Origin of the sequence: Confluentibacter lentus, from assembly GCF_002806995.1 — a bacterium.
In the GTDB taxonomy this organism is placed as follows: domain Bacteria; phylum Bacteroidota; class Bacteroidia; order Flavobacteriales; family Flavobacteriaceae; genus Confluentibacter; species Confluentibacter lentus.
On sequence record NZ_NIHE01000001.1, the window covers coordinates 1 to 230686 of the forward strand.

The 230686-nt window shown below is 34.5% G+C and carries 197 protein-coding genes, 2 tRNA genes, 1 pseudogene and 2 riboswitches (1 of these 202 cut by a window edge); of the genes and pseudogenes, 92 read left to right on the top strand and 108 right to left on the bottom strand.

The features are described from left to right. Window positions 1–524 precede the first annotated feature (524 nt). From thrS to CDH50_RS00025, 5 genes are all read left to right on the top strand, one after another. Complete coding sequence (gene thrS / locus CDH50_RS00005) at window positions 525–2459, top strand: threonine--tRNA ligase (protein WP_100609848.1); 1935 nt, start codon at window positions 525–527, stop codon at window positions 2457–2459. Window positions 2460–2486: 27 nt separating this feature from the next. Further along, window positions 2487–3035: a translation initiation factor IF-3 gene (gene infC / locus CDH50_RS00010; RefSeq protein ID WP_394337006.1), complete on the top strand. Its 549-nt coding sequence runs from the start codon at window positions 2487–2489 to the stop codon at window positions 3033–3035. Between the two features lie 69 nt (window positions 3036–3104). Then, on the top strand, window positions 3105–3302 hold the full coding sequence (gene rpmI / locus CDH50_RS00015) for a 50S ribosomal protein L35 (RefSeq protein WP_100609850.1): 198 nt from the start codon (window positions 3105–3107) through the stop codon (window positions 3300–3302). A gap of 150 nt (window positions 3303–3452) precedes the next feature. Next, window positions 3453–3797: a 50S ribosomal protein L20 gene (gene rplT / locus CDH50_RS00020; RefSeq protein ID WP_100609851.1), complete on the top strand. Its 345-nt coding sequence runs from the start codon at window positions 3453–3455 to the stop codon at window positions 3795–3797. Between the two features lie 148 nt (window positions 3798–3945). Further along, the gene (locus CDH50_RS00025; protein ID WP_100609852.1) at window positions 3946–4758 is read left to right on the top strand and encodes an HAD family hydrolase; all 813 of its coding nucleotides are present in this window, start codon (window positions 3946–3948) and stop codon (window positions 4756–4758) included. Here the strand turns inward: CDH50_RS00025 and CDH50_RS00030 are convergent. Further along, window positions 4755–5177, bottom strand: coding sequence for a secondary thiamine-phosphate synthase enzyme YjbQ (locus tag CDH50_RS00030; protein WP_100609853.1), 423 nt, complete (start codon window positions 5175–5177; stop codon window positions 4755–4757). The genes CDH50_RS00025 and CDH50_RS00030 overlap by 4 nt on opposite strands. Before the next feature lie 128 nt (window positions 5178–5305). On the opposite strand from CDH50_RS00030, the gene CDH50_RS00035 reads away from it, so the two are divergent. After that, window positions 5306–5755, top strand: a complete 450-nt coding sequence (locus tag CDH50_RS00035; protein ID WP_100609854.1) for a hypothetical protein — start codon at window positions 5306–5308, stop codon at window positions 5753–5755. Window position 5756: 1 nt separating this feature from the next. Here CDH50_RS00035 and CDH50_RS00040 read toward each other — a convergent pair whose 3' ends face one another. The 6 genes from CDH50_RS00040 to tgt all read right to left on the bottom strand — a co-directional run bounded on the left by CDH50_RS00040 (window position 5757) and on the right by tgt (window position 13078). Continuing rightward, a complete protein-coding gene (locus CDH50_RS00040; protein ID WP_100609855.1) occupies window positions 5757–6941 on the bottom strand; it encodes an asparagine synthetase B in 1185 nt (394 codons plus the stop codon). 141 nt (window positions 6942–7082) lie between these two features. Next, window positions 7083–8624, bottom strand: coding sequence for a replicative DNA helicase (gene dnaB, locus CDH50_RS00045; protein ID WP_100609856.1), 1542 nt, complete (start codon window positions 8622–8624; stop codon window positions 7083–7085). Between the two features lie 166 nt (window positions 8625–8790). Beyond that, a complete protein-coding gene (locus CDH50_RS00050; protein ID WP_100609857.1) occupies window positions 8791–9744 on the bottom strand; it encodes an acetyl-CoA carboxylase carboxyltransferase subunit alpha in 954 nt (317 codons plus the stop codon). Window positions 9745–9881: 137 nt separating this feature from the next. Then, window positions 9882–10796, bottom strand: coding sequence for a DMT family transporter (locus CDH50_RS00055; RefSeq protein WP_100609858.1), 915 nt, complete (start codon window positions 10794–10796; stop codon window positions 9882–9884). Continuing rightward, on the bottom strand, window positions 10783–11859 hold the full coding sequence (locus CDH50_RS00060; RefSeq protein ID WP_100609859.1) for an LptF/LptG family permease: 1077 nt from the start codon (window positions 11857–11859) through the stop codon (window positions 10783–10785). Before CDH50_RS00060 ends, CDH50_RS00055 begins: the two co-directional genes overlap by 14 nt. A gap of 88 nt (window positions 11860–11947) precedes the next feature. Continuing rightward, window positions 11948–13078: a tRNA guanosine(34) transglycosylase Tgt gene (tgt, locus tag CDH50_RS00065; protein WP_100609860.1), complete on the bottom strand. Its 1131-nt coding sequence runs from the start codon at window positions 13076–13078 to the stop codon at window positions 11948–11950. 263 nt (window positions 13079–13341) lie between these two features. On the opposite strand from tgt, the gene CDH50_RS00070 reads away from it, so the two are divergent. From CDH50_RS00070 to CDH50_RS00080, 3 genes are all read left to right on the top strand, one after another. Beyond that, window positions 13342–14187 carry a transketolase gene (locus CDH50_RS00070; RefSeq protein WP_100609861.1) on the top strand — a complete coding sequence of 282 codons (846 nt, stop codon included), beginning with the start codon at window positions 13342–13344 and terminating at the stop codon, window positions 14185–14187. A gap of 20 nt (window positions 14188–14207) precedes the next feature. Next, entirely contained in the window at window positions 14208–15161 is a 954-nt protein-coding gene (locus tag CDH50_RS00075) for a transketolase family protein (RefSeq protein ID WP_100609862.1), read from the top strand. Between the two features lie 195 nt (window positions 15162–15356). Continuing rightward, window positions 15357–15971, top strand: coding sequence for an outer membrane beta-barrel protein (locus CDH50_RS00080; protein WP_100609863.1), 615 nt, complete (start codon window positions 15357–15359; stop codon window positions 15969–15971). A gap of 77 nt (window positions 15972–16048) precedes the next feature. Here the strand turns inward: CDH50_RS00080 and CDH50_RS00085 are convergent, their stop codons facing one another. Then, on the bottom strand, window positions 16049–17116 hold the full coding sequence (locus CDH50_RS00085; protein WP_100609864.1) for an FKBP-type peptidyl-prolyl cis-trans isomerase: 1068 nt from the start codon (window positions 17114–17116) through the stop codon (window positions 16049–16051). 137 nt (window positions 17117–17253) lie between these two features. On the opposite strand from CDH50_RS00085, the gene CDH50_RS00090 reads away from it, so the two are divergent. Continuing rightward, complete coding sequence (locus tag CDH50_RS00090) at window positions 17254–17631, top strand: RNA-binding S4 domain-containing protein (protein WP_100609865.1); 378 nt, start codon at window positions 17254–17256, stop codon at window positions 17629–17631. A 93-nt stretch (window positions 17632–17724) separates the two neighbouring features. Next, window positions 17725–18228, top strand: coding sequence for a phosphoribosyltransferase domain-containing protein (locus CDH50_RS00095; RefSeq protein WP_100609866.1), 504 nt, complete (start codon window positions 17725–17727; stop codon window positions 18226–18228). Here the strand turns inward: CDH50_RS00095 and CDH50_RS00100 are convergent. Beyond that, complete coding sequence (locus CDH50_RS00100; protein WP_100609867.1) at window positions 18220–18741, bottom strand: shikimate kinase; 522 nt, start codon at window positions 18739–18741, stop codon at window positions 18220–18222. The two genes, CDH50_RS00095 and CDH50_RS00100, sit on opposite strands and share 9 nt — an antisense overlap. Window positions 18742–18868: 127 nt before the next feature. Here CDH50_RS00100 and CDH50_RS00105 point away from each other — a divergent pair. The 3 genes from CDH50_RS00105 to CDH50_RS00115 all read left to right on the top strand — a co-directional run bounded on the left by CDH50_RS00105 (window position 18869) and on the right by CDH50_RS00115 (window position 20613). Next, a tRNA-Lys gene (locus tag CDH50_RS00105) sits at window positions 18869–18941 on the top strand. 204 nt (window positions 18942–19145) lie between these two features. Further along, on the top strand, window positions 19146–19595 hold the full coding sequence (locus tag CDH50_RS00110) for a pyridoxamine 5'-phosphate oxidase family protein (RefSeq protein WP_100609868.1): 450 nt from the start codon (window positions 19146–19148) through the stop codon (window positions 19593–19595). Window positions 19596–19689: 94 nt separating this feature from the next. Beyond that, window positions 19690–20613: a 1-phosphofructokinase family hexose kinase gene (locus tag CDH50_RS00115; protein WP_100609869.1), complete on the top strand. Its 924-nt coding sequence runs from the start codon at window positions 19690–19692 to the stop codon at window positions 20611–20613. A gap of 17 nt (window positions 20614–20630) precedes the next feature. Here CDH50_RS00115 and CDH50_RS00120 read toward each other — a convergent pair whose 3' ends face one another. The 14 genes from CDH50_RS00120 to CDH50_RS00190 all read right to left on the bottom strand — a co-directional run bounded on the left by CDH50_RS00120 (window position 20631) and on the right by CDH50_RS00190 (window position 36005). After that, window positions 20631–23156, bottom strand: a complete 2526-nt coding sequence (locus tag CDH50_RS00120; protein WP_198513412.1) for a cation-translocating P-type ATPase — start codon at window positions 23154–23156, stop codon at window positions 20631–20633. A gap of 222 nt (window positions 23157–23378) precedes the next feature. After that, window positions 23379–24038 carry a hypothetical protein gene (locus CDH50_RS00125; protein WP_100609870.1) on the bottom strand — a complete coding sequence of 220 codons (660 nt, stop codon included), beginning with the start codon at window positions 24036–24038 and terminating at the stop codon, window positions 23379–23381. A 107-nt stretch (window positions 24039–24145) separates the two neighbouring features. After that, window positions 24146–24592: a hypothetical protein gene (locus CDH50_RS00130; protein ID WP_157804916.1), complete on the bottom strand. Its 447-nt coding sequence runs from the start codon at window positions 24590–24592 to the stop codon at window positions 24146–24148. Window positions 24593–24655: 63 nt separating this feature from the next. Continuing rightward, window positions 24656–25105, bottom strand: coding sequence for an Hsp20/alpha crystallin family protein (locus tag CDH50_RS00135; RefSeq protein WP_100609872.1), 450 nt, complete (start codon window positions 25103–25105; stop codon window positions 24656–24658). 180 nt (window positions 25106–25285) lie between these two features. Next, complete coding sequence (locus tag CDH50_RS00140) at window positions 25286–26659, bottom strand: MBL fold metallo-hydrolase RNA specificity domain-containing protein (RefSeq protein WP_100609873.1); 1374 nt, start codon at window positions 26657–26659, stop codon at window positions 25286–25288. Window positions 26660–26663: 4 nt separating this feature from the next. Then, entirely contained in the window at window positions 26664–27500 is an 837-nt protein-coding gene (locus tag CDH50_RS00145; protein WP_100609874.1) for an ATP cone domain-containing protein, read from the bottom strand. A gap of 26 nt (window positions 27501–27526) precedes the next feature. Continuing rightward, entirely contained in the window at window positions 27527–27925 is a 399-nt protein-coding gene (locus tag CDH50_RS00150) for a hypothetical protein (protein WP_100609875.1), read from the bottom strand. Between the two features lie 11 nt (window positions 27926–27936). Then, on the bottom strand, window positions 27937–28791 hold the full coding sequence (locus tag CDH50_RS00155) for a universal stress protein (protein ID WP_100609876.1): 855 nt from the start codon (window positions 28789–28791) through the stop codon (window positions 27937–27939). Window positions 28792–28863: 72 nt separating this feature from the next. After that, a complete protein-coding gene (locus CDH50_RS00160; RefSeq protein WP_100609877.1) occupies window positions 28864–29706 on the bottom strand; it encodes a universal stress protein in 843 nt (280 codons plus the stop codon). After that, a complete protein-coding gene (locus CDH50_RS00165; protein ID WP_100610546.1) occupies window positions 29703–30560 on the bottom strand; it encodes a universal stress protein in 858 nt (285 codons plus the stop codon). The genes CDH50_RS00160 and CDH50_RS00165 overlap by 4 nt, the downstream gene beginning before the upstream one ends. A 53-nt stretch (window positions 30561–30613) precedes the next feature. Next, window positions 30614–31465: a universal stress protein gene (locus CDH50_RS00170; RefSeq protein WP_100609878.1), complete on the bottom strand. Its 852-nt coding sequence runs from the start codon at window positions 31463–31465 to the stop codon at window positions 30614–30616. A gap of 1034 nt (window positions 31466–32499) precedes the next feature. Continuing rightward, window positions 32500–33342 carry a universal stress protein gene (locus CDH50_RS00180; RefSeq protein WP_100609880.1) on the bottom strand — a complete coding sequence of 281 codons (843 nt, stop codon included), beginning with the start codon at window positions 33340–33342 and terminating at the stop codon, window positions 32500–32502. 111 nt (window positions 33343–33453) lie between these two features. Beyond that, a complete protein-coding gene (locus CDH50_RS00185; RefSeq protein ID WP_100609881.1) occupies window positions 33454–34506 on the bottom strand; it encodes a response regulator in 1053 nt (350 codons plus the stop codon). After that, window positions 34503–36005, bottom strand: coding sequence for a sensor histidine kinase (locus tag CDH50_RS00190; RefSeq protein WP_100609882.1), 1503 nt, complete (start codon window positions 36003–36005; stop codon window positions 34503–34505). The genes CDH50_RS00185 and CDH50_RS00190 overlap by 4 nt, the downstream gene beginning before the upstream one ends. A 166-nt stretch (window positions 36006–36171) precedes the next feature. On the opposite strand from CDH50_RS00190, the gene CDH50_RS00195 reads away from it, so the two are divergent. The 11 genes from CDH50_RS00195 to CDH50_RS15155 all read left to right on the top strand — a co-directional run bounded on the left by CDH50_RS00195 (window position 36172) and on the right by CDH50_RS15155 (window position 43650). Continuing rightward, complete coding sequence (locus CDH50_RS00195; protein ID WP_100609883.1) at window positions 36172–36588, top strand: hypothetical protein; 417 nt, start codon at window positions 36172–36174, stop codon at window positions 36586–36588. Window positions 36589–36590: 2 nt separating this feature from the next. Then, entirely contained in the window at window positions 36591–36986 is a 396-nt protein-coding gene (locus tag CDH50_RS00200) for a DUF302 domain-containing protein (protein WP_100609884.1), read from the top strand. Between the two features lie 7 nt (window positions 36987–36993). Next, entirely contained in the window at window positions 36994–37698 is a 705-nt protein-coding gene (deoD, locus tag CDH50_RS00205; protein WP_100609885.1) for a purine-nucleoside phosphorylase, read from the top strand. Between the two features lie 86 nt (window positions 37699–37784). Continuing rightward, entirely contained in the window at window positions 37785–38396 is a 612-nt protein-coding gene (locus CDH50_RS00210; protein WP_100609886.1) for a WG repeat-containing protein, read from the top strand. Window positions 38397–38427: 31 nt separating this feature from the next. Beyond that, on the top strand, window positions 38428–39513 hold the full coding sequence (locus CDH50_RS00215; RefSeq protein WP_100609887.1) for a site-2 protease family protein: 1086 nt from the start codon (window positions 38428–38430) through the stop codon (window positions 39511–39513). 123 nt (window positions 39514–39636) lie between these two features. Then, window positions 39637–40524, top strand: a complete 888-nt coding sequence (locus CDH50_RS00225) for a DnaJ C-terminal domain-containing protein (protein ID WP_100609889.1) — start codon at window positions 39637–39639, stop codon at window positions 40522–40524. Then, window positions 40524–40820 (top strand): chaperone modulator CbpM, encoded by a 297-nt coding sequence (locus tag CDH50_RS00230; RefSeq protein WP_100609890.1) that lies wholly within the window; start codon window positions 40524–40526, stop codon window positions 40818–40820. The genes CDH50_RS00225 and CDH50_RS00230 overlap by 1 nt, the downstream gene beginning before the upstream one ends. A 36-nt stretch (window positions 40821–40856) precedes the next feature. Then, entirely contained in the window at window positions 40857–41453 is a 597-nt protein-coding gene (locus tag CDH50_RS00235; protein ID WP_100609891.1) for a CDP-alcohol phosphatidyltransferase family protein, read from the top strand. A 5-nt stretch (window positions 41454–41458) separates the two neighbouring features. Continuing rightward, window positions 41459–42676 carry a metallophosphoesterase gene (locus tag CDH50_RS00240; RefSeq protein WP_100609892.1) on the top strand — a complete coding sequence of 406 codons (1218 nt, stop codon included), beginning with the start codon at window positions 41459–41461 and terminating at the stop codon, window positions 42674–42676. 213 nt (window positions 42677–42889) lie between these two features. Next, complete coding sequence (locus CDH50_RS00245; protein WP_100609893.1) at window positions 42890–43354, top strand: pyridoxamine 5'-phosphate oxidase family protein; 465 nt, start codon at window positions 42890–42892, stop codon at window positions 43352–43354. Between the two features lie 128 nt (window positions 43355–43482). Then, entirely contained in the window at window positions 43483–43650 is a 168-nt protein-coding gene (locus CDH50_RS15155; protein WP_198513413.1) for a hypothetical protein, read from the top strand. Window positions 43651–43985: 335 nt separating this feature from the next. On the opposite strand, the gene CDH50_RS00255 is transcribed toward CDH50_RS15155, so the two are convergent. The 3 genes from CDH50_RS00255 to CDH50_RS00265 are packed head-to-tail and all read right to left on the bottom strand — an operon-like array spanning window position 43986 to window position 46538. Next, the gene (locus CDH50_RS00255; protein WP_100609895.1) at window positions 43986–44966 is read right to left on the bottom strand and encodes an MlaD family protein; all 981 of its coding nucleotides are present in this window, start codon (window positions 44964–44966) and stop codon (window positions 43986–43988) included. A 10-nt stretch (window positions 44967–44976) separates the two neighbouring features. Beyond that, complete coding sequence (locus tag CDH50_RS00260; protein WP_100609896.1) at window positions 44977–45759, bottom strand: ABC transporter ATP-binding protein; 783 nt, start codon at window positions 45757–45759, stop codon at window positions 44977–44979. Beyond that, on the bottom strand, window positions 45756–46538 hold the full coding sequence (locus tag CDH50_RS00265) for an MlaE family ABC transporter permease (RefSeq protein ID WP_100609897.1): 783 nt from the start codon (window positions 46536–46538) through the stop codon (window positions 45756–45758). The genes CDH50_RS00260 and CDH50_RS00265 overlap by 4 nt, the downstream gene beginning before the upstream one ends. Before the next feature lie 144 nt (window positions 46539–46682). Between CDH50_RS00265 and CDH50_RS00270 the strand changes: the two genes are divergently transcribed. The 3 genes from CDH50_RS00270 (at window position 46683) to CDH50_RS00280 (ending at window position 48861) form a co-directional block, all read left to right on the top strand. Continuing rightward, the gene (locus tag CDH50_RS00270) at window positions 46683–47456 is read left to right on the top strand and encodes a patatin-like phospholipase family protein (RefSeq protein WP_100609898.1); all 774 of its coding nucleotides are present in this window, start codon (window positions 46683–46685) and stop codon (window positions 47454–47456) included. Window positions 47457–47523: 67 nt separating this feature from the next. Beyond that, entirely contained in the window at window positions 47524–48468 is a 945-nt protein-coding gene (locus CDH50_RS00275; RefSeq protein WP_100609899.1) for a L,D-transpeptidase, read from the top strand. Window positions 48469–48534: 66 nt separating this feature from the next. Beyond that, window positions 48535–48861, top strand: coding sequence for a YtxH domain-containing protein (locus CDH50_RS00280; protein WP_100609900.1), 327 nt, complete (start codon window positions 48535–48537; stop codon window positions 48859–48861). 163 nt (window positions 48862–49024) lie between these two features. On the opposite strand, the gene CDH50_RS00285 is transcribed toward CDH50_RS00280, so the two are convergent. After that, window positions 49025–49651: a hypothetical protein gene (locus CDH50_RS00285; protein ID WP_157804917.1), complete on the bottom strand. Its 627-nt coding sequence runs from the start codon at window positions 49649–49651 to the stop codon at window positions 49025–49027. Window positions 49652–49933: 282 nt separating this feature from the next. Here CDH50_RS00285 and CDH50_RS00290 point away from each other — a divergent pair, with 282 nt between their 5' ends. The 22 genes from CDH50_RS00290 to CDH50_RS00395 all read left to right on the top strand — a co-directional run bounded on the left by CDH50_RS00290 (window position 49934) and on the right by CDH50_RS00395 (window position 86384). Beyond that, window positions 49934–52399 (top strand): glycoside hydrolase family 95 protein, encoded by a 2466-nt coding sequence (locus CDH50_RS00290; protein WP_232731924.1) that lies wholly within the window; start codon window positions 49934–49936, stop codon window positions 52397–52399. 124 nt (window positions 52400–52523) lie between these two features. After that, window positions 52524–54743 carry a glycoside hydrolase family 127 protein gene (locus CDH50_RS00295; RefSeq protein ID WP_100609903.1) on the top strand — a complete coding sequence of 740 codons (2220 nt, stop codon included), beginning with the start codon at window positions 52524–52526 and terminating at the stop codon, window positions 54741–54743. A gap of 31 nt (window positions 54744–54774) precedes the next feature. Beyond that, window positions 54775–56346: a glycoside hydrolase family 43 protein gene (locus CDH50_RS00300; RefSeq protein WP_100609904.1), complete on the top strand. Its 1572-nt coding sequence runs from the start codon at window positions 54775–54777 to the stop codon at window positions 56344–56346. Window positions 56347–56389: 43 nt separating this feature from the next. Continuing rightward, window positions 56390–59023 carry a xylan 1,4-beta-xylosidase gene (xyl3A, locus tag CDH50_RS00305; protein WP_232731925.1) on the top strand — a complete coding sequence of 878 codons (2634 nt, stop codon included), beginning with the start codon at window positions 56390–56392 and terminating at the stop codon, window positions 59021–59023. 81 nt (window positions 59024–59104) lie between these two features. Next, a complete protein-coding gene (locus CDH50_RS00310) occupies window positions 59105–60277 on the top strand; it encodes an esterase (RefSeq protein WP_100609905.1) in 1173 nt (390 codons plus the stop codon). Between the two features lie 48 nt (window positions 60278–60325). Then, window positions 60326–62248, top strand: coding sequence for a glycoside hydrolase family 97 protein (locus tag CDH50_RS00315; protein ID WP_100609906.1), 1923 nt, complete (start codon window positions 60326–60328; stop codon window positions 62246–62248). A 52-nt stretch (window positions 62249–62300) separates the two neighbouring features. Further along, window positions 62301–64232 (top strand): glycoside hydrolase family 97 protein, encoded by a 1932-nt coding sequence (locus CDH50_RS00320; protein ID WP_100609907.1) that lies wholly within the window; start codon window positions 62301–62303, stop codon window positions 64230–64232. A 5-nt stretch (window positions 64233–64237) separates the two neighbouring features. Beyond that, the gene (locus tag CDH50_RS00325; RefSeq protein ID WP_100609908.1) at window positions 64238–65593 is read left to right on the top strand and encodes a glycoside hydrolase family 43 protein; all 1356 of its coding nucleotides are present in this window, start codon (window positions 64238–64240) and stop codon (window positions 65591–65593) included. 92 nt (window positions 65594–65685) lie between these two features. Beyond that, window positions 65686–67035 (top strand): family 43 glycosylhydrolase, encoded by a 1350-nt coding sequence (locus CDH50_RS00330; RefSeq protein WP_100609909.1) that lies wholly within the window; start codon window positions 65686–65688, stop codon window positions 67033–67035. A 9-nt stretch (window positions 67036–67044) separates the two neighbouring features. Then, window positions 67045–70191, top strand: a complete 3147-nt coding sequence (locus CDH50_RS00335; protein ID WP_100609910.1) for a glycoside hydrolase family 2 TIM barrel-domain containing protein — start codon at window positions 67045–67047, stop codon at window positions 70189–70191. A 29-nt stretch (window positions 70192–70220) separates the two neighbouring features. Next, window positions 70221–71963, top strand: a complete 1743-nt coding sequence (locus CDH50_RS00340) for a glycoside hydrolase family 43 protein (RefSeq protein ID WP_100609911.1) — start codon at window positions 70221–70223, stop codon at window positions 71961–71963. A gap of 345 nt (window positions 71964–72308) precedes the next feature. Further along, the gene (locus tag CDH50_RS00345) at window positions 72309–74348 is read left to right on the top strand and encodes an alpha-glucuronidase (RefSeq protein WP_232731926.1); all 2040 of its coding nucleotides are present in this window, start codon (window positions 72309–72311) and stop codon (window positions 74346–74348) included. Window positions 74349–74368: 20 nt separating this feature from the next. Further along, complete coding sequence (locus CDH50_RS00350) at window positions 74369–75223, top strand: sialate O-acetylesterase (protein WP_100609913.1); 855 nt, start codon at window positions 74369–74371, stop codon at window positions 75221–75223. A 49-nt stretch (window positions 75224–75272) separates the two neighbouring features. Beyond that, on the top strand, window positions 75273–76202 hold the full coding sequence (locus tag CDH50_RS00355; RefSeq protein WP_100609914.1) for an alpha/beta hydrolase: 930 nt from the start codon (window positions 75273–75275) through the stop codon (window positions 76200–76202). A 24-nt stretch (window positions 76203–76226) separates the two neighbouring features. After that, the gene (locus CDH50_RS00360) at window positions 76227–77375 is read left to right on the top strand and encodes an esterase (protein ID WP_100609915.1); all 1149 of its coding nucleotides are present in this window, start codon (window positions 76227–76229) and stop codon (window positions 77373–77375) included. Between the two features lie 5 nt (window positions 77376–77380). Further along, window positions 77381–78457 (top strand): esterase, encoded by a 1077-nt coding sequence (locus tag CDH50_RS00365; RefSeq protein ID WP_100609916.1) that lies wholly within the window; start codon window positions 77381–77383, stop codon window positions 78455–78457. 8 nt (window positions 78458–78465) lie between these two features. Then, complete coding sequence (locus CDH50_RS00370; RefSeq protein ID WP_100609917.1) at window positions 78466–79743, top strand: glycosyl hydrolase family 8; 1278 nt, start codon at window positions 78466–78468, stop codon at window positions 79741–79743. Between the two features lie 7 nt (window positions 79744–79750). Continuing rightward, a complete protein-coding gene (locus CDH50_RS00375) occupies window positions 79751–80899 on the top strand; it encodes an alpha/beta hydrolase-fold protein (protein ID WP_100609918.1) in 1149 nt (382 codons plus the stop codon). A gap of 19 nt (window positions 80900–80918) precedes the next feature. Beyond that, window positions 80919–82052, top strand: a complete 1134-nt coding sequence (locus tag CDH50_RS00380; RefSeq protein WP_100609919.1) for an alpha/beta hydrolase-fold protein — start codon at window positions 80919–80921, stop codon at window positions 82050–82052. Between the two features lie 35 nt (window positions 82053–82087). Further along, the gene (locus tag CDH50_RS00385; RefSeq protein ID WP_100609920.1) at window positions 82088–83245 is read left to right on the top strand and encodes an alpha/beta hydrolase; all 1158 of its coding nucleotides are present in this window, start codon (window positions 82088–82090) and stop codon (window positions 83243–83245) included. Between the two features lie 26 nt (window positions 83246–83271). After that, window positions 83272–84375, top strand: a complete 1104-nt coding sequence (locus tag CDH50_RS00390; RefSeq protein WP_100609921.1) for an alpha/beta hydrolase-fold protein — start codon at window positions 83272–83274, stop codon at window positions 84373–84375. Window positions 84376–84461: 86 nt separating this feature from the next. Next, entirely contained in the window at window positions 84462–86384 is a 1923-nt protein-coding gene (locus tag CDH50_RS00395) for an alpha/beta hydrolase-fold protein (RefSeq protein ID WP_100609922.1), read from the top strand. A 392-nt stretch (window positions 86385–86776) separates the two neighbouring features. Here CDH50_RS00395 and CDH50_RS00400 read toward each other — a convergent pair whose 3' ends face one another. The 3 genes from CDH50_RS00400 to CDH50_RS00410 all read right to left on the bottom strand — a co-directional run bounded on the left by CDH50_RS00400 (window position 86777) and on the right by CDH50_RS00410 (window position 96397). After that, a complete protein-coding gene (locus tag CDH50_RS00400; protein WP_100609923.1) occupies window positions 86777–88696 on the bottom strand; it encodes a RagB/SusD family nutrient uptake outer membrane protein in 1920 nt (639 codons plus the stop codon). Between the two features lie 10 nt (window positions 88697–88706). Then, a complete protein-coding gene (locus CDH50_RS00405) occupies window positions 88707–91739 on the bottom strand; it encodes a SusC/RagA family TonB-linked outer membrane protein (protein WP_232731927.1) in 3033 nt (1010 codons plus the stop codon). A 524-nt stretch (window positions 91740–92263) separates the two neighbouring features. Then, on the bottom strand, window positions 92264–96397 hold the full coding sequence (locus tag CDH50_RS00410) for a hybrid sensor histidine kinase/response regulator transcription factor (RefSeq protein WP_100609925.1): 4134 nt from the start codon (window positions 96395–96397) through the stop codon (window positions 92264–92266). A gap of 244 nt (window positions 96398–96641) precedes the next feature. Between CDH50_RS00410 and CDH50_RS00415 the strand changes: the two genes are divergently transcribed. The 6 genes from CDH50_RS00415 (at window position 96642) to CDH50_RS00440 (ending at window position 101711) form a co-directional block, all read left to right on the top strand. Beyond that, window positions 96642–96726, top strand: a tRNA-Leu gene (locus tag CDH50_RS00415). Window positions 96727–96802: 76 nt separating this feature from the next. Further along, window positions 96803–97702, top strand: a complete 900-nt coding sequence (locus CDH50_RS00420) for a MerR family transcriptional regulator (RefSeq protein WP_100609926.1) — start codon at window positions 96803–96805, stop codon at window positions 97700–97702. Window positions 97703–97746: 44 nt separating this feature from the next. Next, window positions 97747–99210, top strand: a complete 1464-nt coding sequence (locus tag CDH50_RS00425; RefSeq protein ID WP_100609927.1) for a phytoene desaturase family protein — start codon at window positions 97747–97749, stop codon at window positions 99208–99210. Between the two features lie 35 nt (window positions 99211–99245). Beyond that, entirely contained in the window at window positions 99246–100085 is an 840-nt protein-coding gene (locus CDH50_RS00430) for a phytoene/squalene synthase family protein (RefSeq protein ID WP_100609928.1), read from the top strand. Between the two features lie 14 nt (window positions 100086–100099). After that, window positions 100100–100549 (top strand): sterol desaturase family protein, encoded by a 450-nt coding sequence (locus tag CDH50_RS00435; protein ID WP_100609929.1) that lies wholly within the window; start codon window positions 100100–100102, stop codon window positions 100547–100549. A gap of 16 nt (window positions 100550–100565) precedes the next feature. Then, complete coding sequence (locus CDH50_RS00440; protein ID WP_100609930.1) at window positions 100566–101711, top strand: lycopene cyclase family protein; 1146 nt, start codon at window positions 100566–100568, stop codon at window positions 101709–101711. On the opposite strand, the gene CDH50_RS00445 is transcribed toward CDH50_RS00440, so the two are convergent. Genes CDH50_RS00445 through mazG form a run of 3 tightly spaced genes read right to left on the bottom strand, consistent with a single transcriptional unit; the run spans window position 101708 to window position 104055 of the window. Next, the gene (locus tag CDH50_RS00445) at window positions 101708–102670 is read right to left on the bottom strand and encodes a D-2-hydroxyacid dehydrogenase (protein WP_100609931.1); all 963 of its coding nucleotides are present in this window, start codon (window positions 102668–102670) and stop codon (window positions 101708–101710) included. The genes CDH50_RS00440 and CDH50_RS00445 overlap by 4 nt on opposite strands. 45 nt (window positions 102671–102715) lie before the next feature. After that, window positions 102716–103273, bottom strand: a complete 558-nt coding sequence (locus CDH50_RS00450) for a TlpA family protein disulfide reductase (RefSeq protein WP_100609932.1) — start codon at window positions 103271–103273, stop codon at window positions 102716–102718. Window positions 103274–103275: 2 nt separating this feature from the next. Next, entirely contained in the window at window positions 103276–104055 is a 780-nt protein-coding gene (mazG, locus tag CDH50_RS00455) for a nucleoside triphosphate pyrophosphohydrolase (protein ID WP_100609933.1), read from the bottom strand. A 150-nt stretch (window positions 104056–104205) separates the two neighbouring features. Between mazG and CDH50_RS00460 the strand changes: the two genes are divergently transcribed. Further along, window positions 104206–104649 carry a DUF6326 family protein gene (locus CDH50_RS00460; protein ID WP_100609934.1) on the top strand — a complete coding sequence of 148 codons (444 nt, stop codon included), beginning with the start codon at window positions 104206–104208 and terminating at the stop codon, window positions 104647–104649. Between the two features lie 124 nt (window positions 104650–104773). Here CDH50_RS00460 and CDH50_RS00465 read toward each other — a convergent pair whose 3' ends face one another. The 5 genes from CDH50_RS00465 to CDH50_RS00485 all read right to left on the bottom strand — a co-directional run bounded on the left by CDH50_RS00465 (window position 104774) and on the right by CDH50_RS00485 (window position 112399). Then, on the bottom strand, window positions 104774–107044 hold the full coding sequence (locus tag CDH50_RS00465; protein ID WP_100609935.1) for an aconitate hydratase: 2271 nt from the start codon (window positions 107042–107044) through the stop codon (window positions 104774–104776). A 172-nt stretch (window positions 107045–107216) separates the two neighbouring features. Then, window positions 107217–108170, bottom strand: coding sequence for an AAA family ATPase (locus CDH50_RS00470; RefSeq protein WP_100609936.1), 954 nt, complete (start codon window positions 108168–108170; stop codon window positions 107217–107219). A 4-nt stretch (window positions 108171–108174) separates the two neighbouring features. Then, window positions 108175–109635: a peptidylprolyl isomerase gene (locus CDH50_RS00475; RefSeq protein WP_100609937.1), complete on the bottom strand. Its 1461-nt coding sequence runs from the start codon at window positions 109633–109635 to the stop codon at window positions 108175–108177. Next, window positions 109598–110443 (bottom strand): peptidylprolyl isomerase, encoded by an 846-nt coding sequence (locus CDH50_RS00480; RefSeq protein WP_100609938.1) that lies wholly within the window; start codon window positions 110441–110443, stop codon window positions 109598–109600. The genes CDH50_RS00475 and CDH50_RS00480 overlap by 38 nt, the downstream gene beginning before the upstream one ends. Further along, window positions 110444–112399 carry a peptidylprolyl isomerase gene (locus CDH50_RS00485; protein ID WP_100609939.1) on the bottom strand — a complete coding sequence of 652 codons (1956 nt, stop codon included), beginning with the start codon at window positions 112397–112399 and terminating at the stop codon, window positions 110444–110446. 148 nt (window positions 112400–112547) lie between these two features. On the opposite strand from CDH50_RS00485, the gene CDH50_RS00490 reads away from it, so the two are divergent. Both CDH50_RS00490 and CDH50_RS00495 read left to right on the top strand, forming a co-directional pair. Further along, complete coding sequence (locus CDH50_RS00490; RefSeq protein WP_100609940.1) at window positions 112548–112787, top strand: hypothetical protein; 240 nt, start codon at window positions 112548–112550, stop codon at window positions 112785–112787. Between the two features lie 94 nt (window positions 112788–112881). Beyond that, window positions 112882–113256 (top strand): hypothetical protein, encoded by a 375-nt coding sequence (locus CDH50_RS00495; protein ID WP_100609941.1) that lies wholly within the window; start codon window positions 112882–112884, stop codon window positions 113254–113256. Window positions 113257–113341: 85 nt separating this feature from the next. Here CDH50_RS00495 and CDH50_RS00500 read toward each other — a convergent pair whose 3' ends face one another. From CDH50_RS00500 to CDH50_RS00510, 3 genes are read right to left on the bottom strand one after another with little or no spacing between them, the layout of a single operon-like run. Further along, window positions 113342–114409 (bottom strand): hypothetical protein, encoded by a 1068-nt coding sequence (locus tag CDH50_RS00500; protein WP_100609942.1) that lies wholly within the window; start codon window positions 114407–114409, stop codon window positions 113342–113344. 37 nt (window positions 114410–114446) lie between these two features. Continuing rightward, window positions 114447–115157 (bottom strand): hypothetical protein, encoded by a 711-nt coding sequence (locus CDH50_RS00505; protein ID WP_100609943.1) that lies wholly within the window; start codon window positions 115155–115157, stop codon window positions 114447–114449. Next, window positions 115144–115719, bottom strand: a complete 576-nt coding sequence (locus tag CDH50_RS00510; protein WP_232731928.1) for an RNA polymerase sigma factor — start codon at window positions 115717–115719, stop codon at window positions 115144–115146. The genes CDH50_RS00505 and CDH50_RS00510 overlap by 14 nt, the downstream gene beginning before the upstream one ends. Before the next feature lie 293 nt (window positions 115720–116012). Here CDH50_RS00510 and CDH50_RS00515 point away from each other — a divergent pair, with 293 nt between their 5' ends. The 5 genes from CDH50_RS00515 to CDH50_RS00535 all read left to right on the top strand — a co-directional run bounded on the left by CDH50_RS00515 (window position 116013) and on the right by CDH50_RS00535 (window position 120194). Next, window positions 116013–117455 (top strand): circularly permuted type 2 ATP-grasp protein, encoded by a 1443-nt coding sequence (locus tag CDH50_RS00515; protein WP_100609944.1) that lies wholly within the window; start codon window positions 116013–116015, stop codon window positions 117453–117455. Window positions 117456–117474: 19 nt separating this feature from the next. Continuing rightward, complete coding sequence (locus tag CDH50_RS00520) at window positions 117475–118401, top strand: alpha-E domain-containing protein (RefSeq protein ID WP_100609945.1); 927 nt, start codon at window positions 117475–117477, stop codon at window positions 118399–118401. An 11-nt stretch (window positions 118402–118412) separates the two neighbouring features. Then, window positions 118413–119375 (top strand): transglutaminase family protein, encoded by a 963-nt coding sequence (locus CDH50_RS00525; RefSeq protein ID WP_100609946.1) that lies wholly within the window; start codon window positions 118413–118415, stop codon window positions 119373–119375. Between the two features lie 68 nt (window positions 119376–119443). After that, complete coding sequence (locus CDH50_RS00530; protein ID WP_100609947.1) at window positions 119444–119800, top strand: iron chaperone; 357 nt, start codon at window positions 119444–119446, stop codon at window positions 119798–119800. A 1-nt stretch (window position 119801) separates the two neighbouring features. Then, window positions 119802–120194 carry a DUF1801 domain-containing protein gene (locus CDH50_RS00535; protein WP_100610549.1) on the top strand — a complete coding sequence of 131 codons (393 nt, stop codon included), beginning with the start codon at window positions 119802–119804 and terminating at the stop codon, window positions 120192–120194. Window positions 120195–120200: 6 nt separating this feature from the next. Here CDH50_RS00535 and CDH50_RS00540 read toward each other — a convergent pair whose 3' ends face one another. The 13 genes from CDH50_RS00540 to CDH50_RS00600 all read right to left on the bottom strand — a co-directional run bounded on the left by CDH50_RS00540 (window position 120201) and on the right by CDH50_RS00600 (window position 135138). Next, the gene (locus CDH50_RS00540; protein ID WP_100609948.1) at window positions 120201–121178 is read right to left on the bottom strand and encodes a polyprenyl synthetase family protein; all 978 of its coding nucleotides are present in this window, start codon (window positions 121176–121178) and stop codon (window positions 120201–120203) included. Between the two features lie 200 nt (window positions 121179–121378). Continuing rightward, window positions 121379–122419: a 23S rRNA (adenine(2503)-C(2))-methyltransferase RlmN gene (gene rlmN / locus CDH50_RS00545; protein ID WP_100609949.1), complete on the bottom strand. Its 1041-nt coding sequence runs from the start codon at window positions 122417–122419 to the stop codon at window positions 121379–121381. 126 nt (window positions 122420–122545) lie between these two features. Continuing rightward, the gene (gene queA, locus CDH50_RS00550; protein WP_100609950.1) at window positions 122546–123595 is read right to left on the bottom strand and encodes a tRNA preQ1(34) S-adenosylmethionine ribosyltransferase-isomerase QueA; all 1050 of its coding nucleotides are present in this window, start codon (window positions 123593–123595) and stop codon (window positions 122546–122548) included. A gap of 118 nt (window positions 123596–123713) precedes the next feature. Then, a complete protein-coding gene (locus CDH50_RS00555) occupies window positions 123714–124940 on the bottom strand; it encodes a 3-phosphoshikimate 1-carboxyvinyltransferase (RefSeq protein ID WP_100609951.1) in 1227 nt (408 codons plus the stop codon). A 54-nt stretch (window positions 124941–124994) separates the two neighbouring features. After that, window positions 124995–125321, bottom strand: coding sequence for a nucleotide pyrophosphohydrolase (locus CDH50_RS00560; protein WP_100609952.1), 327 nt, complete (start codon window positions 125319–125321; stop codon window positions 124995–124997). Continuing rightward, window positions 125321–127327 (bottom strand): DUF3857 domain-containing protein, encoded by a 2007-nt coding sequence (locus CDH50_RS00565; RefSeq protein ID WP_100609953.1) that lies wholly within the window; start codon window positions 127325–127327, stop codon window positions 125321–125323. Before CDH50_RS00565 ends, CDH50_RS00560 begins: the two co-directional genes overlap by 1 nt. Window positions 127328–127417: 90 nt before the next feature. After that, window positions 127418–129331, bottom strand: coding sequence for a DUF3857 domain-containing protein (locus tag CDH50_RS00570; RefSeq protein WP_100609954.1), 1914 nt, complete (start codon window positions 129329–129331; stop codon window positions 127418–127420). Window positions 129332–129504: 173 nt separating this feature from the next. Beyond that, a complete protein-coding gene (gene dtd / locus CDH50_RS00575) occupies window positions 129505–129957 on the bottom strand; it encodes a D-aminoacyl-tRNA deacylase (protein WP_100609955.1) in 453 nt (150 codons plus the stop codon). Between the two features lie 74 nt (window positions 129958–130031). Next, complete coding sequence (gene rsgA / locus CDH50_RS00580; RefSeq protein WP_100609956.1) at window positions 130032–130982, bottom strand: ribosome small subunit-dependent GTPase A; 951 nt, start codon at window positions 130980–130982, stop codon at window positions 130032–130034. A gap of 113 nt (window positions 130983–131095) precedes the next feature. After that, a complete protein-coding gene (locus tag CDH50_RS00585; protein ID WP_100610550.1) occupies window positions 131096–132178 on the bottom strand; it encodes a bifunctional 3-deoxy-7-phosphoheptulonate synthase/chorismate mutase type II in 1083 nt (360 codons plus the stop codon). Window positions 132179–132271: 93 nt separating this feature from the next. Next, window positions 132272–133123, bottom strand: coding sequence for a prephenate dehydrogenase (locus tag CDH50_RS00590; RefSeq protein WP_100609957.1), 852 nt, complete (start codon window positions 133121–133123; stop codon window positions 132272–132274). 45 nt (window positions 133124–133168) lie between these two features. Further along, window positions 133169–134314, bottom strand: a complete 1146-nt coding sequence (locus CDH50_RS00595) for a pyridoxal phosphate-dependent aminotransferase (protein ID WP_100609958.1) — start codon at window positions 134312–134314, stop codon at window positions 133169–133171. After that, complete coding sequence (locus CDH50_RS00600) at window positions 134311–135138, bottom strand: prephenate dehydratase (RefSeq protein WP_100609959.1); 828 nt, start codon at window positions 135136–135138, stop codon at window positions 134311–134313. Before CDH50_RS00600 ends, CDH50_RS00595 begins: the two co-directional genes overlap by 4 nt. A gap of 278 nt (window positions 135139–135416) precedes the next feature. On the opposite strand from CDH50_RS00600, the gene gldA reads away from it, so the two are divergent. The 3 genes from gldA to CDH50_RS00615 all read left to right on the top strand — a co-directional run bounded on the left by gldA (window position 135417) and on the right by CDH50_RS00615 (window position 139702). After that, the gene (gene gldA / locus CDH50_RS00605; RefSeq protein ID WP_100609960.1) at window positions 135417–136313 is read left to right on the top strand and encodes a gliding motility-associated ABC transporter ATP-binding subunit GldA; all 897 of its coding nucleotides are present in this window, start codon (window positions 135417–135419) and stop codon (window positions 136311–136313) included. Between the two features lie 103 nt (window positions 136314–136416). Beyond that, window positions 136417–138507 carry a phosphate acetyltransferase gene (gene pta, locus CDH50_RS00610; protein WP_100609961.1) on the top strand — a complete coding sequence of 697 codons (2091 nt, stop codon included), beginning with the start codon at window positions 136417–136419 and terminating at the stop codon, window positions 138505–138507. A 7-nt stretch (window positions 138508–138514) separates the two neighbouring features. Next, entirely contained in the window at window positions 138515–139702 is a 1188-nt protein-coding gene (locus CDH50_RS00615; RefSeq protein WP_100609962.1) for an acetate/propionate family kinase, read from the top strand. Here CDH50_RS00615 and CDH50_RS00620 read toward each other — a convergent pair. The 18 genes from CDH50_RS00620 to CDH50_RS00705 form a co-directional block, all read right to left on the bottom strand. Next, window positions 139688–140434 carry a head GIN domain-containing protein gene (locus tag CDH50_RS00620; RefSeq protein ID WP_100609963.1) on the bottom strand — a complete coding sequence of 249 codons (747 nt, stop codon included), beginning with the start codon at window positions 140432–140434 and terminating at the stop codon, window positions 139688–139690. The genes CDH50_RS00615 and CDH50_RS00620 overlap by 15 nt on opposite strands. Window positions 140435–140507: 73 nt before the next feature. Further along, window positions 140508–141608: an acyloxyacyl hydrolase gene (locus tag CDH50_RS00625; RefSeq protein ID WP_100609964.1), complete on the bottom strand. Its 1101-nt coding sequence runs from the start codon at window positions 141606–141608 to the stop codon at window positions 140508–140510. Window positions 141609–141642: 34 nt separating this feature from the next. Further along, complete coding sequence (metF, locus tag CDH50_RS00630) at window positions 141643–142599, bottom strand: methylenetetrahydrofolate reductase [NAD(P)H] (RefSeq protein WP_100610551.1); 957 nt, start codon at window positions 142597–142599, stop codon at window positions 141643–141645. Window positions 142600–142798: 199 nt separating this feature from the next. Next, window positions 142799–143743, bottom strand: coding sequence for a methylenetetrahydrofolate reductase (locus CDH50_RS00635; RefSeq protein WP_100609965.1), 945 nt, complete (start codon window positions 143741–143743; stop codon window positions 142799–142801). Continuing rightward, window positions 143737–143988 carry a hypothetical protein gene (locus CDH50_RS00640; protein ID WP_100609966.1) on the bottom strand — a complete coding sequence of 84 codons (252 nt, stop codon included), beginning with the start codon at window positions 143986–143988 and terminating at the stop codon, window positions 143737–143739. Before CDH50_RS00640 ends, CDH50_RS00635 begins: the two co-directional genes overlap by 7 nt. A gap of 95 nt (window positions 143989–144083) precedes the next feature. Continuing rightward, window positions 144084–146759: a methionine synthase gene (gene metH, locus CDH50_RS00645; RefSeq protein ID WP_100609967.1), complete on the bottom strand. Its 2676-nt coding sequence runs from the start codon at window positions 146757–146759 to the stop codon at window positions 144084–144086. Window positions 146760–146763: 4 nt separating this feature from the next. Further along, complete coding sequence (locus tag CDH50_RS00650; RefSeq protein WP_100610552.1) at window positions 146764–147780, bottom strand: homocysteine S-methyltransferase family protein; 1017 nt, start codon at window positions 147778–147780, stop codon at window positions 146764–146766. Between the two features lie 60 nt (window positions 147781–147840). Next, a riboswitch (SAM riboswitch) is annotated at window positions 147841–147979 on the bottom strand. A 79-nt stretch (window positions 147980–148058) separates the two neighbouring features. Next, a complete protein-coding gene (gene cysM / locus CDH50_RS00655; RefSeq protein ID WP_100609968.1) occupies window positions 148059–148946 on the bottom strand; it encodes a cysteine synthase CysM in 888 nt (295 codons plus the stop codon). Further along, window positions 148933–149706 (bottom strand): serine O-acetyltransferase EpsC, encoded by a 774-nt coding sequence (gene epsC, locus CDH50_RS00660; RefSeq protein ID WP_394337003.1) that lies wholly within the window; start codon window positions 149704–149706, stop codon window positions 148933–148935. Before epsC ends, cysM begins: the two co-directional genes overlap by 14 nt. Before the next feature lie 82 nt (window positions 149707–149788). Next, window positions 149789–150841, bottom strand: a complete 1053-nt coding sequence (locus CDH50_RS00665) for an NAD(P)/FAD-dependent oxidoreductase (protein ID WP_100609970.1) — start codon at window positions 150839–150841, stop codon at window positions 149789–149791. Beyond that, the gene (locus CDH50_RS00670) at window positions 150834–151427 is read right to left on the bottom strand and encodes a precorrin-2 dehydrogenase/sirohydrochlorin ferrochelatase family protein (RefSeq protein WP_100609971.1); all 594 of its coding nucleotides are present in this window, start codon (window positions 151425–151427) and stop codon (window positions 150834–150836) included. The genes CDH50_RS00665 and CDH50_RS00670 overlap by 8 nt, the downstream gene beginning before the upstream one ends. Before the next feature lies 1 nt (window position 151428). Further along, the gene (gene cobA / locus CDH50_RS00675; protein ID WP_100609972.1) at window positions 151429–152196 is read right to left on the bottom strand and encodes a uroporphyrinogen-III C-methyltransferase; all 768 of its coding nucleotides are present in this window, start codon (window positions 152194–152196) and stop codon (window positions 151429–151431) included. A 9-nt stretch (window positions 152197–152205) separates the two neighbouring features. Next, window positions 152206–154308: a HEPN domain-containing protein gene (locus CDH50_RS00680; protein WP_100610553.1), complete on the bottom strand. Its 2103-nt coding sequence runs from the start codon at window positions 154306–154308 to the stop codon at window positions 152206–152208. A 10-nt stretch (window positions 154309–154318) separates the two neighbouring features. Next, window positions 154319–155566 carry a sulfate adenylyltransferase subunit 1 gene (locus tag CDH50_RS00685; RefSeq protein WP_100609973.1) on the bottom strand — a complete coding sequence of 416 codons (1248 nt, stop codon included), beginning with the start codon at window positions 155564–155566 and terminating at the stop codon, window positions 154319–154321. Between the two features lie 94 nt (window positions 155567–155660). Then, entirely contained in the window at window positions 155661–156575 is a 915-nt protein-coding gene (gene cysD / locus CDH50_RS00690; RefSeq protein WP_100609974.1) for a sulfate adenylyltransferase subunit CysD, read from the bottom strand. Between the two features lie 97 nt (window positions 156576–156672). Continuing rightward, window positions 156673–157293 carry a phosphoadenosine phosphosulfate reductase domain-containing protein gene (locus tag CDH50_RS00695; RefSeq protein ID WP_100609975.1) on the bottom strand — a complete coding sequence of 207 codons (621 nt, stop codon included), beginning with the start codon at window positions 157291–157293 and terminating at the stop codon, window positions 156673–156675. Between the two features lie 9 nt (window positions 157294–157302). Next, window positions 157303–157566 carry a DUF2061 domain-containing protein gene (locus CDH50_RS00700; protein ID WP_100609976.1) on the bottom strand — a complete coding sequence of 88 codons (264 nt, stop codon included), beginning with the start codon at window positions 157564–157566 and terminating at the stop codon, window positions 157303–157305. Window positions 157567–157658: 92 nt separating this feature from the next. Further along, window positions 157659–158069 carry an RrF2 family transcriptional regulator gene (locus CDH50_RS00705; RefSeq protein ID WP_100609977.1) on the bottom strand — a complete coding sequence of 137 codons (411 nt, stop codon included), beginning with the start codon at window positions 158067–158069 and terminating at the stop codon, window positions 157659–157661. A 94-nt stretch (window positions 158070–158163) separates the two neighbouring features. On the opposite strand from CDH50_RS00705, the gene CDH50_RS00710 reads away from it, so the two are divergent. The 3 genes from CDH50_RS00710 to CDH50_RS15065 are packed head-to-tail and all read left to right on the top strand — an operon-like array spanning window position 158164 to window position 160193. Beyond that, window positions 158164–159450 carry a hypothetical protein gene (locus CDH50_RS00710; RefSeq protein ID WP_100609978.1) on the top strand — a complete coding sequence of 429 codons (1287 nt, stop codon included), beginning with the start codon at window positions 158164–158166 and terminating at the stop codon, window positions 159448–159450. Window positions 159451–159471: 21 nt separating this feature from the next. Continuing rightward, complete coding sequence (locus CDH50_RS00715) at window positions 159472–160026, top strand: hypothetical protein (protein ID WP_100609979.1); 555 nt, start codon at window positions 159472–159474, stop codon at window positions 160024–160026. Window positions 160027–160034: 8 nt separating this feature from the next. Continuing rightward, window positions 160035–160193, top strand: a complete 159-nt coding sequence (locus tag CDH50_RS15065; RefSeq protein WP_157804918.1) for a hypothetical protein — start codon at window positions 160035–160037, stop codon at window positions 160191–160193. An 18-nt stretch (window positions 160194–160211) separates the two neighbouring features. Here the strand turns inward: CDH50_RS15065 and CDH50_RS00720 are convergent, their stop codons facing one another. From CDH50_RS00720 to CDH50_RS00740, 5 genes are all read right to left on the bottom strand, one after another. Next, the gene (locus CDH50_RS00720; protein ID WP_100609980.1) at window positions 160212–161009 is read right to left on the bottom strand and encodes a PhzF family phenazine biosynthesis protein; all 798 of its coding nucleotides are present in this window, start codon (window positions 161007–161009) and stop codon (window positions 160212–160214) included. Window position 161010: 1 nt separating this feature from the next. Beyond that, window positions 161011–162186 (bottom strand): trans-sulfuration enzyme family protein, encoded by a 1176-nt coding sequence (locus CDH50_RS00725; protein WP_100609981.1) that lies wholly within the window; start codon window positions 162184–162186, stop codon window positions 161011–161013. A gap of 148 nt (window positions 162187–162334) precedes the next feature. Beyond that, window positions 162335–165736 (bottom strand): bifunctional aspartate kinase/homoserine dehydrogenase I, encoded by a 3402-nt coding sequence (gene thrA, locus CDH50_RS00730; RefSeq protein ID WP_100609982.1) that lies wholly within the window; start codon window positions 165734–165736, stop codon window positions 162335–162337. Between the two features lie 8 nt (window positions 165737–165744). Continuing rightward, complete coding sequence (locus CDH50_RS00735; RefSeq protein ID WP_100609983.1) at window positions 165745–167022, bottom strand: O-acetylhomoserine aminocarboxypropyltransferase/cysteine synthase family protein; 1278 nt, start codon at window positions 167020–167022, stop codon at window positions 165745–165747. A gap of 115 nt (window positions 167023–167137) precedes the next feature. Next, window positions 167138–167260: riboswitch (SAM riboswitch) on the bottom strand. Between the two features lie 78 nt (window positions 167261–167338). Beyond that, the gene (locus tag CDH50_RS00740; RefSeq protein WP_100609984.1) at window positions 167339–168898 is read right to left on the bottom strand and encodes a hypothetical protein; all 1560 of its coding nucleotides are present in this window, start codon (window positions 168896–168898) and stop codon (window positions 167339–167341) included. A 148-nt stretch (window positions 168899–169046) separates the two neighbouring features. Between CDH50_RS00740 and CDH50_RS00745 the strand changes: the two genes are divergently transcribed. Next, window positions 169047–170219 (top strand): 2-isopropylmalate synthase, encoded by a 1173-nt coding sequence (locus tag CDH50_RS00745; RefSeq protein WP_100609985.1) that lies wholly within the window; start codon window positions 169047–169049, stop codon window positions 170217–170219. Between the two features lie 48 nt (window positions 170220–170267). Continuing rightward, window positions 170268–171386, top strand: coding sequence for a 3-isopropylmalate dehydrogenase (gene leuB, locus CDH50_RS00750; RefSeq protein ID WP_100609986.1), 1119 nt, complete (start codon window positions 170268–170270; stop codon window positions 171384–171386). Window positions 171387–171471: 85 nt separating this feature from the next. On the opposite strand, the gene CDH50_RS00755 is transcribed toward leuB, so the two are convergent. The 27 genes from CDH50_RS00755 to ilvD form a co-directional block, all read right to left on the bottom strand. Then, a complete protein-coding gene (locus CDH50_RS00755; protein WP_100609987.1) occupies window positions 171472–172221 on the bottom strand; it encodes a hypothetical protein in 750 nt (249 codons plus the stop codon). Between the two features lie 21 nt (window positions 172222–172242). After that, a complete protein-coding gene (locus CDH50_RS00760) occupies window positions 172243–173502 on the bottom strand; it encodes an alpha/beta hydrolase (protein ID WP_100609988.1) in 1260 nt (419 codons plus the stop codon). Between the two features lie 124 nt (window positions 173503–173626). Next, window positions 173627–176362, bottom strand: coding sequence for a beta-galactosidase GalB (gene galB, locus CDH50_RS00765; RefSeq protein WP_100609989.1), 2736 nt, complete (start codon window positions 176360–176362; stop codon window positions 173627–173629). A 99-nt stretch (window positions 176363–176461) separates the two neighbouring features. Then, window positions 176462–177430 carry a bile acid:sodium symporter family protein gene (locus CDH50_RS00770; protein WP_100609990.1) on the bottom strand — a complete coding sequence of 323 codons (969 nt, stop codon included), beginning with the start codon at window positions 177428–177430 and terminating at the stop codon, window positions 176462–176464. Window positions 177431–177447: 17 nt separating this feature from the next. Beyond that, entirely contained in the window at window positions 177448–178722 is a 1275-nt protein-coding gene (gene argH, locus CDH50_RS00775; protein ID WP_100609991.1) for an argininosuccinate lyase, read from the bottom strand. Window positions 178723–178758: 36 nt separating this feature from the next. Then, on the bottom strand, window positions 178759–179826 hold the full coding sequence (locus CDH50_RS00780; RefSeq protein WP_100609992.1) for a M20 family metallo-hydrolase: 1068 nt from the start codon (window positions 179824–179826) through the stop codon (window positions 178759–178761). A 1-nt stretch (window position 179827) separates the two neighbouring features. Continuing rightward, complete coding sequence (gene argB, locus CDH50_RS00785) at window positions 179828–180610, bottom strand: acetylglutamate kinase (protein WP_100609993.1); 783 nt, start codon at window positions 180608–180610, stop codon at window positions 179828–179830. Beyond that, window positions 180603–181541, bottom strand: a complete 939-nt coding sequence (locus CDH50_RS00790; protein ID WP_100609994.1) for an N-acetylornithine carbamoyltransferase — start codon at window positions 181539–181541, stop codon at window positions 180603–180605. Before CDH50_RS00790 ends, argB begins: the two co-directional genes overlap by 8 nt. 6 nt (window positions 181542–181547) lie before the next feature. Further along, window positions 181548–182312 carry a glutamate 5-kinase gene (gene proB / locus CDH50_RS00795; RefSeq protein WP_100610554.1) on the bottom strand — a complete coding sequence of 255 codons (765 nt, stop codon included), beginning with the start codon at window positions 182310–182312 and terminating at the stop codon, window positions 181548–181550. Further along, window positions 182312–183508: a glutamate-5-semialdehyde dehydrogenase gene (locus CDH50_RS00800; RefSeq protein WP_100609995.1), complete on the bottom strand. Its 1197-nt coding sequence runs from the start codon at window positions 183506–183508 to the stop codon at window positions 182312–182314. Before CDH50_RS00800 ends, proB begins: the two co-directional genes overlap by 1 nt. Before the next feature lie 56 nt (window positions 183509–183564). Further along, window positions 183565–184725, bottom strand: coding sequence for an aspartate aminotransferase family protein (locus CDH50_RS00805; RefSeq protein WP_100610555.1), 1161 nt, complete (start codon window positions 184723–184725; stop codon window positions 183565–183567). A gap of 1 nt (window position 184726) precedes the next feature. Further along, window positions 184727–185521 carry a pyrroline-5-carboxylate reductase gene (gene proC, locus CDH50_RS00810; protein WP_100609996.1) on the bottom strand — a complete coding sequence of 265 codons (795 nt, stop codon included), beginning with the start codon at window positions 185519–185521 and terminating at the stop codon, window positions 184727–184729. Between the two features lie 36 nt (window positions 185522–185557). Next, entirely contained in the window at window positions 185558–186535 is a 978-nt protein-coding gene (argC, locus tag CDH50_RS00815) for an N-acetyl-gamma-glutamyl-phosphate reductase (protein ID WP_100609997.1), read from the bottom strand. Continuing rightward, a complete protein-coding gene (locus CDH50_RS00820; RefSeq protein ID WP_100609998.1) occupies window positions 186532–187713 on the bottom strand; it encodes an argininosuccinate synthase in 1182 nt (393 codons plus the stop codon). Before CDH50_RS00820 ends, argC begins: the two co-directional genes overlap by 4 nt. Before the next feature lie 29 nt (window positions 187714–187742). Beyond that, window positions 187743–188309 carry a GNAT family N-acetyltransferase gene (locus tag CDH50_RS00825; RefSeq protein WP_100609999.1) on the bottom strand — a complete coding sequence of 189 codons (567 nt, stop codon included), beginning with the start codon at window positions 188307–188309 and terminating at the stop codon, window positions 187743–187745. A gap of 94 nt (window positions 188310–188403) precedes the next feature. Beyond that, a complete protein-coding gene (locus CDH50_RS00830) occupies window positions 188404–189018 on the bottom strand; it encodes a GNAT family N-acetyltransferase (protein ID WP_100610000.1) in 615 nt (204 codons plus the stop codon). A gap of 494 nt (window positions 189019–189512) precedes the next feature. Then, a complete protein-coding gene (locus CDH50_RS00835; RefSeq protein WP_232731952.1) occupies window positions 189513–190244 on the bottom strand; it encodes a 3-keto-disaccharide hydrolase in 732 nt (243 codons plus the stop codon). Between the two features lie 38 nt (window positions 190245–190282). Further along, window positions 190283–191335: a sugar phosphate isomerase/epimerase family protein gene (locus CDH50_RS00840; protein WP_100610002.1), complete on the bottom strand. Its 1053-nt coding sequence runs from the start codon at window positions 191333–191335 to the stop codon at window positions 190283–190285. Window positions 191336–191344: 9 nt separating this feature from the next. Then, the gene (locus CDH50_RS00845; RefSeq protein WP_232731929.1) at window positions 191345–192493 is read right to left on the bottom strand and encodes a Gfo/Idh/MocA family protein; all 1149 of its coding nucleotides are present in this window, start codon (window positions 192491–192493) and stop codon (window positions 191345–191347) included. Between the two features lie 18 nt (window positions 192494–192511). Further along, entirely contained in the window at window positions 192512–193735 is a 1224-nt protein-coding gene (locus CDH50_RS00850) for an MFS transporter (RefSeq protein WP_100610003.1), read from the bottom strand. Window positions 193736–193939: 204 nt separating this feature from the next. Continuing rightward, window positions 193940–194470: an azurin gene (gene azu / locus CDH50_RS00855; protein WP_100610004.1), complete on the bottom strand. Its 531-nt coding sequence runs from the start codon at window positions 194468–194470 to the stop codon at window positions 193940–193942. A 20-nt stretch (window positions 194471–194490) separates the two neighbouring features. After that, window positions 194491–196083, bottom strand: coding sequence for an NADP-dependent glyceraldehyde-3-phosphate dehydrogenase (locus tag CDH50_RS00860; protein WP_100610005.1), 1593 nt, complete (start codon window positions 196081–196083; stop codon window positions 194491–194493). Window positions 196084–196251: 168 nt separating this feature from the next. Next, a complete protein-coding gene (gene ilvA, locus CDH50_RS00865; RefSeq protein WP_100610006.1) occupies window positions 196252–197517 on the bottom strand; it encodes a threonine ammonia-lyase IlvA in 1266 nt (421 codons plus the stop codon). A gap of 11 nt (window positions 197518–197528) precedes the next feature. Further along, window positions 197529–199004: a ketol-acid reductoisomerase gene (ilvC, locus tag CDH50_RS00870; protein ID WP_100610007.1), complete on the bottom strand. Its 1476-nt coding sequence runs from the start codon at window positions 199002–199004 to the stop codon at window positions 197529–197531. Between the two features lie 20 nt (window positions 199005–199024). Next, window positions 199025–199561 carry an acetolactate synthase small subunit gene (gene ilvN, locus CDH50_RS00875; protein WP_100610008.1) on the bottom strand — a complete coding sequence of 179 codons (537 nt, stop codon included), beginning with the start codon at window positions 199559–199561 and terminating at the stop codon, window positions 199025–199027. A 115-nt stretch (window positions 199562–199676) separates the two neighbouring features. After that, entirely contained in the window at window positions 199677–201410 is a 1734-nt protein-coding gene (gene ilvB / locus CDH50_RS00880; RefSeq protein ID WP_100610557.1) for a biosynthetic-type acetolactate synthase large subunit, read from the bottom strand. A 49-nt stretch (window positions 201411–201459) separates the two neighbouring features. After that, window positions 201460–203145, bottom strand: a complete 1686-nt coding sequence (gene ilvD / locus CDH50_RS00885) for a dihydroxy-acid dehydratase (RefSeq protein WP_100610009.1) — start codon at window positions 203143–203145, stop codon at window positions 201460–201462. A gap of 624 nt (window positions 203146–203769) precedes the next feature. Between ilvD and metK the strand changes: the two genes are divergently transcribed. The 7 genes from metK (at window position 203770) to CDH50_RS00920 (ending at window position 211804) form a co-directional block, all read left to right on the top strand. After that, window positions 203770–205023 carry a methionine adenosyltransferase gene (gene metK / locus CDH50_RS00890; protein WP_100610010.1) on the top strand — a complete coding sequence of 418 codons (1254 nt, stop codon included), beginning with the start codon at window positions 203770–203772 and terminating at the stop codon, window positions 205021–205023. Window positions 205024–205174: 151 nt separating this feature from the next. Then, the gene (locus tag CDH50_RS00895) at window positions 205175–207826 is read left to right on the top strand and encodes a beta-mannosidase (protein ID WP_100610011.1); all 2652 of its coding nucleotides are present in this window, start codon (window positions 205175–205177) and stop codon (window positions 207824–207826) included. A gap of 21 nt (window positions 207827–207847) precedes the next feature. Continuing rightward, window positions 207848–208330 (top strand): CIA30 family protein, encoded by a 483-nt coding sequence (locus tag CDH50_RS00900; protein WP_100610012.1) that lies wholly within the window; start codon window positions 207848–207850, stop codon window positions 208328–208330. A 207-nt stretch (window positions 208331–208537) separates the two neighbouring features. After that, complete coding sequence (ttcA, locus tag CDH50_RS00905) at window positions 208538–209326, top strand: tRNA 2-thiocytidine(32) synthetase TtcA (RefSeq protein ID WP_100610013.1); 789 nt, start codon at window positions 208538–208540, stop codon at window positions 209324–209326. Window positions 209327–209420: 94 nt separating this feature from the next. Beyond that, window positions 209421–210398, top strand: coding sequence for a DNA cytosine methyltransferase (locus CDH50_RS00910; RefSeq protein ID WP_100610014.1), 978 nt, complete (start codon window positions 209421–209423; stop codon window positions 210396–210398). Further along, window positions 210388–211149 (top strand): hypothetical protein, encoded by a 762-nt coding sequence (locus tag CDH50_RS00915; RefSeq protein WP_100610015.1) that lies wholly within the window; start codon window positions 210388–210390, stop codon window positions 211147–211149. Before CDH50_RS00910 ends, CDH50_RS00915 begins: the two co-directional genes overlap by 11 nt. Before the next feature lie 259 nt (window positions 211150–211408). Continuing rightward, window positions 211409–211804 carry a hypothetical protein gene (locus CDH50_RS00920; RefSeq protein WP_100610016.1) on the top strand — a complete coding sequence of 132 codons (396 nt, stop codon included), beginning with the start codon at window positions 211409–211411 and terminating at the stop codon, window positions 211802–211804. 110 nt (window positions 211805–211914) lie between these two features. On the opposite strand, the gene CDH50_RS00925 is transcribed toward CDH50_RS00920, so the two are convergent. After that, window positions 211915–214551, bottom strand: coding sequence for a valine--tRNA ligase (locus tag CDH50_RS00925; protein ID WP_100610017.1), 2637 nt, complete (start codon window positions 214549–214551; stop codon window positions 211915–211917). Window positions 214552–214825: 274 nt separating this feature from the next. Between CDH50_RS00925 and CDH50_RS00930 the strand changes: the two genes are divergently transcribed. Further along, complete coding sequence (locus CDH50_RS00930) at window positions 214826–215251, top strand: DUF1573 domain-containing protein (RefSeq protein ID WP_100610018.1); 426 nt, start codon at window positions 214826–214828, stop codon at window positions 215249–215251. Between the two features lie 49 nt (window positions 215252–215300). Here the strand turns inward: CDH50_RS00930 and CDH50_RS00935 are convergent, their stop codons facing one another. Further along, window positions 215301–216641, bottom strand: coding sequence for a retropepsin-like aspartic protease (locus CDH50_RS00935; RefSeq protein ID WP_100610019.1), 1341 nt, complete (start codon window positions 216639–216641; stop codon window positions 215301–215303). Window positions 216642–216765: 124 nt separating this feature from the next. Here CDH50_RS00935 and CDH50_RS00940 point away from each other — a divergent pair, with 124 nt between their 5' ends. The 4 genes from CDH50_RS00940 to CDH50_RS00955 all read left to right on the top strand — a co-directional run bounded on the left by CDH50_RS00940 (window position 216766) and on the right by CDH50_RS00955 (window position 220366). Continuing rightward, entirely contained in the window at window positions 216766–217956 is a 1191-nt protein-coding gene (locus CDH50_RS00940) for a pyridoxal phosphate-dependent aminotransferase (RefSeq protein WP_100610020.1), read from the top strand. Continuing rightward, the gene (gene murB, locus CDH50_RS00945; RefSeq protein ID WP_100610021.1) at window positions 217956–218969 is read left to right on the top strand and encodes a UDP-N-acetylmuramate dehydrogenase; all 1014 of its coding nucleotides are present in this window, start codon (window positions 217956–217958) and stop codon (window positions 218967–218969) included. Before CDH50_RS00940 ends, murB begins: the two co-directional genes overlap by 1 nt. Before the next feature lie 65 nt (window positions 218970–219034). Beyond that, the gene (locus CDH50_RS00950) at window positions 219035–219565 is read left to right on the top strand and encodes an RNA polymerase sigma factor (RefSeq protein ID WP_100610022.1); all 531 of its coding nucleotides are present in this window, start codon (window positions 219035–219037) and stop codon (window positions 219563–219565) included. 12 nt (window positions 219566–219577) lie between these two features. Continuing rightward, a complete protein-coding gene (locus CDH50_RS00955) occupies window positions 219578–220366 on the top strand; it encodes an anti-sigma factor (protein WP_100610023.1) in 789 nt (262 codons plus the stop codon). Between the two features lie 79 nt (window positions 220367–220445). On the opposite strand, the pseudogene aqpZ reads toward CDH50_RS00955, so the two are convergent. Further along, a pseudogene (gene aqpZ, locus CDH50_RS00960) lies at window positions 220446–221132 on the bottom strand (aquaporin Z). A 230-nt stretch (window positions 221133–221362) separates the two neighbouring features. Here aqpZ and CDH50_RS00965 point away from each other — a divergent pair. From CDH50_RS00965 to CDH50_RS00995, 7 genes are all read left to right on the top strand, one after another. Next, complete coding sequence (locus CDH50_RS00965) at window positions 221363–221569, top strand: membrane or secreted protein (RefSeq protein WP_100610024.1); 207 nt, start codon at window positions 221363–221365, stop codon at window positions 221567–221569. A gap of 3 nt (window positions 221570–221572) precedes the next feature. Next, entirely contained in the window at window positions 221573–222685 is a 1113-nt protein-coding gene (locus CDH50_RS00970) for a glycosyltransferase (protein ID WP_100610025.1), read from the top strand. Beyond that, a complete protein-coding gene (locus CDH50_RS00975; protein WP_100610026.1) occupies window positions 222676–223224 on the top strand; it encodes an RNA polymerase sigma factor in 549 nt (182 codons plus the stop codon). The genes CDH50_RS00970 and CDH50_RS00975 overlap by 10 nt, the downstream gene beginning before the upstream one ends. Beyond that, window positions 223221–224435, top strand: a complete 1215-nt coding sequence (locus CDH50_RS00980; RefSeq protein WP_100610027.1) for an NRAMP family divalent metal transporter — start codon at window positions 223221–223223, stop codon at window positions 224433–224435. The genes CDH50_RS00975 and CDH50_RS00980 overlap by 4 nt, the downstream gene beginning before the upstream one ends. A 48-nt stretch (window positions 224436–224483) precedes the next feature. Then, window positions 224484–225365 (top strand): lipoyl synthase, encoded by an 882-nt coding sequence (gene lipA, locus CDH50_RS00985; protein WP_100610028.1) that lies wholly within the window; start codon window positions 224484–224486, stop codon window positions 225363–225365. Between the two features lie 2 nt (window positions 225366–225367). Further along, a complete protein-coding gene (gap, locus tag CDH50_RS00990) occupies window positions 225368–226384 on the top strand; it encodes a type I glyceraldehyde-3-phosphate dehydrogenase (RefSeq protein ID WP_100610029.1) in 1017 nt (338 codons plus the stop codon). A 64-nt stretch (window positions 226385–226448) separates the two neighbouring features. Continuing rightward, window positions 226449–228653 (top strand): ATP-binding protein, encoded by a 2205-nt coding sequence (locus CDH50_RS00995; RefSeq protein ID WP_232731930.1) that lies wholly within the window; start codon window positions 226449–226451, stop codon window positions 228651–228653. Here CDH50_RS00995 and lpxK read toward each other — a convergent pair. Further along, complete coding sequence (gene lpxK / locus CDH50_RS01000; RefSeq protein ID WP_100610031.1) at window positions 228650–229657, bottom strand: tetraacyldisaccharide 4'-kinase; 1008 nt, start codon at window positions 229655–229657, stop codon at window positions 228650–228652. The two genes, CDH50_RS00995 and lpxK, sit on opposite strands and share 4 nt — an antisense overlap. 52 nt (window positions 229658–229709) lie before the next feature. On the opposite strand from lpxK, the gene CDH50_RS01005 reads away from it, so the two are divergent. Continuing rightward, window positions 229710–230686: the 5' portion of a Nif3-like dinuclear metal center hexameric protein gene (locus CDH50_RS01005; protein ID WP_100610032.1), read on the top strand. The gene runs 118 nt beyond the window's last position; the window shows 977 of its 1095 coding nt (coding positions 1–977); its start codon is at window positions 229710–229712; its stop codon lies off the right edge, out of view.

The following is a 230686-nucleotide window of genomic DNA, read 5'->3' on the forward strand; positions in this document are numbered from 1 at the left end:
CCCAAAACCTCATGCCGAACGACGCCCCTAAGCTTTCACTTTTTTAGCGGCTGCAAACATACGACCCTTTCCCTTTTATTTGCAAACTTTTTGAAACCTTTTTTTGAGGTTTTTTTAACATCCTTTTAAGATCATTGTTATCAATTGGTTAGGTGGGTAATTTTACTTAAAAATTATAAAAATGTTTCTATTAAGACATTAAATCTTGATTTGAAATTCTGAATTTATGACTAAAAAATGCCAAAAACAATGAAGCTATCTTTTAAATTAAACAAAAAGCACTTCCACATAACACTTAAAAACACACCTTATATTGTTACTTTAAACTAAAAACTTTATTTGAAACGAGCGTTAGGGATGTTAATGGCATCCTTTTGCTTTTGGGGCAAAACATATAATGGACAGCCCGACAGCACCCAAAGTGCTGTGACGCCAAGAAAAAAATTAGAAATAATAATACCTATATATATATTGTGTGTATTTGTTATACTATTATCTTTGCACCCTGAATTTAATTTATTTTAATGATACATATAACATTGCCCGATGGAAGTGTAAAGGAGTTTCAACAAAACGTTACTCCCATGGATGTTGCTAAAAGCATCAGTGAAGGATTTGCTAGAAATGTGATTTCGGCTAATTTTAATGGTACAACCATTGAAACGGCGACACCTTTAACGACGGACGGCTCTTTAGTTTTATATACATGGAACAATGATGAAGGCAAAAAGGCATTTTGGCACTCTTCTGCGCACGTGTTAGCACAAGCTATTGAAGAATTGTATCCTGGTGTTAAACTTACTATTGGCCCTGCTATTGAAAATGGGTTTTATTATGATGTAGATTTTGGTGACCATTCCATATCTGATAAAGATTTCAAGGCTATCGAGGAAAAAATGATTGATATTGCCCGTGGCAAGCATGATTTTAAGATGCGCGCCATTTCTAAAGCAGAAGCTTTATCTATATATAAAGGTAATGAGTTTAAAACTGAGCTTATTGAAAACCTTGAAGATGGTACGATTACATTCTGCGATCATTCAACATTTACGGATTTATGTCGTGGAGGACATATTCCTAACACAGAAATTATAAAAGCGGTTAAAATTCTATCTATTGCAGGTGCTTACTGGAGGGGTGATGAAAAGAACAAGCAACTTACAAGAGTTTATGCTATTTCCTTCCCTAAACAAAAAGACCTTACTGAATATTTGACCTTTTTAGAAGAAGCCAAAAAACGTGACCATAGAAAGCTAGGTAAAGAACTGGAACTTTTTACTTTTTCTAAAAGAGTTGGCCAAGGTTTGCCTTTATGGTTACCAAAGGGAGCGGCTTTACGCGAACGTTTAGAGAACTTTTTAAAGAAAGCTCAAAAGAAAGCAGGTTATGAAATGGTTGTGACGCCGCACATAGGCCAAAAGGAACTTTATGTTACTTCAGGCCATTACGCAAAATATGGTGCCGATAGTTTTCAGCCGATACGTACACCTAAAGAAGACGAGGAATTTTTATTGAAACCAATGAACTGCCCTCATCACTGTGAAATTTATAACACTAGTCAATGGTCCTATAAAGATTTACCCAAACGCTATGCAGAATTTGGTACTGTATATAGGTATGAACAAAGTGGCGAATTGCATGGATTAACCCGTGTTAGAGGGTTTACTCAAGATGACGCCCATTTGTTTTGCACACCAGATCAATTGGACAAAGAGTTTAAAGATGTTATTGATTTAGTGCTTTACGTTTTTGGATCCTTAGGTTTTGAAAATTTTACGGCTCAAGTTTCAGTGAGAGATCCTGAAAATCCAGATAAATATATAGGAGACGTAAAAAACTGGGAAAAAGCTGAACAAGCTATTATTAATGCCGCTACAGATAAAGGCTTAGACTTTGTTATTGTAGAAGGTGAAGCTGCTTTTTATGGCCCTAAATTAGACTTTATGGTTAAGGATGCTTTGGGAAGACGTTGGCAACTAGGCACTATTCAAGTGGACTATAATCTACCCGAACGATTTGATTTAACATATAAAGGCAGTGATAATGAGTTGCACAGACCCGTAATGATTCACAGAGCACCCTTTGGAAGTATGGAGCGTTTTGTGGCGTTATTATTGGAACATACGGGAGGAAATTTCCCTATTTGGCTGATGCCAAAACAGGTCGCCATATTATCTCTTAGTGAGAAATATGAAAAATACGCTGAAAAAGTTTTAAATTTGCTGGAAAATGACGAAATTCGCGCCCTTGTTGATAACAGGAATGAGACTATAGGTAAGAAAATTCGGGAAGCCGAGATGCAAAAGTACCCTTTTATGCTTATTATTGGAGAACAAGAACAAGAGCAAGAAAAAATAACAGTGCGCAAGCATGGTGGAGAAGATTTAGGAATGATTACCATCGAAGAATTTTCTAAAATCATTGAAACCGAAATAAGCAAAACATTAAAACAGTTTTAAAAAAGTTTAACTTAAAAAGATAAAGCCATAGCAATTAGAAGAAAAAGTCAGCCTGGTGCAAGGGCTTCACAAGAGGACAAGCACAGAATTAACTCTAGAATTACGTCTCCAAACATTCGTTTGGTTGGTGAAAATGTTGAAATAGGGGTTTATTCTACCCGAGATGCTTTAAAAATAGCAGATGAGCAAGGATTGGATCTTGTTGAGATTTCGCCTAATGCCGACCCTCCTGTATGTAAGGTTATGGATTATAAAAAGTTTCTTTACGAACAAAAGAAACGAGATAAAGTTATAAAGGCTAAGGCAACAAAAGTTATTATTAAAGAAATTCGTTTTGGTCCTCAAACAGATGACCATGATTACGAATTTAAAAAGAAACATGCTGAGAAGTTCTTAAAAGAAGGTGCTAAATTAAAAGCATTTGTATTCTTTAAAGGACGATCTATCATATTTAAAGAGCAAGGGCAAATATTATTATTAAAACTTGCCCAAGATTTAGAAGAGTTTGGAAAGGTGGAACAGATGCCTAAATTAGAAGGTAAACGTATGACCATGTTTTTAGCTCCAAAAAAATAAATATCCCTGAATATTATTTATCAGGATTCAAAAATAATTAAGCGAAATAATTAAAACTAGGAGAACAAGATGCCTAAAATGAAAACAAAATCTAGTGCCAAAAAACGTTTTAAACTAACTGGCACTGGTAAGATTAAAAGAAAGCACGCTTTTAAAAGTCACATCTTAACAAAGAAGTCTAAAAAGCGTAAACTTGCTCTAACTCATGATACTTTGGTACATAAGGCAGACGAGAGCAATGTTAAATTGATGTTACGTTTAAAGTAACATTCCTTTAACTGGTTAAATAAATTATAAACCCTGGAGTTAGGCCAATAAAAGAGTTAAAAGTTAAAAGTTAAAAGTTAAAAGTTTCAAAACTAATAACCAAAACCTATAGCCAAACTAACCGCCTACTACAAAAAACAATTAAAAATTATGCCAAGATCAGTAAATTCTGTAGCAAAAAGAGCCAGAAGAAAAAAGGTTCTTAAACAAGCAAAAGGCTTTTTCGGACGTCGTAAAAACGTTTGGACAGTAGCAAAAAATGCGGTTGATAAAGCGATGTTATATTCGTATAGAGACCGTAGAAACAAAAAGAGATCATTCCGTGCTTTATGGATTACACGTATTAACGCTGGAGCCAGAGCTTACGGATTATCGTATTCTCAATTTATGGGAAAATTAAAAGCTAATGATATTGAATTAAACCGTAAGGTTTTAGCAGATTTAGCTATGAATAACCCAGAGGCCTTTAAAGCCGTAGTAGAGAAAATAAAATAAGGCGTTTCGCCTATTGTAAAACATATTATTCGCTTAATATAAAATCCGGTTCTTAATTGAACCGGATTTTTCATTTTTTACAAATTAATATTTTAGAAACATCTGTTAAACAGAGTAATCTTAATATTGTAAATTATTAATACAGCATATGGATTTATCCCAAATAAAACTAGTTGTGTCGGATATGGACGGCACATTACTAAATTCCAATCACGAAGTTAGCAGCTTATTCTTTGAGCTATTCAAGGAATTGAAAAAACACAACATTATTTTTGTCGCTGCTAGCGGAAGACCCTATTATAGCATCACAGAAAAATTAAATTCAATTAAAGATGACATCATCATAGTTGCCGAAAACGGCGGAATTGTCATTAAACAAGAAGAACTCCTGTTGTCTACACCTATAAAAAACGAGTATTTATCTCAAGTTGAATTATTAATAAACGCAAATAATCACATTCATCCTGTTTTTTGCACCAAGTTTAAAGCATATTTTAAAAGTGCATCCAATGGATATATCAAACTTTTGTCTGAATATTATCCAACCTTTACAGTTATTGATAGTATTGACGAAGTTGAAGAAGATATCATAAAAATTGCATTATATCATGATATAGATTCTGAGAAGTATATTTATCCACATTTTAAGCATTTAGAACCCGACTATAAAGTTAAAATTTCAGGGAAACATTGGGTGGACCTTTCAGATGATTTGGCCAATAAAGGACATGCCATCGAGTTGCTTCAAAAAACCTATGATATATCATCTGAAGAAACCTTGATTTTTGGGGATTATAATAATGATATCGAAATGTTGAAACTTGCCACCTATAGTTTTGCAATGGAGAATGCACATGAAAATGTTAAAAAAATTGCTCTTTATGAAACTAAAAGCAACAACCATTTTGGTGTTGAACGCATATTAGAAAAACTTATTGAAGCCAAAAAGTCATATAGTTAATTTCCAAAAGCTGTTATTACTAATTGTCTGCCACCACCATTATTTCTATGTTCACATAGATAAATACCTTGCCAAATACCTAAGTTTAATTTACCATGAGTTATTGGTATTTGAACAGAAGACCCAAGCAAAGATGCTTTAATATGCGCAGGCATATCGTCACTTCCTTCATAAGTATGAACATAGTAAGAAGCATCTTCTGGAACCATCACATTAAAATGTCTTTCAAAATCACCTCTCACAGTGTAATCAGCATTTTCATTAATTGATAAACTAGCCGATGTATGCTTAATAAACACCTGCAATTGCCCAATACTTATATCCTTGATTTCAGGTATTGATTCTATAATGTCGTTAGTAATTAAATGAAACCCTCTTGGATATCTTTTTAGCTTTAATTGTTTTTGATGGAACTTCATAAATACTATTTTAATATGATTTTTTAAATTTGCCTATCTATTATATTTTTTGGTTATATAGACGCAACCTTTTTGTTTTATAACATCTACATTAAAAACAAGTATAATAAAAATCTAAACAAAACGACATGAAACATTATTTAATAATTGCTTGCATTAGCTTTTTTACTTTAACAAATTGTTCCCTGAATGATATTAATAATGACATTCCCCAAGTAACAAGAGTGCTCTGGCACTTAAAAAATGTTAGTGGAGGCGTTGCCGGTGTTGATAATGATTTCGCTTCCGGTGTCATCATTTGGGAATTTAAGAATGGAAATTCTACATTAACTGTTACCAATACAAATAGCAACACGGCCATAGAGGATGGTTTGGATTCTGGGAACTATTCTTACAATATCACTCCAATAGGCACCAGTAGTAAAACTTATCTTGTTATAAACTCTAATGAATTTGGAAGCATCTCTTTTGCTTCAAATGATACCCAATTAATTATCAACCAAAATGAGACTTCAACTGGACCTGTTGCCGATGGATACATTTACACATTCACCAAAAGCGTCATTGTTGAAAATTAATTTAGGTTTTCTGTTTCTTTTTTCTAGCTGCTGGAAATAATACATTATTCAATATAAGTCTGTACCCAGGAGATGTAGGATGCAAATCCAGTTCTGTTTTAGAATCTCCTACCCTATGTTGATAATCTTCTGGGTCATGACCACCATAAAATGTGAAGAAGCCTTTCCCTTTTATACCATGAATATATTTAGCTTCACCATTTATTTTACTCTCACCCATTACCAAAACATTTGATTTTATCTCATCTCTAGTAAAAGAAGTGGTTTGACCCATAAATCCCTTCACCAAAGCCGTGTGATTTTGACATAACATGGTTGGAATGGGATCCCATTTTGCGGAAAATTCCATTAAAGAAAAGTAATCGCTTGTGGCGGTAATCATTCTTTTTTGAGTCATATCAATTGATGAAAACTCATAAACCATTGGGTTTTGCTCCAAAGTAAAGTCGGTAAATGCAAACGTTTTATTATAATCTATTCTGTTTTGGTAGCCTGGGTCACTAGCATCGCCATCAAACATAGGTTCACAAATATCCAATCCTTCGGCAGCCAAAGCGATATCAAAACTATCGGCCGCACTACACATGGCAAACATAAATCCGCCGCCTATAACGTAATCCCTGATTTTTAACGCTACCGCTAATTTTTCTTCAGATACTTTACTGTATCCCAACTTTTCAGCTAAGGCTTCAGCTGCCTTCTTTTCTTCAATATACCAAGAATTTGCTCTATATGCTCCATAAAATTTGCCGTACTGTCCTGTAAAATCTTCATGGTGCAAATGCAACCAATCAAACGCTAAAAGCCCATCATTCAACACTTCTTCATCGTACACCGTTTCATAAGGAATTTCAGCATATTGTAAAACCATCGTTACGGCATCATCCCAAGGCTGCTTTCCATTGGGCGTATAGACAGCAATTTTAGGCGCTTTTTCTAAAACAACGGCTTCCATATTTTGACTTGGACTACTAATATCTTCTAATATACTTTCTGTTTTAGAATCTGAAAGCACTTCAAACGATACGCCTCTAATTTGACATTCTTTTTGAATTTCGGGGGTATCTGGCAATAAAAAAGAGCCGCCTCTATAGTTCAACAGCCACTTCACCTTGAGTTCTTTATTAAGTACCCAATAGGTCATACCATAAGCTTTTAAATGATTCTTTTGGCTCTCTGTATCCATGGAAATCAATACATACGAAGCGAACGTTTGTATGGAAAAAAATAAAAATAATATGATAGATAGGGTTTTCTTCATAGACCGAAAGGTAATGAAAAATTATATTGACTTAAAATGCTTTAGGGAAATATTAAGTTTTATGTTTTAAAACGGCACATCGCTATCATCGTCATCATTAAACGAACTACCGAAAGCTTGGTCTGGACTTGCTTTAAAATTATCAGATTTAAAAGTATCATCATTGGCAGCAGCGTTCATTTTAGAATGAAACTCGAATGGCGAATCAAAATTATCCAGATTATCAAACTTCCCTAAATGACCAATAAATTTCAAACGAATGTTTTCCAAACCACCGTTACGGTGCTTTGCCACAATAAACTCCGCCTGACCTTCAGTTGGTGAACGTTCTTCATCATCCCATTCATCAATTTTATAATATTCTGGTCGGTAAATAAAGCTTACGATATCCGCATCTTGCTCAATGGCACCAGATTCACGTAAGTCTGAAAGTAAGGGTCTTTTGCTACCACCACGTGTTTCTACAGCACGTGATAATTGCGATAATGCAATAACAGGCACATTCAATTCTTTAGCTAAAGCCTTTAAGTTTCTAGAAATCATGGAAATTTCCTGTTCGCGGTTTCCGCCATGACTACTACCGCCCGTCATTAATTGCAAATAATCAATCATGATTAATTTAATACCATGTTGCGATGATAAACGGCGTGCTTTTGCTCTTAAATCGAAAATAGACAGTGATGGTGTATCGTCAATATACAAAGGTGCTTTTTCAAGCCCTTTAACTTTGACGTTAAGTTGTTCCCACTCGTGCTTTTCAAGTTTTCCTGTTCTTAATTTTTCTGAAGACAGACCAGTTTCACTCGAAATTAAACGTGTAATCAACTGTACAGAAGCCATCTCTAATGAGAAAAATGCCACGGGAATATTTAAATCGACCGCAATATTTCTTGCCATAGACAGGGTTAAGGCCGTTTTACCCATACCAGGTCTAGCAGCCACAATAATTAAATCAGATGGTTGCCAACCAGAGGTTAACTTATCAAGTTTTGTAAATCCTGTTGGGATTCCGCTTAACCCTTCTTTATTGGATATTTCTTCAATTTTTTTCTTAGCCTGAATTACTAAATCTTGAGCAGTTTCACTAGATTTTTTAATGTTTCCTTGAGTTACTTCGTAAAGTTTGGACTCCGCATTGTCCAATAAATCAAACACATCTTTGGTTTCATCATAAGCATCCTCAATAATTTCACTGGATATTTTTATTAAACTGCGTTGAATAAATTTCTGTAAAATGATACGCGCGTGAAACTCGATATGCGCCGAAGATGATACTTTTTGAGTAAGTGAAATGAGGTAAAAATCTCCTCCAGCCAACTCTAATTTTGAATTTTTTTTGAGTTGTGTTGAAACAGTTAATAAGTCGACTGGTTCGCTATTTTCAAATAACTGGTAAATAGCTTGAAATATATGCTGATGGGCTTCTTTGTAGAATGCATCTGGACTTAAAATATCAATAACCTCATCAACCCCTTTTTTATCAATCATCATAGCACCTAATACAACTTCCTCTAAATCAAGTGCTTGAGGAGGTATTTTTCCTTTCTCAAGACTAATTAGCGTGCTTTTATCTACTTTATAGGATTTAATTTGTTCAGGTTGTTTCATAAAACGAAAATAACTAATTATAGTAGTTTTTAAATATTATTTAAATTATGATTGTTAACCAGCCATCAACAATCGAACTGTTAACAACTTTAAAATATTGTGAATAAGCATAAAAAAATCTGAAGCCAAGGACCTCAGATTTTTTTATACTATGATTTTAAAAGGATTATCCTTTGAAGACTCCCATATTAGCATATTTTTCCATACGCTGATTTACTAAATCTTTTGCTGATAAGTTTTTAAGAACATCATAATGCCTAACAATCGCATTGCTTACAGATTTAAATGTTTTTTCTCGGTCTCTATGAGCGCCCCCTAAAGGTTCTTTTATTATTTCATCAATCAACTTCTGCTTTTTCATGTCAGCTGACGTTAATTTCAGTGCTTCGGCAGCTTGTTCTTTATACTCCCAACTATGCCAAAGAATGGAAGAACATGACTCTGGTGAAATAACGGAATACCATGTGTTTTCCAACATCAAAACCACGTCTCCAACACCTATTCCAAGAGCTCCTCCAGAAGCACCTTCTCCAACAATGACTGTGATAATTGGCACTTTCAAGCGTGTCATTTCAAAAATATTTCTAGCAATGGCTTCTCCTTGTCCACGTTCTTCAGCTTCCAAACCAGGATATGCACCCGGAGTATCTATAAGCGTTACTACAGGAATACCAAATTTTTCGGCCGATTTCATTAAGCGTAATGCTTTACGATAGCCTTCTGGATTTGCCATTCCGAAGTTTCTATATTGGCGAGTTTTGGTGTTATACCCTTTTTGCTGTCCAATGAACATAAAACTTTGGTCTCCAATTTTTCCCAAACCACCAATCATGGCTTTATCATCTTTAAAACTTCTATCACCGTGAAGTTCTAAAAAAGATTCCCCACAAATGGCACGAATATGATCCAACGTATAAGGTCTGTCTGGGTGTCTGGATAATTGAACACGCTGCCAAGCCGTCAAATCTTTATAAATCTTGGTTTTTGCGTCAATAAGTTTCTTTTCAATTTGCGAACAAGTTCCAGAAACATCTACTTCGCTTTCTTTACCAATTACTTGACATTTTTGAAGCTGTTCTTCAAGCTCTTTAATGGGAAGTTCAAAATCTAAATATTCCATAAGAATTTATGATTCTATTTTTTATTAGCTTACAAACCTACATATTTTTTTCAATTTAACTTAAGTAAAATCATTAAATATAGGTTCTCTTAGCCCGAATTACAAAAGTAATAATTATCTAAGAAAATATAAAAAATTTAATTCTGCCTGAAGCCTAAGAGGCTTTTATTTTTTTGTCTTCTCATATTTTTCAACACAGCGTTCAAAAGGACTGTAACGATAATAATCAATGCGCCGTAATAAAAATTTGGACTCATTTTTTCTTTTTCAGGAAACAGAATAATAGCTATAATAATACCGTAAATAGGCTCTAAATTATAAGTAAGAACCACAGTATAAGGACTAATATGCCTCATAACATAAATGGCCGCAATGAATGCGTAAGCAGTACAAACTGAACCTAAAATAAATAAATACCAAAAGTCAATGCCACTTAAATTGAAAAATTGCAATGAAAAACCACCTTCAAAAATGAGTATAAAAAACGTGATGAATACAACACCACTAATAAATTCATAAAATGAAATGACAGTTGCCGTATGTTGCTTTAAAAAACTACCATTAAGCACTGCAAACAATGAAGAAAAAAAGGCAGCCAAAATACCAAGTACAATTCCTTTAATATAGCCGATTTCACTTTGGGTTATTACAAAGACACCAAGAATTACAAATATTCCGAAGAAAATCTCATACCAAATGATACGCCGTTTGTGAATAATAGGTTCTAGTATAGAAGCGAAAAAAGTACCTGATGAAAATACTGCTAATGTGATTGAAACATTAGATGCATCAATGGCTCCAAAAAAAGTGATCCAATGCAATGCAATGACAATGCCTGCAATAGACAGTTTTAAAACGGATTTAAAAGGTATTTTGATGTGTATTTTGGCTACTTTAATATAAATGAATATCAAAATAGACGCGATTGACATTCTAAACCAAACCAAAGGCACGGCATTTATGGTGATAAGTTGCCCTAAAATGGCTGTAAAACCAGCTATAAAAACTAAAAAATGCAAATGCAGGTAATTCTTAAGCCTATCGTTTAGCATTCCGAAGAAGAAATAAAGATACGATGCCAAAAATAACATTAGGGAACCATGCTGCAACTATCGCCGGAAAATCAGATTGTTCTGCCATAACCCCAAAAATCTTATCAAAGAAAATAAAAACCATGGCAATACAAATACCTACGGCCAGGTTTATTCCCATACCACCACGTCGCTTTATAGAGGACACAGCTACGGCTATAATGGTTAAGATAAAAACAGACACTGGCAAGCTCCATTTTCTATAAAGCACTAACTCATAACGCCCTACATTGGATGACCCTCTCAATTCCTCTTTTTCAATAAAGTTTAATAAATCCTTATAAGACAAAATTTCAGCAATATATATAACAGGTGTTAAATCTTCGGCATCAAAGGCGAACAACGTATCTTTCTTTCTTTCGCTTTCTAACTTATCCGGCATATCACCAATAATACGTTTTGTGTAATTAGTTAAGGTATATAAAGTGTCTTCATCGTTATATTTAATAATATCAGCCGTAATTTTATGGGTCATGACATTATCTTCAAAATGTTCTAAAATGAAATTAGTCCCTTGCTTGTTTTTAGGGTCAAAACTACTGACATAAATAAGTTCCTTTTCATTTATTTGCCTAAAAACATTTGAGTTTTCCACATCACTTCTTCCTGTTTTAAAATATTTATAGTCAAATTCATTAAAACCCTTACTTGCAATGGGTGCTAAATACAAACCCAATACCAAAGCTAGAATAGACGCAATAATGGCTCCATAAATATAAGGTCTTAAAAATCTGGAAAAAGATACCCCAGAACTTAAAAAAGCTACGATTTCTGTATTATTGGCAAGCTTAGAAGTAAACCAAATAACCGATAAAAATAAAAACAAAGGAAACAATAAGTTTGCAAAATAAATTGTGAAGTTTAAAAAATAAACAAGCACTTCATTTATTGGCACGTTATTATCTAAAATCTTTCCTATTTTTTCAGCCAAATGCACTGTAATACCAATAGGAATGAACAGTAATAACATGGCGGTAAATGTAAAAAGATAACGTTTTAATATGTACCAGTCTAGTATTTTCAATTTTTTGTTGGGTTGTTTGTCTTTTAGTTGTTTGTTGTTTAGCTGAATTAACTTTTAACTTTTAACTTTTAACTTTTAACTTTTAACTTTATAAACGATTATCCATTTGTTTAACCATTTTGTTTTTCCAATCATTAAAATCTCCCGCTAATATATGTTTTCTTGCTTCACGAACCAACCATAAATAAAATCCTAAATTATGAATGGTGGCTATTTGTTTTCCCAATAACTCATTCACAATAAATAAATGTCTTAAATACGCTTTTGTATAATCTGTATCTACAAACGTTATTCCCATATCATCAATAGGAGAGAAATCCTCTTCCCACTTCTTATTCTTTATATTGATAGTCCCATAAGCTGTAAATAACATCCCGTTTCTGGCATTTCTAGTGGGCATGACGCAATCAAACATATCTATACCTAACGCAATATTTTCCAAAATATTTATTGGTGTACCAACACCCATTAAATATCTTGGTTTATCTTCAGGCAAAATGTTACAAACCACCTCGGTCATAGCGTACATTTCTTCGGCCGGTTCCCCAACAGACAACCCTCCAATGGCATTTCCTACGGCTCCTGCATTGGCAATATATTCAGCAGATTGCATTCTTAAATCCTTATAAGTGCTTCCTTGAACTATAGGAAAAAAAGCCTGACTATAATCATATTTAAAAGGCACTTTTTCTAAGTGATTGATACATCTATCTAACCAACGATGTGTCATGTGCATGGAGCGTTTTGCATAATTGTACTCGCATGGATACGGTGTGCATTCATCAAAAGCCATGATGATATCTGCCCCAATGCTTCGTTGGATTTCCATCACATTTTCTGGCGTAAAAACATGGTAACTCCCATCTATATGAGATTTGAACTTCACACCTTCTTCCTTGATTTTCCTATTTGCAGAAAGTGAATACACTTGATAACCTCCTGAATCGGTTAAAATATTTCTATCCCAATTCATAAATTTATGCAAGCCGCCAGCTTTTTCAATTACTTGGGTTTGTGGACGCAAATATAAGTGATAGGTATTTCCTAGAATAATATCAGGATTAATATCGTTTTTAAGCTCACGTTGATGTACCCCTTTTACAGTAGCAACAGTTCCAACAGGCATAAAAATAGGCGTTTCAATAATACCATGGTCTGTTGTCATTACTCCTGCTCTCGCTTTACTTTGGCTGTCTTTGGCTTTTAATTCAAATATCATATCAAGAAATCAATAAGTCGGCAAACCTACATATTTTTTTAATTTTAAAATGGTTTTACAGCATTTAACTAGGTTCATTAATCAAAATAAATAACACTGATGCACTAGTAATTACCTTGAAATATCCCCATCTTTATTTTAAAAATAACCTATACCCTTTTAAATTTTTTTTAAACTCGCTTTTTACTTAAAAATAGAAGATTAATCTTTTGTAAAACTATCTTAATAACCTATTTTTGTCAAGCAAAATTAACAAATTAGACATGCCAAACACGAAACATTTAGAAGATTTAACCATTCAAGTTAGAAGAGACATCTTACGTATGGTTCATAAAGTAAACTCTGGTCATCCAGGAGGTTCATTAGGTTGTACAGAATTCTTGGTATCATTATATAATGAAATCATGGAAAGAAAAGAAGGTTTTGATATGGATGGTATTGGGGAAGATCTTTTCTTTTTATCTAACGGCCATATCTCACCTGTTTTTTATAGTGTTATATCTAGAGCAGGCTATTTTCCTGTTGAAGAATTAAATACATTCCGATTATTAAATTCCCGCCTACAAGGACACCCAACAACTCATGAAGGTTTACCAGGTGTTAGAATCGCTTCTGGTTCTTTAGGCCAAGGTATGTCTGTTGCCTTAGGTGCTGCCCAAGCAAAAAAACTAAATCGCGACAACCATTTGGTTTACACCTTACATGGTGATGGCGAACTTCAAGAAGGACAAAATTGGGAAGCCATTATGTATGCTGCCGCAAAAAAAGTGGACAACATCATTTGTACAGTCGATTTAAACGGACAACAAATTGATGGTTCTACAGATGAAGTTTTACCAATGGGAAGCATTAAAGCTAAATTTGAAGCTTTTGGCTGGGTTGTGATTGAGATTGAACAAGGCAACAATATTGAAGCCATTTTAAAAGGCATGGCTGAAGCTAAATCCCATACTGGGAAAGGCAAGCCTGTTTGCGTATTGTTAAAAACCATTATGGGCCATGGCGTAGACTTTATGATGTACACACACGCTTGGCATGGTAAAGCACCTAATGATGAGCAATTAGCAAAAGGTTTAGCACAAAATCCTGAAACTTTAGGCGATTACTAATAATAAGACCAATTTAGAACATGAAAACATATACATATACAGAAAAAAAAGATACAAGGAGCGGTTTTGGAGCTGGTTTAGCTGAATTAGGAAGAACAAACCCTAATGTAGTGGCGCTTTGTGCCGATTTAATTGGTTCTTTAAAAATGGAAAAATTTATTGAAGAAAACCCTGAGCGTTTTTTTCAAATAGGAATTGCTGAGGCCAATATGATGGGCATCGCTGCTGGTTTAACCATTGGCGGCAAAATACCTTTTACTGGTACGTTTGCCAATTTCTCAACTGGTCGTGTTTACGATCAAATTCGTCAATCGATAGCGTATTCAGATAAAAATGTGAAAATATGTGCATCGCACGCTGGTTTAACATTGGGCGAAGATGGCGCAACACATCAAATCCTTGAAGACATTGGTCTTATGAAAATGCTACCTGGAATGACCGTTATCAATACATGTGATTACAACCAAACCAAAGCAGCGACTATCGCTATTGCAGCACATCATGGTCCTGTTTATTTACGTTTTGGAAGACCAGTTGTGCCTATATTCACACCTGAAGACCAAAAATTTGAAATCGGTAAAGCCGTTATGCTTACTGAAGGCACCGATGTTACTATTGTAGCTACCGGACATTTGGTTTGGGAGGCTTTAGAGGCTTCAAAAGTTTTGTTTGAAAAAGGCATTTCTGCTGAAGTTATCAATATTCACACTATTAAACCTTTAGATGAAGAAGCTATTCTTAAATCGGTTGCAAAAACAGGATGTGTTGTAACTGCCGAAGAGCATAACTATCTTGGCGGATTAGGAGAAAGTGTTGCAAGGGTTTTGGCTTTAAACAATCCAACGCCACAAGAATTTGTAGCAACTAACGACACCTTTGGTGAATCTGGAACCCCTGCACAACTTATGAATAAATACGGTTTAAATAGTGCCGCTATTGTTGAAAAATCGTTATCAGTTATAAAAAGAAAGTAATAATATTCGTTTGGCAACGTTTTTGATTGAGTACATTATCTCGTTTCAATCAGTATATAATTTACATCCTTTATTGTGTGTAAATACATTTATCAAATTATATAAAAATCAAAAATAATTATATAAAAGATAAAGAATAAGAACTATATACTTTTGGAGAAGAAAAAAACTCAAGTCTAATTAAAAACGAATCTTATGAAAAATTTAAAAAGCAAATTAAATGCTAGTAAAAAAACAATTTTACTAGCATTATTTTTAGTATCAATATCTTCATTTACCTATGCCCAATCGGCTACTGGGTTTGGTATTAAAGGCGGTTTAAACTACAATGCCAATGGCGACTATTTTGAGTCTATAGGAAGCAATGCTAAAAATCCCGACAGAAATGTTGGTTACCACATTGGTTTATTTGGCAAAATAGGAACTCAAATATACTTTAAACCAGAACTTGTATATACAAGCACTAAGAGTGATTATGACAATGAAAGCTTTGAAATGCAAAAAATAGATGCCCCTTTGTTGGTTGGTATTAAAGTATTAGGACCTGTTAGTGTTTTTGCAGGACCGTCGTTTCAATATATCTTAGACTCAGACTTTAACGGTATTACGATAGATGATATTGAAAATGATTTTAGTGTTGGGCTGAATTTTGGAATTGGCCTTAACATTAATAAGTTAGGCATCGATTTAAGATACGAACGAGGTTTTAGTGATAACGAAGCTACTTTTATAGGTAATAATGGTGTTGGAACAAGTAGATTAGACACCAGACCCGAACAACTTATTTTAAGTTTGTCATTGCTATTGTAAACTTATATTGACTAAAAACCAAAAGGCTCACTAGAATTAATTCTAGTGAGCCTTTTTTCATCCCTTTTTAAGAACGTTTACTTGGGATCTAAATAATCTGGAATACCATCTGAATCCGTATCTGGGAATGTTATTATAGTACCAGTATAAGTTCCATTTTGTTGTTTAGTAATTTTATTTAGAAGTACTTGATTGGTTAGCAAAGCCGTATCCAAAACCTCTTGCCTTGTTGGTTTGTTAACCGTAGTAACTTCAATTTCATCCTTAGTTAAAACACCATCGCCATCATCATCTGTATCTGCATAATCAGGATTAAGATCACCATCGGTATCATCATCATTAGGATCATTTCTATTTTCAAAATTAACAGTAAATTCACCATCACCATTCAAATCTTCTAAATAAGAAGGTATGCCATCACCATCAAAATCGTTTTGAAACATTCTTAACAATTCAAACTTAAATATTATTGGAGAATAAGCAGGGATATCTGATTGTGTATTAGAAAAATATCCTAAACCAGAAGGTAAAAACATAACACCTATCCCTTTATTTATATAATTTACAGTACCATCTTCGGCATCAACAAAAGATTCCGCAGTATTAAAATCTGGCAATACTTTTCTCCAGCCAGGGATTAATTCAGTTAAACTGAATGTTATTGGAGTCACCGCACTATCAAATATTTCATTATCTAAAGTAAAACCCTCATAAGTAACAAAAACGTTATCAGCAAAAGTTGGCATATCCTCTCCACCTCCTTGATTTAATTTAAGCACATAAAATTCGTATTCTGTGGAAGCATATGTTACTGTTTTTATAGAAAGCTTGGGAGAATCCTTGAGTATAGTATGTCCATCAGGAACTTCTTCACCATTAGCCAATTCAGTGATAATAAGATCTGAAATACTTGGGTTTGGATTTGCTTCAAAATCAGCAGAATTATAATAATGGGTTTCCAAATAGCCAATCAAAGAATCTTTGTCTATAATCTGTTGTTCACCTCTGTCTCTCGGAGGTGTTACAGCTGTATCATCATCATCATCTTTTTTACAAGACGTTAAACCCAGTGTCAAAAACAAAATAAGCAATCCTATTTTTCCTAAATTCATTTGCAATTTTCTATTGTTTTTTTCTAATTTCATACAATACAATATATATTCAATCAACATTTACAAATTTAGGCAGTAAATGCATCATTATTGTTTATTTTTGAGGTCGCAAGATACAATTTTAATATAATCTTGCACAAGAACATTAACGTAGTTTTTATAATTATTATATGCGAATTGATAAGTATTTATGGTGTGTTAGGTACTATAAAACCAGAACGTTGGCAACTACAGCATGCAAAAAAGGACATATTAGGGTAAACAATGATATTGTAAAACCTAGTAGAGAGGTTTATGCGCAGGACAATATTGAGATTAGATTAAATCAAATCAAATATCAAATTACCGTGAATGACCTCCCTGAAAGCCGAGTTGGCGCCAAATTGGTTGATATATATAGAATTGACAAAACCCCAAAAGAACAGTTTGATGCACAAGAACTTTTAAAATTAGCTAAAGATTATTACAGAGAAAAAGGTGTTGGAAGACCCACTAAAAAAGACAGAAGGGATATAGACGAATACAACGATGAAGCATCTAATGAATGACTTTTCATTTTATTTTTATATGTGATTTGAAAAAAATAACCTAAACAGATAAAAATGAGTAATTTTATGCTTTTAATTTTTTAACCAAAACTTATGGAAGTTAAAAACAACATTATACTAAACCACGACGAAATCAATCATAAAATTAGGCGCATTGCATTTCAAATTTATGAAGCAAATGTGAATGAAAAAGAAGTTGTTTTGGCTGGCATAGATAGTAATGGCTATATTTTTGCTAAAAAATTGAAATCGGTTCTTCAAAAAATATCGGATATCGACGTCATACTTTGCAAAGTAACGATTGATAAAAAAAATCCATGGCTGGATATTAAAACCTCTCTCTCTCCTGATGATTACAAAAACAAATCGTTGGTATTGGTTGACGATGTATTGAATTCTGGAACGACACTCATTTATGGCGTAAAACATTTTTTGAATGTGCCATTAAAACAATTTAAAACGGCCGTATTGGTAAATAGAAACCATAAAAAATATCCCGTTAAGGCCGATTTTAAAGGCATTTCGTTATCTACTTCATTACACGAACATGTGCATATCAATTTAGATGGAAAATCTTTTGAGGCCTTTTTAGAATAAATTTAAAAGCAATTCTTCTACAATATCTGCTTCCGTTTTGTTATCGGTTGTAATTTTTGTTTCCGCTAAATTATAAAATTGGGAGCGTTCAAATAAATGTTTACCAATAAACTCAGTAAGCAAATCGTCAGTTTTTATATGAGCTATTAAAGGGCGTTTGGATTTTTCATTTTTTAATCTACTAACCAATTCAGGAATCCCAGTTTTTAAGTAAATACTTTTAGAATTAGCATCGTTTAAAATAACATCCATATTGTTTCCATAGCAAGGCGTACCACCTCCAAGTGATAAAACCATGTTGCTTTTATTCTTTAAAATTGTTTTTAAATGCGCTGTTTCCAACTTCCTAAAATAAATTTCTCCTTTAGATTTAAAAATATTTACAATGGAAGTTTGCTCCTCTTTTTCGATATAATCATCTAAATCAATAAAATCGTAATTCAATTTATTTGCTAAAATCTTTCCTATAGTTGACTTTCCAGAAGCCATATACCCAATTAATATTACATTCATTATTTGGCTTTTAAATTGATTCTTAAAAACATAGATATTCGTCAGGCAAAAAAACAAAAAATTATACAAAAAAAGCATTGTTTTATTAATTAAACATTTTATATTTGCACCCTCATTAAAGAGACTAGACCTGGTAGCTCAGTCGGTAGAGCATTTCACTTTTAATGAAAGGGTCCTGGGTTCGAATCCCAGCCCGGTCACTTTAATTAACTTTCAACAAGTAGTTACGAAGCCTTGAAAATTATCATATTTTCAAGGCTTTATTTTTTTAGGATTTTCCCCTTTGCATAACCATACCAAGACCGGTCAAAATAATGTTATTAAGAAAAGACGAAATGACATATATCATTTTGATTTCGTTACGTTTAACATACATTTATGAATGAAATTTAAAATTAAGTGTGATGTTAGGAGACTTAAAAAAAAGCCAAATAGAACATTTATTGTATAGCCAAGTAATTGGAAGAGTTGGCTGCCATGCTGATAATATGACCTACATTGTGCCTATAACATATGCTTATGATGGCAACTATGTTTATGGTCATACAAAAGAAGGTATGAAAATAAACATGATGCGTAAAAACCCTAATGTTTGTTTCGAAGTTGATGTTATAGAAAACATGAGCAATTGGAGAAGCGTCATAGCTTGGGGTAAATTTGAAGAATTAAAAACTCTCGAAGAACGAAAAATGGGCATGCAAAAACTTATGGATCACATATCACCAATAATAACGGGCGAAACAACAATTCAACATGCTATGACCGATTCCCATGGAAAATACATTGAGACCCTACAAGGTGTAGTATACAGAATAAAACTCATCGAAAAAACGGGTCGGTATGAAAAAAGATGAGTAATTCTTAAAGAACTTTTTCGAATACAAATCAAAAGTTTCTAACTATATTAGAAGTGTTTTAAAACATTTCTAATCTTAAAAATTATAACTTTTGAATATCATAACACTTACCATAAATCCTGCTTTAGACAAAAGTGCCAAAGTAGATGGTCTTGTACCAGATCAGAAACTGCAATGCCATTCTATAGTTTATCAACCTGGAGGAGGAGGCATCAATGTCTCAAGAGTGCTTAATAGGCTTGATGAACAAACCCATTGTATATTTACTTCTGGTGGTGATACTGGGAAAAATCTTAATGAATTACTTTTAAAAGAAGGCATTAATCCCAAAACCATTTCTATAAAAGCATGGACAAGGGAAAACCTGTCCATAGTGGATACAAAAACCAATTTTCAATATCGTTTTGGAATGCCGAGTAACGGTTTACAGGATGCGGAACTCGATGAAATAAAATCGACGCTAGATAAATATCTTAATAATGGCGATATCCTTGTTTTAAGCGGAAGCCTTCCTCAAAACGTGCCGGCAGATTATTATGCGAGATTAATCAAACATGTATCCCACAAAAACATAAAGATTGTCATTGATACTTCTGGCCCCGCACTTACCGAAGCTCTTAAAGAAAAGGTGTTTTTGGTAAAACCCAATCAAAGAGAATTGGCGCAATGGGCAGGCAAGGAATTTTTATCAAGTACAGAACAAGAAGCCTTTGCTTTAGAAATGGTAGCATCAGGCAAAGCACTATATATTGTGGTTTCTTTAGGCGCAAGAGGTGCCTTTATGGCATCCAAAGAAGGCATTGTTTATCAATCCACGCCATCCATAACAGTAAAAAGCACCATTGGTGCGGGCGATAGTATGGTTGCAGGATTAATTTATGGAATCAAGAATGATTTTTCGGTAAATGACATTTTAAAATGGGGTGTTGCGTGTGGGGTGGCCACAACCATGAGTGAAGGAACCAATCTTGCCAGTAAATCAAATATTGACAATGTTATGAAAATGCTGAAGTAAATTAAACGTTATCTTACTTAATGGCTTGCTACTATTGAAGCTGGTTGTTTTCTTTTATACCATTTTAGGATTTCATACCAAATAACGAATAAAAATCCAGTGACAAAGCTCAAAAATACTTGGGTCATGGATAGTCTTTCAAATTTCAAAAACCCTATAAAAGGCTCTACAAAAATGAATAATGTCGTTATAAAAATCGTAATGCCAATTATAAGTGGTACCAATTTATTTTTATACCCCAAAGTGGTTATGACCGAATAAAAGAATGAACGATTGACCAAAGTTAGCGTCATGTTTGAAACAATCAGTGTTAAAAAAACCATGGTACGGGTCAATGATTCTCCGTAGTCACTATAAACTGCATATTGATATATAAGTAGGATACCACCCGTAATCATCAAGCCTTGAAAAATACTTGTTGTGAGTTCCTTAAAATTTAAAAAAGTATGTGTAAAAGGACGTGGTTTTTGCTGCATGATGTTCTTTTCCATCGGTTCATTTTCATAAATGATGGAACATGTTGGCCCCATAATCAATTCCAACAAAATAACATGTACCGGCGAAAAAATATTAGGATACACCCATCCCAACGCCAAAGGAATGAAAACAGTTAGAATAATGGGAATGTGAATGGATATGATGTACTGAATCGCCTTTTTGAGATTTGCATAAATTTTACGCCCCATAGCAATGGCATCAATCATTTTTGATAAATCATCTTCCACCAGGATAATGGAAGCGGCCTGTTTTGCAATCTCGGTACCCCTCTTGCCCATGGCAATACCAATATGAGCGGATTTTAAAGCAGGCGCATCGTTGATGCCATCGCCTGTCATGGCTATAATTTCATTTTGCGCTTTTAAAGCATTGACAATTTTCAATTTCGCATCCGGGAACATTCTAGTAAACAAATAATTATCTGTGGAGGCGGATTGCAATTCTATTTCCGATAAATTCATTAATTCACTTCCGGAAATATGTTTGTCATCATGTTTGAAATGTATTTGTTTTGCTATGGCAAGCGCCGTATTTTCATTATCACCTGTAATTATTTTTACTTTAATTCCAGCGTCATAAAAAGCTTTGAAAACGGATTGAATATTAGATTTTGGCGGATCATAGAAGGCGACAATTCCTTTGAAATTAAATTTGAAATCTTGCTGATTTGATGGAAAATCATTTCCGGAAAAATCAGATATTCCTACAGCCAATAAACGATACCCATTGGATGCCAAACTTTTGATATTATCATTGATTTGTTTTTTTTCATTTTCTGAAAGTTCGGACACATTCATGATGGCTTCTGGCGCACCTTTCGCCGCGATGATACGTTTGCCATTATCGTTCTCAAAAATATGGGTCATCATAGGAGGCGTTCCGCCTAAAGGATATTCGTGAACCATTTTATATTTTGGACGCTCATCTTCATAAACCGTTTTGGAATAGGCATCGTGCAAGGCCATTTCCATAGCATCAAATGGTATAGGTTCACTGGCCCACATGGCGAGCGCTATTAATTCTTTTTCATCTGCTGTAAATGCAGATGAATCAGCATCTGAAATGCTATTCGATTTTAAGGAATATATTTTAACAAGGCTCATGTCGTTTTTGGTAATAGTCCCTGTTTTATCAACGCAAATGGTTGTGGCACTTCCTAGGGTTTCAACAGTTTTCATTTGTTTTACAACGATGCCCATTTTTAATAATCTATAGGTGCCCAAAGCCATAAACGTAGTAAAGGCTATGGGAATTTCTTCTGGTAAGATGCTCATTGCCAAAGTCAACGATTTCAATAAACTATCTAAAATATCATAAGTTCGAAAATAATTCAGAACCCAAACACCAATAAAAATGACCACTCCAGCAACAACCATCTTTTTGATGAAATTCTGGATTTGAATTTCAATAGGTGTTTTTTCTTCTTCTATGCTTTCTAGACTCTTTCCAATTTTACCTAATTCGGTCTTTTCACCGATAGCGCTAACAGTGGCAATAGCCAAGCCACTAGCAACAGTGGTACCTTGATACACAAAATGCTCTGCTTTGTCTTTGTCCTTGTAAACTGCGAGTGATTCTCCAGTAAGAAGGGACTCGTTGACCGAAAAGTCATTGGAATGAATGATGGTTCCATCTGCCGCTATTGAATAGCCCTCTTCAACAATCAAGGCATCGCCAATAACAATATCTTCGCTTTTGATATCCACGACTTCCCCATTCCTAATAACCTTGCTGTGCGGCTTCGTAAGGTCTTTTAATTTTTCTAATGCATTACGACTTTTGGAATCCTGATACAGGGAGATTGTAGACACTAAAACGATGGCAACAGAGAGAAAAACACCATCCCCTACATTACCCGTTATAAAATAAATACTTGCTGTAACCAACAGTAGAATAACCATTGGTTCTTTTAATAAACTTTTAAGAGCCCTTACAAGCTCATTTTCCCTTTTGAAATTGGTGCTATTACCACCAAATTGCTTCCTTGATTTAAGTACTTCATTACTTGAAAGACCTTTAATATTGAAATTCTCTACTGAAATCATTGGCATAATTGATTAAGCACGGTATCTAATTTAAGGAATAAAGGCTTTAGAAAATCAACTGATATTCTTTTCTTTCAATCAATCTTTACTTCTCTAATGATTTAATCTCTTTTAATGGTTTATTTATAATTGTAGTTCCGCAAGCAAAATTTATTAATCTCGACATAACTATCTAAACAGTATTAAGAACAACATCTTGTATACTATTATTTATTCAATAAATCATATAGCAATATCCCCTGTTTCTTCTTGATTTAAGGGCGTGATTAACTGTTCTTCCTCCAAAGCAATAATAATTAGGTTAACATATTCAGTGATAATACCCTGCACATTCTTTGGGTCAGTTATATCGATATATGCCTTCCATATTAAGGCTCTTTCTTTACCGGGGCAAATACAATACATGCTCGTTTCCGTATGGTATAATTTGAAATTCTCGTAATAGTCTGGGTTATAATAAATGTCTTGATACATAAGGTATTCTTCCTTGAACTTTTTATAAGTTGAATCAAAACCATCATAATCTTGTTTATACCTAATCTTATCATCCACTCCAATTACTTTAGTGAATAAAATGGTATCAAAGCCCTCATCCAATAACTTAGCCTCCAAATCGTCCATCTGAGCCTCATCTATTTTCTCAGTAATCATCGATGGGTCAAAAAAGACCATACTAGTAATCGCTTCAGACCCTCTTAATTCAAATGTCCCTTTTAATTGATTTTCAAACTCTTGCCTTGCAGTTATGTTTGAAGTCATACCTATTATTAATACTTTAGATGGATAGTAGGTTGATATTTCTGGATTTTTCCATGAATCAACAAGCTCCACGGAACAACTAGATAGCAGTAAAAATGATATGACCAAGATTAATGATTTCATTTGTTTATTTTTATTTTTTGATTGTCATCCCGACACTTATTGTTAGAAACACCCTTAACAATCATATTCGTAAATGAATGCCATAGGTGTTTCATAATTTATACTTTTTATCGCTTTTCAAGCAAACGCTGCTGCTTATCTTTTTTAAGTATATCCTTAACCGCCTCAAATAACTTGGACTTTAATGATTGGTAGTCTTTCAAAAATTCACTGACCAAGACAATAAGATTTCTATGTTCTTTTTTATAAACACCCTCCTCTTTGGGCTGATTAACACCATCAATCATTATTTGAAGTTCATTGCTATGGACTTTGATAGCATCAATAAGAGCGTTGTTTCTTTTTTCAGAATGTTTTATAGAGTCAATAATTTTTTGGTATTCAGAGAATTTTTTGGCGTCAATTATTTGAAGGGTATATGTTTTTACTAAATCTTCAAAGAAATGGTGTTCATCTTTTACAAATTCTAATTCAGATAGCCAATCGTGTACTTGTCGATACATATCTTCTGCACTGAACCATTCTACATGTTTTGTTTTAAATTGTGTATTCATGACAGTTTTTTTTAACAAGGCAGAAAGCAATCCCTCAATTAACTTTCTGCCTTAATAACATACTCAAAGAATTTCGATTTTCTTTTTAGGCGTGGTTTTGGATTCTTCTTTTTTAAGAAGATTTAATTTTAGAATACCATCATTGTAACTAGCCTTTACTTTTTTATCTGCATTTACATTTTCAGGTAATTTTAGGGATCTTTTAAAAGAGTTGTAACTAAATTCTTTACGAGTATAGTCATCGTCTTTTTCCTCTTTTTCCATACTTTTTTCTCCACAAACATGAAGTATATCACCATCAATGCTTATGTCAAAATCTTTTTTTGAAAATCCAGGGGCTGCAAACTCAATTTCAAAATCCTTGTCATGTTCTTTAACGTTCATTGCTGGCATGAAACTATCTTCATCCAATAAATCATCGTTAATAAAAGGGTCATAGTCTAAAAGGCTTCTCAATCCACCATTATTCCATGGGAACAATCTGTTTCTGTTGTTAAATTTCACCAGTGTCATAATTTTATGTTTTTTTAATTAAACCATGTTATGACATAAATTTACGACACTAAAACGCTGATGGAAATGATAAATATCAGTCTGATAATCAAATTTAAGCACTCTTAAATCTGATTATTTTCCATTATTGCGAAGACATTAATTTGTGATGCTAATTTGTAAGTTTCGGCAATCACCTTTTTATATGATTATTTTTTCCACATCAAATAATTTAGGTATGCTAACATTCCAATGATACACATCTTTAATTTTCACCCTTAAAGCTTCTAAAGCTGATGGTTCTCCATGGATGAGATAAACTTTTTCAGGAATACTTTTGATGCCGCCCATCCAATGAATCAGCTCTTCCTGATCGGCATGGGCAGACAGACTCTCAAGATGTTTTACGGTAGCTTTCACTGGATAGTATTTACCAAACAATTTGATTTCGTGAGCACCATCCAACAATTGCCTTCCACGAGTGCCTTCTGCTTGATAACCGACCATTAAAACCGTGGTAGATGGGTCGTCAATGAGCTGTTGCAAATAGGTCAATACCCGTCCACCTGTAACCATCCCACTTCCCGCAATAACAATTTTAGAGCGTTTGTCGTCTATGGTTTCCCAGGTTTCTTTATACGATTGTACAATGTTTACATGATGGCTCATGGCTGTTATATCGGAACTTGAAAGCTTGTGCCATTTTGCAAAGTGATTAAAAAGCTGTAAAACATTGCTTCCCATGGGGCTATCCATAAAAATAGGAATATTTGGTATTTTGTTCTTTTGATACAGTTTCCAGAGGATGTACATCAACGTCTGAAGGCGCTCGACTGCAAAACTTGGGATGATTACATTGCCTTTTTTGTGAATGGTGTCAATAATTATTTCCGAAAGCACGGCCTCGACATCTTCAGACGGATGAAGCTTATTACCATAAGTACTTTCCAAAAAAAGGAAATCTGCCCATTCGGGTCGTTTAGGGTCATTTAGCAAATAATCGTTGGTTCTTCCAATATCACCAGAAAACACAAAACGTTTGGCATGGATTTCCATTTCTATGAATGTCGCCCCAAGAATATGTCCGTTATATTGAAAACGATACGATATGTGTTCCGATAGATGAATCCATTTATCTTCCATTTCCACTTGAAACATTTGGGTTGTTTTTTCAACATCCTCTAGGGTATAAAATGGCAAGGCAGGATGATGTTTGGTGTAGCTTTCTTTATTTGCTTTTTCGGCCTCTTCCTCCTGTATTTTTGCGCTGTCCTTTAAAATGATTTCTGCAATAGCCAGAGTTGGTGCCGTACCTATTATTTTGCCTTTAAAACCTTGCTTTACCAATCGCGGTAAATACCCAACATGATCTAAATGCCCATGAGTTAACAACACCAAATCGATAGCGCTTACATCAATAGGAAGATTACCCCAATTGAGTTCCCGAAGCTCTTTAAGGCCTTGAAACATGCCACAATCAATCAAAATATTTTTATCAGAAGTTTCGATTAGAAATTTTGAGCCCGTAACTACACCAGAAGCTCCTAAAAAAGACACATTTACATAATTATCCATGGCATCAATGTTTACATAGCATGTTTACCTCATTCAGTATTTTTTCTTTCCGGATATCGGATACACCTAAATGATCCAGAAAAAAAACATCATCTATTAAATCTCTACAGAGTACAACATCCCTGCTTAATAAAAACTGTTTTTCGCGACTGCTCAATAAGGTTGAAACGGTTATAGGATATAATCCCAATCGATCTATACGATCTCTTAAACCATCATTTTTTGGATAATCCCAACTCAACAAATACAAGCCAGCACATTTACCATATTGCAACGCATCTTCTGTAAAACGTGTGTTTGTAACCACCCAACCTTCATTTAACTTAGTATTGTGGGGTTTAGAATCCCAATGCGCTTTAACATCTTTATAACGTGAAGCAATATACAAAGGCACTTTTACATTGCAATTTCGTCCTTCCTCACTATGGAATTTACATTCAATTACAGTAGTGGTTCCGTTTTTATGGGCAACTACATCTATTTCATGAGTAACACATTGTCCATGTAAAATTTCACCAACTAGGGTTTGATAGCCTGAATATTTTAAAATAGCGCTTATAAAGCGTTCAAAAGGATAGCCTGTGGGTCCCAACTCATAAATTGCTTTTTTAAGTTTGTACTTTGATGCTAGATAACCTCCCTTTTTTTTGAGCAAGGCAAATGCTCGGTTATAAATTTCCTTTGTAGAGATACCATTATACAGTTCATCCCTTACTTTATCTATAATTTGGTTTATTGTTTGATTGTCTGCACCAGATTTACTTAAGGATGAACGCAACTTATCCAATGAAAATTTTACTTTTTCACCTGAAGATTTAATGACTTCAAAATCAGCACCCATATGTTTAAAAATTTATACTAATACGTTTATTTAGATTCAAAAAAATCCCTTACCCAAGCCACCACCTGATTATCAGTCATACTATCAGCCTTTCTAATACCTTTAATTTTTTCACTGATCGTTTTATAGTTTTCTTCCAGCTCTTTTGTAAATTTTTCATAGGTTTCCGCAGGCCCAAAAATGACTAAGGCATCTGCATTTTTTATCTCTTGCGTTATATCCTTGAAGTAGGTTTTAAACTGATGTTTTTCCCTTTCTAAATATTTCATATCCTTGACGATTTCTTTTGCCCCTCCAACATGTCTATTTGACTTAATATTATAATTATCCAAGTCAGAATGGATTGTTTTTACGGTTTCCATATCGTTTTCTATGGTAACGATAAGCGCTTTCTTTTTATCTAACCAAACACCTATATTTTTCATTTTTTAAAGTTTTAATTTCTTAAATCATGCATCACTAAAATGGGAACTTTAGAATCAAAACTGATTTCTTTTACCAATGGCTGGGTAAAAATACTTCCAAAAAAAGCATGTTTTTTATTTATAAACGCAACCATTTCGCTTTCCCTACTTTCAACAAAACAATTAATGGCCTCCGGAACAGAATTGTGGCTCAAAAAATGAAATGAATGGTTTACACCTTCAAAATATTCCGCTAAAAGTTTTTTGCCATTAAATTGTTCTTCATTTAATATCTCTTCGTTGGCTACGTGCAATACTTTTATTGAGGCCTTACATTTCTGGGCGATGTCGATTAAATAATTTAACTCCCGTTTTTTAAAATGTGTTTTGTAACTGGTTGGAAATACAATTTCCTTTGGCAACTGTAGTTTTGCCAATTCGGGAACCACAATTACTGGACAGTTTCTCACTTTCTCCATAACATTAACTGCTACACTTCCAAAAACACTGGTTCTTGATTTTGTTTCACCTTTTGTGCCCATCACAATAAGTTCGATATCGTTTTTCTCTACAGCATGCTTAATGGCTTCCAATGGACTGTTAAATGTTGAAATAGTCTGAAAACTGTGCTTCGGGTTTCCGTTTTCCCCAAACGCAACAGAGTTCAAAACGTTTGAAAGTCCAATTTCGGAATTTGATTTTGCCGTTTCGTACAATTCACTTCCCGGCTCCATGTTAATGAGACTATCCATAACATTTGAAGACACAGTAAAAACGTTTAAAAGATAAAAAAGACAGGGTTCATCTTTATAAAGTTCCAAAGCATAATTAATGGCCCGTAACGCATTGCTTGAAAAATCTGTTGGTAATAAAATCTTGCGTGTCATCCTATTTCAATTTAATTGATTGTGTAATAAATTTAATTGAGAATATACTTTACGGCAATGATAAATATCAGCTCACTCTGGCATGATTAATATAGGAACTTTAGGGTGAAGGGCCAGTTTATTTATTACTGGCTCATTGGTTATCATTTCTAAGATACTGTGCTTATATTTTATCATGGCAAGTATATCGATTTCGAAATCTTCAATAAATGTTGTAATAGCTTCTACTTTTTTTGCATTATTAGCTAACCAATGAAAACTGCATTCATAATCGGCTAAATAGTTCTTAAGCATCGTCATATTATACTCCTGGATACTCGATAATTTTTTCTCAACGCTTACATGCACCACACGTATTTTAGAGTTGAATAAATCTGCCATACTTTTAAGTGGCCTTAATTCATTATCATCATAAAAGCGATTGTAATCTGTTGGAAACGCTATTTGTTTTGGCGCAACAAAATCATGCTCATCTGGTATAATTAAAACAGGACAGTCCTTAATTCTTTTAACTACTTTTACGGTATTGCTTCCAAAAAAATATTCCATGGAATCTGTTGACCCCTTGGTTCCCATAACAACAATATCAATGGCATTTTGCTTGACTGCTTTAAAAACGGCATCCATAAGTTCATCTTCAAATAAAAGCGTTTTGAAGTCATGGTTAGCATTGGCATCAACAATTTCTGTTTGGGCTTTTAATTCCGTTAATTCCCTTAATGCCTGCTCTTTTTGTTTTTCAACATAATGCGCTGTAATGTAAGTTCTGGATACGGAATTTGAGATGTAAGTGGAATGCATGAAATAAAAAGTACAATATTGGTCCGCATATAGTTTTAAAGCATATACAATAGCGTTCCATGCATTATCTGAAAAATCGGTTGGCAATAGAATGTTTAATGTGTTTGTTTTCATGGCTCATTATATGTTTTAGAAGGAATTACCAAAAACGGAATATTTAAATGAAAACCTATTTGATTGATGGTATCCTTAAAAAATAAATTTTCAAAAAACGAATGCTTATTATTTATCATGGCCAACATATTGATTTTAAATTTAGTTTGGAATTTATTAACAGCATCTACAATCTCCATATTTTCAAAATCATAGAATAAATAGGCGGTACTTTTAAATATATCTTCCAATATCACTTTATGGCCCTTTTGGGTTTCCGTTAAATCATAACCTGTTGAAACATGTATAGCATGTATTCTTGAATGATGAGTTGTTGCAATATCTACCAAAAGATCCATAGATGTCTTTTGATAATCCACTTCAAGATCGGTTGGAAACAGAATCTCCAAGGGTGACTCATATTCAAAATCAGATGGAATGGCCAGTATAGGACACTTTATATTTTTAAAAATCTGAACGGTATTTGAGCCTAATAATACCTCCTTGGCTCCTATGGCTCCTTTTGTACCCATAACAATAAGGTCTATATGGCGTTCGGCAATCAACTCTTTAATGCCAAGAACTAAAGTGTCGAATCTCGCAATAATCTCAAACTTATGGTTTGGATTATTTTTGAACTCCTTAGAAATTCGATCCATAAGCCTTTCTAAACCGTGCAAGGAAGACTCTCTTACGGCATCTCCCAAACCAAATTGTGCAGGATACGCTAGTACATACTCTACATGATAAATTACGGGGATATAAGCGTTAAACAAATAAAACGTACAGTCATCATCTTTGTAAAGCTTCATGGCATATTTAATGGCATTCCAAGAATTATCTGAAAAATCGGTGGGCAAAAGGATGTTCTTCATGGTCGTAATTTTTGATTTTAATGGCGATTTCATAATCAATCATTTTAGTATATTTATGTAAAACGCATCGTGTTTTGCAATGCCAAAAGTGGTATTTTAAGATCCACACTTACCAAATCTATGTTAGGAGGAAATAACATATCCTCTAAAAATGAATGTTGGGTATTGACCATTACCAGCATATCTATGGCATTATTTTTTATATAGTTTTGAATCGCCTCTGCAATTTTTTTACTATGTTCTATGTGAAAATTAATCTTGGTTTTACAGATGGTTTCTTTTATAAATGCTTGATTATCTTCTTGTCTAAGGGATAATTTATCACTTTTAGAGAGATACAATACATCAATAATACTTTTATGTGACGCTGCCAATTCACATAACAATTTTAACTCGCGATGTTTATATGGAATCAGATAGTTTGTTGGAAACAACATACGCTTTGGCTGCGTATTGGTATAATTTGAAGGAATAGCCAAAACAGGACATGTTACATACTTTAAAACCTGAAACGTATGGCTTCCAAAAATAATGTGCCGTTCATCAGACTTTCCTTTTGTACCCATAACAATCAAATCAATATTTTTGGCTTCAGCAACCAAATTGGCTTCATCTACCAACGTATTGTAAGCAGAAATGGCATGATAGGCAAACCTAGGATTAGGTTCCATTTTTTTTACAGTCTCAAGAAGATTTTCAAGATTTTTTTGCGATTGCTTCTTAACCTTATCCAGAACCTCATCAAAAACCTCTCTAGATGTTAATTCATCGTGATTATAGAATTCGTTTTGATAGGCATGCATAAAGAAAAAATCAACCTTTTGATGTTTAAAAAATGCCAAGGCATATTTGACAGCATTCATTGAATTTTCCGAAAAATCTGTAGGAAGAAGTATGGACAGCATACACGTTCTTTTTAGTATTTCCTATAAATTTAAACCGTTCTGGGAACAAAAACCATGATAAATATCAGGCGCGGATTATTGGTAATGATGGTTCTCAACCGGCTTAAAATCAAAAACGGAGAAGCTTACCACTTCTCCGTTTTCTTTGGATATTCAATTTTATCTTTTGATTTTTTCTAACCGTTAACATTCTTCATTACTAAGGAAAATTAACTTTTCAGCCAACAGATACCTTTGAATATCTTTTCTTTATATTTTAGATTTTCATGACAATTAATAACTAAAAAACAGGAAGTCGAAACTTCCTGTTTTCCGAAGAACTTAAGTTTATCGATTAACCGTTAATACAATCAGTATATAACTTTATTAGTATAAAGGGCACCTGATGATGTGGTATAAATAATAACTCTAAATTCCTCATTGAATCCATAAGATCATGCTTTTACAGATTTCATGTTTTTATGAAAAAGAACTTATTTTAATTACAATGCTAATTTACAATACCACTATGGATTTGAAAATGATATATATCAGTTTTAAAAACTAATAAAGCACAATTCCGTACACCTGGTTCAGGAGAAAGAGTCCTGTTAGAAATAGCAACATATAAATAACTTGCACCAACTTAACATTTATATAATTGAGCCAGATTACCGTTGACTTAGGTATAATAAAAAGTGCCAACCCTATAAATAGGGACATCCACCCAATAAGAGTTATTATTAATGTCCATGATGGATTCCACACATTGTGGAACAAAATATTCAATAGGCCTACAATGGTTGCTAAAAGCGATGATAGAATGAGAAATTTTTCATCTTTTAGATCCTCAAATATTTGTTTGACACGAATGGGATTGAAGGTTAAAATCACAAAAAAAATGATAAGGTACCAACCCCAAAATTTTGCTAAAAAAAGTGATACATCCATAGATATCGTTTTATAAAGCCACCATGAGCTCAATTAACAGTTAGATTTATTAAAGATAAAACCATCATTATGCATTGAAATTGTCATGATAAACACAAACTAAGTTATCCATGCATTACTAAAAAGGGAATATTGGTATGATAACTAATATTTTCAATTTTGGAGTGGAATAAAATTTGTTGAAAGTAATTTAAATTCTTCGCCACCATGGCAATCATATTAATATCCCTGCTTTGAACAAAACATTCGATGGCATCTTCAACATTTTTATTGGTAAGATTATAAAATCTCACTTCAAAATTATTGAAATAATCCTTGAGCGAATCCTTGTTATCCTGCTGACTAAAGCCCAATTTTTCAGGCTGATTTGTAATATGCAATACTCCTAAGCTTGAATGCTGCACCTCCATGATTTCATAAAGAGGTTTTAGCAGATTAACGCCATAAGTCAAAAAATAATCGGTAGGAAATGCTATTTCTTTCAGACTAGTAAATGTAGCATTCTCAGGCACTATCAGGATTGTACACTTTACTTTTTTTATAACATCTGCAGCATTGCTTCCTATAATTAATTTCTTTAAACCGGTTGCTCCTTTGGTTCCCATAATAATCATGTCGATTTTCTTCTCATCTACATAATTACGGATGGAGTCTATAAAAAAATTATAATCTGTGAGCGTGAAAAAATGGTGGTTCTTATTATCTGGAAATTCTTGGGAAATACGCTTTAGAAGCTTCCTTAATTGCAGTTTGGAGGGCTTGGTATAGGTATTCTCAATAAAATCTTCAGTATCTACATAGAGTGGATCTTTTGTCATCGCGTAACTCAATGTATTAACATGTAACAAATAAAAAGTACATGTTGAATTCTCATAAAATTTAAGCGCATATTTAATGGCATTCCATGAGTTTTTAGAAAAGTCGGTGGGCAATAAAATGGTTTTCATTTGCTTTATAATTCATCGGTCCATAATTGTTTTTAGTAGGTATAACAAATATAGAGGGATGGATTACTTCTTGAAATGATATCCATCATGTTTAATGACGACAACTAACGGTCAATAAATACCCTGAAGCTTTTGAAGGTCCAAAATTTTAATATTTCTTCCTTCAATTTCAATAAGACCTTCCTTTTTAAATTGAGACATGGCCCTGATAAATGTTTCGGTTGCAATACCGGCAACACTTGCCAAATCGTAACGTGAAATTTTAATGGGATCTTCTGGTTTTCGATTCATTTTTTCTGCGAACTTTAAAATGGCAGTAGCGGTTTTTTTATTTACAGAGCTGTAAGCCATTTGTAACAATTGGTCTTTAATATCCAAAAGGTCGTTAGTAAGCAGTTGAATAAACTCCAAAGTCATATTATGATTATCGTCGAGAAGATGTTTGAGTTGGTCTTTTGAAATACCAACCAATTTTGTGTTTTTAATAGCTGTTGCCGCTTCCCGATAGGGAATGTTTTGGATAAATGATGTGTAACCAAACAAATCGTCTTCTTTATATAAAGCAGTTGTGAGCTCTTTACCTTGATCATCTAATTTATGGCATTTTACAACGCCCTTAATAATTAAAAAGATATGGTTTGAATGTTGCCCTTCTTTATAAATTGATTCTCCTTCCTGAAATTCAAATGATTCTCCATTGTCATCAAAAAAATTTTTAAGGTCATTGAGTGTTTTAATTTCATCATCATTGTGCTTAACTCCCTCTGGAACATGATTGTTTTCCTTTAAAATAGCGGTCTTTGCTAAACGGCTCTCAATCGCCGTTATAAGATCTTCTTCATTAAAGGGTTTGGTAATATAGTCATCTGCCCCTAGATTCATTCCCAAACGCACATCTTTTCGTTCCGCTTTTGCAGACAAAAAAATAAATGGTATAGATTTGGTACTTTCATTTTTGCTAAGTATCTCCAAAACGCCATAACCATCCAATTCCGGCATCATAATATCGCAAACAATAATATCAGGATGCAGTTGCTTTGCTTTTTCCACACCTATTTTACCATTGGAAGCCAAAATAACTTCATAGTATGAAAGCTCCAATATTTCTGCAGTATTTCCCCTTAACGAGGCATCGTCTTCTATCAATAATACTTTCTTTGTCATGAGGCTTTATTTGGTATGGTTAAAATAAACGTTGACCCTTTGTTTTCCTGACTTTTAAAAGTTATTGTACCACCTAAATTCTCTATATGTGATTTCGCTATATTAAGACCTATTCCGGTTCCTTGGGTAATTAGTACATTTTGTGCCCTAAAATAGCGATGGAATATGTTCTTTTGATCTTTTTCGGGAATTCCAATACCAGAATCTGAAATTTCAAAAGTTGTTTTGGATTTATCTTGCTTGACACTAATATTAACAATCGTATTTTCTGATGAATACTTTATCGCGTTGTGCACTAAATTGGAGAGTGCCAATCCAATAGTCTTTTCATCTTGAACCAACGATATATCCTCTATATTCTCAGGATATTTAATTTGTTGCCCTTCCTTTAGCAACATATTGGCATTGTAAACAACTTCATCAATTAATTTACTCAACCTAAATGTCGTGAATTTATAATTTACTTTTCCTGTTTCCAATTTTTCAAGAGACAAAAAATCATCCAGTATATTGTTTAAATAATATACTTTATCGGTAATTGTTTGAATATGCTTTTCCCTTTTATCTTGCTGCTCTTGCAATGTATATTTGCTTAAAAGAATGGTAGAGGTCAATATGGTACTCAATGGTGTTTTAAATTCATGGGAAACCAACGATAAAAATTTGGTTTTTAATTCATTGAGGTTTTTTTCTTGCTCAAGCGCTATTTTAAGTTGTTTTGTTCTCAACGCCACCGTTTTTTCTAATTTTTGGGTGTAGTTACGTTGCTCTGTTATATCTAAAATAATCGCTACAAAGACTTTATTTTCCCCTAAAACCGATAGTTCTAAATTCACATAAACAGGATAGGTGGTTCCATCTTTGCGTTTATGAATCGTCTCGAATTCTATTTTGTCTTTAATATTCTTGACTAATGGCTCCGTTAACTTTCTGAATTTTTTTTCACTAAATTCTGGTTTAATATCCACTAAAGACATTTCTTTTAATTCACCCAACGAATAACCTAGGTTTTTTTGCGCACCAAAATTGACATTTATAAATTTTAGTGAGACCGAATCAAAGACATATATTTCGTTCAGTGAATCGTCGAATATTTTAGATAGATAATTGCGTTCTTGTTCTGCTTTTTTTCGGTCTGAAATGTCAATAATCAGAGCCATTACATACGTTTTATCGAAAATTGTAAAAGGGTTCAAGCCAACCTCTATCGGGAATTGATGCCCATTTTTGTGCCATCCGAATAAATCACGGCCATGACCCGTTTTACGTTTTTCACTATTATCGTAAAATGTCTTAAAATAACTGCCATGATTGGATTGGTATTTTTTTGGGATTAATACATGTAACCTCTTTCCCAATAATTCATTCTTATTATAGCCAAACATGGTATCTGCAGAGATATTTGTGGAAACAATATTCTGGTCTGCATCAACAATGACAATGCCCTCTGAAACCGCATCAGATAAAATTTGAAAAATGTCCCTGCTGTTTTTGAACATTTGTTGTCTTAGATTAAAAAGCCCTATAAAGATAAAACTTATTGTATTAATTATTAGGGTATTGTTTCAATAATCCGCGATAATTTAATAAGGAAATGCAGCCATGATATATATCATTTTTAAATAACAAAACAGCACTTAAATTTGTGTTTAGGAAAAAAACAAAATGGAAACAAAAAAGCACATGACCTTAAAGTTTTATCAAAATTTGGGGAAACTATTTTATGCCATTGCAGCAGCAGACAATAAGGTTCACGAAGCTGAAATGAACAAACTTAAAGAGCTTGTCAAAAAAGAATGGCTGAATGTTGATGTTATTGAAGACGAATTTGGAATCGATGCCGCTTATCAAATAGACATTGTTTTTGATTGGTTATCACAGACTCATGATGAAGGGCTTGATATAAAATCCTGCTATGATGATTTCATAAACTACAAAAAAGAACAAAAACACCTTTACACAGAAAACGTAAACCGATTGATCCTAAAAACGGCAAATGCCATTGCAGAAAGTTTTTCTGGCAAAAACAAATCGGAATTGATGCTTTTGGCAAAACTAAATATTGAATTAAATAAAAAATAACCATGAGCTATTATTTTAGTACCATTGTTAAAGATGATTTTGATAACGTAGTAGACAAAACCACAGGATTACTACAAAAGGAAGGATTTGGTGTCCTAACACAAATCGATATGCAACAAACCCTAAAGAAAAAACTGGATGTTGATTTTAACAGATATAAAATTCTAGGTGCGTGTAATCCACAATTTGCCTACAAAGCACTTCAAGCAGAAAATAAAATAGGTACTATGTTGCCATGCAATGTCATCATACAAGAGCTTGTAAACGGAACCGTTGAGGTAGCAGCGGTTAATCCCATGCAGTCTATGCAAGCGGTAAAAAACCCGGCACTGGAAGCTATTGCTAATGACGTTACGAACAAACTAAAGAACGTCATTAAAAACCTAAGCGATAAATAAACAAGCAATGAGCACACATATTGAAGCAAAAAAAGGAGCCATTGCCGAATCGGTGTTATTACCTGGTGATCCAATGCGTGCCAAATGGATTGCAGAAACTTTTTTAGAAAATGTAGTTTGCTATAATGATATTCGAAGTATGTTGGGTTTTACGGGCACATATAAAGGAAAACCAATTTCGGTGCAAGGCACTGGTATGGGTATTCCATCTGCTTTGATTTACTGCCACGAATTAATTAATGATTATGGTGTAAAAAATTTGATTCGGGTTGGTTCTGCTGGATCTTATCAAAAAGATATACATATAAGGGATATTGTCATTGCCATGGCAGCTTCCACAACATCAGGTATTAATAATTCCAGGTTCATCAATGCCGACTACTCGCCTACAGCCAATTTTGAACTTTTCATGAAAGCGGCGACTTATGCCGAAAAAAACAACATTCCAATTAAAGCCGGCAATGTACTTTCTGCCGATGAGTTCTATGATGACGACCCAGATTTCTATAAAAAGTGGGCGGAATTCGGAGTACTCTGCGTTGAAATGGAAACAGCAGGCCTATATACCATTGCTGCAAAATACAAGGTAAATGCCTTAACGATTTTAACAATTTCCGACTCCTTGGTCACCAAAGAAAAAACAACGGCTGGTGAACGAGAAAGCACATTCCATAACATGATAGATATTGCTCTAAATACCTTGTGCGAATAAAATCGATTTCCCTTACATGATGAATATCATTTTATAATATTACAAAACCCTATACTTTTAAATATGAATATTTAAAAGTATGAGTCATGAAAAAAGTAATATTTATGCAAATTCTATTTGTGCTGATTCCTATCTTAGGATTTACCCAAAGCCAAGAAAGTTTCGATTATGTTTCCAAATTTCATGAGGATGTTGCCGCTGTTAAAAAAGGAAATCAATGGGGATTTATAAATGGCAACGGTAATATTGTCATAGACTTTAGAGGGGATTTGGTTTTAACCGAAACCGAAGACGGCATGTATCCTGTTTTTAAGAATGACAGATGTTTAATTTCTGAAATCAAAAATGATATCCCTTACTTTGGATATATTGACAAAAGTGGCAAAACGGTTATTGAACCACAGTTTTTAAAAGCCTTAAATTTTAATTATAATGCCGCTTTTGCCTTAAAGTTGGTCACAGAGGTCATTGGTACCAATGAGATATTAAATAAAAGAATGGTTTATCACAAATACTTTGAGGTAATTATAGATACCAATGGGAATGTAAAAGATTATTTATCTGAACCTATTAATATCATTTTAGACAAAAAGCATATTAAAAAACCACTGAAAATCACTTCTAAATTTATTTCAGACCAATTAATAGCAACTATGAATAAGGATGGAAAATGGAATATCAGAAAGTATGAACAATAGAACTGAAATGTAAAACACCAGCTCACTTATTATGAAAGCAAATCTAAATTTAGGCAGTATTTGGGGCATTAAACTAATAGTTCATTGGACATTCTTTTTTTTAATTGTTTGGATTGTTTTAAGCGAATTAAATCGTGGTGGCACTACCAAAAGTGTATTATTTAATCTGTCACTGGTATTGGCTGTTTTTGCATGTGTCATTTTGCATGAGTTTGGACATGCTTTAGCCGCCAAGCGCTTCGGTATCCATACTAAAAAAATAACATTGCTCCCAATTGGCGGCATGGCAAGTTTAGAGCGTATACCCGAATCGCCAAAACAAGAACTTCTGGTTACATTAGCAGGCCCTCTAGTGAATGTCATTATTGCCCTTTTCCTCTATTTTATGGTTCCTGTAAATGAATTTATGCATTTAAATTTTACAGAAACTTTTGATGCCCTTACCAGCTACACCCTACAAAGTTTTTTATTCTATCTATATCTGGTTAATATTGGTTTGGTGGTTTTTAATCTAATTCCAGCATTTCCTATGGATGGCGGCCGCATTTTAAGAGCCCTTTTAGCTATGAAAATGAGTCGTGTAAAGGCTACCCAAATAGCCTCAACCATTGGGCAGTTTATAGCCATATTGTTTTTATTGTTAGGATTATTATACAATCCATTTTTAATCATCATTGCGCTTTTTGTTTTTTTAGGCGCTTATGGCGAAAACCAAATAGTACAGCATTTAGCATTACTTAAAGGGCACAGTGTTGAAGAAGCTATGATGATCAATATATCTACTTTTAATCCAGACGACTCCATAGACTTAGTTGTGAACAAAATCATTTCTGGGACAGAAAATAACTTCGTTGTTATTGAAGACCATAAGGTCAAAGGGATTTTATATCATAAAAACATTATTGACAACTCCAATAAAAATGTTTTAGTGAAGAATATCATGGAAACAACTTTTAAAACTGTTAAAGACACTGACAACCTCAATGACATCTATGATATCATTTTTATGGAAAAAAAATCATTTGTACCAGTTATAAAGGAAGAAAAACTTGTAGGTGTTATTGATGCCAACAACTTATATGAATATATTTTATTACAAACCAAATTATCCTATTAATCATGAAATAGTATTAAAATGTCTTTTCTTGTTAAATCTTCTTGTTAAAAAACAAGGGAATATTTCCAACAAAAAGGTCTTTATACTAATTATAATAATGCAACTAAACTTAACAATAACCAAATGGCTTTCATTGACTATTATAACATTTTAGGATTGCCAAAAACAGCTTCCGAACAGGATATTAAAAAAGCCTATCGGAAATTGGCACGCAAATACCATCCAGACCTAAACCCAAACGATGCCATTTCGGAAAAGAAATTCAAAGAAATAAATGAAGCTAACGAGGTATTAAGCAATGCTGAAAATAGAAAAAAATACGACCAGTACGGCGAGCATTGGAAACATGCTGAAGACTATGAAAAAGCGAAGCAACAAGGGCAATATCAAAAAAGATATCAAGAAACAACAGACGGATATTCGGATGATGATTTTTCAAGCTTTTTTGAAAATATGTTTGATGGTGCGTCATCCAGAACTGGTGGCGGACAAGTAAAATTTAGAGGTCAAGATTTTAATGCGGAATTGCAACTCGATTTAAAAGATGTTTACATCACACATAAACGCACTTTAACGGTCAACAATAAAAATATTAGAATTACCATCCCATCGGGTGTTGAAAACGGACAAATCATAAAAATAAAAGGCCATGGTGGCAAAGGTGCTAATGGTGGCCCGAATGGCGACTTATACATTCAATTTTCAATCGTAAACCATTCAAAATTCAAAAGAGATAAAGATGATTTATATACAATCGTCGATTTAGATTTATATAAAGCATTACTCGGCGGAGAACTTATGGTAGATACTTTTAATGGAAAAGTAAGATTGAATATAAAACCCGAAACACAAAACGGCACTAAAATAAAGCTTAAAGGCAAAGGCTTTCCCAAATACAAAAAAGAAGGACAGTTTGGGGATTTATTTATAACCTATCAAATAAAATTACCTACCAATCTTTCCAATGAAGAAATGGAATTAATAAAAGAGCTACAAAAACTACGTTCATAATGGAATCAACACATTTAATACCGGTACAATTAGTTTGCAAACATTACAAAATCCCCGTTGCTTTTATAAACACGTTACAAGAATTTCAACTTATAGAGTTAGCTGTCGAAAAAGACACTCATTTTATTCATAAAAAACAATTAAAAAAAGTTGAAAAAATAGCTCGCTTGCATTATGACCTAGATATAAATATAGAAGGCATTGATGCTATTTATAATTTGTTGGAACAAGTAAATACCCTAAAACGAGAGGTGAAAAATTTAAATAACAGATTGCGTTTGTATGAAGATTTTTAATCAAGCAACATTACCTGAAACAAAATAACAAATGATATGCTAACCTTTAAAAATTTCAATATTGCCGATTGGTTTTCATTTTATAGGATATTGGCCGTTCCCTTATTAATTTCATTGATTATTTTGGATGAGCGTCTAATATTCACATGGTTTCTATTGATTAGTTATCTCACCGATACCATTGATGGCTATTTGGCAAGAAAACTTAACATTACTAGTGCTAGAGGTTCTCAACTTGATTCCTTTGGAGATCAGTTGACTTTGATTATGGGCTTAATTGGTCTTTTTTATTTTGAAACGGCATTCATCAAATCAAATATCATTACCATAACGATTGTTCTAGCACCCTATTTTATTCAAATGCTGATTGCCTATTATAAATATGGGAAAGCCACTGCTTTCCATACGTATTTAGCTAAAACGTCGGCTGTGCTACAAAGTATCTTTGTTATTTTGGCTTTATTTTTTAGTCCAAATTATACACTATTCTATATGATGATTGCTTTCGGCCTATTGGAAACTATCGAAGAAATCATATTGATTTTCATTTATGATGATTGGGTTTCGGATGTTAAAGGGCTTTATTGGGCTTTAAGGGATAAAAGAAGACTTCATAAAAAAACTTCTAAATAACATATATGCGCAGCTATTCCATATTTACAATTTTCTTGTTGTGCATTGCCATCCTAATTATTGACACTTTAGCTTTTTATTGGCTTCAATCCATTACACAATTACTTGAGTCGAATTTAAAAACCATTATCAATTTTTTGTTTTGGATATTTACCATTGGTCTTATTAGCGCCATTTTAATTCTAAAAATCAAACTTGATGACATTGACCCCAGACGAAAACAACTCCTCATTTCTTCCTTGTACGGACTTACAGTTTCTTCATTTATACCCAAAATAATATTCGTTATTGTCATTTCCCAACTCTTTTATTTGAATGTTATTTTTTCAGAAAAAGAATCCCTCGTGGTCGTTCCCATAATAGGTCTCTTCTCTGGATTTTTACCTTTTTTTGCCATTGTATATGCCATATTTAAATCCATTTATCATTTCAAAATCCATAGACACACATTAGAATTCGAACAGCTTCCTCCATCATTTAGCGGACTTAAAATGGTGCATATTTCCGATTTGCATTTAGGAAGCTTTAATTATCGGTTTAAAATTATGAACCGAGCCATAAAACTGATCAATGATCTAGAACCAGACCTGATTTTTTTCACAGGTGATTTGGTGAATAATTATGCTTGGGAATTACGCGGATGGCAAAGGGTTTTTATCAAACTAAAAGCCAACTTAGGTAAATATGCCGTGTTGGGTAATCATGATTATGGCGATTACAGCAAATGGGAAACCGAAAGCGAAAAGCAAGACAATCATAAAGCCATCAAACGATTTTATGAGGTTATTGATTTCAAACTCCTTCTTAACGATTCGGATATCATTAAAAAAGGTCATGAAGAAATTGCCATAGTGGGTGTTGAAAATTGGGGGCATCCGCCATTTAAGCAATATGGGGACTTGCAAAAAGCATTGGAAAAAGCTATCAATGTCCCTTTTAAAATCTTGTTATCACATGACCCAAACTTGTGGAATGAAGCGGTAATAAATAAAACTGATATTGGATTAACACTATCGGGTCACACCCACGGCATGCAGGCGGCTATAAAAATTAAAGGTTTACAGTGGAGTCCCATTAAATACAAATACCGGCATTGGGCTGGTGTGTACCAGGTTAATGACCAATACTTAAACGTTAATCGTGGTCTTGGATGGATGGGGTTTCCGGGGCGATTAGGCATGCGTCCAGAAATTACTTCATTAAAATTAATAAGCCATAATTAGAATCACTGATATATATCATTGCCTTCTTAAAAGTGAGTTTATATTTTTATGACAACAAAAAAATTAAAAGGTATAATTCTAATTTTAAGACCAATCATCTAACTGTTCACGCAAAAATTCAAAGTAATGGCTAGAATATTATTTTACTCATTCATATTTAGTAAAAAATAAAAGCCATAATCATGATAAAAAACATCTATAAATCGTAACATCATGTTTATAAATTTAGAAGATAAGGAAATCAAGTTCATTTTGGAAAATAATTATATTGGGTATTTAGGTTATGTCTATAAAAACAGACCTTATGTTATACCAATTACATATTATTTTAATAGAGAAAATAACACGATCATTTGCTATTCTGGAGAAGGCCATAAAGTAGATGCCATGCGCAAAAACAATGCTATTTCATTACAAGTTACATCAATTGATTCTGTTACTAACTGGAAATCTGTGTTAGTGCACGGAACTTTTGAAGAGCTTTTTGGTAGCATTGCCAAAGCTTATCTTCATAAATTTTCATTAGGGATTAAAGAGGTTATCATGGAGCAAGAACATAAAACAGTGAATTTTATAAGTGATTTTTCCAATAAAATATATAATGATGAGATCCCCACTGTATTTATCATGAAAATTGAAGAATTCACTGGAAAAAAGAGAAATACATTCAGCGCATAAATAGCTGTATTTTAATTGTTTACAAACAAATTCGAGATCATTTGGAAACTAAAAGAAGGCGATTTCAATTGGTTGAATTTTGAAATCACAGATTTGAAATACATTTTGAACTAATAAAAATAACAAGTGTGAAAATTAACAAAGAATGGCACTTCGCACATAAAATGCCTAAAAACCCATCACTTGAGCAACGCATTAAATGGCATTTGGAACATTTGAAAAATTGCCAGTGCAGAAGTGATATCCCTGAAAAATTAAAAGTAGAAATGAAAAAGTCAGGAATTAAAAGTTTATGAAAATCGATAAACTATTAATAATAAAAAGTATACACACTGTCGTTTGGCTCTTTTTCAATGTGGTTATATTTTATCTTTTGTATGCGGTTATAATAAACAACATTGACCATTGGGTTTGGATTTGCGTTGGTTTGGTAATCCTCGAAGGAATGGTTTTATTACTATTTAAAATGTTTTGTCCTTTAACGATAATAGCTAGAAAGTACTCAAATTCCACAAAAGATAATTTTGATATTTTCTTGCCAAATTGGTTGGCCAAGTATAATAAGATTATTTATACCAGCATTTTTTTGATTGCTGTAGGCCTTTTGGTTTACCGTTTAATGAGCAAATAATTAATTGTCTTTTGCCTTTCTCTCTTCCTTCTCCAATTTCCTAAAGTATCCTCTTGTTAAAAAATTATGCTTTAATGCTTCCATATTCTGGTTAAACTTGTCGCTACCCTCATTTACATTTCTTAGGGTAGATTTTAAACTATTGACCAAGGATGTATCTTTTATAATGTAATTAAAGGCACCATCGCTGCTGTTTACATTCTCAATAATGGTATTTAATTTTTCCACAGAATTTTCCATTTTAACACTTGAGCTTTCAAGATTGCCCAATGTTATTTTTAACTTGTTTCCAGAAATGGTGTCATTAAGCAATAATCCTAAAATCGATGCATCATCCGTTTTGATGGATTTCACAAGACCATTCAATTCAATCAATGTATTTGAAGCATTCTCGCTCACCTGTTTTATGTTCTTTATAGTTTGGTTTAGATTGGAAGACATAACGGTATCATTGAGAATGGTCGCCAAGGAGCCCTTGCCATTATTGATTGAGTTGGTAATTCTCAACAAATCCTCTGTCAAGATTTCGGTGTTTTTTATGGTCACACTCAAGTTACTCAAAAGATCATCAGGCTCTACTTTACTGAAGGATTTAATCATGTCACCATTTTCAATAACTCCTGCAATACCATCCCTAGGAAGAATATTAATAATCATATTGCCCACCAAACCATCGGACCCAATGGTTGCCACCGCATTTTTTCTAATATGCTTTACGATGTTTTCCTCTATATTCATCTCTACTTTAACAATGGAATCATTGAGCATCTCAATGGCTTTCACCGTTCCTATATTAATTCCTGAATAGCGCACATTATTGCCTTTTTGCAAGCCATTCACATTTTGGAATTCCGCACTGATCATAAAGGTTTTTTTAAACATATTCTGTTTTTGACCTATTAAATAAATGCCCAGAACAAAGAATAGTGTACCAATGATTACAAATAAACCTAATCGTATTTTCTGTGAGTTTGTATTCATGACATCTGATTTAGTGTTTAAAAAATGCTTTTACTTTTGGGTCGGTTGAAACAGATAAGGCATCAAATGTTCCTTCTGCATAATTGGTGCCGTCAATCAATAAAACCATTCTATCTGAAATAGCTCGGGCACAATCCACATCGTGCGTTATAATAAGCGATGATGTGTTGTATTTCTTTTGTATATCTTGCATCAAAATAATGATTTCTTTAGCAGTAATGGGGTCGAGTCCACTGGTTGGTTCATCATACAAAATAATTTTTGGTTGTAAAATCAAGGTTCTTGCCAATGCCACCCTACGCTGCATGCCACCAGATAATTCGGCCGGCATTAAATCTATGGCATGGGCTAATCCCACATTTTCCAGTGCTTCCATGACCAACGTATTGGTATCCATGTTTTTTTCAAATCTACTGGAATGTCTGCGCAAAGGGAATTCCAAATTTTCACGAACCGTCATGGAATCATATAATGCACTCCCTTGAAATAAAAAACCAATATCTGAACGTAATATATCTAATGCTGTTTGATTTAACGTCGTAATATCTTTGTGCATGACCGAAATAATACCACTATCCGCTTGTATCAATCCCACAAGGCATTTGATCATCACCGATTTTCCAGAACCCGATTTCCCCATTATTACCAGGTTTTCACCTTTATAAAGTTTCATATTGAAATTCTTGAGCACGTGATTATCCCCAAAACTTTTGTTCAGGTTTTTAATTTCCAGAACAATTTCTTGTGTACCTGTAACTTTTCCCTGTGGCAATATGGTATTACTTTCCTTCATAAGTCATAAAAAATGTCCGCTGCAAAAACCGCTATAAAGTCAATAATAAATAAGAGTAGGGATGTAAAAACCACTGCCGAATTGGCAGCGCGTCCAACTCCTGCCGTCCCTTTTCCACAATAATACCCTTTAAAACAGCCTACAAGACCAATGGCCAAGCCAAAGAAAAAGGATTTTATGGTTGCGGGAATGATGTCTCCAAATTCCAACGATTCGAACACCTGATTAAAATATAATTGAAACGACACATCGCCTTTAAGATGTTCTACCAAATAGGAACCATATAACCCAATGGCATCTCCAATAATTACTAACAGTGGTATCATAAAAGTTGTTGCCAAAACTCTAGTAACTACCAAATATTTAAAAGGATTGGTTCCAGACACTTCCATAGCATCAATTTGCTCGGTGACTCGCATTGAACCCAGTTCGGCGCCTATGCCAGAGCCTATTCTACCTGCGCATACCAAAGCCGTAATCATTGGGCCAATCTCTCTAATTATGGAAATACCTACCATAGACGGCATCCAGGAAACTGCTCCAAACTCCATAAGTGTCGGTCTGGTTTGTAAGGTTAAAACCAAACCAATGATAAATCCGGTAATACCGACTAAAACTAACGAGCGGTTTCCCATGCTGTAGCATTGTCTCAAAAACTCTTTAAACTCAAACGGTTTCCTAAAAGATTCTTTAAAAAAGCGTGCCGTAAAATAAGACAGTTCTCCTATTTCTTTCAAAAATGTTTGAATATGGGATTTTATGTTGCTTAAACCCGACATGTTTTTCTTGTAACATTACTCAAATGTAATAGAATAGAATAGGGTGTAAAATGATTAAAATCATATACTTATACTGATGAATATCATTTAGTAAACCAACTTTCACCATTACTTTTGAATAGTTTCATATCATACTTATTAATCATGAAAATTGGTTTAGTACTTTCTGGTGGAGGCATGAGAGGCGTTGCTCATATTGGAGTTATCCGCGCATTGGAAGAACATGGCATTATACCTACCCACATAGCGGGCTCTAGCGTAGGTGCTATTGTTGGTGCTTTATATGCTTACGGGTACGATTCGAAAGACATACTAAACTTCTTTAGAAGCATTCAGATTTTTGAATTAAAAAAATATGCAGTAAATAAGCCAGGCATTATCGATGCTGAAAAATTCTATAGTTCCTTCAAATTATATCTCAAGGAAGATGATTTTTCAGTGCTAAAAAAACAATTGTTCATTACAGCTACCAATGTACTGAATGGGGAACTAACCGTATTCAATACTGGCGAACTGATAAAACCTGTATTGGCATCTGCCGCTTTTCCAGGAATATTTGCTCCTGTTAACATACAGGATTCTTACTATGTGGATGGAGGTGTTTTAAATAATTTCCCCGTAGATCAATTAAATGATGTTTGCGATGTCATCATCGGTGTATATGTTAATGGTTTTGATACGGTGGCAATAGATGACTTAAAACATTCCCACAATGTCATTGAACGGGTTTTTAAATTAAAAACCGTAAGAGAAGATATTAAAAAATTTGAAACGTGTGATGTTTTAATATATCCCAAAGAATTAAACAAATACGGCACTTTTGACAGGAAATATCTTGACGATATTTATAAAATTGGTTATGATACTGCCAATAAAGAGCTTGCCAAAAAACAAATACTGGATAAAATTCTAACCTAAAGAATTATTCAAAAACCAATAATTAGCAAAATACAATCATCGTGAAAACATCTTTAAAATTGCAACTATGTTTGTTAGTTCCCTTACTCTTTCTAATGACTTTAATGTATGTTGTAAAAAGAATAATAATGCTGCATTATTGAAAAAAGATATCGTTTCAAAGCCTATTTTTCAACAAAATGTAAAGACCAACTCGATTCTGGTTGGAAAGAATATTACCGTCGGCAACTATTTCCAATATATAGATTCCCTTGTTATTAAATACGATTCGATAACCCCTTATAAGTTAACCGAACATCTCTTAGTAAGATCAAATCCTTGGATTATTGACACACTGCAAAATACCGATTACTATAGAATGATAGTTAAGGATTCCTTTGTCTATGACCAAAAAAAGATGATTGTACTTCCCAAAGGTGCTTTGATTTTTATACCCGATTCCATGAAAGCTGAAAAATTGCTTAAATCATTTAACCATACCTTGATTGACATCAACATACCAGAATTTAAACTCCGTATCTATGAAGATTCAACACAATTGTATGAATTTCCAGTTAGAGTTGGCAGAAACGAAAAAAAATACTTAGCTATGGCCGGAAGAACAATGGATTTAAGAACAAAAACAGGAAAAGGAACCATTGTTTCCCATGTAAAAACTCCAGATTATTACAATCCCGTAGATGGAAAACGTTATTATACAACTAGAAGGGATGACCAAAAAGTTACTAGGCTCCCTCAGATTCCTTTTTTGGAACCCGAAATCAATGGTATGAGACATGGACAATTGATACATCCAACCACAAACCCTGTAACTTTAGGAAAAGCATATTCCAATGGTTGCATTGGGACTAAAGAAGCTGATGCCTGGGTTATTTATTATTACGCGCCAATAGGTACAAAAATACATATCCGCTATGATTTACAAGTCACTGATTCGGTAAAACATACCACTCTTTTAAAAGATATTTACGGTTACAGCAAAAAAGATAAAACCCTTATTATTAACAACTGATTATTATCATTTTAAAATATAAAGTAGTCATGTAAATTAGTAGATAATCTTAAATTAATTAATATCATGGAAAACGATAAATCAAGTATGATTGTTCCACTTTTGGTTGGAACTATCATTGGTGCCACCATAGGAATTCTTTTTGCTCCTGATAAAGGAAAAACCACTAGAGAAAAAATCAAAACAAAAACTCTGGACACTGCCCATAATATTTCTGAACAAATTGTAAATACTAAAGAAGAAATAACAAAATTCGCCCAAGACAAAAAGGCTGAATTTGAGAAAAAAATTGAAAACAAAATTTCAAACTTAAGTTATAAAGTTGAAGATATCATTAACAAATTAGAAGATAAACTGGAAGATTTAAAGAAAAAAAACGCCACCTTGCATTAAACCAATTATTATATTATTTCGATTCAAAACAGAAAATGTCACTGATTCCATATATTCAGTGACATTTTTTTATGTGAAACCTTGAACATGATGAGAAGGTTTACATACTAAATTATTCTTATCCTTTTTCTGCGCAACAAGTACATTCAAATTATCTATAGCTCTAAGGAATCAGAGATTCATTTTTCAATGCCCTGATAATGGCATTTACATAATTATGAACTGTAGAATTAATGCTTATTGGATCTATAATATTATAGGAAGCGACCCAAACAAGAGATTTGGCATTGTTTGTTTTTATATTGTATAACGAAGATTCTATGTGATAAACTTTGTAATTATTATAATAACCGGGTTCAAAATATACGTCTTGGTATAAATAATAGTAACGCCCAAAATGATGCCAATAATAACCCGATAAGAATTTGTTACCCGAATAAGATATTTCATTGTCTACTCCTTTTACTGCTGATATCAGTACGGAATCATATCCATCACTAACGAGTCGGTTCACTTCTTTGTCTATCTGCTCTTCAGTTTGTTTCGAGTTCATAAAATCCTCATCAAAAACAATGGAACTTTCAACGGCACTAATTCCTCTTCCAGATAACTTGTCCTTAAGATTTTGCTCAAAAATTTTTCGAGCCGTCAAATTATCAGTAATACCAACAATCAATACTTTTTTTGGCTGATAATTATTGTATTCACTGCTCTTCCAACTATCTATCATCCTTGTTGAAGAACAACTTAGAAGAACAGATAGCATCACAATACTATAAAACCGTTTCATCGTTTCTTTGTTTTTTATAAAAATATGTATAGAAATCTATTTTTTCAATGATATGTATCAGTTGAAAAAAAATGCAAAATAAATTACGGTATTCCTTTTCTATTTTCGTAAAGGTTAACTAATGAAAGAGCCTATTATAATCATTAAATTTAACCTCTTTCTGTAAATTTATATAGGATTGAATATTTTTATATTTAAAAGTGTAATTTTTACACTTTTATGTGTTATATTTATTTTTTCTATTTAAAAACACTTAAACCTTACCTAAAAAAGCAAACTAAAGTGAGAAAAAAACTAATTATCTTTTTATTTTTTATCGGATTTTCCATTTCGGGATTCGGACAAAACACGAACGATTTAAAATTATGGTACAACACCCCATCTGGTAGTGTTTGGGAAAACGCATTACCCATTGGCAATGGTTTCCAAGCGGCCATGGTTTACGGCAATGTGGATAAAGAAATATTCCAGCTTAATGAACACACCGTATGGAGCGGAAGCCCGAACCGAAACGATAATCCTGATGCATTAGGAGCTCTTGATAGTGTTAGAAAACTCATCTTTGAAGGCGAATACAAAGCCGCAGAGAATATGGCTAACCAAAGAATTATCACAAAAAAATCGCACGGACAAATGTTTCAGCCCGTTGGGAATTTGGAATTAACTTTTGCCGGTCATGAAAACTTTTCTAATTATTATCGTGAATTGAATATTGAAAATGCCACCGCAACAACGCGATACTCCGTTGATGGTGTCACCTATACCCGAGAAGCTTTCACATCTTTTCCAGACCGAGTGATGGTTATTCGTCTTTCTGCTGATAAACCCGGGAAATTATCTTTTTCGGCAGCCTTGACCACAAAACATGTTAAACAGGAGATTAAAGTTAATGCCAATAACGAACTATCGCTTTGGGGAACTACCAGCGACCATGAAGGTATTGAAGGCAAAGTGGAATTTAATGCTTTAGGCAGAATAAAAACCGATGGTGGTAAAATAACACAAACTGATAATTCAGTTGAAATTGAAAATGCAAATTCCGTTACCATATTTGTTTCCATTGCATCCAACTTCAATAATTATAATGATATCAGTGGTGATGAAAATCAACGCGCAAAAGACTACATGGGCAAAGCATTCAATAAGAATTTTGATGACATGAAAGTTGCGCATATACAAGCATATCAAAAATATTTCAACAGGGTAAAACTGGATTTGGGTTCTACTGAAGCAAGTAAATTGCCTACAAACGAACGGCTTAATAATTTTAGAAATACGTCTGACCCTTCTTTTGTAACCTTATACTACCAATTTGGAAGGTATCTTTTAATTTCTTCTTCCCAACCAGGTGGGCAACCAGCAAACCTTCAAGGTATTTGGAATGGCAATATGAAACCGGCATGGGACAGCAAATACACCATCAACATCAATACGGAAATGAACTATTGGCCGGCCGAAAAAACCAATCTTTCTGAAATGCATGAACCGCTTTTAAAGTTGATTATGGAACTTTCCGAAACTGGAAAAGAAACCGCAAAAGTGATGTATGGTGCTAATGGATGGATGGCTCACCATAATACGGATATTTGGAGGATTACCGGTCCTTTAGACGGCTCTTTTTGGGGCATTTGGAATGGCGGTGGTGGCTGGTTAAGCCAACATTTATGGGAACGTTATCTTTACACTGGAGATAAAACGTATTTGGAATCAGCTTATACCGCCATTAAAGGCGCAGCTGAATTTTATGCTGATTTCCTTGTGGAACATCCAACATACAAATGGCTAGTAGTTGCTCCTGGTAATTCTCCAGAAAATGCACCAAAAGAACATCAAGGTGCTTCCATTACTGCGGGTTCTACCATGGATAATCAAATTGTTTTTGATGTATTTAGTGCTACAATCAATGCCGCAGAAATACTTGGCAAGGATAAAGACTTTGTTGAAAAGCTAAAAAACATGAAGAAGCGATTGCCTCCCATGCATATTGGGAAACACAATCAAATTCAAGAGTGGTTGGATGATGTTGATGACCCGAATGATAACCACCGACACATTTCGCACTTGTATGGTTTGTATCCATCCAATCAAATATCACCTTACAGCAATCCGAAACTTTTCGCCGCTGCTAAAAACACGCTGTTGCACAGAGGAGATGTTTCAACTGGCTGGAGTATGGGCTGGAAAGTAAATTGGTGGGCAAAAATGCAAGATGGTAACCATGCTTATAAATTGATTCAGAATCAATTAATGCCATTAGGAACTGTGCGAGGTGGTGGAGGTACTTATAATAATCTTTTTGATGCACATCCTCCATTCCAAATTGATGGTAATTTTGGTTGTACTTCTGGTATCACTGAAATGATCATGCAAAGTTCTGATGGCGCCGTTCATTTATTACCAGCTTTACCTGATAATTTTGATAAAGGCACTGTTGGTGGCTTACTGACTAGAGGGGGTTTTGAAATCGTAAACATGGTTTGGGAAAACCACAAATTGGTCTCAGTTGAAATCAAATCAAACCTAGGTGGCAATCTTCGTTTAAGAACGCCTAATGAAATAAAATTAAAAGCTGGTAAAAAATTAAAAAATGCTTCAGGTAAAAATCCAAATGGCTTTTTTATAGTGAATGAGATTTTAAGCCCTGTGATTTCAGAAGCATCCAACATTGAGCCTTTACAATTAAAACCAACATTTCTATATGATTTACCAACTAAAAAAGGGGAGTCATACACGTTTGTTGTGAAATAAAAAAACATTTAAATTAAGATTATACTATATGCAATTTCATCATTTAAACAGATCTATTTCATTTCGGGCTAAACATATAATCCATTTGTTTTGCTTACTTATCTCTTATACTGCTTTTAGTCAAATGCAGTCTTTCAAATTACAAGATGTAAGAATTACAGACGGGCCTTTTAAAAATGCCCAAGATATTGATTTGAAATACATTCTTGATTTAGAACCCGATAGGCTTTTAGCACCTTATTTAATAGATGCAGGTTTACCAACAAAGGAAGACAGATATGGCAACTGGGAAAGTATCGGTCTGGATGGACACATTGCAGGGCATTATTTATCAGCTTTGGCTATGCTTTACGTTTCCACTGATAATCAAGAATTAAAAACCCGTTTAGATTATATGCTTTCGGAATTGGAACGCTGTCAAAATAAAAACGGCAATGGTTATGTTGGGGGTATACCGCAAGGGAAAATATTTTGGGAACGCATCCATAAAGGCGATATTGATGGCAGTGGTTTCGGATTAAATAATACATGGGTACCTCTTTATAATATTCATAAATTATTTGCAGGCCTCATTGACACATATCATTTTACTGGTAGTGATAAGGCTAAAACCATTGTTATAAAATTAGGGGATTGGTTTATAGAGTTGATTGAACCTCTTTCGGATGAACAAATACAGAATATTTTAAGAACTGAACATGGTGGCATCAATGAATCTTTTGCCGATTTATTCATGATTACAAAAGATGAAAAATACTTAAATACCGCAAAAAAACTAACTCACAAAAATTTCTTAAATCCGTTATTACAAAAGGAAGACAAGTTAACGGGTATGCACGCCAATACCCAAATACCGAAAGTTATTGGGTATGAAAAAGTGGCTTCCCTAACTAATAATGAAGAATTATCAGAAGCTGTCAAATTCTTTTGGAGAAATGTTTCACAAACTAGAAGTGTTGCTTTCGGCGGAAACAGTGTCGGTGAACATTTTAATCCGGTTAATGATTTTAGCGGTATGGTAAAATCCAACGAAGGTCCAGAAACATGTAATTCATATAACATGCTCCGATTAAGCAAAGCTTTGTTTCTTGATAATAATGATATTTCATATTTAGATTTTTACGAGCGAACCCTTTACAATCATATCTTGTCCAGCCAGCATCCAGAAAAAGGTGGGTTTGTATATTTTACACCTATACGTCCTAACCATTACCGAGTCTATTCCCAACCAGAAACCAGTATGTGGTGCTGCGTTGGTTCTGGTTTAGAAAATCACACGAAGTATGGTGAACTCATTTATAGTCATAACGAAAAAGATGTGTTTGTGAATTTGTTTATTCCTTCAACTTTAAATTGGAAAGAAAAAGGCATTGAGTTGACTCAAAATACCAAATTCCCTTATGAAAATCAATCGGAATTAGTCTTAAATCTCAAAAAGAAACAAACGTTCGCTTTAAACATTCGTCAGCCAAAATGGGCGGAAAATTTTGAAATTTTAGTAAATGGAAAAATTCAAAAAACACAAGAGAATCCATCTGGCTACATCAGTGTAAACAGAACATGGAAATCTGGAGACACCATTACTATCAAATTTAAAACAGCAACCCATCTAGAAAATTTACCAGACGGCTCCAATTGGGTGGCGTTTGTTGATGGGCCTATCGTTTTAGCCGCCAAAACCTCAACTGAAGATTTGGACGGTTTATTTGCAGATGATAGTCGTATGGGACACGCTACACATGGTAAATACATCCCGTTGGATCAAGCGTATGCTTTGGTGGGCGACAAAGACACGTACCTTTCTAAAATCAAAAATACCGGAAATCGTCGTTATAGTTTGGATTCTTTAGAACTGCAACCTTTTTTTGAAGTACACGATGCGCGTTACCAAATGTATTTTCAAGCGTATAGTCAAGAAGAATACAAAGAAAAACAAGCCTTACTAAAGCAACAAGAAATGGAAGCAGCGGCTCTTGAAGCCAAAACTGTGGATAAAGTAAACTGTGGCGAACAACAACCCGAGGTTGGTCATTTATATAAAGGCGAAAAAAGCAACTCTGGTTACGATGATGATAAATTTTGGAGAAGTACTCGTGGCTATATGTCTTACCAACTTTCAAATAAAAATTTAGAAGGCAAATTTTTAGATATTACCGTATTAGATGAATTAAAATTAGACAATGTTGACATTTTCATTAATGAAAAACCAGCTAACATTGTTTCAACCAAGGATAAAACCATCAGAATAAACATAGAAAAAATGGATATTGTGAACTTAAAAATCACTTCAAACAATGATAAACCAACCCCAAGGTTTTATGAAATACGGATTTTAAAAGATTAAAAACAAAGCCATAATAACACATCATAAATCAATGAAAATACTTTTCAAATTCACACTAATTTTAAACTTATTAATTGTTTGTACTGCGAATGCCCAAAATAATAAGGCACACAATCCAATAATTTTTGCCGATGTGCCTGATGCGTCTATGGTTCGTGTAGGTGATACTTACTATATGAGTAGCACCACCATGCACATGAGTCCCGGATTACCAATAATGAAATCGAAGGATTTAGTGAATTGGGAACTCATCAATTATGGCTACGAAACGCTTGGCAATAATGATGAACTTGATTTAGAAAATGGAAAAAACATGTATGGAAGAGGCTCTTGGGCTAGTTGTATACGCTACCATAATGGGACTTTTTACGTGAGCACGTTTTCTGCAACAACTGGAAAAACCTATATTTTCAGTACCAAAGATCTTGAAAAAGGTCCTTTGAATAAAATAGAATTCACGCCTTCTTACCATGACAATACCATCTTTTTTGATGATGATGGCAAAATATATATGATTTGGGCCGCTGGAAAACTTAATATAGCTGAATTGAAAGATGATCTTTCTGGTGTTAAGGAAGGCACAGAACGTGTTTTGATAGAAAATGCCAGTGCTCCCGCTGGAACAAATATCATGCTAGGTGCTGAAGGATCTCAACTCTTTAAAGTCAACGGCAAATATTATCTCTTTAATATCACTTGGCCTAGGGGTGGCATGCGTACAGTAGTTATTCACCGTGCGGATAATATCAATGGTCCTTGGGAAGGGAAAGTTGGTTTACAAGATTTAGGTGTGGCGCAAGGCGGACTTATAGATACCCCAGACGGCAGATGGTTTTCTTATTTATTTAGGGATTATGGTGGTGTTGGCCGTATTCCGTATATCGTTCCTGTAAAATGGGAAGATGGCTGGCCTGTTCTAGGTGAAAATGGCAAAGTACCTGAAACTCTTGACTTGCCTGCTAGCAAAGGTTTAATTCCTGCTATTGCAGCATCAGATGATTTTAAGCGCAAGAAAAAAGACAGAGCACTTCCTTTAGTTTGGCAATGGAACCACAACCCAGATAATTCACTTTGGTCACTTAAAGAACGTAAAGGCTATTTAAGATTAAAAACCGGTAGAATTGATACCAGTTTTGTTCAAGCAAAAAACACATTGACACAACGCACCATAGGCCCAGAAAGCACTGGTTCAACATCCTTGGATATTTCTAATATGAAAGAAGGTGATTTTGCTGGCTTATGTTTATTACAAAAAGAATTTGGATTGGTTGGTGTCAAGGTAGATAATGGGACTAAAAAAATTGTCATGGTTAGTGCTGCTGGCAATGCCATTAAAGAACTGGGAAATGTTCCTATAAACCAAAACAAAATCTATTTTAAAGCAGAATGCAATTTTAAAGATAAAACCGATAAAGCTAATTTCTTTTTCAGTCTAGACGGAACATCTTGGACACGTATTGGGGAACCCATAAACATGCCGTACACACTCCCGCATTTTATGGGATATAGATTTGGTCTGTTCAATTATGCGACAAAACATGTAGGTGGCTCTGTGGATTTTGATTATTTCCACATAAGCGATCGTATCTCTAATAGTGATTAGTTATGCTGTAGAATTTGAATTAAAATATATAATAGCATTAATTATGAACTCTTTAACAACTAAAAAAACGACAAAACGCCTATGGTTTTTATCCTTATGTGTTTTGGGAATGTGGCATCTACATGCACAACAATTCCCTTTTCAAAACCCTGAATTAAGTTCTGAGGAACGCGCCAAAGATTTAATTTCACGCTTAACCATTGAAGAAAAAGCAGCACTAATGTGCGATCAATCCGATCCCATACCGCGATTGGGTATTAAAAAATTCAATTGGTGGAGTGAAGCCTTACATGGCTATGCCAATAATGATAATGTGACTGTATTTCCGGAGCCTATAGGCATGGCAGCATCTTTCGACCATGAATTGGTATATCGTGTTTTTGATGCGGTTTCAGATGAAGCCAGAGCGAAATATAACCAATGGATTCAAGAAGGCAATGAGAATAAACGCTTTTTAAGTTTGTCTGTATGGACACCAAATGTGAATATTTTTCGTGATCCACGTTGGGGGCGAGGCCAAGAAACTTATGGAGAAGATCCTTATCTAACTTCCTTAATGGGAGTGTCCGTTGTTAAAGGTTTACAAGGTCCGGAAGATTCCAAATATCGTAAATTGTTGGCTTGTGCTAAACATTATGCGGTGCACTCGGGTCCAGAATGGAGCCGACATGAACTTAATTTAAACGATGTCAATCCACGTGAATTATATGAAACCTATTTACCTGCTTTCAAATCCTTGGTACAAGATGCCGATGTACGTCAGGTCATGTGTGCTTACCAAAGACTAGATGATGAACCTTGTTGTGGAAATACCAGACTGTTACAACGTATCCTACGCGATGAATGGGGATATGAATATATGGTGGTATCCGATTGTGGTGCCGTAACCGATTTTTTCACTACACATAATGTATCTTCAACTGCTACACATGCCGCAGCAAAAGCTGTATTGGCTGGAACCGATGTGGAATGTGTTTGGGAAAATTATCCTTTTAAAACATTACCCGAAGCTGTTGCAAAAGATTTAATAAAAGAAGCCGATGTTGATAAAAGTTTAGTTCGTGTCTTAATCGGTCGCTTTGATTTGGGCGAGATGGATGATGATGCCATAGTGCCTTGGGCTCAAATACCGGCATCTGTTTTAAACAGTAAGAAACACCAGGACCTAGCGCTGGAAATGGCTAGAAAATCCATGACACTGCTTCAAAACAAAAATAATGTGCTTCCTTTAAATAAATCCATCAGCAAAATTGCCGTGATTGGTCCTAATGCCGATAATGAACCTATGCTTTGGGGAAATTATAATGGAACCCCTAATCAAACCATTACCATTCTGAATGGGATAAAATCAAAAGTATCTGAAAATAATATTTTTTACGATAAAGCTGCTGATTTAGTTGAAGACAAAGTAACAACCACCTATTTTCCAAAAACCATATTTGAAGGAAAAAAAGGATTTAAAGCCACTTATTGGAATACCCCTGATAGAACAGGCAATATAATAGCTACAACACAAATCGTAAATCCTTTAAAATTAACCACAGCTGGTCAACATGAATTTGCAACCGGCGTAAAACTTGAAGGTTTCTCCGCAAAATATGAAACCGAATTTATTGCAGAGGAAAATGATGAACTGGTTTTTAAAACAGGCGCCACGGGTGATTTTGAATTATTAGTTAATGGAGAATCTATCAGTAAATATACTAACTGGCGCACGATTCCAGCGCGCATTCCATTTACTGTAGAAGCCGGGAAAACCTATAAAATTGAAATTCTTTTTGCACAGTCAAACAATTGGCAAGCCAATCTGGAATTTGATTTTGGAAAAGAATATGATGTTGATTTTAGTGGATTGATTCAAAAATTAAAAGGAATCGACACGGTGGTATTTGTTGGCGGACTTTCAACCTTGCTTGAAGGAGAAGAAATGCCTGTCTCCTACCCTGGCTTTAAAGGTGGAGACCGCACAAACATTGACCTTCCCGCTGTTCAAAGAAAATGTTTAAAAGCTTTGAAAGATGCAGGTAAAAAAGTTGTTTTTGTTAACTGCTCTGGCTCTGCCATTGCTTTAACACCAGAAACCGAAAGTTGCGATGCTATTCTGCAAGCATGGTATGGTGGAGAATCGGGCGGACAAGCGGTTGCTGATGTGCTGTTTGGTGATTATAATCCTTCTGGAAAACTACCTGTAACTTTTTATAAAAATTCGGATGTATTAGGCGATTTTGAAGATTATTCCATGAAAGGACGCACTTACCGCTATATGAATGATGCCTTATTTCCTTTCGGTTTCGGATTAAGTTATTCTAAATTCAACATAGGCTCTGCTAGTTTAAACAAAACCACAATAAAAACTGATGAATCCATTCAACTAACTATTCCTGTAACCAATTCTAGTAAACGTGATGGTACTGAAATCGTTCAAGTGTATGTCCGCAAATTAAATGATACCGATGGCCCACTAAAAACATTAAGAGGATTTAAACGTGTGGATGTTAAGGCAAATAAAACTGAAAATATAACAATTGACTTACCATCATCTTCATTTGAATTTTACGATTGGAATACTATGGGAATGAATGTAACGCCTGGAGATTATGAAGTGTTTTATGGTAATAGTTCAGATACCAAAGATTTAAAAATGACAAAAATTACCATACAGAAAACAAACATTTAAATTTTTATTGGACCATGTAAAACCAATTAATTATAACACTAAATAAACATTAAACAGCATTAATCATTATTGAAAATAAATATGAAAACACTAAACTCAATTATTATAGCCCTCACCGCGCTAGTTCTTCCTTTTCATTTATCAGCCCAACAAGCACATATTAATGAAGATTGGGACCCAATGAGAAATACTCAAAACTTGGTGCCGTTATCTGCTAATGTGATATCGCCCGAGGTATTAGACGACCGCACAGTCATTTTCAGAATAAAAGGTCCTGACCTTAAAAGTGTGACCGTAGGCGGTTCTATGTTTGTGGGTGAAGAAGCTCGTAAGCAAGTGCCATTTGTAAAGGGAGAAGACGGTATTTGGACTTGTAAAATTGGCCCATTAGACCCAGAAATTTATTTATATTGGTTCAATGTTGATGGCGTGGGGATGGCCGACCCAAATAACACCTATACTGGTCATGCCAATATGCCCGCTTTTAGTATGCTTTGGGTTCATGGTGATGGTCCTAATTTTTATGACGCTAAAAACGTACCTCATGGAACCATTCATTGGCAATATTACCATTCCAATGTAACAAACGGTGAAAGAAAGATATTGGTTTACACGCCACCTGGATATGACGCTTCAAAAAAGTATCCTGTTTTATATTTAATGGGAGGTTCGGGCGATTTAGCCGAAACTTGGTACTTACACGGACAAGCCAACTTCATCATGGATAATTTAATTGCTGAAGGAAAAGCAAAACCAATGATTATTGTGATGCCCAACAATCAATTAATTCATCGCATGCATCCAGACCATACCGCAAAAACATTTGAATTGGTTAACGAAGAGTTTAAAAAAAGCATCATTCCTTTCGTTGAAAGCAATTATAGCGTGATAAAAGATCGCCATGCCAGAGCTATTAGTGGACTCTCCATGGGTGGAAGACATGCACAATATGTAGGACTTCATAATTTAGATTTATTTGGTTCAATAGGGATTTTAAGTGCGGCGATTCCAATTGATGAAACACCTGCTTTAAAAGATGCTGATATCAATTCGAAATTGGATTATTTATTTGTTGGGGCAGGAACGCATGAAACCCGTCCGGGAGCAAGACATGAAGTTTTTCACAATGATTTGGAAAAATTAAATGTAAAACATCACTATTATATTGGCAGTAAAGGCGCTCACGATTTAACAACTTGGAGACATCTGTTATATTATCAGTTTTTACCAAACCTATGGAAAAACTTAAAATAGTTGAAATACTTTATGCTAACAATTTTTGATTTAATAAATCCAATCCTAATGAAACAAAGACTTATCATTTTTTTATCTTTTTTAATATCTATTACCACTTTTGCTCAAAACGTCAGTGTGGTATCACCTAACAACAAATGGAAAGTGGAATTGAAAAATGAGCAATCTGCTTCTACTGGGAAATGGTTTTTGAAAATCAATTCTATAAAGGAAAACACAAATTCTGAGATTATTCCGAAAATAGATTTGGGATTATTGCGTAGTGATCAAGATTTCTCCAATGAATTAAAGTTTATTAAAGCAGACAAGCCTAAATTAATAAATGAAAATTATACGTCTTTACACGGTAAAAGCTCACAACGAAGCAATTCTGGAAACGAAATAGTTTTATATTTTGAAAATCCATCAAAAGCCAAATTAAATATCATTGTGAGAGCTTACAACGATGGGGTGACTTTTAGATATGAATTTCCTGAAAAAACAGGAACTTTTAAAATCAAAGATGAATTGACTGCTTACAAAATTCCAGATAGCACTAATCGTTGGTTGGAAAAATTTGATCTTTCCAATGAAGGGCTTTATACCAATATGAAAGATGCTAGTGTACAGCAAGATTGGTGTTATCCTGCACTTTTTAATACCAAAGGTGATGCTGACAACTGGTATCTCATCCATGAAGCTGATGTTGATAGACAATATGCCGCAACGAAGCTTACCAATACCATTACAAATTCTGACTATAAAGTAACGCTTCCGGGTGCAGATGAAGGTGTTGGTGAGCCATTGCCAACCATCAATCTTCCTTGGAAATCGCCTTGGCGTGTTATTATTATGGGAAGTATTGCAGAAGTTGTGGAATCTACCTTAGTGGATGATGTGTCCTCTCCTTCCGTTTTGACTGATACCGATTGGGTGAAACCGGGTGTTGCCTCATGGAACTATTGGTCGAATAACCACGGTACCAAAGATTATAAAGTGGTTACGGAATTTGCCGATTTAGCTGCTGAAATGGGTTGGCCATATACACTTCTTGATTGGGAATGGGATCAAATGGAAAATGGTGGCAATTTAGAAGATGCTTTAAAATATATCCATTCCATAGGTGTAAAACCTTTGATGTGGTACAATTCAGGCATGTTTAAATGGGTGACTTCTACACCTGTTGACCGCATGAAAACCCATGAAAACCGTATGGAAGAATTTGCGAAATTGAATAAATTAGGGGTTTACGGTATAAAAGTTGATTTTTTCTTGAGTGAAAAACAAGACATGATAAAATATTACCTAGATATTCTTGATGATGCAGCCAAGTTTAAAATCATGGTTTACTTTCACGGTTGTATCGTTCCTAGAGGATGGCAACGCACCTACCCACATTTGATGACATTTGAGGCCGCAAGAGGTGCTGAATGGTACAATAATGGTCCGGAATTAACTACAAGTGCCCCAGAGCACAATAATGTGTTGCCTTTTACAAGAAATATTGTTGGTTCTATGGACTACACACCAGTGACTTTCACCAATTCGCAATTTGCTCATATTACCTCTTATGGTCATGAATTGGCGTTAAGTGTTGTGTTTGAATCTGCTATGCAACACATGGCCGATCGTCCTGAAGGCTACAGAAATTTACCAGATGCACCTAAAACGTTTCTTAAGCATGTGCCTAGCACTTGGGATGACACCAAATTATTGGATGGGTATCCCGGAAAATTCACGATTATGGCCCGTAGAAAAGGTTTAGATTGGTATATTGGTGGCATTAATTCGGATGGAAGAAGGGAAAAAGTTCAGAATTTAAAATTTGATTTTTTACCTGAAGGAACATCATACAAACTAACATTAATTGCTGATGGCGCGCATGACACCTTGTTTTCAACAAAATATATGGTGGTTGATAAATCTACTTCGATTGACGTAACCATGCTTCGTCGTGGTGGCTTTGCGGCCTATTTAAGTCCGATTAAATAAAAACAAACTAAAACTAAAGTAATAACTAAAAGGAAATTTTAAAATCTAAAAAATGAAAAAATTAATTGTTTTATGCTGCTTATTAATATCGTCAGCAATGATCTCGCAGAATGCGGAAGTGGTAAGTCCCGATGGCAAACTAAAAGTAAATGTTTCTGTTGATAATGGTAAAATTTTATATTCAGTAGCTTACAATAATAAAGTGATGATTGAAAATTCTCCTTTAGGTTTAGTAACCAATGAAGGAGATTTTACTGAAAACATGAGCTTTATCGAATCTACCACTAATAAGGTCGATAAAAGTTATACCCAAGAAAAAATCAAGCAATCTTCGATTACCTATAAAGCCAATACTTTAAAATTCACGGTTACAAATAAGGATAAAAAACAGCTATCTGTGGCATTCCAAGTAAGTAATAATGATATTGCATTTAGATACGAAATCCCAAGTTGGGGCGAAACCATGTCTTGCGTGGTTGAAAAAGAAGTTACGGGCTATAAATTCCCAAGTACAACAACAACATTTCTTTCGTCCATGATGAATCCTATGAGCGGTTTTGCACGTACAGCGCCAAGCTACGAAAGCACATATACTGCAGATGTTGCCATGAGCACCAATACCGATAAAAATGGTTATGTGTTTCCGGGATTATTTCGTGTTGAAAACAATGGTTGGGTATTATTATCTGAAACTGGTGTGTCAAGTCTATATAACGCTTCCCATTTAAGCAACTATAACAATGGCATGTATAATGTAGAATATCCAGACGTAAAAACGAATAATGGTTTTGGTAGTGTAGGTGCTCAAGTGGGGCTTCCAGGAATGACCCCATGGCGTACCATTACCGTTGGTGAAACATTAAAACCTATTGTAGAAACAACCATTTCTTATGATGTGGTTGAACCTCTTTATGAAGCTTCCCAAGACTTTAAATATGGTCGCGGAAGTTGGAGTTGGATAGTTTGGCAAGATGAGAGCATGAATTATGAGGATCAGGTTAAATATATTGATTTGGCTGCTGCCATGAATTTCGAATACATTTTAATTGATGCTTGGTGGGATAAAAATATTGGGTATGATAGAATGAAAGAACTTATCCAATATGCAAAATCTAAAGGTGTTGATGTGTTTCTTTGGTACAATTCCAATGGGATTGTAAATGATGCTTTCCAAACCCCAAAAGATAAAATGAACACGTCCATTGTTAGAAAACGTGAAATGAAATGGCTTAAAGAAGTCGGTGTAAAAGGCTTAAAAGTCGATTTTTTTGGTGGTGATAAACAAGAAACCATGCGCTTATATGAAGAGATTCTTTCAGATGCTAATGATTATGGACTTATGATTATTTTCCATGGTGCAACCCTTCCTCGTGGTTGGGAACGCATGTATCCTAATTTTGTAGGTAGTGAAGCAGTTATAGCTTCAGAGATGCTTATTTTTACTCAAGATGCCCGAAACAAAGAATCTTTTTATGCATCATTGCACCCTTTTATTCGTAATTCTGTTGCGAGTATGGAATATGGTGGTGTTTTTTTAAACAAGTATTTAAACAAGGGTAACACCAAAGGGCAAGAACGTTTAACAACCAATATCTTTCAATTGGCTACTAGTGTACTTTACCAAAATTCGTTGCAAATGTTTGGTTTAACACCAAACAATCTTGAAGATACACCAGCATATCAACTGGACTTTTTAAGAAACGTACCAACCACTTGGGATGAAACTGTGTTTCTTGATGGTTATCCAGGTAAATATGTGGTATTGGCGCGTCGTCATGGAGATAATTGGTACATAGCAGGTATTAATGCAGAGAAAACCGCAAAAAATTTAAAACTAAAATTCCCTATGCTTGCAGATGGTAAAGCAAAAATTTATAACGACGACAAAAATAAAAACGCATCTTTAGAGGATATTAAAATTTCTAAAAAAGGAGAAATTTCAATAACAATACAACCTAATGGGGGATTTGTATTAACTAATTAGGAGTAATGAAAAAAACAATAATTACGCTTAAACTTCTTTTAAGTTATTTTATAGTAGCTGCACAAAATCCTATTGTGCAAACAAATTATACAGCAGATCCAGCTCCGATGGTCTACAATGGTAAGGTATATTTATACACAAGTCACGACGAAGATGAATCTACTTGGTTTACTATGAATGACTGGCGATTATATACTACAGAAGATATGGTCAATTGGACCGATCATGGAGCTGTATTGTCCTATAAAGAATTTAGTTGGGCTAAAATGAATGCGTGGGCTCCTCAATGTATTGAGCGAAAAGGGAAATTTTATATGTATGTACCCATTACGGATCGCCAAGGAAAGAATGGTATTGGTGTTGCTGTTTCTAATAGTCCTTATGGCCCATTCATTGATCCATTAGGAAAACCTTTAATTTCCAATAGCAATGCCGATATCGATCCAAGCGTTTTTATTGATGATGATGGACAAGCCTATTTATTCTGGGGAAATCCTGTTTGTTACTATATAAAATTGAATGAAAACATGATTTCCTATGAAGGCGACATCAAACAAATCGCTAATACCATAGAAGCATTTGGCAAGCGTGAAGGAAAGGTAAATGAAGAAAGACCAACGACTTATGAAGAAGGACCTTGGCTATATAAACGCGATAATCTCTATTATTTGTTTTTTGCCGCAGGCCCCATATCAGAACATATCGGTTATTCAACCAGTAAAAATATAACAGGACCTTGGAAATACCAAGGTGTTGTCATGCCTACCCAAGGTAACGCATTTACCAATCATCCTGGTGTTATCAATTTTAAAGGAAAAAGCTATTTTTTCTATCACAATGGCGCATTGCCTGGAGGTGGTGGTTTTACCCGTTCCGTATGTGTAGAAGAACTTAAATTTAATAAAGACGGCACCATCGCACAGATGAATATGACAGAAGGCATCAAACAGAGTTTAAGCCCGTTAAATCCCTATGCTATAAATGAAGCAGAAACTATAGCTTGGTCGGAAGGCGTAAAGTCCATGGAAAATAATGTTGTTGGTAATTTTATTACGGCCAAATATAATGATGCTTACACCAAAGTCAAAGATGTAAATTTCCGTAAAGAAGGAGCCTCAAAATTTAAGGCAAGAGTTGGCACAACCCATAATGGAAATGTATCTATGGAAATAAGATTGGACAGTAAAGAAGGTGAGCTACTTGGGGCGATAAAAGTACCAATGACTGGAGGTAATGACCGCTGGTCGCTACAAACAATTGATATTAACAAAGTAACGGGAATTCACGATTTATATTTTATTTTCAAAGGAAAGGCAGCTAGTCAGATTATGTATTTTGATTATTGGATGTTTTCTAATTGAAAAACATGCCCCAAAATATATGTGAAGGCAAGCAAAATGAATCAATTGAATAAAAACAGCTAATAACGAAAGTTTTGTAATTATAAATAAAAATGAAAATTATTAATCAACATCTAAAAAACGGAATATTACTGATTTTCGCAATCAGCTATTCTTTTGGTCAAAATCCCCTCATTAGAGATCAGTTTTCTGCCGATCCATCCGCTAGGGTTTTTGGTGACAAAGTTTATGTATTTCCTTCGCATGACATTTTAGCCACCGAAGGCAAAGGACGCAAAGATTGGTTTTGCATGGAAGATTATCATGTGTTTTCTTCTGAAAATTTAACCGATTGGACGGACCACGGTACCATTGTAGAACAAAACAAAGTAGCTTGGGTAAAACCAGATAGTTACAGTATGTGGGCTCCGGATTGTATTGAAAAAGATGGTAAATATTATTTCTATTTTCCATCGACCATTAAAGACTCTCTGACAAATGTGAGAGGCTTCACCATTGGGGTTGCTATTGCCGATAAACCCGAAGGTCCTTATGTTACAGAACCTCTGCCTATTCCGAATGTGAGAGGCATCGACCCGAATGTGTTTATTGATAAAGACGGACAAGCATACATGTACTGGTCGCAAGGAAACATCTATGGAGCAAAACTAAAAGATAACATGCTTGAATTGGATTCTGAAGTAAAAACACTTGGAGACTTACCAACAAAAGGATTGAAAGAAGGTCCTTATCTTTTTGAAAGAAATGGTATTTACTATCTAACCTATCCGCATGTTGAAGATAAAATTGAACGTTTGGAATATGCTATTTCAGATAATCCATTAGGGCCTTTTAAAGTGACTGGTGTTATTATGGATGAATCACCAACGGGTTGTTGGACGAATCATCAATCTATCATTGAATTCAAAAACCAATGGTATTTATTTTATCATCACAACGATTATTCGCCAAATTTTGATAAAGCACGATCTATCAGAGCCGATTACTTAAACTTTAATGCAGATGGCACCATTCAAAAAGTCATTCCTACTTTAAGAGGCGTTGGTGTTGCAAATGCTACCAAACAAATTGAAATAGATAGATATAGTGCGATAAGTGAGCAAGGTACATCCATTGCTTTTATTGACACCTTAAACACCTTTAAAGGCTGGAAAACAGTATTCAATCAACCCAATGCTTGGATACAATATGATAATGTGGATTTTGGTAAAAAACGTTTAAAATCTGTTGTTGTAAAAGCGAAGTCTGAAACTGATGCCATTCTTGAAATCAGAAGCAATGCTGCAAATGGCCCTGTTATTGCCGAAGTAAAAATTCCAAAAAGCAGCGATTGGAAAGAAGTAAAAGTTTCATTAAAAAAGTTTGAATCCAATAATCAAAATCTGGTTGCCATATCAAAAACCGATACTGTTATTGAAACGGATTGGATAAAGTTTGAATAACTCAAATAAATGACAAAGCGATTATTTCTGTATGCTCTTTTTGTGTTTTCTTTTTTATCAGGAAAACTTTTTTCCCAAATTCAAAATGATTGGGAAAATCCTGAAATTATTGGTATAAACAAAGAGAAACCTCATGCTTCACTTTTCCTTACAAATGAAAAGACAAATAATCCCACTATCATTTCTTTAAATGGCATATGGAAATTTAATTGGGCAACAGACCCCCAATCGAGACCAGAGCATTTTTATTCATTAGACTATAAAACAGAATCTTGGAATACTATAGTTGTTCCAGGCAATTGGGAGTTACAAGGGTATGATACTCCCATATATTCAAACATACCTTATCATTTTCAAAAAGACCAGCCAAGAGTCACTAGCGAGCCTCCAACGAATTTCACGTTTTATAAAAGTAGAAATCCTGTGGGAAGTTATGTTACCCATTTCGATATTAAGGAATTAAAAAACGAACAAGTATTCCTCCATTTTGGTGGTGTTAGTTCTGCTATGTATGTTTGGGTTAATGGTGAAAAAGTGGGTTATAGCCAAAATTCTTTTCTGCCCGCTGAATTTGATATTACAGACTATATCCAGCTTGGAGAAAACAAATTAGCGGTAGAAGTTTACAGGCTAAGTGACGGCAGTTATCTTGAAGATCAGGACATGTGGCGTTTAAGTGGTATTTTCAGGGATGTAGAACTAACAATGCGTCCGAAAACATGTATTCGTGACTTTACTGTGTTGGTAGAACCTAATGAAACTTTTAATAGTGCCCATGTAAATATCAAGTTGAATATTGATAATAAATTGGATAAAAATCTTGACGGGTTTTCTGTGGAGGGAACGATATCTGGATATTCTACATTGGGAAATCTGGTGGATATTAAAATATCCAAAAAGTTGGGAGCTTTAAATAAGCTTTCAGAAAATGTTGTAGAAATAAATTCTGCATTAACTAATCCCCTTTTATGGTCAGCCGAAACTCCAAACCTTTACAAGCTAAATTTAAAATTAGTAAACAATAAAAAGGAAATTGTAGAAACCCTTAATTGGAAATTCGGTGTTAGAAAAGCAGAAGTTGTTGGTGAAATTTTTTATATGAATGGCAAGCCTATTAAACTAAAAGGCGTGAATAGACACGAACACCATCCTAGAACGGGAAAATATGTTGATAGACAAACCGCTATCAAAGATATTGAGCTCATGAAACAAGCCAATATCAATATGGTTAGAACCAGTCATTATCCAAATGATTTACTTTTCTATGAATTGTGTGATGAATATGGGATTTATGTGATGGATGAAGCCAATCAGGAATCCCACGGATACGGCATTGGCAATAAAATTCTTGGCGATGACCCTTTATGGAAAAAAGCTCATGTAGATAGGGCTGTGTCGATGGTTGAAAGAGATAAAAATTATACAAGCATTATTATTTGGTCGTTGGGAAATGAAGGTGGCCAAGGACAAAACTTCATAGCGATGGCAGATGCCATAAAAGACATAGACCCTACAAGACTCGTGTTTTCAGACTCACAAAGAGATATTTCCGCACTCTATGATGACAGTTATTTAACCCCAGAAAATTCTAGAAAAAAAGCTATTGAGATTAGCGACAAACCATTCTTTATGCGCGAATACATGCATGCCATGGGCAATTCAGGAGGCAATCTTCAAGAGTATTGGGATATATTTTATGACGACCCAAGTATGACGGGAGCTGCCATTTGGGATTGGGTTGACCAAGGAATAGCAAAAAAAATAGATGGTTCTAAGCTAAAATATCCCAACAATCCTGCCCAATTAACTTTAGAGGATGATGAATTTTGGGCGTATGGAGGTGATTTTGGTGATGTACCAAATGATGGGCCTTTCTGTAATAATGGCTTGATTGGCCCAGACAGAATACCTCATCCTCATTATTACGAAGTTCAAAAAGTTTATCAGAATATTACTTTCAAATTAGATGACATAAACAGTCAAAAAATTAAAATAAGTAATCTTTATGATTTCACAACTACGGATAATTTTGATTTTGTTTATGAACTTCTTTCAGACGGAAAAACTATAGAAACTGGTTTAATACCATGTAAAGCTATTTTACCTAGTAAATCAGAAGATATTGCTTTTAACTTAAAATCGGATTTAAATACCTTCAAAAGTGAAATAATCCTGAATATTTATGCCCGATTAAAAAAGGCAACGTTATGGGCCAACCCAGGTTTTACAGTTGCCAAGGAACAGTTTATTCTAAAATCTACCGAACTACAAAAAATAAGCACAGAAAGCATTATTAGTATTAAAGAAACTCCAAACGCTGTCAATGTTGAGGCGAATCATTTTAAATATAATTTTGATAAATCGAATGGTGCTTTAACCTCATGGACAACCAATGATATCGAATTATTAAAAGGCAGCTTAGAACCTTATTTTTGGAAACCACCAAATAATAATCAAATAAATAACAGATATGAACAACGTCTTGGAAAATGGAAAGATGCCGATGCGTCCAGAAAAGTGACTAAAATTAATATTGAACAACAAGAGGGTTTGGCTGTGATAACGTTTGATATGGAGTTGCCGGAAATTGGCGCGTCCTACAAGCTAATATATTCCATAAATGGAGATGGGAAAGTACAGGTAGAAGCGTCATATATACCGGTTTCTAAAGATATTCCATTAATGCCAAAATTTGGTATGAGAATGAGAATGCCATCAAATTTCAATCAGATAAATTGGTATGGTCGCGGTCCTTATGAAAATTACCCCGATCGAAAAACTGCCAGTTTTATAGGACTGAATCAGTTAAAATTGAATAACTTTATAACCCATTATATTTACCCGCAAGATAACGCCAATCGTGGCGATGTTCGTTGGTTTTCGCTTTCAAACCAAAATGAAAGCATCAAGATTTCTGGTCTTCAATCACTAAACTTTAGAGCTTGGCCCTACAGTGAAGAAGATTTAGAAAAAGCAAAACACCCCTATGAACTAAAAGACCGCGATTTCATAAATTTGAATATTGATTTGAATATTCATGGTGTTGGTGGAGTCGATTCTTGGGGCGCCCGTACTTTAGACAAATATACCAATGATGGTAACAAACCTTATACTTATGCTTTTATCATCGAATATAAAATGATAAATAAAATATAAACACAATTAATTAACAAATATATTAAACAATGAAAAAGACGCAATTAATACTCCTATCATCCATCATGGCTTTGGCCTCACTCAGCGGAGTTAATGGACAGACTAAAAAAAGCAAAGTTAAAAATCCACCGGTATTTTCAAACTTTGTTTACCAAGGCAATGACCAAGTATACATAGACAATCCCTTGAAACCAGACGAGTTTTACACGCCTATTTTACAAGGATGTTATCCAGACCCTGCCATTACAAGAAAAGGCGATGATTATTACATGGTTTGTTCATCATTTGCCATGTTTCCAGGTGTACCTATTTTCCATTCAAAAGATTTAGTTAACTGGACTGACTTAGGCGGTGTTTTAAATAATGTAGCAGAATTCAATCCACACGATACAGGCATTAGCGCTGGTGTTTATGCCCCTGGTATTACCTACAATCCTCACAACGATACCTTCTACATGATTGTAACGGCTTTTTCAGGCGGTTTAAACAATATTATTGTAAAAACGAAAGACCCTATGAAAGGTTGGGGAAGCCCAATTAAACTTGGTTTTGGCGGTATCGATCCTTCCATTTTCTTTGATGATGATGGTAAAGGTTACATCGTTCATAATGATGCACCTGATCAAGGAAAAGAACTTTACAATGGTCACCGTGTGATTAAAGTTTGGGATTATGATGTTGAAAACGATAAAGTAATTCCCGGAACTGATAAGATTATAGTTGATGGAGGTGTAGATCTTTCTAAAAAACCAATTTGGATAGAAGCACCACATATTTACAAAAAAGATGGCAGCTACTATTTAATGTGTGCCGAAGGTGGTACTGGTGGCAATCATACAGAAGTGATATTTAAAAGTGACAGCCCTAGAGGTCCTTATATTCCTGCGCCGAACAACCCCATACTTACTCAAAGATTTTTCCCTAAAGAACGTAAAAATAAAGTGGATTGGGCAGGGCACGCCGATTTAGTTAAAGGGCCAAACGATCAATATTACGGGGTGTTTTTAGCGGTTCGTCCAAACGAAGAGCATAGAGTAAACACAGGTCGTGAAACCTTTATTTTACCGGTAGATTGGTCTGGAGAATATCCTGTTTTTGAAAATGGATTGATTCCTTTAGAGCCTAAATTAAAAATGCCCAAAGGTGTAGAAAACAAAACGGGTAAAGATGGTTTTTTTCCTAACGGAAACTTTACATTTTCAGATAACTTTACTTCAGAAAAATTGGATAACCGTTGGATAGGTTTAAGAGGCCCACGTGAAGCATTTATATCAAAAACAAAAAATGGTTTACAAATTAATCCGTTTGAAACCAATATCAAAGAAATGAAGCCTACTTCTACACTTTTCCATCGTCAAATGCATAATACCTTTTCATTAACAACAACTTTAGCATATAAACCAAACTCAGAAAAAGATTTGGCGGGCGTTGTTGCATTACAAAATGAAAACTCAAACTACGTGTTTGGTATTACTAAAAAAGGTGAAGATTATTTCTTGTTGTTACAAAAAAACCAACGTAAACAGAGAAGTCGTGAAACAGAATCTACTATTGTTGGCAGCACTAAAATTGATGTTAAAAACCCTATTACACTTCAAATAAAAGCGAATGGTGATAAATATGAATTTAGTTATTCCACAAATGGAACTGATTTCACAAATGTTGGCGGAACAGTTTCAGGAGATATTTTATCTACCGATGTAGCTGGAGGTTTTACTGGTTGTTTATTGGGCTTATATGCCACTACAACTAATGATGCCGTGCCTCAATAGAAATTAACACAAGATATTTATAATTTAAAATCAACCTATTCTTAATTCCTCGAATAGGTTGATTTTTTAAACAATATAATTTTCTTTGTTAAATTTTAAGAATTAGAATTGACTTTTATAGAAATCTAGAGTCTAATATAACCCAACACCTATCTTCCTACTTTAAACCTGATAAATTCATTATCTAAAAAATTAGTATAGTAAAGTCGGGTTTTAAAATGGAGACATTAAATAATGAAAGATGATTACGGAGTTAGTACCTATCGTAATTACTTAATAAATTAAAACTATCAAATGAATTATTTAAAGCGTCATGTAAGTTTAGTCCTTTTTCTAATCTTGTCCTTGACTTTACACTCACAAAATGGTCATGATATATGGCTTCAAAATAAAAAAGCAAAACCCGTTAATGTTACAACTTCAAAACAATCGTCTACTATTGATATTGCAAAAAATGAATTAATAAATGGCTGGCAAGGTCCTGAAGGCGCGACCATCGCTTTAACCATAAAAAAAGACAAATCCTTACATAAGGACGGTTTTAAAATAACATCAACCAGTATACAAGCAAATACGGATTTAGGAATTCTATATGGCGTATACGACCTTTTAAGAAGACAGCAAACAGAAACATCTATTAAAGATGAAACCATAAATCCATCTTACGATAGACGCATTCTCAACCATTGGGACAATCCTAATGGAAGTATAGAACGCGGATATGCTGGTAAGTCCTTATTTTGGCATTATGGGAAAGATTCTTTAGCCGTTACAGAAAGTGATATAAAGCTTTGGAAAGAATATGCCAGAATAAATGCTTCAGTGGGTATTAATGGCGCCGTTCTCAACAATGTAAATGCATCGCCCATGATGTTAACACAAGGGTATTTAGAAAAAGTGAAAGCTATTGCCGATGTGTTGCGTCCCTATGGTGTTAAAACCTATATTTCAATTAAGTTTTCTTCACCATCATTGATTGGTGGTTTAAAAACCTCAGATCCTTTGGATGCTGACGTTATAAAATGGTGGAATAACAAAGTAAAAGACATTTATAAACTCATCCCAGACTTCGGTGGCTTTTTAGTAAAAGCAAGCAGTGAAGGGCAACCAGGACCGCAAGATTATGGTCGTACACATGCTGATGGTGCTAATATGTTGGCAGATGCCTTTAAGCCATTCAATGGTATTGTTATGTGGCGTGCCTTCGTTTATAGTGCCAATGATGAAGACAGGGCAAAACAGGCTTATAATGAATTTATTAACCTTGATGGTAAATTCAGGGATAATGTTATTATTCAAGTAAAAAACGGTCCTATTGATTTTCAACCTAGAGAACCATTTAGTCCTCTTTTTGGTGCCCTTAAAAAAACGGCCATCATGCCCGAATTACAGATTACACAAGAATACTTAGGCCATTCCATCCATTTAGCCTATCTGGCTCCCATGTGGAAAGAGTTTTTAGACAGTGATACCTACCAAGAAGGCAAAGGCAGCACTGTAGCAAAAACTACTGATGGTAGCCTTTTCGATCAAAAAATATCAGCCATTGCAGGGGTTGCCAATACAGGATTAGATAACAATTGGACGGGGCACACCTTTGCGCAATCCAATTGGTATGCCTTTGGGCGTTTGGCATGGAACCATGAACTGTCAAGCGAGCAAATTGCAGATGAATGGGTGAAGCTAACCTTCTCACCTTTTGACCTTTCAAATAGTGAAAATAAAGCTGATTTCTCAAAAAGTGATTGGTCAAATAATTTCCTTAAACCCGTAAAACAAATGATGTTGGATAGCCGTGAAGCTATTGTAGATTATATGATGCCTTTAGGTTTGCACCATATTTTTTCTGCTAACGAACATTACGGCCCTGGCCCTTGGTATGGTCCAGCAAGAGCTCGAAAAGATTGGACATCACTTTACTATCACAAAGCAGATAGTTTAGGAATTGGTTTTGATAGAACTCCTACGGGTAGTAATGCCACCATTCAATATGAAGAACCGCTTCGTTCACAATTGAATAATATAGAAACATGTCCCGAAAATGTATTGTTATGGTTCCATCATGTGCCATGGGATTATAAAATGAAAAATGGTAAAACCTTATGGGATAATCTAGCCTATCGTTATGATGCTGGGGTAAAAAAAGTTAGGGAATTCCAAAAAATATGGGACATGTCAAAACCGTATGTAGATAGCAAACGATTTGATGAAGTTCAGAGCAAACTACGCAACCAAAGTAGAAACGCTCAAGTGTGGAAAGATGCCTGCTTACTTTATTTTCAAGAGTTTAGTAACATCCCCATCCCTTATGATATAGAACGCCCCATGCACGATTTAGAGGATTTGAAAATAAGCACCATGAAAAGACCACTAGACTATAAATAATTTTATTAAACACACCTTTTATGAAAATAAATTTAAACACCATACTAGTCGCAACTTTATTAATGGTTGTAAATTTTTCCTTTTCACAAGACCCAAACTTTCATGTTTATTTAAGTTTCGGACAATCAAACATGGAAGGTAATGCCCGAATTCAACCTCAAGATACCGTCAATGTAAATGAGCGTTTTCAAGTTTTAGAAGCGGTTGATTGCCCAAACCTAGATCGTGAAAAAGGTAAATGGTACACCGCAGTTCCACCTTTATGCCGTTGTAGAACCGGACTCACCCCTACCGATTACTTTGGTAGAACCATGGTAGAAAATCTGCCTGAAAATGTTAAAGTTGGTGTCATCAATGTAGCTGTTGGAGGTTGTAAAATTGAATTATTTGACAAAGACACATACCAAGAATACATAACCAATGTACCTGGTTGGATGACCAATATGATCAATGAATATGATGGAAATCCCTATGGACGTCTTGTAGAAATGGCAAAATTGGCACAAAAAGACGGCGTCATAAAAGGCATTCTATTGCATCAAGGAGAATCAAATACAAACGATACCCTTTGGACCAAAAAGGTGAAAATTGTTTATGACAATTTGATGAAAGATTTAAATCTGAATCCAGCAGACGTTCCTCTTTTAGCTGGAGAAACCGTTCATGAAGATCAAGGTGGTATTTGTGCCAGCATGAACAAAATCATAGCCACATTACCTGAAACCATTCCAAATTCTTATGTCATTTCTTCAAGCGGTTGTAGCGATAGTCCTGATAATCTTCATTTTAATGCTGAAGGTTATAGAACTTTTGGCAAAAGATATGCAACAAAAATGTTATCTTTATTAGGTTATAATAATATCAAAACCGACTAGATTTTTAAACTTACCAACTAAAAAACCAACTAAACTAAAAAAGATCACTATGCAAAAATCGACTCACATTTCCATATTTAAGCAATCGGTTGTTTTAGCAATTACCTTTTTATTATTTCTCACTTGTAAATTCACTTATGCCCAAGAAATAATTCAATTATATCCTTCTAATGTTCCAAATTCCAAAACATCAGATATCAAAGAATCTGGAGAAGGTATTTACAGAAATGTCACCAATCCTACCCTAGAATACTTTAAGCCCAACCCTGATAAAGTTTCAGGAACAGCTATTATTATTGTCCCAGGTGGTGGTTACAGTGTGGTAGTTTACAATGGCGAAGGCGTTACAAACGCTAAAGCTCTGGCTGAGCAAGGTATTGCTGTATTTGTATTAAAATACCGTTTACCTAATGATGCGATTATGCAAGAAAGGAAAATCGGCCCGTTACAAGATGCACAGCAAGCCATCAAACTGGTGAGGGAAAACGCTGAAAAATGGGGATTGGATAAAAATAAAATTGGCATCATGGGCTTTTCAGCTGGGGGTCATTTAGCTTCAACGGCGGCGACTCATTTTGAAAAATCTTATATTGAAAATTCAAACAATACCAGTTTACGTCCCGATTTTCAAATTTTAGTATATCCTGTCATAAGCATGACCAAAGAATTAACGCATTCTGGTTCTAGAAATGCTTTGATAGGTGAAAATCCGAGTCAGGAAGATATTCAACTTTTTTCAAATGAAATGCAAGTGAAGGCAAACACACCTCCCGCATATTTAACCCATACCGCGGATGATAAAACGGTGGATGTAGATAACAGTATTGTTTATTTTCAAAAACTAAGACATCTTAAAGTAGATGCAGAAATGCATATTTATCCGAAAGGTGATCACGGATTTATTTTTAGACACCCAGGCTGGATGAATCCTTTATTTGAGTGGATGAAAAGAAACGATTGGATGAAAAAAGATTTATAAAAACAACTAAATATTAATTACTAAATGAAAAACCAATTATTAAGCATTGTATTTCTATTTTTCCTTTACGGAAGTTTAGAAGCTCAACCTCCACGAGGCCCATTTGTTCGTTCACCACAAGTGCACAAAGACAAAACCGTCACTTTTGAATATTTAGCCCCTAATGCACAAAAAGTGATGCTTAGTGGGCAATTTTTAAATAGTGCGGTTGAAATGACCAAAGGCGAGCAAGGTATTTGGCGCGTTACGGTTGGCCCAATTCAACCAGATATCTATCCTTATAACTTTGTGGTTGATGGTACTTCCGTAATGGATCCAGGCAATGTGGATTATTTCCCTAATGAACGTTTTAAAGGAAGTATATTATTAGTTCCAGGAGATGAACCACGGATGTATGAATTAAGGGATGTGCCTCATGGCTCCGTAAATTATGAATATTATCCTTCCATTGAAGGTTCTACCGGTTCATTAGTAGTTTACACACCTCCCGGTTATGATGCTTCTGCAGATAAATCGTATCCTGTTTTCTATCTTATCAGTGGAACCACTGATACGGAAGAAACTTTTTTTAAAGTGGGAAGAACCAATTGGATTTTAGATAATCTTATTGCTGAAGGACTTGCAGAACCTATGATTGTAGTGATGCCTTATGGTAATACTGCTGCGAGAATCGCTGAGCAAACTGGTGGTGCTAAACCAGATGATCCCGCAAGAGATACTGAGGCTGCATTTGATAGAATGAAACAATTGGAAAACGATTTAATAAAACAAATAATCCCTTATGTGGAATCTAATTACAGAGCTATAAAAGACAGAGAAAGTAGAGCCATTGCTGGATTTTCGCGTGGTGGCGGACAAACTTTAAGAGTTGCTTATGGTAACATGAATACGTTTGCTTGGGTGTGTTCTTATGCGGCTTCGGCTTCGCCAAAAGATATGGATACCGATTTTATTTCCGTTAGTAGTAATCCAGAACAAACCAATAAAATGCTAAAATTAAATTGGGTAAGTGTAGGTAATTCAGATTTTATGTACCCTTCAACCATGGAGTACATTAAATATCTTGATGAACACAAAATTAAGTTTCAAAGCTTAATTACTGCAGGTGGACATACTTGGATGAATGTTAAAAAATACGTGACCGAATCTGCCCAATTACTATTTAAACAATAAGCATCATGAAAAAATTTATATATACAGCTTTCATCCTTTTTATCTCCATTCAAATGGTTAGTGCCCAAAGAGCACCTAGATTGAGTTCTCCTGATGTTGATAAAAATAACAATGTCACCTTCAGATATTATGCACCAAATGCCAAAGAGGTTTTATTAAGTACTGAAATTCTTTCAGAACAACTTGCCATGAAAAAAGATGACCAAGGGGTATGGACAGCAACGCTTCCAAAAGTAAAACCAGATATTTATCCGTACAGTTTTAAAGTGGACGGTGTAGAAGTTGCGGACCCAAACAATACGTACGTTTTTGCTAACGAACGTTTTAAAAGAAGCATAGTTGATGTCCCAGGTAATAAACCATTAGTACATTCTTTAAGAAATGTGCCTCATGGAAAAATTAGTTATCGTTATTACAATTCTAAATCATTAGATACAACACGAAGATTATTGGTTTATACACCTCCCGGATTTAATATGCATGACGGAAAAAAATACCCCGTTCTTTATTTAATTCATGGTGGTTCTGACACGGAAGAAACGTGGACAAAAGTTGGGAAAGCCAATTTAATCGCCGATAATTTAATCGCTGATGGAAAAGCAGTACCCATGATTATTGTGATGCCTTACGGAAATGTGCGTCCATCACCAATGCCAGATTTTACAAAAGATGTTATAAATGACATCATTCCTTTTATTGAAAGCAATTATCCAGTTTACACAGATACGGCAAACAGAGCTGTTGCTGGTTTTTCTGTGGGTGGCGGACAAACATTAAATATAGGTTTAACCAACACCGATAAATTCTCTTATATTTTTTCTTATGCTCCTTATACTGCCACCGAAGAATTTGCTAAGAATTTTACTAATTGGAATCCAGATGCAAAAAAAATAAATGACCAATTAAAATTGTTTACCATCAGCGTAGGTACAGAAGATTTTCTATATGAAAGTGTTAAAGGAAACTTAGCGATGTTTAAGGAAAAGAAAATTGAAGTGGAGCCTATAATAGTTTCTGGCGGTCACACTTGGATGAATTGTAAATTATTTTTAGCTAATTCATTACAACAAGTTTTTAAATAATCAGAATCATGAAACGGATATTCAACAGCATCAACGTCATTAAAAAAAGTAGTTTTTTAATAGCTATAATAGTAACATTGAGTTCTTATTTGGCTACTGGTCAAAATACAAATTCAGCATTTAAAAATGTGAAATACCGAAACTTATTCAAAGAAGCTGGTTACAAAAAAGCTGATATTGATAAAAAACTTTCAAAAGCCTATTATGATATTTTTGAAGGCCCAAATCGGGTTTACTTTGAAGTTGGCGATTCCATGGCATATGTCTCTGATGTCAAAAATAAAGATGCCAGAACAGAAGGGATGTCTTATGGTATGATGATCGCTGTTCAGTTAGATAAAAAAGAAGTTTTTGATAAAATTTGGAGATTTTCAAAAACCTATTTACAGCATCAAACGGGTCCGAGAAAAGGGTATTTCGCATGGAGTTTTAATCCAGCAACGATGAAACAAAATTCGCCAGGTTCAGCGTCTGATGGTGAATTATATTATATCACCAGTTTATTATTCGCTTCAAACAAATGGGGAAATAATACAGGTATTGATTACTATAAAGAAGCCAGATTCATATTGGATTCGATGTGGGAAAAAGATGGAACGGGAAATATTTACAACCTAATTAATACAGAACACAAACAAATAACATTTGTTCCAGAAGGAAATAATTATAATTGGACAGACCCCTCCTATCATTTGCCAGCATTTTATGAAATATGGACGGTATATGCCAAAGATGGACACGAAGAATTTTATAAAGCCTGTGCGGATACATCCCGTGTGTTTTTACACAGAGCGACACATCCTGTCACTGGTCTGAATTCCGATTATACCGAGTTTAGCGGCGAGCCGCACCCTACTCGTTGGATGCCAGCAGGGTTTCGCTATGATTCTTGGCGCGTACCAATGAATATTGCCATGGATTATGTGTGGTTTGGAAAGGACAAAGCATGGCAAGAAGGCTATGCGAAACGCTTTCAAAATTTCTTAAGATCAAAAGGCATGGATACTTACGAAGACCAATTTAATTTAGATGGCACTACCCCAGAGTTTATACTTAAGGCAGGCGACGTTCCTAAATTAAGACATTCCATTGGTTTGGTTTCAACAGCAGCAACAACTGCATTTATGAATAAGGAAAAAGGCAGTTTAGATTTTGTTCACGCTATTTGGAACGCAAAACTAGAACCTTATGAAGATGGCTATTTCGACCCTTATTATGATGGCATACTATATCTTTTTAGTCTGATGCATTTAAGTGGCAACTACCAAATTATTACACCTAATTAAATATCTGATGAAGAAATTTCTTTTAATACTAATAACTTTTATTGCATTTTCTGAAAGCCATGCTCAAGATAATGGCATACCTGCCTCAACGAATGTTGATGGAAGAGAATATCCAAAAATTCTACCTGATAACAGAGTCATTTTTCAAGTGAATGCGCCAGATGCCAAAAGCTTACAAATAGACTTGGGTAAAAAATATGATATGGTGAAAAATGATAAAGGCATTTGGACGGTAACAACAGACCCAATTGTTGAAGGTTTTCATTATTATTCATTAATTGCCGATGGCGTTGCTACAACCGACCCAAATAGCAACACCTATTTTGGAATGAGTCGTTGGGCAAGTGGTATTGAAATTCCAGAAAAGAATGTGGATTTTTACCTTCCAAAAGATGTGCCTCACGGTGATATTAGAATAAAATATTATTATTCAAAAATCACACAAGATTGGAGAAGGGCTTTTGTTTACACACCCCCTGGTTATGATACTAATTTAAACAAAAAATATCCAGTACTTTATCTTTTACACGGTGGTGGTGAAGATGAAACAGGATGGACACAACAAGGCAACGTTAATTTTATTTTAGATAATTTAATTGCTGAAGGTAAAGCAGACCCCATGATCATTGTTATGGATAAAGGTGCTGCAACCGACCCAAATGCACAACCTTTAGAAGGCCAAAGACCCGGAGGTGGTTTTAATTTTGAAACACTTGAAAAGGTATTTATTAATGAAATCATTCCTATGGTTGAAAAAGACTTTAAAGTTATTACAGATAGAAATCATAGAGCTATGGCTGGATTATCACTAGGAGGATTCCAAACATTTCATACAACCATGAACAATCTTGATAAGTTTGCTTATATAGGTGGTTTTAGTGGTTCGGCTTTAATGAGAGCACCAGGCAGTACCATTCAAAATTTATATAATGGTGTATATGCAGATGCAAAAACATTCAATGAAAAAGCGAAATTGGTTTACATCAGCATAGGAACAGATGAACCAGCTGGTATGTATCAAAACGTAAACAGTGTTCATAAGGAATTTGAAAAAGCAGGTATCAAACACATTTACTATGAATCCCCTGGCACAGCTCACGAATGGCTGACTTGGAGAAGATCATTACATCAATTTGCCCAATTACTTTTTAAATAACAATAAAATATAACACTAAATGAAAAAAATAGCATTACTTATAGTATCCTTTTTTGCACTCATAAATTCTTATGCGCAAGAAAATACGTTTCCTGCAAACACAAAACCTGCCTCAACCAACATCGCAGGAGCACAATATCCAAGAATTGATAACGAAAGAAAAGCCTATTTTAGAATTGAAGCACCTGCAGCAGATAGTATTTCTGTCAGTTTAGGAAATATTGCTTTAACAAAAGACGAGAAAGGCGTTTGGACAGGCGTTACAAAACCGTTGGATCCCGGGTTTCATTATTACACATTGAAAATCAATGGCGTTAATGTGAACGACCCATATAGTGAAACCTTCTATGGTATGAGTCGTATGGCAAGTGGTATTGAAGTACCAGAAGAAGGTGTTGATTTTTACAGCATTAAAAATGTACCTCATGGTAAGATAGAATCCCATTGGTATCTGGCCAATTCTACTGGAGAAACTCGTTTGGCTTATGTTTACACACCACCGGGATATGATAAAAATTCAACTGAACGTTACCCAGTTTTGTACTTACAACATGGTATGGGCGAAGACCGTCGTGCTTGGGCAAACCAAGGTCTTACCAATTTTATTCTTGACAATCTTATTGCTGAAGGCAAAGCCAAACCGATGATTATTGTTATGGAAGATGGTGGCATAGCGCAAGCTTTTAATAGTCCGAAAAGACCTCAGGATAAAAATTTCTGGGATGGTTTTGAAGATATCATGATTAAAGATCTAATTCCAAATATTGATGCTAATTACCGCACAAAAAGCGATCGATTGAATCGCGCTATAGCTGGTTTATCTTTGGGAGGCACTCAAACGTATCAAATTTCGCAAGCTAACCTTGACAAATTCTCTTCAATAGGCATTTTTAGTGCGCCATTTGGTTTTCCGGGTGTTGAAACGGGCTATAATGGATTGCTTAAAACCCCAGAAGAATTCGCCAAACAAGTAAAGTTGTTTTATGTAACCATGGGTTCTAAAGAAGGGGCTCGTGCTGGTAGAAGCACTCATGAAGAATTAGAAAAAGCAGGTGTAAAACATGTTTATTATGAAGCTCCGGGTACGGCACATGAATTCCAAACTTGGAGAAAAAGTTTATATGGCTTTGCACAACTGCTTTTCCAAGATTAATTAAAATTTCTAAACTAAACTAAAACATAATAAAAATGAATTACAAATCTTTAGCAATTATTTTTTCTGCTGTATTAGCAAGCAGTATGTGCTTTGCGCAAACCGCTGTAGTAGAAGATTTCAAAAAATCCGAAACCACCCAACAAGGGAAGGAATATCCTCAAGTAAATTCTGAAGGACGTGTGCGTGTACAAATTTCAGCTCCTGAAGCTAAAAAAGTACAATTAGACATTGGTGCTGTAAAATATGATTTGGTAAAAGATGAAAAAGGCGTTTGGACTGGCGAATCTGCACCACAAGATGAAGGCTTTCATTATTACCAATTAAATATTGATGGTGCTTCTGTGCCGGATCCTGGTAGTTTATACTTTTATGGTGCAAGTCGTTGGGGAAGCGGTATTGAAGTCCCCGCAAAAGACCAAGATTTCTATGCTTTAAAAAATGTACCACACGGAGAAGTACGTGAGGTTACTTATTTCTCTAAAACTACAAACGGCATGCGTCGTTGTTTTGTATATACGCCACCGGGCTATAACAGTAGTGATAAAAAATATCCTGTTCTATATTTACAACATGGTGGCGGTGAAAACGAAACTGGTTGGTCAAGCCAAGGTCATGCGAACCTTATTATGGACAACTTAATTGCAGAAGGTAAAGCCAATCCGTTTATCATTGTCATGGACAACGGCACTTGGGCAAGGCCAACCCAGCCGCGTCCTGCACAAAACACACAAAGTGGCCGACCAGGCCTTCCTGATGGTTGGGCTGATGAATTTAAAAATACGCTCTTGAATGATATTGTTCCTATGATTGATGCCAACTACCGCACGTTGGCAAATCAACAAAACAGAGCCATGGCAGGATTATCTATGGGAGGTATGCAAACGCGCGTGATTACCTTAGCCAATCCAGAGGTGTTTTCACATGTAGGCATGTTTAGTGGTGGTAGCATCAGTACAGAGGATATAAGCAAATCGCCCAATTTTAAAGATAAAGTGAAATTATTATTTGTTAGTTATGGAAGTCGCGAACTAGAAAACCCAAGAGAAGGTAGCGCCAACCCTAAAACAAATACAGAAGCTCTTAAACAAGCTGGTATCAATACACATTTTTATGTATCTCCACAAACTGCCCACGAATGGCAAAGTTGGAGACGTAGTCTAAAAGAGTTTGCACAACTATTATTCAAATAAATCCAAAAACAACTAAAACAAACATTATGAAACACTTAGTATTATCACTCTTTTTGTCTTGTTCGCTATTTTTAGCACAAGCACAAGAAATTAAAGAAGACTTTAAACCATCGACGAAAAATCAACCCGGACAAGAGTATCCTCAGGTAAACTCGCAAGGCTATGCCCGTTTTAAAATTATAGCTCCTGCTGCAGATAGTGTTAGAGTAAGTCTTGGATTAGGCGGACAAGGTGGCACTAAATTAATGAAAGCAGCAGATGGTTCATGGATGGGCACCACAGCTGGTCCCATGGACGAAGGTTTTCACTATTACCACCTTAATATAGATGGTGGTACGTTCAACGATCCAGGTGCTTTAAATTATTATGGTTCTATCCGTTGGGAAAGTGGTATTGAAATACCTGCACACGATCAAGATTTTTATGCTTTAAAAGATGTGCCTCATGGTCATGTTGAACAAGTACTTTTCCCTTCACCAAGTACACAAACTTCAAGACGTGCTTTTGTTTACACCCCTCCTGGGTATTATGAAAATCCAACAAAACGTTATCCTGTACTTTACCTTCAACATGGTTGGGGTGAAGATGAAACCGCTTGGAGCAACCAAGGACATGCTAATTTAATTATGGATAATTTAATTGCGGAAGGTAAAACGCAACCTTTTATTATTGTGATGACTTACGGAATGACCAATGAAGTAAGAATGGGCGGTATGAGAAATTTCAAAATTGAGCCTTTCCAAACTGTTTTAATAAATGAATTAATTCCTTATGTAGATTCTAAATTCCGTACGATTGCAGATCAAAAAAGTCGTGCTATGGGTGGACTTTCTATGGGTGCTATGGAAACAAAAACGATTACTTTAGCTAATCCTGATGTGTTCTCTCACTACGCACTTTTAAGTGGAGGAACTTACTCTGTAGATGATGTTAAAGCTAATAAAGATAAAATTAAACTTATATTCATTAGTACAGGAAGCAAAGAGCGCCCTGATCCTGTTAGAGCTGCAGTTGTTGCACTTAAAGAAGCTGGTTTTAATGCGGTTTCTTATGTTTCAGAAGGTACAGCCCATGAATTCCAAACGTGGAGAAGAAGCTTACGTGAATTAGCACCACTTCTTTTTAAATAATAATAGCTAGTTAACTATACCAATTATAAAACCCATTGTACACATTTTGTGCAATGGGTTTATCATAACTAGAAAATACATGCAAAATGAAAAAAATAATTTTATCGGTCATTAGCTTGGTTGTTATAAACACTTCGTTAATGGCTCAAAATATCGAAAAAGAAGCTCCTAAGGGCTTTGATGTGGTAAATCCTAGTATTGCCAAAGGACAATTAAAGTATATCAATTACAAATCTAAAACAGTTGGAACTACGCGTAAAGCCTTAGTATATACACCTCCTGGATATACAAAATCCAAAAAATATCCAGTTCTGTATCTGTTACATGGCATTGGAGGCGATGAAAATGAATGGCTAAATGGTGGCACGCCACAAGTCATTCTAGATAATTTATATGCTCAAGGCAAAATAGAACCTATGATTGTAGTGATGCCGAATGGCAGGGCTATGAAAGACGATAGCAATAAAGGCAACATCATGGCTCCAGATAAAGTGCAAGCATTTGCCACTTTTGAAAGAGATTTGTTGGATGATTTAATTCCGTATATCGAAAAAAATTATCCAGCACTTACCGATAGAGAAAACCGAGCCATTGCTGGGCTGTCTATGGGTGGCGGCCAATCGTTAAACTTTGGTTTGGGTAATTTAGATACGTTTGCTTATGTAGGTGGTTTTTCTTCGGCACCAAACACGAAACAACCTCAAGAATTATTACCAAACCCCGAAGAAGCCATAAAAAAATTAAAAGTATTATGGATTTCCTGTGGTGATAAAGACGGACTGATTACCAATAGTAAACGCACGCATGATTATTTATTCCAAAATAATGTACCACATATTTATTATATAGAACCGGGTGTGCACGATTTTAAAGTTTGGAAAAACGGACTTTATATGTTTTCGCAGTTTTTGTTTAAACCTGTAGATCCATCTACATTTGGTAAATACACTGTTTTAGGAACCAAGCCTGAAACCAATATGCGCAATGCTGAATATCCACAAGTATTGCCTGATAACCGCGTTGTTTTTAAATTAAAAGCTGCCGATGCCCAAAAAGTACAGATAGATTTAGGCAAAAAATACGACATGGTTAAGGATGCTGATGGGTTTTGGAATGTAACAACCGATGTTGTGAATCCCGGATTCAATTATTACTCATTAATCATTGATGGTGTTTCTATTGCTGACCCAGCTAGTGAAACATTTTATGGCATGAGCCGTATGGCAAGTGGTATTGAAATTCCACATAAAGATGGTAGTATTTATGCGCTTAACAACATACCTCATGGTGATATCCGCATTAAAAAATATTTTTCCAGAGGCACAAATTCTTGGCGCGAGATGTACATTTATACACCACCTGGTTATGATACGTCGACTGAAAAATATCCCGTTTTGTATTTATTACATGGTGGTGGTGAAGACCAACGAGGCTGGGCAACACAAGGTAAGACCAATCTCATTCTAGACAATTTAATAGCTGAAGGAAAAGCACTCCCTATGGTAATTGCCATGATTGATGGCAATGTTGGTGGTGGCGGTATGTCCGAATTTGGTGAAAATTCTTTGAAAGCATTTGAAAATGAACTAAAAAGAGGTGCCATTCCTTTTATTGAAAGCAATTACCGAGTAAAAACCGATGCTCAAAATAGAGCGTTGGCGGGACTTTCCATGGGCGGTTTGCAAACACTTTACGCTGGTATTAAAAACACGGATGTGTTTGCTTATTTAGGTGTTTTTAGTTCCGGTTGGTGGGCCAATAATACCGAACTATCTGCTCCACAGTATGAATTTATGAAAGCCAATGTTTCTACAATCAATAATAATCTAAAGGAGTTTTGGATTTCTATGGGAGGTGAAGAAGACATCGCTCATGATAATTGTGAAATTATGATGAAAAAGTTTGATGAGATGGGCATTCACTATAAATACAGTGAATATCCTGGAGGTCACGCTTGGCCTGTATGGCGACATGATATATTTATGTTTAGTCAACTTTTGTTTAAGTAGATTTTAGAATATAGACTATAGAAAATAGATTTTAGTATAAAAAATGCCTTGACATGAGTCAAGGCATTTTTTTTGGAGTTATTTATGCAAAGATTATTCTTATTGATATTTCTATTGCTGTTTTGTACAAGTTCGACGCGTTATATAAAATATGCCATCTTTATAGTGTATAAACCCATATTCCTTTTATAGAATATTTATTTAAGTTTTTTTACCAAGAATTAACGAACGGTAGATTAAAAGATATTCTTATACTATAAGTTTTAAAATAATAGGAAATATAATCTTTATGATTTTATTCCTATTTCTTATTAAAGTAAACTTTAAGGTAAAAAAAATTGGGGCCACACTTTCATGTAACCCCAATCAAACTAAATATAAAAAATACTAAATTAATTATAACCTGGATTTTGGTAAGCAGCTTTTTCAGCTTCAGTCATATCTAAGTTATCCAAAGTACCTTGTGGTATTGGTCTTAAATAATGATAATTCTCAATAGTTCTATTGACTGTCACTGGTGAATGGTCAGTGTCATTAGTACCTGCTATCCTATAGCTAGATGCATATTCAGTCCATTTTTGAGTTCGAACTAAATCCAACCATCTGTAGCCTTCTCCAAAGTACTCACGAGAACGTTCTGCCAGTAAAAAGTCAATATCAACAACAGCAGGGGTTGCTGACACCATTGCTGCACTATTATCTTCTATTCTTACTCCATTTGCACTACGATCAAAACGCCATTTTCCAGCACGAGCACGAATTACATTGATTAACTCACGTGCACTTTTTCCACCTACTGGTGTAGCTCCTTTTATAGCAGCTTCAGCAGCTACAAAGTAAAATTCAGAGAATTTAGCAATAGGGAAAGGTCTTGTAACAGCTGCATTTGGCTGACCTATACCTCCATTATTGTCAGTACGGTAAGTTCCCAATTTCCATAGTCCAGGATAATTTGTTCTATTAATTTGATTTAAATTAATAACATAATCTGCTCTTCCTGGTAATACACCTGCACCAATACCCGCATTATTGCCATAAACTACTGCTGGATTGTAATCTATGTATGAAACCACGGGATCACCGGGAACTACTGTTAAACCATTTGCTCCTGTTGTTGAAGGTGTAGTATCTCCTGTTTTATCCCAATTTGCTCTATATCGAGATACAAATGTACCATCGTAGCGGGAGTCTAAAGTTTTATCTGCAAACGTCTCTTCAAACACATTGATGGTTGGTGCCATACGTGTCCATGGACGTCCATAATCTTGTTCTGCTACACGTGCTACAGCTTTCCCACCTACTCTTATACGAGTGTAGTTAGATGTTACCATCCAAACCGCCGCATTATCTGCACCACCAGCACCAGAGAAAGTTAAACTTGCACCATTGTATTTTTCACTCGCTTCTGTATGATCTGCATATAACATCATTTCAGCATGGCGATCATTTGAACCTACATGAACATCATAAAAATAGTCTAATAATCGATAAGGACCTGGATTATCAATCCCAGCAACTGCTACATTATAAGCTTGTTGAAAATACCAAGCAGCATCATGTCCGTCAGGATCTGTTCTAGGTGTCTCTGGATAAGTTGGAATACCATTTGGATTTTGCAACCACCAACCATAAGTTAAATAGGCTTTAGCCAAAAACAATCGAGCAACATTTTGAGTTACAGTTCCCGTTAAACGAGGACTAGTAGGCAAATCATTTACAGCGGCAACTAAATCAGGGAATATACCTATCGTATAAACCTCAGGCACTGTGTTTCGCACTGAAGTTCTTACAGCTGACGTATTAAATTTTAAGTTACCAGCACCCAAATCTAACGGCACGCCTCCATAAGTTTGTACTAACAAAAAGTATTGGAAAGCACGCATAAATCTAGCTTCTGCAATTAACGCATCACTAAGTCCAACTGCAGCAGCGTTTTCAATAATACCACTTGCTGTGTTAATGGCTGGAAAAGCATTACCCCAAGGAATACTACTTGGGAAACTATTTGAATTGATAATACCTACACCAGATAAATCACTATCCTTAAAGTTTCCATCAGCACTTTGTGCATAGGTGTACTCATCAGTTCCTGTTTCAAGTGAATTGTAATAATACGGCTGACCATATACATACCTTAATTGTGAATATAAGTACGTAATACCACCTTGAACACCCAACTCTGTCTTAAAAAAGTCTGGTGTAAAAGTACTTCTTGGGGCTTCCTGCAGGATGTCCTGCGTACAGGAACCCATTAATAATGACACAGCAAATAATACCGTGGCAATAAATTTAAATTTAATTCTACTTTTCATATTTTTTTTTTTAGAATGTTAAGTTTAACCCTATCATATAGTTACGTGTGCTTGGTGTATTAACACCAATCGTAGGAATATTTTGAGAATAAGGTCCTCCTCCAACTGCTGCATTTTGACCTCCTAGAGAGTTTGTTTCTGGATCCATTCCAGATTCTTTATGGTATGGTGAAAACAACACAAATGGATTTTGAACCGTAGCATATAAACGAAGTCTTTCTAAACCAATTTTACTAAGAATATCTTGATCAAAGTTATACCCTAGTGTTATGGTACGAACTTTAAGATAAGAAGCATCAAAATACCCTAAAGTACTAGCATATTTTTGGTTATCGCCACTTTGTATTCCACCAGGAGCTGGATATTTAGCACCCGTATTGGTTGGTGTCCAGTAATCTACATCAACATTGTTTCTTCTACCTGTAAGCAAGTTAAGATACCCTTGTCCACTATATACAGTACTAATTAATATGCCTCCACTTTTAAAGGCACCTACCATACTTAAATCGAAATTTTTGTATGCTAAACGGGTATTAAAACCTCCTTGAAAATCAGGCGTAGGATCTTGTATGATTCTATCATCTGCTCCTATTGCTCTAGTTGGAGACCCATCAGGATTAAAATCACCAGTATATTGTACTTTAATCATTCCTGGAGCGCCTCCTGGCTCATACTGTTGTAAATACTGAAAATCTGGATCTGTTGTGTTCCAAAGGCCAACATACTTTTGGTCATAAATTACGTTAATTGGGCTACCTACAAACCAATTGTTACCAACATTCTCTAATTCCCCTGAAGCTAAAGCTGTAATTTTATTTCTATTGGTATACAGATTAAGCCCTGCTTCCCAAGATAAACCATCAGGATTATCTATAATAACGCCATTAAGAGCTATTTCAAGACCTTTATTTTCCGTAGCACCTATATTACTTGTAACTCCACCTACACCAGATGTGATAGGAAGACCTAAATTATAAAGTATATCCTTTGTTTTGGTAATATAGTATTCAACCGAACCAGAAAGTCTGCTTTTGAACAATCCGAATTCTAAACCATAATTATAAGTTTCGGAAAACTCCCATCCTAATGTAGGGTTTGGTAAGGTGCTCACATAGTAACCCGTTGCAAATGTATCACCGAAATTATAATCTCTTGCTGTTAATCTTCCTTGTGTAGAATAAGCACCAATAGCTTGGTTAGATGTTTCTCCATAACCTGCACGTAGTTTTAATTGGTCTATAAACCCAACATTTTCCATAAACGATTCGTTATGTATATTCCAACCTACAGATATCGCGGGGTATGTCACCCATTTGTATCCTTCTGCTAATCTAGAAGATCCGTCAGATCTAACTGTAGCCGTAATTAAGTAACGGTTATCGAATTGGTACATAGCTCTAGCCATATATGATAGTAAACCCGTTTCTGATAAATTAGTCCCATAACCCGTAATATCTTCTGCTAGCGCAGTATCTAGGTTATAAAACAAGAACTGCTCATTAGGAACATTCCTAACACTCAAACCTACATCATCAAATTTACTTTTCTGAGCCGAAAATAGACCAACAAAATTCACTTGATGTTTATCGGCAAAAGTTCTGTCAAAAAGTAGTTGGTTTTCAATAACATAATCTTGTGTAAGGGAACTATTATAACTTGCAGAAGATGGATTGGCATCATTATAATTAAACACGCCTCTACCTGTAAAGTTACCATCTCTAGATACTCGCAAATTTAAACCAATATTAATTCGATATTTTAAACCCTCAATGCTAGGTATTTTGGCCTCAGCATATATGTTATTGTATGTACCAAAATCCAATTGATCATTAACTCTACCTAATCCAACATTATTTATTGCATGTCTTGTAGGAATCCAACTGTCATCTGCTTGAGATTGAAATTTCTCTTGTATTGTTCCATCAGCGTTAAATGGATTGAAAAGTGGAGATGCACTTATTATATTTCCAACTCCAATAATAGAACTAGCCTTATTAAAGTTCATCACAGAGTTTAAACCAAAACGAAACGCTCCAACTTCTTGGTCAACCTGTGCACGTAAAGAATATCTTTCAAAAAATTCAGCAGGTACAACTGACGTTTCTTTAAAATAACCCATACCTATATTGTACGACCCTCCTTGAGTACCACCTTGAACACTGATGTCATGACTGGTTTGTAATCCAGTACCATAAAATAAATCTTGCCAATCAGTATTATTATTAGGATCTTCATCACCTGCAGTAGCATAAATAGGGCTACCTCCTCGGCTCGGGTGATCAGCAGTTGCTTGACGTAAAGCTAAAAGTTGCGGACCATTCATCATCGGGTATTTACCAAAAACCTCTTTGGTTGCATAATACGTATTATATGAGAATCTTGCTTTTTGCCCTTGTTTACCAGATTTTGTTGTTATTAAAATAACCCCATTGGCACCTCTGGAACCATAAATAGCCGTAGCTGAGGCATCTTTTAAGATGTCCAAGCTTTCAATATCATTCATGTTGATGTCACTAAGACCTCCCGAAAAAGGAATACCATTCAGTACAACTAAAGGATCATTATTTGCTGATAATGAACGTACACCACGAATTTGGATTTGCGGAGCAGCTCCAGGTCTGGAATTAGTTGTTGATATTTGAACACCAGCCGCACGACCTTGAAGTGCCTGTTGGAAGTTGGCAGCTTGAACTTCACCCAATTCCTCTCCTTTAATAGAAACAACAGAACCCGTAACAGATTCTCTCCTTTGAGTACCATAACCAATTACAACCACTTCATTCAAGGCTGATACATCTTGATCTAAAGTGACATTAATAACCGATTGGCTACCAACAGTTAATTCTTTGGTTACATAACCAAGGTAAGAAAACACTAACACAGCATTGTTACCAGATACACTAAGGGAATAGTTCCCATCAAAATCTGTATTAGTACCTGTAGTAGTACCTTTAACAATGACATTCACGCCAAGCATGGGCACACCCGACTCATCTATTACCGTACCTCTTACGGTTTTTTGTGCATTGGCGTTAACAACCATAGATAAAAACAAGATTGTTGAACAAATAATTTTGAGAAACCATGGACGACTTCTCCTAGAATAAAATAGTAAAATTACATTTTGCATAAAATAAAATTTAGTTAATGTTAATAAAGTTTAGTTAAAATTTAATCTTAAACGAGTATTTCGAAAAGTTGAAAAAAATGCATTAATAAAAATTCAGGCATTCTTAAATTTAATACCATACTATTTTTACGAACTCCCTTAAAAACCCATCACTGTAACAGTATTTATAAGAAAAATAAATTTTGAAACATAGACTACCAAATATCATATTTAACATTGATTTGGGTTATCAATAAATGAACATTCTCTTTAAAATTTAAAACACTAGTGAGGATTTAAAATAATATGCTATTTATAAATACATTATTAGGATTTATAACATGCTCTTTTTGTAAAAAACAAGATTAGGATACGTTTCAGTAGTGAAACGCATAGAGAAGTTGAACTTTTTTAAAGCATAAATAAATTAAAACAAACCGTGTTTTTATAATTGTCTTTTAAATATTTTGTTCCAGATATTCAGAGGGCGCCTTACCATATTCTTCCTTAAAAGACGTAGTGAAATAAGAAGCAGAATTAAAACCTGTTAGGTAAGCTATTTCAGCTAGCGCATATTTTTGCGTATCCATAAGTTTCAAGGCCTGTTTAATCCTAACCATTCTAATAAAATTAACAACAGATTTGCCTGTAAGTGCCTTAATTTTCCTGTAAACTTGCATGCGGCTCAAATTAAAAAGTTCGGCGATAGAATTAACTCCCAATTGGGGATTTTGTATATTTTCTATAATATAGTCAATGGCTCTTTGAAGAAATTCTTGATCAATTTCGTTCTGGGCCACTTTATTGGGCAACAAATAAACATCCTTACTAAACTGTGAATACAATTTTTGACGGGATTCAATAATTTGGTTTACTTGTACCATTAAAAAGCGAATGCTGAAAGGCTTGGTAATATAAACATCGGCCCCAGTCTCAATACCTGCAATCTGATCATCAACTGTTGTTCTGGCGGTTAGAAGTATAAAAGGAATGTGACTTGTTTTTAAGTTGGTTTTTATATCCCTGCAAAGTTCAATGCCATTTTTGATAGGCATTAAAATATCACTTATAATTAAATCGGGACTTGTTTCTAAAGCCATATCTAACCCTTCTTGACCATTTTTAGCTTCAATAACATGGAATTGGTACTTTAGTTCGAGGGCTAAATATTTTCTCAACTCATCATTGTCTTCTACAATGAGTATTTGCGGCTTATCATCATTATCTTCGTCTTCTAAATCATAATCACGGGTTTCCATAGGATTCAACGATTCCGCAACAGTATCAATGCATTCTGGTATCTCACCAATGCTATCCTCAGAATATATTTCCTTATCAATAGGAATCAATATAACGAATAACGTTTCATGATTGGGTTTACTTTCCACTTTAATGGTTCCATGGTGTAATTCCACCAGTCCTTTTGTTAAAGAAAGACCGATGCCCGTTCCCGAATTAGCAATAGCTGTCGATGATGTAGCTTGATAAAATTTATCAAAAATAAAAGGCAATTCATTTTCTGGTATGCCAATGCCATTATCCACAATACTTAGCTCTAAGCAACGTGACTTCAACTGTTGTTCACCTACGATAGCTTCTTTAGAATTAATGATGATATTTATTTGACCTTTATCTGATGTGAACTTAAAGGCGTTTGAAAGGATATTTACCAATATTTTATCTAATTTATCATGATCGAACCATCCATTAAGTGAGCCAACCATACTGTGGATACCAAAATGGATGTTTCTCTTTTTGGAAATATCATTAAAGGAATCAGCTATATCAGCAATAAATTTAACCAATTCACCATGCTGTACTTGTAGTTTTAATTTGGCATTCTCAAGCTTATTAAAATCCATTAATTCATTGACAAGGCGCAACATTTTGTTGGAACTTGCTTGAATGGCACCTATTCTTTCTTTCACATTAAATGGCAATTCCTCCATGGCACTTAAGCTTTCCAATGGCATGGCAATAAGACTTAAAGGTGTTCTAAACTCATGGGAAATGTTTGTGAAGAATTGCGTTTTCGACTCACTTAGTTGATGCTCTCTTTCTCGAGCCATGCGTTCCATAACCAATTGGTTTTTCATGCGAATACGCTCCATACGAACCCTTGAAAGGAAATAAATAACCGTAGCAATAAAAATGACATATATGCCTATGGCCCACCAAGTCTTCCACCATATTTGCTTGATGGTGATTTCTAACCGTTGGGTATCGCTCCATACGCCATCTCTATTGGATGCTTTTAATAAAAAAACATAATCTCCCGGATCTATATTAGTATAGGTGGCACTTAGCCTTGAACCAATACAATTCCAATCTGTATCAAATCCCTCTAACATATAACAGTATTTATAGTTAGGTGAATTACCATACTTAAGACCAACAAAATCGAGTGCGAAAGATCGCTCATTATAATTAAGTTCTATACTTGAAGCAAGACTTATGTGTTTATCTAATGGAGAATTGAGGGTTTGAATTTCAACCGATTTGTTGTTAATCCTCAAATCCGTTAAATATACCGTTGGCTTTTTTGATTGTATTTTAATACTATCTGGATAAAACGCATTAAATCCATTATTACTTGCAAAAAACAATTTACCTGTACTGGTGGTGATTGAATTATTATAAAGATTATTGGACGACAGGCCATCTGATATGTCATAATTAGTAATTACATTAGTTCGAGTATCTAACTTAGACAAGCCCATATTCCCACTAAGCCAGATATTACCTATAGAATCCATCAATATAGACCTAACCGTATTACTTGACAATCCATCTTTCTTTTGAAACGTTTTGAAGTCGTTACTCTGCCTAGGTTTCAAAACCATACCGTTATCAGTAGTTCCAAACCATAAGTTATGATGGGCATCTTCATAGATACATTGTATACTGTTGCTAGCAAACCTAGCTCCTTCTAAATCTTTCATATACAATTTGTAACTAAATGAACCATTATTATTTCTAGCTAATTTATACAACCCATACATGGTACCTACCCACAAAGCGTTTTCCGAATCTTCTAAAATAGAACTCACATAAGCCCTGTTTGAAATATGCAAGGGATTATCTTGTTCATATAAATTAGCAAACTGTTGCTTTTTTTTATCAAAATAGAACAATCCACTACCATTTGAACCACACCAAATAACACCCTTTTTGTCTTTATATAAATAAGACGCCTTGTTGTCTCCAAAACCTCCCGATTTAATGGTGTAGTTAACAACATTGTTATTTACAAGGTTTATTTTATAGACGCCATTTGCACCCGTACCAACCCATAGGTTGTTATCATTATCAAACGCTAGAGCTGTTAGAACATGGGGTAACATTTTATTATTAATTTGATCTTGGCGTTTTAAACTATTTGTTTTTTTATCCAACATAACAAGACCAATACCATCGTAAGTAATCCAAACATTTCCGCTTTTGTCTTCAGCAAAGGCTCTTACGTCCTTGCCATCTAAGTCATTTTGTTGAAAATCACCCAATAGATAGGAATCAAATTTTCCTGAATTATTATCAATTAAATATATTCCTTTATTAAAAGTCCCAATCCAAATAAGCCCAGCATCATCTTTATAAACCGATCTTACCGAATTGGTTGGCAAGCCTTTACTGGTTCCTTTATTATCTCTGAAAGAAATTGCTTTATGTGCTTTAGTATCAAAATAGTTTAATCCTGAATTTTCTCCGCCAATCCAAAAATTGTCCTTATCATCCATTACCATTGTTAAAATATCATTCCATCCTGCTCCAAGTTTGTTGTTCTTGTTAGTAACTACAATCTCAGATGAATAATAACCTTGGTTCTTTGTTAATTTATGAATTTCGCCATCAAAAGTTGAAAACCAAATATTTTGTTTGCTATCTTTAATTAACTGCGTAACTTGTTTTGCTGGCAAGTTCCCATCTTTAAACTTTAAGGAAACTATGGATTTACTTTTAGCATCAAACACTTCTATACCACCTTTTGAGGCGCACCACAATAAATCGTCAGTGTATAAAAAATTGGTGATATAATTTTTTGCCAAAGGGCTAGTATGTACATTTATGCCACTTGCATAAAAAAAAGTAGACGTTTTTTGATTATAAATATTAACACCGCCTCCTAAGGTCCCTATCCAAACATTATCTTGCTTATCAAATGATAAAGTAGTTATATAACTATTGTTTAAGTGGTTTTTGTTGGATGCTATAGAATCAACATTTATAAAATTATCTTTTTCCCTGTCATATAAGCTTATCCCTTGTGCAGTACCAACCCATAATCTATAATTAGAATCTTCAGCTATAACATTGATCCCATTATCCACGATGCTGTTTTTATCTTCAGGATTATGTTCATAACGGTAAACCCTAAAACCATCATAGCGCATCAAACCATCTGCGGTACCAATCCACATATATCCTTTACTGTCTTTTAAAAAACATCTACCAAACGTATTAGACAATACCCTATCTGCTACAGGAATAAATGTAGTGCGCTGTGATTGTGATTGAAGATTTGACCCAAACAACAATAGAAACAACAATACCAAGCTGAACAGCAAGGGTTTTGTATTAAATTCTGAAATCATATAATTATTATAAACCTAGATTCTAATCAATTTATTTGGACATATTTCTGTTAGTATTTATCTCCAAATAGCCCATTAAAATGGTGTTTTTTTAATATCGCAATATACCATAAATATAGCTAATTTTCCCTATTTTAATTTCTAACAAATGACCTATTATAACAAGAATAATTAGTTATTTGAGGTAATAATAAAAAACCGAGCCTAATTAATTAACTTTTTCTATTTTTGCCGCATTCTTAATGCGCACGTGGCGGAATTGGTATACGCGCTAGCTTGAGGTGCTAGTATCCGTTTAGGATGTGGAAGTTCGAGTCTTCTCGTGCGCACTTTCAAAATTCAAATATCAAAATTTTTATCTTAACTATATTTTAATTAATATTGTTCAACTTTTACAAAGTATCAATGAACAATATACAGATAAATTTTAGCATAAAAGATTTAGAAAACTTAACTGGTATAAAAGCACACACCATCAGAATCTGGGAAAAACGCTATAATTTACTGAGCCCAAATAGAACCGATACAAATATTAGAAATTATAGTTTAGCCAGTTTTCAAAAACTTTTGAATATTTCGTACTTAAACAATAATGGTATAAAAATTTCTAAGATTGCAAATCTAACAGAAGATGAAATCCCTGCAAAAGTTAGAGAAATAGCCTCTAGAGCGAAAATAGAAAACCACGCCATCAATGCCCTTAAAATGGCTATGATGAATTTTGATCAGGTGCTATTTTACAACACTTATAACAACCTTATAGAAAAGAAAACATTTAGTGAGATTTTTTATAATGTGTTTCTTCCTTTATTAAATGAGATTGGTTTATTGTGGCAAACCAACACCATAACACCAGCTCACGAACATTTTTTATCCGTTCATATAAAACAAAAAATATTAATAAATATTGAAAGACTTCAAAGTCTTGAACCCAAGCCTATAAGTAAAACTTTTGTGCTTTTTTTACCCGATAATGAAATTCACGACATTGGTTTACTTTTTATAAATTACAAATTAAGAAGCAAGGGATACCATACTATTTTTTTAGGTGAAAGTGTTCCTATGGAAAGCTTAAAAGACTTGCTGGAATTTTTTGATGACGTTACCTTCATATCCTATTTTACGGTATATCCAGAAATTCAAGATATACCTTCTTATATAAATACGTTTAATGAATTGCTTCTAAATAAGGAAAACACCAAGCTATTACTTTTAGGCAAAAAACTATCTGATATCGATATTACCATACTTCCTGAAAAAGTTACTATATTTAATTCTATAGAAAACTTAGTTAAAGATTTGTAAATCGATTATATTTGTTTAACTTTTTTATATATTTGTTAAACAATATGAAAAAAACAGTTATTATAATCGGTTCAGGATTTTCTTCGTTGGCAGCTTCTTGTTATTTGGCCAAATATGGCTATGACGTAACTGTATTTGAGAAAAACCAAACCATTGGTGGACGTGCCAGACAATTAGCTAAAGATGGGTTTACTTTTGATATTGGCCCAACATGGTATTGGATGCCCGATGTGTTTGAACGCTTTTTTGCTGATTTTGGAAAATTGCCCTCCGATTATTACACTCTTGAAAAGTTGAATCCTGCTTACAGCGTTTACTTTGGCGAAAACGATTACATGACCATTGAAGATACGTTGGAAAAAATAATGTTTGCTTTTGAAAAGGAAGAAAAAGGAAGTTCCAAAAAACTACATAAGTTTATTGAAAAAGCCAAAAGTAATTATGACATTGCCATCAAAGACTTAGTTTATAATCCTGGCGTTTCCCCTTTAGAATTGGTGACACCAGCTACCATTAAAAAGATAAATCAGTTTTTTAGCACTATTAAAAAAGATGTTCGGAAAGAATTTAAAAATGACAAACTAGTTAAAATTCTTGAGTTTCCCGTGCTGTTTTTGGGTGCTAAACCCAGCGACACGCCTTCTTTTTATAGTTTTATGAATTATGCCGATTTCGGATTAGGCACCTTTCATCCCAAAAAAGGCATGTACCAAGTTATTTTAGCTATTGAAAATTTAGCAAAAGAATTGGGGGTAAATATTATAACTAATGCTTCGGTCGAAAAAATCATTGTTGAAAATGGCAAATCCACAGGCATTGTTTCTAACGGAAAAACATATAAGTCAGATATTGTTGTTAGTGGCGCCGATTATCATCATACCGAAACTCTTTTAGATAAAAGTCAGCGACAATATTCTGAAAACTATTGGAAAAAAAAGACATTCGCACCTTCTTCCCTACTTTTTTATGTTGGGTTTGATAAAAAATTAATCAACGTCTATCATCATACGCTATTTTTTGATGTCGATTTTGATGTGCATGCAGAAGCTATTTATGATGACCCGAAATGGCCTGAAAACCCCTTATTTTATGCCAGTTTCCCAAGTAAAACAGATGAACATGTAGCTCCCGAAGGTAAAGAAGCAGGTATTTTTTTAATTCCATTAGCACCAGGCTTAGAAGACACGCCAGAACTCAGAAACACCTATTTTGAAAAAATTGTGGCTCGTTTTGAGACTTTAACATCACAAAAAATAAAAAATCATATTATATTTAAAGAGTCCTTTTGTATTAATGACTTTATTAAAGATTATAATTCATACAAAGGAAATGCCTACGGCATGGCGAATACATTGACCCAAACTGCTTTTTTGAGACCAAAATTAAAAAGCAAAAAAGTTGAAAATCTCTATTTTACTGGTCAGTTAACCGTACCAGGACCAGGAGTTCCTCCATCGTTGATTTCTGGAAAATTAGTAGCAGATTTAGTTTTAAAACACAATAGTTAAGTTCCATATGACCTCTAAACCAATCCAATAAACAAATGAAAGCATTATTCGACACCGTTTCTTATGACTGTAGCAAGTTGGTAACAAAAACCTACAGTACCTCGTTTTCATTGGCTACTAAAATGTTGTATAAACCCATCAGAAGTGACATATACAACATTTATGGATTCGTGCGGTTTGCAGATGAAATCGTTGATTCTTTTCATGATTTTGATAAAAAAGAACTCTTCGAACACTTTTCCAACGATTTGGAATTAGCACTTAAGCACAAGATTAGCTTAAATCCTATTTTAAATTCATTTCAGTACACTTTTCATAAATATAATATTGACAAAGCTTTGGTTAATGCGTTTATGGCCAGCATGCGATTGGATTTACATAAATCGAAATACCTAACTGAGGAAGAATTTAAAATGTACATCTATGGCTCTGCCGATGTGGTTGGCTTGATGTGTTTAAAAGTATTTGTAAATGGTGATGAGGAAAAATATAATGACCTGAAAGATTCCGCTATGGCTTTGGGTTCTGCCTTTCAAAAAGTTAATTTTTTACGGGATTTAAAAGCGGATTTTGATGATTTGAATAGAAGTTATTTCCCGAAAGCAGATTTAAATAACTTGGATGAAACGTCCAAACAAGATATTATAAATGATATTGAAGCGGATTTTGAAAAAGGCTTAAGCGGCATAAAAAAATTGCCTATTGAAGCCAAATTTGGTGTTTTTATGGCCTACAGGTATTACAGTCAGTTATTGAAAAAACTCAAGAAAACGCCCGCACTACAAATTAAAAATACCAGAATTCGGGTGTCCGATCCAAAAAAAGTAGAGCTTTTAATGCGTAGTTATGTAAAATATCAATTAAATTTATTGTAAATTATAAATCAACAATGCAAACCGTATTCTGGATACTTATTTTTTTAGGAACTTACTGCTTTATGGAGTTTATGGCGTGGTTTACACATAAATACATCATGCATGGTTTTTTATGGAGTTTGCATAAAGATCACCATAAAAAAGATCATGATAGTTGGTTTGAACGCAACGACGCTTTTTTTATTTTTTATGCTGTGGTGAGTATTGGTTTCTTTTTACTTTGGAAATACACCAGTTTTTGGCCCGGATTACCTATTGGCTTAGGCATATTTGCGTATGGTCTCTCCTATTTTATGGTACACGATATTTTTATTCATCAACGATTTAAAATCTTTAGAGATGCCAATAATTGGTACGCAAAAGGCGTGAGACGCGCCCACAAAATGCACCACAAACATATTGGTAAAGAAGATGGCGAATGTTTCGGGATGCTCTTCGTACCTTTTAAATATTTCAAGAAATAGATTTTTCAACTTTAGAATGACGAACGACACCCATTTCGATTATATCATTATTGGAAATGGTTTGGCAGGTTTACAATTAGCTCTAAAATTTGCTTCCGATTCATTTTTTAATGACAAGCAAATCGCTTTAATTGATCCCTCCGAAAAAAACAGCAATGACAAAACATGGAGTTTTTGGGAAAAACATTCGTCGCCATGGGATGCTATTGTTCACAAATCATGGCAATATGCCACAATAAAAACCTCAAAGAAAACAATAGCATTAAATCTCGAACCTTATACTTATAAAACCATTCGTGCTATCGATTTTTACAACCATGCTAAAACGCAACTACATCAACACAAAAACATTCATTTTATCTTAGAAGAGGTTGACTACATTGAAGAAACCTCCCAGATTCTTGTGAAAACCAATAAACATATTTACACAGCGTTGCATGTTTTTGATAGTCGAATTCCCGAAGCCTTCTTAAAAACAGCCTCAACATACACTACTATTAAACAACATTTTAAGGGGTGGATAATTAAAACGGATGTACCTACTTTTAATAAAGACTCTATAGTTATGATGGATTATAGGTTGAAAGATGGCGCACAAACTACCTTTACTTATGTATTGCCTTTTTCTGAAACCGAAGCTTTGGTAGAGTTCACATATTTCACGGAAAACATCGTGAATGATACTGTTTACGACCATTTCATAAAAAAATATATTGAAAATTTCCTTAAAATTGACACTTACACTATTACGGAAACCGAAAAAGGAATGATTCCGATGACGACTTTCCCATTTGAAGATTTCAACACCAAACACACTACAAAAATTGGTACTGGTGGAGGTTGGGTAAAAGGATCTACGGGCTATTCATTTAAACATACAGAAAAAAAAGTAGCCTTAATTTTAGCGAATTTAAAAGCAAACAAACATCCTTCACATCAACTATTTAAAGGAAAGTTTAAATTTTACGACACCGTTTTTCTAAAAGTTCTGAAAGATGAAAATGATAAAGGTGAATGGATTTTTCAACAATTTTATGATAAAAATGCCGCACAAACGATGTTTCGCTTTTTAGATGAAGAATCGACTTTTCTTGAAGAACTTAAAATTATGTGGTCATTATTTTCTTGGACATTTATAAAAGCCTTTTTTAAAACACTTTAGCGTATAATATTTATTGGCTTTTCACTTATGTAAGCTTTTAAATTGTCGCTAACAATCCCCATCATTCGCGTTCTCGATTCTTTGGTAGCCCAAGCAATATGAGGTGTAATAATACAATTCTTTGCTTTTAATAATGGATTATCTTTCTTCATAGGTTCAGAAGAAACCACATCAACCGCGGCGTAACCTATTTTTCCTGAATCAAGTGCTTCCCTTAATTCGGCTTCCATAATTAAACCTCCTCGAGAGGTATTGATTAACATCACACCATCTTTCATTTTAGACATATTTTGCTTATTAATAATGCCTTTTGTACTTTCAGTCAAAGGACAATGCAAACTTATAATATCTGATTTTTTAAATAATTCTTCCAACTCCACATACTTACAAGTCTCGGATTCCAACGAATAATCCTTGCTTCTATTATACGCCAAAATATTCAACCCAAACGCCTGTGCCACTTTTGCCGTGGCCTGACCTATGCGTCCAAAACCAATAATCCCCATGGTCTTGCCCGCAAGCTCCATAAGTGGCGTATTCCAAAAACAAAAATCCAATGACTTTGTCCATTCTCCATTCATTACCGCTTTGTTATGATCACCAATGTGATGGCACATTTCTAACAACAGACCCATGGTAAACTGTGCCACAGAATTGGTACTATAATCAGGTACATTGGTCACCAAAATATTTAATTCATGCGCTGTTTCTATATCTATAATGTTATAACCAGTTGCCAAAACTCCGATATACTTAAGATTAGGAACTTGTGTGAGCACCTCTTTGGGAAGGGGAACTTTATTGGTGAATACTACTTCGGCATCTCCAATAGTTTTAATGACCGTTTTAGGACTAAAATCGGTACGATCGTAAACTTTTAAATCACCCAATTGTTGGAGGCCTTCCCACGTTAAATCTCCCGGGTTTAAAGTGTACCCATCTAAAACTACCATGTTCATTTGTGTCTTTTTTAATATGATTAAATTAATGAAAAATGATTCCAACTATTTCAACAAACCATCAATAGTGCTTCTTACCGTTTCACTATTCCAATTCGTGGCGCCACTTTCATCAATGATGATGTTTCCTTCTTTATCGATTAAAAATGTTCTGGGAATGGACGTCACATCAAAAATAGCTGGATAATTACTTGTTGGTCTATAAACTTCAAACGTATATTGCTTTTTCTCTAAAAAAGGCGTGATGTCGCTTAGTTCTTCGTTCGTGACAAAAAGAAATACCACTTTGTCTTTATAATCATCATAAAGCCTTTGCAAACTGGGCATTTCGGCAATACAGGGCGGGCACCAAGTTGCCCAAAAATTGATTAAAATCACTTTGCCTTTTGCTTCTTGAAGATTATACCCAGCATTAGTTCCATCTATTAAGTTCCAGTTATATTCAGTTAATTTGACTGATGCTTCCTTTTTCTCAATTGATGGTTTCCTTATCAGCATGACGCCTTTTTGCAACAACACCTGTATCGGTTTTCGCGTCTGCGGAATGATTAAAACAACGATGATTGCCAAAAAAATGAGATTCTTTATTTTGCTTTTATCCATGATTAAATATCTGAATGTTTAGCCTCTTCCCAAAATACATCCATTTCTGCCAGCGTCATATCTTTAAGTGGCTTGTTAATGGCTTTGGCTTTTTCCTCAAGATACTGAAACCGTTTTGAAAACTTTTTATTGGTGCGTTCTAAAGCGTTCTCTGGATTGATTTTTAAAAATCGGGCATAATTGACCATCGAAAACAATACATCGCCAAATTCACTTTCCATGGCGTTTTTATCACCTAACTCCACTTCAGTTTTAAATTCATTCAGTTCTTCTTGCACTTTTTCCCAAACTTGCTCTGGTTTTTTCCAATCGAAACCAACACCAGCTACTTTTTCTTGTATTCTATTGGCTTTTACTAAGGCTGGAAGACTATTAGGCACACCTTCCAAAACACTTTTCTTCCCTTCCTTTAATTTTAAGTTTTCCCAATTGCGCTTCACATCCTCTTCATTCTCCACTTTTACATCGCCATAAATATGTGGATGCCTGCTTATTAATTTTTCGCAAATGCTATTACAAACATCTGCAATATCAAAACTGTTGGTTTCACTGCCTATTTTAGCATAAAACACAATATGCAGCAACACATCGCCCAATTCCTTTTTAACTTCCTCCAAATCGTTATCTAAAATGGCATCACCAAGTTCGTAAGTTTCTTCAATGGTTAAATGGCGTAATGTTTCCATGGTTTGCTTTTTGTCCCAGGGACATTGCGCACGCAACTCATCCATAATAGTTAACAAACGGTCGAAGGCTTTTAGCTGATGGTCTCTTGTATTCATGAAAAGTGTTTTAGTAAAAATACAATTATAATCAATTTTAAATACAAAATTAAGCTTTCGCCTCCATTAACAAGCAACCCCAGTTAACAAACTCGATATCAGTTTGTAACATCTTTAAGAAGCAATCGTCGTACTCAAAAAACATAAAAAATGAACTCAAGAACAAACACAAAAATTTTAGAAGACGTTAGGATAAATGTAAAACTTAAACTTGCAGGCATTTGGACGGCAGTAACGTTATGCTATATTTACGCAGACATTGTTGGATTTTATCAGCCTGGTGCAATTGATGGCATATTATCCGGAAAAATGGGACCACTCGGGTCTACAACTCAAGAATTATTATTGGCAGTTGCAATATTCATGTCAACTCCCTGTGCTATGGTTTTCGTCTCCATCTTCTTCAAACCTAAAATAAATCGCTGGTTGAACATCATTTTTGGCATAATCCATACAGTTGCCATGATTTTAACTATGTTTATGGGCCCTTGGACTTTTTACTTATACTTTGGGATTATTGAAGTTATCTTTACTCTACTGATTGTTTGGTTTGCTTGGAATTGGCCTAAGGTTATTGAAATCAAAGAAACATAACGAATGTTTAATCGTATTAACATTCAACGAGATAATTTATTTTTTTTATAAAATAATTCAACCTTTGAACCATAAAAAAATCCAGCAAAAAGCTGGATTTTTATAATTTATAACATCTTAAAACTTAAGATGCATTTTGAATTTTAATTAAGTTTAAAGCAGAACCTGCATTATACCAATCTATTTGAGCTTGGTTATAGGTATGGTTTACTTTAATGATGTCCTTGCTTCCGTCAGCATGAACAATTTCCAATGTTAATTGTTTATCCGGTGCAAATGCGTTTAAATCCAAAAAGTTGAAGGTATCATCTTCTTGAATTAAATCGTAATCAGATTCATTAGCAAAAGTCAACCCTAACATCCCTTGTTTTTTAAGGTTTGTTTCGTGTATACGTGCAAACGATTTTACAATAACTGCCGCCACACCTAAAAATCGTGGTTGCATAGCAGCATGCTCGCGCGAAGACCCTTCACCGTAGTTATGGTCGCCCACAACAATGGTTTTAATACCTTTCGCTTTGTATTCACGTTGTACATTTGGAACACCACCATATTCACCAGTCAATTGGTTTTTGACAAAGTTTGTCTGTTGGTTAAAGGCATTTACTGCTCCAATTAAGGTATTGTTTGCAATATTATCTAAATGCCCTCTAAAACGTAACCAAGGTCCTGCCATAGAAATATGGTCGGTTGTACATTTTCCAAAGGCTTTAATTAGCAATTTAGCACCCGTAATGGTATTTCCAATAGGCTCAAAAGGTGCCAATAATTGTAGGCGTTCTGAATCTTCCGCAACTTTAACTTGCACGTGGCTTCCATCTGCTTCAGGAGCTAAATAACCATTGTCTTTTACTTCAAAACCTTTTGGTGGCAATTCCCATCCTGTTGGTTCATCAAACATCACTTCTTCTCCGTTTTCATTGATAAGTTTATCCGTCATCGGATTGAAATCCAAACGTCCAGCAATCGCAATCGCAGCCGTAATTTCAGGTGACGCTACAAACGCATGTGTATTCGGATTTCCATCAGCACGTTTTGCAAAGTTTCTGTTGAAGGAATGGACAATACTATTTTTAGGCGCATTTTTTGGGTCGCTATAACGTGCCCATTGTCCAATGCAAGGTCCACAAGCATTCGTGAATATCTTAGCATCTAATTTTTCAAATACTTGAAGAATGCCATCTCTTTCTGCAGTATATCTTACTTGCTCCGAACCTGGATTAATCCCTAATTCCGATTTCATCTTCACACCTTTATCCAAAGCTTGTTGCGCAATAGACGCTGCGCGGGATAAATCCTCGTAAGACGAATTGGTACAAGAACCAATCAATCCCCATTCTACAGCAATTGGCCAATCGTTAGCTTTGGCCTTTTCACCTATTTCTTTACCAACAGTTGATGATAAGTCAGGCGTAAATGGGCCGTTTAATAACGGTCCCAATTCCGATAAATTGATGTCAATCACTTGATCAAAATACTGTTCCGGATTTGCATAAACCTCTGGGTCAGCCGTTAAATACGATTTTACTTTATTGGCAGCATCGGCAACATCGGCTCTATCCGTAGAACGTAAATAACGCTCCATAGAGTCATCATAACCAAAAGTAGAAGTCGTGGCACCAATTTCAGCACCCATATTACAAATGGTTCCTTTACCAGTACAAGACATGGAAATCGCTCCTGGTCCAAAATATTCAACAATAGCGCCTGTCCCACCTTTTACGGTCAGGATTTCAGCCACTTTTAAAATCACATCTTTTGGCGCAGTCCAACCAGATAATTTACCTGTTAACCTCACACCTATTAATTTTGGAAATTTTAATTCCCATGCCATGCCTGCCATCACATCCACAGCATCAGCACCACCAACTCCAATAGCCACCATTCCTAAACCACCTGCATTAACAGTATGGGAATCGGTACCAATCATCATACCTCCTGGGAATGCATAATTTTCTAACACCACTTGGTGAATAATACCAGCTCCTGGTTTCCAAAAACCGATACCATACTTATTTGAAACAGATTCCAAGAAATCAAAAACCTCACTACTCACGCTGTTGGCGTGTTTTAAATCTACCGCAGCACCTTCCTTCGCTTGAATTAAGTGATCACAATGTACCGTTGTTGGTACAGCCGCTTTACTTTTACCAGCTTGCATAAATTGTAACAATGCCATTTGAGCAGTGGCATCTTGACAAGCAATACGGTCTGGAGCGAAATCAACATAATCCTTTCCTCTTGTAAAAGCCTTTGTTGGGGTACCATCCCAAAGGTGATTGTATAATATTTTTTCGGAAAGCGTTAACGGTTTTCCAACTACTTCACGGGCTTTATCAACGCGCTCTGCCATTCTGGTGTAAACACCCTTAATCATGTCTATGTCAAATGCCATAATTCTATATAATTTATTTCGATTTTTTAGTATTGCAAATTACAAAATTAATGCAAAGTTTTAAAAATAAACCCATCAATACAAAAAGCCTTTATATTAATTTATTATAGTCACATAATAAATTAATATGATTGGATTTTTAACATTTTTTTTGAATAAAAATGATGATAATTTAAAATAAACTCTTTATAATTTGCTCCTCGGAAATACCTTCTGCCTCAGCTTTGTAGTTTTTAATGATTCTATGTCTTAGAATACTGTGTGCAACCGCTTGTACATTCTCCATATCCGGGGAAAACTTACCATGAATGGCTGCATGGGTTTTGGCTGCCAAAATAAGATTTTGAGAGGCTCTTGGCCCTGCACCCCAATCAATATATGTTTTTACTAAATCGGTGGCAGCATTAGTATTTGGTCTTGTTTTTCCAACCATGGTAACGGCATATTCAATGACATTGTCTGGTACTGGAATACGTCGCATTAAATGCTGGAATTCGACTATTTCTTCTGCTGAAAACAAGGCATTTACTTTTAATTGTATATCGTTTGTAGTTGTTTTTACCACTTGAACTTCTTCTTCAAAAGACGGATAATCTAAATTAATAGCAAACATAAAACGGTCTAGTTGCGCTTCTGGCAATGGATACGTTCCTTCTTGCTCAATGGGATTTTGCGTTGCCAGCACAAAATAAGGTAGGTTTAATTTGTAATTATGCCCAGCCACGGTAACGGAGCGTTCTTGCATGGCTTCCAGTAAGGCTGCCTGGGTTTTTGGAGGTGTTCTATTAATCTCGTCTGCCAATATAATGTTGGCGAAAATAGGACCTTTAATAAATTTAAAATGCCTGTCTTCATCAAGTATTTCACTACCTAAAATATCACTGGGCATTAAATCTGGCGTAAACTGAATCCGTTTAAAATCTAACCCCAATGCTTGCGCGATCGTATTCACCATTAAGGTTTTAGCCAGACCAGGAACTCCTATAAGCAAGGAGTGACCACCAGAAAAAACAGAAATTAAAATTTGGTTCACTACGTCGTCTTGACCAATGATGACTTTGGCTATCTCATTTTTAAGCTCTTTATACTTTTCTACAAATTGTTTAACGGCGGCGACGTCGGACATATATTTACTTTTTTAACCAATTACTAGAAAATTCACAATCTTTATAGTCACCACCAATCTTAATGTAGGTGTCCATTATTTTTTCTTCTTGCCACTTTTCAATGGTATTTATTTGCTTTTCTTGAAGCGCCAATTCTTTAATTTTTAAATAATCTGTTGCATAATCCGCTTCATGATCATCAATTCTATCAGTAATCATTAAAATTTTAAACTTTACTTTACCTGTTCTTTCGGTTTCTGTTAATACAGGACTTACCTCACCATCTTTTAAATTTTGAATTTGGGTATATAATTCCGTGTCCATTTTGGTCAATTCAAATTTATAATCTTGGGTTTTCGGATTAATCATTTGTCCTCCATCAAGTCTGGTTTCTTTTCTATCGCTAGATTCTTTTGCAGCCTCAGCAAACGTAAGTTCACCCGCAACAATTTTCTCCCTTATTTTATCAATGCGTAATTTAGCTTCTTTTAAAGCGTCGTCAGACACTTTGGGCATTAACAGAATATGGCTTACGTCATATTCTTGACCCCTTACTTTTTCAACTTTAATGACATGAAAACCGAAATCCGTTTCAAAAGGATCTGAAATCTCTCCTTCTTGCATAGAGAATGTAACATCCCTAAACTCCTTTGCCCAATTACCTGGTTTTTTTCTATTTAGCTTGTAAATATAACCAGCATCTTTCATTCCTGGATCTTGACCATAAAGCACTACTTTAGTACGGAAACTAGCCCCGTTTTCAACAACATCTTTTTTAAACTCGTTTAAACGGTCTATAATTTTTTGCTTGTCTTCTGTGGATATTTTAGGTTCTATAACTATTTCGGCAACCTTTAATTCCGTGCCAAATCTCGGTCTCTGCTCTTTTGGGATTTTGTTGAAAAACTGTCTGACTTCCTCAGGTGTTATTTCTACTTCTTCCACAACTTTCTCCTGCATTTTATCAGAAAGCTTTCTGTTTTTTATTACTTCAAACATTTCATCCCTAAGGGTTTTTTCGTCCTCCTTTTTATAAACTGTCAAAAGGCGCTCCATAGAACCGTTTACCTGCTGCAAAAACTGTTCAAGAGTATAATCCACTTCAGATCGAACCTCTGCATCAGAAACTACAATACTGTCTTGAATGGCATGATGTGCGTATAATTTCGATTCTAATATCCGTCCAAATAACTGGCAATCTGTTACACCATCTAAATTAGCTCCCGATGCTATTAATTGCTGTCTTTCTTTTGGGATATCCGATTCTAAAACAATAAAATCACCCACTACTGCTGCAACACCATCTATTTTACGAGGTTTGAAGGCTTGAGTAGAATCTACTTTTACTTCAGCAGGCGTTTCTACCTTTTGGTCTTCAATAATTTCTTGGGCAGTTATAACATTTATCAATAATAATGTTAAACTTAATGTGACAATATGTTTCAAATTAATTGTAAATTTCAAATTGTTTATTTTTAATGGCATCTTTGGTTATATCCTTTTCTAATTCTCTAATTATTTCAAGTTTCCTTTTATTGATAACGATTTGGTCTATAGTGGGTTTTACGTATTCTAATGGAGCCATATCGTTACGCAACAATACATCATTTATTTGCATCAAATATACTCCTAATGAATCTTTGAGCTCTATAAAATTAGATTTTTTTAACAATTGCTCCCTGTTTTCAGGTGTGATTACTGGAATTTTATCAACTACCTGACTTGCTTTCACCCAAATGGAATCTTTTAATGAATAGGATTTAAACTGAATGGATAATGAATCCAGTTCTTTTCTGTCTTTCAGGTTAAAACGTTTAAACTTTTGTTCAATATTTTTATAATTGATAATATTCTCATCCACATGGATGTACCTAAATTTAAGAAGATCTTCATTTAATTTAAAAACCTCTTTATTCAAATTATAATACACCTCAGCTTCTGCTCTAGTTACATTGGTATCGATACTCCTTTTTACCAAGGCCTCCATATAAGCTTTAGTATATAAATCGTTTTTATATTGTACTATCAGTTTATCAAAAGCTACCTGCTGTTCTTCACTTAAATTGCGCATGGCTCCATCCATAAATAGCTGCTGCGTTGCCCATTTATTAATGAAGTTTTGCACCAAAAGAATGCTGTCTTCTTTACTAGTGCCCTCTGAAACTAGATTTTTTATATCATCATAATATAGATACGCATCATTAACTCTTGCCACAGCAACCCTATCATCTACTTTTTTGAAAAAATTGCAGGATGTGACTAATACAAATATTATGATGATTTTAAAACGCACTTATTGGTTTTTAATTTGTGATTTCACTTTACTAAGCGATTCTTGATTGACTTCTACTTTATATTTTGTTTTTAGTTCCTCAAGCCATTTGTTTTCTTTAACTACTTGATAATCTGAAAGAACTTCGCCTCTAGCCTCCTCAAATGTTTTTAATTTTTTTGGCATAATATCTTTAACCTGCACTATTACAAAAGCATCATGATGCTTGTATGTTTTAGAAATGCCTTTTTTAAATTCGAAATCTGTTGGAAGTGCCTGATGGCTGGCGTCCATAATATCAGATGTAAAAAACACCTGAACTTCTCCATTCGTGTTCACTAGTTTTTTTATATTTTCCAAATCCATGTTTGAATTCAACAATTCTGCTACTTTTTTTATCACATTCTGTTTTGCTGATGAGGCTACAACAGCATCTACTCTTTCCGGAAAAAAGTAATTGTCTTTATGGCTCTCATAAAACTTTTGAATCTCCAATGAATCGGATGTTGTAGTACTCCAGATAACATTCTCCATCAAATCAAACAATAGCAACCCATCCCTATATTCGCTAACAATATTCGCAAAGTCTTCATTTTCATTTTCCAAATTAGCTTCTTGGTATTCTACCAAAGAAGTATTTAAAAATGAATCATAGGCTTTTGTAACTATATCTGTATAGGTTTCTTTTATGGAAGCATTGCTCTGGTTTTTAACCAAATAATTACCGAAATCTTTATAGGTAAATGGTTTGTTTTTAATTTTAAATACTATTTTATCACCTTCAAAATCAAGTGGCAATTGCCAAGAACGCTTAAAATAGTTTTCGTTTAAAAGTGACGCAAAATAAGCTAATGCAGGCTGATGGTTGTCGACAAGGTACTTGGCTTTTAGCTTATCATGCAAGGCTTTGTCAATAATTTTAGAACGATCATCACGTTTTACTTGCGCTTCTAATTGAGGTTTTAAATCCTGAAAAGATTCTACTGGTTTTTTATCATAAAGCCTAACAATGTGCCAACCAAAATTACTTTTAAATGGTTTAGACACCTCTCCAATATCGTCCAATGTAAAAGCAACTTCTTCAAATTCCTGCGAACTTAACTGACCTGATGTGAAAGGCGATAGTAATCCTCCTTTAGAAGCAGAATTTGTATCATCGGAAAATTGTTTTGCCAATGCTTCAAAATCTTCTCCTTGATTCAATTTTTTATAAATGTCCTGGATTCTAATTTCTGAGTTGCCAGCAATAGAATCCCCTTTTTTGTCAACCACCATAATATGGGCAACCGTAAGCTCTCCTCTAGATTTCCGTTTGTTTTTCACATACACGATATGATAACCAAATTGTGTTCTAAACGGCTGCGATATCTCACCTATATTAGTATTGTATGCCACAGTTTCAAACGGATAAACCATTTTAAATCCTGAAAAATAACCCAAGTCTTCACCAAAAATCGTTTGTCCGTTATGCACTTCCTTTCTAACGGTTTCAAAGCCTTCTTTTAGTGCCCTTTCACGAAACTTTAAAACGGCATTGTAGGCATCCAAAGTGTCTTGAGGATTTGCATTTTGGTCAACTCTTATCAATATATGCGATGCTTCCACTTCATTTAAAACCCTATCATAGGCTTCTTCAACCAAGGCATCGGTTACTTTACTATCGGTAATAAAATTTTGTGCAAGTTGTTGTTTGTAAGTAGCTAATTCCCGGATGTACGATGGTTTTTTATCAAAGCCTAACGATTTGGCCTCTTTCAGTTTAAGTTTGTAATTAATGAACATGTTCAAATATGCATCAACATCTTTTTGCGATTCATCTTGAACCAAATCCAAATTTTTATTATACACTCTAATAAACTCAGATATGTAAATAGTATCCTTATCAACCGTAAAGAGAACGTCTTTGCTTTTTGATTGCGCTTGACCTTCCAACAAAAACAATGTCAATAAAAAAACAGAAAAACACTTCAGCTTCATGTAATCTTTTTAATTTTAGAGTAGCAACAAAAATACTAATATTAACCTATAATGCAAGTTGCATTAACAAACGTTTGAAAAGCTTTTATAGTATTATAAAATTTCCAATAAAAATGAACCCGTATATTTGTTCCTCAAACACAAAATAATGCGCAAACTAAAACTTATTTGGGATTTTCATGGACCCGATGCCAATAAAATTGCACAGCATCATGAAAAACATTTAAAAGAATATATAATCATTGAAAAATTAAATATCACTATTACCGGTGTAGAACCTTTAAGTAACATGCACACCATTGCTTTTTTGGTTGTGAATGAAGACCAAATGAAGCCTATTAGAGATGCTTTAAAACCACATAGAGGTCAAGTTTATACAAATGAATGAAAAATAAATAACTTTTGAAGGATATGACATTCGTCATATTTTGTTTTACGGAATCATAATATCTTCGAACGATTAACCAACTAATCATGATATTATGAATTCTAATGTTTTTAAAGGGGCACGAATCATCTTAGGTTTATTTCTGATAACATATGCCTTAAATCAATTTTTACATTTTTTACCAACATCCTATGGGCAAATGCCTGAAGACTCCAAATATTTTATTGATGCCGTTGCCATGTATTTACCTTATTTATACATTTTTGAAATCTTTATTGGCTTGTTATTGGTTGTAAATAAATGGACGCCATTTATAATTATTGTGTTATTTCCATTAAGCGTGTCGTTCTTGATTTTCAATATGACCAATAATGATATCAGTAAATTTTGGCCAGCCATTGTGGTTGCCTTTCTAAATATTATGCTACTCATTGATAATAGCAAAAAATACAAACCTCTTTTTTCATAAGATTTGAGGATGTTAGTTTTAGTAGAAAAAGCGATGGAAAAAAAATTCCATCGCTTTTTTGTTTGCCAACTATTTAGTTATTGACTTAATCCATATCAAACCTTACTCCAACAGAAATGTTATTTTGTTTAATGGCTTGGTCATTAAAAATAGGCGATAAATCGTATTTAACATATAAAGCCGTATCATCAAAAGCAATATAACCACTAACACCGTACACTAAATTGGTGGTGTTGAATCCTCTTTTCTGCTTTTCCTTGGTGCGCTCGCCATCTATTTCATATTTTAATTTTTGGCGTGTGCCTATATTGAATCCTCCATAACCGCCCAAACCTATTTTGAATTTATTGTCGGTTGAATATCTCACATAATCATCCTTTTCTATTTTTTTGGAAGGACCAAATTCCAAATGAATTGGAAAAACTAAGTTTGAAACAGATAATTTTGCTTTTTTCAATTCATAAGGAAAATTTTCAAGAATGGTTTGATTGCCTTGTTGCACAAAATACTGGTTATCGGTTGGCTTTAATCCGTTTATTTGAAGAGAAACACCATATTTTAACCTCATAAAATTAGTGTTATCAAAAACGCGTGTTTTCCAAGCCCAGCCCATTTCAAAGAACCTTGAACCACCAAATTTGTAAGGTGAATTATTTAAGCTTTCACCTTCAATAATGGCATTATTAAAACCATAGGCTAATACAAAATCGCTTGCGGTTCTTCTATCATATTTTCTGGGCTTATTCTTAGTTTCATTACTACCTACAGTAATTAGGTTACCAAATTTTAAAATACTTCCCTCATATTTACTAAGGTTTATCTTTTTATAGTCCGTATTCCGTTTTAATAATTCGATTGTGTTATCCGCAATAGCAATTCTATTTTCTATATTCAAGGCCGCTTTTTTTGCAGCATCCATTTTTAGATTTTCAGCCTCGTCTTTGGTAATTTTGCCTTCATCCAGTTTTTTATTAATAGCTTCAACTTCCTTTTTTAAGTTTTCTTTTTCTTCTTCCTGAATAGTGATTTTTTCACTTTCCAACAATTCAATGTCCTTTTGATTTTTAATTGTTGGAATGGTGTCTTGTGCATGGATTAATTGCATACTGAATATAAGCGCTAAAAGCACTAATTGTTTTGTAATGGTTTGCATAACTGTTCGTTTTTTGATTAATGATTGATGATGATTTTTAATTATTCCTGTTGGCTACAGCCGATTTCACTGTTCCAAAACCGTCTTTTAAGGCTTCAAAAACTTTGCTCCTAAACGATTGGTCTATGTCTGCTTCCACATCTTGAAGCAGTGATTTGGCATCTACCAACCCTTTGTTGCTGTATAGTTGGTTTAAATTAATTTCTTTTTGTGCTTTAAGTAATAAGGCGTCGATTTCTGAATCGGTAACTTCAACATTATTACCCTTTAATGTTTGTATTTGGGCTACTATGTCTTGAATTTTTTGTTCTTCAAACGTTAATTCCTTTACTACCACTTCGGGAGATTCAGACGCTTCTTTTTTTAATTCTATATTTTGAGGGCTTTCATTCTTAACTAGAATAACTTCCTGCTTATTTATTTTTATCCCTGTTATAGTTGGTTCGCTGTTTTTAATTAAATCTTCTGGTTCAACGGTTTCTTGTAGCACATCATTAATTTGTTGCGGATTATCAACAATCACAGGGTGGCTTTCTATGTTTATTTCTTTATTATTGAATAAGGTAGAAACCAATAAAACACCCACAATACTTGCGGCCAAACCAAGCCACCAATATGAGTTGTTTTTGTGGTTTTCAGTTTGCGCATCTAAGCGTTTAGACAATGTATTCCAAGCATCTGGTGATGGCTGCAAGGTTCTATTATCTAACTTTTCCTTTATATGTTGTTCAAATTTATTTGGTGCCATAGCTTGCCGTATTTATTTCTTTTATTTTTTCTTGCAATAATTTTCTAGCTTTAAATAATTGCGATTTTGATGTGCCCTCGGTAATATTCAGCATGCTTGCAATTTCATTGTGTTTATAGCCTTCAATCGCATACATAACAAATACTATTTTATAACCTTCGGGAAGTTCGTCTATCAACTTTTGTATGTCCGCTACTTCAATATTCGTATTGATACTATCATCATAATCATTTTCATAGTGCACCTCTTCAACCGAAAACTCAATGTGTTTTTGTTTTCTTAAAAATGAAATGCTTTCCCGAATCATGATGCGCCTAATCCAACCTTCAAAACTGCCTTCATTTTTAAAACTTTTTAGATGGGTGAATACCTTAAAAAATCCATTCAGCATTACATCTTCAGCAAATTGCAAATCCCTGATATAATATCTGCAAACGCTCAGCATTTTAGGCGCATGCATTTCAAATAATACCTGTTGCGCTTCACGATTATTATTTGTTGCTTTTTTAATAAGCGCCGATTCGTTTTTATAAAGTTGAATGACTTTCAAAAGGGATTTCATTGGTTGTTCTATTTACAAAGACGCTTAAGTTGTATAAAAGGTTGCCTGTAGATTAAAAAAAAATCTATTATTAAAATTATAACATAAATTATAAGCGAAACAAAATTTGTTTGCTTAACTTATCACCTACATTATGAAGTAAACAATTAAGACATCCCAAATCTATATTTTTAATTTTTTAATGATGATATTTTTAATAAAAACAAATAAACGCTAATTTTTATTTACTTAAAAAGCAAATTCATTGAATATTTTTCAACAATTTTTTACATTTGTTAGAGACATTAAAACTTATGGAAAACAATAATCTTTTTTCATCATACGACCAATTACCAAGCACTTGGGATGAGATGTACTGTACCGATTCAAAGATAAGAACTCAATATGAGGGATTTATAGAATATTTAAAAAACACATCTCCTGAAAAACTAACAAAAAAAGAAGAACTTTCTAAGCAATTATTCATGAGTCAAGGTGTCACTTTCACGGTGTACAGTGACAATGAAGGCATTGAAAAAATATTCCCTTTTGATATTGTTCCAAGAATAATAACCGCTGCTGAATGGGGAAAAATTGAACGAGGCATCAAACAGCGCCTTAAAGCGTTGAACCTATTCATCAAGGATATTTATAATGAACAATTCATTATTAAAGATGGCATCATACCAGGCGAATTAATTTATTCTTGCCCTAATTTTTTACGTGAAATGAAAGGCGTAAAAGTTCCTTATGATATTTATGTACATATCTCTGGAGTGGATTTAATACGTAATAACGATGGTGAATTTTATGTGCTTGAAGATAATTTACGCACGCCTTCTGGGGTTAGCTATATGTTAGAAAACAGGGAAATATCAAAACGTTTGTTCCCTGGCATTTTGCCAAAAAGCGGCGTTCGTTCGGTATCGAACTATCCAAACATGCTTTACAAGAAATTAAAAGAGCTTTCCAATAATTTAAATCCGAATATCGTCCTTTTAACCCCAGGCATTTACAATTCCGCTTATTATGAACACACTACATTAGCCAGACTTATGGGTATTGAATTGGTTGAAGGCAGTGATTTGGTGGTTAAAAATCATTTTGTTTACATGAAAACCACGAATGGTTTAAAACAAGTAGATGTTATTTACAGGCGTGTGGATGATGATTTTTTAGATCCTTTAGAATTTAATGCTAAAAGTGTTTTAGGCGTTGCTGGCATTATGGATGTTTACAGAAAAGGCAACGTTAATATTGTAAACGCTCCCGGTACGGGCATAGCAGATGATAAAGCCATCTACATTTACGTGCCAGATATGATACAATATTACTTAGGTGAAGAGCCTATTTTAAAAAATATTCAAACTTACCAATTAGGAAGGCCAGACGAACTTGAATATGTTGTTAAAAACATCAGGGAAATGGTTATTAAAAAAACCGATGGCAGTGGTGGCTATGGCATGCTCATGGGTCATGAAGCTACGGATGAAGAAATAAAAGACTACATCGCCAATGTCAAGAAAAAACCCGAAAATTTTATAGCGCAACCTATTTTAAGATTATCTACAGCACCTTGCTATATAAACGGTCAATTATCCCCTCGCTGCATCGATTTAAGACCTTTTGCACTTTCTGGCCGCGATGGTATCGATATTTGTCCGGGCGGACTAACCAGAGTCGCCTTGAAAAAAGGTTCATTGGTGGTGAATAGTTCTCAAGGTGGTGGCAGCAAAGACACATGGGTAATACAATAAAAATAAGAAACACATAAGTATGTTAAGTAGAGTAGCAAATAATCTCATTTGGTTGGACAGGTATATGGAACGTGGAAGCGGTATTTTAAATTTACTTAAAGTGAATTTTTATGCCAATCAAGATTCCCCTGAACTCTTTCCTTGGACACCCATTATTAAAAATTTCACAACATCAGACAATGAATATTATACTGAAGATGCAATTGAATGCATTGATTTTATGGTGTTTAGTTATGCAAACTCAAACTCTATAATAAATATAATTACCAAAGCCAGGGAAAATGCACGAAGCGTTCAGGAACATATTTCCAGGGAATTATGGCTTTGTATCAATAATTATTACCTCTATCTCACCAATAAAGATTTACCAAAAAAACTTCGGGAGGACGATCCCATACAATTCTTGGAAGATCTCAGAAATTATCATTTAATATACAATGGAACTGCCGATATTACCCAAGAACGAGGTGCCTCTTATTATTTTATGAATGTTGGGAAATTTTTAGAACGTGTTATTCAAATCTCAGATTTTACCGCCATAAAACTTGTAGAAATTGGTAAAACATCCGATAATTTGGAACAAAGTTTTTACTGGAAGAATTTATTGCTATCCATTGGTGGTTATCAGTTATATTTAAAGACACATAAATCCACCTTTAACGAAGATCATGTTATTAGAATGGTGTTTCAAGATAAATTATTCCCGCGTTCTGTTTATTATTGTGTAAATAAATTAAACCGACATATCAACCAACTTATTGAAAGTGGTGAACTTGAGAAAAATAACATTGAATTTTTATTAGGAAAATTAGAGAGTACCATTAAGTACACCACTATTGAAAATATCAACAAACAAGGTTTACAAAATTTTATCAATGATATTAAAACCGACATTCGCAATATATCATTAACTATCAATGCGGTTTACTTTTCACAAAATAATTGATTCAAAAAATCATGGCAAAATTCTACATTAAACATCTTACAAAATATACATATAGCAACAAAGTGATTGATGCTGCTAATTTAATTAGGTTGCACCCTATAAATGACGAGTATCAAAAAGTACTATCGCACACCATTGCCGTTACAAATAACGCTTACATTCAAGTATTTACGGATTTTTACAATAACGCATTCGGCACTTTTATGATTACCGAACCTCATGATGAGTTATCTATTATATCTGAAGTTGAAGTTGTTACGTTTGATAAAATTTTTCCAGATGATAGCGTGGCGATTGACGAACAATGGACTGAAATAAAATCCATTCAAAAGCAGATAGATTACATGGATTTCATGCTATATAACAAAGCTTTTGGCTACAATGAAGAGGTTTTGAATATCATTAATACTATTGACACTAAAACCCATTCGCCTTATAGAGTGGTATTGCAACTTTGCGAATATGTCTATAAAAATTTCAAATATATACAAGGAATAACTACTGTAAGTTCAACCCCAGAAGAAGTTTGGGATTTAAAAGCTGGGGTTTGCCAAGATTTCACCAATGTATTATTGCAATTAGTTAGAATGACTGGAATTCCGGCACGTTATGTCAGCGGTTATATTTGTCCGAATGAAACCATAACAAGAGGCGAAGGTGCCACTCATGCATGGATTGAAGCTTACATTCCCTTTTACGGTTGGTTTGGTGTTGACCCAACAAATAATGCCATTGCCAATGAAAACCATGTACGTTTGGCCGTAGGAAGGAATTATGACGATTGTGCTCCTGTTAAAGGTGTTTTTAAAGGGAATGTAGAATCAGAATTACTTGTTAAAGTAGAAGTTAGCACCACAAAAAACAGCCATTTAGATCACGCCTTCACAAAAGATTTCGTGCCTTCATCTACTACCAACAGTTATTTGCAAAATTTAGAAATCATTCAGCACCAACAACAGCAGCAGCAACAATAAAAAGTTTTAACTCTTTTTGTGGAATTTCATTACTTTAGATGCTATATTTTTCAAATAAAGAATGAATCATGAAAACAGATATTAATACTGTTGAAGACTACATCGCTGGATTTCCTAAAGACGTTCAGAATAAATTAAAGTTGGTTCGAAAAACCATCTTAAAAAATGCACCAAACGCCATAGAAAATATTTCATATGGCATGCCCGCTTATAAATTGAACAAAAAACCACTGGTTTACTTTGGTGGCTTTGCCAAGCATATTGGTTTTTATGCCACGCCAACTGGTCACCAAAAATTCGAATCACAACTTTCTAAATATAAACAGGGAAAAGGCTCAGTTCAATTCCCGTTAAATGAAGAACTTCCCATTGATTTAATTACAGACATTGTAGTTTTCCGAGTGAATGAGAATAATCAGAAATAATATGAATCAAGAGATAGCTGCTTACAATGACCAACTGGAATTTGAGGAACGCCAAATATGTGATTATTTAGCCGTTTTTATTTACAGACAATTACCAGATGTGGAAAGCAAAATTTGGCACAGGCATCCTGTTTGGTTTTTAGATGGAAATCCAATTGTAGGTTATAGCAAATTAAAAAATGGCATTCGGTTGATGTTTTGGAGTGGTGCCAGTTTTGAAGAGGTGGACTTAAAACAAGGCTCAGGAAAATTTAAAGACGCTTCCATACTTTACACATCTTTAGAACAAATAAATAGTATGGATTTAGAGCGCTGGATTCAAAAAGCACAAGACATTCAATGGGATTATAAAAATGTAGTAAAGCGAAAAGGAGTTTTGGAACGTTTAAAATAACCTAATTTATTTTTTTCTATCAATGACGTAATTTACCATTAGTTCCAGCGATTTTTTATAATCGGATTCTGGATAGACTTCAAGCAGTTTTAAAGCTTCTTCTTGAAATGAATTCATTTTATTAATGGCATAATCTAAACCACCATTATCTTTCACAAAAGCAATAACTTCTTTAACACGCTTAGTATCTTTATTATGATTTTTTATGGAATTAATCAACCAATTCTTATCTTTCTGAGAGGCTTGGTTGAGCACATAAATTAACGGCAAGGTCATTTTTTGTTCTTTAATATCGATGCCCGTTGGTTTACCGATTTGCGTATCGCCATAATCGAACAAATCGTCTTTAATTTGAAATGCCATGCCAATCAATTCACCAAACTTACGCATAGTTTCCACATGCTCGGACTCAGGTTTTACCGAAGCAGCCCCCAAACTACAGCAAGCAGCAATAAGTGTTGCGGTTTTTTGACGGATGATTTCATAATAAATAGCTTCGGTTATATCTAATTTCCTGGCTTTTTCTATCTGAAGTAATTCGCCCTCACTCATTTCGCGAACGGCAATGGAGATGATTTTAAGCAAATCAAAATCATTATTATCAATGGAAAGCAACAAGCCTTTTGACAATAAATAATCGCCTATTAAAACAGCTATTTTATTTTTCCAAAGGGCATTGACGGAAAAAAAACCGCGTCTGCGATTACTGTCGTCCACTACATCATCATGCACCAAGGTAGCAGTATGTATCAATTCAATAACTGACGCACCTCGGTAGGTCCGTTCGCTAACTTCTCCGTTCGATACCATTTTGGCAACCAAAAACACGAACATGGGACGCATTTGTTTACCTTTTCTGTTTACAATGTACGTCGTGATTCTATTAAGCAAAGCCACTTTACTAGACATAGACAATAGGAACTTTTGCTCGAAAAGATCCATTTCATAGCCTATGGGTTGTTTTATTTGCTCTACTATTTTCATTGAAAGTTTAAATATACTATTTCATATGTAAATATCAATTGTTTTTTATAGGTCATATGGTATCACTTTATTTTCATTGGTGTTGGCGTTTCCAAATCATGGCGATTTCAAATGAATTAAATTAAAAAGTTTGTTATTGTTTGATAATGGATTCCTGCTTACGCAGGAATGACAAGTAAAATTAATAATTATAGTAATCCTCAAGATTTATTGGCTAATTGTCCGCACGCAGCATCAATATCTTTCCCTCTACTTCGGCGGACATTTACTACAATTCTATGTTTCTCTAAATGATAAATATAATTTTCAATGGCTTCGGGGTTTGCCTGTTGGAAATCACCATCATCAATGGGATTATATTCTATAATATTGACTTTACAAGGCACATATTTACAGAATTTCACAAAAGCATCAATATCTTTTTGGGTATCATTAATACCTTTCCAAACTACATATTCGTAACTGATTTTCCGATTGGTTTTCATGTACCAATACTCTAAAGCTTCTTTTAAATCTGCTAACGGAAAGGTTTCATTAAATGGCATAATGGAGGTTCTAACCTCATCAATAGCGGAATGTAACGACACGGCCAAATTAAATTTCACATCATCATCAGCCATTTTTTTAATCATTTTAGGCACCCCTGAAGTTGAAACCGTAATGCGCTTTGGAGACATCCCCAAACCTTCAGGAGAGGTAATTTTATCAATGGCTTTAATAACATTATTATAGTTCATAAGTGGTTCGCCCATACCCATAAAAACAATATTGCTAAGCGGTCTGTTAAAATATAATTTACTTTCTTGGTCTATGGCAACCACTTGATCGTAAATCTCGTCCGGATTTAAATTACGCATGCGTTTTAATCTGGCGGTAGCACAAAATTTACAGTCCAAACTACAACCAACCTGACTAGAAACACAAGCCGTTGTTCTAGTTGCTGTTGGAATTAAAACAGATTCTACAATAAGACCATCATGCAATTTTACGGCATTTTTTACAGTACCATCTTTACTACGCTGCATAGTATCGACCTGAATGTGGTTGATAACAAAGTGCTGTTCCAATAAATCTCTGGTTTCTTTTGAAAGATTGGTCATCCCATCAAAAGAATGTGCCGCTTTTTGCCAAAGCCATTCATAAACCTGATTGCCCCTAAATGCTTTATCGCCTTGCTTTACGAAGAAATCCCTAAGGTCTTCTTTTGATAATGCCCGAATGTCTTTTTTAGTTACTGTCATAAGTGATGCAAAAATAGTGAAAATCCTCCCTTAATCCCTCCAAAGGAGGGAAACTCTTACTCGAAAAATACTGCTTTAAAAATAGGTGAATGCAAAAAAAAGCCTTGTTAAACAAGGCTTTTAAATTTATATGATTAGCATGGCATCACCGTAGCTGTAGAATTTGTATTTTTCCTTGATAGCTTCTTGGTATGCTTTTTTAACGAAATCTACGCCACCAAATGCGGAAGCCATCATTAATAATGTCGATTTTGGTGTATGGAAGTTTGTAATCATGCAATTTGCAATACTAAAATCATAAGGAGGAAAAATAAACTTATTTGTCCAACCTTCCATTTCATTTAACATGCCATTTGAAGATACTGAACTTTCAATTGCACGCATGGCTGTTGTACCAACGGCACAAATACGTTTTTTATTTTTAATACCTTTATTAACGATTTCAACCGCTTTAGAATCAATAATTAATTCTTCACTATCCATTTTGTGTTTTGATAAATCTTCTACCTCAACAGGGTTGAAAGTTCCTAAACCAACATGCAACGTGACTTCAGCAAAATTAACGCCTTTAATTTCCAATCTTTTTAAAAGATGCTTTGAAAAGTGAAGTCCAGCGGTTGGTGCTGCTACAGCACCTTCTTTTTTTGCAAAAATGGTTTGGTAACGTTCTTCATCTTCTGGTTGCACCTCTCTTTTTATATATTTAGGAAGCGGTGTTTCACCTAATTCAGTTAATTTATGTCTGAATTCCCTATAAGAACCATCATATAAAAAACGCAATGTACGTCCACGAGAAGTCGTGTTATCTATAACTTCAGCAACAAGCGTATCATCATCGCCAAAATATAATTTATTCCCAATTCTTATTTTCCTAGCTGGATCAACCAAAACATCCCAAAGACGTTGCTCTTCATTTAATTCCCTTAACAAAAACACTTCAATTCTCGCTCCTGTTTTTTCTTTATTTCCATACAATCTTGCCGGAAATACCTTGGTATTGTTTATAATCATGACATCGCCTTCATCAAAATAATCCATGATATCTTTAAACAGCTTATGCTCTATAGTTTGCGTTTTTCTGTTTAAAACCATTAAGCGAGATTCATCTCTGTTCTCTGCTGGATATTCTGCCAATAATTCGTCTGGTAAATTAAACCCGAAGTTTGATAATTTCATCTAAAATGTAGTTTAAAGTTTAAAAGTTTAAAAGTTTAAAGTTTTTGCTTTAACTTTTAAAAATAAGGTTGCAAATATACAATTGTGAGATAGGCCTTGTCAAGTAAATACGTGATTATTATTTTGTTATTTTAAAACCAATGGATTCTAGGTCTTCCCAAAAGGTTGGATATGATTTTGAAACCACGTTGGCATCTTCAATTATCAAATCTGTTTTTAATGCCAAAGGTGCAAATGCCATAGCCATTCTGTGGTCGTGATATGTGGCGATAGGTATGTTTTTATTTATTTTATGTGAAGGTGATAAATGTAAAGATTCGTCTGTAATTTTAACGTTTCCTCCTAGTTTTTCTATTTCGGTTTTTAAAGCCACCAACCTGTCGGTTTCTTTTATCTTTAAGGTATGAAGCCCTGTTAAATCACATGCTATTCCCAATCCGAAACACGTCACCGCAATGGTTTGGGCAATATCTGGAGCATTTTGAAGGTTCAAAGTTAAAGGCTCAAGATTTATGGATTCTTTTTTTAACGTAACCGTATTATTTTTAAAAGTTGATGTTACTCCAAAGTGTTTGTAAATATCTACCAACAAAGAATCACCTTGCAATGAATGTTCTTTATACGAAGACAATGAGATTTCTGTACCAATATCGCATAAAGCCACAATGCTAAAGTAATAAGACGCAGAAGACCAATCGGATTCAACCGTTAGGGTTTTGGGTTTTGGGTTATGGGCACTGGGTTTAACATTGATAGTATTTCCAATAAAGGATGTTTCCACTCCAATTTCATCCAAAAGTGCCAATGTCATTTTTATGTATGGAATCGATGTAATTTCTCCTTCTAGTGTTAATTCCAATCCGTTTTCAAGTCGAGATGCAATTAATAATAATGCAGAAATGTATTGGCTGCTTACATTTGCTTGGAGTGACACTTTATTTTTCGTCAGCTTTTTTCCCTTTATCCTTAAGGGTGGAAAGCCTTCATTTTCGGTATAACTAATATCTGCACCAAGCTCATTTAAAGCATCGACTAAAATTTTAATCGGACGCTCCTTCATACGTTGAGACCCTGTAATAATAACCTCTTTTCCTTCTTGTATAGACAAAAAAGCGGTTAAAAAACGCATGGCTGTTCCTGCATGATGAATATCTATAATATCAGAATCTGAAATTAATGCTTGGGTCATTAAATTACTATCATCAGAATTTGAAATGTTTTCCAAAGTAAATTCTGGGTACAAAGCTTTTAATAAGAGCAACCGATTAGATTCACTCTTAGAGCCCGTTATAATGATGTTGTGATTTTTATTTTCTATTTGCGATTTGTGAAGTGTAATATCCATTATAATGTATTAAAAAACGCTTCCTAAAAAGAAGCGTTCAAAGATACTTATAAATTATTTTAATTTTTCATTATTATGATGCCTATCATGGTCGCGTTTTCCTTTCTTGTCCATGCGCTTATCGAAAGCCTCTTGTAAATCGATGCCCGTTTGGTTTGCCAAGCATAATACCACAAATAAAACATCGGCTAATTCCTCGCCCAAATCTTTATCCTTATCACTTTCTTTTTCACTTTGTTCACCATATCGGCGCGCTATAATACGTGCCACCTCACCTACTTCTTCGGTAAGTTGGGCCATATTGGTTAACTCATTAAAGTAACGAACGCCATGATTTTTTATCCAGTTATCTACTATTATTTGTGCGTTTTTAATATCCATTATATTTTAGTAAGAATGATTTGTTCTGCTTCTTTTTCAATAAATTTATTAAAATATTCTTTTAAACTATCATAATACATAGGCGAAATAATAGGCGCATTCATTTTCGTTGAAACTATTACTTGAATACTTTTTTCATTTCCAGAAACATTATATTTAAATTCTGCCAAATTATCTGGCATCATTACCACTGCGGGTTGCGGCATACTTTCAACTTTATAGCCTTCAGGCACATTTATTATCATTCTATATGCAGTTTCTGAGGGATATCCAAAATCTACAGGAAACTCTCTTTTTTCTAATTTAAAAGGATTTTCATTTGTCTTTAAAAAGAACAAAGGCGAAAAGTAGAGCTTATTCCCAATAACATCTGCCTGACTTTCTAATGAAAATTTATATGTTTCTGTAATAGGCTCCGATAAATCATAATCGTTTTTAACTTCATAATCTGAAATTTCCATGCCTTTATATTTGTTTTCAAGATTTTCTAAAAATTGGGTCTTATCTGTTTCTAAATATTTTTCCCGATAGGACATGGCATCATGATTGGTTTTTATAGACCTATAATTCCCTTCTATATTTCCGCTTTCATCTAAATTAGCCAACATTGTTATCGTATTTCTAGACTGTTCACTTGGATATAAACTTATTGTTGACGAACTTTTATTCTTTCTAATGATTCGCCCTTCCCAATTTAAAGCTTTAGTTGGTAAAATGTTTGGCATTGTAAACTTGTTACTCGCATCCAATAGTACGACACCTTGTTCTGTTTCTATACCTGATATAACATAATTATAGCCATCTATTGTTGGGAATAATGGAATCCCATTTTGCCGTGTACTAACCAAAACTGGATTTGCATTTAAGCCAGCGTGACGCAACATGGCTGTTAACATGAGATTTATTTCGGCAACGTTTCCTGTTTGGTCTTTGTAAGCCTTTCTAACCCCATCTCTACATGATATGCCATTATACCCATTCCACTTCACTTTGGTTTTTACAAAATTAAAAATCGATGCCGCTCTTGCCATTGGGTCTGAAATACTTGATATTAATACATTAACATCATCCTCAAAATAACCGGTTTTATTTAATTCATCGCCAAAACTAGAACTTTCATATATGGTTTTAACCACGTCTTCCCAAGTGGTAGAATAATATTTTATAGGTGAGTTAGGAAATTTGGTAAAAGATAATTCATATTGAATAGCCGAACGGTAATTACCAATATTGTTTACATAAGGCTCATCTTTTAATGCAGGAATATTTGATAAGTTATAAGAAGTCAAAGTAGTTATATGATCCAATGTTGATGCGCTTCGTGCTGGTGTTACCGAAAGCCCTTCTCTAACTTCCCTAGTTGCTGGAAAATAAATCTGACCACTTTTAGTTTCCACATTAGGAGTTACTAGTAAATACCCTTTGGTGTTTAATTTAAAATTAAAATATTCTGGTGTTTCAAAGGACGCTTCAAGTTTTTTTACTGGAATTGCATGTTGAAATACAAAATCATCCACATTCCAGTAAAAAGGAGACACGATGGTATATTTGTATTCAATTACACTACCTTCCTTAATATTTGGCATTGTAAACTTGGTTTCATTGTAATATTTAGAAACCTCTGTTTTAAAAATACCATCTTTTTCTAGTTTAGTTTCTTCTATTTTTCCATCTACCAAATTATAGGTAATGGCCTTTAGACTGGAAACTTTTTCCTCATCGCTTCCACTTTTATAAAGCTCTACTTGTCTGGTTGCATAATCAAATCCTTCTTGGTTATATATTTTTATACGTTCGTGGATATCGGTTATAAGTTGAAATCCAAAACTTTGTTCATACTTGATGTACGTCCTTCGGTTTTTATACAAATAGGTAGCGTTTGCAGCCGTATCTAGCGGGTTTAGTTTTTCCTCTAGTTCTTCTTTTGACACTTTTCCAAAGTCATAATTTTGAGCTAATGTCGTTATGGAAAAACATAAGACTAGCAATAATGTGGTGGTTTTCATATGTAGATATTTATTGTTTTTTATTTGTCATATGTTATTCGTATACCGTAATCAGTATCTGTGACCAATTTTAGGTTATACTCATTTCATTTATGGTTGGTTTTTGATTAGTACTACTTTGGCGTTATCTTGTTTTGATACTTCTATGTTAAATTCCCGAAAGGCTTCATAGTCTTCTTTTGGAAACTCTCCATCCTTTATAATAAATTGTCGTTTGTAAACTAGTGCATGTTCACCTTTTTTCTCGATTTCAACATGATAGCTTCCAAATTTATTTTCTATGGAAACATTGTTGGGCATGGCTTCAATTTTATAATCTGATGGCAATGTAATTTCAACTTCATCTACATCTTTAAAGCCTCTTTTAATTTTAAGCGGAAATTTTCTATCTCTATATCGGTCTGGAATTTGTGTCTGCCTATTTAAAGCATTTAATGTAACCAACATTCTATCGCCAGCTTTGTTAGAATAATTACTGGCAACAAAATTAATATCTTCAATAAACGCGATACGTTCTTTATCGTTGGTAATTTGAATATTATTAATGGTTATGCCGTTTACATAATTCCATCTATTTTTATAGTAGGTATCTAAATCCCTTTGGGTTTGGGTTTCATACATATATTTATCATCATACTGAATGCCTTTAGAATTCACATTGACCTTCACATTAATATCTCCAGCATTTGATATTGTATAATGTCCTATTACATGTTGGGTGTTTTCTTCGGTAGTATATTTTTTGGTGCGCTGAATTTTACCCCCTTCTGGCGTTACAACCAGCACATCTCTATCATCGGTAAAATCACCTATAAAACCAAAAGGCGCTTTTTGACTGGTACATTCTAACCAAAGTGTATCATTTTCTGTTGGAATGGATAAAATAGCATGATTACCTTGCATGGAAGCAAAATCATGATCTATATTTCTTTGATTTTCACCTGCATATAAAACAGTATAGTTTGACTCTATATTAGCCACTTTAAGCAAACACATGGTGTAATTTGTTAAAGCTTTACAATCTCCATAACTCAATCTATCAACTTCGGATGCATTAAAAGGTTTCCACCCGCCTATACCTACTTGCACGCTAATATATCTAGATTTATCTTGCACATATTGATATATTTTTTTCGCTTTATCAATATCATTCTTTTCATCTTTAACCAAATCTTGAATGAAAGACACCGTTTGGGGAGATAAATCGTGTGTATTTTGCAATAAATCCTTATAAACCCATTTCCCAAAATCATTCCAATTTTCAACCTGGGCCGACACGCCTTCTAATGTGAATTTTTTTGAAGCGAATAGTACTTTTGGGGACATATCTACCAAAGCAGGGCTAAAATCTTCTGGCTTCATAGCCTCCACATTCTTCACTGCATAGCTAATTTTATTTGAAAGCTCTTCTTTCGTCACATCAATACCTCCTAAATTCATTTCTTTGGTTCTAATAGGCGTATCTGCTGAAAAGTTTATAGTATAAGAACTATTCTGAACACTTAAAAAATAACTATTAATAGGCATGAAAGGCTCAATAAATGCCGTATTCGTTGTGTTTGTTGAGTAAATAAACTCCATGGTATAAGGATACGAAATGGGTGTATATTCTAAATATTTAACTCTTGAATCAGAATACAAGGTACCTCCATCTACGGCACTGACATCTTTAAAATCGTTCTTTTTGATTTTTTTTATTTCATTCCCTAACTGATTGAAAACCCTAACTTCTAATTCTTTAATTTTTACGTTATTATCATAATGTACATAAGCATCAATATTGTCATTACCTTCTTTGTTTAAAACAGTAATAATTCGTTTTTCAGAAACATCCATATTGTTTATGGAATTTACCGAAACATTTATTTCATGATGTCTAACAACTGCATTGGCATTTTGTTTAAGATTTTCAGGAATTGAAGCGGAAGAATATAAATTTTCTTGTGAAAAAAGATATGTTGCTGAGAATAAAATAAAAATAATCGCTATGCTTTTTACATTCATTTATTGTGAAAAATATGATTAAAGCATTAAATATATTATTTTTAAGCTTACAATTACATGAGAAAAATCATAATTCGTTGTAATGCTTAGCTTTTTAGTTTATAAGCTAAAATCTTACATATAAGATAATAAAATAAGGGAAGGACTATATATTTAATTAATTAGAGCTTGGATTACTCCCTATTTTTTGAATCAATTATTATAGTAACCGGGCCATCATTAATGAGTTCCACTTTCATATCGGCGCCAAATTGTCCCGTGTGAACTTTTTTATTTAAATCTAATTCCAATTGATTTACAAAGGTTTCATATAGTGGAATGGCAACATCTGGCTTTGCTGCTTTTATATAGCTTGGGCGATTGCCTTTTTTAGTTGAAGCATGTAATGTAAACTGACTTACCACAATAATATCACCATATATTTCTAAAACGGATTTATTCATCACGCCGTTTTCATCACCAAAAATGCGAAGGTTGGTAATCTTATTAGAAAGCCAATTAATGTCTTCTTGAGTGTCTTCATCAACAATTCCCAAAAGAATTAAAAGTCCATTTCCTATTGAAGCTACTATGTTGCTTTCAATCGTGACACTTGCTTTTGATACTCTTTGAATGACTACCTTCATAAGCCCCTAAATCCCCAAAGGGGACTTGTTTTTTTGTTTAATTTATAAGTCTGTTAGCTGAAATTGTAAACTGATTATTCCCGTTCCCAATCTTCCGTTCTATAATGTTCATCATCACCTTCAAGTATTTGTAAATAACTACGATAACGTGAATATGCAATCTCATCGGCTTCCAAAGCCGATTTCACGGCACATTTAGGCTCTTGCACATGCAAGCAATTATGGAATTTACATTGTTGTTTAAGGGCAAAAAATTCGGGGAAATAATCGCCTACTTCTTCTTTATCCATATCTACCACACCAAAACCTTTAATGCCAGGTGTATCAATAATTTTAGCATTAAAGCTTAAATCAAACATTTCTGCAAAGGTTGTGGTATGTTGCCCCTGCATGTGCAAGGTTGAAATTTCCTTGGTTTTAATATCCAAAGTTGGTTCAATAGTATTTACAAGTGTCGATTTTCCCACTCCTGAATGACCGGAAAACATATTAACTTTTCCCTTCATAATGGCTTTAACTTTATCAACATTTTTACCTGTTTTTGCTGAAACCCCAATACATTCATACCCAATTTTCCTGTACACATGAGCCAGAAATTTTACTTCATTTAAGGTCTCCTCATCGTAAGTATCAATTTTATTGAAAAGTAGAATCGTTTTTATTTGATAAGCATTGGCAGTGACTAAAAACCTATCGATAAAACTGGTTAACGTAGGCGGATTATTTATGGTAATCAACAAAAAAACCTGATCAATATTAGCTGCAATGATATGTGTTTGTTTGGATAAATTGACAGATTTCCGAATAATGTAATTCTTCCTATCGTGGATATTATTGATAATTCCAGAAACTTGATTATTATCGGTTTCCAATTCAAAATCTACAACGTCGCCAACTGCAATAGGGTTGGTACTTTTAATGCCTTTCATTCGGAATTTACCTTTAATACGGCACTCGTAAGTGTCGCCTAAATCGGTTTTAACAGTGTACCAACTTCCAGTAGATTTATAAACAAGTCCTGTCATTAAAATTCAATAATTGCTTATACAAATTAACAACATTTAGATATAATATGCTGTGGGATGAAATCATAAATTATAGAGAATAAAAAAAGCCCCGCAATCGCGAGGCTATTTTTTTAACCATTTATAATCTTCTCTTGATGATTGATGGATTCTTGATGAATAGCCTTAAACATTTTTAAAACAAATTCTTCGCTTAATCCTTTAGATTCTCCTTCAAGAACCATTTTACCTAATATTTCATTCCAACGTTTAGATTGTAAAACAGCCACGTTTTTTTGTTTTTTAAGGGCTCCAATACTATCGGCAGCTTTCATACGCTTACCTAACAAATCTATAATTTGATTATCAACAATATCAATTTGAGCTCTTAAATTATCAAGTTGCTTATTGTAATCCGCTTCTGGATCGCTCTCTTTTTTTATTTTCAAATCTTTCATAATTTGAATCAACACTTTTGGTGTTACTTGCTGAGACGCATCACTCCAAGCATTATCTGGATCAAAATGGGTTTCAATCATGAGTCCGTCAAAATTCAAATCCAATGCCGTTTGCGACACATCAAAAATCATATCACGTTTTCCTGTAATGTGCGATGGATCGTTAATTATTGGTAAATCTGGAAACTTGGTTTGCAACTCGATTGCCAATTGCCATTCTGGATTGTTTCTATATTTTGTTTTTTCGTAAGTTGAAAATCCTCTATGGATAACGCCTAATTTTTTAATGTTGGCCGTTGCCAAACGCTCAATCGCGCCCAACCACAACGGCAAATCTGGATTTACTGGGTTTTTTACCAATATAATTTTATCGGTTCCTTGTAAAGCATCGGCAATTTCTTGAACGATAAAAGGACTCACTGTAGAACGCGCACCAATCCATAATAAATCGACATCATGTTCTAAAGCCAATTTTACGTGGGCAGCGTTAGCAACTTCGGTCGCTGTTTTCATACCCGTTTCATCTTTTACTTTTTGCAACCATTTCAAACCTAAAGCACCAACACCTTCAAACATGCCTGGTCTTGTTCTTGGTTTCCAAATACCTGCTCTATAATAGTTAACATCCGTATCTTTTAGCTCATGAGCTATCCTTAACACTTGTTCTTCAGTTTCGGCACTGCATGGTCCTGCGATAACCAAAGGATGATCTAATTTTAAATCATCTAACCAGCCTCTTAATTCCTTCTTGTTTTCCATAATCTTTAATAAAATTTCAAAATTAAATTCCAAATTCCAAATCTTTATATTTTTTATAAATTGGATTTTAAAATTTTGTTTTGGGTTTTGTTTTTAAATAATTCCGTTTAAAATGTCTTTTATATGATTGGTGTTTTTCATCTCATTATAAATGGCTTCAAAGTCATCTTCTTTCATCATATCCCTAAAATGAGTGAGATTTGTAATATATTCTTCTAATGATTCAATAACATTCTCTTTGTTTTGTCTGAATATGGGAGACCACATTTCTGGTGAACTTTTAGCCAATCTTACTGTTGAAGCAAATCCACTACCTGCCATATCGAAAATATCGCGTTCATTTTTTTCTTTTTCAATAACGGTTTTCCCCAACATAAATGAGCTAATATGCGATAAATGAGAAACATATGCAATATGCTTATCATGTGAGTCTGGATTCATACGTCTCAATTTCATACCAATTGCGGTAAAAAAATCCAATACCTTATTTTTAAGAGCTTCATCTGTTTTATCTTCTTCACAAATGATATTTGTTTTATTCTGAAACAAATTATATATAGCTGCTTTTGGTCCAGAGTATTCAGTACCTGCAATAGGATGCATCGCTAAAAAGTGTTTTCTTTTAGGGTGATTTTCAACCACTTTACAAATTGCTTCTTTCGTTGACCCAACATCAATGACCAATCCTGTTTCCGATATTTTGTCTAAAAGCGTTGGCAATAATTTTACGGATGCATCAACAGGTATGGAAAGAATCACTAAATCAGCATTAGGAATATCATCAATAGTTGCTTTTCTATCAATTAAATTAAGCGCCAAAGCTTCATCAAGTGTTGATTCTTTTCTACTTATGCCATAAATAGTGACCGTTGGGTCTAGCCTTTTAATTTCTAAAGCTAGACTCCCACCAATTAAACCAACTCCTATGATGTATATATTTTTCATTACTCTCTAAACCCTCTTCAAAGAAAAGTGTTTTTAAAATTTAAATTATTTCACTCTTTTTATAGCTTCCTCCAATTCTTCTTCTGAAGCGCATAAAGAAAACCTGATATATCCTTCGCCTTTGGTTCCAAAAATAGTTCCCGGTGTAATGAATATATAATTGTTTTTTAATACCGAATCAATAAATTCTTCAGACTTTACATTTGAAGGCAGCTTTGCCCAAACAAACAATCCAGTTGCTTGTTCATCATACGTACAGTTTAATGCTTTTGCCAATTTCCACACCAGCTCCCTACGTTTTCTGTAAACACTATTTAAGGTAACAAACCACATGCTTGAACATTTCAAGGCTTCAATAGCACCTTTTTGGATACCATAAAACATCCCAGAATCCATATTGCTTTTAACTTTTAAAATATGACTTATATAATTGCTGTCGCCTACAACCATACCAACACGCCAGCCAGCCATATTAAAAGTTTTACTTAGCGAATTAAGCTCTAAACAAACCTCTTTTGCTCCCGCAATGTTCATAATACTTTTAGGTGAATCATTCAGTACAAAACTATACGGATTATCATTAATAATCAATATATTATGTTTTTTAGCAAAAGCAATTAAATCTTTAAATAACTTATCTGTAGCGCCTGCTCCTGTTGGCATATGTGGATAATTTACCCACATTAACTTTACCTTACTTAAATCTTGTTTTTCAATGGCTTTAAAATCTGGAAACCAATGGTTGGCTTCATCAAGATCATAAAGAAATGTTTTGGCTCCGACTAAATTTGTCACCGATTGATAGGTTGGATATCCCGGATTCGGAATTAAAACCCCATCACCTTCATTCAAAAAAGCCATAGAAATGTGCATGATGCCTTCCTTACTTCCCATTAATGGTAAAATCTCGGTTGTAGGGCTTAAAGACACATTAAAATGGTCTTTATAGAATTTAGCCATACCTTCCCTTAAAGCTGGCAAACCTTGATAACTCTGGTATTGATGTGCTTTAGCATCTTGCAAACCTTCAATTAAAGCATCAACCACTTTTTGAGGTGGTGCCATATCTGGGCTACCAATACCTAAGTTAATAACGGGTTTTCCACTGGCAATAAGCATCCCAACCTCCCTTAGTTTTTTTGAGAAGTAGTATTCTTCAACCGTGTTCAATCTATTGGCAGCTTCAATCATTTTTTTGCATTTTTATATTCACCCAATACTTTAAAATTAATGGCCATAATGTCTATAATAGATTTTGCTTTTTTAAAATCGGCATACGTTTCAAAAGTAACATCCACAAAAAAAGCATATTTCCAAGGTGTCTCTATAATGGGCATGGATTGTATTTTGGTCAAATTCAATTTACAATCGCTCATCACATTCAATATGGTTGCTAAACTGCCGCGTTTATGGTCTGCTTCAAATTTTAATGACGCTTTATTAATTTCATGTTCTGGAACTTCAGAATTTACTCTTTTTACAATCGCAAATCTGGTTTCATTATGTTTTATGGTTTGAATGCTGTGCGCCAATATATCCAATTCAAAAATTTCCGCAGCCATAACACTCGCAATAGCACCAACATTTTTAAGCTGTTGTTTATGAATACGCTCTGAAACCTCAGCCGTATCTTTATCTTCAACAAGTTTGATATGCGGATAATCCTTAAAAAATTCTTTGCACTGCAACAAAGCCATAGGATGCGAATACACTTCCTTAATATCTTCGATAGTTTGATTCGGCAACGCCATCAAATTATGCTGAATATCCAAATAATGTTCGCCCACAATATGCAAATCGTATTTATCGATTAGTGCATAATTTGGCAAAATGGAGCCTGCAATGGAATTTTCCAAAGCCATAATTACAGCATCGCTCTCATTTGTTACTAGGGATTCCACAACCCCATCAAAAGTCATACATTCAATAACATCAACAGGCTTTTCAAAATATTGCAATGACACAATATGGTGAAAAGATCCTCTAATTCCTTGTATGGCAACCGTTTTTATCATACATAAAAAAAGTCCCGATTTTCATCGAGACTTATATTAAATTTATATCCTATAAATTATACATACAACGCCTCGATCCTTTTGCTAAAAAAGAAATAAAAGTTGCTAAAATATGTATAATACGCTGTTCTCATAATTACGCCGCTAAAGTAACTAATATTTTAATATATCAAAATCGAATATTTATTTTTTTTCATTTTCATCAAAAGTTTTAAAGATTTTACATCAAATCTTACATTACACGATATAATCGTTATTTTTGAACAAATTATTTAAATATGTCAATAGAAGTTAAAGGTATTTCTAAACTTTATGGAAGCCAAAAAGCTCTAAATAATGTGTCATTTAAGATAAATAACCCAGAAATAGTTGGCTTTTTAGGCCCAAATGGCGCCGGAAAATCGACTATGATGAAAATTTTAACCACGTTTCTTAAAAGTGATGTTGGCAATGCCAAGGTTAACGGACATGATATTAACGACAATATTGAAGGCGTTCAAAAAAGTGTTGGGTATTTACCTGAAAACAATCCGCTATATTTAGAGATGTACGTTAAAGAATATCTATCCTTCAATGCCAATATCTATCATGTTTCCAAAGACAGAATTAATGAAGTTATTGAACAAACCGGTTTAACGCCAGAATCGCATAAAAAAATTGGTCAGCTTTCCAAAGGTTACAGACAACGCGTGGGATTGGCAAATGCCTTGTTGCATGACCCAGAAGTTTTGATTCTTGATGAACCTACAACAGGTTTAGACCCTAACCAATTAGTGGATATCAGACATTTAATCAAAACCATTGGAAAGAGAAAAACCGTGTTTCTCTCCACGCACATTATGCAAGAGGTAGAAGCGATGTGCGACCGTGTTATCATTATAAATAAAGGAGAAATTGTTGCCGATAAGAAACTACAGGAGCTACGTGATAGTAAAGAACAAATTGTTGTGGTGGAATTTGATTATAGAGTTGAAGATGCCTTTTTATTGAAATTACCAAAAGTTAAAAGCGTTATAAATACACACGATTTTGTATATGAAATAACCTTTTCGACTTCAGATGACATGCGCGCTCATGTGTTTGATTTTGCACATGATAATCAATTGAAGATTTTACAGCTTAATCAAAAAAATGCCAGTTTAGAATCTCTTTTTAGAGATTTAACTTCAAAATAATACTGTCCTTTCTTCTGCAATTTTTGAGAGGTATGATATAAATCAGTTTTACAAATATATGAAGACGTTAATTTTGCGTATATTTTAAAAACAAAAGCTAATTATGAGTAAAGGGATATATGTTGCCGCCATTGAACCAAGTAGTGGCAAATCGGTTGTTGTTTTAGGCCTTATGCGTATGTTGTTGGGTAAAACGGCAAAAGTAGGGTATTTTAGACCCATCATTGATGATACTGATGAAGGTGAAATCGATAATCATATCAATACGGTATTGTCATACTTTGAAATTAATATTGACTACAAAAAATGTTTCGCCTTTACTAGAAATGAAGTTCTTAACCTATACAATCAAGGGAAATCTGGTGATGTTATTGATGAAATCATTCGTAAATACAAATATCTTGAAGACCAATTTGATATTGTTTTAGTGGAAGGTACCGACTTTTCACATGAAAACTCTAGTCTGGAATTAGATATTAACATGCTCATTTCAAAAAATTTGGGATTACCTGTAATTATCGTTACCAGAGGTGATAAAAATGATTTAAAGGACATTGTTGATAATGTGCAATTGGCTTACGACACCTTTAAACAAGAAGCTGATGTGCTTTCCATTATGACCAATAAAGTGCATCCCCATAATCTTAAAGAATTAAAACGCTTATTAAAAGAGCGTATAAACAATGATACCGATATTACCGTTATCCCCATAATCCATAGCTTATCAAGCCCTACCATAAAAGAAATTGTAAAATTATTACATGGAAAAGTTCTTTTTGGAAACGATATGTTACACAATCTTTCCGAAAATTTTAGTGTTGGCGCTATGCAATTGCGTAATTATTTAACGCATTTAAAAGATAATGCTTTGGTAATTACCCCAGGAGATCGTGCCGATATCATTCTTGGCGCATTACAAGCCAATATCTCGAAAAACTATCCAAAAATTTCTGGGATTATTTTAACAGGTGGTCTTATTCCTGAAGAATCCATACTAAAACTCATTGAAGGTCTTTCAAGTATTGTTCCTATAATCAGCGTTAACGGTGGTACCTACTCCGTCACCAATAGTATTGGCACCATCAAGCCAAGAATATATGCTGATAATACTGAAAAAATCACAACAGCCATTGCCACATTTGAAAAGCATGTAGATACCGATAAGTTAGCGGATAAATTAATAACCTTTGAATCGGATATATTTACACCTAGAATGTTCCAATATAATTTATTGCAACGAGCTTTAAAAAACAAAAAACACATTGTATTGCCTGAAGGTTATGACGAACGTGTATTGCGTGCAGCAGCCCGTTTAATTAATGCACAAGTTGTAAAATTAACGCTTATAGGCAACGAAGATAAGATTAAAGAACTGGTTGAAAAATTTGATATTCCTTTAGATTTAAAAAAGGTAAACATTGTATATCCTACAAAATCACCCCATTTTGAAGATTATGTTAACACACTTTATGAATTAAGAAAACATAAAAATGTTAATTTAGCAATGGCGAGGGATGCCATGGCCGATGTATCTTATTTTGGAACAATGATGATTTATAAAGGCCATGCCGATGGTATGGTTTCAGGAGCAGTACACACCACACAACACACCTTACTACCAGCTTTGCAATTCATTAAAACCAAACCCGGTGTTAATATTGTATCGTCTATATTCTTTATGTGTTTAGAAGATAGAATTTCTGTTTTTGGTGATTGTGCCATAAACCCAAATCCAAATGCTACTGAGTTAGCAGAAATTGCTATTTCATCTGCCCAAACCGCTAAAGATTTTGGTATTGAACCCAAAGTGGCCATGCTATCTTATTCATCGGGTGCTTCAGGAAAGGGCGCTGATGTTGAAAAAGTAAGGGAAGCCACAGAAATTGTTAAAACACAGGCACCAGATATAAAAATTGAAGGGCCTATTCAATATGATGCCGCTGTAGATATGCGTATTGGAAAAAGTAAAATGCCTGATTCTGAAGTTGCCGGACATGCCAGTGTACTCATTTTTCCAGATTTAAATACTGGTAACAACACGTACAAAGCAGTACAACGTGAAACAGGCGCTTTGGCTATTGGTCCTGTTTTACAAGGACTGAACAAACCCGTTAACGACCTAAGTAGAGGGTGCACAGTAGATGATATTTACAGCACCGTCATTATAACCGCTATTCAAGCTCAAGAACTTTAACAAATATATGCAGGTACTCGTTTTAAACTCAGGAAGCTCCTCTTTAAAATTTCAATTATTCTCTATGCCAGATGAAACTATTCTTTGCTCTGGATTAATTGATCGTATTGGTTTTAATGATGCTAATTTTAGATTCAAAACCCAAAAAGAAACCATTGATTTTGAAACTCAAATTTTAAGTCATAAATCCGCCCTAAAATTAGTATCACAGTATTTATTGGACAAAGATCATGGTGTGATAAAATCCCCTGAGGATATTTCTGTTGTTGGCCATAGAGTGGTTCACGGAGGCAGTTATTTTAGCGACACCACTGAAATCACAAAAGATGTAAAAGATAAAATACGATTTTTATCGTCTTTAGCACCGCTTCATAACCCTCCAAATTTAGAAGGCATAGAAGTAGCCGAAGATATTTTCCCCAATGCCAAACAAGTCGCTGTTTTCGATACAGCATTCCTTCAATCTATTCCAGAAGTGGCATACAAGTATGCCATTCCGAATGAGTTTTTAACCGAACATCAAATTCGTTTGTATGGTTTTCATGGAACAAGCCACAAATATGTTTCGGAAAAAGCTATTGGTTTTTTAGGCAAAAAAGAGTCTAAAATAATTACCATCCATTTAGGAAATGGTTGCAGTATGACAGCTATTAAAAATGGAAAAAGTGTTGATCATTCTATGGGATTTTCTCCTTTAGACGGATTAATTATGGGTACACGGTCTGGCGACATTGATCCTTCCATCATCTTTTATTTAAAGGACAAACTAAAATACCATTTAAAGGATATAAATACTTTATTGAATAAAAAGAGCGGCATGCTTGGACTCACGGGTTATAGTGATTTAAGAGACATAGAAGCCATGGCCTCCAAAGGCAATCCCGATTGCTTATTGGCTTTGCATATGAACGCCTATCGCATAAAAAAATATATAGGAAGCTATGCTGCTGTGTTAAACGGATTGGATGCTATCGTATTTACGGGTGGCATTGGTGAAAATTCAAAATTTATGAGACAATTGGTTTGTGAAAATTTAGAGTTTCTAGGCATTGAAATAGATGCTGAAAAAAACACGCATGACACTAAAGGCATTCGTGCTATAAATACTGAAAACTCTAAAGTAAACATTTTGGTGGTTCCCACTAATGAAGAATTGGAAATCGCCAAGCAGTCCGTAAATTTATTTAAAAATTAATCGCCCTTTATATTGTTCAAGAACATCAACGATTGGTGGTTGGTTTAAGCAAATAACGTCTCCTGTTCCCGAGATTTTTCCTGTTATGGATTGTTGTGGATTTAAAATCATATCATTTGAACTTCTATTCCAAAACGTTACATTCTGGGCAACAAGATTTCCACCTTCAAACCTTGATCCTCCAGATGCGAAAGTAATATTTAAGTTATTGGTAGTTCCCGAAACAAAGCAATTCGATATATTATTAAATACAATGGTAAAAGCATCATTATTTAATTGCAAATAAAAATTGCCAATGGTAAAACTATCTGGCACACTAAAATCTTCAGATAAAATGGTTAAATTAGGATAGGTTAATACCCCATCAGAACTTATATTATACTGTGTTGAACTTCTAATTTCAGTAATGTTTGGAGACGTTACATACACCTTTGTAATGCCATAATCCCGAACGTAATTGCAAATATTATTATCTGTCAAAATGAGTCTTCCATCTGTAACGACTGCATCTACATCATTTAATAAATTCTTACCTGTTTCAATGATTACTTGTTGTTTTGCACCTTCTTTTACAATCAATTCGATATCTCTATTCACTAAAATTTTATCGAAAATATTAAGGCTTATTTCATGCTGAATAATGCCACCCGTTGTTTGAAAACAATCGCCTGCTTGTTCGCTATTACAAGCAAAAATCAAAATAGACATTAATATGCAAACTAATTTTCTCATCTTCTTGTCATTGACTTCGTCGAATCTTCAATTTCCTGCTAAAGCAGGAATCCAATATTATTTTTAAGTTCTATTATAACCTCACTCCTATTCCAAATTCAACAGCTTCAGCCTTGGCTCCATGTGATTTCAAGGTTAAAGCACCAAACCACTTGTTATCAATATAACGTTTTAAACCGACCCTAAAATAGGTTCGTCCTTCAAAATCGTATGGATAATAGGTATAATAGCCTAATTGCGTGACTAAGGACGTTTTATTAACAAACAACTCATGGCCCACAAAAAAACCAACACGTTTATAATCTTCATCTCCAGTAGTTGACTCCTCTGGATATGACACCGACCTATAATAAATATACTCTTTTAAAAAATTGGAAAAAAATACTTCCGTTCCAAACTGAAAAGCACTTTTCACATTAATCCGTTTATCAATATAAGCCGAGACTATATAAAATGGGAATTGTCCACTACCAACAACATCACTTTCATTAACCCCAGTTCTAAAAACGAAATTGTATTTTATTGGCTGCGTGAATTTTTCTTTGCTATTTTCAGATAATGTTGAGATGTATTCTGGTTCTTCGTCATCTAAACTATAGGTAACCCCTAAATTAAATGTGATGGAATTAATGCTTGTATTAGGTGCTTTTACATTCGCATTCGAATAATGGATTAAAGATAATCCAGCCTGTAACCCAAAATTATCAATAATCTTTTCCTTTTTATAATTAAGCATCACATAGGTGCTACTCAATAATTTAGACCCGAACGCATTATTTCTATAATTGGATTCTTTGTCGTATGGGTTTGTGGTTAAAGCCAAACCTTGTCCGATACGCATCATTAAATTCCGTTTTAAAAAGTAGAAATTATAATGTCCGTAAACGGAATAATTATTCCCTAAAACATCATTTTTTAAATTCTGATAAATGAAAGACGCTCCGAAATCTGGATAGTTATAGCGCTGTTCCCAATCATTAAATCCGTAGGTTTTTTTATTCCAACTTAAAATAACCCCTTCAGGGTGCCCATTAATTAAATGAAGAATATCATTATTATGAAGTGCAATGTTTCCCTTAAAATAATTGACATCAAAATACGATGTATGCTGTTTATCTTGTGAAAAACCAAAGATTGAAATTAGAATAAAGGCGTAGGTTAAAAATGGTCTCATTAAAGCATTTGCTTGTTCAGTAAATGTACCATATTTAAAATAAAGCAGCCGCAATTGCTTTTATATTATCACTTTTACCCATGGAATAATAATGCAAAACAGGAACACCTGCCTCTTTTAACTCTTTGGATTGTTGGATAGCAAACTCAATACCCACTTGCCTTACGGCATTATTATCTTTACACGCTTCAACTGCTTCAATAAGTTCTTGTGGAATATCGATTTTAAAAACTTGAGGCAATAATTGCAAATGACGTTTTACTGCAATCGGTTTAATCCCCGGAATAATTGGCACGGTAATCCCTGCGGCTCTTGCTTTTTCAACAAATTCAAAAAATTTATTGTTATCAAAAAACATTTGCGTCACCACATAATCAGCACCAGCATCCACTTTGGCTTTTAAACGTTTCAAATCCGTTACCAAAGATGGTGCCTCCATATGTTTTTCAGGATAGCCTGCAACTCCAATACAAAAATCGGAATTATGTTCTACCACCACGTCATCATGTAAATATTTACCACGATTTAAATTAGCAATTTGTGCAACCAACTCGCTGGCAAACGCATTCCCTCCTTCAACTGGCCGGAAATAAGGCTCATCTTTCATGGAATCTCCTCGCAAAGCCATCACGTTATCAATGCCTAAATAATGGCAATCGACCAACACATACTCAGTTTCTTCTTTGGTAAAGCCACCACAAAGCAAATGCGGGATGGCATCAACACCATATTTATACATAATAGAGGCGCAAATACCAACAGTTCCCGGGCGCATACGGGTGATGCGTTTATCTAAAAGTCCGTTGCCTTTATCTAAATAAACATATTCCTCCCTTGAAGTTGTTACATCAATAAAAGGTGGTTTAAACTCCATTAAAGGATTTATATTATCATATAATTCTTGAATATTCTTCCCTTTTTGAGGAGGAATTACTTCAAAAGAAAATAATGTTTTTCCGTTGGCTTTTTGTATGTGATCTGTTACTTTCATTCCCATTTCCTGCGAAGGCAGGAATCTTATTTAATATTAATTCTTATTTTTATTCGACGCGAATACAAAAATAAATTTCTAAAATTTTAATTATTTTAAGTGTTACCGCTCCTAATAGTCTTTGGACTTTCCTCTGCAAATGTAAAACATCACGTTTTAAATAATATGTATAAGTATCCCTAACACAAACATAATATTCTTATTCAGATGCTATAGCAGAATATTGATATTTATCCATCAATAATTTCACTTCTATAAGTAACTCAATTGAAGCCTCAATTTCAGCCTTTCGTATTGAAACACTTTCAATATTAAATCCAATTGGTATATTTTTATCTTTACAGTAATCCAATAACTCCTCTGCAATACTTTTACATATTTCAATTGACTTTGAAAGGATATCCTTTGAGTGTTTTAAATCGTTTTTCAACCATTTTGGAATATCAATTCCCAGCCATTCCATGAACTCCATTGTTTTTATAGAACCACATGGTGTTAATGTAAATATAATGGGATGCAAGTCTCTATTATTATCCAATGAGCTATAATAATAATCAGAAAGAAAATTTTTAGTATTATCAATGTTGTAAACACATTGTGAAATAAAAAAATGACATCCTTTATCTATTTTATTAAATAATCTAATATGCTCATCATTCTTTTTATAATGACGCTCAGGAATTATAACACCTCCCAATTTAATTGAATTAACCGAATTTTCATTAATATGATAGGCATCGTTTAATGATAGATTGGACTTCTGTCTGATTGATGGTGTTCCCACAAAAACAGAATAGTCAATGTTTTTACCATATTTATTAATCCATGCATTAAGCTCATCTACAGAATATTTGCCAACACTCTTATATATTATCTTGGGAACTTTTAGCTCTTTTAGATAAGTTGTACTATAAGTATCTGGGCTTAAAGTTTCCATAAAAGGAAATGGTCTAGGCTGGTCATTCCTAGAAGACTCATCTTGAATATCATACAATACTAAACCATCAATTTCTAATGCACTTATACGTTCAATTTGTTTATCGGCAATGACTTTAATTTTATACTCATCTGTATGCAACTTAGGAGGGGTTAATCCATAAAGTAAAACTCCAGACTTTCTGTTGTTAATTTTATTTTCTAACATTCCTGTGAAACTAATAGTTTTTTCAACTCATTATAGTCTTCTTTATATTCCCAATAAATCCATCGTCCATCCACATAATCGGTTAAAATATATTTTTCGCTAACTGATTTTATTCTGGAAATAGGTATGATTTTCTTCGAGAAAGTATCCGAAGCAATCGACTCCATCATTTCTTTATTTTTGGCATTATACCCATGGGATATGATGTAACTACCTAATGTTAATTCTATGAATTTGTCTGTCATTTCTAAATTAAATTGGTTTCGTCATTGCGAATGAAATGAAGCAATCTGTTCATAAGATTACTTGGTCACTCACTCCTCGTAATGACGTTGGCTTTTTATTCATCCGCAATCGTTGGATGTAGCCATTTTCTAGCTTTTTCCTTTGAAATACCTTTTCTAACGGCATAATCAGTTACTTGATCATCGGTGATTTTACCTAATCCGAAATATTTCGCCTCAGGATTTCCAAAGTAATACCCCGAAACTGCTGCCGCTGGCCACATGGCTAGACTTTCAGTTAAGGTCACACCAATAACTTTTTCAACCTCCAACAACTCCCAAATGGTTTCTTTTTCCAAATGGTCTGGACATGCTGGATAACCTGGTGCCGGACGAATGCCTTTATAGCTTTCCTGAATTAAATCATCGTTGGTCAAATCCTCATTTTCGGCATAACCCCAATGTTTAGTCCGCACTTGTTTGTGTAAATATTCCGCTAAAGCTTCAGCAAACCTATCCGCAATCGCTTGTGCCATGATAGCGTTATAATCATCCTCTTTTTTTCTGTAACTATCTGCCAATTCTTGTGCTCCAAAAATAGCCACACAAAAGGCACCCATATAATCGGTTTTCCCAGTTTCCTTTGGCGCAATAAAATCGGCTAAAGCAATGTTTGGAATACCTTCACGTTTGCTCAATTGCTGACGTAAGGTTCTAAAAACAACGATTTCTTTTCCTTTTTTATGAACGGAAATATCATCATGATGAATGGTATTTGCTTCAAACAATCCGAAAACTGCTCTGGGTTTTAATAACTGCTTCGCTATTATTTTCTCAATCATTTTTTGAGCTTCATGAAACATAATGGTGGCTTGCTCTCCTACAACCTCATCCGTTAAAATATCTGGATATTTGCCATGTAAATCCCAACTTCTAAAAAACGGACTCCAGTCTATAAACGGTACTAATTCTTTTAAGCTTAACTGCTTTAAAACCTGAATTCCCAATTCTTTAGGCTTGAAAATTTCAGACGTTTCCCAATCTATTTTAAACTTTCGCTTTCTAGCTTCATTAATGGAAATATAAGATTTCTCTTTACCTCGTTTTAAAAACTTGGTACGAAACTCATCGTAATCTTTCTTTAAATTGGCCACATATTCGTTGACAGTCTTCTTATTTAGTAAATCACCCACAACGGTAACGGCCCTAGACGCATCATTCACATGAACCACGGCATTTTTATATTGAGGATCAATTTTTACAGCTGTATGTGCTTTTGAAGTCGTTGCACCACCAATGAGTAATGGAATACTGAAATTCTGACGTTCCATTTCTTTGGCTAAATACACCATTTCATCAAGGGAAGGTGTTATTAATCCAGACAATCCAATAGCATCTACATTGTGCAACTTAGCTTCAGAAATAATACGTTCTGGCGGCACCATCACACCCAAATCCACTATCTCATAATTATTACAAGCCAATACCACACTTACAATATTTTTACCAATATCATGTACATCGCCTTTTACAGTCGCCATCAATACTTTACCAACTGGTTCTTGCAAATCTCCTTTTTCGGCTTCAATAAACGGATTTAAATAACCCACCGCTTTTTTCATAACTCGAGCCGACTTAACAACTTGCGGCAAGAACATTTTTCCAGCACCAAATAAATCGCCCACAACATTCATTCCAATCATTAAATGGCCTTCAATAACATCAATAGGTTTTTCAGCCTGTAATCTGGCTTCTTCAACATCTTCAATGATAAAGGCATCAATACCCTTTACCAGCGCATGTGTAATTCTATCTTGAACGGGATTTTCACGCCACGATAAATCGACGCCCACTTCTTTTTTAGACCCTTTAACGGTTTCAGCAAAATCCAATAAGCGTTCGGTAGCATCGTCTCTCCTATCTAAAATTACATCTTCAACACGCTCTAATAAATCTTTTGGAATATCATCATACACTTCTAAAAGTGAAGGATTTACAATACCCATATTCATACCTGCTTGAATGGCATGGTATAAAAACACGGAGTGCATCGCTTCACGCACACCATCGTTCCCTCTGAATGAAAACGACACATTACTCACACCGCCACTCACGCTGACGTTTGGTAAATTTTGACGTACCCAACGGGTAGCTTCAATAAAATCGATGGCATTTCTTTTGTGCTCATCCATACCCGTTGCCACAGGAAATATGTTTAAATCAAAAATAATATCTTCTGAAGGAAAGCCTACTTTATTCACTAAAATGCCATAAGAACGCTTACATATTTCTATTCGACGTTCATAATTATCAGCTTGTCCAACCTCATCAAATGCCATCACAACCACAGCGGCACCGTAGCGTTTTATTTGCTTGGCTTCCCAAATAAATTTATCTTCCCCTTCTTTTAAGGAAATGGAATTAACCACGCATTTGCCTTGTACCACTTTTAAACCAGCTTCAATAATTTCCCATTTCGAGCTGTCAATCATAATTGGTACTCGGGAAATATCAGGTTCAGCAGCAATCAGATTTAGAAAACGCACCATCGATTCTTTGCCATCAATAAGACCATCGTCCATATTAATGTCAATAATCTGTGCGCCACCATCTACCTGATGACGTGCAACAGCTAGGGCTTCATCAAATTTTTCTTCTTTAATTAATCGTAAAAACATACGTGAACCCGCCACATTAGTACGTTCACCAACGTTTACAAAGTTGCTGTTTTCGTTTAGGACTAGGGGTTCTAATCCTGACAATTTCATATATTTTGTTTGTTTAATCTCCATCTTTTTAATGTGTCCCTTCAACTGCGCTCAAGGCAATAGCACGTGGCTTATACTTTGCCGCTAATTGCGCTATGACTTTAATATGTTCTGGCGTTGTTCCGCAACAACCTCCAATAATATTGATTAAATTTTTCTTTAAATATTCTTCTATTTGTTCACCCATTTCTTCTGGAGATTCATCATACTCACCAAAAGCATTTGGCAAGCCCGCATTAGGATGCGCTGAAATAGCAAAGTCTGTTTTATTGGCAATCGCTTCCAAATGTGGTTGCAATAAATTAGCTCCTAAAGCACAATTAAATCCAATAGACAATAATGGAATATGTGACACAGAAATTAAAAAAGCTTCCGCTGTTTGTCCTGACAAGGTTCTACCTGAAGCATCGGTAATGGTGCCACTTAACATGATAGGAATGTCCAAATGGCGTTCCTCTTTAACTTCTTCAATGGCAAATAAGGCTGCTTTGGCATTTAGGGTGTCAAAAACGGTTTCAACCAACAATAAATCGACACCACCATCAATTAATGCTTCCACTTGCTGTTTGTAAGCAATACGTAATTCATCAAAAGTCACGGCTCTATAACCGGGATCGTTAACGTCGGGTGACATACTAGCTGTTCGATTAGTTGGCCCGATAGAACCCGCAACAAAACGTGGTTTATTTGGTTCTTTGGCTGTGAATTCATCCGCAACTTCTCTGGCTAATTTAGCGGATTGGTAATTGAGTTCATATACTAAATCTTCCATTTGATAATCGGCCATAGCGATGGTTGTGCCAGAAAATGTATTAGTTTCCACAATATCTGCCCCTGCTTCAAAATATTTGGCATGAATGGTTTTAATCGCTTCAGGCTGCGTAATGGAAAGTAAATCGTTATTGCCCTGCAAGGGTGTTGGATAGTCCTTAAAACGTTCTCCCCTAAAATCTTCTTCAGTAAATTTATATTGCTGAAGCATGGTTCCCATGGCACCATCTAGCACTAAAATACGTTGTTGTAAAGCTTGTTGTATGTTTGACATTTTTGATATTTTTGATATTTTATATCTGCATGTCATCAAGAAAAGTAAAAGAAATACTTTTCGTTATCTTTCTGAATAGTTCCTGAAATACATTCAGAACATGCAGTAGAACGTAGCACCTTCTTCATCCAGATAACTACCGGAAAAAGGGTTGCCAAGGCTTCAACGGGTCTATTCCCTCTACCTTTCTTGATAACATAATTAATACGTTTATGAACGAGCGAACAAAAATACTAACAATATTTTTTTTATCCGCATTATTTATGAAAAATCGCCTTTTATTCAAATAATGTTGAAGACAAATATCGGTCTCCTCTATCACAAATAATGGCAACAATGACACCACTTTCTAAAGTTTTAGCTAATTTTAACGCTGTAAATACAGAACCGCCGCTACTCATGCCTGCAAAAACGCCTTCTTCCTTTGCTAGTCTTTGAGTCATCGCTTTGGCTTCTTCTTCACTCACATCAATAACAATATCTACTTTAGACCTATCAAAAAATTTAGGCACATAGTCTGGTGACCACTTTCTAATCCCTGGAATTTTAGCTCCATCTGCTGGTTGTGCGCCCACTATAGTTATATTTTTATTCTTCTCTTTTAAATAAGTTGAAACGCCCATAATAGTTCCCGTGGTTCCCATGGCAGACACAAAATGAGTCACTTCACCTTGAGTATCTCTCCAAATTTCAGGTCCTGTAGTTTTATAATGTGCTTTCCAGTTATCATCGTTTTCAAACTGATTTAAAAGCATATATCCTTTTTCGTCACGCAATTGAAAAGCAACATCCCTAGAACCTTCAATACCAATATCAGCAGGTGTTAAAACAACCTCGGCACCATAAGCTCGCATGGTTTTAACACGCTCTTCGGTTGAGTTGTCGGGCATCACCAAAACCATTTTCAAACCTAATAAGTTAGCAATAAATGCCAATGCAATACCGGTATTTCCGCTTGTAGCTTCCACTAAAGTACCACCTTGTTTTATCTCTCCACGCTTTAATGCTTCCGAAATCATATTGAATGCTGCTCGATCTTTAACGCTTCCGCCAGGATTATCACCTTCAAGCTTCAATAAAAGAGTAACATTTTTATTTTGAATGATATGACTGGCTTCCACCAAAGGGGTATTGCCTATTCTATCTGTAATACTAGCGTATGCCATTTTTCTTTGGTCTTATTTTAATTTCCGTTTGATACGTCACCAGTGAGTTCTCCGGAACGGATTGGGTTATCCAAACGTTGGCACCAATGGTACTATTTGCTCCTATAACAATATCACCACCTAAAATGGTGGCATTGGCATAAATAGTCACATTATCTTCAATAGTTGGGTGACGTTTGGTAGATTCTAATTGCTTTTTAACTTGAATGCCCCCTAAAGTAACTCCTTGAAAAATCTTTACGTTATTTTTGATGATGGATGTTTCTCCAATCACGATTCCTGTTCCATGGTCGACAAAAAAGGACTCACCAATGGTTGCTCCTGGATGAATGTCGATGCCTGTAATGCCATGCACATATTCACTCATCATTCTTGGAAGAATAGGCACTTTTTGAACATATAATTGGTGACTTAATCTATATATGGAAATGGCGTAAAATCCTGGACATGCCATGTAAACTTCCTCTAAACTTTTGGTAGCAGGATCGAAATTTACAACGGCTACAGCATCTAAGTCCAATTTTACTCTAATAGCTGGGAACTCGCTTTTGAACTCCTCCCAAACCGCCTCGTTATTTTCGATGTTTAAATTATCGGTAATATCTAAAAAGGTCTTTTTTAAAGATTGAAGCTCATTGTCGTGTTCATCAAAAATATAATAGAATAATCGTTTCGTAAACGTTTTTACAACATCTTTTAAACGCACATTATATTTTTTTTGAATCAACTTCTCGTTCAATTCTTCGCATGGATCCATCATATAAACTATTTTTAATTATCTAATGATTGTCGTTATTCAATCCTGAAATTTACAACAATAATGATTTAGATAAAAAATCTTTTTATTGAATGGATTGCACAACCGCTTTTGGTGCTTCTTTACGTGTACCATCAAAACCATCAACACCACTAACAGTTGTATATTTTAGGACATACTTTTTACCTGGATTGATGATTCTATAAGCTGCTTGACACATTAGAGTCGCTTCATGAAAACCACAAAGAATTAATTTTAATTTTTCCGGATAGGTGTTGACGTCGCCAATAGCAAAAATCCCTGGGATATTGGTTTGATAGTTTAAAGAATTATCAACTTTTATAGCATTTTTTTCAATTTCCAATCCCCAATCGGCAATAGGCCCTAATTTAGGTGACAAGCCAAATAATGGAATAAAATGATCGGTTGCAATTTGACTTAATTCACCATCTATATTTACTGTAACTGCTTCAATTTTACCGTTGCCATGTAACTCTACAACTTCGGCAGGCGTTACTAAATTGATTTTTCCTTGCTCTTTTAATTCACTTACTTTTTCAACGGAATCAAGAGCACCTCTAAACTCATTTCTTCTGTGTATCAATGTTACCTCTGAAGCCACATTAGACAAGAATATACTCCAATCTAAAGCTGAATCACCTCCACCAGAAATAACCACTCTTTTGTTTCTATATACTTCTGGATCTTTAATGAAATACTCTAAACCATTATCTTCATAAATTTCCAGATTATCCAAGGCTGGTTTTCTAGGTTCGAAAGACCCTAAACCACCCGCAATGGCAACTACAGGTGCTTGGTGTTTTGTTCCTTTGTTTGTCGTTACAATAAACGACCCATCGTCTTGTTTTTCTATAGTTTCTGCACGTTCCCCCAATGTAAAACCAGGCTCAAACTGTTTACCCTGTTCTAATAAGTTTCTAGTTAAATCACCTGCCAATATTTCTGGGAAACCAGGAATATCATAAATAGGTTTTTTAGGGTATATTTCTGAACATTGTCCACCTGGCTGAGGCAATGCATCTATTAAATGGCATTTTAGTTTTAACAATCCCGCCTCAAAAACCGTGAATAATCCCGTTGGTCCTGCACCTATTATGAGTATATCTGTTTTAATCATTTTGCACTTTTTTTTCAATTAATCCTTTGGTAAATTCGTTGAGTGTTTCCACTTTTTCTTGAAAATCACCTTTTATTGTTTTTCTATATTCATTCAAATTTTTAACCAAGTCATCTACATTTTCTGGAATAACATCCTCGAAAAACTGACGTAAACGTTTGGCAGTTGTGGGCGACTTTCCGTTAGTGGAAATTGCCACTTTTACATTGCCTTTAGTTACGATGCCACCCATGTAAAAATCGCAATACGGTGGATTATCGGCAACATTGACTAAAATGCTACGCTTTCTGCAATGTTTGTAAACTTTCACGTTTATAGCAGGCACATCAGTGGTTGCAATCACCAAGTGTTTTCCTTTTAAAAAACGTTTGCTATATCTGTTCTTTATTAGCTTGACATTACCTTGTTCAGCCAAAGATAAAGCACCTTCCCGAAACATAGGTGACACCATTGTTACACAAGCATCTGGACTGGATTTTAATATAAATGATAATTTTTCTTCTGCAACATTTCCGCCACCAACGATGAGCACTTTAAGGTTACTTAGTTTTAAAAAAATGGGATATAGATTGTTTCTTTCTTCCATGTTAACCTAAATTCTCATTCAAATTCTCAACTAAAGATGAAAGTTGAACCCGCTCTTTCACCACATCGCCGATAACAATAATTGCAGGAGAAGTCAATTGTTTTTCTTCAACAACCTGCTGAATGGTGCTAATCGTCCCAATCCCTACTTTTTCATTAACCGTTGTGCCTTCTTGAATAATCGCTACAGCCGTATCTTGTTTGTTTTCATCTGAAAAAACCTTTACAATCTCTTCCAACTTAGCCATTCCCATGAGAATTACAATGGTTGCAGTCGACTTTGCTGCAATAGCAACATCTTCAGATAACTGATGATTTTTAGTTGTTCCTGTAATCACCCAAAAACTTTCAGCAGCATGTCGTTTTGTTAAAGGTATTCCTTGATAAGCTGGCACAGCACTTATAGAGGATATCCCAGGCACCACATAGGTTTCCAACCCAAAAGGTTGTACATAATCAATCTCCTCCGCCCCTCTTCCAAATATGAAAGGGTCGCCTCCTTTTAACCGCACAACATGTCCTTTTTCTTTAGCTTTCGAAACAATGAGTTCATTAATTTGTTCTTGCTGAAAGGCATAACAGCCTTTGCGTTTGCCCACAAAAATAACCTCAGCATTTGTTGAAGCATATTTTAGCAACCCCTCATTAATAAGCGCATCGTATAATATCACATCGGCAGATTCAATCGCCTTGATGGCTTTGATTGTAATTAAATCGACATCACCAGGCCCTGCACCTACGACTGTTAATTTTGGAGTTTTATTGTTCATTTCTATCTTTTAAACAGCCGCTTTCTCAAGCTTGTTTTCTTCTTCTCTATATGTTCTTACTTTATCTAAAAACAGATTGGCACTTTCAATGTATTTAGAGGCGAAATCTTCGGTCGGTGCATTTTTATTAATCTGATAAATCAATTCAGAGAAAGAAACCCCTAAATTAATTTTACCACTTTCTATAAACAATTCATCAAACTGACTGATGATGCCTGCATGTGTGTTTGTGCTTTTATTTTCGGCTATAAGCAATGCTTTCGCAGAATTTACCATAGAACTATAGGCATGATAAATAGCACTAGAATACACTTTGTTATCGAATGATACTTTAGCATTTTCTATTTTCTCTTCACTTTCAAAAAACAAGGTTGCAATTAAATCAATCACCACACCAGCACATTCACCGATACCGATTTCCTTAACGTAATCTTCGTTGGTTCCCCAATCAATAAAATCATCTTGGGTTAAATTGGTAACATCCTGAAGGTCATTTAACAAATCGTAAAAATAACGTTCCCCTGTTACTTGGTAATACTCATAAAATGTTTTTCCGTTAGCATTGGCTTCAAAATCATTTAAAATTCTACGCAACGCTTCAGGCCCTCTTTTACTTGGCACTTTTACCACTTTATCTGCAAAAGCTCCTTTACCATTTTTTAAATTTTCACCACCTAATAGCACTTGTAAAGCAGGTGCTACTAATTTATCTGGTGTACGAACGGACATGCCTTGGAAACCAATATTCGCCATATTGTGCTGTCCACACGCATTCATACAACCACTTATTTTTATTACTAAATCATCTTTAGTTAAATATTGTGGATATTCGGTTTTTATAACACGTTCCAATTCATCTGCAATACCAGTGCTACTTGCAATACCTAAATTACAGGTATCCGTTCCAGGGCATGCGGTAATATCAACGGCTTTATTATAACCTGCTTCTACAAAACCTAATTTTTCCAATTCGTTGTAGAAGAAAGGCACTAAATCTTCCTTAACAAAAGGAATCACAATGTTTTGACGCAATGACAAACGTATTTCGCCAGCGGCATATTTTTCAACTAAATCCGCTAACAAACGTGCTTTATCTGTATAAAAATCACCCAACAATACTTTGATTCCGATGGCTACATAACCTTCCTGTTTTTGAGGTATGAGGTTAGTAGATTTCCATAAATCGAAGGCTTTTTGGTCTTTAATCTCAACTTGAGGCGCTTCAACCGAAACTGGTTTCAACACTGGATAAGCACTGGCATCAATTGCTACCGATTTATGTTCAATCGCATTTTGCTCTTCTTCAACCAACTTAATAAAAGCATCTAATCCGATATCTTTAATTAAGAATTTCATACGCGCTTTGGCACGACTTTTACGTTCGCCGTAACGGTCAAACACACGAACAACACCTTCCATAGTTGGAATGATTTTGTCTGTTGGCAAAAAATCATAAAGCACATCCGCTTCACGAGGCTGAGACCCTAATCCGCCACCAATCATCACTTTAAACCCACGTACACCATTTTCAATCTTAGCTATAAAACCTAAATCGTGCATGTATGATAATCCCGTATCGTCATCAGAAGATGAAAAGGACACTTTAAATTTCCGTCCCATTTCCTGACAAATAGGATTTCTTAAAAAGAAACGAAACATCGCATCGGCATACGGCGACACATCAAATGGCTCTTTGATATCGATTCCCGCAAGTTCTGAAGCGGTGATATTTCTAACGGTATTACCACAAGCTTCCCTAATGGTAACATCGTCTTTATCCAATTGCGACCAAAGTTCTGGTGTTCTGTTGATATCAACATAATGAATCTGAATATCTTGACGTGTTGTGATGTGTAATCGTCCACGAGAATATTCATCTGACACATCAGAAATCCGACGTAGTTGATTGCTCTTTACCTTTCCGTAAGGCAATTTAATACGAATCATTTGTACGCCTTCTTGACGTTGACCGTAGATACCACGAGCTAAACGAAGACTTCTAAATTTTTCTTCGTCTATTTTGCCATTTTGAAAAAGCTCAATTTTTTTAGCTAAATCGATAATATCTTTTTCTACAACTTGATTTTCTATTTCTGTTCTAAAAGTTTGCATAATCTTGTTTTTATTGAATGAAGCCAGCTCCAACCGTATTGTTGGATTGTGTATCAATTAAAATAAACGAACCGTTGGTTCTGTGATTTTTAAATTGATCGTAAAAAATAGGCTTATTTAATTTGAATGTTACCGAAGCGATATCGTTTACCCCTAATTCCGTAACATTTTTTTCTATTCCAGAATAATCTGGATGTATCTTATGGTTGATTCTCTCAACCTTTCCTAAAACTTTATTAACGCCATGTTGCACTACATATTTAGCGCCTGGCACTAATTGTTTAGAATCCATCCAACATACATTGGCTGTGAATTCTTTATCAATGGTTGGCAAATCGCCATCCTTCACAATCATATCACCACGACTGACGTTAATGTCGTTTTCCAAAGTAATTGTTACTGAAGAACGTCTGGAAGCCGTTTGGTATTTCTGATCGTAAAAATAAATATCTTTAATTTTAGATCTTGTTTTTGAAGGCAACACTAAAATATCATCACCAACGCTTAACTCGCCACCATATACTTTACCAGCATAGCCTCTAAAATCATGGAATTCTTCCGTTTTTGGACGAATGACATATTGCACTGGAAAGCGAGGTGTACCCACATTAAAAATATCAGCTTTATCCAATTGCTCAAAATGCTCTAACAATGACTGACCTTTGTACCAAGGCATGCTTTGTGATCTATTCACCACATTATCCCCTTTTAAAGCACTTACGGGAATAAATGTTATTTTTTGGTCTTGGTAATCCCTTTTACTCATTAATTCAGTAAAATCAGCTTTGATTTTATTATAAATATCCTCTGAATAATCCACCAAATCCATTTTGTTAATAGCAACTACCACATCTTTAATTCGCAATAAATTATTGATGAAGAAATGACGGTTGGTTTGCTCAATCACCCCTTTTCTAGCATCAATTAAAATGATAGATGCTTGTGATGTGGATGCCCCAGTAACCATGTTTCTGGTATACTCCACATGCCCAGGCGTATCGGCAATGATGTAACTTTTTTTAGCTGTTGAAAAATAGATATGCGCCACATCAATGGTGATACCTTGTTCTCTTTCAGCAACCAAACCATCTGTAGCCAAAGAAAAATCGAGATAATCATAGCCTCTTTGTTTACTGGTTTTTTCAATAGCTTCTAACTTATCGGTCGTCAATGATTTTGTATCGTAAAGTATGCGCCCTATCAAGGTACTTTTTCCGTCATCTACACTTCCTGCTGTTGCAATTTTTATTACTTCCATTATTTTATGCTTTATGCTGTAGGCTTTACGCTTTAAGCAACCTACTTAAATCTTAATTTGTTTTAGCTTATAGCTTATGGCATATAGCCTATTGCTAAAAGTACCCCTGTTGTTTACGTTTTTCCATCGCGGCTTCAGAGCGTTTATCGTCTATACGTGCACCACGTTCGGAAATGGTGGATTCCCTAATTTCGGCAACTACTTTTGAAATGGTTGTTGCTTCAGATAATACCGCTGCCGTACAACTCATATCACCTACCGTTCTAAAACGCACCAATTCCTCAATCACTTCCTCATGATCATCTCTATAAACCACTTCATCTTCGGCTGACCAAATCATGCCATCCCTTAAAAATACTTTACGTTTGTGCGCAAAATAAATGGATGGAATTTCAATATTCTCTTGTTCAATATAAGACCAAACATCTAACTCTGTCCAGTTTGAAATTGGGAACACACGTACATTTTGACCTAAATTAATTTGGCCATTTAGCATATCAAACAACTCCGGCCGTTGGTTTTTTTCGTCCCACTGACCAAAATCATCACGAACCGAAAAAATACGTTCTTTAGCTCTTGCTTTTTCTTCATCACGACGCGCTCCACCAATACAAGCATCAAATTTAAATTCTTCAATAGCATCTAAAAGCGTGGTGGTTTGTAATTGGTTCCTACTTGCATATCTACCAGATTCTTCCTTTACTTTACCTTCATCAATGGAATCTTGAACATTTCTAACAATTAATTCCAATCCTAATTCCTTAACCAACTTATCCCTAAATTCAATCGTTTCAGGGAAATTATGCCCTGTATCGATATGCATTAATGGAAACGGAATTTTAGCTGGATAAAATGCTTTAACAGCTAATCTCACCAAAGTGATAGAATCCTTTCCGCCAGAAAATAGCAATACCGGTTTTTCAAACTGGGCTGCTACTTCCCTTAAAATATAAATTGCTTCGTTTTCTAATGAATTTATATGTGATGTGTCTTTTTTTATTGTACTCATAATATCTTTATAGTTGATAGTTTTCGGTTGTTCGTTATTGGTTTCAAAAACTAATCACTAACAACTTTTAACTTTGTACTTTTTACTTTTAACTTCCTTAGGCGTGTAACCCGCACTCTCTATTTTCCAATGCTTTTGTTGGATCGAAATATTTAAATTCGTTTGGCAAATTGTGTTCTGCTAAGTATTTATCTAAATCGGCATCTGACCAATAATAAAACGGACTTACCTTTAAAACACCATCTTTACTAACACTGAAAATACCAATACTATCCCTAAATGCTGTTTGGCCTTGGCGCAAATTGGTAAACCACACTTTTGGTTTGTGTTCTTCCATAGCACGTCTAAAAGGCTCTAACTTAACTTGCTCAGTAAAAAGAGCATGTTCTGGCGCATCTACACCTGGAATACCCATAACCACATCTCTATGTGCCGATGTTTGTTTAGGCACGTATAGAAACACGTTTAAATTCAAATCCTTTATTACTTTTTCGGCGTGTCTGTAAGTTTGTGGGGTATTATAACCTGTATCGCACCAAACTACTGGCACATTGACCTCAACGATATTTACAGCATGTAAAATAGCTGCTTCATACGGCCTGAAATTTGTTGTTACTACCGCTTCTTTACTAAGTTCAAAAGCCTTCTGTATGATTTCAGAGGGCTTTGCACTTTTATAAGCGTCGTTTAATTCTTTTATTTGATTTTCCGTTATCATTATAATCTTTTATTTACCCCAATTAATTGAATTCCAAATACGTTCGTGAAAAAAGTACAATATCATTTTTGTAATGACCTCTACGCCCCCTATTAAAAGCGCCGTATTTAAGTGACCTGTAACAATCCATGAAATAATCATGGTATCTATGGTTCCTACGATCCTCCAACTAATAGATTTTACCACACTTCTAATGGGCTTTTCTTTGGCCACATCCTTTTTATAGGTCGCTTTCTCGGTTTGAGCTGAATTTGTTAGTACTTGGTCAATCATTCTTTGTATTATATTATTCCTATCGATTTAATAGAGATTGCAAAAATAATACTTTTTGCTACAACTCAAAATATATTTATACTTTTTTTAGGCTACTTTGATATATCCTCTAAGGTGTTATTTTTAAACACATTTAGCGTACTATCCCGCACTTGAATCATTAATTTATGAACACTACAAGTCGCTTCATCGGGGCAATCATTACATTTTTCATAAAAATTTAAACTTACGCAAGACACTAATGCTATGGGACCTTCTAAAACACGCATGACATCGGTCATTAAAATCTCAGACGGTTTTTTTATCAAATAATAACCGCCGTGCTTGCCTTTTTTGGAACCTAAAAAGCCAGATTTCCTTAGCGTAAGCAAAATGCTCTCTAAAAACTTCTGAGAAATCTGTTCATGTTTAGCAATCTCACCAATTTGTACGGGTTCATTATTGCCTTTTCTGGCAATATAGGTAAGTGCCTTTAAACCGTATTTTGTTTTTTTAGATAGCATGTTGCGAAGATACATATTTTAACAAAAGTTTTACGATACAGAAAAATTTTACGGAGAATATGTATATTTAGTGAGGATATTATAATTTCCAATTATGAAGAAAAACTTAGCAATAATTATTACTATTTTAATATTATCAAATTCTTATTCTCAATGCAAAGATATATTTATCGGAAATTTATATCAATTTAAAAATAACGACTTGTTTTTAGCAAAGATTCTTGATAATAATAGTTCTGATTACTACATCGATATTTTTTTTAAAGATGAATTTGATAAGAACAATCTCGATTTAAAAACAATTGATGATTTTGAAAACTCACGGCAAACAATCAAAAAAGAAATTGCTATTAAAGCTTTTAATTTGAAAGGTTTAGATACAATTTATTTTTACAGTAATTCAAATGAATTAATTGGATATGGTATATATAAACAATCTGAATACTATGAAAATATGATTGAATCCAGATATATTGCTACCTACACTCCTTATCTTTATGATTCTTCTCAAAAACCTTATTACGCTTCAAATTGTAAGACTAGCCATAGAAATACTAAGTGGATTGAATCAGCCAACAATGTTTTAGAAAACAAAATATTAAACACCTATAAAATTAATAAGAGCTCAATAATTAAAGTAAGTCATTTCACTGATTCTAACAGTACTACAACTTACTCGATTATATCGTATAGTCTCCCTGATTTAAATTCAATAATTGTTAAATATCAAAATGAAAAACTGACAAAAATCTATGAAACAGGAAGTGACTATATTTTAGACGATATGTTTATTTCTTCATTTGAATATAATAATAACCCTATAATTATTACAGAACTGACATTACCTGAAAGTGATTATTTTGACAATGCGCCTATATTCTACAATGGGGAAGAATATAGTTTTAAAAAGGGAGATAGAAGTGATACAGAAAACGCAAAAGGAGATTTCAATGGAGATGGAATAACTGAATATATTTTCATTGAAAAACCGACATTTGCAGATGAATATGGTGAATGTATCGGGAATTGCAACTGTTATTTAAAATTCACAAACGAAAATATTACACCAATAAAAATTGAAAACTGCATAGGAGGAATACCAGAAAATTTAGATGATTTAAACAATAATGGAAACGATGAAATTGGAATTCAAGTAAATTGGTGGAGTCCTTTAGGCGGACGCTATCAAGTATTTACTTTTAAAAATGGAGAATGGAAGTATTTGGTTGACCCTATTTCAACGCATTGTTATTCTTGTCCAGAGAATTACAAACCTATAGAGAAAGACCCAGATATTGAAGGCAATGTAATAATCAGATATACAGAAATGTTACAAGATGGAGAATTTACTTTAAAATCAAAATCGATAAAAGTTGATTAAAAATGCTAAAGTTCACTAAATATGAATACAAAAATTCCTAATCAAGAAAAACCCAGCTTGAGTGAATGGCGAAAACAAAATCCTGGAATGTCAATAAATGATTATTTTAGGATTTTTGGCAAAACTTCTCATTCCTCAAGCACAAATAGTTATTCAAATGAATATGAAATAACTATGCTTCAAAGAGAATTAAATGAGAAAAAATCTAGCTCATTTTCTTGGTCTTATATTTTTATCATACTTATTATATTAGTTGGTTTTTTATCAAACCCTAAAGTAGAAGAACATAGAGAGGCACTAAGAATTAAATTAACTGGAATGGTTGAGAAAGATTTATCAAAAAACACAGACAATATACTTATATATGGATTAGGAAAATCATTTATGGATTATTTGATAGATGAGGGTTTAAAAAATGTTTCATCAGATAATTATCTCTTGTTTTCTTTAACAAAGTTCAATTTTGCTTCTGAGTCTAAAATAATAGGATTTGGATTTTTTGGAAAAGTTTATATTGCAGAAAAAATAAATGAGGATATGTTTAAAAAACTTAATGAAAGTATTAGTTCTAAATAATTAACAGTATGGAAAAAGGCACTCACGGAATTAATGAAGAAAAAGATTTATTAGACGACCGTTTAACTAATCATAATGCTAATCCCAATAATGGTAGAAGTTGGGATTCTATAAAATCATATTTACAAAATATGCCTCATAATTATAGCAATAAACCTAAAACTTAACTTGAGTTAATTGAAGATTTAGAATTTATCCCACTCCACCAAAAGCTCAGCCATAATAACACAATCACCTCTTAAAAGCACTCTATCATTACCAGATATTTCACAATTTACCACACCACCACGTTTTGAAGCTTGGTAACCAATAAGTGTATTTTTAGAGAGTTTATCACTCCAATAATTTGCCAAATAACAATGTGCCGAACCTGTAACAGGATCTTCGTCAATGCCAAAATCGGGGGCGAACATCCTTGAAACAAAATCGTATTCTTTCTCAGAAGATTTCGCTGTGATGATAAATTTCTTTTTGGAGTGCTTCTTTAACAATTCAAATTGAGGTTTTAAATTACGAATCAAATCACTGTAGCTGACTTCAACCAAACACCAATCCTTATCGCTATTGACGGTTATGGGCTTTTCACCAAAAAATGCTTCTAATATGGCATCGTTCGGATTTTCAGGTTGCGTTTTACCAATGGGGAAATCCATTTCCAATTGATTTTCCTTCTTTTTCACTGTTAAAAGTCCACTTCTAGTGTTGAATTCAAGAACATCTTTAGTGACATTTAACTTCTCAAAAAGAATTTTAGCCGTAGCCAAAGTAGCATGTCCACAAAGGTCTATTTCTAGAGTTGGCGTGAACCATCTAAGTCGGTAACGCCCATCTTCTTCATACACAAAAGCCGTTTCAGAAAGATTCATCTCTTGCGCAATATCAATATAAGTAGCTTCAGAAAGCGGCTTTTCTAAAACACAAACAGCCGCGGGATTCCCTTTAAAAGGGACGTTTGTAAATGCATCAACAGTAAATAATCTCATATCAATGTTCTAAAGCTTGTTTTAAATCCGTAATAATATCATCTATATGTTCCAACCCCACCGAAATCCTAACCAATCCATCGGTAATACTCACTTGCAATCTATCCGCTTCCAATAATTTGCTGTGTGTTGTAGAAGATGGATGTGTGACTATCGTTCTGGTGTCTCCTAAGTTTGCCGCCAACGAACACATTTTGATGGCATTCAAAAATTTACGCCCACCTTCAATACCGCCTTTCACTTCAAAAGCAACAATATTTCCGCCTAATTTCATTTGCTTTTTAGCAACTTCGTATTGCGGATGCGATTTCAAAAATGGGTATTTTACCCAATTCACGTTGGAATGACTTTCCAAAAACTCCGCGACTTTTAAAGCATTATCGCAATGTTTATCGACTCTAACAGCTAATGTTTCTAAACTTTTTGATAATATCCACGCATTGAATGGTGATAGTGCTGGCCCTGTATTTCTGGAGAATAGATAGATTTCCCGAATTAAATCGGCATTTCCAACCGTTATACCTCCTAACACACGCCCTTGACCATCAATTAACTTGGTTGCCGAATGAATCACCAAATGTGCGCCATACTTTATAGGCTGTTGCAAATATGGCGTTGCAAAACAATTATCAATGATTAAAATTAAATTGTGCTTTTTGGCAATGTTTCCAAGCAATTCCAAATCTATGATATCGACTGCGGGATTGGTTGGTGTTTCAGCATACAGGATTTTAGTGTTTGGCGTAATGAAACTTTCAATGGTTTCAGGTTCATTGACATTAAAATAACTGGTTGTAATGTTCCATTTAGGAAGATAATTGACAAATAACGCATGTGTAGAACCAAATACCGAACGTGCCGATACTATATGATCCCCGCTTTTTAATAGTGCTGCAAACGTTGAAAACACAGCTGCCATACCCGTTGCGAACGCATACCCACTTTCGGCACTTTCCATGTTGCATATTTTATCTACAAATTCCGTAGTGTTCGGATTTGAAAAACGGCTGTAAATATTGCGTTCTTTTTCTTCTGTAAAAGAAGCACGCATATCTTCGGCATCTTCAAATACAAAACTGGATGTTAGGTATATAGGGCTTGTATGTTCTAAAAATTCGCTACGTTCTATTTGCGTACGAATGGCTTCAGTTTCAAATTGCTTTCTTTCTTCGCTCATGTTTTATTTTTTATTGAATAAAGACTATTATTACTTGTCACTTCGAGTGAATTTGTAAAGTAAAACGAAACAAATTTGTATCGAGAAGTATTACAAAATAGGTTCTCGATACAATTCTGAACAAGTTCAGAATCACTCGAACTGACAACTAATTTATATGTTTTGACAACCTCAAAATGTCTCCAAAAACACCACGCGCAGTGACTTCTGCTCCAGCACCAGCGCCTTGAATGACGATAGGTTGTTCACCATACGATTCTGTAAATATTTCGAAAATAGCATCGCTTCCTTTGATTTGCCCTAAGGTACTATCGCCAGGAATGGACACTAATTTGACTTCTAAGTTTCCTTTGTCTTTTGATAAATCGCCCGACAAATCACCGACATATCGCAATACATGACCTGGTTTTTGATTAGCTTTTATCTTCTGAAATTCAGCATCCAAAACATGCAACTGTTTTAAAAATTCAGGTACTGAGATATCTCTGTAGGCTTCTGGAATTAAATTTTGAACCGATACATCTTCAAATTCATTTTGCAAATCCAACTCCCTTGCTAAAATCAATAATTTTCTAGCCACATCATTTCCAGAGAAATCTTCCCTTGGGTCAGGTTCGGTAAATCCTTTATCGATCGTTTCTTGAACAATCACACTAAACGGTTTGTCTTGCACTGAGAAATTATTGAACAAATAACTCAATGTCCCGGAAAACACACCACGTATTCTGGTAATATTCTCACCGGATTCGTGTAATAATTTAATGGTATCTATCAACGGTAAACCAGCGCCAACCGTGGTTTCGTATAGGTACTGTTTGTTGTTTTCTTTTAATTTCACACGTAAATCGGTGTAAAACTGATGTGAAATGGTATTGGCAATTTTGTTTGAAGACACCAAGTCGAAACCAGCTTCAATCAACGGCACATAATTTTTATAAAAATCTGGGCTAGCTGTGTTATCTACGGCGATTAAATTTTCTAAATGGTGTGTTTTTGCAAACGCAATGATATCATGAATGGAAGTTTCAAGTGAAGCCGACTTTATGGCATCTTTCCAATTTAAATCCGCTCCTTTTTTGTTTAAAAGCAACTTCTTGGAATTCGCAATAGCAAATACATTCAGGTTGATGCCTTTTCGGTTTTCAATATCATCCTTAGATTTTAAAATCTGATTTATTAGAGCCCCACCAACGCCACCATGACCAAAAATGGCAATATTTATTTTCTTTGAAATTCCGAAAATCTCACCATGAATCACGTTCATGGCTTTATGCAATTGGTCTTTTTTAACAACCAAACTCACGTTTTTCCCAGTCACCGTATTATTGAATAACAATGGTGTGATTTGGTTTTTAATCAATGCATTAAATGGTTTGTGAAATGAACTCAATTCAATTCCAATAATGGAGAGCACCGATACATCATCCACCACACCAATTTTATTGACATCTTGGGAATAAAAATCGTTTTCAAACTCACGCTCTAAAGCGATAACCGCTTGGGTTGCTTGGTCAGAATTGATAACCAAACCAATGCCTCTTTCTGATGATCCTTGTGAAATGATACTGACACTAATATTATGATTTGCCAATGCTCCAAAAATCCGGGCATCTACACCACTTTTTCCTAATAAGCCGCGTCCTTCTAAATTCAATAACGATACATTATCTAAAACCGAAAGTGAGGTGACTTCTTTTGAATTTGGTTTTGCTGTAATTAATGTGCCTTCATCATCTGGATTAAAGGTATTTAAAATCCGAAGATTGATGTTTTTTTCAACCAACGGAATGATGGTTTTGGCATGTAAAACGGTGGTTCCAAAATTTGCTAATTCGTTGGCTTCACTAAACGACAATTCACGTATTTTTTTGGCATCTTCCACCAAATCTGGATTGGCCGTGTAAATACCATTGACATGTGTATAATTTTGCAATTCTTCAGCATCTAAATAATTAGCCAACAAAGCAGCGGTGTAATTACTACCGTTTCTGCCTAAGGTTGTGGTTTCATTTTTAGCGTTTGAGGCAATGAATCCTGTAACAATATTCACAACATCTTTACCGCTGTTCTTATAAAAATTCTTAACGTTCTCTTTAGATAATTGTACAATAGGTTGCGCATTCCCAAAAGAACCATCCGTTTTGATGAGTTCCCTAGAATCGACTACGGACGCTTTAATGCCTTTTTTATTTAGCAGTGCAGAAATTAGTTTTACGGAAAGCAATTCGCCTTGTGCTAAAATTTCATCTTTAGTTTTATTGCTGTAATCACCTAATAAGCTGACGCCTTCAAACAATTTATCTAAAATGGAGAATTCTTTGGAGAAATCAATATCCTTTAAAGGTTCCGTTTGATAATCTTTAAAAACCTGTAACACTTCTTTATACGGATGTCCTTTTGAAGCTTTATTCAATATGTTTTCTAAATCATCGGTAGCAGAACTTCTGGCAGATACCACCACCGTTATTTTTTCGCCTTCCTTAACCTTATTTTCAATGATTGAAATCACGGTATTTAACCCTTCGCCATTTGCCAAAGATTTGCCTCCAAACTTTAATACTTTCATGCGTCTCTTTTTAGAACTTGGCACAAAAATGCCTTCTATTATTTTTTCTAATTGCTCGTATTCCATTAAAAATGCATCGTGTCCATGCACGGAATTAATCTCATTATAAGTGACATTGGGGTTTGTCAACGCCAATTGCTTGTGGGTTTGCCTATTTTCTTCAGCCGTAAAAAACAAATCGGAATCCACTCCAATAATGTAAATATTCCCATGGATGCTTTCCAAAACATTGAAATCGTTCGGTCTATTTTTAGTGACATCAATGGTTTTCAGTAACTGATTCATTAATTTATATGCGGAAAGTTGAAAACGTTCCTGCAATTTTTTTCCGTGGTGCAACAACCAACTTTCTACATTAAAAATTTCCAACTCCTCATTTTTAGAACGGTGGAAACGTGCGTTAAAAGATTCTGGTGTTCTGTAACATAACATGGCGTGCATTCTGGCATCGTGCACGGGGTTTCTGGAATTCAATAAAAATTGCTCTTGAATTTGGCAATTGGCAATCAACCAATCGGTCGATTTCCAGTCGGTTGCCACAGGTATTAAATTCTCGGTAATATCTGGATTTAAAACCGCCATTTCCCAAGCAATACCGCCGCCTAACGAACCGCCAATTAACGCAAAAAGTTTATCTACTTTAAGTTCCTTTAAACCAATTAAAAATAATTTGGCAATGTCCCTCGCTACAAAGTCCTTATAGTTTTCAATCACAAAACCATCAAACCCATTGCCCGGAATATTAAACGCCAGAACGGTGTAGAGTTTGGTATCGATGACTTTATCGTCGCCTACCAAATCGGTCCACCACCCATTTTCTCCAGCCACGTTACTATTCCCTGTTAACGCATGATTCACCAATACCACAGGCGCAGTGCCCAACGTTTTACCAAATAGCTGATAGCTTAATTTGATTTCAGAAATAGGCACGTTGTTTTCCGTAATATAATCTGTGATGATGATATGTTGCAATTCCTTTTTCAACTGAAAAATTATTTAATGGTTTTAAATGCTTCTGTTAAATCGGCTTTTAAATCGTCTATATCTTCAAGACCAACCGACAAACGGATTAAATCCCTTGGAGCGCCAGCCGATGCTTGCTCAGCTTCGGTTAATTGTTGATGCGTTGTACTTGCTGGATGAATGATTAATGATTTTGTATCCCCAATATTTGCCAATAATGAAAATAATTTCGAATTATCCACTATCGCTTTAGCAGCCTCATAGCCCCCTTTTGCCCCAAAGGTAACAATTCCACTTTGTCCTTTTGGTAAATATTTATCTGATAAGGCTTTATATTTACTCGTAGCCAATCCTGGATAATTTACCCAAGCGACTTCGTCTTGCTGTTCTAACCATTTGGCTAGCTCTAAAGCATTTTCGCTGTGTTGTTTTATTCTGACTGGTAATGTTTCTAAACCTTGAATTATTTGAAAGGCGTTAAACGGACTCAATGCACCACCAAAATCTCTTAAACCTTCTAAAATCAATTTAAAAGTATAGGCTGCAGCACCCAAGGCTTCATGATATACCAACCCATGGTATCCTGCTGAAGGTTGGGTGAATTCTGGGAATTTCCCATTCGACCAATCAAAAGTCCCCGCATCAATAATAGCACCGCCTAAAGATGTTCCTTGGCCGCCAATATATTTAGTTAATGAATGAATGACAATGTTGGCTCCATGTTTTATAGGATTTAATAAAACTGGAGACGCTACAGTATTATCCACAATAAACGGCACGCCTGCTGCTTTTGAATGCACGGCAATCGCTTCCAAATCCAACACATCCAATTTCGGATTTCCTAATGATTCCACAAAAAACGCTCTCGTATTATCTTGAACTGCCGCAGCAAAATTATCTGGATTATCGGCATCCACAAACGTGGTTGTAATGCCCAATCGTGGTAAGGTTACTTTTAATAAATTATACGTACCACCATATAAACTACTAGACGCCACAATGTGGTCGCCTGCTTTTAAAAGAGTTAACAAACCTGTTGAAATCGCTGCCGTTCCCGAAGCAAAAACAACGGCTCCAATTCCTCCCTCAACAGCCGCTAAACGTTCTTGTAGGATTTGGTTGGTTGGATTATTAAGTCTAGTGTAAATAAATCCTAATTCCTTTAACGAAAATAGATTCGCTGCATGATCGGAATTATTAAAAACATACGATGTTGTTTGATAAATTGGAACCGCTCTAGTTCCTGCGTTTGCTTTTACATCATGCCCGGCATGTAATGCGTTAGTTGCTAATTTTAATGTACTCATTTTTCTAATTTTTTAGTTAATAATTAAACGAACCAAAAGTCAAATGCATCAAATTTGATGTACTTAATAGAAAAATGTTAAAAAGAAATAGGAAATTACCGTGAGCAATTTCGTTTGGTTATCTATCCATTAATTCCGAAAAATGATTCAGAAGTGGGTAGAATTTAGCACCTTCTTTACTGATAAAGGGTTGCTAAGGCTTCACAGGGTCTAATCCCTCCACCTTTCTTGATAACATTTCAATATGTTTTTGAACTTTGTGAATGCAAATATTCAGTCAGAAAAATTTAAAATCCTAATTTTTTGAATATTTTTTTCAATGACTTTTATGTTTTCCCAAATTATCATGAAACTTATTTCTAATAACAAGTCCAATTGGTCTGTTTTGGATTTTAGATTCCAACCATGAAATAATGTCTAAATACAAGAACGCTCTGCTTTGATATGGGTCATCCTCAAATTCTTTTAGTTTTTTGTGAAGCTTGATGAATTCGTTCCTTACTTCATGCGGATAAATATCGCCCAAACCTCTTAAAAATTTAATGAATTCTTTTTGTACTTCATATAAATCCTCCATTTTAATCAAGAATTTATAGGTGCTTTTTATGAGGACATCCAAATGGTAATCTAAGCCCGATTCGTAATGCGCTACCAAATTCAAAATTCTGGTAAAACACAACAAATCCTCTCGCATTTGCAACGATTTATTCGCAATTATTTTCTCTAAATAATAAATGCATTTTTTGTTTTCGCCTGCACCAAAATACATACTGGCTATTTTATAATAAAACACCATGATATGGTGTTCATCAATCCTATCGTGAAAATCTTTCAGCTTAAACACCACCTCATCAATCAAAGGCAAGCCTTCTTCAAAACTGCCTTCCATAAAATGAAGATTGAACTTATTGTTATAAATGTATAGGAATGACAAGCCTTCCAAATTATCATCCACCGGAAACCAAGGTTCTTTAGTGATGGATTCCAATCTGATTAAGGATTCTTTGAATTTTTCGTAATGTCTTAAATAAAATAAAGCCTCCAACAAGTAATGATTTCCGCGTAAAAAGAACACGGGATTTAAGGTAATCATCTCTTTATTTTCATAAAACAGATTCACCCATTTGGTCGCATATTTATAACAAGCTAAAAAATCGTGCGTTAAAAAACTATACCATAAATACGCTTTGTAAAGCCACAATTTTTCCCTAAACCCAAGTTCGTTGATATCGTATTTTGGCAATCTGGCTTCAAAATATTTTACAATACGTTTTGTTTCCTTATCATTTTTTACATACCCTGTTTTTAAAAAAAGACCATATAATTGAAGGGATAAATTAGATAATTTGCTCGCCAACACGTTTTGCTGACTCAATTCTTTTGCCTGAATGGAAAGCTCATCGGCCCGAGTACTTAAACTTCTGGTGATGTATTGGGATTCAATAATTTTTTCTAGTTCAACAATTTCGTAGGCCACATTTTTTTCTTCATGTGAAATTGCCATGGATTTTGCTTTTTCTAGAATTTTCAGACTTTGCTTATACAAGCCTTTGTGATATAGTATGGTAGCAAAATCCAATTGCTCGCGAATTTGAATCCTGATATCTTGATGCGACGGATTTAATCTCAAACTGATTAAAATCTGTTTATATAGATGGGCCTTGAGATTTGATAATTGTTGCTTTTTTACAATCCCTTTTTTTAAAATAACCGATTCGTCATAAACAGATAGCTTTTCTAAAATATCGAAAAGCGTTAAAAATTTAGAATCTTCATTGACGCCTAAACGTCCAACATATAGTTTAAACTGCCTTTTCTCTGATTTCGATAACGATTTTATTAATACAAACAAATTATCTTTTTGCTCCTTTGTCATAGTTGTAAAAACAATATTAAATATATGATATACAAATAGTTAAATCAATAATAAAAGTGTTAAACATCGTAAAAGTTACTTGATGAATACTGATTTTGACAAACCAAAATATAAATTCGTATAAGAATACGAAAATATATTTTAATAAATGTCGAATAACAACGTTCAAATTTTTGATACTACCCTTCGTGATGGTGAGCAAGTTCCTGGCTGTAAATTAAACACAGAACAGAAACTTATTATTGCTGAACAACTTGATATTTTAGGAGTAGATGTTATTGAAGCTGGTTTCCCTGTGTCTAGCCCAGGCGATTTTAAATCGGTTGAAGCCATTTCAAAAATAATAAAAAACGCCACCGTTTGCGGATTAACGCGTGCTGTTGAAAATGATATAAAAGTAGCTGCCGAAGCATTAAAATATGCAAAGCGCGCAAGAATACATACGGGTATTGGTACATCGGACTCTCACATAAAATTTAAGTTCAACTCTAATAGAGAAGACATTATAGAACGTGCAGTAAAAGCCGTTAGTTATGCCAAATCTTTTGTTGAAGATGTGGAATTTTATGCGGAAGATGCTGGTAGAACTGATAACGACTATTTAGCTCGTGTGTGTGAAGCTGTCATTAAAGCAGGTGCCACCGTTTTAAACATTCCAGATACCACAGGATATTGTTTACCAAGTGAATACGGTGCCAAAATTAAATACCTAAAGGAGAATGTTAAGGGGATTGATAAAGCTATTTTGTCTTGCCATTGCCATAACGATTTAGGATTAGCTACGGCTAATTCTATTGAAGGTGTTATTAACGGTGCCAGACAAATTGAATGTACCATTAATGGTATAGGCGAACGTGCCGGGAATACAGCTTTAGAGGAAGTGGTCATGATTTTAAAACAACACCCTTATCTTAATTTAGATACGAGAATTAAAACCGAAATGCTTTATGGCATCAGTCAATTAGTGTCTGATAGCATGGGTATTTACACCCAACCAAACAAAGCGATTGTTGGTGCAAATGCCTTTGCACACAGTTCTGGTATTCATCAAGATGGGGTTATAAAACAACGTGAAACTTACGAAATTATAGACCCAAAAGATGTTGGCGTAACGGAATCTGCTATCGTGCTGACTGCAAGAAGCGGTAGAGCCGCTCTAGCTTACAGAGCCAAAAATTTAGGGTATGCATTAACAAAGCTACAGCTAGATGAGATATATACTAGCTTTCTAGATTTTGCTGATAACAAGAAAGAAGTGAATGATGATGATATTCATCAAATCATAGAACAGAGTAAAATTTACAACGAAATATCATCTTAAATGTTTGTCATTCCTGCGCAGGCAGGAATCCATAAATAAAAAAAGTATATGAAGTTAAATATTGCCGTTTTACCAGGCGATGGTATTGGTCCAGAAGTTACAGCACAAGCCGTTAAGGTCTTGAAAGCGATTGCTATGGAATTCAATCATATATTTACTTTTGATTACGGAGTGGTGGGTGCTTCTGCCATTGACAAAATGGGTGTTGCCCTTCCGCAGGAAACGATTGCACTTTGCGAAAAAGCTGATGCTATTTTGTTTGGTGCCATTGGGAATGCTGTATACGATATGGATCCCATGGCGAAAATAAGACCCGAACAAGGTCTGCTAGGTTTACGCAAAACATTCGATTTATATGCCGACGTAAGACCCGTCATCGCGTATGAAGATATTTTAGACAAATCGTCTTTAAAAAAGAAACAAATTAAGGACACCGATATTCTTATTTACAGAGAACTTACCGCGGGTATTTATTTTGGTGATAAAATTTTTAGTGACGATGGCAACACGGCTACGGACACCTGTCAGTACACCCGTTTTCAAATAGAGCGTATTGCACATTTAGCTTTTGAAGCCGCACAAAAAAGAAAACGCAAATTAACCTTGGTTGATAAAGCCAATGTTTTGGCAAGCTCCAAATTATGGCGTAAAGTCATTCAAGAAATGGCGCCTCAATATCCAGATGTTGCTGTTAGTTATATGTACATAGATAAAGCGGCTATGGAATTGGCCATTAACCCTAGACAATTTGATGTTATTTTAACCGAAAACATGTTCGGGGATATATTATCAGAACTTGCAGGCGTTATTGTAGGCTCAATAGGTTTATTGGCTTCGGCATCTTTTAGCGATAAAAAAGCCATGTTCCAGCCCATTCACGGTGCTTATAATAAAGCCTCTAACCAAGGCATTGCAAACCCCATTGCTGCTATTTTATCGGCTGCGATGTTATTAGATCATTTTGAATTATATGACGAAGCTTCTTTAGTAAGGGAAGGCGTAGATAAATCGTTGAAGCTTCATATCACTACGCCCGATTTAAATACTAAATACCAACATATCACCACAATCAAGGTTGGGGACTTCATAGAGGATTTTATTAATAATCCTGACGAAACCAATCTAAACTTTACCAACATTCATTTAGGACAGTCCACAATTATTTAATTATTTGAGTTAGTCACCAAATTATAATTTTTGGGATCCTTAAAGCGCACTTTTAGAAGTGCGCTTTTTTTATTTTGGTTTATCATTAGAATCCAACCATTAAAGAACGATTAGGGTTACTAATTGAAAATTTAATTTTTATTAGATTTCCAACTTCTTGCTTACCTATACTTTTTCCTGCCTTGAAAGTTCCTTGATAAATTTCATCATCATACTTAAACTCATAAGTAACCAATTGCTTATAATAACCTCTTCCTATGTGATACATTTGTGTCTTTACGACTGTAGCTTGAGTGAATGTAGTATTTTGTCCAATAAATTTCAGTTCCCCAGTATACCAATTATAAATAATTACAGACAAAAAAATAATAATTAAAATTGAAAGTAACGCTTTCTTTACATCTGCGATTTTTTCTTTCTTTTTTCTAATAAGAAATTTTTCTTTCCATTTTTTATACTTTAAGGGATCTATAGATTCCTTACTTTTATAATCATTCTTTTCTTTTATAAACTTATATTTCTTTTTGAATTCTCCATCTCTTTTATAATATGAAACGAGAATTTCTGTCATTTGTTGAATTGTATTTGGAGCAGAATAAATTATAAATTCCTGATTTTTTTCTTTATAAACACAAGCCAATCCATCTCCACTTAAATTTCCAGACAAACTAATCCAGTCATTACAACTTTTACTGAGATTAACTATTTGGAAATCATTCCAATCAAGACTATTCATAATTTCTATTATAATCTCAATTGAGGTTATAGATTGTTTTAGTAATGGCTTTGAACCATAATCAGAGATTACTTCTATTTCAAAATTGTTATGATTCATATAATTAAAACTTACAATATATCAATTACTAAAAACCTCAACCAAAATCTCTTCGTTTTCTTTAATAGTCAACACATAATCTTCTTTATCAGTAGGATGTTTATGAGCATACACCGCTTGATTGTAAATACTAGGTGATAAATCACGTTGGCGTATATAATCACTCCATGCTTTAATATCTGCTTCCGTAAGTTCGCGTTTTCGTTGTTTTTCCATCATAGTAATCATAAAAGGATCTCGAGAATTACTGGTCCATCGTGTGGCATCTTGCCTGACATCTACTTTGTAGGTTCCTCCAACGGTCCCTTGATCTTTCGGTACATAAAACCGACCCAGTTCGCCCGTTCCCGTATTATTGATGTATATCACTACAGGCGGATTATTTTTGTTGTCAACAGGCGTTAAAATAACCATGCCTTTTTTAAGTGGTTCGCCATCTAATTTCACCACACCTTTTAAGGCTATTTGAGGTTTTTCGGTTAAAAAACCACCTGACCATAACCAGTTATACAATAAGTGTTTCCATTCGCCCAAAATAGGATCGCCAACGGCAAAACCTGTTCCGTGAATACCATTTCTAAAAAAATGGGCTTCTACAGGCGCTCCTGCCTGAAACATTTTAGTGTACATATTCAACATACCGTTTTGACTGCTCCTATCTTCTACCGTACCATACATGAACGTTGGTGGCAATTTGGCAATGGTTTCATTATCTAAAGATTCTGGAAGTCTAGTAGAACCATAACTTAAAATCATGAAATTAGGTTTGGATGGCATTCGGTCCAATAAATCAGTAGCATTGGGTTGCGCTTCTAAATAATTTAAGGACATATCTGCTATTAAATCGGCTCCGGCTGAAAAGCCTACAGTACCTACTCGGTCTGTAGAAATATTATAATCTTTGGCATGCGCTCGAATATACTGCATGGCTCGTTGCCCATCATTACGCCAATGCTCTCTATCGTAGATAGGCCGCAATCTATAACATAATAAAAATGCTGTAAAGCCTTGTTCCTTTAACCATTGCGCTACCAAAACACCTTCATGATCTACTGCACGAATGGTAAAACCACCACCGGGTACCACCAAAATAGCGGCTCCATTATGTTTATCAGCATCTGGAATAAATGGAATGACGGCTGGTTTATCTTCATCACTTGTGCCAGTAGCACCGGGAGCACCATTAGGCCACAGCAACATAGGTTTTTCCAATTCCTGAGCGAAAACGGATAAGGATATTAAAAATAAAGCTAGGTGAAAAATGAGTTTGGTTGGTTTCATGAGTTTAATCGTTTTAATAGCATGCCAAAAATTTAGCACATACAAACGAATGTAGTTATTTTTCCTCTCGAAATCAACTAAAAAACTATAGTAAAAAATTGAATACTAATATTTTAACAAATGCTTATTTACTAATTATATTAACAATAGCCATCTCTAAACCATTCGATTTAGCAGTGACTTTTATGTTGCCTTTTACATCTTTTTTAGACCGAACAACAACTAACGCTAGTCCATTAAAAGCGTTGCGCTTTTTGGAAACAAAAGCCGTTAAATCTGATGCATCACCATTATCGGTCGCTAAAATCTCTCCGGGTCCTTCTATTTCAAATTCTATTGAATTATTAGCGGTTGGAACTATCAATCCATTTTTATCTTTTACTTCTATGGTTATAAAAGACAAATCTTTTCCATCGCCATCAATCGTCGTTCTATCTGCCTTTGCCATTAATTTAGAAGCTTCCTCAGTCGTTTTTACGATTTTATCTGCCCAAACTTTTCCATTTTTATAAGCAATAGCTTTTAATTCTCCGGGTTGATACATCACATCATCCCAACGCAAACGGTATTCATAGGCGCCCTTTTTCTTTTTTCCTAGCGATTTTCCGTTAAGAAACAATTCAACTTCATCACCCGATGTAAATACATGCACGGGAGTGATTTTGCCAATACGTTCTGGCCAATTCCAATGGGGCAATATATGAACCATTGGTAAATCTGGTCGCCATCTCGATTGGTATAAATAAAAGCGGTCTTTCGGGAAACCTGCTAAATCAATAATGCCGTTATAAGAACTTCTGGCATCATAATAAGGCGTTGGTTCGCCTAGGTAATCAAACCCCGTCCACACGAATTCCCCAGCCGAATAAGGATGTTTGTCCAACGACGCAAAAACCTTATCAGCACTAGATCCAAAATCAACAGCATACAGCTCGTAAGCACTCACTTGTTTTATTTTAGAATCGCCGCCCATCCCATCGCGAATGGGTGAACTCATTAAATCTGACACAGGAAACAAATACACACCACGACTACTGGCAGCCGAGGCCGTTTCGCTACTGAGAATCACTTTATTTGGAAACTTTTTGTGATACGGTTCGTATTGTGGTATTGTTTTAATTCTATCGGTAATGTTATCAAAAATGGGATCTTGACGAATGCCTTCCCCTTGATAATTAAAGCTTATCACATCCATGGCGTTTGAAAAAGGCATATCTGATTTTGCCCAATTCATGGCACTGGTAGTAGGTCTGGTTGGGTCTTCTTCTTTCACGATATCGGACAATCTTTTACCTATGGCTGCGCCTTCCTCGTCTGTATATTGCTCACCAACTTCATTGCCGTAACTCCACATTATAATGGAAGGATGGTTTTTATCCCTGCGCACCATGGCTCTAATGTCAGCTTCATGCCAATCTGGAAAAATCAAATGGAAATCATGGGGTGTTTTCTTTCGTTCCCAGGAATCGAACACTTCATCAATAACCAAAAAGCCCATTTTATCTGTTAATTCTAACAATTCTGGAGCGGGTGGATTGTGTGCCATACGAATAGCATTCACACCCATATCCTTTAAAATTTCCAATTTACGCTCAGCCGCACGCACATTAAATGCCGCACCCATGGCACCAAAATCGTGATGTTCGTTGACGCCTTGTATTTTGATTAATTCGCCATTGACCAATATGCCTTGATTTGGGTCTAATTTAACATCCTTGATACCAAATATTGTTTCATATTCATCTATCAAAATACCTTCACTCACAATGGAAGTGATGGCTTTGTAAAGATTTGGCGTTTGGGTTGGTGGCGGCCCCCAAAGTTTTGGATTTTCAATAGTTACTGAACCTTTTATTGTTCTATTTTTTCCTGCTGAAATTTTAGAATTAGTCTTTTCAATAGTGGCAACCTGTGTTCCATTATCATTGTTTTTTAGTTCGTAAATTTTTGTGATGGTTTCAATGTCTGAATCCGAATCAGAATTATTTTCAACCGTAACATCAAAATGAATGTCTGCCGATTCTTTGGAGACATTTGAGGTTATTACCGTTGTTCCCCAATGAGACACATGCACTTTATTGGTTTTGGTTAACCATACATTTCTATAAATGCCACCACCCGGATACCAACGTGCGGAATGGTTTGGATTATCCAAACGAATGGCCAATTGATTTTTGCCTTCAAAATTAATGTACGGCGTTAAATCCAATCGAAACGAATTATAACCGTAAGGCCAACCGCCCACCAACTTCCCATTTAACCAAACGATGGTATACGACATGGCGCCATCCATATCCAAATAAATCGATTTGTTTTTATCGGCTTCCGTAACCTCAATTTTTCTTCTGTACCAAGCAATACCATTGCTAGGCAAACGTCCCATGCCACCGCCGACTTCAGCATTCGAACCTTCCTGAAACGGCCCTTTTATCGCCCAATCGTGTGGCAAGTTTACATTCTCCCAGCTACTATCATCAAATGTTGCCTGAACAAATGGAAAATCGCTTCCTGGATGCCCTTCTGGACGTTTATGATGCTTAGATTTATCTTTTATAAACGGATTCGCCGTTGGCAAGATATAGGGTTTTAAAGCTTTTTTAGAAGCCTCCAATTTTTCAGCTTCTGTTGCAGGAGTATCGGCATCTTTTGAATCATTCGCATTAACTACTTCTGGACGAACATCATAAAATAAATCATCTGCGTCTTCTGAAGAGGCGTATTTCATAAACTTCCAGCCATCATTTATGGAAATACGTTCTCTAGGGGATTCATCATGAGTTGTTGGTGATTTACAAGATATTATAATAATAAAACATATTAATATCAATAAATCAAGTACACGAGAAGTCAATTTGCACATATATTTCCTTTTAATTATTATTATCTAAAACCGAATGATATTCTATTTTTAAACCTGTTCAAGATAAGAAATCTTGGATAAATTCCATTGAAGTTTGCTTTATGGATATGGTCGTCTCGCTAATCTTGAAGCAATGACACTAATAATCAATATTTGAATGGCGTGAAATAGCATAAGGGGTAACAAAATAATACCAATGGAAGCCATATTTCCAAACAATATTTTAGAAAAAACGGTACCATGTACCAAGGATTTTTTGGTACCGCAAAACTGCGCGGTAATTTGGTCTTCTTTATTGAAATCTAACTTTTTGCCCATAAAACCAGTCAAGAAAAAAGCTATGATAAATAATACTATAACCCCTATAAAGAGTAATAACAAATCTAAAATAGATACCGAACTAAATATGTTTTCTTCGAACGATTCGGCAAAACTTTTATAGATAATTAATAAGATGATTGACTTATCAAAGAGCGTCAATTTGGCACTGTGTTTCAAAGCAAAAGCGCCTAGAAAACGTTGTAACAGTATCCCTAAAACTACTGGCAAAATAATTTGCAGCATGAGTTTTGTGTAGATTTCCGTAAAGTCGAAATCCGTTTGAGCCTGATTCACAAACAACCCCATCCATAATGGCGTAATGGCAATACCAATAATTCCAGAAATACTCGCATTAAAAATGGCAGCGGGGATGTTCCCTTTCGCCATAGACACCATCACCACAGATGATGATACCGTTGATGGTAAAACGGCTAAAAAAAAGAAACCCAACCACATGGTGGTTTGCTCTTCAGTTTGCAAAAATGGCCGGAAAAACAAAACGAGCAGCGGAAAAATTAAAAATGTAGATGCTTGTACCAAAACATGTAATTTCCAGTTTTTAAGCCCTGCTTTTAATTTCTCTGGACTTAATTTAAGCCCGTAAAAAAAGAAAATCAATGAAATGCCAATATTGCTTATGGTATTAATAGGCACCGGACTTCCTACTACGCCCCATTGGGGAAAAAGATAAGCAATGCCTATTACTATGATAATAGCAATGACGAACTTATCAATTTTCATTTTCATATATTAATGGTGAAAATCTAATTAGGAAACTTAGCCCGGATTTTGTCTAAACACAAATTATGAATACTGCCAACATGGGTGTGTTTTTTGGATGTATCCGGTTTATAAGTACCATCTTGTACTTGTCCGCCAATTTTTTGGTACGCTTCCCTAAAACTTTGCCCTTCAACTACCAAAGTATTAATATTATCAACAGTGAATAAATATTTATATAAATCGCTATGTACATTAATATCTTTCACGATGATTTGCTGAATGGAATAATTGAAAATATCCAAAATATCCTTAACATCTTCAAAAGCAGCAATCATGTTTTCTTTTAGCAACTGAAAGTCCCTGTGATAGCCACTTGGTAAATTATTAGTTATTAAAAGCATTTCGGTCTGTAAAGCTTGTATTTTATTGCACTTTCCTCTAATTAATTCAAAAACATCTGGATTTTTTTTATGTGGCATGATGCTACTACCCGTTGTTAAGGCGTCTGGAAAGGAAATAAATCCGAAATTCTGACTCATATATAAGCAGATATCCATAGCAAAACGTCCCATCGTGTTGCATAAACTGCCCAAGCTGGCAGCAATGGTGCGTTCGCTTTTTCCTCTGCTCATTTGAGCAGCAACCACATTGTATTTTAAAGTGGCGAAATCCATTTCTTTGGTTGTGAATTCTCTATCGATCGGGAATGAACTGCCATAACCAGCAGCAGAACCTAAGGGATTTTGATCAACCGTTTTTAAGGCGGCATTTAGTAAATAGACATCGTCAATCAACACCTCAGCATACGCCGAAAACCACAATCCAAACGACGATGGCATGGCCACTTGCAAATGGGTATAGCCCGGAAGCACTTTAGTTTTATAAGTATCGGCTAAACCTAAAAGGGTTTCAAAAAGAATTTCCGTTTTTTGTTTTACAATGCCTAAATTTTCTTTGTAATATAACTGCAATGCTACTAAAACCTGATCGTTTCGTGAACGTGCTGTATGGATTTTTTTACCAACCTCACCCAAAGTTTTTGTTAGTTCAAACTCTATTTTAGAATGAACATCTTCAAATTGTGGATCAATAAAAAACGTACCATTATCAATTTGAGTTTCAATCTTTTTTAGACCACCTAATAATTCTATCAATTCGTTAGTGGTAAGAATCCCGATTTTTTGAAGCATTTTAGCATGCGCTCTTGATGCAATAACATCATATTTTGCTATATGAACATCAATTTCCCTATCGTTTCCAACAGTAAATTGCTCTATTTTTTTATCGATTGATATGCCTTTGTCCCAGAGTTTCATTTTCTAAAATGTTTATGCGTTGATTTGTTGATTTGTTTAAACGATTACCCGATTCAACAATTCAACATATATTTTAATTCCTTCTTCTATTTCATGCAAATAAATAAATTCGTCTGCTGAATGTGAACGAGGACTATCACCAGGCCCTAATTTTAATGACTTACAAGATAGCCATGCTTGATCTGATAAGGTTGGTGAGCCATAGGTTGTCCTACCTAATGCGATTCCTGCTTGTACCAATGGGTGTTCCAAAGGAATAGATGATGAATTTAAATGCAAGCTACGCGGCATAATACTAGAACATGGCGCGTTTTTTTGTAAAAATTCTGCAATTTCTGCATTGGTATATTTATCATTTACACGCACATCAATCACCAATTCCACTTCAGCTGGCACGACATTATGTTGCTTCCCCGCATTAATTTGCGTGACGGTTAGCTTTACATCTCCCAAAGCTTCAGACGTTTTTTCAAACTTCAAATCTCTAAACCATTGCAAGGTCTCAATTATTTTATAAATAGGATTATCATCATTTGGATGTGCTGCATGACTCGCCGTTCCTTTTACTTTGGCATCAAAAACTACCAAACCTTTTTCTGCGACTGCTAAATTCATCAAGGTTGGCTCACCTACTATAGCGACATCAATCCTTGGAATGATTTTTAACATACTATTTAATCCGTTGGGACCACTACTTTCTTCTTCCGCGGAAGCGACCAAAATTAAATTATATTTTAAATCAGTATGATCGTAAAAATGTGTAAATGTTGCTATGAGCGACACCAAACAACCACCCGCGTCGTTACTGCCTAAACCGTATAATTTCCCATCTTCAACAATGGCTTTAAATGGGTCTTTGGTATAAGCTGTATTTGGTTTTACGGTATCGTGATGTGAATTTAAAAGTAAATTTGGTTTGCTTTCATCAAAATATTTATTGACTGCCCAAACATTATTTTGGTTTCTTTTGTATTCGATGTTATAGCGCTGCATCCAAGCTTCAATATGCGATGCCGTTTGGTCTTCTTCAGATGAAAAAGACGGTGTTTCTATTAATTTTTTTAATAGTGATATAGCATCTTCTGTTAATTCTTGTAGCGTCATTTTATAATGTTATTCTTGTAAAATTATCATTTTCTTGGGTTAACATAGAGGTGTTTCCCATATTTATGGTTTTTACACCATTTTTTAAAGCATCGAAACAGTTTTCAAGTTTTGGAAGCATGCCATCTGCTATGATGCCTTGTTCTAATAATTCGTTATATGTATTAGAATCGATATGCTTTATCACTGAGTTTTTATCATTGATGTTTTTTAAAACACCATTCAACTCAAAACAATAATAAATGGATGTTTCATAAAGTTCACTCATTCCAATGGCCACTTGCGAAGTAATTGTATCGGCATTGGTGTTTAATAATTGTCCCATACCATTATGTGTAATGGCACAAAATACAGGAGTGAAATCCGCCTGAATTAATTTATCAATAGACTCGTGTGCCACTTTTTTAACATCGCCCACAAAACCAAAATCGACTTCCTTCACCGGTCTTTTTTCGGATGAAATACTATTGATATCGGCACCTGTTAGTCCAATCGCATCCACGTGCAAGGATTGTAATTGGGCTACAATATTTTTATTTACCAATCCACCATAAACCATAGTGATAACCTCCAAGGTTTCAGCATCGGTAATACGCCTGCCGTTGACCATTTTAGATTCGATGCCCAATTTTAAGGCTATACTGGTAGCACGTTTTCCACCACCATGAACCAAAATTTTCTTTCCTTTTAAGTTAGCAAATAGCTTTAGAAATGCTTTTAAAGACGCATCGTCCTCAATAATATTTCCTCCTATTTTTACTATGGATAGTTTTTCTTTAGCCATTCTCCAATATTTTTTTCAATACCAATTGCGCCGCATAGGTTCTATTATTGGCTTGTTGTATTACAATAGAGCTATCACTATCTAAAACAGCATCTTCAACGATGACATTTCTTCTAACCGGCAAACAATGCATAAATTTTGCATCACCTAATTTTTCTTTCGTAATCATCCAATTAGGGTCGGTGTTCATTATTTTACCATAATCTTGGTAACTACTCCAGTTTTTCACATAAATAAAATCGGCATCCTTAAAAGCCTCATTTTGATTATGGGTTATTGGTGTATTGGCTGTTATCTCTGGATTTAAATTATAACCTTCAGGATTTGTAATGACAAACTCGACATCCATTTTTTGCATGGCTTGCACAAAACTATTGGCGACGGCGTGCGGTAAGGCTTTCACATGTGGTGCCCAGCTTAAAACGACTTTCGGCCTTGATTTTTTAGCATATTCTGAAATGGTAATAGCATCAGTCAAACCTTGAAGTGGATGACCAGTAGCACTTTCCATATTCACAATTGGCACTGAGGCATATTTCATAAATGCATTAATAACCTGTTCGCTTTCATCGAATGCCTTATCAGTCAACGTTGGAAACGCTCTAACCGCAATAATATCGCAATATTGGGAAACGACTGCAGCTGCTTCTTTAATGTGTTCAGCCGTATTACCGTTCATGATAGTGCCATCTCCAAACTCAATGCCCCAAGCATCTCCGGAAACATTCATCACAATAGGATTCATTCCTAAATTTAAAGCTGCTTTTTGAGTACTTAAACGGGTTCGTAAACTAGAATTAAAAAACAGCAAGCCAATGGTTTTATGCTTTCCTAAGTCAATATGCTTTAACGGATTTGCCTTCAATGCTTTGGCGTCCTCAATCCAAGATTGGATGTTATCAATGTCGTTTATAGAGGTATAATGCTTCATTGTAAATTATTTTATTTTGGTAAATGGTACTTTATTATTGAAAGCATTAATCATGAAATTATCTTCCAATCCGTTTACAATCCACGTTTCTATATTTGCTTTTTTAGTTACGGCAGCCGCTTCAATCTTCGATTGCATACCACCACTGCCATGAGATGATTTTGAACTCACCACTTGTTTTAATAACTCCTCAAAATCTTCCACTAACTCTATGGTTTTTGGCAACCCATTTTCCATAGATTCTTTGGTATAAATACCGTTTGTGTTGGTTGCAATGATAAATAAATCCACTTCTAAAAGCGACGCTGTTAGGGCTCCTAATTTATCGTTGTCCCCGAACTTAATCTCATCCGTTGCCACCGTATCATTTTCATTGATGATGGGGATGTAATTATTAGCTACCAAAACATTGATGGTATTCATGATGTTCGTCCGACTTTGCTCTCTTTCAAAATCGGAATAAGACAACAAACACTGCGATGTTAATAACCCTGCTTCCCTAAAAATTTCTTGATAAATATGAATCAAGTGGGGCTGTCCGATAGATGCTAACGCCTGTTTTACTGTAATTTCCTTGCCCTTACTCTCTAGCTTTACAAGTTGCTTTGCTGCGGCAATAGCACCAGAACTAACAATAATAAATTCGCAACTATCTTTTAAATAAGCGATTTGATTCGCCATATCCTCAATCTTACCTCTAGAAATATTATTGGTTTCTTTAGTAAGCGTATTGGAGCCTACTTTAAGTAATATTCTTTTCTTTTTCTGCATTATCTTATTTGTCCATTCCCATGAACATACCATTTATTGGTTACTAAATGTTGCAAACCTATCGGACCTCTTTGGTGTAATTTATCGGTGCTAATGGCTAATTCACCACCCAAACCTAATTGAAACCCATCTGTAAAACGGGTTGAGGCGTTATGATATACAGCAGCATTATCAACATTTGCCATGAATGTTTGCGCTTCATTGTCATTCTTTGTAATTATGGAAGAAGAATGCCCGCCAGAATAGGTATTTATCATAGCAATCGCATCTTGAGTTGACTCAATTTCGCCAATCACAATTTTATAATCTAAAAATTCTTCATACCAAACAGCGTTTGAAGGAATAGCTTCAACATCGTCATATTCAGACATGATTTCATCACCCAAAATGGCGACTTTAAATGCTTTTAATTTTGATATAAGGTCTTTTACAAACGCTTCTTTATTTGGCAGATTTTTATCAATCAACACTTTATCCAATGCATTACATGCTGAAATTTTAGTTGTTTTCGCATTGATAATCACATCCATGGCTATTTGTAAATCGGCTTCTTTATGCACATACACAAAATTGTTGCCTCGACCACTGATAATAACAGGACACGTTGCATGTTCTTTTACAAAAGCAATCAATTTTTCGCCTCCACGAGGCACAATTAAATCCACTTTTTGAGTCGGTTTTTCCAAAAATGCTTGGGTTTCTGTTCTATCGAATTGTAAATATTCTACCCAATCGGTTGATGCACCGTTCTCTTTTAAAGCTTGATGCCAGAGTTCAACAATTTTTAAATTCGATTTTAAAGATTCTTTTCCTCCTTTAAGTAATATTTTATTTCCCGATTTAAAAGCAATGCCGGCGGCTTCCACCGTCACGTCTGGACGCGATTCATAAATAATCAACACTGTTCCAAACGAGGCTGTTTTATTATAAACCTGCATCCCATTTTCATGTTTGAAAGCGAAACGCTCAACACCCACAGGATCGTCTTGGGATGCTAAATGCGTTACCGAGGCAATCATATCATCTACTTTGGAATCATCTACTTTTAAACGGTCGTACATAGAAATATCAGATCCATCATAAGCCTCTAAATCGGCTTTATTAATCTTAATAATAGCTGCTCTTTCTTTTTCCAAAAGTTCAGCCATTTTAAGCAATACGGCATTTCTTGTTTCTATGTTTAATAGTGTATTCATTTTTTTTGTTTTTAATTTTTGAAGTTTTAGGCTTCTGAATTTCAACAAACTTTATACTAACCTTGAACTTCTAGTTCCTTATTTTCAACGTTGACCAATGCCTTTTTTAAGGCATCAAAAAAATCATCAACATGGTTTGTCTGAATGGTTAATGGTGGTAAAATTCTAATTAACTTTTTATTGGAAGCACCACCAGTAAACATATGATGCTCATAAATAAGCTTTTTTCTGAGGTCACCGACTTCAAAGTCGAATTCCAAACCAATCATTAATCCTCTTCCCTTAATGTTCTTTATCTGCGGAATTGTTTTAGCTACGGAAATAAAATAATCTGAAACAGCATTGACATTATCCATTAATTTCTCTTCTTTAATGGTGTTTAAAACCGCCAATCCAGCAGCACACGCCAAATGATTTCCGCCAAACGTGGTACCTAACATACCATGTTTTGCTTCAATACTTGGGTGGATTAAAATCCCACCAATTGGAAATCCGTTCCCCATGCCTTTCGCTATGGAAATAACTTCAGGGGTGACGTTATAATACTGAAACGCAAAGAATTTCCCTGAACGTCCGTAACCTGATTGCACCTCATCAGCAATAAAATAGGTATTATTGGCTTTACAAAGCACATCTACTTGCTCAAAAAACTCTGCAGTTCCTTGACCCAATCCGCCAACACCTTGAATAAACTCCACAATAACAGCACAGACATCTCCTTTTTCCAATTCCCTTTTAACACCTTCAATATCATTCAACGCTAAAAAAGTAACTTGTTGCTGAGCGTTAATTGGTGCTACAATATTTTTATTATCGGTTACTGCCACCGCTGCCGATGTACGTCCGTGAAACGCATTATCAAAAGCAATAACACGTGCTTTCCCTGTTTTGAACGATGCTAATTTTAAAGCATTTTCGTTGGCTTCAGCCCCGGAATTGCATAAAAACAATTCGTAACCTTTACAACCTGATAATGTTTCGATTTTATCAGCTAGTTCAACCTGTAACGGATTTTGAATCGCATTGGAATAAAACCCAAGTTTAGAAACCTGATTGGTAACAGCTTCTACATAATTGGGATGTGAATGTCCAATGGAAATCACGGCATGACCTCCGTAAAGGTCTAAATATTCAACTCCTTTTTCGTCGTAAACGTACATATCTTTTCCAGATACTGGAGTCACATTATATAATGGATAAACGTCAAATAATGGCATGTTAATTCTTTTTAATTTGGTTAATTTTCTCAAACGACGCCACGATACCCTGTATTAAAGCTGAACTCAATCCTTGGTGTTCCATTGCATTTAAACCTTCAATGGTACAACCACTTGGGGTTGTTACACGGTCTATTTCCTGCTCAGGATGTCTCCCAGATTCCAGCAACAAACTGGCAGCTCCAAAACATGTTTGCGTAGCTAATTCATGTGCCTGTTCTGCTTCAAAACCTAATTGTATGGCACCTTGTGTTGTAGCACGCACAAGGCGCATCCAAAACGCGATACCGCTCGCACAAATAACGGTGGCGGCTTGCACCAAATCCTCAGGAATCACCATCGTGGTTCCTAATTGGTTAAATATATTCTGCGCTAAAGATACTTTGTCTTGGGCTTTTTCGTTGGCAGCAATACAAGTCATTGATTTTCCTATGGAAATAGCCGTATTTGGCATGACGCGAATGATATTTTTATCTTTCCCTATAATGCCTTCAATTCTTGCAATATCTACACCAGCAGCCACAGAAATAACCACATGATTAGCGGTAATCTTAGAAGCAACACTTTCCAACACCGCATTGATATGTTTAGGTTGCAAGGCGAAAATAACCATATCGGACTGCTCTACGGCCAACATATTGTCGTTGGTAATAGTGACGTTTTCAACCGAATTAAAACTATTTACAGCCGTGGTATTCTTATCGCTTAAGTATAACGACGTAAACGTTTTGTTTTTAATAAGTCCCTTGGCGATGGAGCTCCCTAAATTTCCTGTTCCTATAATAGCTATTTTCATACTGTAGTTATTGGTTGTTGATGTTTTAATCAAACTCTAAAAATACGTTGCTTTCAATTGCAATCCTGTTGTTTCTTCTAAGCCAAACATTAAATTCATATTCTGAATCGCTTGTCCAGACGCTCCTTTTAAAAGGTTATCTATAATACTAGTCACTAACAATTTATTGTTGTATTTGTGCAAATGAATCAAGCATTTATTGGTATTTACCACTTGTTTTAAATGCAATACCTCGTCTGAAACAAACGTAAACTTAGCATCTTTATAAAACGTTTTGAACAAATCTTTTGCTTCTTCTAAACTGCCTTCAAAATTGGTGTAAACCGTCGCAAAAATGCCTCTTGAAAAATTTCCTCGATTTGGCATAAAAAGAATTTCAGAAGAAAAATTGTTTTGTAGTTGTTTAACCGACTGATTAATTTCTCCTAAATGCTGGTGCGTAAACGGTTTATAATATGAAAAGTTATTATCGCGCCATGGAAAATGTGATGTTTCAGATAACGACGTTCCCGCTCCCGTAGCACCTGTAACAGCATTGACATGTACATCATCATTTAATAAATTTTGCTGAGCCAATGGCAATAATGCTAATTGAATGGCGGTTGCAAAACATCCTGGATTGGCTATATAATCTGCTTTCTTAATGTCTTCTCTTTGTAATTCTGGCAAGCCATATACAAAAGATTTTCCATTGAATGCTTTATCTTTTTCTAGTCTGAAATCGTTTCCTAAATCAATGATTTTAGTGCTATCTGAAAAGGTATTAGCTGATAAAAACTTCACCGAATTCCCATGACCCAAGCATAAAAATAACACCTCTACATTCGGGTTGATGGTATCCGTAAACTTAAGGTCTAAATCACCCAACAAATCTTGGTGAACACTACTAATTTTATTGCCCGCATTAGATGTGCTGTACACAAAATTAATCTCGGTTTCAGGATGATTGATAAGTAATCGTATCAATTCCCCCGCCGTGTAACCTGCGCCACCTATAATGCCTACTTGAATCATGATTCGGAATTTACTTGTTGATATATTTTGTTCTGATTACCAAAAATCTTAATAAAACCTTTTGCTTCTTCTGGAGTCCATCCCTTATTTTCTTCGCCATAACTTCCAAACTTCGCATTCATCAAATCATGTTTAGATGAAATACCATCCAACGTAAAATGATACGGCTTTAAAGTTACGACCACATCGCCACTGACTTTATCTTGGCTGCTTTCTAAAAACGCTTCGATATTTCTCATCACAGGATCTAAATATTGCCCTTCGTGCAAATGCATCCCATAAAAACTAGCTAAATATTCTTTATGCTGTAACTGCCATTTTGTAAGCGTGTGTTTTTCCAATAAATGATGTGCTTTAATGGTTATTAAAGCCGCTGCAGCTTCAAAACCAACTCTCCCTTTTATACCCACAATGGTATCTCCCACATGAATATCCCTGCCAATGGCATACGCTTTCGCCAGATTGTTCAACACTTCAATATTGATTTCTGGGTCATTTTCTATGCCATTTATGGCTACCAATTCCCCTTTCATAAAAGTCAGTTTTACTTTCTCAGGCTCTGCATGTTTCAGCTGAGAAGGATATGCTTCTTCTGGTAAAGGTTTATCAGATGTCAAGGTTTCCGAGCCGCCAACACTGGTTCCCCAAAGGCCTTTGTTAACGGAATACTTCGCTTTTTCCCAAGACATATCAATTCCATTGGCTTTTAAATAATCTATTTCCTCTTGTCTGCTTAATTTTTTATCTCTAATTGGTGTTATGATTTGAATTTCTGGTGCCAATGTTTGAAATATCATATCAAAACGCACTTGGTCATTTCCAGCACCTGTGCTTCCATGAGCAATATATTCTGCGCCAATACTTTTAGCATACTCCACAATTTCGATAGCCTGAATGATTCTTTCTGCACTTACAGATAATGGATAAGTATTATTTTTTAATACATTTCCGAAAATCAAATACTTCACTACTTTTTGATAAAATGTGGCTACGGCATCAATATTTTTATACGTAGTAACACCCATTTTATAAGCATTACTTTCAATATGGTCTATTTCAGTTTTGGTAAATCCACCTGTGTTGACACTTACCGCATGTACATCAAATTCTTTTGATAAACTTACTGCACAGTATGACGTATCTAAACCACCACTGTATGCTATTACTAATTTTTTCATCGAAGATTATTTTTTATATAACTTATTCTTTATTTTAATTCTCTAATTTGAGCCTCGAAACATGCATTAACATAATACTTAAAATTAAGTTCATCACGTAATTTTCCTAATTTCTCAAGTTCTTGAACTAATACAGCAGACATTTTAGATAGTGTTACATGCGTCATTCCTAGAATTTCATTATAATAATGAACTTTAGGCGTTTGTGCAATTGAAATAAGAAATGTATCGCTATAAAATTCGGTTATTCTAGCCATTAAAAGCAAACCAAGGTTGTAATTCCTATAAGCATTATCTACCCACAAAGATGAACGCTCGTATACAAAATGACCTTTAACTTGATGTTCATGAACGAAGATATGTCCTATAATTTGATCTTCCTTTTTTAATATAAAACTTCCGTTTTCCACACGTTTTTTTAGCATGTCAACACTCACATAATACAGCGTAGATAGCTCTTTAGACCGTTCAGAAATAATTTCTAATGATCTATTAGAAAGTTTGTATACTAATTTTATTTCAATTCCTAATTCTGTGCAAAATGATTCCGCATCTTTTATCACGCTATCAATTTCTAAATCTATTATTGTATTCATTTAATTTATATGACTCTTTATTTTTGGTAAAACCTACCCATATTCGCAATAACTAAATCAACTTTTGACGTCATCAAAAATTTTCTCACAAACATTACTTTTTATCCTTTTTTAAAAACATGGCTTGCTTGATACTTTTAAGTCTATTAAAAACCTTTTCTTTTATTTTTATTGGTTCAGATTTTTCAGCTTTAGGATCATACAACATGCCTGTACATAAGCACATTTTTCTATTAGTACGCGTTAAAACATCATAATTTTTGCACGTTTGACAGCCATCCCAAAACGTTGGATCATCTGTTAATTCCGAAAATGGTACTGGTTTATAACCTAATTCGGTATTCATTTTCATAACCGCCAATCCCGTTGTGATACTAAATACTTTAGCATCAGGAAATTTAGTTCTTGAATGCTTAAATACCTTATGCTTTATTTTTTTTGCTAACCCAGCACCTCGATAATCAGGATGTACAATTAATCCTGAATTAGCTACAAACTTACCATGACCCCAAAGCTCAATATAACAAAATCCTGCAAATTTATCACCATCTAAGGCAATAACGGCATTTCCATTAACCATTTTTTTTGTTATGTATTCAGGTGTACGTCTGGCAATACCGGTACCTCTAACGGCAGCAGACTCAGCAATGGTTTCGCAAATAATTTCTGCGTATTTAGAATGTGATTGATCGGCAATTATAACTTCCATTAAATTATAAAATATTTTTAAAATTAGAGTTATTTTTATTGGTGAACTGAACGTCTCAGTTTATTTAAAATCAAGTACATCCCCTATGGACGGCGTGGGTAAATAAAACACATATAATAGGGATTAATTACTATATTAAATACGTTTTGAAATGTTATGGATGAAATTTTATACACTATAAAAAAAATTAAAATTACGTTTCGGTTTTGGGTCGTTGAAAGACTAGAAGCTGCGACGAGTAATACTCGCGCGGAAACCGGGTGATGAAGGACGTATTTTATTTTTTAATGTATTCATAATGTAAAATTATGATTTTATTTATTACGACTGTTAAAAATATATGCCTTTTTTATAAAAATTATTAATATCTCTTCTTTTTTAGAGTTTTGTTTTTAATTATTCAAGATTAAACTCATTTTATAATGGTTATAAAAACAAAAAGCGCGTACCAATTGTATGCGCTTTTGTTATTTAGTATTTATAAATTCCTTTGATTAAAGTTCTCTAACCCAAATGTTTCGATAACTTACTTCGCTATTATGATTTTGTAAAAGTAATGGTGCTTTTCCATGCGGCTTATATTTAGGCCACCCGATGAAGGTCATGGGACCGATTAATTCGAAATGATCTTGAATTAATACCCCATTATGTAATACGGTCATCGTTGCTTTTTTAACAACGTCGCCATATAATCCGAATACTGGCGCATGATATATAATGTCATACGTATTCCACTCCCCTGTTGGAACGGATGCTTTTGCTAAAGGAATGGATTGTTTGTAAATAGATCCCACTTGTCCGTTTACATACGTTTCGTTATCATTATTGTCTAAAACTTGTACCTCATACAGTTTTTGAATAATAACACCGCTGTTCCCTCTATTTTGTCCATCACCAGCAATTTTCTCTGGTGATTTCCATTCTAAATGAAGTTGTATATCTCCAAAGTTACGTTTGGTTTGTATGTCGCCAACCCCTCTTCCTAATTTCACCGTCATACTCCCATCCTTGTTTAATGTCCATTTAACTTCCGAAGAATCCCTAGGGCTTGTCCATTCATCAAAATTAGTTCCATCAAACAATATGATGGCATCACTTGGAGGCGCCCCATTTTTTCCAGGAGTTACTGTTGGTGGTTTGGGTTCCCAAATTTCGGTGGCTTCAGGTTTGGTGGGTTCGATGAAATTTTCATTACTTTTTTCTTGAGACCAAGAAGCAGCATACATTAAAGTAATTAAAAGTGATAAACTTGTTCTTCTGATGTTCATAATCCTAAAATTTTCTTTAGATGCTCTTTATCAACATCGCCACCAGCAAAATCATCAAAACTTCTTTCTGCAGCTTCAATAATATGGCTTTGAATGAACGGCGCACCTTCCCTTGCACCTTGCTCAGAAGATTTGATGCAGCATTCCCATTCCATAACAGCCCAAACATCACACTTGTATTTGGTTAATTTGGAGAAAATACTTTTAAAATCTACTTGTCCGTCACCTAGCGAACGAAAACGTCCAGCTCGGTCGGCCCAGTCAGAATAGCCTCCATAAACACCTTGTTTTCCTGTGGGATTAAATTCCGCATCTTTCACGTGGAATGCTTTAATACGTTCATGGTAATAATCAATAAACGTTAAATAATCCAATTGCTGAAGGACGTAATGACTCGGGTCATAAAGAATGTTAGCGCGTTTATGATTACCCGTCGCTTTTAAGAAACGTTCAAAAGAAATACCATCATGTAAATCTTCACCTGGATGGATTTCATAACAAACGTCAACCCCATGTTCATCAAAATGATTTAAAATGGGCAACCAACGTTTAGCCAATTCTTCAAATCCCATGTCTACAAGCCCTTTTGTACGTTGTGGCCATGGATAAACGGTATGCCATAAAAATCCGCCCGAAAACGTCGCATGCGCTTTTAAACCTAATCGTCCGCTTGCAGTTCCGGATTTTTTCACAAAATCGATGGCCCATTCGGTTCTAGCTTTCGGATTATTTCTGAATTTCTCTGGAGCAAAACCATCAAACATAGTATCATAAGCTGGATGAACAGCTACCAATTGCCCTTGTAAATGTGTAGATAATTCTGTGATTTCCAAACCATACGAATTGACTTTTCCTTTTAATTCATCGCAATAGGTTTGGCTTTCAGCAGCCTTTTCAACATCTATTAAATTTGTTTCCCATGTAGGGATTTGAATACCTTTATACCCTAAATCTGCTGCCCATTGGCACATGCCATCCAAACTGTTGAATGGTGCTTCACTTCCTGCGAATTGCGCTAAGAAAACAGCAGGTCCTTTTAATGTTTTCATGTTTTTGTTTTAATTTAGTTTTACCCAAGCGGCATTATTTTTATCACTTTCTACAGAAGCGTAAATGAACTTCATGCCTCTTATACCATCTTCTACGGTTGGATAATCTGGTTTTTTAATGTTTTTCCCGTCTTTAAGAGCCATTAAATGTGTTGCAAAATTCTTGTAAATAGTCGCAAATGCCTCTAAATAACCTTCTGGATGTCCCGCCGGAATTCTAGTAACTGACGTTGATTCTGGATATAAACCATTTCCGTTAGGCGTGAAAATTTGTTTTGGTTTATCTAACCAACGGGTGATTAATTCATTTGGATTTTCTTGATGCCACTCAATGCTTCCTTTTTCACCATACACTCTAATGGCTAAGTTATTTTCTTCGCCTAAAGCAATTTGGGAAATGGACATGGTTCCTTTAGCACCGTTTTCCATACGAAGCAATAAATTACCATCGTCATCTAAAGTTCTGCCTTTGCCAAATCTACCAAGATCGGCTGCTAATTCTTCTATTTTTAAACCCGTAATATATTCCACTAAATTTTCTGCATGGGTTCCAATATCACCCAAAGCGCCGCCAATACCAGAACGTTTTGGGTCTGTACGCCAAGCAGCTTGCTTATTATCCGTGCTTTCGACAGAGGTAGATAACCAACCTTGTAAATATTGTACTTGTATTTTTCTAATGTTTCCTAAATCGCCATTATGCACCATGGCTTTGGCTTGTTTCACCATCGCATTGCCTGTATAGTTGTGTGTTAATGCAAATAGTTTACCGCTTTTATCTATGACTTTTTGAAGTTCTGTAGCTTCATCTAAAGTCAGCGTCACTGGTTTATCGCAAACCACATGGAAACCATGTTCCAGAGCAAATTTTGCCGGTGGAAAATGCATGTGATTAGGCGTTACTATGGCAACGAAATCCATTCTAACATCCTCTGGCAATTCTTTTTCCTTTAAAATCATTTCTTCATAGCTTCCGTAACATCTGTTTTCTGAAAGAAATAAATTTTTCCCTGATTGAATTGATTTTTCTGAATTACTACTGAAAGCACCACATACCAATTCAATTAATCCGTCAATGGAAGCTGCTTTTCTGTGTACATCACCAATGAATGATCCCGTGCCTCCACCAATCATTCCCATTCTTAATTTTTTACTCATTTTTTAAATCTTAATAATTTAATGTCCTGTTTGTGGAATTCTTTTTTCCTCGATTTTTTTACGCATAAAAAATAATATTCCAAATAATACTACTAATGTTAAAGGGAAGTAAACCATAAATCCTAATATGGATTTACCCGCCACAATATCTGCGGCAGCACCTACCAATCCTGATGCCAAGGCACTTTGTTTCTCCGTATCTAGCATAGAACCAATAATGGGATTCCAAATTGATGTTGCAAACATACCCATACCGCCTACTAACGACATTCCTAAAGCACCTGTTTTTGAAGTATATTCAGATATAAAACCAATCATTGTCGGCCAGAAATAACAAACCCCAAGCGCAAATAAAGCTGCAGCTGCGTAAATCAAAGCACCATCAGCAATACTCATTAAATAAATGGCTACTGTTGTAGTAATGGCGGACATCCATAATACGCCTATGGGATTTAATTTATGCACAATCGGCCCTGCGAAGAAACGTCCCAAAGCCATAATTCCAGTAACCAAAGCCAACACTAACATAGGACTTGCACCTGAACTACCTAATATTTTTTCCACCCATTGTTGAGGAATGAATTCAGATACGGCTGTTAATGACATGCATAATAATATAAAAATATACAAAGGATTTGCTAATGCTTTGATATTTTGGGATGTGTTGGATTCAATATTATCGCCTTCAGGGAATTTTTGGGAAAACACCAAATATCCATAAATTAATGTTGGAATTAACATGACAGCAATTTGCATTTGCCAACCCATTCCATTACTTGTCATTAATTGAGATACCAAAGCGCCTATTACAAGTCCTCCAGGAAACCAAACATGGAATTTGTTTAGCATCGCCGTTCTATTGTTTGTATACATATCTGCAATCATGGGGTTACAAGCTGCCTCAACGGATCCATTAGCAAATCCAATAAAAAAAGTTGAGATAATTAACGTCCAAAATCCACCAGCATAGATAGTTAAAATCAATCCTAAAATATGACATATAAACGCAACGGTCATCAATTTTTTAGCACCTATAGAATTATACAAAAGCCCTCCAATAATCATCGCTAGCGGAAATCCTAAAAACGCCATACTGTTAATCCATCCTAATTTTTCATTTGAAATTTCAAAATCAGTACCTAATTGGGTTAGGATTCCTGCTCTAATAGCAAATGTCATAGAGGTTACTACTAGTGAAATACAAGCAGCTAAGAAAATTTTGTTTTTATTTACTTCTTTCATAATTATTTGGTTTAGTTGGTTTGTTAATTGCCATGTAAAATAGCAATTTCTTCAATAAAAATAAATATATTTATTAAACTCATCATATTAAATAATTCAAAATACCTTTTTTAACATATTTTTTTAAATCATTGACAATCTAAAAATAAAAAAGCCCTTAAAAAAGGGCTTTTCATTAAGTGAAAAATCACTCAATTAAAATCGTTATTCAACAATAAACTTACCTTTCATTAAAGCGTAATGACCAGGGAAGCTACACAAAAAATCGTAAGTTCCAGCTTCAGGAGCATCAAATTCTACAGATGATGTTTGCCCACCTCCAATTAAATCGGTATGCGCTACAATATCATTTTCAGAACCTGCAGGAATGTATTTGGTATCTCTAGCAACAGCTGCTTTAGTTGCAAATTCAGTCATATCAACACCTTGTTTAAGTATTACTAAGTTGTGCCCCATTACATTGGCATCCATCTTACCTTTGTGCCTTAATGTTATTTTTATTTTCTGACCTGCTTTCACTTTGATTTCAGCTAAATCAAATTTCATCATATCGTCGCCGTTAATAACAATTTCAGTAACGTTACTACTAACTTCCGCTTGTGGTTCTTCTTCTTTTTGAACCCCTAATTTAATTGTTTCTTTTTGCTTTTCCTCTTTCTTTTCTCCACCACAACTTGTCAAAACAACTAGTGAAAAAATAGTAACCAATACATAGTTAATGTGTCTCTTGTTCATGCTTAAATTTAGTTTTTGTTTTATAAAATGTAATCTGTACTTATAAAATTTGACGTTTTTTTGTTTAACAACTCATTCAAAATAGCATTATTATACTCGTTATCTTTTGATGCTACAAATGTTCTGATAGAGAAAGACCTTAACGCATCATGCACACTTAAGGTACTCACTGCTGAGTCTTTTCTACCTGTGAATGGATATACATCCGGTCCACGTTGACAAGAACTATTCAAATTTACTCGACACACCAAATTTACTAAAGTATCTATTAATGGTGATAATGTATTAACATTTTTTCCAAACAAACTGACTTGCTGACCATAATTTGATTCTGCCATATCATCCAAAGGCTCATCAATATCTGAAAAAGAAACCACTGGAATCACTGGCCCAAATTGCTCTTCATTAAAAACCCGCATATCTTTTTTAACAGGATATAATACTGCTGGGTAAATAAAGTTCTCAGACCTTTCGCCTCCTTTTTTGTTAAGAATTTTGGCGCCTTTACTAATGGCATCATCAATTAATTCTTGTATATAAGCTGGTTTATCAACTTCTGGAAGTGGTGTCAACTTTACTCCAGGTTCCCAAGGATTTCCAAATTTTAACGAATCTACTTTAAATGAAAAACGTCTGTTAAACTCTTCTACAATAGATTCATGAACGTATAATACCTTCAACGCCGTACAACGTTGACCATTGAAAGACAACGTTCCTGCAATACATTCATCTACGGCTAAATCTAAATCGGCATCCGCTAACACAATCGCCGGATTTTTAGCTTCTAAGCCTAATACCAGACGTAATCTATTCTTTTTTGGGTGACTTTCTTGTAGTGCATTCGCCGCTTTGCTATTTCCTATTAATGCCAATACATCTACTTTTCCAGATTCCATTATGGGTGTAGCCAATACGCGCCCACGTCCATAGATGATGTTCACCACACCTTTAGGAAAACTTTTTTGAAACGCATCAAGTAAAGGACAAATTAAAAGCACGCCTAATTTAGCAGGTTTAAATATAACCGTATTACCCATAATCAACGCAGGAATAAGCAAGGTAAAGGTTTCATTAAGTGGGTAATTATATGGTCCTAAACATAAAACAACTCCGAGAGGGCCTCTACGGATGTGTGCATATACCCCATCATTTTTTTCAAACTTGGCTGAATCCCTGTCTATTTGTTTATAAGCTTCAATAGTGTCATTTATATAATCAACCGTTCTATCAAATTCTTTTTGTGAATCAGGCAGATTTTTCCCAATTTCCCACATCAAAAGCTTAACGACCTCTTCTCTTTTGGTCTTCATAAGCTTGACAAAATTTTCCATACAAGCAATGCGGTCTACCACCTTCATGGTTGGCCACAAACCTTGTCCTTTATCATAAGCTTCATGTGCTGCATTTAAAGCGTCCAAAGCTTCTTTGGCACCAAGTTCGGGAACAGTACCTAATAAGGTAGGTTTATATACTTCAGTAGAAGAAATAGTCGAATAGACTTCGGAAGTATCACCTTGCCATTGTTTAAGTTCTCCTGCAACCAAATAGGATTTTTGATGTAAAAGAGAATTGATTTTATATGCTTCTGGTATTTCTGAAAATGTTGTAGTCATGATGAAAATTTATATATAAAATGTATCGCTAAGATACCTATATTTTTAATTATGAGCTTTTTAAAAAAGAACATCTACAAAAAAATACTGTATTCTTAACACTTAGGGAAAATGCATAAAAAATGCATAAACCGAAATCGATTTCGGGAATAAATTTAACGCCTAATATCAGACTAAAAACTGAAATAAGTCAGGTTTATCATTAAGATAATCCCCAAAAAAGTTGCGCTGTTTCATTTTTGTTATTAATGGCTCTAAATCTTTGGCGGATTTTAGTTCAATTCCAACTAAGGCTGCGCCATTTTCACGATTTGTTTTTTTGGTATATTCAAAATGCGTGATATCGTCTGTTGGCCCAAGAATATCCACAACAAACTCTCTTAATGCACCAGCACGTTGCGGAAATTTCACAATAAAATAATGTTTTAAATTGGCGTATAATAAGGCGCGTTCTTTTATTTCTGCTGTTCTGGTAATGTCATTATTACCTCCACTAATCACACAAACCACGTTTTTACCTTTTATTGCTTCAGCATAAAAATCTAATGCAGAAATACTTAAAGCGCCAGCTGGCTCCACAACAATAGCATCTTTATTATAAAGCTCTAAAATGGTTTGACATACTTTTCCTTCTGGAACGGTAATCATGTCATGGAGATTCTCTTTACAAATCGGAAAGGTGAGATCACCAACACGTTTTACCGCTGCTCCGTCAACAAATTTTTCAATATGTTGAAGTTCGGTATTTTTTTTGTTTTTTATAGAGACGGACATAGAAGGTGCGCCTTCAGGCTCCACACCAATGATTTTAGTATTGGGTGATAATTCTTTAAAAACAGTAGATAAACCCGCCGCTAATCCTCCACCGCCAACTGCTATGAATGCATAATCAATGGGTTCTGTAGCTTGTTCTAAAATTTCCAGTCCAATGGTGGCTTGGCCTTCAATGACTTTTTCATCATCAAAAGGATGGATGAAGGTCTTATTGAGCTCTTTGCATTCTAGCATAGACGCATGATACGCATCATCATAGGTATCACCAAACAACTTGATGTCTATAAAATCCTCACCAAACATTTTAACCTGTTCGATTTTTTGATTTGGTGTGGGGGTGGGCATGTAAATAGTGCCTTTAATCTTCAATAATTTACAAGATAAAGCAACGCCTTGAGCATGATTGCCCGCACTGGCACAAACGACACCGTTTTTGGATTCCGCTGTTGTTAGCGAACTTATTTTATTATAAGCCCCTCTAATTTTATAGGAACGTACTTGCTGAAGATCTTCACGTTTCAACAAAATGTTTGCTCCAAACTCTTTTGAATATCTTTCGCTAGGGCTTAAAGGCGTAACTGCCGATACCTTTTTAATGGTATCGGCAGCTACTTTAATATTCTTAATACTAGGAAAATATGTGGTCTTTTCCTTGTTCATAAATTTATGTATTAAACTATAGGTTTCATAGCTTTCATGGAAGCTCTTAAAAACGTTCCTATTTTCTCAACAGGATGGCTTCTTAATGCCGCATTGACTTGGATTAACTTCGCGTTATCAACACTTTTGCCATTGTCTTTTGCATAGGCTTTACCAATAACATCGGTATCAATTTTCTTCATGAAATCGCCCAATAGAGGTTTACAAGCATGATCGAACAAATAACAGCCGTATTCAGCAGTATCAGAAATAACGCGGTTCATTTCATACAATTTCTTTCTTGCAATAGTATTTGCAATAAGCGGCGTTTCGTGTAATGATTCGTAATAAGCGGATGCATCAATAATTCCAGAATCGGTCATCGCTTCAAAAGCAAGTTCCACACCAGCTCTAACAAATGCCACCATTAAAACGCCATGATCATAATACTCCTGTTCAGAAATAGTCACATTACCGGCAGGTGTTTTTTCAAAAGCCGTTTCAGCAGTCGCCGCTCTCCAACCTAATAAGTTTTTATCATCATTAGCCCAATCTTCCATCATGCCTTTAGAGAAGTTGCCTTCCATAATATCATCCATGTGTTTTTGGAATAACGGACGCATGATATCTTTTAATTCTTCCGAAAGCTCAAACGCTTTTATTTTTGCTGGGTTTGAAAGTCTATCCATCATATTGGTAATACCACCATATTTAAGACCTTCTGTAACAGTTTCCCAACCGTATTGAATTAATTTTGAAGCATAGCCAGCATCGATTCCTTTTTCAATCATTTTATCAAAACAAAGAATAGAACCTGTTTGCAACAATCCACACAGAATCGTTTGTTCACCCATTAAATCACTTTTCACCTCAGCTACGAAAGACGATGCCAAAACACCAGCTCTATCACCACCAGTAGCAGCAGCATAAGCCTTCGCTTGCGCCCAACCTTTACCTTCTGGATCGTTTTCTTCATGTACAGCGATTAACGTTGGTACACCAAAACCTCTTTTATATTCTTCCCTTACCTCTGTTCCTGGACATTTTGGCGCTACCATAATAACGGTTAAGTCTTTACGGATTTGCGTGCCTTCTTCAACAATATTAAATCCGTGGGAATATGATAAGGTTGCACCTTTTTTCATTAATGGCATGATCGCTTTGATAACACCTGTATGTTGTTTATCTGGAGTTAAATTCAATACTAAATCGGCCGTAGGAATCAATTCTTCATAAGTCCCAACTTTAAATCCGTTTTCAGTCGCATTTATATACGATGCCCGTTTTTCTTTAATAGCTTCGGCACGTAAAGTATAAGAAATATCCAAACCAGAATCCCTCATATTCAATCCTTGGTTTAAACCTTGCGCACCACAACCTACGATGACAATTTTTTTACCTTTTAAAACCCCTACGCCATCTGCAAATTCTGCAGTTTCCATAAATCTACACTTCGACAATTGATTTAATTTATCTCTTAACGACAATGTATTAAAATAATTTCCCATTCTTAAATGTTGTTTTTATGTTATAATTGGTTATTGAATGCTGATAGCATTTCACTTATTTTCATTTCTTCTTTTGTTACGGCAATTCTCCCTGAACGCACAAATTGCATAATTCCGAAAACATTGAGTTCTCTTCGTAATAATTCAATTTCATGGCGTCTGCCTGATTTTTCAAGTACAAAAAACTTTTTGTTAACCGTTACGATTCTTGCGTTACTATCTTTTATAATATTCTGAATTTGAGGTTCTTCAAACAATAAATCAGATTTTATTTTAAACATACAAGACTCCGTATAAATGGTTTCTTCATCTGTATGATAATAAGCTTTTAAGGCTTCTACTTGTTTTTCTATTTGCTTAACCACTTTAATCGCTTGATTTTCTGTGATATTTACAACAATAACGAATCTATTGACGTTTTCAATTTCAGATTGAGACGTTGTTAAGCTTTCAATATTGATATGTCTGCGCTGAAAAATGGCAGATATGCGATTAAGCAACCCAATATTGTTTTCGGTATAAACCGAAATGGTGAATGATTTGATTTCTTCGTTCATTTTTAAAAGATGTTAGAGAATAGATGAAAGAAAAAAGACCTTTATAATCTTGTTCTAGATGCTTTCATACTTCTCGTTTTTCTATATTCTTTTATCTCTACTCTTGTTTCTTCAATTAACTTAAACGGATATCTGAAACAGAAGCGCCCGATGGTATCATTGGGAACACATTATCTTCCTTCTCTACACAAACCTCAAGGAAATACGCATCTTTTGATGCGATCATTTCTTTTACGGCAGCAGCTAATTCCTCTCTTTTTGTTACGCGCTTGCCTTCAATGTAATATCCTTTAGCGATGGTCACAAAATCCGGATTTGTCATTTCGGTCGACGCATATCTTTTATCAAAAAACAACTGTTGCCATTGACGCACCATGCCTAAAAATTCATTGTTCAAAACTACGATTTTTACCGGTACTTTATTCTGAAAAATAGTTCCAAGTTCTTGAATGGTCATTTGATAACCACCGTCTCCAATAATAGCGACCACTTCTCTATCTGGTGCAGCCATTTTTGCGCCAATAGCCGCAGGAAGCGCAAAGCCCATGGTTCCTAATCCGCCAGAAGTGATATTACTTTTCGTGATATTGAATTCGGAATAACGACAGGCAATCATTTGATGTTGACCCACATCGGATACAATAGCCGCATTACCTTTACTCTCTATGTTGATTTGCTTTAATACTTCACCCATTGTTAATCCTTCTTTGGTAGGATTAATATCATCATTAATTACTTTTTCAAATTCAATGGCGTATAAATCCTTAAATTTTTGATGCCATTCAGTATGTGTGTTTTCATTTAATAAAGGCAATAATGCACTAAGACTCGATTTAGCATCACCTAAAACAGCCACATCCGTTTTTACGTTTTTATCAACTTCAGCTGGATCAATTTCAAAATGAACAATCTTAGCTTGTTTTGCATAAGTACTTAAATTGCCCGTCACTCGGTCGTCAAAACGCATACCTATGGCAATTAACACGTCGCATTCATTAGTCATCATATTGGGCGCATAATTACCATGCATACCAACCATGCCAACATTTAGAGGATGCGATGTTGGTATTGCTGAAGCTCCAAGAATCGTCCAGGCCGATGGAATACCTGCTTTTTCAATAACGGCTTTTAATTGTTCTTCTGCCTGACCTAATATAATCCCTTGACCCCAAACAATAAATGGCTTTTTTGCATTGTTAATTAACTCAGCCGCTTTGGAAACAGCCTCTAAATCGGTATCTGGAACAGGTTTATAACTTCTTACTCCTTTGCACTTTTCGTATTTAAAATCCAGTTCCCCAAATTGGGCATCTTTAGTGATATCGACCAAAACAGGACCTGGTCTTCCGCTTTTTGCGATGTAAAATGCTTTTGCTAAAACTTCAGGTATTTCTGAAGCTTTGGTAACTTGGCAGTTCCATTTTGTAACAGGGGTAGAAATACCCACAATATCCGTTTCTTGAAAAGCATCACTTCCCAATAAATGGGACGCCACTTGACCCGTAATGCAAACTAAAGGTGTGGAGTCTATTTGTGCATCGGCAATACCTGTTACCAAATTGGTAGCACCTGGACCCGATGTTGCCATCGCAACACCCACTTTACCAGAAATACGGGCATAACCTTGGGCAGCGTGTGCTGCACCTTGTTCGTGACGTGTTAAAATATGGCTTATTTGATCTTTGAACTTGTATAGTTCATCATACACTGGCATGATAGCACCGCCGGGATACCCATAAAGGATATCAACACCTTCTGCTATTAGACATCTAATAATAGCTTCACTACCTGTGATTCGTTCTGTTTTTTCAGTCACGTTTTGTGTTTTATTTGCTGTTTCTGTTTTCATACTCATTATATTGAGATTTCCGCCTTTGCGGAAATGAAAAAATTTCTATTTAGAATGCGTCAGTGACACAACCTTTTGAGGCGGATGCTACTGATTTTGCATATTTATACAATATACCTTTATTATGTTTTAACGCTGGTTCTACCCATTTAGCTTTTCTTTCAGCTAATTCTTCATCTGAAATTAAAACATTTATTGAATTGTCTTCAGCACTGATTTTGATTCTATCGCCCGTTTTTAGTAATCCTATGGCACCACCATTTTGTGCTTCAGGCGTGATATGCCCCACAACGAAACCATGGGTACCTCCAGAAAAACGTCCATCAGTTATTAATGCAACTGATTTTCCTAAACCTGCACCCATAATAAGTGAGGTGGGTTTTAACATTTCTGGCATCCCAGGACCACCTTTTGGCCCAACATATCGAATGACGACGACATCTCCTTTTTCGACTTCCCCATTTGAAATCCCTGTATTGGCAGCTTGCTCACCATCATAAACAACCGCTTTTCCTTCAAACACTAATCCTTCGTTTCCTGATATTTTCGCCACAGCACCTTCAGTCGCTAAGTTTCCATAAAGAATTTGCAAATTCCCTGAAGACTTTAAAGCCTTATCTTTTGGATAAATAACATCTTGATCATTATCAAACTTCAGCGGCTCCACATCTTTCAAATTTTCAGCCAAGGTTTTTCCTGTTACGGTCATACAATCACCATGCAAATAGCCATTATCCAGTAAATATTTCATCACAGCAGGCGTTCCACCGATACCATGAACATCTTCCATTAAGTATTTTCCACTAGGTTTTAAATCCGCTATCAATGGCGTCCTATCACTAACACGTTGAAAATCTTCTAAAGTAAACTCAATATCCGCAGCATGTGCAATCGCCAAGAAATGCAACACGGCATTTGTAGAACCCCCAAGAGCGTTTACCAACGCAATAGCATTTTCAATGGATTTTTTAGAAATAATATCTAAAGGTTTTAAATCCAGTTCCAAAAGATTTTTGATAGCGATGGCAGTACGTTCGCTTTCTGATAATTTATTCGGGTTTTCAGCAGGAATGGACGAATTATAAGGCAGTGCAAAACCCATACATTCTATGGCTGAGGCCATCGTATTAGCCGTGTACATACCGCCACATGCTCCAGCACCTGGAATGGCACTTTTTATAATTTCCCTATATTCTTCTTCACCAATTTCACCCGCCACTTTTTGTCCCAAAGCTTCAAAAGCCGAAACAATATTTAATTTTCTTCCTTTATATTTACCTGAAGCAATGGTACCCCCGTACATCATTATGGAAGGTCGGTTTAAACGCAACATCGCAATAACCGCTCCTGGCATATTTTTATCGCAACCCACAACAGATATAAGCGCATCATAACTTTGGGCATTCATAACCGTTTCAATAGAGTCTGCAATAATATCACGGGACACTAAAGAATAATTCATCCCTGAAGTTCCCATAGAAATCCCATCACTAACACCAATAGTATTAAATCCTAAACCTACTAAACCAGCAATTTTACACTCGATTTTAACCTCAGCCGCTAAACCATTTAAATGCATATTGCACGGATTTCCATCATATCCCGTACTAGCAATGCCCACTTGGGCTTTATTCATATCTTCATCGGACAAACCCACAGCATATAACATGGCTTGGGATGCTGGTTGAGATTCATCTTGAGTTAATCTTTTACTATATTTATTAAGTTCTTTCATATTCTTTATAGAAATTTAAGCTCTATAATTGGTTAATTACTAATATTTTAAGTTTTTAAGAATTTCATTAAAAATTCAATAATCATTTAAAATGAGTTCCCAAAATTAAATCTTTACCGCTTTAGTCTGATGATTCATAACTATACTCGGTTAAATTCACAGCTAATAAAAATCATTTAAATCATTTATAATCAATTATTTAATTCATTTTTTTTATGATGTCCAATATCAAAAAAATCTTCATAAAAAAACCTTCCGTTTTAGGGAAGGCTTTAAATCTCTATGATAATTAAATAAGCTCCCTATCGTTGTGAAATGACCACAATGACGATGACAGAAACTATATTTAAAATTTGTTTTTTCATTTTTGTTATACAAAGATTTGGATTTAAAAATAAATAACCTAATCTTTTTCATAAAAAATAAAAATCAATTTGTTTTTCCTTTTATTTTTTTACTTTTGCCGTAAGAAATAATAGAGGAAAGATTTGACTGATTGCAACCTCTTTATGTAGAACTTCTTTTAAAAAGTACTTAAACAAGTTCAACATAAATAAAAATGCTAAAGGCAGTGAAAACTCCCTGAGACGTTATCGTCAAATCGCCCTTATAATACATAATTAAATGGCATATTTATTTACCTCGGAAAGCGTATCTGAAGGTCACCCAGACAAAGTAGCAGATCAAATTAGTGATGCTTTAATCGATAACTTTTTAGCATTTGATGTTAACTCTAAAGTTGCTTGTGAAACTCTAGTAACCACAGGACAAGTGGTACTTGCCGGTGAAGTAAAATCAAACACCTACTTAGACGTTCAAAAAATAGCCAGAGATACTATCAACAAAATTGGCTATACAAAAAGCGAATATATGTTTGATGGTAATTCTTGCGGCGTGTTTTCAGCAATACATGAGCAATCTGACGACATCAATCGCGGGGTTGACAGAGCGACAAAAGAGCAACAAGGAGCGGGAGATCAAGGTATGATGTTTGGTTACGCTACCAATGAAACTGAAAACTACATGCCTTTGGCATTGGATTTATCACACAGAATATTGATTGAACTTGCTGCATTACGCAGAGAAAATAAAGAGATTACATATCTAAGACCAGATTCTAAAAGTCAGGTAACTATTGAATACAGTGATGATAATATACCTCAACGTATTGATGCTATTGTTTTATCAACACAACATGATGATTTTGCAGATGATGATACCATGCTCGCTAAAATCAGAAAAGATATTGTTGGTATTTTAATTCCACGTGTAAAAGCTAAATTACCGCAAAATCTCCAAGCCTTGTTTAATGATAATATAACTTATCACATAAACCCAACCGGAAAATTTGTGATTGGTGGGCCACATGGTGATACAGGATTAACAGGTCGTAAAATTATTGTGGACACCTATGGCGGAAAAGGTGCTCATGGCGGCGGTGCATTCTCTGGAAAAGACCCAAGTAAAGTGGATAGAAGCGCAGCGTATGCAACACGTCATATTGCTAAAAATTTGGTTGCTGCTGGTGTTGCCGATGAAGTTTTAGTTCAAGTTAGTTATGCTATTGGCGTGGTAGAGCCTATGGGTATTTTCATTAATACTTATGGAACTTGCCCGTTTAACATGACCGATGGGGAAATTGCGGAAATAGTTTCCAAAATATTCGATATGCGTCCGTTTGCTATCGAAGAACGTTTAAAATTACGCTCACCAATATATAGCGAAACTGCTGCTTACGGACACATGGGACGAAAAAATGAAACCGTTACCAAAACATTTAAACAACCTACTGGAGAATCAATAACTTTAGAGGTAGAATTGTTTACTTGGGAAAAACTGGATTATGTAGATAAAGTAAAAGAAGCTTTTGGACTTTAAGCCATCTTCTAAATAAATTTATAGGAAAGACTGCCATAACACGCAGTCTTTTTTGTTTATTTGAATTTGAATTAATTTTCTATTACTTTCGTTTACCTGCTTATATAAAAACCTTTTTAAACTAACCACATGGGCATTAAAAAATTATGCAATGCATAAATTCATAAATTATGGACTACTTTCACTTTTAATCATACTATGCATATTGAGTTGTAAAGTTTCTTCGGTTTCAGAGATTAAATTAGATAAGGATTGGAGTTTTAAAAATTCCCAAGATACCCTATGGAATCCAGCAAACGTTCCCGGCACGGTTCATACAGATTTACTTTCTCTAGAAAAAATAAAAGACCCATACTATCGCTTAAACGAGCATGATTTACAATGGATAGATAAAACCGATTGGCATTACCAAACCACGTTTAATCTCAGTAAAAAAGAGATTTCAAAACAACATATTGAGCTGGATTTTTCTGGGCTAGATACATACAGCAAAGTATATTTAAACGATTCTTTAGTTCTTGAAACAGATAATATGTTCCGAAATTATATGGTTGATGCAAAGTCATTTCTTAAACCAGGAGACAACAAACTACAAATCACATTTAAATCGCCCATAAATATTGGCATTGAAAAACACGATGCTATAAACTATAAATTCCCTATAATTCCTAATGACCTTTCGGAAATTGGTCGGGTTCAAGGCAACAAACAAGTAAGCTTATTCACCAGAAAAGCCGCCTATCATTATGGATGGGATTGGGGCCCTAGACTTGTTACTTCTGGCATTTGGAAACCCGTAACCCTTAGAAGCTGGGATGATTATAAAATTGAGGATGTATTTATTCAACAAGACAGTATTGCTGAAAAAGCCAGCATGACGGCCTTTATTGAAGTTGAATCTTCAGAAGAGCAGAAAAAAGCCACTGTTGAAGTATTTGTAAATAATGAACTCATAAACACCCTTGATTTACAATTAGCAATAGGTAAAAACAAACTTAAGGTTCCTTTTGAAATAGAAAATCCGCAGTTATGGTGGCCAAATGGCATGGGCGAACAGTTTTTATATAATGTTGAAATCAGATTAACTTCAAATGGTTATGTAGATACAAAATCCCATAAAATTGGACTCAGAACTATTGAATTGATTAGAGAACCAGATACTATGGGAACTTCATTCTACTTTAAAGTAAATGGGCATCCCGTGTTTATGAAAGGCGCTAATTACATTCCTCAAGATGTGTTTTTACCCAGAGCCAAAAAAGAAAATTATGAGCATATTTTAACTTCTGCCAAAGCTGCCAATATGAACATGATTCGTGTATGGGGCGGCGGTATTTATGAGAATGATGAGTTTTATCAATTATGTGATGAAATGGGGCTTTTGGTTTGGCAAGATTTCATGTTCGCTTGTTCCATGTATCCAGATGATAAAAATTTTTTAGAAAACATAAAGCAAGAAGCCATAGACAATGTTAAAAGGCTAAGAAACCACACGTCAATTGCCTTATGGTGCGGAAACAATGAAGTGCTTATAGCTTGGGAAAGTTGGGGATGGAAAGATAAAATTACCAGAGAACAATCTAAAGACGTTGCCAATAGCATTTGGAAAGCGTACGATACTATTTTCCACAACATATTGCCAGAAGTGGTTGCTAATTATGATTCAGCACGACCGTATTGGCCATCATCACCAGGAAGTGATTTTGGCGAAAAAGAATCTTTAGACAAAGGCGATGCCCATTATTGGATGGTTTGGTGGGGCAAAGAACCTTTTGAAAAATACAACACAGCGATACCACGATTTATGTCGGAATACGGTTTTCAATCATTTCCTGAATTTTCGTCGGTAGAAAAATACACCATTCCAGAAGACCATAACATTTATTCTGATGTTATGAAATCACACCAACGCTCTAGCATTGGAAATGAAACCATTGAAAATTACATCCTTCGCTACTACAAAGACCCCAAAGATTTCAAGAGTTTTCTTTATATAAGTCAGTTGTTGCAAGCATATGGCTTACAAGTTGGCATTGAAGCGCACAGACGCAACAGAGATCGTTGCATGGGCAGTTTGTATTGGCAAATTAACGACTGCTGGCCTGTGGCATCGTGGTCTAGCATCGATTATTATGGCAAGTGGAAAGCCTTGCATTATACCGCAAAAAAATCTTTTGAAAACTTTTTAATCAGTTTTGAAAACAATAAAGAAGCTATGAATGTATTTGTGGTTTCAGATTCGCTAAAACCTATCAAAGCCACATTAAAAATAAGTTTGATAGATTTTGATGGAACCATTTTAAAACAACAAGAAGAAGCCATTGAAGTTAAGGAAAATCAATCAAAAAAATACATAAGTTTATTAAAGAACGGTTTTTTAACCGCCGTAGATTCTACCAAAGTATTACTGAAAGCAGAGTTATTAAATCCTGCCAATAATACCATCATCACAGAAAACATCCTGTATTTATCGGCATTTAAAAACTTAAACCTCCCAACGCCAGAGTTAACATTTTCTACAACAGAAACTAACGAACACTTTATAGTTACCCTTAAAACCAAAAAACTAGCCAAAAACGTTTTCTTGGCTTCGGGTTCCAATCATAATTTTTCTGATAATTATTTTGATATGCTACCAAATACCGAAAAAACGGTCAGCATTAAAAAAACAGGCTCAGAAACTTTACAAACATTTACCGAAAAATTAAAGGTGATTACTTTGGTTGATACTTATAATGATTCGGGAATATCCTTATTAAAACAATTTACCAATATGATTAAAACGGCTTTTGGGAGTCGATAATTTATTCACCTTCATTTAATTATGACTTTATTTAATTTTAATACTGAAAGTAATATTTCTAATTGGAAGATTGTAAACGACACGGTTATGGGTGGCGTTTCTAATGCCAGCATCCATAAAAGGGATACTCAAACAGGCGTCTTTAAAGGTGATGTGTCGCTGAAAAACAATGGTGGTTTTGCCATGGTTCAATATAAATTTGACCCCATCATGGTGGTCACTTTTACTAAAACAATTATAAAATTAAAGGGCGATGGCAAAACATATCAATTCCGTATTAAAACACATGTAAACGATAAACATGCTTATATCTTTCCCTTTAAAACTTCTGGAGATTGGGAAACTATAACCATTCCTTTTTCAATGATGTACCCTGCCTTTCGTGGTAAAAAATTAGACATAGAAAATTATCCAGGAAAACAAATGGCACTTATTGCTTTTTTAATTGGTAACAAAAAAGAAGAAGCTTTTAAACTTGAAATTGATTCCATAGAATTAGTATAAAAATTTGTCAATTCGAGTGAATTTTACACATTTTTCTTGTGTGAAATTTGTATCGAGAATCAAATTTTTAGTTTTATAATTGTTCTCGATACAATTCGCTTCGGGCGAATCACTCGAACTGACATTAGGTTATGATTTAAAAATTAAAAACCAATCCATAAAAAATAATTACTTGATTCTAACCATCTAAATATTATTTTTGCAATCATGGAAGCTACAAAACAGGTTACAAAAAAAATACAACGTGCCACTGCTGAAGCCATTGCGCAATTCTCAATGATTGAAGAAGGCGACCGCATTATGGTGTGCCTTTCTGGTGGAAAGGACAGCTATACCTTGCTAAATATGATGCTTCATTTCCAAAAAGTGGCACCTATTTCTTTTGACATTATAGCTGTTAATTTAGACCAAAAGCAACCTGGATTCCCTGTAGAAGTCTTACCAAATTATTTGAACGAACTAGGTGTAAACTATAAAATTATAGAGAAAAACACCTATAAAATCGTCATGGAAAAAACGCCTGAAGGCAAAACCACCTGCAGTTTATGTTCCAGATTACGGCGTGGGACGCTTTATGAAGCAGCTAGAGATTTAAAATGCAATAAGTTGGCACTTGGGCATCACAAAAATGATATATTGGAAACCTTTTTTCTCAACTTCTTTTTTGCTGGAAAAATGGAAACCATGCCGCCTAAATTTAAGAATGATGCAGGCGATTTAATTATTCTTAGGCCTTTGGCATTTTGTAACGAAAGTGATATTGAAGCATATGCCAATGCCATGCAGTTCCCCATAATACCTTGTAATTTGTGTGGTTCTCAAGAAAATTTACAACGTAAAAAAGTAAAGCAAATGATAACCGATTGGGAAACAGAATTCCCAGACCGAAGCACGATTATAATGCATGCCTTACAAAACGTGTACCCTTCCCACTTGCTAGACCGGAATCTTTATGATTTTGATTTGCTTGAAAATAGGATTGGGGAATACGCTTGAAATTCTAAGTTGAAAAGATGTCAACAAGTAATTAAACGAGCCTCTTATATTAAAATATAAAATATTAAATTTGATTTTAAATAAAATTTCAACAATGGAAAAAATTAAATTTATTGATTTATTTTGTGGAATTGGAGGTTTTAGGACAGCAATGGACCAAGCCTGTATAGAAAATGATTTAGTTCCTGAATGCGTGTTTTCTTCTGACATAGATAAATATTGTCAAGATAGTTATGAAGCAAATTTTGGTGAACGACCATTTGGAGACATTACCAAAATCGATGAGAAAGATATTCCAGATCATGATATTTTATATGCTGGTTTCCCATGTCAACCATTTAGTATTATTGGGCAAAGACAAGGATTTAATGATATTCGAGGTACATTATTCTTTGACATAGCCCGTATAATAAAACATAAAAACCCAAAAGCATTTGTTCTTGAAAATGTAAAACAATTGGTTGGGCATGATGGTGGTAAAACCTTAAAAAAAATCATTGAAACACTTGAAAAAGATTTAGGCTACAATGTAAAATTCGCTGTCTTAAATGCATTAGATTATGGTCTTCCACAAAAACGAGAACGTGTAATTATTGTTGGTCATAAAGAACCAATAATGTTTAGTTTTCCATCTCCAATTAGACCATTTAAACCATTAAATGAAATTTTAGAAAAAAAAGTTGATTCTAAACATTTCGCTTCTGAGTATATTACTCAGAAAAGAAAAGAATCACATAAATCCGCATATCAACTTTCCATTTGGCATGAAAATAAATCAGGTAATATTTGTTCCTATCCGTATTCTTGTGCTTTGCGAGCTGGAGCTTCTTATAACTATTTGTTAGTAAATGGTGAAAGAAGATTAACACCAAGAGAAATGTTTCGTTTACAAGGTTTTCCGGACAATTATAAAATTGTAGTTGCTGATGGACAAGCAAAAAAACAAGCTGGAAATGCTGTTCCAGTTAATTTAGTTAAAGCTGTCATTTTAAAACTGCTTCCATACGTTGCAACGTCAATGGATATGACATCTGTACTAAGGGATTACGAAGAACTTAACTATGGAAAATAATAGAACTCCAAAATTAAGAACAGTCAATAAATCTGTTCCAGCATTTCCCCTGAATGAGTTTCCAAAAAATTTTCCTTTTTTACTTGGGAAAGAAATAATCTATCTACTTGCATCAAAAGGTAAGCCTGAACTAGAAGGTTCAGATTGGGAGAGCATGTTTGCTGATTGCATTGGTGCTGAATGGAAACCCTCTAATGTTGGATTAGATGATGTTGTTATGGGAAATACAGCATGGGGAGCAAAGTCGGTTAAAGCTGCAAAACCATCATCAGTAAAGAAAATTCGTTTAATTTCTGGACGTAATTCTCCTAACTATTCTTTCGGCGAAAGAAGTGACCGAAAGGCTGACCCAAAATTAATAGGAGAATTAGTTCTTGAAATTTGGAATGAAAGGGTTTCTTCTATTCGTGAAAAATATAAGCATTTGAGAACAATTATATTAATTAAATCAAATGACCTTTCAGAAGTTGTTGTTTTTGAATTTGACACAGTTCGATACGAACACCAATTTTATAATTGGGAATGGAATGTTCGAGGAAATTTAATTGGAACTAATAAAAAAACTAAAGAGCAAACTTTCACTTGGCAACCTCACGGATCACAATTTACAATTACTGAAAATGTTCCAGAAAAAGCATTAATCATTAAAATAAAAAAACCTGAAACATTGAATAAAGAAGAAGTTCTAAATGCTTTGGGATTTAATAAATCTTGGATAACATATTCTAAAAGAGAATCAAAAGAATTATAGGTTACTCCGCATTACTTTTATAAAGTGCCAGAGATATTTAATTCTAGTTTATAATATCAATTATCCCCGCTATCGCTAAGCTCCGCTTAGTGCCAATCAAACAAATAACATCAAGTGTTTTAGCAATAATTGTTTAATTATTTTAATTATTTGACTTTAAATCAAAGCCATCATAATTTCAGTTACTTTTGCACTCCAAATTGCTACAAGAATTATTTCAAAACGCTTCATTATTTAAAAAAAATTAAAACAAAACTGTATGAATACTATTAAAACTTTACTTGTATTAGTCGCTATTTTAACTTTAAATGCTTGTGCTACGACTGCAAAATTTCCAGTTTCAAACTTAGTGCCTGCGGCTGATATTACTGCTAAGAAAAAAACAGACAGCCATAATAATATCACTCTTGAAATAACCGCCCAAAACTTAGCTAGTCCTGATAGATTAAATCCTTCTGGAAATAATTATAGCGTTTGGATTGTTACTAAAGAACACGGAACTAAAAATGTTGGCAGATTGACAGTTAAAAACGGCAAAAAATCGACTTTTAAAACAGTGACGCCTTTCGATTTTAATGAATTATTTATAACGGTTGAAAATCAAGGCGATTTAAAAACCCCAACTGGAAGAGAAATTTCTAGAACTAAAATTTAAAAATATAGCGTCAAAAAAACGTGTTAAAAAACTCCCTCTAAGTGCTGCTTAGCGGGAGTTTTTATTACGTGTAAAATTTTTAAAGGAGTTACTTATTTTATAAAACAATCTTACCCCAAACTCGCCAAACTTGTTTTCAAGGTTTCAATTTTTGCTAAGGCATCCGCTTCTTTTTTGCGTTCATTAATAATAACTTGTTCTGGCGCACCAGCAACAAAACGCTCATTTGATAATTTACTTTGCACAGATTTTAAAAAGCCTTCTGTGTAAATTAACTCCTCTGTCAGTTTTTTAATTTCTTCTTCCACATTTACAGAACCAGCCATGGGTACAAAATATTCATTCGATTTTACCCTAAAGGTTAAGGCACCATCAACAGCTTCAGAAACGTAATTGATAGTTTCCAGATTTCCCAACTTGATAATAACCCCATCAAAAGTGGTGTTTGCTTTTTCATTATTAATAACTGAAAAAGCCATGGCATCTTTAAAAGGAATATTTTTCTGTTTTCTAATATTTCTGATTCCAGAAATCACTTCCGAAGCAAATTCAAATTCAGCAATCAACGTTTCATTTATGGATTTTGGTTCTGGCCATTTTGAAATAATCAATGCCTCTTCTGGTGTTCTCTCTGAAATATAATGCCAAATATCTTCCGTTAAAAATGGCATGAATGGATGCATGATTTTTAAATTATTTTCAAAAATAGCAATGGCACTTTTAAATGTTTTGGCATCGATTGGTTTTTGATATTCTGGTTTTATCATTTCTAAGAACCAACCACAAAAATCATCATAAATCAGTTTATAAATAGCCATTAATGCATCACTCAATCTGTATTTACTGAAATGATCTTCTATCTCTAATAATGCTTTTTGGAACTTAGATTCATACCAATCTATCGCAATCTTACTGAAATTTGGCTGGGGAATATTAGGTTCAACTTCCCAACCACTAACCAATTTAAAAGCATTCCATACTTTGTTTCCAAAACCTTTTCCTTGTTGGCATAATGATTCGTCAAATAATAAATCATTACCCGCCGCAGAACTTAATAGCAACCCCACACGAACACCATCGGCAGTATATTCTTCAATTAATTTTAAAGCATCGGGTGAATTACCTAATTGTTTAGACATTTTTCTACCTTGCTTATCGCGCACCAATCCTGTTAAATACACATTTTCAAAAGGTTTTTCACCTTTATACTCATAGCCGGCAATAATCATACGGGCTACCCAAAAGAATAAAATATCGGGGCCTGTTACTAAATCGTTTGTTGGGTAATAATAAGTTATGTCCTTATTTTCTGGATGTCTAATGCCGTCAAATACACTCATCGGCCATAGCCATGATGAAAACCATGTATCAAGGGCATCGGTATCTTGAGTTAAGTCGCTAGTTGTTAGTTGTTGGTTATTGGTTTTTTGTTTCGCTAATTTTAGAGCTTTCTCAATGTTTTCAGCAACTACAAAATCTTCTTTGCCATCACCATAATAATAGGCAGGGATTTGTTGTCCCCACAATAACTGACGGGAAATATTCCAATCGCGGATGTTTTCCATCCAATGACGGTAGGTATTTTCAAATTTCTTAGGAAACAATTTAATTTCAGCATTTTCACCTAAAACAGCTTCGATGGCAGGTTTTACCAAATCTTCCATTTTCAAAAACCACTGATCTGATAATCTAGGTTCAATAACAGCTTTAGTCCTTTCTGAAGTTCCTACTTTATTAATATGACTTTCGGTTTTCACCAAATAGCCTTTTTCTTCCAATTCTTTGGTAATCTCTTTTCTAACAACAAAGCGGTCTTTCCCCTGATAATGCAATCCGAAACTATTAAGGGACGCATCCTCATTAAAAATATCTACAACGTCTAGATTGTGCTTATCTCCTAGGTTTTTATCATTTTCATCATGTGCCGGCGTTACTTTCAAACAGCCTGTACCAAATTCCATATCAACATACTCATCTTCAATAATGGGAATGATACGGTTACAAATAGGCACAATGGCTTTTTTGCCTTTTAAATGTTTAAAACGTTCATCATTCGGATTGATACAAATGGCGGTATCCCCAAAAATTGTTTCTGGACGTGTGGTGGCGATGGTCAGAGAATCACTGCTACCTTCAATTTTATATTTTAAATAATATAAATTGCCTTGGCGTTCTTCGTAAATAACTTCTTCATCAGAAAGTGTCGTTTTTGCTTCTGGGTCCCAATTAACCATGCGGTAGCCACGATAAATCAAACCTTTGTTATATAAATCAACAAATACTTTTATAACCGCTTCACTCATGTCGTCATCCATGGTGAATTTGGTTCTATCCCAATCACAAGAGCAGCCCAATTTTTTAAGTTGCTCCAGAATAACGCCACCGTATTCGTGTGTCCATTCCCAAGCGTGTTTTAAAAATTCTTCACGAGATAAATTATTTTTATCAATGCCTTGTTCTTTTAGTTTCGATACTACTTTAGCTTCTGTGGCAATAGATGCATGGTCTGTTCCAGGAACCCAACAAGCATTTTTTCCTTGTAAGCGTGCCCGACGAATCAATACATCTTGAATGGTATTATTAAGCATGTGCCCCATGTGCAAAACCCCCGTAACATTTGGTGGCGGAATAACTATAGTATATGGCTCTCTTTCATCTGGTTCTGAATGAAAATAATTGTGTTTCATCCAGTAATCATACCACTTACTTTCTACCTGACTTGCATCATATTTTGATGGAATTTGCATACTTTGGAACAGTTTTTGAATATTGATTTGCAAAAATACTTATATTTACTTTCTTGTGAAAGCAGATGGTATCTAATGACAAAAAAATGATAATTTTAAATATCACGAATAAACAAGAAAAATGCATTTCATCTATTTTTTTTGCGTTTTGTAGAAAAAGAACCTATGTTTACAAATAATTTAACGCTTAATATTATCCTTATTAAGTATTGATGTTTAATTTTGAAATACTAATTATAATAGATACCCAATAAAAAAATTTAAATACGAAACCATGAAACAATTAATTACCATTTTATTTATCGGATTAATCAGTTTATCCGTGAACGCTCAAGATAAAGTAGCGAAAATCGAATTTAAAACCGATACCATCGACTATGGGACTATTGAAAAAGGCTCTAATGGTGTTCGCGTTTTCGAATTCACAAACACAGGTAATGCACCATTAATTATTTCTAATGTAACATCTACTTGCGGTTGTACCGTTCCAAGTTGGACTAAAGTACCTGTAATGCCAAAAGAGACAGGAAAAATTGAAGTTAAATACGATACTAATAGAGTAAATCCTATTAGAAAAACAATAACTGTCATCTCTAATGCTGATACTCCTACGGTAGCTTTAAAAATCAAAGGCGATGTAGTAGATGCTAAAGATAGTAGTGTTCTAGAGAAAAAAGATAAAAGCGTTGTACAACAATAATCGCTTATTTTTATAAAACAGAAAAGCCTAAACATGTGTTTAGGCTTTTTCATTTAAATACATCTTCCAGACTGAATTCATACAATTTCTCTATCCCACTCCTATCTATTTTTAACTTAATACGTTTACCAATGTCACCGTAAAATAAATGGGTTAAATCTTGTAGAGAATAATGATGACTTGGTTTACTATTAATACTCAAAATAACATCTCCAATCATTAATCCGGCACGTTCTGCTGGAGAACCTTTTCTAAGCTCCACAATGGAGTATGAAGGTTTTAATGATATTTTATAGGCATTATCAAATACGATTCTATTATCGTTTTCGCTAGCTGCTGTATTACCAATTCTATTATCTTTTAAAGTACTGTTATCAATTTCTTTAACAAATCTCACACCATCATGTGCCAATTCGATACCGCTTCTATTGTAAGTGAATTTAGTATTGAAATTTACATTCTTTTTAAGTGTTATTTTATTATTATCATAATCCATAATAATATTAAAACGTTTCAAAATATTTCCAGAAACACTTCCATTCCGTTCTTTAAATTGTGTTGCTATAGAAATGGATTGAGCATTTGGAAAAGCCACATTAGCTTGTTTGAATTCAAAATGTTTTAATGAAAATGCTTCAATTTTTGATCGCTTTCCATAAACACTTCCGCTAAGGCCATGACCTAAAAAATCATCAAAATATTTACCAGTTGCGACAATTCCCAAAGAATCATTTTCAAACAACCACAGTGAATCGCTTCCACCTGAATCAATCAGAAGCTTTACAGGAATATTTTTATTGTTTATTGTTACATTGGCATTTAAATATGGTTTATAATTATTGAATTCCAAATTGAATGTTTCGCACTTTTTACACTTTTTGTATTTATATGTATTTGGTTCCGTTAATCTTAAATATTTTTTTGAATAATTTATTTCAACTACAAAGTCTTTAAAAATATCGTAACCAATAATACCATGGACAGGAACACCCAATTTTGGAGCAAAATTTAAGTTGGCATTAAATACAGCATATAAATCCTGTCGTAATTTTATAGCATCACCCATTCTTAAAACGTTGTTACTTGATTTTAAGGTCTCAACAGAATCTCCACTACCCAAACCTTTTAAAAAAATAGTTTCGGTATCCTTTATTTTTAAAGTATCCGAAACATTTAAAAAATTAAAAATAATGGGTTTACTTACGCCTGTATCCAATAAGAAAGACAGTGTTACGCCATTAATTTCAACTGGAACTACAATAACATTGTTTATTAAGCTAAATCTTATCTTATCGGATTTACGTTTATTTTGAACACTAAAATTATCTTGAGAATAGCTACCAATGGCAAAGCACAAAAAAGCTAGGATAATGCACGGTAATTTCTTCATAAAACAAGAATAAAGATTTTAATCTATCAATTTACAAATCTTTACTTTGCGTTGTTGATTTAGAATTAATTTTTAAAAAAACTTTAAGATAATTTTCTCAACTTTGCACCCTAAAATTTTTTTAATGCCAACTATATCCAAAAAAGGGGAGCTTATGCCCCAATCACCTATCCGAAAATTAGTACCTTATGCAGAACAAGCGGTAAAGGATGGGAAATCTATATACTATTTAAATATTGGGCAACCAGATATTAAAACTCCTGAAGTAGCCTTAAAAGCCGTAAGGGAAAACACAGTTGAAATTTTATCATACTCAAAATCTGAAGGTTCAGAAGTTTACAGACAAAAAATCGCCGCCTATTACAAAAAGCATGATATACATGTATCCGAAAAAGACATTGTTGTAACAACAGGTGCCAGTGAAGCATTACTTTTTGTTTTTGGAAGTATCATGGATCCTGATGATGAAGTCATCATTTGCGAACCTTTTTACGCTAATTATATAGCGTTTTCAGTAGCTTCTGGTGTAAACGTGGTTCCTATTGTTTCTAAAATAGAAGATAATTTTGCATTGCCTTCCATTGAAGAATTTGAAAAGCTCATTTCATCAAAAACAAAGGCCATTTTAATTTGTAATCCGGGTAACCCAACAGGTTATTTATATTCAAAGGAAGAGATTCAAAAATTAACAGCACTTGTTAAAAAACATGATTTGTTTTTAATTGCAGATGAAGTGTATCGTGAGTTTGTTTACGATGGGAACGAACATTATTCCATCATGCATGAAGAAGGACTGGACGAACATGCCATAATGATTGATTCTGTTTCTAAACGTTACAGCATGTGTGGTGCTCGTGTTGGCTGCTTAGTATCTAAAAATAAAAGCGTTATACAAACCGTTATAAAATTTGCCCAGGCGCGTTTAAGTCCGCCAACATACGCACAAATCGCGAGTGAAGCGGCACTAGACACGCCACAAAGTTACTTTGATGATGTCATTGCCGAATATATTGAACGCAGAGACACGTTAATTGCAGAATTACAAAAAATAGAAGGCATTAAAGTAACCAAACCTAAAGGAGCTTTTTATTGTGTCGCAGAATTACCAATAAAAAACTCCGACCATTTCGCACAATGGCTTTTAGAGCATTTCGATGTTAATGGCGAAACCGTTATGGTCGCTCCTGCAGGCGGTTTTTATTCCACGCCTGGTCTTGGCTTAAACCAAATAAGAATTGCGTACGTATTGAACAAAGAAAGCTTGATTAAAGCTGTAAATATTATAAAAGAGGCCTTAAAAGTATATAAAGACTAGTGCAAATAACCCATAACATATCTTTAAAACCTCATAACACATTTGGTATTGATGCCAAAGCAAAACATTTTGTTTCGGTAACAACCATTGATGAGTTAAAAAAGGTTTTAGAACTTACCGAATATCCTGAGAAATTAATTTTGGGCGGCGGGAGCAATATGTTACTTACTAAAGATCAAGATTTACTTGTTGTTCACATCAATATAAAAGGTATTTCTGTAGTTTCGGAAGATAATGATACTGTTTTAGTTAAGGCAAATGCAGGCGAAAATTGGCATGAATTTGTTTTGTGGTGTATAAACAAAGACTTTGGTGGTATTGAAAACCTGTCATTAATTCCAGGAAATGTTGGCTCGGCTCCTATTCAAAATATTGGAGCTTATGGCGTAGAATTAAAAGACACTTTTTTTTCGTGTGAAGCCATGTCATTAGAGACCAAAAAGATTGAAACGTTTACAAAAGAAGATTGTCATTTTGATTATAGAAATTCTATTTTCAAACAACAGGCAAAAGGCAAATACATTATCACCAGTGTTACTTTTAAACTCAGTAAACATAATCACCAACTTCACATTAATTATGGGACTATTTTATCTCAATTGGAAGCGATGAACATTAGCAACCCTACCATACAAGATATTTCAAAAGCTGTTATTGATATAAGAAGACAAAAACTGCCCAATCCTAAAGAGATTGGCAACAGTGGTAGTTTTTTTAAAAACCCAGTTATAACAAAATCACATTATCAAGCGTTATTAGAGAATTTTAATGATATGCCAAGTTATGCGGTTTCTGATGATGAAGTTAAAGTACCAGCAGGTTGGCTTATTGAAAAAGCAGGTTTTAAAGGAAAACGTTTTGGTGATTATGGCGTTCACAAACACCAAGCTTTAGTGTTGGTTAACTATGGAAATGCTAAAGGAGAAGATATTTTAAAACTAGCCGAATTAATTCAAAAAACCATTAAAAGACTTTTTGATATTTCAATTGAAGCTGAAGTAAATATTTTATAATTCAAAAAAAAAATTAAATTTACCTAATTTGCATCATTTTGAATTATCCATAAAACACATTTATTTTGATATCAACCATTGAAAAAGAAATAGTTAGTTTATTAGAACGTGGGGACAAAAAAGCCATTCATTTGTTGTATGAAAACTACGCAGACGCTTTGTATGGTGTTATTAAAAAAATAATAGCAGACGACGATACAGCCCAAGATGTACTTCAGGAAAGCTTTGTGAAAATATGGAGATACTCTAAAAAATATGATGCTACAAAAGCCAAATTATTTACATGGCTTTATAGAATTGCATACAATACTGCTATAGATAAAGTAAGATCGTTAAAAACCAAAATCGATAACGAAATCCAAATTGAAACTTCATCCGTATATAAAATAACATCAAACGAGTTAAACCAAGATGTTTTGGATATAAAAAAACATTTAGACACGCTTGATGAAAAATATCAAATTGTTCTTCATGCACTCTTTTTTGAGGGTATGACGCAACAAGAAGCCAGCGAAGAACTAGACATTCCTCTTGGCACTATAAAATCGAGATTAAAAATCGGGTTGCGTGAATTGAAAAAAATTTACGCCCCTTAACTTAAAAATGTCATGAATGCAAAAATAACTACTTTTTTAAATTCTGGCCTATTAGATAAATATCTTCTGGGAGACACTACTTCTGCCGAAACCCAAATGGTAGAAACCTATCTTTCAAAATATCCTGAAGTCCAGAATGCCTACAATACATTACAATTTAACCTAGAAGTGGTTGCAAAAAGTAATGCTGTTGAAGCCCCTACACATATCTTAGATAATATCCTAGATGAAATTGATGAAGCACCTGTTGTTAATTTAAACACTTACAAAAAGTATAAGACTTGGCACAAGCTTGGTATTGCTGCAAGTATTGCCGCTTTAGTCTTTGCTACATGGTCTTATTCGCTTTATAATCAGAAGCAAGAGCTATCTGAGGAGAATCAGGTAGTTGTGGATGAAATTTTTGATTTAAGAAGTGATATAGAAATGAATAATAAAAAATTGGATGAAATCATGCGCCAATTTAAACAACTTAACGACCCTGAGACTTATAAGTATATTATTGAAGGAAATAGCCGTGCCAAAAACTTAAAAACCGTAGCATATATTAATGCTAAAGATAAAACGTCTATGATTGATGTAGTGTCACTTCCTAAATTACCAGAAGAACAATGCTATCAAATATGGGCTGAACTACAAGGAAAAATGGTAAGCTTAGGTATTTTAAGTGAAACAGATAGACAGCTTAAAACCATCCCTTACACTGAAAACGCCGATGGCTTAAACATCACTATCGAACCTAAAGGAGGTAATACCGTTGCTTCTTTACAAAACTCGGTAGCAGAGATCACATTACAATAGATTAATAAGCAAAACCCTCACAAAAAAGCCTCATTTATTTAAATAAATGAGGCTTTTTTATTGCTGAAATTATTTTTACTTATTCTTTATCAAACAAAGCCTTGTGTATAAAGCCTGCCACAACAGCACCTGCAACAGGCGCTAACCAAAACAGCCAAAGTTGCCCAGTAAAATCTCCGGCTGCAAATAATGCCTGACTTGTAGAACGTGCCGGATTAACCGATGTATTGGTTATTGGAATACTAATTAAATGAATCAATGTTAAGGATAAACCAATAGCAATAGGCGCAAAACCTTTGGGAGCTCTTTCGTTGGTACTTCCTAAAATAACCAATAAGAAAAAAGCCGTTAATACAAACTCAACAATTAGTGCAGAAACCATAGAATAACCATCTGGAGATAAATCGCCATAACCATTGGCTGCAAAACCTCCTACATCAACAAAATCTGACTTACCAGACAAAATTAAATATAAACACCTAGCAGCAGCAATGGCACCAATTAATTGGGCTATGATGTAGCTTAATAAATATTTAGCAAGAAATTTACCACCTGCCCACAAGCCAAGGGAAACTGCGGGATTAAAGTGTCCGCCTGAAATATGTCCAACAGCATAAGCCATTGTTAATACGGTTAGACCAAAAGCAAGTGCAACGCCTGCGAAACCAATACCCAAATCTGGAAAACCAGCAGCAAAAATAGCACTTCCACAGCCTCCAAAAACAAGCTAAAATGTTCCGAAAAATTCGGTAAATAATTTTTTCATAATTAATAATAGTTAGTGGCTATAATAATAAATGTACGAATTATTATGTATTGTGCGTCAAAAAATAACCTCGCATCAATCATATTTCAAACACTTTATCGATTTATTATTAAAAGCATTATCTTTGCAAAAATTTATCTAATGAAACATCCGTTGCAAAAAATTCAATCATATAAAAAATGATGAAACGGATATTACATGTGACCGTTAAAAAACAATAAATTAAACACATGAAACTTCTTTTAATAACATTCCTATTGTTAGGATTGGGAATAGCAGGTATAGCAATAAAAATTTGGGCTAAGAAAGATGGAAAATTTTCTGGTACTTGCGCAAGTCAAAATCCCATGCTAAATAAAAATGGTGAAGCTTGTGGATTTTGCGGGAAGACACCTGACCAATTTAGCGATTGCAACGAACCTCAACATTCCAAATAATTTATGGTTTTTCTTGATGTTGTATTCTACGCATTTACTGTAGTAGTTTTTATTCAAGTCATATTTTACATATTCTTTTTTGGAAAATTTGCTTTTCTTAAATCCATCAAGAAAAGACACAAAAACATTGAAATTTCAGTTATTGTTTGTGCAAAAAACGAAGCTGAAAATTTAAGGCATTTTTTACCTTCAATTATTTCACAAGACTATCAAAATTTTGAAATTGTCCTCATCAATGATGCTTCGCATGACGATACGCTTGAAGTTATGGAAGCGTTTTCAGAAAGACATTCCAATATAAAAATTGTTAATGTTAAAAACACCGAAGCCTTTTGGGGCAACAAAAAATACGCCTTAACTTTAGGAATAAAAGCGTCTAAATACAATCATCTTTTATTTACCGATGCAGATTGCAAACCCGTTTCTAAATATTGGATTAAGGAAATGAGTTCTCATTTTAGCACTGAAAAAAGCATCGTTCTAGGCTATGGTGCTTACTCTAAAATCAAAAAATCCTTATTAAATAAACTCATTCGTTTTGAAACCTTAACTACGGCTATCCATTATTTTTCTTTTGCAAATCAAGGGCTACCTTACATGGGCGTTGGAAGAAATTTGGCTTATACAAAAGATGAATTTTTTAAAGCCAACGGTTTTATTTCACATATTAAAGTGCGTTCTGGGGATGACGATTTATTTATCAATCAAATAGCATCAAAAACCAATACAGCCATTTGTTTTTCAAATGAAAGTTTTACAGAATCGGTCCCAGAAACTATATTCAAAGATTGGTTCAATCAAAAAAGGCGACATATTTCAACAGCAAAACATTATAAATTAAAGCATAAAATTCTTTTAGCAACTATATATATTACTAGCTTATTATTTTGGCTTTTAGCATTTCTACTTTTAGTTACTTTACACTATTGGCCTATTGTTGTGACGTTCTTTTTTATAAAACTTATATTTCAATATGTGATTATTGGAACTTCAGCAAAAAAACTAAATGAAAAAGATCTGCTATTTCTGATTCCGTTTTTAGAAATTTTTCTAATTATTTTCCAATTCGCTATCTTTATAAATAATCTTGTTTCAAAACCAAACCATTGGAAATAGAAGAAGCCATTAGTCGCGCTAAAAAAAACGACCAGAAAGCATTTAATTTTCTGCTAGATACTTTTTGGGATGATGTTTATGGGTTTCAGTTAAAACGTATTGAAAACGAAAATGATGCCGAAGATATTACCATTCAAACATTTTCTAGGGCTTTTGATAAAATTAACACGTTTGACGATTCATACAAGTTTAAAACGTGGCTGATAACCATTTCAAAACATATTCATATTGATTTACTTCGGAAGGAAAAAAACTCCATTTCGCAAGTTATTTCCAATGATGATAAATCGGTTTATCAAATTTTAGATGAATCGCCTTCACCCGAAGACGAACTGATTACGGAGCAGCATTTAGCAAAATTACTTCGCGATATTAAAAAGCTAAAGCCTCATTATCAAGAAATTATTAATTTGCGTTATTTTCAGGAATTAAGCTATAAAGAAATTTCAAAAGAGCTTAAGGAACCCATAAATAATGTGAAAGTAAAACTCTTAAGAGCTAAAAAATTGTTGGCAGATATTATTCAGGATAATCAATGATTAGTAAACTAAAAAACCTTGGCCCTGGTTTATTGTTTGCAGGCGCAGCAATTGGCGTATCGCATTTAGTGCAATCTACTAGAGCTGGAGCCGATTTCGGTCTAGGTTTAATTTGGGCATTACTTTTAGTGAACCTTTGTAAGTATCCATTTTTTCAATTTGGCCCGAGATATTCTATGGCTACGAAAGAAAGTTTATTGGATGGATATAAAAAATTAGGAATGTGGGTTTTGGTTAGTTATTACATCATCACGTTTGCAACGATGTTTACCATCCAAACAGCCGTCACTATTGTAACTGCTGGTTTAGCCTCTAGCCTATTTGGAAATTTTATCAGCGTAGAAATCTGGACTATTATTATTTTAATTATCTGTTTTTCTTTATTGATTTTTGGCAAATACAAATTACTGGATAAGCTCATGAAAATCATTGTTATTACGTTGACCATAAGCACCATAATAGCAGTCGTTATGGCCTACCTAAATAATTCTGAAGAATTGGCTTTAACACAAATATTTCCTAAAAACACGATAGATATCGCTTTTTTAATAGCCTTTATGGGTTGGATGCCGGCACCTTTAGATGTTTCGGTTTGGCAATCTTTATGGTGTATTGAAAAAAATAATGGCAATAAAAAATACACATCCAAGTCTGCGTTATTTGATTTTAACATTGGCTATGTAAGCACCATTTTTGTTGGTATTGGATTTGTTTTATTGGGGGCTTACGTTATGTTTCATAGTGGTGAAACATTTAGCGATTCTGCCGGAAAATTTGCCAATCAACTTATAAATATGTACACTATTAATTTAGGAAGTTGGGCGTACATAATTATTGGAATTGCCGCATTCACAACCATGTTCAGCACTACTTTAACAACGCTAGATGCCTCTCCAAGAGCCATGGCAAGAACTACAGAACTTCTTTTTAAAAAATCATCTTTTTTTAGCTATACTTTTTGGATTGTTCTATTATCTATAGGAACTGTCGTGATTTTTCTTTTTTTATCCTCTGGCATGGGAATTTTGGTAAAAGTTGCCACCATTCTCTCTTTTATAACAGCTCCTTTTTTTGCTATCATAAATTACGTATTAATATCAAGTAAACACACCCCAAAAGAATGGCATCCATCCAAAAAACTTCACGCTTTAAGTTGGCTAGGAATCCTTTTTTCAATAGGATTTAGCATTTGGTATCTTAGCACTTTATAGCCTATTTTTAATAGAATACTTCGTATCTTTGTAACTTTCTTTTAAAGTATGAATACCGAAACTGTTTCAAGCATATTACCTGATGAAAGATTACCAAAACCAAAATGGTTGCGCGTAAAACTTCCGACAGGAAAAAAATATACAGAGTTAAGAGGTTTAGTAGATAAGTACAAATTAAACACCATTTGTACATCTGGAAGTTGTCCGAATATGGGAGAATGTTGGGGAGAAGGTACCGCAACATTTATGATTTTAGGAAATATTTGTACACGCTCTTGTGGATTTTGTGGTGTAAAAACCGGCCGACCAGAAACAGTGGATTGGGATGAACCTGAAAAAGTAGCTCGCTCCATAAAAATCATGAACATTAAACACGCTGTTTTAACAAGTGTTGATAGAGATGATTTAAAGGATATGGGAAGTATCATGTGGGCCGAAACCATCAAAGCGGTTAGACGCATGAATCCGGAAACCACACTTGAAACCCTTATCCCCGATTTTCAAGGAATTGAGCAACATATAGATAGAATCATAGATGTAGCACCTGAAGTCGTTTCACATAATATTGAAACTGTTAAACGTTTAACTCGTGAAGTCCGTATTCAAGCAAAATACGAAAGAAGTTTGGGTGTTTTAAAATATTTGAAACAACAAGGACAACGACGAACAAAATCGGGCATTATGCTTGGTTTGGGCGAAACTAGGGAAGAAGTGATTGAGACCCTTCACGATTTAAAAGCGAATGATGTTGATGTGGTTACTATTGGCCAATATTTACAACCAAGTAAAAAACACTTGCCAGTAAAACAATTCATCAATCCAGACCAATTTAAGGAATACGAAGACATTGGTTTAGGTTTAGGATTTCGTCATGTAGAAAGTAGTGCCCTAGTACGCTCATCTTATAGAGCGCAAAAACACATAGAATAGCCATGATACGTGTAGCTATTAACGGCTTTGGACGGATTGGGAGACGGGTTTTTAGATTACTTCAAGATTACAACAATATTGAGGTTATTGCCATAAACGATTTAGCCGATTCTAAAACCCTGAGCCATTTGCTTAAATATGATAGCATTCATGGTGTTTTTAATGGAACCATTTCACACGATGCCAATCATATTATTGTAAACCATAAAAAAGTTGCTTTACTGAATGCCAATCATCCAAAAAATATTGATTGGAAACCGTTCGAAATAGATTTTGTTATTGAATCCTCTGGTAAATTTAAAACTTCCAAAGATTTACAGTTTCATATAATTAATGGTGCTAAAAAAGTCATTTTAAGTGTTCCACCTACAGAAGATGATATTAAAACCATTGTAATGGGCGTTAATGATAGTAGCTTAGATGGAAGCGAAACCATAGTTTCAAACGCATCATGCACCACAAACAACGCCGCCCCTATGATTGATATCATCAATAAATTATGTGGCATTAATCAAGCTTACATAACAACAATTCACTCTTACACAACCGATCAAAGCTTACACGACCAACCGCATAGCGATTTAAGGAGAGCAAGAGCCGCTGGGCAATCCATCGTCCCAACAACAACAGGGGCAGCAAAAGCACTCACAAAAATATTTCCAGAACTTTCCAATGTTATTGGAGGTTGTGGCATTAGAGTCCCTGTTGCAAACGGCTCATTAACAGATATTACTTTTAATGTAAAAAAAACAGTTTCTATTGAAGACATAAATAATGCTTTTAAAGAAGCATCATTGAATCGATATAAAAACATATTGGAATATACCGAAGACCCTATTGTTTCCATTGACATTGTTGGAAATCCACATTCATGTATTTTCGATTCTCAAATGACATCCGTCATTGGAAACATGGTAAAAATTATTGGCTGGTATGATAATGAAACTGGATATTCTAAAAGAATTATTGATTTATTGTGCAATTTATCGGAAAAAAATGTTGTTTTATCGGTAAAATAATTATATTTGTCCACTATAGTTGATTAATATGCCTCAAATTAAAAGATACTTATATTTTGCAATAATGCTTTTTAGCATTAGTATGTGGTCGCAAAAAACAATTGACGACGATCCCGAGATATTGCAAAATAATATAGATTATCGTATTTCACAAGCTGAAATTGATATTGAAAACTACAACTATTTTGAGGCACAAAAAAAGCTTGATGACGCTTTAGAGTTAGCTATTAAAGCCGAGAACAATAAAAGCATTGGTATTATTTATTCCAAAAAAGGCAAATTACAACTTATCATAGAAGAGCAAGACGAAGCCTTAAAATCACTAAATAAAGCGATTGAAGTACAACGTTTTTCAAAAGACAACATTAACCTAGCCAGTTCCTATAAAACGTTGGGCGAAGTTTATCTAAGCAAAAAAAATCACGCCCAAGCTTTAGACTATTTTAAGGCTTCAAAAAATCTTTTTGAGCAGGAAGGTTTAAACAAAAATTTGGCTGAAACCCTATTTTTAGAAGGAAAAACCTATCTGAACCTAGAAAATTACAAACAGGCCAGAATCTTGTTTGAACAATCCATAGCATTAGCGAAAAAAGAAAATCTAAGAAAAATTGAAAGTACGGCACTAGTAAACCAAGGCAAAGTTTATGCCTCTTTGAACGATAATGAAAAAGCTCTAGGATTTGCCAATCAAGGTTTACAAATGGCTAAGAACAATAATTTCCCGGACGTTCTTAGTGATGCTTATTCTGTTTTGAGTGATATTAATCAAAATATTGAAAACTATAAAGCTTCAAATTTTTATTTAAAAGCCTATATAAATTTATCCGATTCCCTTAGATTGGTTAAAAAAGCCAATTTATCTCCAGAAAAGAGAATACAATCTTTGATGAACGATCAAATTGAAAAAAACAAAAAAACGGAGGAAGAATTAGTTCAAGCCAATAGTAAAAATGACTTAAGCACTTTAATTTCCATACTAAGTGTGGCACTTATAACCATACTATCTTTATTAACGCTTTCGCTATACAAAAACAATAACATCAGGCTAAAAACAAATAATATGTTGCATAAAAAAAATGCTGAACTTATTATAGCTAAGGAAAAAGCTGAATTAGCCTCAAAAACCAAAGCCAATTTCTTATCAACAGTAACACATGAGCTAAGAACACCTTTGTATGCTGTTACCGGTTTAAGCAATATGTTATTAGAAGAAAACCCACGACCAGATCAAGTCCAGCATTTAAAATCATTGAAGTTTTCTGGCGATTATTTATTGACGTTTATAAACGATATCCTTCAGATAAATAAAATTGAAGCTAATAAAGTTGATATAGACCCTGAATCATTCAATTTGAAGAAGAAAATAAACAATATTGTTTTAGCATTAAATAATTCGGCACAAGACAATAATGTTAAAATACATTTTGAATACGATAAACATTTACCTGAAAACTTTATTGCCGATCAATTAAAAATTTCGCAAATACTTATAAACTTAATTGGCAACTCCATTAAATTCACCAAAGATGGGGAAATTTGGATTAGGGTTTATAAAATAGAACAAAACGATAATACATATACCTTGCGTTTTGAAATTGAAGATAACGGTATTGGTATTAGTGAGGAAAAACAACAAAACATGTTTGAAAGTTTTTCACAGGGGTCCATTCAAATAAACAGGAAATATGGTGGCACGGGACTTGGTCTTTCTATTGTAAAAGGGTTAATAGATATTTTAAAAGGAAAAATATTTGTTAAAAGTGAGCTTGGAAAAGGGACTACCTTTTATTTTGAAATTCCACTTGAATATACTGCTCAAAAGGAAAAAACGTCTACCGAAACTAAATCAAGTCTTTTCGAGAATGCGGATGATTTAGACTTAACAAATGTTAGAGTTTTGGTGGTTGAAGACAATAAAATCAATCAAATGATTACTAAAAAGATTCTAACAAAAATGAATCTGAAATGCGATATTGTCGATAATGGCGAATCTGCTGTAGAAATGATTAAAGCCAATAAATTTGATATTGTTTTAATGGATATTCATATGCCCGGCATTAGCGGTATTGAAGCCACTAAAATTGTAAGGACTTTTGATAAGGAATTAACCATTTTTGCCCTTACTGCAGTAACCATTGAAGACAAAATGCACGAGTTTGAAGAAGCTGGTTTCACCGATATTATACCAAAACCATTTAAACAAGAAGAGTTCGAGAAAAAACTCTACAACGCGCTGGCAGCAAATAAAGACAAACCAGCTACGGCTTAAGCTTCTTTACAAAAATCCTTAATCAACTTATTAAATTTTGGTTCGTTATTTAAACCAATGGCTATAGGTAAATAGAACAATTTGTTTTTTAAAGATTGATAATGCTTTAACCTCATGAAATCCTTTTCGGTTGTAATAATCAATTGTTTTGTTTCGAGTTCCTTAATGTCGGTTTCAGAGAAATCATGATGATCATTAAAATTAAGATGATCAAATTTTAAATCTTTCTCCTTTAAAAACTCAACCAATGTATTTGCATTAGCAATGCCCGTTACCAACGTAAAATCTTTTAATTGATTTAGTTTTACACTTCTTTCTAAAGAAAAAACAATTTCAGCATAATTTATAAAACTAAAAAAAACATGTTGGTAAGGTTTGATATTTAATTTTTTAATGATGCTTGTTTTATCATTTTCAGATAAATCCATTGGGCATTTGGTTACCACAATGACATGGGCTCGTTTGGCTCCAATTTTAGGTTCTCTTAAATTCCCAGTAGGCAATACAAAATCTTCTGTATAAATATTTCCGTAAGCAGTCAGTAAAATATTAAATCCTGCTTTAACTTTTCTGTGCTGAAAGGCATCATCTAATAATATAACTTCTGGCTTATTTTCAAGTAATCTTAACGTTTTAATACCGTTATTTCTATCGGAATCAACAGCAACTAAAATGTCATTTTTAAATTTACTGTAAAATTGAAGAGGTTCATCACCTAAAGTATTTGCTGAAGAAGTTTCATTCGCTAGTTGAAATCCTTTCGTTTTACGTTTATAACCTCGGCTTAAAGTCGCCAGTTTATAATCATGCTTAAGTAAATTGATTAAATACTCAACCATCGGTGTTTTCCCAGTGCCGCCCACACTTAAATTTCCAACACATATTAGAGGAAAATCATAAGAAACGGATTTTTTTATATCTAAATCATATAGTTTATTACGCAAGCTAGTGACCGCATAATAAATAGGCACAAACGGAAACGTTATCTTTCTAATCAATTTCATTACAACAAAGTAAATATTTTATCTTTGTTTAATAATAAAAAATAGCATTTTTATGATTGTTCAAGATGTCATGAATCATTTAGAAGCATTATCACCTTTAGCGTATGCTGAAGATTTTGATAATGTTGGGCTTTTGGTCGGCGATAAAAACATGCCCATTACAGGAATTCTTGTCACATTAGACACGCTTGAGACAGTTATAGATGAAGCCATTGATACCAAATGCAATTTTATTGTTAGCTTCCACCCTATTATTTTTAAAGGTCTGAAAAAATTAACTGGTAAAACTTATGTTGAACGTGTGGTGATGAAAGCCATAAAACATGATATTGCTATTTACAGCATGCACACCGCTTTAGACAATGCTTTTCAAGGTGTGAATGATATGATTTGCAATCAGTTGGAATTAACAAATAAGCGTATATTAATTCCACAAAACCAAACCATAAAAAAACTGACCACTTTTGTTCCAACTAAAGAAGCCGAACAGTTACGGAATGCTTTATTTCAAGCGGGAGCAGGTAGTATTGGAAATTATAATGATTGTAGTTTTAATGTAGAAGGCATTGGCACATTTAACGGCAATGAAAATTCCAATCCAACAAAAGGCGAAAAAGGACACATTCATTCTGAAAAAGAAACCCAAATAAGCGTTACCTATGCCAAACATTTAGAATCACATATTCTTCAAACGCTTTTTAAAACGCATTCCTACGAAGAAGTTGCTCATGAAATAACAACTTTAGAAAATAAAAATCAGCACATAGGCATGGGCATGGTGGGTGATTTAAAAGAGGCCATGAATGAGAAAGACTTCTTAAACTATGTAAAAATAAAAATGAATGCCGCACATATAAGACATTCCCAATTTTTAAATAAAAACACAAAGAAAGTAGCTGTTTTAGGAGGTTCGGGAAGTTTTGCCATTGAAGCTGCTAAAACTGCTGGTGCTGATGCCTTTATAACAGCAGATTTAAAATATCATGATTTTTTTACTGCGGAAAATAGGATTCTTTTAGTGGATATTGG

Coding starts and splice junctions, on each gene's coding strand:
- CDH50_RS00025 (WP_100609852.1), top strand. CDS start 3,946: ATGGATTTATCCCAAATAAAACTAGTTGTGTCGGATATGGACGGCACA.
- CDH50_RS00255 (WP_100609895.1), bottom strand. CDS start 44,966: ATGAATACAAACTCACAGAAAATACGATTAGGTTTATTTGTAATCATT.
- CDH50_RS00515 (WP_100609944.1), top strand. CDS start 116,013: ATGGAAAACAATAATCTTTTTTCATCATACGACCAATTACCAAGCACT.
- CDH50_RS00500 (WP_100609942.1), bottom strand. CDS start 114,409: ATGCAAACCATTACAAAACAATTAGTGCTTTTAGCGCTTATATTCAGT.
- CDH50_RS00705 (WP_100609977.1), bottom strand. CDS start 158,069: ATGCTATCTAAAAAAACAAAATACGGTTTAAAGGCACTTACCTATATT.
- ttcA (WP_100610013.1), top strand. CDS start 208,538: ATGGAAGCTACAAAACAGGTTACAAAAAAAATACAACGTGCCACTGCT.
- CDH50_RS00320 (WP_100609907.1), top strand. CDS start 62,301: ATGAAAAAATTAATTGTTTTATGCTGCTTATTAATATCGTCAGCAATG.
- CDH50_RS00965 (WP_100610024.1), top strand. CDS start 221,363: ATGAAACTTCTTTTAATAACATTCCTATTGTTAGGATTGGGAATAGCA.
- CDH50_RS00790 (WP_100609994.1), bottom strand. CDS start 181,541: ATGAAGCATTATACCTCTATAAACGACATTGATAACATCCAATCTTGG.
- CDH50_RS00130 (WP_157804916.1), bottom strand. CDS start 24,592: ATGAATACACAATTTAAAACAAAACATGTAGAATGGTTCAGTGCAGAA.
- CDH50_RS00405 (WP_232731927.1), bottom strand. CDS start 91,739: ATGGTTGTTAACGCCAATGCACAAAAAACCGTAAGAGGTACGGTAATA.
- ilvB (WP_100610557.1), bottom strand. CDS start 201,410: ATGAAAACAGAAACAGCAAATAAAACACAAAACGTGACTGAAAAAACA.
- CDH50_RS00465 (WP_100609935.1), bottom strand. CDS start 107,044: ATGGCATTTGACATAGACATGATTAAGGGTGTTTACACCAGAATGGCA.
- CDH50_RS00600 (WP_100609959.1), bottom strand. CDS start 135,138: ATGATAAAAACGGTTGCCATACAAGGAATTAGAGGATCTTTTCACCAT.
- CDH50_RS00375 (WP_100609918.1), top strand. CDS start 79,751: ATGAAGAAATTTCTTTTAATACTAATAACTTTTATTGCATTTTCTGAA.
- CDH50_RS00245 (WP_100609893.1), top strand. CDS start 42,890: ATGTTTATAAATTTAGAAGATAAGGAAATCAAGTTCATTTTGGAAAAT.
- CDH50_RS00260 (WP_100609896.1), bottom strand. CDS start 45,759: ATGAAGGAAAGTAATACCATATTGCCACAGGGAAAAGTTACAGGTACA.
- CDH50_RS00980 (WP_100610027.1), top strand. CDS start 223,221: ATGATTAGTAAACTAAAAAACCTTGGCCCTGGTTTATTGTTTGCAGGC.
- CDH50_RS00915 (WP_100610015.1), top strand. CDS start 210,388: ATGGAAAATAATAGAACTCCAAAATTAAGAACAGTCAATAAATCTGTT.
- CDH50_RS00585 (WP_100610550.1), bottom strand. CDS start 132,178: ATGGAAAACAAGAAGGAATTAAGAGGCTGGTTAGATGATTTAAAATTA.
- CDH50_RS00350 (WP_100609913.1), top strand. CDS start 74,369: ATGAAAATAAATTTAAACACCATACTAGTCGCAACTTTATTAATGGTT.
- CDH50_RS00800 (WP_100609995.1), bottom strand. CDS start 183,508: ATGAATACACTATTAAACATAGAAACAAGAAATGCCGTATTGCTTAAA.
- CDH50_RS00490 (WP_100609940.1), top strand. CDS start 112,548: ATGCGCAAACTAAAACTTATTTGGGATTTTCATGGACCCGATGCCAAT.
- cobA (WP_100609972.1), bottom strand. CDS start 152,196: ATGAACAATAAAACTCCAAAATTAACAGTCGTAGGTGCAGGGCCTGGT.
- CDH50_RS00030 (WP_100609853.1), bottom strand. CDS start 5,177: ATGAAGTTCCATCAAAAACAATTAAAGCTAAAAAGATATCCAAGAGGG.
- CDH50_RS00930 (WP_100610018.1), top strand. CDS start 214,826: ATGAAACAATTAATTACCATTTTATTTATCGGATTAATCAGTTTATCC.
- metF (WP_100610551.1), bottom strand. CDS start 142,599: ATGAAAGTAACAGATCACATACAAAAAGCCAACGGAAAAACATTATTT.
- lipA (WP_100610028.1), top strand. CDS start 224,484: ATGAATACCGAAACTGTTTCAAGCATATTACCTGATGAAAGATTACCA.
- CDH50_RS00745 (WP_100609985.1), top strand. CDS start 169,047: ATGTCGAATAACAACGTTCAAATTTTTGATACTACCCTTCGTGATGGT.
- CDH50_RS00070 (WP_100609861.1), top strand. CDS start 13,342: ATGCCAAACACGAAACATTTAGAAGATTTAACCATTCAAGTTAGAAGA.
- CDH50_RS00075 (WP_100609862.1), top strand. CDS start 14,208: ATGAAAACATATACATATACAGAAAAAAAAGATACAAGGAGCGGTTTT.
- CDH50_RS00495 (WP_100609941.1), top strand. CDS start 112,882: ATGAATTCTAATGTTTTTAAAGGGGCACGAATCATCTTAGGTTTATTT.
- CDH50_RS00110 (WP_100609868.1), top strand. CDS start 19,146: ATGTTAGGAGACTTAAAAAAAAGCCAAATAGAACATTTATTGTATAGC.
- CDH50_RS00095 (WP_100609866.1), top strand. CDS start 17,725: ATGGAAGTTAAAAACAACATTATACTAAACCACGACGAAATCAATCAT.
- CDH50_RS00910 (WP_100610014.1), top strand. CDS start 209,421: ATGGAAAAAATTAAATTTATTGATTTATTTTGTGGAATTGGAGGTTTT.
- CDH50_RS00710 (WP_100609978.1), top strand. CDS start 158,164: ATGAAGAAAAACTTAGCAATAATTATTACTATTTTAATATTATCAAAT.
- CDH50_RS00530 (WP_100609947.1), top strand. CDS start 119,444: ATGAAAACAGATATTAATACTGTTGAAGACTACATCGCTGGATTTCCT.
- CDH50_RS00625 (WP_100609964.1), bottom strand. CDS start 141,608: ATGAGACCATTTTTAACCTACGCCTTTATTCTAATTTCAATCTTTGGT.
- CDH50_RS00090 (WP_100609865.1), top strand. CDS start 17,254: ATGCGAATTGATAAGTATTTATGGTGTGTTAGGTACTATAAAACCAGA.
- queA (WP_100609950.1), bottom strand. CDS start 123,595: ATGAAATTATCAAACTTCGGGTTTAATTTACCAGACGAATTATTGGCA.
- argB (WP_100609993.1), bottom strand. CDS start 180,610: ATGGCTAAAGAAAAACTATCCATAGTAAAAATAGGAGGAAATATTATT.
- lpxK (WP_100610031.1), bottom strand. CDS start 229,657: ATGAAATTGATTAGAAAGATAACGTTTCCGTTTGTGCCTATTTATTAT.
- CDH50_RS00970 (WP_100610025.1), top strand. CDS start 221,573: ATGGTTTTTCTTGATGTTGTATTCTACGCATTTACTGTAGTAGTTTTT.
- CDH50_RS00280 (WP_100609900.1), top strand. CDS start 48,535: ATGGAAAACGATAAATCAAGTATGATTGTTCCACTTTTGGTTGGAACT.
- CDH50_RS00125 (WP_100609870.1), bottom strand. CDS start 24,038: ATGAAATCATTAATCTTGGTCATATCATTTTTACTGCTATCTAGTTGT.
- CDH50_RS00410 (WP_100609925.1), bottom strand. CDS start 96,397: ATGATTTCAGAATTTAATACAAAACCCTTGCTGTTCAGCTTGGTATTG.
- ilvD (WP_100610009.1), bottom strand. CDS start 203,145: ATGAAAGAACTTAATAAATATAGTAAAAGATTAACTCAAGATGAATCT.
- CDH50_RS00565 (WP_100609953.1), bottom strand. CDS start 127,327: ATGAAAACCACCACATTATTGCTAGTCTTATGTTTTTCCATAACGACA.
- CDH50_RS00310 (WP_100609905.1), top strand. CDS start 59,105: ATGAAAACACTAAACTCAATTATTATAGCCCTCACCGCGCTAGTTCTT.
- CDH50_RS00235 (WP_100609891.1), top strand. CDS start 40,857: ATGCTAACCTTTAAAAATTTCAATATTGCCGATTGGTTTTCATTTTAT.
- CDH50_RS00680 (WP_100610553.1), bottom strand. CDS start 154,308: ATGCAAACTTTTAGAACAGAAATAGAAAATCAAGTTGTAGAAAAAGAT.
- CDH50_RS00335 (WP_100609910.1), top strand. CDS start 67,045: ATGACAAAGCGATTATTTCTGTATGCTCTTTTTGTGTTTTCTTTTTTA.
- CDH50_RS00820 (WP_100609998.1), bottom strand. CDS start 187,713: ATGAAAAAATTAGTAATAGCATACAGTGGTGGTTTAGATACGTCATAC.
- CDH50_RS00525 (WP_100609946.1), top strand. CDS start 118,413: ATGGCAAAATTCTACATTAAACATCTTACAAAATATACATATAGCAAC.
- CDH50_RS00935 (WP_100610019.1), bottom strand. CDS start 216,641: ATGAAGAAATTACCGTGCATTATCCTAGCTTTTTTGTGCTTTGCCATT.
- CDH50_RS00040 (WP_100609855.1), bottom strand. CDS start 6,941: ATGGATACAGAGAGCCAAAAGAATCATTTAAAAGCTTATGGTATGACC.
- CDH50_RS00595 (WP_100609958.1), bottom strand. CDS start 134,314: ATGATTGAAGCTGCCAATAGATTGAACACGGTTGAAGAATACTACTTC.
- CDH50_RS00160 (WP_100609877.1), bottom strand. CDS start 29,706: ATGAAAACAAACACATTAAACATTCTATTGCCAACCGATTTTTCAGAT.
- proC (WP_100609996.1), bottom strand. CDS start 185,521: ATGAAAATAGCTATTATAGGAACAGGAAATTTAGGGAGCTCCATCGCC.
- ilvA (WP_100610006.1), bottom strand. CDS start 197,517: ATGAACAAGGAAAAGACCACATATTTTCCTAGTATTAAGAATATTAAA.
- CDH50_RS00900 (WP_100610012.1), top strand. CDS start 207,848: ATGACTTTATTTAATTTTAATACTGAAAGTAATATTTCTAATTGGAAG.
- deoD (WP_100609885.1), top strand. CDS start 36,994: ATGAGCACACATATTGAAGCAAAAAAAGGAGCCATTGCCGAATCGGTG.
- CDH50_RS00485 (WP_100609939.1), bottom strand. CDS start 112,399: ATGAAGCTGAAGTGTTTTTCTGTTTTTTTATTGACATTGTTTTTGTTG.
- rsgA (WP_100609956.1), bottom strand. CDS start 130,982: ATGACAGGACTTGTTTATAAATCTACTGGAAGTTGGTACACTGTTAAA.
- CDH50_RS00050 (WP_100609857.1), bottom strand. CDS start 9,744: ATGGAATATTTAGATTTTGAACTTCCCATTAAAGAGCTTGAAGAACAG.
- metH (WP_100609967.1), bottom strand. CDS start 146,759: ATGGAGATTAAACAAACAAAATATATGAAATTGTCAGGATTAGAACCC.
- CDH50_RS00140 (WP_100609873.1), bottom strand. CDS start 26,659: ATGGATAATTATGTAAATGTGTCTTTTTTAGGAGCTTCTGGTGTAGTT.
- rplT (WP_100609851.1), top strand. CDS start 3,453: ATGCCAAGATCAGTAAATTCTGTAGCAAAAAGAGCCAGAAGAAAAAAG.
- CDH50_RS00570 (WP_100609954.1), bottom strand. CDS start 129,331: ATGAATGTAAAAAGCATAGCGATTATTTTTATTTTATTCTCAGCAACA.
- CDH50_RS00180 (WP_100609880.1), bottom strand. CDS start 33,342: ATGAAAACCATTTTATTGCCCACCGACTTTTCTAAAAACTCATGGAAT.
- argC (WP_100609997.1), bottom strand. CDS start 186,535: ATGATTCAAGTAGGCATTATAGGTGGCGCAGGTTACACGGCGGGGGAA.
- CDH50_RS00590 (WP_100609957.1), bottom strand. CDS start 133,123: ATGAAAAATATATACATCATAGGAGTTGGTTTAATTGGTGGGAGTCTA.
- CDH50_RS00370 (WP_100609917.1), top strand. CDS start 78,466: ATGAAACGGATATTCAACAGCATCAACGTCATTAAAAAAAGTAGTTTT.
- CDH50_RS00805 (WP_100610555.1), bottom strand. CDS start 184,725: ATGCCATTATTTGACGTTTATCCATTATATAATGTGACTCCAGTATCT.
- CDH50_RS00840 (WP_100610002.1), bottom strand. CDS start 191,335: ATGAAAACATTAAAAGGACCTGCTGTTTTCTTAGCGCAATTCGCAGGA.
- rpmI (WP_100609850.1), top strand. CDS start 3,105: ATGCCTAAAATGAAAACAAAATCTAGTGCCAAAAAACGTTTTAAACTA.
- CDH50_RS00275 (WP_100609899.1), top strand. CDS start 47,524: ATGTTTGTTAGTTCCCTTACTCTTTCTAATGACTTTAATGTATGTTGT.
- cysM (WP_100609968.1), bottom strand. CDS start 148,946: ATGGCATACGCTAGTATTACAGATAGAATAGGCAATACCCCTTTGGTG.
- CDH50_RS00210 (WP_100609886.1), top strand. CDS start 37,785: ATGAAAAAAGTAATATTTATGCAAATTCTATTTGTGCTGATTCCTATC.
- leuB (WP_100609986.1), top strand. CDS start 170,268: ATGAAGTTAAATATTGCCGTTTTACCAGGCGATGGTATTGGTCCAGAA.
- CDH50_RS00440 (WP_100609930.1), top strand. CDS start 100,566: ATGACGAACGACACCCATTTCGATTATATCATTATTGGAAATGGTTTG.
- gap (WP_100610029.1), top strand. CDS start 225,368: ATGATACGTGTAGCTATTAACGGCTTTGGACGGATTGGGAGACGGGTT.
- CDH50_RS00145 (WP_100609874.1), bottom strand. CDS start 27,500: ATGGGTGCTGATTTTGAAGTCATTAAATCTTCAGGTGAAAAAGTAAAA.
- mazG (WP_100609933.1), bottom strand. CDS start 104,055: ATGAATACAAGAGACCATCAGCTAAAAGCCTTCGACCGTTTGTTAACT.
- CDH50_RS00135 (WP_100609872.1), bottom strand. CDS start 25,105: ATGACACTGGTGAAATTTAACAACAGAAACAGATTGTTCCCATGGAAT.
- CDH50_RS00470 (WP_100609936.1), bottom strand. CDS start 108,170: ATGTCCGACGTCGCCGCCGTTAAACAATTTGTAGAAAAGTATAAAGAG.
- azu (WP_100610004.1), bottom strand. CDS start 194,470: ATGAACAAGAGACACATTAACTATGTATTGGTTACTATTTTTTCACTA.
- CDH50_RS00330 (WP_100609909.1), top strand. CDS start 65,686: ATGAAAATTATTAATCAACATCTAAAAAACGGAATATTACTGATTTTC.
- CDH50_RS00560 (WP_100609952.1), bottom strand. CDS start 125,321: ATGGATATTAAAAACGCACAAATAATAGTAGATAACTGGATAAAAAAT.
- CDH50_RS00635 (WP_100609965.1), bottom strand. CDS start 143,743: ATGTTAGAAAATAAAATTAACAACAGAAAGTCTGGAGTTTTACTTTAT.
- CDH50_RS15065 (WP_157804918.1), top strand. CDS start 160,035: ATGGAAAAAGGCACTCACGGAATTAATGAAGAAAAAGATTTATTAGAC.
- CDH50_RS00035 (WP_100609854.1), top strand. CDS start 5,306: ATGAAACATTATTTAATAATTGCTTGCATTAGCTTTTTTACTTTAACA.
- CDH50_RS00430 (WP_100609928.1), top strand. CDS start 99,246: ATGAAAGCATTATTCGACACCGTTTCTTATGACTGTAGCAAGTTGGTA.
- CDH50_RS00365 (WP_100609916.1), top strand. CDS start 77,381: ATGAAAAAATTTATATATACAGCTTTCATCCTTTTTATCTCCATTCAA.
- tgt (WP_100609860.1), bottom strand. CDS start 13,078: ATGATATTTGAATTAAAAGCCAAAGACAGCCAAAGTAAAGCGAGAGCA.
- CDH50_RS00240 (WP_100609892.1), top strand. CDS start 41,459: ATGCGCAGCTATTCCATATTTACAATTTTCTTGTTGTGCATTGCCATC.
- CDH50_RS00120 (WP_198513412.1), bottom strand. CDS start 23,156: ATGATTTCAGTAGAGAATTTCAATATTAAAGGTCTTTCAAGTAATGAA.
- CDH50_RS00755 (WP_100609987.1), bottom strand. CDS start 172,221: ATGAATCATAACAATTTTGAAATAGAAGTAATCTCTGATTATGGTTCA.
- CDH50_RS00420 (WP_100609926.1), top strand. CDS start 96,803: ATGAACAATATACAGATAAATTTTAGCATAAAAGATTTAGAAAACTTA.
- CDH50_RS00700 (WP_100609976.1), bottom strand. CDS start 157,566: ATGATTGACCAAGTACTAACAAATTCAGCTCAAACCGAGAAAGCGACC.
- ilvN (WP_100610008.1), bottom strand. CDS start 199,561: ATGAACGAAGAAATCAAATCATTCACCATTTCGGTTTATACCGAAAAC.
- CDH50_RS00460 (WP_100609934.1), top strand. CDS start 104,206: ATGAACTCAAGAACAAACACAAAAATTTTAGAAGACGTTAGGATAAAT.
- CDH50_RS00735 (WP_100609983.1), bottom strand. CDS start 167,022: ATGAGTACATTAAAATTAGCAACTAACGCATTACATGCCGGGCATGAT.
- CDH50_RS00450 (WP_100609932.1), bottom strand. CDS start 103,273: ATGGATAAAAGCAAAATAAAGAATCTCATTTTTTTGGCAATCATCGTT.
- CDH50_RS00155 (WP_100609876.1), bottom strand. CDS start 28,791: ATGACACGCAAGATTTTATTACCAACAGATTTTTCAAGCAATGCGTTA.
- CDH50_RS00920 (WP_100610016.1), top strand. CDS start 211,409: ATGAATACTATTAAAACTTTACTTGTATTAGTCGCTATTTTAACTTTA.
- CDH50_RS00265 (WP_100609897.1), bottom strand. CDS start 46,538: ATGTCGGGTTTAAGCAACATAAAATCCCATATTCAAACATTTTTGAAA.
- CDH50_RS00685 (WP_100609973.1), bottom strand. CDS start 155,566: ATGGAAGTAATAAAAATTGCAACAGCAGGAAGTGTAGATGACGGAAAA.
- galB (WP_100609989.1), bottom strand. CDS start 176,362: ATGTGCAAATTGACTTCTCGTGTACTTGATTTATTGATATTAATATGT.
- gldA (WP_100609960.1), top strand. CDS start 135,417: ATGTCAATAGAAGTTAAAGGTATTTCTAAACTTTATGGAAGCCAAAAA.
- CDH50_RS00170 (WP_100609878.1), bottom strand. CDS start 31,465: ATGCTGTCCATACTTCTTCCTACAGATTTTTCGGAAAATTCAATGAAT.
- CDH50_RS00850 (WP_100610003.1), bottom strand. CDS start 193,735: ATGAAAGAAGTAAATAAAAACAAAATTTTCTTAGCTGCTTGTATTTCA.
- CDH50_RS00825 (WP_100609999.1), bottom strand. CDS start 188,309: ATGAATACAATAATAGATTTAGAAATTGATAGCGTGATAAAAGATGCG.
- CDH50_RS00540 (WP_100609948.1), bottom strand. CDS start 121,178: ATGAAAATAGTAGAGCAAATAAAACAACCCATAGGCTATGAAATGGAT.
- CDH50_RS00230 (WP_100609890.1), top strand. CDS start 40,524: ATGGAATCAACACATTTAATACCGGTACAATTAGTTTGCAAACATTAC.
- CDH50_RS00190 (WP_100609882.1), bottom strand. CDS start 36,005: ATGTTCAAAAACAGCAGGGACATTTTTCAAATTTTATCTGATGCGGTT.
- CDH50_RS00520 (WP_100609945.1), top strand. CDS start 117,475: ATGTTAAGTAGAGTAGCAAATAATCTCATTTGGTTGGACAGGTATATG.
- CDH50_RS00720 (WP_100609980.1), bottom strand. CDS start 161,009: ATGAGATTATTTACTGTTGATGCATTTACAAACGTCCCTTTTAAAGGG.
- cysD (WP_100609974.1), bottom strand. CDS start 156,575: ATGAGTACAATAAAAAAAGACACATCACATATAAATTCATTAGAAAAC.
- CDH50_RS00385 (WP_100609920.1), top strand. CDS start 82,088: ATGAATTACAAATCTTTAGCAATTATTTTTTCTGCTGTATTAGCAAGC.
- CDH50_RS00185 (WP_100609881.1), bottom strand. CDS start 34,506: ATGACAAAGAAAGTATTATTGATAGAAGACGATGCCTCGTTAAGGGGA.
- CDH50_RS00425 (WP_100609927.1), top strand. CDS start 97,747: ATGAAAAAAACAGTTATTATAATCGGTTCAGGATTTTCTTCGTTGGCA.
- CDH50_RS00740 (WP_100609984.1), bottom strand. CDS start 168,898: ATGACAAAGGAGCAAAAAGATAATTTGTTTGTATTAATAAAATCGTTA.
- CDH50_RS00640 (WP_100609966.1), bottom strand. CDS start 143,988: ATGACAGACAAATTCATAGAATTAACATTAGGTAGTTACATCATATCC.
- CDH50_RS00505 (WP_100609943.1), bottom strand. CDS start 115,157: ATGGCACCAAATAAATTTGAACAACATATAAAGGAAAAGTTAGATAAT.
- pta (WP_100609961.1), top strand. CDS start 136,417: ATGAGTAAAGGGATATATGTTGCCGCCATTGAACCAAGTAGTGGCAAA.
- CDH50_RS00835 (WP_232731952.1), bottom strand. CDS start 190,244: ATGTATGCTGCTTCTTGGTCTCAAGAAAAAAGTAATGAAAATTTCATC.
- CDH50_RS00670 (WP_100609971.1), bottom strand. CDS start 151,427: ATGGAAGAAAGAAACAATCTATATCCCATTTTTTTAAAACTAAGTAAC.
- CDH50_RS00995 (WP_232731930.1), top strand. CDS start 226,449: ATGCTTTTTAGCATTAGTATGTGGTCGCAAAAAACAATTGACGACGAT.
- CDH50_RS00215 (WP_100609887.1), top strand. CDS start 38,428: ATGAAAGCAAATCTAAATTTAGGCAGTATTTGGGGCATTAAACTAATA.
- CDH50_RS00300 (WP_100609904.1), top strand. CDS start 54,775: ATGAAAATACTTTTCAAATTCACACTAATTTTAAACTTATTAATTGTT.
- CDH50_RS00195 (WP_100609883.1), top strand. CDS start 36,172: ATGGAAACAAAAAAGCACATGACCTTAAAGTTTTATCAAAATTTGGGG.
- CDH50_RS00340 (WP_100609911.1), top strand. CDS start 70,221: ATGAAAAAGACGCAATTAATACTCCTATCATCCATCATGGCTTTGGCC.
- thrS (WP_100609848.1), top strand. CDS start 525: ATGATACATATAACATTGCCCGATGGAAGTGTAAAGGAGTTTCAACAA.
- CDH50_RS00270 (WP_100609898.1), top strand. CDS start 46,683: ATGAAAATTGGTTTAGTACTTTCTGGTGGAGGCATGAGAGGCGTTGCT.
- CDH50_RS00620 (WP_100609963.1), bottom strand. CDS start 140,434: ATGAGAAAATTAGTTTGCATATTAATGTCTATTTTGATTTTTGCTTGT.
- CDH50_RS00200 (WP_100609884.1), top strand. CDS start 36,591: ATGAGCTATTATTTTAGTACCATTGTTAAAGATGATTTTGATAACGTA.
- CDH50_RS00380 (WP_100609919.1), top strand. CDS start 80,919: ATGAAAAAAATAGCATTACTTATAGTATCCTTTTTTGCACTCATAAAT.
- CDH50_RS00055 (WP_100609858.1), bottom strand. CDS start 10,796: ATGCTAAACGATAGGCTTAAGAATTACCTGCATTTGCATTTTTTAGTT.
- CDH50_RS00435 (WP_100609929.1), top strand. CDS start 100,100: ATGCAAACCGTATTCTGGATACTTATTTTTTTAGGAACTTACTGCTTT.
- CDH50_RS00085 (WP_100609864.1), bottom strand. CDS start 17,116: ATGAAATTAGAAAAAAACAATAGAAAATTGCAAATGAATTTAGGAAAA.
- dnaB (WP_100609856.1), bottom strand. CDS start 8,624: ATGAAACAACCTGAACAAATTAAATCCTATAAAGTAGATAAAAGCACG.
- xyl3A (WP_232731925.1), top strand. CDS start 56,390: ATGAACTCTTTAACAACTAAAAAAACGACAAAACGCCTATGGTTTTTA.
- CDH50_RS00770 (WP_100609990.1), bottom strand. CDS start 177,430: ATGAAAATGAAAATTGATAAGTTCGTCATTGCTATTATCATAGTAATA.
- CDH50_RS00355 (WP_100609914.1), top strand. CDS start 75,273: ATGCAAAAATCGACTCACATTTCCATATTTAAGCAATCGGTTGTTTTA.
- CDH50_RS00535 (WP_100610549.1), top strand. CDS start 119,802: ATGAATCAAGAGATAGCTGCTTACAATGACCAACTGGAATTTGAGGAA.
- CDH50_RS00830 (WP_100610000.1), bottom strand. CDS start 189,018: ATGGAAGTTATAATTGCCGATCAATCACATTCTAAATACGCAGAAATT.
- CDH50_RS00285 (WP_157804917.1), bottom strand. CDS start 49,651: ATGAAACGGTTTTATAGTATTGTGATGCTATCTGTTCTTCTAAGTTGT.
- CDH50_RS00510 (WP_232731928.1), bottom strand. CDS start 115,719: ATGAAATCCCTTTTGAAAGTCATTCAACTTTATAAAAACGAATCGGCG.
- CDH50_RS00080 (WP_100609863.1), top strand. CDS start 15,357: ATGAAAAATTTAAAAAGCAAATTAAATGCTAGTAAAAAAACAATTTTA.
- CDH50_RS00760 (WP_100609988.1), bottom strand. CDS start 173,502: ATGAAACCAACCAAACTCATTTTTCACCTAGCTTTATTTTTAATATCC.
- CDH50_RS00315 (WP_100609906.1), top strand. CDS start 60,326: ATGAAACAAAGACTTATCATTTTTTTATCTTTTTTAATATCTATTACC.
- CDH50_RS00165 (WP_100610546.1), bottom strand. CDS start 30,560: ATGAAGAACATCCTTTTGCCCACCGATTTTTCAGATAATTCTTGGAAT.
- CDH50_RS00845 (WP_232731929.1), bottom strand. CDS start 192,493: ATGAGTAAAAAATTAAGAATGGGAATGATTGGTGGAGGCACGGGATCA.
- CDH50_RS00360 (WP_100609915.1), top strand. CDS start 76,227: ATGAAAAACCAATTATTAAGCATTGTATTTCTATTTTTCCTTTACGGA.
- CDH50_RS00395 (WP_100609922.1), top strand. CDS start 84,462: ATGAAAAAAATAATTTTATCGGTCATTAGCTTGGTTGTTATAAACACT.
- CDH50_RS00615 (WP_100609962.1), top strand. CDS start 138,515: ATGCAGGTACTCGTTTTAAACTCAGGAAGCTCCTCTTTAAAATTTCAA.
- CDH50_RS00295 (WP_100609903.1), top strand. CDS start 52,524: ATGCAGTCTTTCAAATTACAAGATGTAAGAATTACAGACGGGCCTTTT.
- dtd (WP_100609955.1), bottom strand. CDS start 129,957: ATGAAGGTAGTCATTCAAAGAGTATCAAAAGCAAGTGTCACGATTGAA.
- CDH50_RS00695 (WP_100609975.1), bottom strand. CDS start 157,293: ATGATAACGGAAAATCAAATAAAAGAATTAAACGACGCTTATAAAAGT.
- CDH50_RS00725 (WP_100609981.1), bottom strand. CDS start 162,186: ATGAGCGAAGAAAGAAAGCAATTTGAAACTGAAGCCATTCGTACGCAA.
- CDH50_RS00780 (WP_100609992.1), bottom strand. CDS start 179,826: ATGACGCTACAAGAATTAACAGAAGATGCTATATCACTATTAAAAAAA.
- metK (WP_100610010.1), top strand. CDS start 203,770: ATGGCATATTTATTTACCTCGGAAAGCGTATCTGAAGGTCACCCAGAC.
- CDH50_RS00100 (WP_100609867.1), bottom strand. CDS start 18,741: ATGAATGTAATATTAATTGGGTATATGGCTTCTGGAAAGTCAACTATA.
- CDH50_RS00940 (WP_100610020.1), top strand. CDS start 216,766: ATGCCAACTATATCCAAAAAAGGGGAGCTTATGCCCCAATCACCTATC.
- CDH50_RS00150 (WP_100609875.1), bottom strand. CDS start 27,925: ATGAAAAATATAGGTGTTTGGTTAGATAAAAAGAAAGCGCTTATCGTT.
- rlmN (WP_100609949.1), bottom strand. CDS start 122,419: ATGACAGTAACTAAAAAAGACATTCGGGCATTATCAAAAGAAGACCTT.
- ilvC (WP_100610007.1), bottom strand. CDS start 199,004: ATGGGAAATTATTTTAATACATTGTCGTTAAGAGATAAATTAAATCAA.
- CDH50_RS00445 (WP_100609931.1), bottom strand. CDS start 102,670: ATGAACATGGTAGTTTTAGATGGGTACACTTTAAACCCGGGAGATTTA.
- CDH50_RS00955 (WP_100610023.1), top strand. CDS start 219,578: ATGAATGCAAAAATAACTACTTTTTTAAATTCTGGCCTATTAGATAAA.
- CDH50_RS00665 (WP_100609970.1), bottom strand. CDS start 150,841: ATGATTAAAACAGATATACTCATAATAGGTGCAGGACCAACGGGATTA.
- epsC (WP_394337003.1), bottom strand. CDS start 149,706: ATGATGGATCCATGCGAAGAATTGAACGAGAAGTTGATTCAAAAAAAA.
- CDH50_RS00475 (WP_100609937.1), bottom strand. CDS start 109,635: ATGCCATTAAAAATAAACAATTTGAAATTTACAATTAATTTGAAACAT.
- CDH50_RS00400 (WP_100609923.1), bottom strand. CDS start 88,696: ATGAAAAGTAGAATTAAATTTAAATTTATTGCCACGGTATTATTTGCT.
- CDH50_RS00325 (WP_100609908.1), top strand. CDS start 64,238: ATGAAAAAAACAATAATTACGCTTAAACTTCTTTTAAGTTATTTTATA.
- CDH50_RS00925 (WP_100610017.1), bottom strand. CDS start 214,551: ATGCAAATTCCATCAAAATATGATGCAAGTCAGGTAGAAAGTAAGTGG.
- proB (WP_100610554.1), bottom strand. CDS start 182,312: ATGCAGAAAAAGAAAAGAATATTACTTAAAGTAGGCTCCAATACGCTT.
- CDH50_RS00895 (WP_100610011.1), top strand. CDS start 205,175: ATGCATAAATTCATAAATTATGGACTACTTTCACTTTTAATCATACTA.
- argH (WP_100609991.1), bottom strand. CDS start 178,722: ATGAAACTCTGGGACAAAGGCATATCAATCGATAAAAAAATAGAGCAA.
- CDH50_RS00225 (WP_100609889.1), top strand. CDS start 39,637: ATGGCTTTCATTGACTATTATAACATTTTAGGATTGCCAAAAACAGCT.
- CDH50_RS00715 (WP_100609979.1), top strand. CDS start 159,472: ATGAATACAAAAATTCCTAATCAAGAAAAACCCAGCTTGAGTGAATGG.
- CDH50_RS00390 (WP_100609921.1), top strand. CDS start 83,272: ATGAAACACTTAGTATTATCACTCTTTTTGTCTTGTTCGCTATTTTTA.
- CDH50_RS00650 (WP_100610552.1), bottom strand. CDS start 147,780: ATGTCAAACATACAACAAGCTTTACAACAACGTATTTTAGTGCTAGAT.
- CDH50_RS00860 (WP_100610005.1), bottom strand. CDS start 196,083: ATGACTACAACATTTTCAGAAATACCAGAAGCATATAAAATCAATTCT.
- CDH50_RS00555 (WP_100609951.1), bottom strand. CDS start 124,940: ATGGATATTACACTTCACAAATCGCAAATAGAAAATAAAAATCACAAC.